Annotated in this window: 201 protein-coding genes and 5 pseudogenes (2 of these 206 only partly in view); 136 read left to right on the forward strand and 70 right to left on the reverse strand. The window is 63.2% G+C overall.

All coding sequences use genetic code 11. The annotated features are described in order from the left end of the window. The 4 genes from EWM63_RS19255 to hemW all read left to right on the forward strand — a co-directional run. Window positions 1-559: the 3' portion of a PP2C family protein-serine/threonine phosphatase gene (locus EWM63_RS19255; RefSeq protein WP_130187981.1), read on the forward strand. 341 nt of this gene lie to the left of the window's left edge; only the last 559 of its 900 coding nucleotides appear in the window; the start codon falls outside the window, past its left edge; it ends in the stop codon at window positions 557-559. Between the two features lie 55 nt (window positions 560-614). Then, on the forward strand, window positions 615-1,349 hold the full coding sequence (rph, locus tag EWM63_RS19260) for a ribonuclease PH (protein ID WP_130187982.1): 735 nt from the start codon (window positions 615-617) through the stop codon (window positions 1,347-1,349). Between the two features lie 87 nt (window positions 1,350-1,436). Next, window positions 1,437-2,021, forward strand: a complete 585-nt coding sequence (gene rdgB, locus EWM63_RS19265) for an RdgB/HAM1 family non-canonical purine NTP pyrophosphatase (protein ID WP_130187983.1) — start codon at window positions 1,437-1,439, stop codon at window positions 2,019-2,021. After that, window positions 2,018-3,271 carry a radical SAM family heme chaperone HemW gene (gene hemW / locus EWM63_RS19270; RefSeq protein ID WP_130187984.1) on the forward strand — a complete coding sequence of 418 codons (1,254 nt, stop codon included), beginning with the start codon at window positions 2,018-2,020 and terminating at the stop codon, window positions 3,269-3,271. Before rdgB ends, hemW begins: the two co-directional genes overlap by 4 nt. A 151-nt stretch (window positions 3,272-3,422) precedes the next feature. Here the strand turns inward: hemW and EWM63_RS19275 are convergent, their stop codons facing one another. From EWM63_RS19275 to tal, 5 genes are all read right to left on the reverse strand, one after another. Then, window positions 3,423-4,508, reverse strand: a complete 1,086-nt coding sequence (locus EWM63_RS19275) for a patatin-like phospholipase family protein (RefSeq protein WP_130187985.1) — start codon at window positions 4,506-4,508, stop codon at window positions 3,423-3,425. A gap of 132 nt (window positions 4,509-4,640) precedes the next feature. Continuing rightward, complete coding sequence (locus tag EWM63_RS19280; RefSeq protein WP_130187986.1) at window positions 4,641-6,080, reverse strand: efflux transporter outer membrane subunit; 1,440 nt, start codon at window positions 6,078-6,080, stop codon at window positions 4,641-4,643. Continuing rightward, a complete protein-coding gene (locus EWM63_RS19285; protein WP_130187987.1) occupies window positions 6,077-9,226 on the reverse strand; it encodes an efflux RND transporter permease subunit in 3,150 nt (1,049 codons plus the stop codon). Before EWM63_RS19285 ends, EWM63_RS19280 begins: the two co-directional genes overlap by 4 nt. Continuing rightward, the gene (locus EWM63_RS19290) at window positions 9,226-10,422 is read right to left on the reverse strand and encodes an efflux RND transporter periplasmic adaptor subunit (RefSeq protein ID WP_130187988.1); all 1,197 of its coding nucleotides are present in this window, start codon (window positions 10,420-10,422) and stop codon (window positions 9,226-9,228) included. Before EWM63_RS19290 ends, EWM63_RS19285 begins: the two co-directional genes overlap by 1 nt. 144 nt (window positions 10,423-10,566) lie before the next feature. Further along, window positions 10,567-11,496 (reverse strand): transaldolase, encoded by a 930-nt coding sequence (tal, locus tag EWM63_RS19295; RefSeq protein WP_130187989.1) that lies wholly within the window; start codon window positions 11,494-11,496, stop codon window positions 10,567-10,569. Window positions 11,497-11,683: 187 nt separating this feature from the next. Between tal and EWM63_RS19300 the strand changes: the two genes are divergently transcribed. Further along, on the forward strand, window positions 11,684-12,976 hold the full coding sequence (locus EWM63_RS19300) for a D-amino acid dehydrogenase (RefSeq protein WP_130187990.1): 1,293 nt from the start codon (window positions 11,684-11,686) through the stop codon (window positions 12,974-12,976). A 58-nt stretch (window positions 12,977-13,034) separates the two neighbouring features. Here EWM63_RS19300 and EWM63_RS19305 read toward each other — a convergent pair whose 3' ends face one another. From EWM63_RS19305 to pgi, 4 genes are all read right to left on the reverse strand, one after another. Then, complete coding sequence (locus EWM63_RS19305; RefSeq protein WP_130187991.1) at window positions 13,035-13,889, reverse strand: SIS domain-containing protein; 855 nt, start codon at window positions 13,887-13,889, stop codon at window positions 13,035-13,037. An 18-nt stretch (window positions 13,890-13,907) separates the two neighbouring features. After that, the gene (gene zwf, locus EWM63_RS19310; RefSeq protein WP_130187992.1) at window positions 13,908-15,380 is read right to left on the reverse strand and encodes a glucose-6-phosphate dehydrogenase; all 1,473 of its coding nucleotides are present in this window, start codon (window positions 15,378-15,380) and stop codon (window positions 13,908-13,910) included. A 137-nt stretch (window positions 15,381-15,517) separates the two neighbouring features. After that, a complete protein-coding gene (locus tag EWM63_RS19315) occupies window positions 15,518-16,432 on the reverse strand; it encodes an SMP-30/gluconolactonase/LRE family protein (RefSeq protein WP_130190481.1) in 915 nt (304 codons plus the stop codon). An 11-nt stretch (window positions 16,433-16,443) separates the two neighbouring features. Continuing rightward, window positions 16,444-18,093 (reverse strand): glucose-6-phosphate isomerase, encoded by a 1,650-nt coding sequence (gene pgi, locus EWM63_RS19320; protein WP_130187993.1) that lies wholly within the window; start codon window positions 18,091-18,093, stop codon window positions 16,444-16,446. Window positions 18,094-18,303: 210 nt separating this feature from the next. Between pgi and edd the strand changes: the two genes are divergently transcribed. From edd to EWM63_RS19390, 14 genes are all read left to right on the forward strand, one after another. Continuing rightward, a complete protein-coding gene (edd, locus tag EWM63_RS19325; protein ID WP_130187994.1) occupies window positions 18,304-20,226 on the forward strand; it encodes a phosphogluconate dehydratase in 1,923 nt (640 codons plus the stop codon). A gap of 3 nt (window positions 20,227-20,229) precedes the next feature. Next, the gene (gene eda / locus EWM63_RS19330; protein ID WP_130187995.1) at window positions 20,230-20,850 is read left to right on the forward strand and encodes a bifunctional 4-hydroxy-2-oxoglutarate aldolase/2-dehydro-3-deoxy-phosphogluconate aldolase; all 621 of its coding nucleotides are present in this window, start codon (window positions 20,230-20,232) and stop codon (window positions 20,848-20,850) included. 122 nt (window positions 20,851-20,972) lie between these two features. Further along, entirely contained in the window at window positions 20,973-21,428 is a 456-nt protein-coding gene (locus EWM63_RS19335) for a hypothetical protein (protein ID WP_130187996.1), read from the forward strand. Window positions 21,429-21,535: 107 nt separating this feature from the next. After that, window positions 21,536-21,778: a hypothetical protein gene (locus tag EWM63_RS19340; protein WP_130187997.1), complete on the forward strand. Its 243-nt coding sequence runs from the start codon at window positions 21,536-21,538 to the stop codon at window positions 21,776-21,778. 244 nt (window positions 21,779-22,022) lie between these two features. Then, the gene (locus EWM63_RS32435; protein WP_130187998.1) at window positions 22,023-23,261 is read left to right on the forward strand and encodes a nidogen-like domain-containing protein; all 1,239 of its coding nucleotides are present in this window, start codon (window positions 22,023-22,025) and stop codon (window positions 23,259-23,261) included. A 368-nt stretch (window positions 23,262-23,629) separates the two neighbouring features. Then, on the forward strand, window positions 23,630-24,751 hold the full coding sequence (locus EWM63_RS19350; RefSeq protein ID WP_165390868.1) for a methyl-accepting chemotaxis protein: 1,122 nt from the start codon (window positions 23,630-23,632) through the stop codon (window positions 24,749-24,751). A 9-nt stretch (window positions 24,752-24,760) separates the two neighbouring features. Beyond that, complete coding sequence (locus EWM63_RS19355) at window positions 24,761-25,129, forward strand: response regulator (RefSeq protein WP_130188000.1); 369 nt, start codon at window positions 24,761-24,763, stop codon at window positions 25,127-25,129. A 58-nt stretch (window positions 25,130-25,187) separates the two neighbouring features. Then, a complete protein-coding gene (locus EWM63_RS19360; RefSeq protein WP_130188001.1) occupies window positions 25,188-25,508 on the forward strand; it encodes an STAS domain-containing protein in 321 nt (106 codons plus the stop codon). Then, a complete protein-coding gene (locus tag EWM63_RS19365) occupies window positions 25,505-27,631 on the forward strand; it encodes a chemotaxis protein CheA (RefSeq protein WP_130188002.1) in 2,127 nt (708 codons plus the stop codon). Before EWM63_RS19360 ends, EWM63_RS19365 begins: the two co-directional genes overlap by 4 nt. A 54-nt stretch (window positions 27,632-27,685) precedes the next feature. After that, complete coding sequence (locus EWM63_RS19370) at window positions 27,686-29,311, forward strand: methyl-accepting chemotaxis protein (RefSeq protein WP_130188003.1); 1,626 nt, start codon at window positions 27,686-27,688, stop codon at window positions 29,309-29,311. Window positions 29,312-29,385: 74 nt separating this feature from the next. Continuing rightward, complete coding sequence (locus EWM63_RS19375) at window positions 29,386-31,302, forward strand: HAMP domain-containing methyl-accepting chemotaxis protein (RefSeq protein WP_130188004.1); 1,917 nt, start codon at window positions 29,386-29,388, stop codon at window positions 31,300-31,302. A gap of 11 nt (window positions 31,303-31,313) precedes the next feature. After that, the gene (locus tag EWM63_RS19380; RefSeq protein WP_130188005.1) at window positions 31,314-31,826 is read left to right on the forward strand and encodes a chemotaxis protein CheW; all 513 of its coding nucleotides are present in this window, start codon (window positions 31,314-31,316) and stop codon (window positions 31,824-31,826) included. Continuing rightward, the gene (locus tag EWM63_RS19385) at window positions 31,823-32,638 is read left to right on the forward strand and encodes a CheR family methyltransferase (protein ID WP_130188006.1); all 816 of its coding nucleotides are present in this window, start codon (window positions 31,823-31,825) and stop codon (window positions 32,636-32,638) included. Before EWM63_RS19380 ends, EWM63_RS19385 begins: the two co-directional genes overlap by 4 nt. Window positions 32,639-32,722: 84 nt before the next feature. Beyond that, complete coding sequence (locus EWM63_RS19390; RefSeq protein WP_130188007.1) at window positions 32,723-33,796, forward strand: protein-glutamate methylesterase/protein-glutamine glutaminase; 1,074 nt, start codon at window positions 32,723-32,725, stop codon at window positions 33,794-33,796. Window positions 33,797-33,883: 87 nt separating this feature from the next. Here the strand turns inward: EWM63_RS19390 and EWM63_RS19395 are convergent, their stop codons facing one another. The 3 genes from EWM63_RS19395 to EWM63_RS19405 are packed head-to-tail and all read right to left on the reverse strand — an operon-like array spanning window position 33,884 to window position 35,875. After that, a complete protein-coding gene (locus EWM63_RS19395) occupies window positions 33,884-34,864 on the reverse strand; it encodes a sensor domain-containing diguanylate cyclase (protein WP_130188008.1) in 981 nt (326 codons plus the stop codon). A 2-nt stretch (window positions 34,865-34,866) separates the two neighbouring features. Beyond that, complete coding sequence (locus tag EWM63_RS19400; RefSeq protein ID WP_130188009.1) at window positions 34,867-35,529, reverse strand: chemotaxis protein CheC; 663 nt, start codon at window positions 35,527-35,529, stop codon at window positions 34,867-34,869. A gap of 1 nt (window position 35,530) precedes the next feature. Beyond that, entirely contained in the window at window positions 35,531-35,875 is a 345-nt protein-coding gene (locus EWM63_RS19405) for a response regulator (RefSeq protein WP_371861249.1), read from the reverse strand. Between the two features lie 182 nt (window positions 35,876-36,057). Here EWM63_RS19405 and rpiA point away from each other — a divergent pair, with 182 nt between their 5' ends. Continuing rightward, entirely contained in the window at window positions 36,058-36,741 is a 684-nt protein-coding gene (gene rpiA, locus EWM63_RS19410; protein ID WP_130188011.1) for a ribose-5-phosphate isomerase RpiA, read from the forward strand. A gap of 213 nt (window positions 36,742-36,954) precedes the next feature. Here rpiA and EWM63_RS19415 read toward each other — a convergent pair whose 3' ends face one another. Then, window positions 36,955-37,227 carry an oxidative damage protection protein gene (locus EWM63_RS19415; RefSeq protein WP_130188012.1) on the reverse strand — a complete coding sequence of 91 codons (273 nt, stop codon included), beginning with the start codon at window positions 37,225-37,227 and terminating at the stop codon, window positions 36,955-36,957. 56 nt (window positions 37,228-37,283) lie between these two features. Then, a complete protein-coding gene (gene argA / locus EWM63_RS19420) occupies window positions 37,284-38,594 on the reverse strand; it encodes an amino-acid N-acetyltransferase (RefSeq protein ID WP_130188013.1) in 1,311 nt (436 codons plus the stop codon). Between the two features lie 65 nt (window positions 38,595-38,659). Here argA and hrpA point away from each other — a divergent pair, with 65 nt between their 5' ends. Beyond that, window positions 38,660-42,802 carry an ATP-dependent RNA helicase HrpA gene (hrpA, locus tag EWM63_RS19425; RefSeq protein WP_130188014.1) on the forward strand — a complete coding sequence of 1,381 codons (4,143 nt, stop codon included), beginning with the start codon at window positions 38,660-38,662 and terminating at the stop codon, window positions 42,800-42,802. Between the two features lie 45 nt (window positions 42,803-42,847). On the opposite strand, the gene EWM63_RS19430 is transcribed toward hrpA, so the two are convergent. Then, the gene (locus EWM63_RS19430; protein WP_130188015.1) at window positions 42,848-43,558 is read right to left on the reverse strand and encodes a PRC-barrel domain-containing protein; all 711 of its coding nucleotides are present in this window, start codon (window positions 43,556-43,558) and stop codon (window positions 42,848-42,850) included. Window positions 43,559-43,726: 168 nt separating this feature from the next. Here EWM63_RS19430 and EWM63_RS19435 point away from each other — a divergent pair, with 168 nt between their 5' ends. From EWM63_RS19435 to EWM63_RS19465, 7 genes and pseudogenes are all read left to right on the forward strand, one after another. Then, the gene (locus tag EWM63_RS19435) at window positions 43,727-44,788 is read left to right on the forward strand and encodes an extracellular catalytic domain type 1 short-chain-length polyhydroxyalkanoate depolymerase (RefSeq protein WP_165390869.1); all 1,062 of its coding nucleotides are present in this window, start codon (window positions 43,727-43,729) and stop codon (window positions 44,786-44,788) included. A gap of 108 nt (window positions 44,789-44,896) precedes the next feature. Next, window positions 44,897-45,067, forward strand: a pseudogene (locus tag EWM63_RS32440) (translesion DNA synthesis-associated protein ImuA); the annotation flags it as partial. Between the two features lie 78 nt (window positions 45,068-45,145). Next, on the forward strand, window positions 45,146-46,609 hold the full coding sequence (locus tag EWM63_RS19445; protein ID WP_130188016.1) for a site-specific integrase: 1,464 nt from the start codon (window positions 45,146-45,148) through the stop codon (window positions 46,607-46,609). Further along, on the forward strand, window positions 46,599-48,524 hold the full coding sequence (locus EWM63_RS19450) for a hypothetical protein (protein WP_130188017.1): 1,926 nt from the start codon (window positions 46,599-46,601) through the stop codon (window positions 48,522-48,524). Before EWM63_RS19445 ends, EWM63_RS19450 begins: the two co-directional genes overlap by 11 nt. Further along, on the forward strand, window positions 48,521-50,557 hold the full coding sequence (locus EWM63_RS19455; protein ID WP_130188018.1) for a hypothetical protein: 2,037 nt from the start codon (window positions 48,521-48,523) through the stop codon (window positions 50,555-50,557). Before EWM63_RS19450 ends, EWM63_RS19455 begins: the two co-directional genes overlap by 4 nt. Continuing rightward, the gene (locus tag EWM63_RS19460; protein ID WP_207221118.1) at window positions 50,547-50,966 is read left to right on the forward strand and encodes a hypothetical protein; all 420 of its coding nucleotides are present in this window, start codon (window positions 50,547-50,549) and stop codon (window positions 50,964-50,966) included. The genes EWM63_RS19455 and EWM63_RS19460 overlap by 11 nt, the downstream gene beginning before the upstream one ends. A gap of 724 nt (window positions 50,967-51,690) precedes the next feature. Then, window positions 51,691-52,602, forward strand: coding sequence for an HNH endonuclease (locus tag EWM63_RS19465; RefSeq protein ID WP_130188019.1), 912 nt, complete (start codon window positions 51,691-51,693; stop codon window positions 52,600-52,602). A 232-nt stretch (window positions 52,603-52,834) separates the two neighbouring features. On the opposite strand, the gene EWM63_RS19470 is transcribed toward EWM63_RS19465, so the two are convergent. The 9 genes from EWM63_RS19470 to EWM63_RS19510 form a co-directional block, all read right to left on the reverse strand. Next, window positions 52,835-53,686: an HNH endonuclease gene (locus tag EWM63_RS19470; RefSeq protein WP_207221119.1), complete on the reverse strand. Its 852-nt coding sequence runs from the start codon at window positions 53,684-53,686 to the stop codon at window positions 52,835-52,837. Between the two features lie 203 nt (window positions 53,687-53,889). Further along, on the reverse strand, window positions 53,890-54,135 hold the full coding sequence (locus EWM63_RS33055) for a GNAT family N-acetyltransferase (protein WP_130188020.1): 246 nt from the start codon (window positions 54,133-54,135) through the stop codon (window positions 53,890-53,892). Then, entirely contained in the window at window positions 54,107-54,472 is a 366-nt protein-coding gene (locus EWM63_RS19480; protein WP_130188021.1) for a hypothetical protein, read from the reverse strand. Before EWM63_RS19480 ends, EWM63_RS33055 begins: the two co-directional genes overlap by 29 nt. After that, the gene (locus EWM63_RS19485) at window positions 54,469-54,828 is read right to left on the reverse strand and encodes a hypothetical protein (RefSeq protein WP_130188022.1); all 360 of its coding nucleotides are present in this window, start codon (window positions 54,826-54,828) and stop codon (window positions 54,469-54,471) included. The genes EWM63_RS19480 and EWM63_RS19485 overlap by 4 nt, the downstream gene beginning before the upstream one ends. 114 nt (window positions 54,829-54,942) lie before the next feature. Further along, window positions 54,943-55,263, reverse strand: coding sequence for a hypothetical protein (locus EWM63_RS19490; RefSeq protein WP_130188023.1), 321 nt, complete (start codon window positions 55,261-55,263; stop codon window positions 54,943-54,945). Window positions 55,264-55,374: 111 nt separating this feature from the next. After that, window positions 55,375-55,707 (reverse strand): DUF6968 family protein, encoded by a 333-nt coding sequence (locus tag EWM63_RS19495; protein WP_130188024.1) that lies wholly within the window; start codon window positions 55,705-55,707, stop codon window positions 55,375-55,377. 154 nt (window positions 55,708-55,861) lie between these two features. Then, window positions 55,862-56,116, reverse strand: coding sequence for a hypothetical protein (locus EWM63_RS19500; protein ID WP_130188025.1), 255 nt, complete (start codon window positions 56,114-56,116; stop codon window positions 55,862-55,864). 199 nt (window positions 56,117-56,315) lie between these two features. Beyond that, a complete protein-coding gene (locus tag EWM63_RS19505; RefSeq protein ID WP_130188026.1) occupies window positions 56,316-56,810 on the reverse strand; it encodes a hypothetical protein in 495 nt (164 codons plus the stop codon). A 688-nt stretch (window positions 56,811-57,498) separates the two neighbouring features. Then, a complete protein-coding gene (locus EWM63_RS19510) occupies window positions 57,499-58,386 on the reverse strand; it encodes a LysR family transcriptional regulator (protein ID WP_130188027.1) in 888 nt (295 codons plus the stop codon). A gap of 102 nt (window positions 58,387-58,488) precedes the next feature. Between EWM63_RS19510 and EWM63_RS19515 the strand changes: the two genes are divergently transcribed. The 7 genes and pseudogenes from EWM63_RS19515 (at window position 58,489) to EWM63_RS19545 (ending at window position 67,938) form a co-directional block, all read left to right on the forward strand. After that, complete coding sequence (locus tag EWM63_RS19515; RefSeq protein WP_130188028.1) at window positions 58,489-59,277, forward strand: SDR family NAD(P)-dependent oxidoreductase; 789 nt, start codon at window positions 58,489-58,491, stop codon at window positions 59,275-59,277. Then, window positions 59,274-59,924: a nitroreductase family protein gene (locus tag EWM63_RS19520; protein WP_371861106.1), complete on the forward strand. Its 651-nt coding sequence runs from the start codon at window positions 59,274-59,276 to the stop codon at window positions 59,922-59,924. The genes EWM63_RS19515 and EWM63_RS19520 overlap by 4 nt, the downstream gene beginning before the upstream one ends. A gap of 393 nt (window positions 59,925-60,317) precedes the next feature. Next, a pseudogene (locus tag EWM63_RS19525) lies at window positions 60,318-61,745 on the forward strand (IS1182 family transposase); the annotation flags it as partial. 305 nt (window positions 61,746-62,050) lie between these two features. Then, a pseudogene (locus EWM63_RS19530) lies at window positions 62,051-62,347 on the forward strand (IS66 family transposase); the annotation flags it as partial. 341 nt (window positions 62,348-62,688) lie between these two features. Further along, entirely contained in the window at window positions 62,689-63,390 is a 702-nt protein-coding gene (gene imuA, locus EWM63_RS19535; protein WP_229487969.1) for a translesion DNA synthesis-associated protein ImuA, read from the forward strand. Further along, entirely contained in the window at window positions 63,323-64,792 is a 1,470-nt protein-coding gene (locus EWM63_RS19540) for a Y-family DNA polymerase (protein ID WP_130188030.1), read from the forward strand. The genes imuA (EWM63_RS19535) and EWM63_RS19540 overlap by 68 nt, the downstream gene beginning before the upstream one ends. Beyond that, window positions 64,789-67,938 carry an error-prone DNA polymerase gene (locus EWM63_RS19545; RefSeq protein ID WP_307720790.1) on the forward strand — a complete coding sequence of 1,050 codons (3,150 nt, stop codon included), beginning with the start codon at window positions 64,789-64,791 and terminating at the stop codon, window positions 67,936-67,938. Before EWM63_RS19540 ends, EWM63_RS19545 begins: the two co-directional genes overlap by 4 nt. A gap of 76 nt (window positions 67,939-68,014) precedes the next feature. Here the strand turns inward: EWM63_RS19545 and EWM63_RS19550 are convergent, their stop codons facing one another. Next, window positions 68,015-72,445 (reverse strand): NACHT domain-containing protein, encoded by a 4,431-nt coding sequence (locus EWM63_RS19550; protein ID WP_130188031.1) that lies wholly within the window; start codon window positions 72,443-72,445, stop codon window positions 68,015-68,017. A 294-nt stretch (window positions 72,446-72,739) separates the two neighbouring features. On the opposite strand from EWM63_RS19550, the gene EWM63_RS19555 reads away from it, so the two are divergent. From EWM63_RS19555 to EWM63_RS19615, 12 genes and pseudogenes are all read left to right on the forward strand, one after another. Continuing rightward, window positions 72,740-78,787 carry an ATP-binding protein gene (locus tag EWM63_RS19555; RefSeq protein WP_130188032.1) on the forward strand — a complete coding sequence of 2,016 codons (6,048 nt, stop codon included), beginning with the start codon at window positions 72,740-72,742 and terminating at the stop codon, window positions 78,785-78,787. A gap of 206 nt (window positions 78,788-78,993) precedes the next feature. Continuing rightward, the gene (locus EWM63_RS19560; RefSeq protein ID WP_130188033.1) at window positions 78,994-80,310 is read left to right on the forward strand and encodes an AAA family ATPase; all 1,317 of its coding nucleotides are present in this window, start codon (window positions 78,994-78,996) and stop codon (window positions 80,308-80,310) included. Window positions 80,311-80,312: 2 nt separating this feature from the next. Continuing rightward, window positions 80,313-81,104: an HNH endonuclease family protein gene (locus EWM63_RS19565; protein WP_130188034.1), complete on the forward strand. Its 792-nt coding sequence runs from the start codon at window positions 80,313-80,315 to the stop codon at window positions 81,102-81,104. Window positions 81,105-81,551: 447 nt separating this feature from the next. After that, window positions 81,552-82,094, forward strand: a pseudogene (imuA, locus tag EWM63_RS19570) (translesion DNA synthesis-associated protein ImuA); the annotation flags it as partial. After that, complete coding sequence (locus EWM63_RS19575) at window positions 82,024-83,493, forward strand: Y-family DNA polymerase (protein WP_130188036.1); 1,470 nt, start codon at window positions 82,024-82,026, stop codon at window positions 83,491-83,493. The pseudogene imuA (EWM63_RS19570) and the gene EWM63_RS19575, both read left to right, overlap by 71 nt. A 214-nt stretch (window positions 83,494-83,707) precedes the next feature. After that, window positions 83,708-84,250 carry a hypothetical protein gene (locus EWM63_RS19580; RefSeq protein ID WP_130188037.1) on the forward strand — a complete coding sequence of 181 codons (543 nt, stop codon included), beginning with the start codon at window positions 83,708-83,710 and terminating at the stop codon, window positions 84,248-84,250. 32 nt (window positions 84,251-84,282) lie between these two features. Further along, complete coding sequence (locus EWM63_RS19585; protein ID WP_207221120.1) at window positions 84,283-84,606, forward strand: immunity protein Imm33 domain-containing protein; 324 nt, start codon at window positions 84,283-84,285, stop codon at window positions 84,604-84,606. A gap of 153 nt (window positions 84,607-84,759) precedes the next feature. After that, complete coding sequence (locus EWM63_RS19590; RefSeq protein WP_130188038.1) at window positions 84,760-84,951, forward strand: hypothetical protein; 192 nt, start codon at window positions 84,760-84,762, stop codon at window positions 84,949-84,951. Between the two features lie 1,242 nt (window positions 84,952-86,193). Further along, entirely contained in the window at window positions 86,194-86,778 is a 585-nt protein-coding gene (locus EWM63_RS19600) for a hypothetical protein (protein WP_130188039.1), read from the forward strand. Window positions 86,779-86,876: 98 nt separating this feature from the next. Further along, on the forward strand, window positions 86,877-87,326 hold the full coding sequence (locus EWM63_RS32090) for a hypothetical protein (RefSeq protein ID WP_207221121.1): 450 nt from the start codon (window positions 86,877-86,879) through the stop codon (window positions 87,324-87,326). Window positions 87,327-87,395: 69 nt separating this feature from the next. After that, entirely contained in the window at window positions 87,396-87,587 is a 192-nt protein-coding gene (locus tag EWM63_RS19610) for a hypothetical protein (RefSeq protein WP_130188040.1), read from the forward strand. Window positions 87,588-88,077: 490 nt separating this feature from the next. Next, on the forward strand, window positions 88,078-88,620 hold the full coding sequence (locus EWM63_RS19615) for a hypothetical protein (RefSeq protein ID WP_130188041.1): 543 nt from the start codon (window positions 88,078-88,080) through the stop codon (window positions 88,618-88,620). Between the two features lie 270 nt (window positions 88,621-88,890). On the opposite strand, the gene EWM63_RS19620 is transcribed toward EWM63_RS19615, so the two are convergent. Together EWM63_RS19620 and EWM63_RS19625 are read right to left on the reverse strand one after the other, a co-directional pair. Next, on the reverse strand, window positions 88,891-89,625 hold the full coding sequence (locus EWM63_RS19620) for a PEP-CTERM sorting domain-containing protein (RefSeq protein WP_130188042.1): 735 nt from the start codon (window positions 89,623-89,625) through the stop codon (window positions 88,891-88,893). 392 nt (window positions 89,626-90,017) lie between these two features. Further along, window positions 90,018-90,521: a hypothetical protein gene (locus EWM63_RS19625; RefSeq protein ID WP_130188043.1), complete on the reverse strand. Its 504-nt coding sequence runs from the start codon at window positions 90,519-90,521 to the stop codon at window positions 90,018-90,020. 443 nt (window positions 90,522-90,964) lie between these two features. Here EWM63_RS19625 and EWM63_RS19630 point away from each other — a divergent pair, with 443 nt between their 5' ends. Further along, window positions 90,965-91,726: an alpha/beta hydrolase family protein gene (locus tag EWM63_RS19630; protein WP_130188044.1), complete on the forward strand. Its 762-nt coding sequence runs from the start codon at window positions 90,965-90,967 to the stop codon at window positions 91,724-91,726. 4 nt (window positions 91,727-91,730) lie between these two features. On the opposite strand, the gene EWM63_RS19635 is transcribed toward EWM63_RS19630, so the two are convergent. Continuing rightward, on the reverse strand, window positions 91,731-92,372 hold the full coding sequence (locus EWM63_RS19635) for a glutathione S-transferase family protein (protein ID WP_130188045.1): 642 nt from the start codon (window positions 92,370-92,372) through the stop codon (window positions 91,731-91,733). Window positions 92,373-92,466: 94 nt separating this feature from the next. Further along, the gene (locus EWM63_RS19640) at window positions 92,467-94,374 is read right to left on the reverse strand and encodes a M61 family metallopeptidase (protein ID WP_130188046.1); all 1,908 of its coding nucleotides are present in this window, start codon (window positions 94,372-94,374) and stop codon (window positions 92,467-92,469) included. 215 nt (window positions 94,375-94,589) lie between these two features. Between EWM63_RS19640 and EWM63_RS19645 the strand changes: the two genes are divergently transcribed. The 6 genes from EWM63_RS19645 (at window position 94,590) to coaD (ending at window position 100,850) form a co-directional block, all read left to right on the forward strand. Then, window positions 94,590-95,045, forward strand: a complete 456-nt coding sequence (locus EWM63_RS19645) for an Hsp20 family protein (protein WP_130188047.1) — start codon at window positions 94,590-94,592, stop codon at window positions 95,043-95,045. Window positions 95,046-95,194: 149 nt separating this feature from the next. Further along, on the forward strand, window positions 95,195-95,647 hold the full coding sequence (locus tag EWM63_RS19650) for an Hsp20 family protein (protein ID WP_130188048.1): 453 nt from the start codon (window positions 95,195-95,197) through the stop codon (window positions 95,645-95,647). Window positions 95,648-96,040: 393 nt separating this feature from the next. Further along, the gene (locus tag EWM63_RS19655) at window positions 96,041-97,528 is read left to right on the forward strand and encodes a Do family serine endopeptidase (protein WP_229487382.1); all 1,488 of its coding nucleotides are present in this window, start codon (window positions 96,041-96,043) and stop codon (window positions 97,526-97,528) included. Window positions 97,529-97,561: 33 nt separating this feature from the next. Then, window positions 97,562-98,221: a response regulator gene (locus EWM63_RS19660; RefSeq protein ID WP_130188050.1), complete on the forward strand. Its 660-nt coding sequence runs from the start codon at window positions 97,562-97,564 to the stop codon at window positions 98,219-98,221. Then, window positions 98,218-99,597, forward strand: coding sequence for an ATP-binding protein (locus tag EWM63_RS19665; protein ID WP_130188051.1), 1,380 nt, complete (start codon window positions 98,218-98,220; stop codon window positions 99,595-99,597). Before EWM63_RS19660 ends, EWM63_RS19665 begins: the two co-directional genes overlap by 4 nt. Window positions 99,598-99,728: 131 nt before the next feature. Beyond that, window positions 99,729-100,850, forward strand: coding sequence for a pantetheine-phosphate adenylyltransferase (gene coaD, locus EWM63_RS19670; protein ID WP_130188052.1), 1,122 nt, complete (start codon window positions 99,729-99,731; stop codon window positions 100,848-100,850). Window positions 100,851-100,892: 42 nt separating this feature from the next. Here the strand turns inward: coaD and EWM63_RS19675 are convergent, their stop codons facing one another. Continuing rightward, the gene (locus EWM63_RS19675) at window positions 100,893-101,741 is read right to left on the reverse strand and encodes a hypothetical protein (RefSeq protein WP_130188053.1); all 849 of its coding nucleotides are present in this window, start codon (window positions 101,739-101,741) and stop codon (window positions 100,893-100,895) included. 243 nt (window positions 101,742-101,984) lie between these two features. Next, window positions 101,985-102,754, reverse strand: a pseudogene (locus EWM63_RS19680) (helix-turn-helix domain-containing protein). Window positions 102,755-102,845: 91 nt separating this feature from the next. Between EWM63_RS19680 and EWM63_RS19685 the strand changes: the two are divergent. Then, on the forward strand, window positions 102,846-103,649 hold the full coding sequence (locus tag EWM63_RS19685) for a class I SAM-dependent methyltransferase (RefSeq protein ID WP_130188054.1): 804 nt from the start codon (window positions 102,846-102,848) through the stop codon (window positions 103,647-103,649). A gap of 317 nt (window positions 103,650-103,966) precedes the next feature. Here the strand turns inward: EWM63_RS19685 and EWM63_RS19690 are convergent, their stop codons facing one another. After that, window positions 103,967-106,360 carry a TonB-dependent receptor plug domain-containing protein gene (locus EWM63_RS19690; RefSeq protein ID WP_259772486.1) on the reverse strand — a complete coding sequence of 798 codons (2,394 nt, stop codon included), beginning with the start codon at window positions 106,358-106,360 and terminating at the stop codon, window positions 103,967-103,969. A gap of 212 nt (window positions 106,361-106,572) precedes the next feature. On the opposite strand from EWM63_RS19690, the gene EWM63_RS19695 reads away from it, so the two are divergent. The 5 genes from EWM63_RS19695 (at window position 106,573) to EWM63_RS19715 (ending at window position 111,665) form a co-directional block, all read left to right on the forward strand. Continuing rightward, a complete protein-coding gene (locus tag EWM63_RS19695) occupies window positions 106,573-109,752 on the forward strand; it encodes an error-prone DNA polymerase (protein WP_130188055.1) in 3,180 nt (1,059 codons plus the stop codon). 55 nt (window positions 109,753-109,807) lie between these two features. Further along, the gene (locus EWM63_RS19700) at window positions 109,808-110,251 is read left to right on the forward strand and encodes a hypothetical protein (protein ID WP_130188056.1); all 444 of its coding nucleotides are present in this window, start codon (window positions 109,808-109,810) and stop codon (window positions 110,249-110,251) included. Window positions 110,252-110,462: 211 nt separating this feature from the next. Beyond that, the gene (locus tag EWM63_RS19705) at window positions 110,463-110,837 is read left to right on the forward strand and encodes a hypothetical protein (protein ID WP_130188057.1); all 375 of its coding nucleotides are present in this window, start codon (window positions 110,463-110,465) and stop codon (window positions 110,835-110,837) included. Further along, window positions 110,837-111,151 carry a hypothetical protein gene (locus tag EWM63_RS19710; RefSeq protein WP_130188058.1) on the forward strand — a complete coding sequence of 105 codons (315 nt, stop codon included), beginning with the start codon at window positions 110,837-110,839 and terminating at the stop codon, window positions 111,149-111,151. Before EWM63_RS19705 ends, EWM63_RS19710 begins: the two co-directional genes overlap by 1 nt. Window positions 111,152-111,194: 43 nt before the next feature. After that, window positions 111,195-111,665 (forward strand): GNAT family N-acetyltransferase, encoded by a 471-nt coding sequence (locus EWM63_RS19715; RefSeq protein WP_130188059.1) that lies wholly within the window; start codon window positions 111,195-111,197, stop codon window positions 111,663-111,665. Between the two features lie 57 nt (window positions 111,666-111,722). Here the strand turns inward: EWM63_RS19715 and EWM63_RS19720 are convergent, their stop codons facing one another. The 4 genes from EWM63_RS19720 to EWM63_RS19735 form a co-directional block, all read right to left on the reverse strand. Beyond that, window positions 111,723-112,382 (reverse strand): PAAR domain-containing protein, encoded by a 660-nt coding sequence (locus tag EWM63_RS19720; protein WP_130188060.1) that lies wholly within the window; start codon window positions 112,380-112,382, stop codon window positions 111,723-111,725. 10 nt (window positions 112,383-112,392) lie between these two features. After that, entirely contained in the window at window positions 112,393-113,052 is a 660-nt protein-coding gene (locus EWM63_RS19725) for a hypothetical protein (RefSeq protein ID WP_130188061.1), read from the reverse strand. Further along, entirely contained in the window at window positions 113,049-113,642 is a 594-nt protein-coding gene (locus EWM63_RS19730; protein WP_165390871.1) for a T6SS effector amidase Tae4 family protein, read from the reverse strand. The genes EWM63_RS19725 and EWM63_RS19730 overlap by 4 nt, the downstream gene beginning before the upstream one ends. Before the next feature lie 381 nt (window positions 113,643-114,023). Next, complete coding sequence (locus EWM63_RS19735) at window positions 114,024-114,479, reverse strand: PRC-barrel domain-containing protein (RefSeq protein WP_130188063.1); 456 nt, start codon at window positions 114,477-114,479, stop codon at window positions 114,024-114,026. 191 nt (window positions 114,480-114,670) lie between these two features. On the opposite strand from EWM63_RS19735, the gene pyrG reads away from it, so the two are divergent. The 7 genes from pyrG to EWM63_RS19770 all read left to right on the forward strand — a co-directional run bounded on the left by pyrG (window position 114,671) and on the right by EWM63_RS19770 (window position 124,350). After that, a complete protein-coding gene (pyrG, locus tag EWM63_RS19740; protein WP_130188064.1) occupies window positions 114,671-116,341 on the forward strand; it encodes a CTP synthase in 1,671 nt (556 codons plus the stop codon). Further along, window positions 116,338-117,192, forward strand: a complete 855-nt coding sequence (gene kdsA, locus EWM63_RS19745; protein WP_130188065.1) for a 3-deoxy-8-phosphooctulonate synthase — start codon at window positions 116,338-116,340, stop codon at window positions 117,190-117,192. The genes pyrG and kdsA overlap by 4 nt, the downstream gene beginning before the upstream one ends. A gap of 263 nt (window positions 117,193-117,455) precedes the next feature. Next, window positions 117,456-118,739 carry a phosphopyruvate hydratase gene (eno, locus tag EWM63_RS19750; RefSeq protein WP_130188066.1) on the forward strand — a complete coding sequence of 428 codons (1,284 nt, stop codon included), beginning with the start codon at window positions 117,456-117,458 and terminating at the stop codon, window positions 118,737-118,739. A gap of 114 nt (window positions 118,740-118,853) precedes the next feature. Then, window positions 118,854-119,195 carry a cell division protein FtsB gene (gene ftsB, locus EWM63_RS19755; protein WP_130188067.1) on the forward strand — a complete coding sequence of 114 codons (342 nt, stop codon included), beginning with the start codon at window positions 118,854-118,856 and terminating at the stop codon, window positions 119,193-119,195. A gap of 297 nt (window positions 119,196-119,492) precedes the next feature. Beyond that, window positions 119,493-120,698 (forward strand): ammonium transporter, encoded by a 1,206-nt coding sequence (locus EWM63_RS19760; protein ID WP_130188068.1) that lies wholly within the window; start codon window positions 119,493-119,495, stop codon window positions 120,696-120,698. A 191-nt stretch (window positions 120,699-120,889) separates the two neighbouring features. Next, a complete protein-coding gene (locus tag EWM63_RS19765; protein WP_130188069.1) occupies window positions 120,890-123,184 on the forward strand; it encodes a TonB-dependent receptor domain-containing protein in 2,295 nt (764 codons plus the stop codon). Window positions 123,185-123,195: 11 nt separating this feature from the next. Next, on the forward strand, window positions 123,196-124,350 hold the full coding sequence (locus tag EWM63_RS19770; RefSeq protein ID WP_130188070.1) for a hemin-degrading factor: 1,155 nt from the start codon (window positions 123,196-123,198) through the stop codon (window positions 124,348-124,350). A gap of 149 nt (window positions 124,351-124,499) precedes the next feature. Here the strand turns inward: EWM63_RS19770 and EWM63_RS19775 are convergent, their stop codons facing one another. The 5 genes from EWM63_RS19775 to EWM63_RS19795 form a co-directional block, all read right to left on the reverse strand. Then, window positions 124,500-125,561, reverse strand: coding sequence for an SDR family oxidoreductase (locus EWM63_RS19775; RefSeq protein WP_130188071.1), 1,062 nt, complete (start codon window positions 125,559-125,561; stop codon window positions 124,500-124,502). Window positions 125,562-125,661: 100 nt separating this feature from the next. Continuing rightward, window positions 125,662-126,804: a glycerophosphodiester phosphodiesterase family protein gene (locus tag EWM63_RS19780; RefSeq protein ID WP_207221122.1), complete on the reverse strand. Its 1,143-nt coding sequence runs from the start codon at window positions 126,802-126,804 to the stop codon at window positions 125,662-125,664. Continuing rightward, entirely contained in the window at window positions 126,801-129,185 is a 2,385-nt protein-coding gene (locus tag EWM63_RS19785) for a TonB-dependent receptor (RefSeq protein WP_130188072.1), read from the reverse strand. Before EWM63_RS19785 ends, EWM63_RS19780 begins: the two co-directional genes overlap by 4 nt. Before the next feature lie 351 nt (window positions 129,186-129,536). Then, the gene (gene hslO, locus EWM63_RS19790) at window positions 129,537-130,478 is read right to left on the reverse strand and encodes an Hsp33 family molecular chaperone HslO (RefSeq protein ID WP_130188073.1); all 942 of its coding nucleotides are present in this window, start codon (window positions 130,476-130,478) and stop codon (window positions 129,537-129,539) included. Window positions 130,479-130,481: 3 nt separating this feature from the next. Then, on the reverse strand, window positions 130,482-131,006 hold the full coding sequence (locus EWM63_RS19795) for a gamma carbonic anhydrase family protein (RefSeq protein ID WP_130188074.1): 525 nt from the start codon (window positions 131,004-131,006) through the stop codon (window positions 130,482-130,484). Window positions 131,007-131,186: 180 nt separating this feature from the next. On the opposite strand from EWM63_RS19795, the gene EWM63_RS19800 reads away from it, so the two are divergent. The 8 genes from EWM63_RS19800 (at window position 131,187) to bamC (ending at window position 138,333) form a co-directional block, all read left to right on the forward strand. Then, window positions 131,187-132,062: an alpha/beta fold hydrolase gene (locus tag EWM63_RS19800; protein WP_130188075.1), complete on the forward strand. Its 876-nt coding sequence runs from the start codon at window positions 131,187-131,189 to the stop codon at window positions 132,060-132,062. A 106-nt stretch (window positions 132,063-132,168) separates the two neighbouring features. Further along, on the forward strand, window positions 132,169-133,002 hold the full coding sequence (locus tag EWM63_RS19805; RefSeq protein WP_130188076.1) for a 3',5'-nucleoside bisphosphate phosphatase: 834 nt from the start codon (window positions 132,169-132,171) through the stop codon (window positions 133,000-133,002). 124 nt (window positions 133,003-133,126) lie between these two features. Beyond that, window positions 133,127-133,996, forward strand: coding sequence for a protease HtpX (htpX, locus tag EWM63_RS19810; protein WP_130188077.1), 870 nt, complete (start codon window positions 133,127-133,129; stop codon window positions 133,994-133,996). 18 nt (window positions 133,997-134,014) lie between these two features. After that, a complete protein-coding gene (locus EWM63_RS19815; protein WP_130188078.1) occupies window positions 134,015-134,638 on the forward strand; it encodes an L-threonylcarbamoyladenylate synthase in 624 nt (207 codons plus the stop codon). 116 nt (window positions 134,639-134,754) lie between these two features. Further along, entirely contained in the window at window positions 134,755-135,429 is a 675-nt protein-coding gene (locus EWM63_RS19820) for a site-2 protease family protein (protein WP_130188079.1), read from the forward strand. Between the two features lie 36 nt (window positions 135,430-135,465). Next, complete coding sequence (locus EWM63_RS19825; RefSeq protein ID WP_130188080.1) at window positions 135,466-136,113, forward strand: class I SAM-dependent methyltransferase; 648 nt, start codon at window positions 135,466-135,468, stop codon at window positions 136,111-136,113. 79 nt (window positions 136,114-136,192) lie between these two features. Further along, window positions 136,193-137,080 (forward strand): 4-hydroxy-tetrahydrodipicolinate synthase, encoded by an 888-nt coding sequence (gene dapA / locus EWM63_RS19830; protein ID WP_130188081.1) that lies wholly within the window; start codon window positions 136,193-136,195, stop codon window positions 137,078-137,080. A 131-nt stretch (window positions 137,081-137,211) separates the two neighbouring features. Next, entirely contained in the window at window positions 137,212-138,333 is a 1,122-nt protein-coding gene (bamC, locus tag EWM63_RS19835) for an NlpB/DapX family lipoprotein (protein WP_130188082.1), read from the forward strand. 176 nt (window positions 138,334-138,509) lie between these two features. Here bamC and EWM63_RS32445 read toward each other — a convergent pair whose 3' ends face one another. The 3 genes from EWM63_RS32445 to EWM63_RS19850 all read right to left on the reverse strand — a co-directional run bounded on the left by EWM63_RS32445 (window position 138,510) and on the right by EWM63_RS19850 (window position 140,811). Next, complete coding sequence (locus EWM63_RS32445; RefSeq protein WP_130188083.1) at window positions 138,510-138,794, reverse strand: hypothetical protein; 285 nt, start codon at window positions 138,792-138,794, stop codon at window positions 138,510-138,512. A gap of 370 nt (window positions 138,795-139,164) precedes the next feature. Beyond that, window positions 139,165-139,635, reverse strand: a complete 471-nt coding sequence (locus EWM63_RS19845; RefSeq protein WP_130188084.1) for a DUF7931 domain-containing protein — start codon at window positions 139,633-139,635, stop codon at window positions 139,165-139,167. Between the two features lie 42 nt (window positions 139,636-139,677). After that, complete coding sequence (locus tag EWM63_RS19850; RefSeq protein WP_130188085.1) at window positions 139,678-140,811, reverse strand: ribosomal protein uL16 3-hydroxylase; 1,134 nt, start codon at window positions 140,809-140,811, stop codon at window positions 139,678-139,680. A 93-nt stretch (window positions 140,812-140,904) separates the two neighbouring features. On the opposite strand from EWM63_RS19850, the gene EWM63_RS19855 reads away from it, so the two are divergent. Beyond that, on the forward strand, window positions 140,905-141,447 hold the full coding sequence (locus EWM63_RS19855) for an FKBP-type peptidyl-prolyl cis-trans isomerase (protein ID WP_130188086.1): 543 nt from the start codon (window positions 140,905-140,907) through the stop codon (window positions 141,445-141,447). Window positions 141,448-141,525: 78 nt separating this feature from the next. Here EWM63_RS19855 and EWM63_RS19860 read toward each other — a convergent pair whose 3' ends face one another. Then, complete coding sequence (locus EWM63_RS19860) at window positions 141,526-142,563, reverse strand: hypothetical protein (protein WP_207221124.1); 1,038 nt, start codon at window positions 142,561-142,563, stop codon at window positions 141,526-141,528. Continuing rightward, the gene (gene mutS / locus EWM63_RS19865; RefSeq protein WP_229487384.1) at window positions 142,560-145,241 is read right to left on the reverse strand and encodes a DNA mismatch repair protein MutS; all 2,682 of its coding nucleotides are present in this window, start codon (window positions 145,239-145,241) and stop codon (window positions 142,560-142,562) included. Before mutS ends, EWM63_RS19860 begins: the two co-directional genes overlap by 4 nt. A gap of 186 nt (window positions 145,242-145,427) precedes the next feature. Here mutS and EWM63_RS19870 point away from each other — a divergent pair, with 186 nt between their 5' ends. Both EWM63_RS19870 and EWM63_RS19875 read left to right on the forward strand, forming a co-directional pair. Continuing rightward, the gene (locus tag EWM63_RS19870; RefSeq protein ID WP_130188087.1) at window positions 145,428-145,718 is read left to right on the forward strand and encodes a putative quinol monooxygenase; all 291 of its coding nucleotides are present in this window, start codon (window positions 145,428-145,430) and stop codon (window positions 145,716-145,718) included. Between the two features lie 75 nt (window positions 145,719-145,793). After that, window positions 145,794-146,630, forward strand: a complete 837-nt coding sequence (locus EWM63_RS19875; protein WP_130188088.1) for an HDOD domain-containing protein — start codon at window positions 145,794-145,796, stop codon at window positions 146,628-146,630. A 25-nt stretch (window positions 146,631-146,655) separates the two neighbouring features. Here EWM63_RS19875 and msrC read toward each other — a convergent pair whose 3' ends face one another. Further along, window positions 146,656-147,162 carry a free L-methionine (R)-S-oxide reductase MsrC gene (msrC, locus tag EWM63_RS19880; protein ID WP_130188089.1) on the reverse strand — a complete coding sequence of 169 codons (507 nt, stop codon included), beginning with the start codon at window positions 147,160-147,162 and terminating at the stop codon, window positions 146,656-146,658. 176 nt (window positions 147,163-147,338) lie between these two features. On the opposite strand from msrC, the gene EWM63_RS19885 reads away from it, so the two are divergent. The 10 genes from EWM63_RS19885 (at window position 147,339) to EWM63_RS19930 (ending at window position 160,953) form a co-directional block, all read left to right on the forward strand. Continuing rightward, window positions 147,339-148,451, forward strand: coding sequence for a hybrid sensor histidine kinase/response regulator (locus tag EWM63_RS19885; protein WP_130188090.1), 1,113 nt, complete (start codon window positions 147,339-147,341; stop codon window positions 148,449-148,451). Beyond that, on the forward strand, window positions 148,448-151,786 hold the full coding sequence (locus EWM63_RS19890; RefSeq protein ID WP_130188091.1) for a hybrid sensor histidine kinase/response regulator: 3,339 nt from the start codon (window positions 148,448-148,450) through the stop codon (window positions 151,784-151,786). Before EWM63_RS19885 ends, EWM63_RS19890 begins: the two co-directional genes overlap by 4 nt. Window positions 151,787-151,833: 47 nt before the next feature. After that, a complete protein-coding gene (locus EWM63_RS19895) occupies window positions 151,834-152,232 on the forward strand; it encodes an MAPEG family protein (RefSeq protein ID WP_130188092.1) in 399 nt (132 codons plus the stop codon). Window positions 152,233-152,358: 126 nt separating this feature from the next. Continuing rightward, window positions 152,359-154,065 carry a RecQ family ATP-dependent DNA helicase gene (locus EWM63_RS19900; protein WP_130188093.1) on the forward strand — a complete coding sequence of 569 codons (1,707 nt, stop codon included), beginning with the start codon at window positions 152,359-152,361 and terminating at the stop codon, window positions 154,063-154,065. Between the two features lie 141 nt (window positions 154,066-154,206). Beyond that, the gene (locus EWM63_RS19905; RefSeq protein ID WP_165390872.1) at window positions 154,207-155,352 is read left to right on the forward strand and encodes a ligase-associated DNA damage response exonuclease; all 1,146 of its coding nucleotides are present in this window, start codon (window positions 154,207-154,209) and stop codon (window positions 155,350-155,352) included. Further along, window positions 155,345-156,991: an ATP-dependent DNA ligase gene (locus EWM63_RS19910; RefSeq protein ID WP_130188094.1), complete on the forward strand. Its 1,647-nt coding sequence runs from the start codon at window positions 155,345-155,347 to the stop codon at window positions 156,989-156,991. The genes EWM63_RS19905 and EWM63_RS19910 overlap by 8 nt, the downstream gene beginning before the upstream one ends. Then, on the forward strand, window positions 156,988-159,447 hold the full coding sequence (locus EWM63_RS19915) for a ligase-associated DNA damage response DEXH box helicase (protein ID WP_130188095.1): 2,460 nt from the start codon (window positions 156,988-156,990) through the stop codon (window positions 159,445-159,447). The genes EWM63_RS19910 and EWM63_RS19915 overlap by 4 nt, the downstream gene beginning before the upstream one ends. Further along, complete coding sequence (gene pdeM, locus EWM63_RS19920) at window positions 159,444-160,142, forward strand: ligase-associated DNA damage response endonuclease PdeM (protein ID WP_130188096.1); 699 nt, start codon at window positions 159,444-159,446, stop codon at window positions 160,140-160,142. The genes EWM63_RS19915 and pdeM overlap by 4 nt, the downstream gene beginning before the upstream one ends. 194 nt (window positions 160,143-160,336) lie before the next feature. Beyond that, the gene (locus EWM63_RS19925; RefSeq protein ID WP_130188097.1) at window positions 160,337-160,654 is read left to right on the forward strand and encodes a KGG domain-containing protein; all 318 of its coding nucleotides are present in this window, start codon (window positions 160,337-160,339) and stop codon (window positions 160,652-160,654) included. A gap of 41 nt (window positions 160,655-160,695) precedes the next feature. Continuing rightward, window positions 160,696-160,953 carry a hypothetical protein gene (locus EWM63_RS19930; RefSeq protein WP_130188098.1) on the forward strand — a complete coding sequence of 86 codons (258 nt, stop codon included), beginning with the start codon at window positions 160,696-160,698 and terminating at the stop codon, window positions 160,951-160,953. Between the two features lie 47 nt (window positions 160,954-161,000). Here the strand turns inward: EWM63_RS19930 and EWM63_RS19935 are convergent, their stop codons facing one another. Beyond that, entirely contained in the window at window positions 161,001-161,498 is a 498-nt protein-coding gene (locus EWM63_RS19935) for a pyridoxamine 5'-phosphate oxidase family protein (RefSeq protein WP_130188099.1), read from the reverse strand. 208 nt (window positions 161,499-161,706) lie between these two features. Here EWM63_RS19935 and EWM63_RS19940 point away from each other — a divergent pair, with 208 nt between their 5' ends. The 5 genes from EWM63_RS19940 to EWM63_RS19960 are packed head-to-tail and all read left to right on the forward strand — an operon-like array spanning window position 161,707 to window position 166,147. Then, a complete protein-coding gene (locus EWM63_RS19940) occupies window positions 161,707-162,375 on the forward strand; it encodes a PepSY-associated TM helix domain-containing protein (protein WP_229487385.1) in 669 nt (222 codons plus the stop codon). A 15-nt stretch (window positions 162,376-162,390) separates the two neighbouring features. Continuing rightward, entirely contained in the window at window positions 162,391-162,906 is a 516-nt protein-coding gene (locus EWM63_RS19945) for a DUF2271 domain-containing protein (protein WP_130188100.1), read from the forward strand. A gap of 10 nt (window positions 162,907-162,916) precedes the next feature. Beyond that, window positions 162,917-163,744, forward strand: coding sequence for a DUF4198 domain-containing protein (locus tag EWM63_RS19950; protein WP_130190493.1), 828 nt, complete (start codon window positions 162,917-162,919; stop codon window positions 163,742-163,744). Next, window positions 163,744-164,781, forward strand: a complete 1,038-nt coding sequence (locus EWM63_RS19955) for an FAD:protein FMN transferase (protein WP_229487386.1) — start codon at window positions 163,744-163,746, stop codon at window positions 164,779-164,781. Before EWM63_RS19950 ends, EWM63_RS19955 begins: the two co-directional genes overlap by 1 nt. A gap of 10 nt (window positions 164,782-164,791) precedes the next feature. Continuing rightward, window positions 164,792-166,147, forward strand: coding sequence for a sulfite reductase subunit alpha (locus EWM63_RS19960; RefSeq protein ID WP_130188101.1), 1,356 nt, complete (start codon window positions 164,792-164,794; stop codon window positions 166,145-166,147). 247 nt (window positions 166,148-166,394) lie between these two features. Here EWM63_RS19960 and EWM63_RS19965 read toward each other — a convergent pair whose 3' ends face one another. From EWM63_RS19965 to EWM63_RS19990, 6 genes are all read right to left on the reverse strand, one after another. Further along, window positions 166,395-167,570 carry a DUF2325 domain-containing protein gene (locus EWM63_RS19965; protein ID WP_130188102.1) on the reverse strand — a complete coding sequence of 392 codons (1,176 nt, stop codon included), beginning with the start codon at window positions 167,568-167,570 and terminating at the stop codon, window positions 166,395-166,397. A 2-nt stretch (window positions 167,571-167,572) separates the two neighbouring features. Beyond that, entirely contained in the window at window positions 167,573-167,899 is a 327-nt protein-coding gene (locus tag EWM63_RS19970) for a hypothetical protein (protein ID WP_130188103.1), read from the reverse strand. Window positions 167,900-167,956: 57 nt separating this feature from the next. Then, a complete protein-coding gene (gene hemP, locus EWM63_RS19975) occupies window positions 167,957-168,139 on the reverse strand; it encodes a hemin uptake protein HemP (protein ID WP_130188104.1) in 183 nt (60 codons plus the stop codon). A 178-nt stretch (window positions 168,140-168,317) separates the two neighbouring features. Beyond that, a complete protein-coding gene (locus tag EWM63_RS19980; RefSeq protein WP_130190495.1) occupies window positions 168,318-169,121 on the reverse strand; it encodes a Crp/Fnr family transcriptional regulator in 804 nt (267 codons plus the stop codon). Window positions 169,122-169,488: 367 nt separating this feature from the next. Then, the gene (locus EWM63_RS19985; RefSeq protein WP_130188105.1) at window positions 169,489-170,133 is read right to left on the reverse strand and encodes a response regulator; all 645 of its coding nucleotides are present in this window, start codon (window positions 170,131-170,133) and stop codon (window positions 169,489-169,491) included. A 133-nt stretch (window positions 170,134-170,266) separates the two neighbouring features. Continuing rightward, entirely contained in the window at window positions 170,267-170,734 is a 468-nt protein-coding gene (locus tag EWM63_RS19990) for a universal stress protein (protein WP_130190496.1), read from the reverse strand. Window positions 170,735-171,074: 340 nt separating this feature from the next. Here EWM63_RS19990 and EWM63_RS19995 point away from each other — a divergent pair, with 340 nt between their 5' ends. The 20 genes from EWM63_RS19995 (at window position 171,075) to EWM63_RS20090 (ending at window position 194,453) form a co-directional block, all read left to right on the forward strand. Continuing rightward, on the forward strand, window positions 171,075-171,917 hold the full coding sequence (locus tag EWM63_RS19995; protein ID WP_130188106.1) for a protein phosphatase CheZ: 843 nt from the start codon (window positions 171,075-171,077) through the stop codon (window positions 171,915-171,917). Then, the gene (locus EWM63_RS20000) at window positions 171,917-173,839 is read left to right on the forward strand and encodes a chemotaxis protein CheA (RefSeq protein ID WP_130188107.1); all 1,923 of its coding nucleotides are present in this window, start codon (window positions 171,917-171,919) and stop codon (window positions 173,837-173,839) included. The genes EWM63_RS19995 and EWM63_RS20000 overlap by 1 nt, the downstream gene beginning before the upstream one ends. Window positions 173,840-174,183: 344 nt before the next feature. Beyond that, the gene (gene leuC / locus EWM63_RS20005) at window positions 174,184-175,587 is read left to right on the forward strand and encodes a 3-isopropylmalate dehydratase large subunit (protein ID WP_130190497.1); all 1,404 of its coding nucleotides are present in this window, start codon (window positions 174,184-174,186) and stop codon (window positions 175,585-175,587) included. Window positions 175,588-175,699: 112 nt separating this feature from the next. After that, window positions 175,700-175,822 (forward strand): entericidin A/B family lipoprotein, encoded by a 123-nt coding sequence (locus EWM63_RS20010; protein WP_130188108.1) that lies wholly within the window; start codon window positions 175,700-175,702, stop codon window positions 175,820-175,822. A 43-nt stretch (window positions 175,823-175,865) separates the two neighbouring features. Further along, the gene (gene leuD, locus EWM63_RS20015) at window positions 175,866-176,513 is read left to right on the forward strand and encodes a 3-isopropylmalate dehydratase small subunit (protein WP_130188109.1); all 648 of its coding nucleotides are present in this window, start codon (window positions 175,866-175,868) and stop codon (window positions 176,511-176,513) included. 16 nt (window positions 176,514-176,529) lie between these two features. Further along, entirely contained in the window at window positions 176,530-177,603 is a 1,074-nt protein-coding gene (leuB, locus tag EWM63_RS20020) for a 3-isopropylmalate dehydrogenase (RefSeq protein ID WP_130188110.1), read from the forward strand. Window positions 177,604-177,670: 67 nt separating this feature from the next. Further along, the gene (gene asd / locus EWM63_RS20025; protein ID WP_130188111.1) at window positions 177,671-178,798 is read left to right on the forward strand and encodes an aspartate-semialdehyde dehydrogenase; all 1,128 of its coding nucleotides are present in this window, start codon (window positions 177,671-177,673) and stop codon (window positions 178,796-178,798) included. Window positions 178,799-178,978: 180 nt separating this feature from the next. Further along, window positions 178,979-179,719, forward strand: coding sequence for a PEP-CTERM sorting domain-containing protein (locus tag EWM63_RS20030; RefSeq protein WP_130188112.1), 741 nt, complete (start codon window positions 178,979-178,981; stop codon window positions 179,717-179,719). A 142-nt stretch (window positions 179,720-179,861) separates the two neighbouring features. Then, window positions 179,862-182,696, forward strand: a complete 2,835-nt coding sequence (locus EWM63_RS20035; RefSeq protein WP_130188113.1) for a motility hub landmark protein FimV — start codon at window positions 179,862-179,864, stop codon at window positions 182,694-182,696. Between the two features lie 103 nt (window positions 182,697-182,799). Next, entirely contained in the window at window positions 182,800-183,624 is an 825-nt protein-coding gene (gene truA, locus EWM63_RS20040; protein ID WP_130188114.1) for a tRNA pseudouridine(38-40) synthase TruA, read from the forward strand. A gap of 14 nt (window positions 183,625-183,638) precedes the next feature. Then, window positions 183,639-184,331: a phosphoribosylanthranilate isomerase gene (locus EWM63_RS20045; RefSeq protein ID WP_259772487.1), complete on the forward strand. Its 693-nt coding sequence runs from the start codon at window positions 183,639-183,641 to the stop codon at window positions 184,329-184,331. Window positions 184,332-184,388: 57 nt separating this feature from the next. Beyond that, window positions 184,389-185,639 (forward strand): tryptophan synthase subunit beta, encoded by a 1,251-nt coding sequence (trpB, locus tag EWM63_RS20050; protein ID WP_130188116.1) that lies wholly within the window; start codon window positions 184,389-184,391, stop codon window positions 185,637-185,639. Between the two features lie 119 nt (window positions 185,640-185,758). Further along, window positions 185,759-186,556: a tryptophan synthase subunit alpha gene (gene trpA, locus EWM63_RS20055; RefSeq protein WP_130188117.1), complete on the forward strand. Its 798-nt coding sequence runs from the start codon at window positions 185,759-185,761 to the stop codon at window positions 186,554-186,556. 244 nt (window positions 186,557-186,800) lie between these two features. Then, window positions 186,801-187,673 (forward strand): acetyl-CoA carboxylase, carboxyltransferase subunit beta, encoded by an 873-nt coding sequence (gene accD / locus EWM63_RS20060; RefSeq protein ID WP_130188118.1) that lies wholly within the window; start codon window positions 186,801-186,803, stop codon window positions 187,671-187,673. Between the two features lie 117 nt (window positions 187,674-187,790). After that, window positions 187,791-189,077: a bifunctional tetrahydrofolate synthase/dihydrofolate synthase gene (folC, locus tag EWM63_RS20065; protein WP_130188119.1), complete on the forward strand. Its 1,287-nt coding sequence runs from the start codon at window positions 187,791-187,793 to the stop codon at window positions 189,075-189,077. A 7-nt stretch (window positions 189,078-189,084) separates the two neighbouring features. Further along, window positions 189,085-190,107: an SPOR domain-containing protein gene (locus EWM63_RS20070; protein WP_130188120.1), complete on the forward strand. Its 1,023-nt coding sequence runs from the start codon at window positions 189,085-189,087 to the stop codon at window positions 190,105-190,107. A 20-nt stretch (window positions 190,108-190,127) separates the two neighbouring features. Next, on the forward strand, window positions 190,128-190,631 hold the full coding sequence (locus tag EWM63_RS20075) for a CvpA family protein (protein WP_229487388.1): 504 nt from the start codon (window positions 190,128-190,130) through the stop codon (window positions 190,629-190,631). Between the two features lie 39 nt (window positions 190,632-190,670). Further along, entirely contained in the window at window positions 190,671-192,191 is a 1,521-nt protein-coding gene (gene purF / locus EWM63_RS20080; protein ID WP_130188121.1) for an amidophosphoribosyltransferase, read from the forward strand. A 140-nt stretch (window positions 192,192-192,331) separates the two neighbouring features. Then, window positions 192,332-193,573, forward strand: coding sequence for a cystathionine gamma-synthase family protein (locus EWM63_RS20085; protein WP_130188122.1), 1,242 nt, complete (start codon window positions 192,332-192,334; stop codon window positions 193,571-193,573). 37 nt (window positions 193,574-193,610) lie between these two features. Next, window positions 193,611-194,453 (forward strand): hypothetical protein, encoded by an 843-nt coding sequence (locus tag EWM63_RS20090; RefSeq protein ID WP_130188123.1) that lies wholly within the window; start codon window positions 193,611-193,613, stop codon window positions 194,451-194,453. A gap of 190 nt (window positions 194,454-194,643) precedes the next feature. Here the strand turns inward: EWM63_RS20090 and lexA are convergent, their stop codons facing one another. After that, window positions 194,644-195,333, reverse strand: coding sequence for a transcriptional repressor LexA (gene lexA, locus EWM63_RS20095; RefSeq protein WP_130188124.1), 690 nt, complete (start codon window positions 195,331-195,333; stop codon window positions 194,644-194,646). 414 nt (window positions 195,334-195,747) lie between these two features. Between lexA and rpsF the strand changes: the two genes are divergently transcribed. The 10 genes from rpsF to EWM63_RS32450 all read left to right on the forward strand — a co-directional run bounded on the left by rpsF (window position 195,748) and on the right by EWM63_RS32450 (window position 203,320). Next, entirely contained in the window at window positions 195,748-196,134 is a 387-nt protein-coding gene (gene rpsF / locus EWM63_RS20100) for a 30S ribosomal protein S6 (RefSeq protein WP_130188125.1), read from the forward strand. 14 nt (window positions 196,135-196,148) lie between these two features. Further along, window positions 196,149-196,439 (forward strand): primosomal replication protein N, encoded by a 291-nt coding sequence (gene priB / locus EWM63_RS20105; protein ID WP_130190499.1) that lies wholly within the window; start codon window positions 196,149-196,151, stop codon window positions 196,437-196,439. 32 nt (window positions 196,440-196,471) lie between these two features. Then, window positions 196,472-196,762 (forward strand): 30S ribosomal protein S18, encoded by a 291-nt coding sequence (gene rpsR, locus EWM63_RS20110; RefSeq protein ID WP_107143310.1) that lies wholly within the window; start codon window positions 196,472-196,474, stop codon window positions 196,760-196,762. A gap of 33 nt (window positions 196,763-196,795) precedes the next feature. Beyond that, on the forward strand, window positions 196,796-197,248 hold the full coding sequence (rplI, locus tag EWM63_RS20115) for a 50S ribosomal protein L9 (RefSeq protein WP_130188126.1): 453 nt from the start codon (window positions 196,796-196,798) through the stop codon (window positions 197,246-197,248). A gap of 298 nt (window positions 197,249-197,546) precedes the next feature. Continuing rightward, window positions 197,547-198,932, forward strand: a complete 1,386-nt coding sequence (locus EWM63_RS20120) for a replicative DNA helicase (RefSeq protein ID WP_130188127.1) — start codon at window positions 197,547-197,549, stop codon at window positions 198,930-198,932. A gap of 75 nt (window positions 198,933-199,007) precedes the next feature. Next, a complete protein-coding gene (locus EWM63_RS20125; RefSeq protein WP_130188128.1) occupies window positions 199,008-199,634 on the forward strand; it encodes a DUF47 domain-containing protein in 627 nt (208 codons plus the stop codon). A gap of 24 nt (window positions 199,635-199,658) precedes the next feature. Further along, window positions 199,659-200,669 carry an inorganic phosphate transporter gene (locus EWM63_RS20130; protein WP_130188129.1) on the forward strand — a complete coding sequence of 337 codons (1,011 nt, stop codon included), beginning with the start codon at window positions 199,659-199,661 and terminating at the stop codon, window positions 200,667-200,669. A gap of 64 nt (window positions 200,670-200,733) precedes the next feature. After that, window positions 200,734-201,735: a bile acid:sodium symporter family protein gene (locus EWM63_RS20135; RefSeq protein ID WP_130188130.1), complete on the forward strand. Its 1,002-nt coding sequence runs from the start codon at window positions 200,734-200,736 to the stop codon at window positions 201,733-201,735. Window positions 201,736-201,779: 44 nt separating this feature from the next. Beyond that, entirely contained in the window at window positions 201,780-202,346 is a 567-nt protein-coding gene (locus EWM63_RS20140; protein WP_130188131.1) for a helix-turn-helix domain-containing protein, read from the forward strand. Continuing rightward, the gene (locus EWM63_RS32450) at window positions 202,343-203,320 is read left to right on the forward strand and encodes a GNAT family N-acetyltransferase (RefSeq protein ID WP_130188132.1); all 978 of its coding nucleotides are present in this window, start codon (window positions 202,343-202,345) and stop codon (window positions 203,318-203,320) included. Before EWM63_RS20140 ends, EWM63_RS32450 begins: the two co-directional genes overlap by 4 nt. A gap of 84 nt (window positions 203,321-203,404) precedes the next feature. On the opposite strand, the gene EWM63_RS20150 is transcribed toward EWM63_RS32450, so the two are convergent. The 4 genes from EWM63_RS20150 to EWM63_RS20165 are packed head-to-tail and all read right to left on the reverse strand — an operon-like array spanning window position 203,405 to window position 207,056. Then, window positions 203,405-203,791: a VOC family protein gene (locus tag EWM63_RS20150; RefSeq protein WP_130188133.1), complete on the reverse strand. Its 387-nt coding sequence runs from the start codon at window positions 203,789-203,791 to the stop codon at window positions 203,405-203,407. Window positions 203,792-203,825: 34 nt separating this feature from the next. Continuing rightward, window positions 203,826-204,251, reverse strand: a complete 426-nt coding sequence (locus EWM63_RS20155; RefSeq protein ID WP_130188134.1) for a hypothetical protein — start codon at window positions 204,249-204,251, stop codon at window positions 203,826-203,828. Between the two features lie 37 nt (window positions 204,252-204,288). Beyond that, window positions 204,289-206,163 carry a GspE/PulE family protein gene (locus EWM63_RS20160; protein ID WP_130188135.1) on the reverse strand — a complete coding sequence of 625 codons (1,875 nt, stop codon included), beginning with the start codon at window positions 206,161-206,163 and terminating at the stop codon, window positions 204,289-204,291. Further along, window positions 206,160-207,056, reverse strand: a complete 897-nt coding sequence (locus EWM63_RS20165; RefSeq protein WP_130188136.1) for an MBL fold metallo-hydrolase — start codon at window positions 207,054-207,056, stop codon at window positions 206,160-206,162. Before EWM63_RS20165 ends, EWM63_RS20160 begins: the two co-directional genes overlap by 4 nt. 230 nt (window positions 207,057-207,286) lie before the next feature. On the opposite strand from EWM63_RS20165, the gene EWM63_RS20170 reads away from it, so the two are divergent. Further along, a complete protein-coding gene (locus EWM63_RS20170) occupies window positions 207,287-209,524 on the forward strand; it encodes a heavy metal translocating P-type ATPase (protein ID WP_229487390.1) in 2,238 nt (745 codons plus the stop codon). Continuing rightward, window positions 209,521-209,913 (forward strand): Cu(I)-responsive transcriptional regulator, encoded by a 393-nt coding sequence (cueR, locus tag EWM63_RS20175; protein ID WP_130188137.1) that lies wholly within the window; start codon window positions 209,521-209,523, stop codon window positions 209,911-209,913. The genes EWM63_RS20170 and cueR overlap by 4 nt, the downstream gene beginning before the upstream one ends. A gap of 10 nt (window positions 209,914-209,923) precedes the next feature. Here the strand turns inward: cueR and EWM63_RS20180 are convergent, their stop codons facing one another. Next, the gene (locus EWM63_RS20180; RefSeq protein ID WP_130188138.1) at window positions 209,924-210,685 is read right to left on the reverse strand and encodes a sulfite exporter TauE/SafE family protein; all 762 of its coding nucleotides are present in this window, start codon (window positions 210,683-210,685) and stop codon (window positions 209,924-209,926) included. A gap of 97 nt (window positions 210,686-210,782) precedes the next feature. On the opposite strand from EWM63_RS20180, the gene EWM63_RS20185 reads away from it, so the two are divergent. After that, window positions 210,783-211,502, forward strand: a complete 720-nt coding sequence (locus tag EWM63_RS20185) for a glutathione S-transferase (RefSeq protein ID WP_130188139.1) — start codon at window positions 210,783-210,785, stop codon at window positions 211,500-211,502. A 3-nt stretch (window positions 211,503-211,505) separates the two neighbouring features. Here EWM63_RS20185 and EWM63_RS20190 read toward each other — a convergent pair whose 3' ends face one another. From EWM63_RS20190 to EWM63_RS20200, 3 genes are all read right to left on the reverse strand, one after another. Next, entirely contained in the window at window positions 211,506-211,706 is a 201-nt protein-coding gene (locus tag EWM63_RS20190) for a heavy-metal-associated domain-containing protein (protein WP_130188140.1), read from the reverse strand. Window positions 211,707-211,820: 114 nt separating this feature from the next. Next, window positions 211,821-212,651 carry a LytR/AlgR family response regulator transcription factor gene (locus EWM63_RS20195; protein ID WP_229487391.1) on the reverse strand — a complete coding sequence of 277 codons (831 nt, stop codon included), beginning with the start codon at window positions 212,649-212,651 and terminating at the stop codon, window positions 211,821-211,823. After that, complete coding sequence (locus tag EWM63_RS20200) at window positions 212,648-213,784, reverse strand: sensor histidine kinase (RefSeq protein WP_229487392.1); 1,137 nt, start codon at window positions 213,782-213,784, stop codon at window positions 212,648-212,650. The genes EWM63_RS20195 and EWM63_RS20200 overlap by 4 nt, the downstream gene beginning before the upstream one ends. Window positions 213,785-213,923: 139 nt before the next feature. On the opposite strand from EWM63_RS20200, the gene EWM63_RS20205 reads away from it, so the two are divergent. Next, window positions 213,924-214,859 (forward strand): alpha/beta hydrolase, encoded by a 936-nt coding sequence (locus tag EWM63_RS20205; RefSeq protein ID WP_130188141.1) that lies wholly within the window; start codon window positions 213,924-213,926, stop codon window positions 214,857-214,859. A gap of 193 nt (window positions 214,860-215,052) precedes the next feature. Here the strand turns inward: EWM63_RS20205 and EWM63_RS20210 are convergent, their stop codons facing one another. From EWM63_RS20210 to EWM63_RS20220, 3 genes are all read right to left on the reverse strand, one after another. After that, window positions 215,053-216,924 carry a PhoH family protein gene (locus EWM63_RS20210; protein WP_130188142.1) on the reverse strand — a complete coding sequence of 624 codons (1,872 nt, stop codon included), beginning with the start codon at window positions 216,922-216,924 and terminating at the stop codon, window positions 215,053-215,055. Between the two features lie 320 nt (window positions 216,925-217,244). Next, window positions 217,245-217,688 carry a peroxiredoxin gene (locus EWM63_RS20215; RefSeq protein ID WP_130190503.1) on the reverse strand — a complete coding sequence of 148 codons (444 nt, stop codon included), beginning with the start codon at window positions 217,686-217,688 and terminating at the stop codon, window positions 217,245-217,247. Between the two features lie 164 nt (window positions 217,689-217,852). After that, the gene (locus EWM63_RS20220; protein ID WP_130188143.1) at window positions 217,853-218,239 is read right to left on the reverse strand and encodes an Mth938-like domain-containing protein; all 387 of its coding nucleotides are present in this window, start codon (window positions 218,237-218,239) and stop codon (window positions 217,853-217,855) included. Window positions 218,240-218,418: 179 nt separating this feature from the next. Here EWM63_RS20220 and EWM63_RS20225 point away from each other — a divergent pair, with 179 nt between their 5' ends. Together EWM63_RS20225 and EWM63_RS20230 are read left to right on the forward strand one after the other, a co-directional pair. Further along, window positions 218,419-219,648, forward strand: a complete 1,230-nt coding sequence (locus tag EWM63_RS20225) for a pyridoxal phosphate-dependent aminotransferase (RefSeq protein WP_130188144.1) — start codon at window positions 218,419-218,421, stop codon at window positions 219,646-219,648. A gap of 67 nt (window positions 219,649-219,715) precedes the next feature. Further along, window positions 219,716-221,038 carry a homoserine dehydrogenase gene (locus EWM63_RS20230; RefSeq protein ID WP_130188145.1) on the forward strand — a complete coding sequence of 441 codons (1,323 nt, stop codon included), beginning with the start codon at window positions 219,716-219,718 and terminating at the stop codon, window positions 221,036-221,038. A gap of 294 nt (window positions 221,039-221,332) precedes the next feature. Here EWM63_RS20230 and EWM63_RS20235 read toward each other — a convergent pair whose 3' ends face one another. From EWM63_RS20235 to EWM63_RS20250, 4 genes are all read right to left on the reverse strand, one after another. Further along, on the reverse strand, window positions 221,333-221,650 hold the full coding sequence (locus tag EWM63_RS20235) for a BON domain-containing protein (RefSeq protein WP_130188146.1): 318 nt from the start codon (window positions 221,648-221,650) through the stop codon (window positions 221,333-221,335). A 223-nt stretch (window positions 221,651-221,873) separates the two neighbouring features. Continuing rightward, window positions 221,874-223,253, reverse strand: coding sequence for a sigma 54-interacting transcriptional regulator (locus EWM63_RS20240; RefSeq protein ID WP_130188147.1), 1,380 nt, complete (start codon window positions 223,251-223,253; stop codon window positions 221,874-221,876). Then, window positions 223,253-223,861 carry a hypothetical protein gene (locus EWM63_RS20245; RefSeq protein ID WP_130188148.1) on the reverse strand — a complete coding sequence of 203 codons (609 nt, stop codon included), beginning with the start codon at window positions 223,859-223,861 and terminating at the stop codon, window positions 223,253-223,255. Before EWM63_RS20245 ends, EWM63_RS20240 begins: the two co-directional genes overlap by 1 nt. Then, window positions 223,851-225,272: a HAMP domain-containing sensor histidine kinase gene (locus EWM63_RS20250; RefSeq protein ID WP_130188149.1), complete on the reverse strand. Its 1,422-nt coding sequence runs from the start codon at window positions 225,270-225,272 to the stop codon at window positions 223,851-223,853. The genes EWM63_RS20245 and EWM63_RS20250 overlap by 11 nt, the downstream gene beginning before the upstream one ends. Before the next feature lie 542 nt (window positions 225,273-225,814). On the opposite strand from EWM63_RS20250, the gene EWM63_RS20255 reads away from it, so the two are divergent. The 7 genes in view from EWM63_RS20255 to EWM63_RS20285 are tightly spaced (at most 9 nt apart) and all read left to right on the forward strand, a layout consistent with a single transcriptional unit that may run on beyond the window. After that, a complete protein-coding gene (locus EWM63_RS20255; RefSeq protein ID WP_229487393.1) occupies window positions 225,815-226,492 on the forward strand; it encodes a beta-ketoacyl synthase chain length factor in 678 nt (225 codons plus the stop codon). Beyond that, window positions 226,485-227,261, forward strand: a complete 777-nt coding sequence (locus EWM63_RS20260; RefSeq protein ID WP_130188151.1) for a lysophospholipid acyltransferase family protein — start codon at window positions 226,485-226,487, stop codon at window positions 227,259-227,261. Before EWM63_RS20255 ends, EWM63_RS20260 begins: the two co-directional genes overlap by 8 nt. Next, entirely contained in the window at window positions 227,254-227,508 is a 255-nt protein-coding gene (locus EWM63_RS20265; RefSeq protein WP_130188152.1) for a phosphopantetheine-binding protein, read from the forward strand. Before EWM63_RS20260 ends, EWM63_RS20265 begins: the two co-directional genes overlap by 8 nt. Before the next feature lie 9 nt (window positions 227,509-227,517). Continuing rightward, window positions 227,518-227,787 carry an acyl carrier protein gene (locus EWM63_RS20270; RefSeq protein ID WP_229487394.1) on the forward strand — a complete coding sequence of 90 codons (270 nt, stop codon included), beginning with the start codon at window positions 227,518-227,520 and terminating at the stop codon, window positions 227,785-227,787. 4 nt (window positions 227,788-227,791) lie between these two features. Next, entirely contained in the window at window positions 227,792-228,337 is a 546-nt protein-coding gene (locus tag EWM63_RS20275) for a COG4648 family protein (protein ID WP_130188153.1), read from the forward strand. Continuing rightward, a complete protein-coding gene (locus EWM63_RS20280; RefSeq protein WP_130188154.1) occupies window positions 228,330-230,123 on the forward strand; it encodes an ApeI family dehydratase in 1,794 nt (597 codons plus the stop codon). Before EWM63_RS20275 ends, EWM63_RS20280 begins: the two co-directional genes overlap by 8 nt. Then, window positions 230,116-230,686, forward strand: partial view of a glycosyltransferase family 2 protein gene (locus tag EWM63_RS20285; RefSeq protein WP_130188155.1) — the 5' portion only. 182 nt of this gene lie beyond the right edge of the window; 571 of the gene's 753 nt are visible here — the first part of the coding sequence; its start codon is at window positions 230,116-230,118; the stop codon falls past the right edge of the window. The genes EWM63_RS20280 and EWM63_RS20285 overlap by 8 nt, the downstream gene beginning before the upstream one ends.

The following is a 230,686-nucleotide window of genomic DNA, read 5'->3' on the forward strand; positions in this document are numbered from 1 at the left end:
GGCGCACTGTGGCGATTCGCGGTTGTACCTGCTGCGCGGCGGGCGCGTCCTGGCGCGCACGCGCGATCATTCGCATATCGAGAAACAGATCGACGCCGGCCGCGTACCCGCGTCGGCGCGTCACACGCATCCGGACCGCAACAAGCTGTACAACTGCCTGGGCGCCGATGCCGCGCCGAAGGTCGAGCTGTCGCGAGGGGCGGCCCTGGAAGCGGGCGACGTGATGCTGTTATGCTCGGATGGCCTGTGGGGCGTGCTGCCGGAAGAGGAGCTCGTGGCCGCCTTGTCCACCGCGGCCGTCGAACGCGCCGTGCCCGACCTGCTGCATAGCGCGCTGCGCGTTGCCGGTGCCGGCAGCGACAACGTCACCGGCCTGGCCATCGCATGGCAAGGAGCTCTCGATACGCCCGCCGCTGCTGGATCGACGATGATCTCCACCGAATCGCACACGGGCGGCACCACGATCGCGCCCGCCGATCCGTTCGACGAAGCCGAGATCGACAAGGCCATTGCCGAGATCCGCAGCGCCATTGAAAAATCCTCGCAACTACTCCGGTAACCATGCCGGCCACTGCGCCGGTAACCCCTTCATAAACCAATCAAAGAAAGTGTCCATGACCATTGACACCCGCCCAAGCGGCCGCACCGTTGACCAGTTGCGCACCGTGCGCCTGACCCGCCAGTACACCAAGCATGCCGAAGGTTCCGTGCTGATCGAATGCGGCGACACCAAGGTAATCTGCACCGCCAGTATCGAGGAAAAGGTGCCGGGCTTCCTGAAGGGCAAAGGGCAGGGCTGGCTGACGGCCGAATACGGCATGCTGCCGCGCTCGACACATTCGCGCATGGACCGCGAAGCCGCCCGTGGCAAGCAAAGCGGCCGCACGCAGGAAATACAGCGGCTGATCGGCCGCTCGCTGCGCGCCGCGTTCGACCTGCAGGCGTTCGGCGAACGCACGCTGCACCTGGACTGCGACGTGATCCAGGCCGACGGCGGCACGCGCACCGCCTCGATCACCGGCGCCATGGTGGCTGCGTACGACGCGTTCATGAAGCTGGTCGACAAGGGCGCGATCCCTGCCGTGCCCGTCAAGCACTTCGTGGCGGCGATCTCCGTGGGCGTGTTCCAGGGCACGCCGGTGCTCGACCTCGACTACGTGGAAGATTCCGGTTGCGACACCGACATGAACGTGATCATGACCGATGCCGGCCACTTCGTCGAAGTGCAGGGCACCGCCGAAGGCGCCGCCTTCGACCGCGGCACGATGAACCGCCTGCTGGACCTGGCCGACGCGGGCATCGCCGACCTGATCCGGCTGCAGAAGCGGGAACTGGGGCTGGCGGAGTAAAATAGCTGCCCCATATCAAAATTGGGGACGTACCCCTGTTTAGAGGAAATTTCCTCTAAACAGGGGTACGTCCCCCGTTTTTCTGCCATGACCCAAAAACTCATCCTTGCCTCGAACAACGCGGGCAAACTCAAGGAATTCAACGCGCTGCTGTCCACCGTCGGCTTCGAGGTGCACGCGCAGGGCGAATTCGGCGTGCCGGAAGCGGACGAGCCGTTCCACACGTTCGTCGAGAACGCGCTGCAGAAGGCGCGTCACGCGGCACGGCTGACCGGGCTGCCGGCGCTGGCGGACGATTCCGGCGTGTGCGTCAATGCGCTCGGCGGCGCGCCGGGCGTCTACTCGGCGCGCTACGCGGGCGAGCCGAAGTCCGATGCCGCCAACAACGCAAAGCTGGTTGCGGACCTGGCGCGGCACGACGACAAATCGGCGTATTACTACTGCGTGCTGGTGTTCGTGCGCCATGCGGACGATCCGCAGCCGGTCATCGCCGACGGCGTCTGGCGCGGCGTGATCCAGGCCGAGGCGCGCGGCGAAGGCGGCTTCGGCTACGATCCGCATTTTTATATCCCCGAACTGGGCAAGACCACCGCGGAGCTGACGCCCGATGAGAAGAACCGCCTGTCGCATCGCGGCCAGGCATTGCGCGCGCTGGTAGAGAAGCTGAAATGATCCCCATCAAACCGGTTGGCACAGGCGCGGGCAAACCCGCCACGCCGGCCCGCACCATCGATGCCGCGGCCGGCGTGGCCGCGCAATACCTGCAGCCGGGCGCGCTGAACCTCACGGCGCTGCCACCGTTGTCGTTGTACATCCACTGGCCGTGGTGCGTGCGCAAGTGTCCGTACTGCGACTTCAATTCGCACGAGGCCAAGGGCGAGGTACCGGAAAAGCAGTACCTGGACGCGCTGCGCCTCGACCTGGAAATGGCGCTGCCGCTGATCTGGGGCCGCAAGATCCATACCGTGTTCATCGGCGGCGGCACGCCGAGCCTGATGTCCGCGGCAGGGCTGGACCGGCTGATGTCCGACCTGCGCACCTTGCTGCCGCTCGATGGGGATGCCGAAATCACGATGGAAGCCAATCCCGGCACCTTCGAGACCGAAAAATTCCGCAGCTACCGCGCCAGCGGCATCAACCGGCTGTCGATCGGCATCCAGAGTTTCAATGCGCGGCATTTGCAGGCGCTGGGCCGCATCCACGACGATGGCGAGGCGCGCCGCGCGGTGGAGATCGCGCTGGCCACCTTCGACAACTTCAACCTCGACCTGATGTACGCGCTGCCCGGGCAGACGCTGGACGAAGCCCGCCAGGATCTGGCCACGGCGTTGTCGTTCAAGCCACCGCACCTGTCGATGTACCACCTGACGATGGAGCCGAACACGGTGTTCGCGAAGTATCCGCCGGAACTGCCGGACGACGACACGAGCGCGGACATGCAGGACCTCGTCGCGGAAATGACCGGCGAAGCGGGCTATGGCCACTACGAGGTGTCGGCCTACGCGCGGCCCGGTCACCGGGCCCGCCACAACCTGAACTACTGGCAGTTCGGCGATTACCTGGGCATCGGCGCCGGCGCCCATACCAAGCTGTCGTTCCCGCACCGCGTGCTGCGGCAGGCGCGCTACAAGCAGCCGAAGTCGTACATGGAGCAGGTGGCGAACGGCACGCCGGTGCAGGAAGAGAACGAGATCGGTCGCGCCGACATGGGCTTCGAATTCATGCTGAATGCGCTCCGGCTGCAGGAAGGCTTCGCGCCCAACCTGTTCAGCGAACGCACGGGGCTGGCGCTGAACACGATCGAGAAGCAGTTGAACGCGGCCGAATCAAAGGGCCTGATCTACCGTGATCACACCGTCATCCGGCCGACCGAACTGGGTCACCGCTTCCTGAACGACCTGCAGCAGATCTTCCTCGGATAAGCGCAGCGCCCCTCACAGTCGAGTCCGTGTCCACCCTGGGGCCAGGCCTGGAATCGGACACGAGCTGGGCCTTAGCAATCGATTGCTACCGTTGTGCTCGTGTCCACTTTCGAGCCTGGCCCCAAGGTGGACAGGAGCTGGGCTGTAGCGGCTAGAAGCTGGATGCCTGCTTGAGGTCCGGCTTCTCCACCCACCTGGCCAGCGCTTCCGCCATCCGCCCGCTTACGCTGATCGCGTGAGTCCAGTCGCGGATGCGGGCGGCGTGGTCCTGTCCGTAATGCTTGAAGTCGTTCCGGTCCGGCAGCTTGCGGTTCGGCAGCCGGGCCACGAACGATGGCGAAGGGCTGACCAGCACGAGATTGTCGAGGGCGAGGTGGCCGGATTGCCCGCGTGCGCGGCGCCATGGCAGCGACTTGTCCAGCCAGCCGGGCACGATGTGGTCGGTGAAGTGCGGGTACAGCACAAGGCCGGCATCGCGCTGGTAGGGCAGGTGCAGCTGGTAATCGATCAACCCGCCGTCCCAGTAGGTGCCGGGCGGGGCGCCGTGGATGTCGCGCACCGCTTCCAGCACGAGCGGGATCGAACCGGAGGCGAGCAGCGCATCGCGCAGGTTGCCCGCTTCCAGGCCCACGAAATGCGAGGCGAACGCATCGAAGCGCTCGCGCAGCCAGCCGCCTTCATCGCGCACGTCGTGAAACAGCACGCGCTCCATCGCGCCCGCCAGCCGGCTGCGCGATACCGCGTTGCCCGCCGCGGCGCGAACGAAACCCGCCATCTCGCGCCAGCGCACGCCGCCCGCATTGGCCAGCGGCCCAATGCCGCGCGCGGTGATTACGTTCAGCCGGTGATGCGGATGCGCGAGCACTTCATCGCCATGCCCGCCGAGTACCTCTTCAAGCAGGCCGCGCACCGTGCGGGTTACGTAGGCTGCGTCGACTTTCGCCGGATAGGTCTGGTGCGTGTAGTGGTAAGCGAGTCGCTTATGGGCGGCCACGGGATCGGCGAATGCCCCCGCGGCCATGCGCCATGCCCCGATCGACGCACCGACCAGCCGCCGTTCCCGCGGCGCCCGCGGCAGCCAGTCGCCGAACAGCCAGGTGTCGATGCCGTTCAGGATGAGGCCTTTCGGCCCACCGGCGGCAGCGGGAATGATGGCGATGTCGGCCGGTTGCAGACCTTCGGCCGCGATGCGCTGGCGCGCGCGTGCGCCAAGGCGAATGGTGATGGGTGAGTCCATAAGAAAAAGAAAAACCGGTGACAGACACCCATTATTCTGGAACATTCCAGGAAAATCGGTGTCTGTCACCGGTTTTCGGGAAATATTTCCAAAAAACCGGTGTCTGTCACCGGTTTTAACACCGGTTTTGGGCTACCGCAGCCCGCCCCCCAGCACCCGATAAAGATCGATCGCACTCGTGGTGCGCAGCAGCCGCGCCTGCACGAGCTCCTGCTCGGCCGCGAACAGTTCGCGCTGGGCGTCGAGCACGTCCAGCGAACTGGCCACGCCGTTCTCGAAGCGCAAGTTGAGCAGGCGCAGCCGTTCGGCCTGGGCATCCTGGATCGCCCGCTGCGCAGCCACCTGGTCGCCCAGGTAGCTGCGCGCGGCCAGCGCGTCAGCCACTTCACGGAACGCCGTCTGGATCGTCTTTTCGTAATCGGTGACGGCGATGTTCTTGCGCACCTGGGCCAGGTCGAGGTTGGCGCTGTTGCGACCGGCGGAAAAGATCGGCAGGGTCAGTTGCGGCACGAACGACCAGGTGTCGTTGCCGCCGTCGAACAGTTGCGAGAACTCGGGGCTGGCGCTGCCGATCGCCGCTGTCAGCGAGATGCGCGGGAAGAACGCGGCGCGGGCGGCGCCGATGTTGGCGTTCGCCGCCAGCAGGCGCTGTTCGGCGGCGCGGATGTCCGGCCGGCGCGCCAGCAGGTCCGACGGCAGCCCGGGGGGGAGGGCGCTCATCGCGTCGATCCGCGCATCGTCGATCAGTGCGCCGGCATCCGCCGTGGCCTGCGCCGAGGGCGCGCCCACCAGCAAGGCCAGCGCATTGGCGGCCTGCGCCCGCTGCCGGGCCAGCGCCAGCGCCGACGCGCGTGCCGTTTCCATCAGCGTTTCGTTCGAGCGCAGGTCGAGCAGCGACGAGGCGCCCGCATCCAGCCGCTGCCGCGTCAATTCATACGTGCGGCGGCGGGCGTCGTACGTGCGCTGCGCCAGCGCCAGCTGCTCGGCAAACGCGCGCTCGGTGAAATAGGCCTTGGCCACTTCCGCCACGATGCTGATCTGCGCCGCCTGGCGCGCCTCGTCGGTGGCAAGGTAGGCCGCCAGTGCCGCCTCGGACAGGCTGCGCACCCGGCCGAAGAAATCCAGCTCGAACGCGGGAATCGACAGGCCGGCATCGAAGCGTTCCGACACCGTTCCCTGTCCGGCCGCCGGGTTCAGGAAGCCCGGCGTGCGTGCGCGTGTGCCGGACAAAGCGGCGTTCAGGTTCGGCAGCCGGTCCGCGCGCGTCACGCGGTACGTGGCGCGCGCTTCCTCGATGCGCAGCGCCGCGGTGCGCAGGTCGCGGTTGTTGTCCAGCGCCGTGGCGATCAGCGCCTGCAGGCGGGCGTCGGGAAAGAATTCGCGCCAGCCCGTATCGACGGCGCTCTTCGCGTCGGCGGGAGGTTGCGGCAGGGCCTTACCGTCCGCGGCCGGCGGGTTGACGGGAAAATCGGCGGCCACCGGCGCGGCCGGGCGCTCGTACTTCGGCGCCAGCGAGCAGGCCGACAGCATGCCGGCTGCCAGCATCATGCCCACCGTGTTCGACAGTTTCATGGTTTCGTCTCCGGAAGGTCCATTTCATGCGCGGCGAGACGGCGTTGCCGCTCGCTGCCCTTGAAGATACGGCGGATCACGACGAAGAATACCGGCACGAGGAACACGGCCAGCACGGTGGCGGTGATCATGCCGCCCATCACGCCGGTGCCGATCGCGCGCTGGCTGGCCGACCCCGCGCCGTTGGCGACCACCAGCGGCAGCACGCCGAGGATGAACGCCAGCGACGTCATGATGATGGGCCGAAAACGCAGGTGCACCGCCTCCAGCGTGGCTTCGATCAGCCCCTTGCCCTGCGCCTGCAGGTCCTTGGCGAATTCGATGATCAGGATCGCGTTCTTCGCCGACAGGCCGATGATGGCGATCAGGCCCACCTTGAAGTACACGTCGTTCGGCAGGTCGCGCAGGTGGGCGCCGAGCAGGGCGCCGAGCACGCCCAGCGGCACCACCAGCAGCACGGCGATCGGAATCGATTCACTTTCATACAGCGCCGCCAGCACGAGGAACGCCGCGAGCAGCGACAGCGCGAACAGCATCGGCGCCTGCGAACCGGAGGTGCGCTCTTCCAGCGATTGCCCCGTCCAGTCGATGCCGAAACCCGGCGGCAGCTGGGCCGCCAGCCGTTCCAGCTCGGCCATCGCCTCACCGGAGCTGTAGCCTGGCGCGGCATTGCCTGTCAGGCGGATCGCCGGATAGCCGTTGTAGCGCACCAGCTGCACCGGGCCATTGATCCAGCGGGTGGTGGCGAAGGCGGAGAACGGCACCATATTGCCGCTGGTTCCGGAACGCACGTTCAGGCGCAGGATATCTTCCGGCTGCATGCGGCGGTTCTGGTCGGCCTGCACGATCACGCGCTGCTGGCGGTTGTCGCTGTTGAAATCGTTCACGTATGACGAACCCAGGCCGGCGGACAGCGTGGTGTTGATGTCGGCGAACGAGAGGCCCAGCGCCTGCGCCTTTTCGCGGTCGATATCGACCTGCAGCTGTGGCGCGTCTTCCAGCCCTTCGGGCCGCACGCCCTGCAGGATCGCGCTCTTGCCGGCCATGCCCAGCAGCTGGTTGCGGGCATCGATGAGCGCCGCGTGGCCCAGCGAACTGCGATCCTGCAGCCGCGCCGTGATACCGGTGGCGTTGCCCAGCTCGCGGATCGGCGGCGGCGACAGGGGGAACACGATGGCGTCCGGAATGCCCGAGAGCGCGCCGAGCGCGCGCCCGGCCAGCGCATCGGCCGACTGGTCCTTGCCCCGTTCGCCCCAGTCCTTCAGCGGCACGAACACGAGGCCCGCGTTCTGGCCGTTGCCGGAGAATGAAAAACCCGCCACGGCGATCGTGCGGGCCACTTCGGGCTGCTGGCGGAAATAGGCATCCACTTTCGCCAGCACCGCGTCCGTGCGCGAGCGCGACGCGCCCGGCGGGAGCTGCACGTTGGTGATGATGTAGCCCTGGTCCTCGTTCGGCAGGAACGACGATGGCAGCCGCACGTAAAGCCATGCCACGAGAGCCAGCAGCACGGCGAACACCAGCATGTAGCGGCCGGTGCTGGCGAGGATCTTCGCCACGGCCCCCTGGTAGCGCGTGGCCGTCTTTGCGAACATGCGGTTGAACCAGCCGAAGAAGCCGCGCTTTTCCACATGGTGGCCTTTTTCGACGGGTTTCAGCATCGTGGCGCACAGCGCCGGCGTCAAGGTCAGCGCCATCAGCGCGGAAAACGCCATCGCCGCCACCATCGACAGCGAAAACTGGCGGTAGATCGCGCCCACAGCGCCGCCAAACGCGGCCATCGGCACGAACACGGCGATCAGCACCAGCGTGATGCCGATGATCGCGCCGGTGATCTGCGTCATCGCCTTGCGGGTGGCGTCGCGCGGCGACAGGCCTTCCTCGCTCATGATGCGCTCGACGTTCTCGACGACGACGATCGCATCGTCGACCAGGATGCCGATCGCCAGCACCATGCCGAACATCGTCAGCACGTTGATCGAGAAGCCGGCCAGCTGCATCACGGCGAAGGTGCCCATCAGCGCCACCGGCACCACGATCGTCGGAATGATCGTGTAGCGGAAGTTCTGCAGGAACACGTACATCACGATGAACACGAGCAGCACTGCTTCGAGCAGCGTCTTGACCACCTCCTCGATGGAGATCTTCACGAACGTCGACGTATCGTAGGGCACCGTGTATTTCAGGCCGGGCGGGAAGAACTTCTGCAGCTCGTCCATCTTGGCTTTCACCAGGTTTGCCGTTGCCAGTGCATTGCCCGTCAGCGACTGCTGCACGGCGATCGCCACGAACGGCTGCCCGTTCAGCCGGGCACTGATGTTGTAGGTGGAGCCGCCCAACTCGAGGCGGGCCACGTCGCCCAGGCGCACGGTGGAGCCATCGGGATTGGCACGCAGCACGATTTTCGAGAATTGCGCGATCGACGTCAGCTGCCCGGTCACCACCACCGGCGCCTGGTAGGTTTGCGTCGTGGGATTCGGCAGGTCACCGATCGTGCCGGACGTGACCTGGGCGTTCTGCGCGCGGATCGCCGCCGTCACGTCGCCCATGTTCAGCTTGAAGCCGGTGAGCTTGTTCGGGTCGACCCATACGCGCAGCGCGCGCTCGGAACCGAACAGCTGCGCCTGGCCCACGCCCGGGATGCGCTTGATCTCGTTGACGACGTTGCGCGCCATGTAGTCGCCGATCGCGGTCGGGTCCATCCGGCCGTCCGTCGAGTACACGCCCACGAACATCAGGATGTTCGAGCGCGACTTGTTGACCTGCACCCCCTGCTGCGTAACGGCCAGCGGCAGGCGCGACTCCACGCGCTTGATGCGGTTCTGCACGTCCACCGCCGCGATGTCCGGGTTGGTGCCCGGCTGGAATGTCACGGTGATCGTCACGCCGCCGGCCGCATTGCTCTCGGACTCCACGTACTGCAGGCCTTCGGCGCCGTTCATCTCCTGCTCGATCACGCTGGTCACGGCATCGTCGAGCACCTGCGCGGTGGCGCCGGGGTAGTTCGCGGTCACCACGATCGATGGCGGTGCGATGGTGGGATACTGGGCCACCGGCAGCACGGTGATCGCCAGCGCGCCGCCCAACAGGATGAACAGCGCGATCACCCATGCGAACACGGGCCGGTCGATGAAGAAGCGTGGCATCAGGCCCCCTTGGCGGCGGGCGCTGCGTTTGAAGTACCGCCGGGCGCACCGGCTGGCGTGGCTTGCGCGGGCTGCCACTGCTGCGGCTTGACGGGCGATCCCGGCTTGGCTTTCTGGAAGCCTTCGACGATGATGCGTTCGCCGCCTTTCAGGCCTTCGCTGACGACCCACCTGTTATTGATCGACGCTTCCGCCTTCACGGGCTGGGCGACCACCTTGTTGTCCGCGCCCACGATCATCACCGAGGCACCTTCGGCACCGCGCACGATGGCCTGTTGCGGGACCGTGATCGCGGCTTCGTTGATGCCTTGCTCAAGCCGCGCCCGCACATACATGCCCGGCAGCAGCGCGCCTTTCGGATTCGGGAACCGGGCGCGCAGCGAGACGGTGCCCGTGCTCTCGTCGACGGACGCATCCGAGAACAGCAGCTTGCCCGCACCCTGGTACTCCTCGCCGGTGTCCAGCAGCAGCGTCACGCGTGCCTCGTCCCTGCCCACGCTCTTCAGCCGGCCGCTGGCCAGCGCCTGGCGCAGTTGCTGGAGCTCGGTGGCCGACTGCGTCACCGTCACATAGATCGGATCGAGCTGCTGCACCAGTGCCATCGGCGTCGCTTCGCCTTGCCCCACCAGTGCGCCCTCGGTCACCAGCGCGCGGCCCACGCGACCGGAGATCGGCGCCGTCACGGTCGCGTAGCCCAGCGTGAGCCCGGCGGTCTGGCGCGCCGCCTTCGCCGTGGCCAGGTCGGCGGCGGCCTGCTTTTGCGCCGTCACCGCATCGTCGTATTCCTGCTGACTGACGGCCTGCGCGGCCAGCAGCGGCTTGTAGCGCTTTTCGCGCAGGTTCGCCTGCGCCAGGTTCGCCTCGGCCTTCTGCACGGCCGCCTGGGCGCTGGCGAAGCCGGCCTGGAATTCGGCCGGATCGATGCGGAAGAGCACCTGGCCCGCTTTCACGTCCGAGCCTTCCTCGAATACCCGCTTCAGCACGATCCCCGGCGTGCGCGCCCGCACCTGCGCCACGCGGAATGCCTCGACGCGGCCCGGCAGCTCATCCGTCACGGGCACGGCGGCGGCCGACACGGTGATGACCGAGACGGTGGGTGGGGGCGGGGCGGGGGGAGCTTCTTCCTTCTTGCCGCACGCGGCCAGCAGGGACAGCGACAGGACGGCGACATGCGTGCTACGTGCGACATGACTCATGGATATGTCTCGCGAAAGGACGGCAGGGCTGCGGAGGAGGTGCGATAGTTATTTTATAACGGTTGAATAACGTTTTCGCACAAGCCGTTCAAAAGAAAAGGGAGCCGAAGCTCCCTTTTCGATAGCGACGGTGCGGCCTGGCGATCAGCGCATGCCGGAAATGATCTGCTTCAGCTTGCCCGAATCGGCGCAGAAGGCACGGATGCCCTCGGCCAGCTTCTCGGTGGCCATCGCATCTTCGTTGAGCATGAAGCGGAAGGTTTTCTCGTCGACGGAAATCTTGGCCATTGCGCCGGCACTGTCGGCGGTGAGCTTGCGCTCGACCGGCTCGTTCGAATCGGCGAGCTTCTGCAGCAGGTCCGGGCTGATGGTCAGCAGGTCGCAGCCGGCCAGTTCCAGGATCTGGCTCGTGTTGCGGAAGCTGGCGCCCATCACTTCGGTCTCGTAGCCGAACTTGCGGAAATAGTTATAGATCTTCTTCACCGACTGCACGCCCGGATCTTCCGCGCCTTCGTACTCGATGCCGGTCTGTTTCTTGTACCAGTCGTAGATGCGACCGACGAACGGCGAGATCAGCTGCACGCCCGCCTCGGCGCAGGCGATGGCCTGCGGCAGCGAGAACAGCAGCGTGAGGTTGGTGTGGATCATTTCCTTTTCCAGGATCTCGGCTGCCTTGATGCCTTCCCAGGTGGACGCGATCTTGATCAGCACGCGCTCGCGGTCAAAGCCGGCGCGCTCGTACAGGTCGATCAGTTCACGGCCCTTGGCCACGTTGGCTTCCACGTCGAACGACAGGCGCGCATCGATCTCGGTGGACACGCGGCCGGAAACGATCTTCAGGATCTCGCCGCCAAAGGCGATCAGCAGCCGGTCGATCACTTCGCCGGTGGAAGCATGCGGATTGTCGCGCACGGCTTTTTCCAGCAGCGGCTTGTACTCATCCTTTTGCACCGCCTTCAGGATCAGCGACGGGTTGGTGGTGGCGTCGCGCGGCGTATAAGCCTTGATCGACTGGAAATCGCCGGTATCGGCAACGACCTTGGTGTACTGCTTGAGCTGTTCGAGTTGATTCATGACTGAGCCAGGCGAATGGGGAAAAAGCGCCATTGTACCGAATAGTCCCCGGCGAATTCGTTTCTCAAAACCGGGGTCAGACCCCGATCTGAGGAAACATTTCCAAAAATCGGGGTCTGACCCCGGTTTTTGGAAATATATAGGCAAGTGGGGTATCCTTGCGCCACCCTGCACATGCCCGTTCAACATGAAACACATCGCAGTCATCGGCGCCGGCGTTACCGGTGTCACCACGGCCTACGCGCTGGCGCGGCGTGGCTTTTCGGTCACAATCGTCGAGCGGCATCGCTATCCGGCGATGGAAACGTCGTATGCCAACGGCGGCCAGTTGTCGGCGTCGCATGCGGAGGTGTGGAATCATCCGTCCACGCTGCGCAAGGGCCTGAAATGGATGACGCAGCCCGATGCGCCGCTGTTGCTGCATCCGGCACCCACGTGGCACAAGGTGTCCTGGCTGGCCAGGTTCGTGGCGGCGATTCCCCGTTACCGCGACAACACGGTGGCGCTGGCGCGCATGGCGGTCGCGGCGCGCGAACACCTGTTCGCGTGGGCGGAGGAAGAGGGCATCGACTTCGACCTGCGCCGTGAAGGCATCCTCCACCTCTACCGCGACAAGGCGGGCTTCGAACACGCGCGGCAGGTGTCGCGCTTGCTGGCCGAAGCGGGGCTGGTCCGCCGGCATGTCACGCCAGCGGAAATGCGCGCCATCGAACCGGCGCTGGGCGGTGATTACTACGGCGGCTGCTACACGGACACGGACAGCAGCGGCGACATCCACCGCTTCACCGCCGGCCTCGCGTCGGCATGCGTGCGCCGCGGCGTGCAATTGCTGTGCGAGCGCGATGTGCTGGCGCTGACGCAGGAAGGACTCGGAGGCGACGGCGGCGTTTCGCTCACGTTGCGACACGGTGGCGAAACGGATGTGCAGCGCTTCGATGCGGTCGTCATCTGCGCCGGCACCGCCAGCCGCGCGCTCGGCAGGATGGCGGGCGACCGGATCGACGTCTATCCCGTCAAGGGCTACTCGATCACCGTGCACCTGGGCGATGCCGCCAGCCGGGCCGCCGCGCCCACCGTCAGCCTCGTCGACGACGCGCCCAAGCTGGTGGCCAGCCGCTTCGGCGCGGACCGTTTCCGCGTGGCCGGCACCGCCGAATTCAGCGGTTTCGACCGCGATATCCGCCACGACCGCATCCGGCCCCTGGTCGACTGGGTACACCGCGAATTCCCCGGCGTGCACACGGCGGACGTGAAGCCGTGGGCCGGCCTGCGCCCGATGATGCCGGACCTGCTGCCGAAAGTGGGAAGAGGGAAGGCGCCGCGCGTGTTCTACAACACGGGACACGGGCACCTGGGCTGGACGCTGGCGGCGGCAACGGCGGAGCAGGTGGCAACCGCGATCGGGCAGTCGGCAGGCGGGCCGGCAAAGCATGTTCTTGACCCGGAGGCGAAGAGCTGGGGTCAGACCCGCCGGGTCTGACCCCGGGTGTTGCCGTTGGGGTTGATGAATGCGCCGGCTTGTGGCTCGTACCGAGCAACTACCCGATAAAGGAATCGAATTGCACTTCGAATTCCTGCAGTGCCTTCTGCGCATTCTGCATCTTGCGCCGGAATTCCGGCCCGCGCTGCAAGGCCAGCCCGACCGCCAGCACGTCGATGACGACGAGGTAGGCAAGGCGCGCCGAGATCGGCGTGTAAGGGTCGGTGTTGAAGATCAGGTCGATCGGGATCAGTACGGTGCCCAGGTCGGCCAGCGGCGTGCCGGACGGCGCCAGCACGATCACGTCGGCGCCGCCGTCGCGCGCCAGTTGCGCCGAGCGCACCAGCGCCGGGCTGTTGCCGCGCTGCGAGATGGCCACCAGCGCGTCGCCCTTGCGCAGCAGGGCGGCGGCGATGTTGTGGATGGCCGGATCGGAATAGGCGACAGTGGGCACGCCCGAGCGGAAGAACTTGTGCTGGGCGTCGGCCGCCACGATGCCGGACGTGCCCTGGCCGTAGAACTCGATCTTGTTGGCCAGCGACAGGATATCCAGCGCGCGCTGCACCGGTTCGTGGTGCAGGTTGTTGCGCAGGTCGAGCAGCGTGTTGATCGACCGGCTGCAGATCTTGTTGATCAGGTCCGCCGCGAGATCGTCCTGCGATGGTGCCTCGTTCAGGCCCGGCAGCGCCACGGCCAGGCCCTGCGCCAGTTTCAGCTTGAACTCGTGCCATCCGTCGTAGCCGAGCGTGCGGCAGAACCGCACCACGGTTGGTTCGGACACCTGGGCGCTTTTCGCCAGCGCCGTGATGTTCGAGCTCACCGTGCGCGACGGATTGTCGAGCACGGCCAGTGCCACCTTGCGCTCGGATTTCGACAGCGAATCGAGCTGGGTGCGGATGGAATCAAGCAGCATGCGTCTTTATCCCTCGCCTCAATCCTCTGGCAGCGCTTCTTCGCGCCACTGCAGCCCATCCCGCCCGATCAGCGCGGACGAGGCGGCCGGCCCCCACGTGCCCGACGAATAGGGCAGCGGTGCCGTATCGTCCTGCTCCCAGTTGTTCAGGATCGGCTCGACCCATTCCCAGGCCGCTTCCAGTTCGTCGCCGCGCATGAACAGCGTGAGCTGGCCGCGCAGCACGTCGAGCAGCAGGCGTTCGTAGGCATCCATGCGCGGCGCCTTGAACGATTCGCGGAAATCGAGTTCCAGCTCGGCCGGCTTCAGGCGCATGCCTTCGCCCGGCGTCTTCGCCATCAGGTTCATGCGCAGGCCCTCGTCGGGCTGCAGGCGGATCACCAGCGAATTGGGCTGGAAGCTCGACGTTGGCTGCTGGAAGATCGAGTGCGGAATCTGCTTGAAGCGCACCACGATCTCGGCCAGGCCATCGGCCATGCGCTTGCCGGTGCGCAGGTAGAAGGGCACGCCGGCCCAGCGCCACGTGTCGATCTCCGCCTTCATCGCCACGAAGGTCTCGGTGCGCGATCCTTGCGGCGCGTCCGGCTCGTCGCGGTAGCTCGGCACCGCCTGGCCGTCCACGTGGCCGGCGCGGTACTGGCCACGCACGATATTCTGCGCCAGGGTGGTGGGCGTGAAACGCTTCAGCGAGCGCAGTACTTGCAGCTTGGCGTCGCGCACGGCGTCCGGCGATGTCGATGCCGGCGGTTCCATCGCCACGATGCACAGCAGTTGCAGCAGGTGGTTCTGCAGCATGTCGCGCAGCGCGCCCGACGTGTCGTAATAGCCGATTCGGTTGCCCACGCCCAGCTTTTCGGCGATGGTGATCTGCACGTCCGAGATCCATTCGCGGCGCCACAGCGGCTCGAACAGGATGTTACCGAAGCGCAGCGCCAGCAGGTTCTGCACGGTTTCCTTGCCCAGGTAGTGGTCGATCCGGTAGATCTGCGATTCCTCGAACACTTCGCCCACTTCGCGGTTGATCTGCTTGGCCGAGGCCAGGTCGCGGCCCAGCGGCTTTTCCAGCACCACGCGCGAATCGGGCGTGACCAGGCCGTTTTCCTTCAGGTTGTCGCAGATCTGCGCGAACAGCGCCGGCGGCGTGGCCAGGTAGTACACGCGGGTCAGGCCCGCATCGGTGCGCAGCGCCTCCGCCAGCCCACCGTAGCTGGACGGGTCGCCCGCGTCCACCGCCACGTACACGATGCGGCGCGTGAATTTTTCCCAGTTCTCGGTGGTGACCTTGGGAGTCTTGATATGCGGACGCGACGTGGTGTTGACCATGTCGATGAATTCTTCCGTGGTGTTCTCGTGCCGGCCCACGCAAACGATACGGGCGGTCGGGGGCAGGTCGCCGCACACGTCGCGCGAGAACATCGCAGGGAGCAGCTTGCGCATCGAAAGGTCGCCGCTGCCGCCGAACAGAACCAGGTCAAAATCGGAAAGTGCCATGATGGATAGTGTCTATTGGTCTTGATGAGGCGGCGAATTGCGCACCGCTGAAAGCTTACTACCGGAATTGCAGGATTTGACGAAAATATACTACAAATTCGTCAACCCTGCAGCTTCACGGCAGGCTCATGGATGGCTTATGGACGATAAGCCGGCTGCTCCAGCCCCGCCACCGGCACGCGCACGGACAGCACGCGGCCCGACAGTGGATGCTGCGCCAGTTCCGCCGCCGGGCGCTTGCCGGCGGTGGTGATGTACAGCGTGCGCAGGTCCGTGCCGCCAAACGCCACCATGGTGGGGCAACGCACCGGCAGCGCGATCGCATCGAGCTCTTCGCCGGAGGGCGACAGTTTCACGATGCGCCCGCCTTCGAACATGGCCACCCAGTAATTGCCTTCGCTGTCGACCGCCGCGCCATCGGGCCGGCCGCCATAGCCGTTATCCTTGTCCATCGAGAACTGGCGCAGTTCGCGCCCGTTCGACACGGTGCCGCCCGCCAGGTCGAAGTCGTAGCGCGTGATGCGATGCGACGTCGTGTCGGCGTGGTACATCGTGCGGTTGTCCGGGCTGAATGCGAGGCCATTCGAGTTCGTCATGCCACCGGACCAGGCCAGGCGGACGTGCCCCTTTTCCAGCACGTACATCTCGGCGGCCGGCTGGTCGCGCGGCTCATAGATCGTGCCGACCCAGAAACGCCCCGCCGCATCGGGCTTGCCGTCGTTGAAGCGGGCTTTGCTGCGATCGAACGGCGAGGGCGCAATGTCGGAGATCGCGCCGGCGCCGTTTCCTGCTCCTGTGTCGAGGTGCACGAAGCCGTTGCGGGTGGCGACGACGAGGCCGCCATCGGCATGGCGCGCCAGCGACGACGGTTCGCTCGTCATGATCCATGACGTGTGCGCGCCGCTGCCGTTGCCGCTATCGATGAGCAGCCGGTGTACGGCAAGGCCATCGATGTCCACCCAGTACAGTGCCTGCTCGCCCGCGTGCCACAACGGGCCTTCGCCAACCTGCATTGCGCCATCGAAGGCAACGGTGACGTTACTGTCGTTCATTCGATCGTCGCTCATTCGATCTTCGCTCCCTTGGCCATCACGATCAGCCCGTTCGTGGAACTGTCGTGCGCGGCCGGGTCCACGTCGCCTTCGAGCTCGGCCTGGATTTTCTTCGCCAGCACCTTGCCCAGTTCCACGCCCCACTGGTCGAAGCTGGCGATATCCCACAGCACGCCCTGCACGAACGTCTTGTGTTCGTAGAGCGCGATCAGCGCGCCGAGCGTGGCCGGCGTCAGGTGTTCCATCAGGATCGTGTTCGACGGACGGTTGCCGGGGAACGTGCGGTGCGGTACCAGTTCGTCGATCTTCGCTTCGGGCAGGCCTTGCGCGGTCAGTTCGGCGCGCACTTCCTCGGCCGTCTTGCCCTTCATGAACGCTTCCGATTGTGCGAAGCAGTTGGCCAGCAGCGCATCGTGGTGGCCCGCCAGGTCATGCGTGGGCAGGAGCGCGGCGATGAAGTCGATCGGCACGATGTCGGTGCCCTGGTGCAGCAGCTGGAAATACGCATGCTGCGCATTCGTGCCGCACTCGCCCCACACCACCGGGCAGGTGGCGGTATCGACGGGCTGCCCGCCCTTGGTCACGCGCTTGCCGTTGCTTTCCATGTCCAGCTGCTGCAGGTAGGCGGGGAAGCGGTTCAGGTCCTGGTGGTACGGTGCGATCGACAGCGACGAGGCGCCGATGAATTCCCGGTTCCAGAAACCGATCAATGCCAGCAGTACCGGCATGTTCTGCTCCAGCGGCGCGGTGCGGAAATGCTCGTCCATCTCGTGCGCACCGGCGAGGAACGTTTCAAAGTAGCCGAAGCCCACGGCCAGCGCCACGGACAGGCCGATCGCCGACCATACCGAGTAGCGGCCGCCCACCCAGTCCCAGAACGGGAACATGTTGTCCGGATCGATGCCGAACTTCGTGACCGCTTCGGTATTGGTGGACACGGCCACGAAATGCCGCGCCAGGTCTTCTTCCTTGCCTTCGCACAGGAACCAGCGGCGCGCGGTCTGCGCGTTGAGCATCGTTTCGGCGGTGGTGAAGGTTTTCGAGGCCACGATGAACAGCGTGGTCTCCTGGTTCAGGTTCGTCAGCACCGCATCCATGTCGTGGCCATCCACGTTCGAGACGAAGTGCATCTTCAGGCGCGGGTGTGCATAGGAACGCAGCGCCAGCACGGCCATCTTCGGCCCCAGGTCGGAGCCGCCGATGCCGATGTTGACGATATCGGTGATCGGCTTGCCGCTGTAGCCCAGCCAGTTGCCGTTACGGACGCGGTCCGTGAATGCCTTGATACGGTCGAGCACCGCGTGCACGTCGCCGTTGATATCCTGGCCATCGACGACAAACTGCTTTCCGCGCGGCATACGCAGGGCCGTATGCAGCACGCTGCGTTGTTCGGTAAGATTGATTTTCTCGCCAGAGAACATGGCGTCGCGCTGGCCTTCCACCCCGCGTTCGCGGGCCAGGTCGGTCAGCAATTCCACGGTGCGCTGTGAAATGCGGTTCTTTGAATAGTCGAGGAACAGGCCGGCGGCATCGACCGTCAGCGTGGGAAAACGCTGCGGTTCGGCGGCGAACAAATCGCGCAGGTGCCAGTCCTTGGCATCGGCAGCATGGGATTGCAGGGCCTGGTAGGCGGCGGTGGTGGTAAGCAGTGGCTGGCGCATGGGACTTCTGTGTCAGTTTTGGATAGATGAACTATACAGGAAATGGCGGTAACTTCACTACTAGATGCACTTAAAACGGTAAAATCCGGGCAATCTTCCCTGGGCACCGATGCCTTGTGTCGGGCCATCACTTCGCTCGTAAACCAGCCAGGCAGCACGCCTCAAGCCTTCTGTAGTAAAATTTCGGGAATTCATCGATAAGGAAGCATAATGGCCTTGCACCCAGTCCTCGAACAAGTCACTGCACGGATCATCAAGCGCAGCCGTCCGTCGCGCGGCGCCTACCTGGCGCATCTCGAAGCCGCCCGCATCAAGGGCCGCCCGCAGCGCAGCACGCTCGCCTGCACCAACCTCGCCCATGGCTTTGCCGCATTCCCGCCCAACGACAAGCTGGTCTTGAAGGAAGTGCAAAAGCCGTCCGTGGCGATCGTCTCGGCGTATAACGACATGCTGTCGGCGCACCAGCCGTTCGAGCACTTCCCGCCCATCATCAAGGATGCGGTGCGCGAAGTGGGCGCGGTGGCGCAGTTCGCCGGTGGCGTGCCTGCCATGTGCGACGGGGTAACGCAGGGCCAGCCCGGCATGGAGCTGTCGCTGTTCTCGCGCGACGCCATTGCCATGAGCACCGCGATCGCCATGTCGCACAATATGTTCGACTCGGCGGTGTACCTGGGCGTGTGCGACAAGATCGTGCCGGGCCTGGTGATCGGCGCGCTGCACTTCGGCCACCTGCCGGCCGTGTTCGTACCGGCCGGCCCGATGACGTCCGGCCTGTCGAACAAGGAAAAAGCGGCGATCCGCCAGCGCTACGCGCAGGGCAAGGCCACCCGCGAGGAACTGCTGGAAGGCGAATCGCAGTCGTATCACGGCCCGGGTACCTGTACCTTCTACGGCACCGCGAACAGCAACCAGATGCTGATGGAGGTGATGGGCCTGCACCTGCCGGGCGCCGCCTTCATCACGCCCTACACGGAACTGCGCAACCAGCTCACCGTCGCGGCGGCGCAGCGCGCGGCGCAGATCACGGAACTGGGCAACGAATACATCCCGATCGGCCACGTGGTCGATGAAAAATCGATCGTCAATGCGATCGTGGCGCTGCTCGCCACCGGCGGTTCCACCAACCACACGCTGCACCTGCCGGCCATCGCCCGCGCTGCCGGCATCCTGATCGACTGGGACGATTTCAACGACCTGTCCGCCGTGGTGCCGCTGCTGGCGCGCATCTACCCGAACGGCGAAGCCGACGTGAACCACTTCCACGCGGCCGGCGGCACCGGCTTCGTCATCCGCGAGCTGCTCGATGCCGGCCTGCTGCACGACGACGTGACCACGATCCTCGGCAAGGGCCTGCGCAACCACTGCAAGGAGCCTTTCCTGGCCGAAGGCGGCAAGGGCGTCGTCTTCAAGGATTCGCCGCTCGTGTCGGGCGACGACAAGGTGGTGCGCACCGCCGCCGAGCCGTTCTCGAAGGATGGCGGCATGGTCAAGGTCGAGGGCAACCTGGGCCGCGCGATCATGAAAGTGTCGGCCGTGAAGCCGGAACACCGCGCGGTCGAAGCGCCGGCCCTGGTGTTCAATTCGCAGGAAGATTTCATGGCCGACTACAAGGCCGGCAAGCTCGATCGCGACTTCGTGGCCGTGCTCCGCTTCCAGGGCCCGCGCGCCAATGGCATGCCGGAACTGCACGCGCTGACGCCGGCGCTGGCCAACCTGCAGGATGCCGGCCGCAAGGTGGCGCTGGTGACCGATGGCCGCATGTCCGGCGCGTCGGGCAAGGTGCCGGCGGCGATCCACGTGTCGCCCGAAGTGCTGGCCGGCGGCCCGCTGGGCCTGGTGCGCGACGGCGACATCATCACCGTCGACGCGGTCACCGGCACGTTCGAAGCCCGGGTCCCGGCGGATGTATGGCACAGCCGCGCGCTGGCGCAGGCCGACCTCACGCCGAGCCACATCGGCATGGGCCGCGAACTGTTCTCCATGTTCCGCAACAGCGTGTCGGCAGCGGAAGCGGGGGCGGCCACGTTCCCGCTGCCGTCGCCGATCGATACCACCGTCGAGCTGCATGGCGGTGACGACGTGGGCAATACCGTGCCCGGTTCCGATGAAGATTTCCTTGCCAAGAAAGCGTAAAACATGAACCTGCTCGACATTATGCGTACCTCGGCCGTGATCCCCGTGATCGCGATCGACGATCCCGACCACGCCGTGCCCCTCGCGAAAGCGCTGGTCGCGGGCGGTATCCGCGTGCTGGAAGTCACGCTGCGCACGCAGCATGGCCTGGCCGCCATCCGCGCCATGAGCGAAGTGGAAGGCGCGATCGTCGGCGTGGGCACGCTGACGCAGCCGGAGGAATTCGCCGCGGCGCGCGATGCGGGCGCCGTGTTCGGCGTGTCGCCAGGCTTGACCGATGCGCTGATCGGCGCGGCCAAGTCGTCCGGCCTGCCGCTGCTGCCGGGCGTGATGACGCCGTCCGAAGTGATGAAGGCGCGTGAACAGGGCTTCAAGCAGTTGAAGCTGTTCCCGGCCGTGCCGGCGGGCGGCGTGGGCATGCTGAACGGTATCGGCGGGCCGCTGCCGGATATCACGTTCTGCCCCACGGGCGGCATTTCGCAGGAAAACGCGCCGGCCTTCCTGGCGCTGAAGAACGTGGCCTGCGTGGGCGGTTCGTGGCTCACGCCGAAGGATGCGATGAAGGCGGGCGACTGGGCACACATCACGGCGCTGGCCAAGGCGGCGAGCGCGCTGCGCGGCTGATGTCGTTGTAGTCATGCGAACGAGACGGCGCCCATGGGCGCCGTCCGCATTTCTGCCTGACCGATTGCACAGGCTTGCGAGCGGGGGCTAGAATCAACGCATGCCACTCACACGGAGCGCCGATGACCGATCACCGCGACCTGCCCAACCCCGCCTTCACGCCCGGCGGTATTCCCACTCCCGGCTGGCGCTCCGGTACCGCCTTGCTCGTGGCTGCCATCGCCGCCGCGGCGCTGGTGGTGCTGGCGCTGTTCTTCTGGCGACAGCAATCCGACCCGGCCTTCGCGCCCGGCCCGCTGGGCGTGCGCTACGGCGTGCAGTTGCAGAACGGTCAGATGTTCTACGGCGTATTGCGCGAAGTCGGCCCGCGCCATTTGCAACTTGAAGACGTCTACTACGTGCAGGCATTCACCGCGCCCGATGGCCGGCAGGGCAACCGCGTCGTCAGCCGCCAGAAAAACGACTGGCACGGGCCCCAAACGATGACGATCCCGCTCGACAAGGTGGTCACGATCGAGCAGGTCAGTGGCGCATCGCAACTGGCAAAGCTGATCGAGCAAGATAAAAAAGCGCCCTGAGCAACAATCCGGCGCGTATTCCTTGCGCCAGATCAGGGCACGTTCTCCTTTCGGTTCCTACACTCGGGAATTCAAAAATTTCTCTAGAGCACCCCGAAAGGATTTCCATGTCTTCCACGTTCCGCATCCCATTGCATTCCCTGCGGCTGGCGCTGCCCATTCTCGCGCTCGCGATTGCTGTTGCCTGCGGCGGCCTTGCCTGGCTGCTCACCGTACCGGCCATGTTCCTGCTGGGCCGCTGGTATGGCGATTCACATGGCCGCCGGCCCGAGCCGCATGACAGCACCGGCAATGCCGAGTATGGCATTGGCGCTGCCCTGACCGGCTTTACGCCGGATGGCCGCAAATAAGCGCAAATGTCACACGAATCTCACGCCAATCTCGCGCGAATCCATCCGATCCGCGCGAATCTCACGCAAATGTCACGCATATAAGCCGATAAATAAACGTCACGACAATGAGTGTCGCTATCTGATTACATTTTTGCCATAATTTATTGATAATAATTTCCTGTTGACGGTATGATAATGCGCCGCCGAAGGCTGGCCAGCCGCGCGGCGGCCCGGCGTTTTCAAAACCATCTCAGGGAATACAATGAAAAAATCTCTTATCGCAATGGCGGTGTTCGCGGCCTGCGCATCGGGTACGGCTGCTGCCGATACGCTGCTGTCCGGCCTGGGCGGCGACCGCGGTTTCGGCACTCGCATCATGGAACCGAACGACGACGAATCTTCCGAGCGCCTGGCACTGCCGTTCCAGATCAATTTCTTCGGCAACGCCTACAACAATTACTGGGTCAATAACAACGGCAATATCTCGTTCTCCGGCCCGCTGGAAGATTTCACGCCGGCGCTGTTCCCGATTTCCCAGGCCGCGATGATCGCTCCGTACTGGGCCGACGTGGACACCCGCAACCAGGTGGACAACCTGCCCAATCCGTTCATGAACAACGTCTACCTGGCCAACCCGGACAGCAAGACGGTCGTCGTGACCTGGGATACGGTCGGTTACTACAACCAGCATAACGACAAGCAGAACACTTTCCAGCTCGTGCTGCGTGACCAGTCGGCCACCAGTGGTCGCGCCGGCGATTTCGACATGGAGTTCCGTTATGGCCAGCTGCAGTGGACGACGGGCGATGCGAGCGATGGCAGCAACGGCGTGGGCGGCCAGCCGGCGGTGGCCGGCTGGAATGCCGGCGCTGTCACCAATTCCTACTCGCTGATCGGTTCGGGCACCCAGAACGTGGTGGGCCTGGTCAACGACAGCAATGTGGGCACCGACGGCGTGTGGCGTTTCCAGGTGCGCTCCGAGGAGCTGCCGGGCAGCGCGCCCTATAACCCCATCCTGCCAGGCAATATCGACGACGGTACCGCCGGCTGGGTCTTCGAGAATATCCCGGTCGGTACAGGCACCCCCGTATGGATCGATCCGATCGTTGCCACTGGCTACGACTATGCGATCAGCAACGGTCCGCTCGTCAACGGCGTGACGCTGCTGCCGGGCGTGGGCGATGGCCGTTATGACATCTGGCTGTGGCAAGGCGGCGAATGGCAGCTGTTCGCAGGCGACGTCGCGGGCGGCGAGCACATCGAGTTTGGCCAGTCGGTCGACAAGTTCCGCGTGACGGGCATCGAAACGTCCGCCGAAGTGAACCCGCTCAGCCCGGTCGCCTTCTCCACCGGCCTGTGGTTCGACAGCATCGGCAACGCCACCGTCACGCAGACGGCACTGACGGTGGAAGTTTCCCCGGTACCGGAGCCCGCCACCTATGGCATGCTGGGCGCCGGCCTGGCAGTGCTGGCCATGGCACGCCGCCGTCGCCGCGGCTGATCTTCGCAACATCCTTCAAAAGCCGGCATATTGCCGGCTTTTTAATTTTTCATCGCTTGCATGCCTTTCATGCATTGTGGCGGCCGATATTATTTGACTTAATATCCAGACAGCCCAAAAAAACTCCCTGACGCTTCGTCAATTTCTTAAAAACTTCAATCAAGACAACACGTTAGTACTCATTCAAGCGGTGTCGGATTTATGCGACCGCTTGCAACGAAATATCATGTGTTGTCTTGCGCCGCGGCAATTACCTTGCAATCATATGTTCCGTGCGGTGGTAATCGCATACATGGCGGGATTATCCCGAGCGGGTAATCGCCAAGAATCCTCTTCCACTTTTTGCCGATGAAACGGAGCGACGCGTGATGCGCCAACGCCCCCTGCATTCCTGTTTTCCCCTGATGCTGGCCGGTGCCGCCGCATGTGCCATCGTACCGCTGGCCGACTGGCAGTGGCATGGCTTCGCCATCGCCGCCGCGCTGCTGGCCGCCGGTGGCCTGGCGTTCTTCCACCACCCGGGCGCCGCGCCACAGGCCGACGCCAAGGGCGACGACTACCTGGCGAGCCGCGAGTTCGCCGGGCAGGTGTCCGGCGTGTGGACCTCGCACATTGACGCGTCGCGCACGCAGATGGAAACGGCAGTCGTGTCCCTGGTCGAACGGTTTTCCGGGATCGTGTACCGGCTTGAGCAGGCGCTGGCCGCATCGGGCGCGGCGCGCAACCACGAAGGCGGCAGCATCGTCGAGGTATTCGCCGCCAGCGAAAAGGAATTGCGCTCGCTGCTGGACATGCTGGCCGGCGCGGCCGCCAGCAAGCAGCAGATGCTGCAGAAGATCGAAGGGCTGCAGCAGATCACGACCCAGTTGCAGACGATGGCGGCCGACGTGGCCAGCATCGCAATGCAAACGAACCTGCTGGCACTGAACGCGGCCATCGAGGCGGCGCGCGCCGGCGAGGCGGGGCGCGGCTTCGCCGTCGTCGCCAACGAAGTGCGCATGCTGTCGAACCGTTCGGCGGACGCCGGCAAGCACATCGCGCAGCAGGTCGGCCAGATCAGCGCGGCGATCGGCGCCACCTGCCAGGCGGCGAGCGAGTCGATGCGCGCCGAAGGCCATGCCGTGCAGGCTTCCGAACAGATGATCGGCAGCGTGCTGTCGTCGTTCCGCGGCGTGACCGATGCGCTGGTGCAGTCGTCCGACCTGCTGCAAAAGGAAAGCGCCGGCATCCAGGGCGAGGTGGCCGAGGCGCTTGTGCAACTGCAGTTCCAGGACCGCGTCAGCCAGATCCTGTCGCACGTGCAGCAGAACATCGCGCGCCTGCCGTTCTATCTCGATGAGCAGGAAGCCGCGGGCACGGCACGCCAACTCGACGCGCGCCCGTTGCTGGCCGAGCTGGAAAGCACGTACGCGATGGCCGAAGAACACACGCTTCACCTGGGCGGCGCCAAGCCGGCGCCGCAACAGGAAGACGAAATCACCTTTTTCTAGGAGCTTCACATGGCAAAAACCATCATGGTGGTGGACGATTCGGCATCGATCCGGCAGGTCGTCGGCATCGCACTGCGCCAGGCCGGCTACGACGTGATCGAGGGCTGCGACGGCGCCGATGCACTGGCCAAGCTGACCGGCCAGAAGGTCAACCTGATCATCAGCGACGTCAACATGCCGAACATGGACGGCATCACCTTCGTGCGCGAGCTGAAGACGCGGCCCGCCTACAAATTCACGCCGGTGATGATGCTCACCACCGAGTCGCAGCAGGAAAAGAAGGCGCAGGGCCAGGCGGCCGGCGCGCGTGCCTGGATGGTCAAGCCGTTCAAGCCGGAAGCGCTGCTGGCGGCGGTCCAGAAGCTGGTCATGCCTTAACGCGGCATCGTATCGCTCTCCCGTCGTCCGGCGGGAGAACCAATCCACGGAGAACCACATGAGTATTGGCGTGAGCCAAGGGCCTGTTGCCGCCCTCGCGGTCGAAGGCGAGCTGACGATCTATCGCGCGGCGGAGTTGAAGGACGTGCTGCTGGACGCCGTGCGCGAGCATGCCGCGCCGGTATTCGACCTGTCCGCCGTCACCGAGTTCGACAGCGCAGGCCTGCAGTTGCTGCTGGTGGCGCGGCAGGAAGCCGCGCGCCTGGGCAAGACGCTGCGCGTGCAGGGCGGGAGCGCTGCCGTGCGCGACGTCTTCGCGCTGCTCGGTGTGCCGTTCGCCGGCATCGGGGAAACGACCGTGGAAGGAGCCGTGGCATGAACATGGACCAGGTAATGCAGACCTTCATCGCCGAGAGCCGCGAGCTGCTCGAGCAGATGGAAAACGCGCTGCTGGTGGTGGCGCACGATGGCCCGGATGCCGTCAACGCGATCTTCCGCGCGGCGCACACGATCAAGGGTTCGGCCGGCATGTTCGGCCTCGATGCGGTGGTGGACTTCACGCACGTGGCCGAGAGCGTGCTGGACAAGGTACGCGATGGCGCCGTGGCGGTCGACGACGCCCTGGTGGCGCTGCTGCTGGGCTGCTGCGACCATATCGGCCACCTTGTCGATGCGGTCGAGGCCGGCACGCTGGACGGCGATGAAACGCTGGCCGTGGCAGGTGCGCCCCTCGTGGCCGCGCTGCAGTGTTATCTCGACGGTGAGGCCGCTCCGGCCCGTGCCGCGCCCACCGCCATGACGGTAGCGGACGTGGGCAGCGCCGGGCAGTGGCACATCTCGCTGCGCTTCGGCAGCGACGTGCTGCGCAATGGCATGGACCCGCTGTCGTTTATCCGCTACCTGGGCCAGATGGGCACGATCACGGGCATCGCCACGCTGGCCGATGCGCTGCCGGCGGCGGACGAATTCGATCCGGAATCGTGCTACCTCGGCTTCGAGATCGGTTTCCAGAGCAGCGTGGACAAGGCCGCCATCGACGGCGTGTTCGACTTCGTGCGCGACGATTGCCAGATCCGCATCCTGCCGCCGGAAAACCGCATCACCGAATACCTCGCCTGGCTGGACGAAGTACCCGACGAGCGCGAGCGCCTGGGCGAAATGCTGGTGCGCTGCGGCAGCGTCACGGCGCACGAACTGGAACAGGCGCTGGCCGTGCAGGCCGCCGGCGGCGCCGCCGGCGTACCGCTCGGCGAGATCCTCGTGGGCCAGGGTGCCGTGCTGCCGACCGTCGTCGAAGCCGCGCTGGCAAAACAGCGCCAGGCACCGGAACCGAAGGCCGCGCCGGCGGAAAACCGCTCGATTCGCGTTGACGCGGACAAGCTGGACCGCCTGATCAACCTGGTGGGTGAGCTGATCATCGCTGGCGCCGGCGCCAACCTGATCGCCCGCCGCACCCAGATTCCCGAGCTGCTCGAATGCACGTCCACGCTATCCGGCCTTGTGGAAGAAGTGCGCGACAGCGCGCTGCAACTGCGCATGGTGAAGATCGGCGCCACGTTCAACCGTTTCCAGCGCGTGGTGCACGACGTGTCGCGCGAGATCGGCAAGGATATCCGCCTGCAGGTCTCCGGCGAGGACGCGGAGCTGGACAAGACGGTGGTCGAGAAGATCGGCGACCCGCTGACGCACCTGGTGCGCAACGCGATGGATCATGGCATCGAACCGGCCGACGTGCGCCTGGCGCGCGGCAAGCCGGCCCAGGGCACGGTGGCGCTGAACGCCTACCACGACTCGGGCAGCATCGTCATCGAAGTGTCCGACGACGGCGGCGGCCTGAAACGGGAGCGCATCCTGGCCAAGGCCATCGAACGGGGCCTGGTGGAACCGGGCCGCGTGCTGTCGGACAAGGAAATCTTCGGCCTGATCTTCGAGCCGGGCTTCTCGACGGCGGAACAGGTGACGAACCTGTCCGGCCGCGGCGTGGGCATGGATGTCGTCAAGCGCAACATCGTCGCGCTGCGTGGCAGCGTTGAAATCGCCAGCACGGAAGGGCAGGGCACCACGGTGACCGTGCGCCTGCCGCTGACGCTGGCGATCATCAACGGTTTCCAGGTCGGCGTGGGCAAATCCGTGTTCGTGATCCCGATGGACATGGTCGAGGAATGCGTGGAATTCCGCGACGACCAGGAACGCGATTTCATCGACTTGCGCGGACAGCCGCTGCCGTTCGTGCGGCTGCGCGAACGCTTCGAACTGTCGGGCGCGCCGGTGCGGCGCCAGAGCATCGTCGTCGTGCGCCATGGCAGCCGCAAGGCCGGCCTTGTCGTCGATTCGCTGCTGGGCGAGTTCCAGACCGTGATCAAGCCGCTCGGCAAGGTGTTTGCCGGTGCGCGCTTCCTGTCCGGTTCGTCGATCCTCGGCAACGGCGACGTGGCGCTGATCCTCGACATGGCGGCGCTGCTGACCGGCGTCGAGAGCGAGAGCCACGCAGCGGCAGCATGAATCATCAACCTTTTTTTTCTCAACGCGTTTTAGCAATTGATCTGGAGAGCCATCGTGCTTAAGAATCTGAAAATCGGCATCAGGATGGGACTTGGCTTCGGCCTCGTGCTGCTGCTGCTGTTGGGCGTCGCGATGCTGGCCATCACGCGCATGGCGGATATGGACAATGTGACCGACGAGATCACCAGCGAAGCCTATCCGAAGGTGATCGTCGCGCAGGAAATGGTGCGCGACGCGATCGATGCCGGGCGCCATATGCGCGGCATGCTGCTGACGAAGAGCGAATCCGAAGTCGAGCGCCACCGCAAGGCCATCGAGGGCATGCGCGCCGATACGATCCGCCGCATCGCCGACATGGAAAAAGTGGTGACCTCCGAACGCGGCAAGGAACTGCTGCGCGCTGTGTCCGAGAAGCGCGTGGCGCTCGACGCCAAGTACGACAGGTTCTATGCGCTCATGCGCACAGACCAGCAACAGGCCGCCGATTTCGTCAGCGCCGAGTATGCGTCGACCAATCGTGAACTGATCGCCGCATTGGATGCGCTCATCAAGCACCAGAGCAAGCTGATGCAGGATCTCACGGAGCAGGCAAAGCATACGTATGAAGACACCCGGACCACGGTGATGATGATGGCCGGTGGCGCGCTGCTGCTGGCCGTCCTGATCGGTGCATCGATCACCCTGTCCGTCACCCGCGCGCTGCGTCAGGCCGTCAATGCAGCGAACAGCCTTGCCGAAGGCGACCTGACCGTGCGCATCGACAGCAATTCGCGTGACGAGACTGGCCAGCTGCTGCAGGCGATGAACCAGATGATCGTGAAGCTGACGCAGGTGGTCACCGACGTCAATGCCGGCGCACAATCGCTGGCCTCCGCCTCCGAGGAAGTCTCCGCCACGGCGCAGTCGCTGTCGCAGGCCGCTTCCGAGCAGGCTGCCAGCGTCGAGGAAACGTCGGCATCGCTGGAACAGATGACGGCATCGATCTCGCAGAACACCGAGAACGCCCGCGTCACGGACGGCATGGCCACCCAGGCGGCGCGCGAAGCGGCCGAAGGCGGCGAAGCCGTCAAGGCCACCGTGACGGCAATGAAGCAGATCGCCAAGCAGATCGGCATCATCGACGATATCGCTTACCAGACCAACCTGCTGGCGCTGAACGCGGCCATCGAGGCGGCCCGTGCCGGCGAACATGGCAAGGGCTTTGCCGTGGTGGCGGCCGAAGTGCGCAAGCTGGCCGAGCGTAGCCAGGTGGCGGCACAGGAAATCGGCGAAGTGGCCACGTCCAGCGTGGAACTGGCCGAACGGGCCGGCAACCTGCTGGACCAGATGGTGCCGAACATCCGCAAGACGTCCGACCTGGTGCAGGAAATCACGGCCGCTTCCGAAGAGCAGTCGGCCGGCGTCGGCCAGATCAATGCCGCTGTCGGCCAGATGAGCCAGGGCACGCAGCAGAACGCTTCCAGTTCCGAGGAACTGGCCGCCACGGCCGAGGAAATGAGCGGCCAGGCCGAGCAGCTGCAGGCCGCGATGGGCTTCTTCAAACTCGAGAGCGGTGTCGCGGCGCGCAAGCCGGCCGGCCGCATGCCGCGCGCGGCCGCGGTGCCGAAGCGCCAGAGCATCGCCCTGCAACCAGCCTTTGCCGACGCAGGACTGGAAGAAACCAGCTTTACCCGGTTCTGAACGCCGTTTCACGACGCTTCGATCCGTTCTTAACCCGCTAACAACCCGCGGCCGGTGGCCGCAAGGAGACAATCTTGTTCCGTAATTTAAAAGTAAGTGCCCGCCTGGCCCTGGGCTTCGGCGTCGTCGGCTTCCTGCTCGCTGCCAGCATCCTGCTGGGTATCCGCAGCCTGGCTGGCGTCAGCGACAACGTCAACGAACTGGTCACCGACAAGTACCCGAAGGTCACGATGGCTCACGACTTGATCGGCAACATCACCACGATCGCGATCGCGATGCGCAATGTCGTGATCTTCGACGATGCGGCGGTGGCACGGCGCGAAATGGCAACGATCGAGGCCGAACGCGCCAAGCTGCGCGAGACGCTCGAGAAGCTGAAGAAGGTTGTGGCTTCGCCGGAAGGCAAGGAAGTATTGCAGGCGGTCGTGGAAACGCGCGAGCAATACCGCGTGATCCAGGAAGAGTGGCTTCGCATGGTGGCCGCAGGCCAGCGCGCCGAGGCGCGTGACCTGCTGGTCAACAAGCTCGAAGGCGTCCAGACGACCTATATCGCGACGATTCGCAAGCTGATCGCGCACCAGGATGCATCGATGGCGAAATCCGGCGAGGAAGCCACCGAGGCGTATGTCAGCGCCCGCAACCAGCTGGTGATGCTGGGTGTGCTGGCCGTGCTGATGGGCATTAGCATGGCGTTCTGGATCACGCTCAGCCTGACGCGCACGCTGGGTGGCGAGCCGGCCTATGCGGCCGAACTGCTCAAGCGCATCGCCGACGGCGACCTGTCCGGCGAAGTGGCGACCCGCAAGGGCGATACCGGCAGCATGCTGCACGCCGTGGCACTGATGGTGGTCAAGCTGCGCCAGGTCATTGCCGGCCAGCGCGCCGTGATCGAAGCGGCCAACCGCGGCAACTTCGGGACCCGTGTCGACACGACAGGCATGCAGGGCTTCCAGAAAGAGATGGGCGATGGCCTGAACCAGCTGATGACGACCACCGGCGCCGGCATCGACGACGTGGTGCGCGTGATGTCGGCCCTGGCCGAAGGCGACCTGACCACCCGCATCGACAAGGAATACGAAGGCGCATTCGGCAAGCTGAAGGAGTACTCGAACGGCACGATGGACAAGCTGGCACAGGTTGTCGGCGACGTGAACGCCAGCGCGCAGTCGCTGGCATCGGCCTCCGAAGAGGTGTCCGCCACGGCGCAGTCGCTGTCGCAGGCCGCTTCCGAGCAGGCCGCCAGCGTCGAGGAAACGTCGGCATCGCTGGAACAGATGACGGCATCGATCTCGCAGAATACCGAGAACGCCCGCGTCACCGACGGCATGGCCACCCAGGCGTCGCGTGAAGCGGCCGAGGGCGGCGAAGCGGTCAAGGCCACCGTGACGGCGATGAAGCAGATCGCCAAGCAGATCGGCATCATCGACGATATCGCCTACCAGACCAACCTGCTGGCGCTGAACGCGGCCATCGAGGCGGCCCGTGCCGGCGAACATGGCAAGGGCTTTGCCGTGGTGGCGGCCGAAGTGCGCAAGCTGGCCGAGCGCAGCCAGGTGGCGGCGCAGGAAATCGGCGAAGTGGCCACGTCCAGCGTGGAACTGGCCGAACGGGCCGGCAACCTGCTGGACCAGATGGTGCCGAACATCCGCAAGACGTCCGACCTGGTGCAGGAAATCACAGCCGCTTCCGAAGAGCAGTCGGCCGGCGTCGGCCAGATCAACTCGGCCGTGGGCCAGATGAGCCAGGGCACGCAGCAGAACGCCTCCAGTTCCGAGGAACTGGCCGCCACGGCCGAGGAAATGAGCGGTCAGGCCGAGCAGTTGCAGCAGGCCATGAGCTTCTTCCACCTGGCCAATAATGACGGCGCACGGGTGCTGGCCAAGGTGCGCAGCGGCGGTACCCGCCCGGCACGCCGCGGCAACGGCCTGCGCGCGGCGGACAGCTTCGCCATGCAGGGCGAGCTGGACGAAAAGAACTTCACCAATTTCTGATGGAGCGATCCATGAAGCACACCAAGCAAGACAGCACCGCGGCGGGAAGCGAATCCGCCCAATACCTGACCTTCATGCTGGGCGGCGAATCGTTCGGTATCGGCATCATGGCCGTGAAGGAAATCATCGAGTTCTCCGGCATCACCGAAGTGCCGATGATGCCCGAGTCGATCCGCGGCGTGATCAACCTGCGCGGCGCCGTGGTGCCCGTGATGGACCTGGCGGCCCGTTTCGGCCGGCCGCTGGCGGTGCCGGGCAAGCGCACCTGTATCGTCATCGTCGAACTGGAAGCGGACGGCGAGCGGCAGGTGACGGGCGTGGTGGTCGACGCCGTCAGCGCCGTGCTGGACATCGCGCTGGCCGAGATCGAGCCGGCGCCGTCGTTCGGTACCCGCATCCGCGGCGATTTCATCGGCGGCATGGCCAAGGTGAACGGCAAGTTCGTGATCCTGCTGAACGTGGCGCAGGTGCTGGCACTGGACGGACTGGCCATGCTGGCCGATACCGAAGCACAGGCGGCATGAGCGCCATCGCCATCAACGAGCGCGAGTTCGCGCGCTTCCAGCACTTCATCCACGACATCGCGGGCATCACGATGTCGGACGCGAAGAAGGCGCTGGTCAGCGGGCGGCTCGCCAAGCGGCTGCACCACTTCGGGCTGGACAGCTACGATGCGTATTTCGAAGTGCTGGCGGGCGGGCAGCATCCGGAGGAGACCCAGGTCGCCGTGGACCTGCTGACCACCAACGAAACCTACTTCTTCCGCGAGTCGCGCCACTTCGAGCTGCTGCGCGAAGCCGCCAGCGCGCACGGAACGAGCGGCAACACGCCATTTCGCGTATGGAGCGCTGCCTGTTCCTCCGGCGAGGAGCCGTACAGCATCGCGATGGTGCTGGCGGACGTGCTGGGCAACGCGCCGTGGGAAGTGATGGCGTCGGACATCAGCACGCGCGTGCTGCAGCGTGCCCGCGTCGGGCATTATCCGATGGAGCGCGCCGCGCACGTGCCTGCCGACTACCTGAAGCGCTTCTGCCTGAAAGGCATCCGCGAACAGACCGGTACGCTGCTGGTGGACCGGGCGCTGCGCCAGCGCGTGCAGTTCCGGCAGGTGAACCTGAATACGCAGTTGCCGAACGAACTGGGCATGTTCGACGTGATCTTCCTGCGCAATGTGATGATCTACTTTAATGCCGATACCAAGCGGCAGGTGGTGGCGCGCGTAACGTCGCGCCTGAAGCCGGGCGGCCAGTTCTTCATCGGCCATTCCGAAAGCCTGCACGACATCACCAATGCGGTGCAGCCGGTGGTGCCGTCGGTGTACCGGAAGGCAGCGTAACAAACAGCGCCGCATGGCCCGCATGGGCTAAGCTTATGTTGTAACGGCTCGTGTTTGCGGGCTTTCCTGCGTTCCTGGAAACCTATGAATCCTATCAATGTGATGGTCGTCGACGATTCGGCCGTGGTGCGCAAGATCGTTGGCGAGATGCTGGCGGCGGCACCGGGAATCCGGCTGCTGCACGCCGTGTCCGATCCGCTGCTGGCGATCGAGCGGATGAAGCAGCAGTGGCCGGACGTGATCGTGCTGGACGTGGAAATGCCGCGCATGGATGGCATCACGTTCCTGAAGAAGATCATGGCCGAGCGCCCGACGCCGGTGATCATCTGCTCGACGCTGACCGACAAGGGCGCCCAGACCACGATGGCGGCAATGGCGGCCGGCGCGGTGAACGTGATCGCCAAGCCGAAGCTGGGCCTGAAGGATTTCCTGAACGAGAGCGCCGCCGAACTGGTGGGCGCGATCCGCGCCGCCGCCCACGTCAACGTGCGCCGGCTATCCCAGCGCGCCGCCACCCCGGCGCAGGCGCCGGCCAAGCTCACGGCGGACGCGATCCTGCCACCGGCGTCCGATGTCCGCACGCCGCTGCAGACCACCGAGCGGGTCGTGGCGATCGGCACCTCCACCGGTGGGACCCAGGCGCTCGAGGAAGTGCTGACGGTGCTGCCGCGCGTTACACCCGGCATCGTGATCGTGCAGCACATGCCGGAAAAATTCACGGCGGCGTTCGCCGACCGGCTCAACAAGCTGTGCCAGATCGAAGTGCGCGAAGCGCAGCACGGCGACCGCGTGCTGCCGGGCCGCGCGCTGATCGCGCCGGGCGGCCGGCACATGCTGCTGCGGCGCGACGGCGCCCGCTACTACGTCGACGTGATCGACGGCCCGCTGGTGAACCGCCACCGGCCATCGGTCGATGTGCTGTTCCGCTCCGTGGCGAAACATGCCGGCGCCAACGCGCTGGGCATCATCATGACGGGCATGGGCGACGATGGCGCCGCCGGCCTGCTGGAGATGCGCAAGGCCGGCGCCCGCACCGCGGCGCAGGACGAGGAAAGCTGCGTGGTCTATGGCATGCCGAAGGAAGCCGTCAAGCGCGGCGGCGTGGAGAAGACCGTGCCGTTGAAGTCGATCGACCGCGAGATCCTGCAGCAGCGCTGAGCAGGGGCGGTATCCCGCTGTCATGCAGGGCTGTCGTGCGGGGCTCCGATGGCCGGCCGCGGCGACGGCGATTCCGCCGGGTTGCCGTCAGGCGGCGGTGTCTTCCTGCCGGGCGGCGACGATCCGGTTGCGGCCCTGGCGCTTGGCCGCGTACAGGGCACCGTCGGCGGCGCGGATCAGCGCGGCCGGCGTGGCCGGCTGGCCCGGCAGCAGCGTCGCCACGCCGACGCTGACGGTGACCTGCTTTTCCGGCCCGGCCGCGTGCTCGTGCGGGATCGCCAGCTTCAGCACGCGCTCGTGCAGCGTGGCGGCCATCTGCAGCGCCTGGCCCGGATCGTTGTCCGGCAGGATCGCCGCGAATTCCTCGCCACCGTAGCGCGCCAGCATGTCCACCGAGCGTTGCAGCAGCGCCTGCAGCGCGCCCGAGACCGCGATCAGGCACTGGTCGCCCTGCTGGTGGCCGTAATGGTCGTTGTAGGCCTTGAAATGGTCGATATCGATCATCAGCAGCGATACCATGCCGCCATTGCGCTTGGCGCGGCGCAGTTCGCGGTCGAGCGCCGCGTCGAACGCGCGGCGGTTGGCCACGCCGGTCAGGCCATCGGAGAAAGTCTGCATGCGCAGCAGCTCGGTCTGTTCGCGCAGCAGCTTTTCACGGGCAGCGGCCATGCTGACGTCGTTCAGCTGGATCAGGCAATGGGGTTCGGACTGGCCGGCGGGGAAGGCCAGCGGCGTGACGGCGATGCCTTGCTGCATCCGCTCGCCGCGGGCGATCGCGGCCGGATTCGAATACAGCGGGAAGGGGGCGCGGTTCAGCGTGGGCGACAGCAGCGACGAGAAATTGTTGGCCAGCGCCTGCGTGACGGCTGCCTCGACACGGCCGCCGCGCAGTTCGGGCATCAGCGCGAACAGGTCCATGCCGAGCGCCTTGTGCGCGGCACAGCCGGAATGGCGGCTCATCCATTTATTCCACAGCACGATGCGGCGTGCCGCGTCCACGACGATGACGCCGGCGTTGACGGCTTCCAGCACGCTTTCCAGCAATGGCAGGCGGGACGGCTGCTGCATCCTTATTGCGATCCCATCGGCAGCCCCATCGCGCGGTGCAGGTACTGGTCGATCTGGTCCTTCAGGTCGGTGAGGGCGGTGACGTCGAGGATGAAGGCCACGTAGCCGTGGATCTGGTGCTTCTCGAGGATGAAGTCGATGTGCAGCATCATCACCACGGTATCGGCGCGGGTGCCGGTGGCATCGAGGATCTCGTCGCTGGAGCCCACATGGTAGACCGGCAGCGAGCCATGCAGCTCGTGCTCGAAAATATTGGCCAGCGTGCCGACGCAGGCATTGAGGATGATGTTGCCGATCTCGCTCATCGCCTCCTGCTCCATGCCGGACAGCTCGGCCAGCGGTATCGCTTCGCCCACCATCAGGCGCACGATTTCCAGGCTTTTATCCTCAGGGAACATCAGCAGCGCCTCGGTCGAGAACGCGCCTTCGTAATGCTGGCTGACGCCGCAGATGCGTTCGCCGCTGGTGCTGGCGGTGCCGGCGTTGTGCCGGTGCGCATCCTCGATCAGCTGGGCCGCCTCGCTGCGGCTGAGAAAGCTGATCGACGGTACCGACATGGTGACTTCCTCGCCGACGATGCCGCTCATCGCGGCGGCGGCCTGGCCCACGCCGATGTTGAAGATCTCGACCAGCGCGTCGTGTTCCAGTTCGGTCAGCGGAATCATGTCAGCGCACCAGCGCGGTCAGGCGGGCGATGCGCTCGGGCGTGATCGGCTTTTCCATGAAGGCGACGCCGATTTCGCTGGCGCGGTTGCGGGTGGCATCCTGCACATTGGCCGTGAGCAGGGATATGTGCGCATCGGGCAGCAACTTGCGCAGTTGCTCGGCGCAGGCCAGTCCACCCATGCCGGGCATGTTCACGTCCATCAGCACCAGCTGGGGTTGCACTTCCGGCGCCTTGGCCAGCGCTTCCTCGCCGGTACCGGCTTCCACCACGGTCCAGTCGGGATGCAGCGTCACGATGTATTGCCGCGCCACGAGCCGGGAAACCCGGCTGTCGTCGACGATCAGGACAGTGCGGGGGCCGGTTGGCGTTGCCGGTTCGGCGGGAGACCCGGAGGATGAGTCGGTCGGGGTGGTCGTCATGTTCTGTTGGGCTGACTTATGGAGATTGGCTATTTTCCCACAAAGGCCGCCCGGTGCGCTGTTAAAATGGCGCCCTTCGAATCCGTAATTCCCCTACCTTCATCATCATGACTCAAGACGAACTGAAACAGGCCGTGGCGCGCGCCGCCATCGGCTACGTGGTCGACGGCGAAATCATCGGCGTCGGCACCGGCTCGACCGCGAACTTCTTCATCGACGAACTGGCCACCATCAAGGACCGCATCAAGGGCACCGTGGCCTCGTCGGAAGCCACGGCCGCGCGCCTGAAGGGCCATGGCATTCCCGTGTTCGACCTGAACGACGTGGAATCGATCGCCGTCTATATCGATGGCGCCGACGAGATCGACGCTTCCGGCGCGATGATCAAGGGTGGCGGCGCGGCGCTGACGCGCGAAAAGATCGTGGCCTCCGTGTCGAAATCGTTCGTCTGCATCGCCGATGGTTCCAAGCTCGTTGAAACGCTGGGCAAGTTCGCCCTGCCGGTCGAGGTGATCCCGATGGCGCGCAATGCCGTGTTCCGCCAGCTGGCGGCCCTGGGCGGCCAGCCGAAAGTGCGTGTCAAGCCGGGGTCGGATGAGCCGTTCGTCACCGACAACGGCGGCCACCTGATCGACGTAGCCGGCCTGTCGATCACCGACCCGGTCGCGCTGGAAAACACCATCAACGGCATGGTCGGCGTGATCGCCGTGGGCCTGTTCGCCGCCCGTGGGGCCAATGTGTGCCTGCTGGGTACGGCAGAGGGCGTCAAGTCGTTGCGCTGGCAAGGCTAAGTCCATGAAAACCGGTGACGGGCTCCGATAGGAGTCTGTCCCCGGTAAGTGACGGCTTCAGCGCTTGCTGTTGACGTGATGAGGGGACTGACCCCGGTTTTTTGGCAGCGTAGCGATACGCCAGAAAAAACCGGGGTCAGTCCCCTCGTTCAATGCCAGCGACCAGGCTCCAAGCCGACGACTGGCGGGGACAGACCCCTTGAAACCCTGGGCTTAAGCCGGTGGCGGCACGTAACCCTGCGCTTCATCGGCGCCTTCGCCGAAGAAGTGTTTTTCCATCTGCGCGGCCAGGTACTTGCGGGCGCGCACGTCGGCCAGGTTCAGGCGGTTTTCGTTGACCAGCATGGTCTGGTGCTTCAGCCAGGCCGCCCAGGCCTCTTTCGACACGGATTCATAGATTTTCTTGCCCAGTTCGCCGGGATACGGCGGGAAGTCGAGGCCTTCGGCTTCCTTGTTCAGTTTGATGCATTGGACGGTACGGGCCATCGCGGGTGCTCCTCAGTGTTCGGAAACGTGCATTGTAAATTATCCGGCGAAAACGCTTACAGTGTCTTCACCAGCACCTGCGACTTGCGCTGGTAGTTGTACATGCGCTGGCGGTCTTTCGGCAGCGCGTCCACGGTGGCGGGCACGAAGCCGCGCTTGATGAACCAGTGCGCCGTGCGCGTGGTCAGCACGAACAGTTTCGTGACGCCGGACGCGCGCGCGCGGTTTTCCATGTGTTTCAGGATACGTTCGCCGTCGCCCTGCGCCTGCACTTCGGGGTTGACGGTCAGGCATGCCATTTCGGCCATTTTCTCTTCGGGGAACGGATACAGCGCGGCGCAGCCGAAGATCACGCCATCGTGTTCGATGACGGAAAAATAATTGATTTCCCGTTCGATCAGCTCGCGGCCGCGCTTGACGAGCGTGCCATCCGCTTCCAGTGGTTCGATGAGCTTGATAATCCCGCCAACGTCCTCAATTGTGGCGGGTCGCAGGCTTTCCAGGTTTTCGTGGCTGATCATCGTGCCCACGCCATCGTGCGTGAACAGTTCGAGCATGGCCGAACCGTCCATCGCGAACGGCACGATGTGCGAGCGCTCGACGCCGCTGTTGCAGGCCTTGACGCAGTGGCGCAGGTAGAACGCGCTTTCCGGCGACAGGAAATTCGCCTGCAACACGGCTTCGGCCATGTGCGACGACAGTTCACGGATTTCGGTGCCGGCCAGGTCGCGCAGCATCTCGGTCTCGGTGATGAAGATCAGCTTGTCGGCATGCAGCGCCACCGCGGCGGACACGGCCACGTCTTCCATCGTCAGGTTGAAGGCTTCGCCGGTGGGCGAGAAACCCAGCGGCGACAGCAGGATCACGCCGCCGGCGGCGAGGATCGAGTGGATCGTCTCGGCATCGACCTTGCGGGTCACGCCGGTCAGTTCCAGGTCGACGCCGTCGATGACGCCCAGCGGGCGTGCCGTGACGAAGTTGCCGGAAATGACACGGATCGCCGCGTTCGACATCGGCGTGTTCGGCAAGCCCTGGCTGAACGCTGCCTCGATGTCGAGGCGCAGTTCGCCGGCGGCTTCCTTCGCGCATTCCATCGCGGCGGTATCGGTGACGCGGATACCGTTGTGGAAGCGGCCTTCGACGTTACGCAGCGCCAGCTGTTCGGCGACCTGCGGGCGCGAGCCGTACACGACGACGACCTTGATGCCGAGGGCGTGCAGCAGCGACAGGTCGTGCGCCAGGACCGGCAGGGCGCCGGCGGCCACCAGTTCACCGGGGAAGGCCACCACGAAAGTCTTGCCGCGGAAGGCGTGGATATAAGGCGCGACGGAACGCAGCCACTGGACGAATTCGACGGGGTTTTCCATGCGCCGCATTATAATTCGCTGCGCGGCATTCGTCGTAAAACTCGCAGCAAAACCTTGTAAAAACAATGTCTGAAGCCATCAAGCAGTCCCCTTCCTCTTCTTCCCCGCAACCGAACGAAGCGCGCGCCCCGCGCCGCGATGACGGCCGCCGTGGCGGTGCGCCACGGGAAAAAGCAACGCCGGAGCAGGGTGCCGCGAACGAAAAGCGCGCGCCGAGGCAGGGGGGCGCGCGCGAAAAACCCACGCCCGAGCAGGTCGCTGCGCGCGAGGCCGAGCGCCTGTTCCGCAATCCGCTCCCGCCGATCACGTTTCCGGAAGACCTGCCGGTCTCGGGCCGGCGGCGCGAGATCGCCGAGGCGCTGTCGAAGCACCAGGTCGTCATCGTGTCGGGCGAAACCGGTTCCGGCAAGACCACGCAGCTGCCGAAGATCTGCCTGGAACTGGGCCGCGGGCAGAAGGGGCTGATCGGCCACACGCAGCCGCGGCGGATCGCCGCCTCGTCGACGGCCAAGCGCATCGCCCAGGAACTGGGCACGCCGCTGGGCGAGCACGTGGGCTACAAGGTGCGCTTCAACGACACGCTGCACAAGGGCGCCTCCGTGAAGCTGATGACGGACGGTATCCTGCTGGCCGAAACGCAGACCGACCCGCTGCTCAAGGGCTACGACACGATCATCATCGACGAGGCCCACGAACGCAGCCTGAACATCGACTTCCTGCTCGGTTACCTGAAGCAGCTGCTGCCGCGCCGGCCGGACCTGAAAGTGATCATCACGTCCGCGACGATCGATGCGGAACGCTTCGCCCGGCACTTCAGCCAGGAGGGCAAGCCGCGCGTGCCGGTGATCGAGGTATCGGGGCGACTGTATGCGGTGGAAGTGCGCTACCGTCCCGTGGAGCGCGATCCGGTCACGCTGCCGGAAGGGGTGAACGCCGCGAAGCCGCAACTGCGCACGGCGGCCGCCGCCCGCGACAAGCGCGACCTGATGGATGCCATCGTCGACGGTGTCGATGAAGTGTGCCGCATCGGCCCGGGCGACGTGCTCGTGTTCCTGCCGGGCGAACGCGAAATCCGCGACGCCGCCGAGGCGCTGCGCAAGCACCACCCGCCGCACGTGGAAATCCTGCCGCTGTTCGCCCGCCTGTCGGTGGAAGAGCAGGACCGCGTGTTCCGCACCACGAACCAGCGGCGCATCGTCCTCGCCACCAACGTGGCGGAAACGTCGCTGACGGTGCCGGGCATCCGTTACGTGGTCGATGCGGGCACGGCGCGCGTAAAGCGCTACAGCTACCGCAACAAGGTCGAGCAGCTGCAGGTCGAGCCGGTGGCGCAGTCGGCGGCGAACCAGCGCGCTGGCCGTTGCGGCCGCGTGGCCGACGGCGTGTGCATCCGCCTGTACGAGGAAGAGGATTTCAACAAGCGGCCGAAATTCACCGATCCGGAAATCCTGCGCTCGTCGCTCGCTTCCGTCATCCTGCGCATGAAGTCGCTGCACCTGACGGATGTGGAGACGTTCCCGTTCATCGAGCCGCCGCTGGCGCGCGCGATCGCCGACGGCTACCAGCTGCTGCAGGAGCTGGGCGCCGTCGACGACGACAACAAGCTGACGAACCTGGGCCGCAAGCTGGCCAAGCTGCCGCTCGACCCGCGCGTGGGCCGCATGATCCTGGCCGCGCAGGAGTTCACGTGCCTGACCGAGGTGCTGATCGTGGCCGCCGCGCTGTCGGTGCAGGACCCGCGCGACCGCCCCATCGAGCACCAGCAGGCGGCCGACCAGGCGCACCAGAAGTTCGCCGATGAAAAGTCCGAATTCCTCTCGTACGTCAAGATCTGGCGCTGGTTCGAGGATGCCATCGAGCACAAGAAGACCAACCGGCAATTGCAGGACAACTGCCGCGCCAACTTCCTGTCGCAGGTGCGCCTGCGCGAGTGGCGCGACGTGCATTCGCAACTGCTCACGCTCGTGAAGGAGCAGGGCTGGCGCATGAATGAATCGCCGGCCACGTACGAGCAGCTGCACATGGCACTGCTCACTGGCCTCTTGGGCAACGTGGGCTTCAAGATGGAAGACGACCCCGGCTACCTGGGCGCGCGCGGCATCAAGTTCAACATCTGGCCCGGCTCGTCGCTGGGCAAGAAGGCGGGCAAGTGGGTGATGGCGGCCGAACTGGTGGAGACCACGCGGCTGTATGCGCGCACGATCGCGAAGATCGAGCCGGAATGGGTGGAAAAGATCGGCGCCCACCTGCTGAGGAAATCGTGGGGCGAGCCGCGCTGGGAAAAGCGCCCGGCGCAGGTGACGGCGGCCGAGAAGGCCACGCTGTACGGCCTGACGATCTACAGCCAGCGCCGCATCAACTACGCGTTGTACAACCCGGCCGAGGCACGCGAGATCTTCATCCGCGATGCGCTGGTGGCCGGCGACTACGATACGCGCGCGCCGTTCTTCGCGCACAACCACCGCCTGGTGAAGGAGATCGAAAACCTCGAACACAAGTCGCGCCGGCAGGACGTGCTGGTGGACGAACAACTGATCGAAGCGTTCTACGACAAGCTGATCCCGCACGACGTGGTCAATGGCGCCGGCTTCGAGACCTGGTACAAGAAGGCCGCGCAGGCGGAGCCGAAGATCCTGTACCTCGTCAAGGAAGACCTGATGCGCCATGAGGCGGCGGGCGTGACGACGGAGCTGTTCCCGAAGAAGTTGCTGGCCGCCGGCGTGGAAATGGCACTCACGTACCACTTCGAGCCGGGCACGGTGCGCGATGGCGTCACGCTGCACGTGCCGCTGTATGCGCTGAACCAGCTCTCGCGCGAGCGCTGCGAGTGGCTGGTGCCGGGCATGCTGAAGGAGAAGGTGCACCTGCTGCTGAAATCGCTGCCGCAAAAGCTGCGGCGGCACATGGTGCCGCTGCCCGAGTACGCGCAAAAGTTCTGCGAGCGCGTGGCCGACAAGTTCGGCCGCGGCGACCTGATTGACGCGATCATCGCCGACATCCGCGAGCAGATCACGATCACGGTGCTGACCGGCGACTTCAAGCCGGAACAACTGCCGGCGCACCACTTCATGAACTTCAAGGTGATCGACGAGCATGGCCGCCAGCTGGACATGGGCCGCAACCTCGCCACCTTGCAGGCGGAGTATGGCGCGCAGGCGCGGCAGAGCTTCCAGAAGATGGCGGAGAATGCGCCGCCCGCATCGGCCGCTTCGCTGGCGCAGCTGGGCGGCGCCAGGCCTGACAAAGGCGCGGACCGGGGCGCAAAGCACGGTGGTATCGCTGGGGAAGTCAAGGCGGGTGGCATGCCGGGGGCGGCCCTGCCGGCGCCTGCGGCTGCTGCGCCGGCACCGGCCGGAGCGCACACGAACATCACGTCATGGTCGTTCGGCGAACTGCCGGAGCTGCTGGAGATCGTGCAGGGCAAGCTGACCCTGATCGGCTTCCCGGCGCTGGTGGACAAGGGCGCGCACTGCGACCTGGAAGTGTTCGACGATCCGAACGTGGCGGCGCGCACGCACCGCATCGGCCTGCGCCGGCTGTTCGCGCTGCAGATGAAGGACCAGATCAAGTTCGTGGAGAAAAGCATCCCGAACCTGCAGCAGATGGGCATGCAGTTCATGAGCATGGGCACGCAGGAGGAACTGCGCGACCAGATCATTGCCAAGGCGATCGACATCGCCTGCCTGCAGGATCCGCTGCCGACGGATGCGGCCACGTTCAACAAGCGCAAGGACGAAGGCAAGTCGCGCCTGGTGTTGCTGGTGAACGAGATCGCGCGGCTGGTCTCGCAGGTGCTGACGGAATTCCACGGCTTGCCGAAGCGGCTGCAGGGCATCAACCAGCAGGCCGCCGCCGACATGCAGGAGCAGTTGAAAGGGCTGGTGCACAAGCGCTTCCTGCTCGATACCGAGTTCACCCAGCTGGCGCATTTCCCCCGCTACCTGAAGGCGATGAACGTGCGGCTGGAAAAGCTGCGCGCCGATCCCGCGCGCGACGCCAAGGCGATGGCCGACTGGCACCAGGCCGCGCAGCCTTACCTGCGCGTGGTGCGCGACAAGTCGGCCGGCAAGAATACCGATCCGAAGCTGGTGGAGTATCGCTGGCTGCTGGAGGAATTGCGGGTGTCGCTGTTCGCGCAGGAGCTGCGCACGCCGGCGCCGGTGTCGGTCAAGCGGCTCTTCAAGGTATGGGAGTCCATGCAGAGGTAAAAGAAAAAAGCCCCGCGAAGCGGGGCTTTTTTTACGCCAGGACGATCAGAACTTCTTGTTTGGATCGTAGCTGGTGTTCTGGTTCGACAGGCCGCCGGCCTGGTTGACGTTCTTGTCCGTCAGGTCGGCATCGCCGCGCCCCAGGTCCAGGCTGCTGCTGCCCAGGCCGGTGCTGCTGCCCAGGCTGCCGCTCTGGCTCGACAGGCCGCTGCCGCTGCCCATGCTGTTGCCCATGCTGCTGCCCGAGCTGCCGGACAGGTTGCCCGACTGGCTCTGGCCAAAGCTGGAGCCGCTCTGCATGGTGCTGCTGCCGCTGCCCATCACGCTGCCGGTGGAGGTCATCTGGCCCGGCATCGCCTGTGCGGCACCGCCCCAGAAACTGCTGATCTGGCTGCCGAATTCGGCGCTGGCCATGTCGGGCCAGCGGTCCTTGTCGAAGCCGGGCGCGTTTTCCAGGCGCTCTTTCGCCACGTCGAGAATGAAACGCTTGTTCACGGTATCGAGTTGCAGGGCTTGCCACGGCACGGCGAACAGCTTGTCGCCCATGCCCAGGATGCCGCCGAACGACAGCACGGCATAGGCGATCTTGCCGGACTGCATGTCGATCATGATTTCTTTAATGTCGCCCAGGTCTTCTTCCTGGCGGTTGTAGACGTCTTCGCCCATCAGCGTGTCGGCACCCATCAGGTGCGGGCCTGGGCCGTCATTGTCGCGGTCACGGTAAATGCCAAACGGGTCTCGGTCGAGATAGCTCATGTTGGTCTCCTGTGATGCATTGGGTAATGCGGTCGTGGAAAGTCCACCGCGCGATCGCACGGCGGTCTGCATGCCAGAATAGCGCAAGCGGCTTTTTTGCGCCCTTACCGGAGTTCAACAGTGTGGCCCGGTTCCGTTGGATGCGGGCACGACGAAAGCGGAGGAAGCATGGCGAAACGGAATGCCGGCGCGCGCCTGGTGCGCAGCCTGATGAAGGCGGGTACCGCGCATCAGAAGGCGGCAGCGAAGATGGTCGGCACGATGCTGACGTTGCCGAAAAGTAGTGTCCGCAAGCGGCCGGCGAAGAAGGCGGCCACCGCCGCGCCGCGCGTGCGCACGCCGCCGGCCACGCCCGTGGCACCGGGGCGCTGGCTGGTCGGGCATCACGCGGCGGGCGCCCAGCAGATGCAGTACTGGCTGTACCTGCCGCAGGGCGAGGTGCCGGCGAAAGGCATGCCCCTGGTGCTGATGCTGCATGGCTGCCAGCAGACGGCGACCCAGTTCGCGCAAGGCACGCGCATGAACACGGTGGCGGAAAAGAAGGGGTACGCGGTGCTGTATGTGCAGCAACCGGTCACCGTGCACGCGCAGCGGTGCTGGCGCTGGTTCGACCGCGCCACGCAGGCCGGCGGCGGCGACGTGCAACCGGTGGCGGCGATCCTCGCGAAGGTATTGACCCAGTATCCGATCGACCGGCGCCGCGTGTATGCATGCGGCATCTCGGCCGGCGCCGGCCTGGCCAATATCATGGCGCTGAACTTCCCGGACGTTTTTGCGGCGGTGGGCCTGCACTCCGGGCCCGTGTTCGGCGTTGGCCACGGCACCGTCGGCGCGCTGGGCGTGATGCGCCACGGCGGCGGGATACACACCGAGCCTGCCATCCGCGAAGTGCTGGCGCGGCGCGCCAATTTTCCAATGATGCCGGCGATCCTGATCCAGGGCGATGCCGACACGGTGGTGCATGCCGTGAACCAGCAGCAGCTCGTGCGCCAAAGCCTGCTGTTGAACGGCGTGCCGGCCGATGCACCGGTCAAAGTGACGCGACGGGGTACCCGCAGCGGGCATGAAATCCGCGACTACCACGTGGGCAGCAAGGTGGTGCTGCGCGTGGTGCGGGTCGATACGCTGGACCATGCATGGAGCGGTGGCGATCCGCAGTTTGCCTTCCATGCGAAAGGGCCGGATGCGAGCCGGATGATGCTGGAGTTTTTCGGCAAGCACCGCCGGTAGGACGGCTGCCCGGCCGAGCTGGCGCCACACGATTGCCAGAATGTCATTGTCAAAACGTCCCATCGGTAGTACTGTATAGGCATACAGTATTTCTTGGCATCATCACTTATGGCTCAGCCCGCTCCCATGCTGGCGCCGGAAGCCTTGCATCCGTCACTCTGGCTTGCATCGCAACTGGCCCAATCGCACGACCGCTGCGTCGACACCGGCCATCCGGTCCTGTCGGCCCAGTTGCCGGGAAACGGGTGGCCAACGGGAACGCTGGTGGAATTGCTGCTTACATCCAAGTTTCCAACGAATAGACCCCCCTAACAAGTTATGGTAAAACGGACAGCTTAGTTGATACGAGGAGCTGGCTTGGGAAAGCTGCGTCGAAAAATTGTAGTGCCTTCTTTTTGCTTAACCGAGGTATGCGTCGCAAATGACCCTCGCGCCGTTAAGCGATCGCTTGGACCTCGAGGTGATGAGCAGTTCGTTTATCACCTGCGTCCTGTTCTAGATTCTGTAGGAGGGGAGGCCGCACAGTTTAACCTGATGCCGATCATTCTAGACAGCCGCTCGGCCCCGTGGGATTTGGGCATGCAATTCCTGTTTGGGCGCCTGGAGGCCGAGACCAATCCGAACATGCTCACCATTCGATCTTTGGCGGATGACTTAAGTGCGTTCAGGTTCTGGATAGATGGACATGATGATCCGAATAGCCTTGTCATCTGTTTCCCCAAGATGAAGCTGCGACGGGTGACATACCGCTACCGTGGCGCGTTAAAGCAGTTGATCGAGGCGGGCGATATTGCCCCTTCCACCGCCAAACGGCGAATGGGCACTGTGGTTCAATTCTATCGATGGACGATAGAGGAAAACGTGTTCGCTCCTGAGAATGATCCTTGGGAAGAACGAACGTACAGCTTGTCCTTTAAGGGAAGCTTTGGAGCACAGTTCACGAAAAAGGTCCTAAGTACAGATCTCGCATTGCCGGCTTTGGCAAATATCGATCCGTTCGACGGGACGATTTACGATGAAGGCAAGTTGCGTCCGTTGTCCTTGGATGAGCAGAAATGGATTCTTCAAGCATCCAGTAGTTTAGGGAACCCCGAGATGTCGCTGTTGCTACTGGTGATGCTCCTCACCGGCGCAAGAATTCAGACGGCTTCAACGCTGCGCATCGGGCATTTTTCAAAGTATCCGGTTGCGTTGTCACAAGGTGTCAATGGGAACGGCTTGGTCTACAAGTTGAATGCAGGACCTGGAACAGGGATCGACACGAAGGGTGGAAAGCGCGGTGTCTTGCATTTCCCTGCGCCGCTTTATGAAGCGCTGCATATCTACAGTTCCTCCATCAGATCGCAGCGCCGACGCGCGCGATCTCCCGGCGGCGACCATGAGGGACAGTACCTCTTCTTAACCCAACAGGGTACCCCGTACTATGCGGCGAGGCGCGAATCGTACACCTTCGATCCAGATCTCAAGCGCAGATACCATCGAAACGGTGGAACAGTTCGTCAATTTTTGAAGGATCATCTGATCCCGTTTGTAAGAGCGAATTTCAAGCAAGATTTTTATTTCAAGCCGCACGACTTGCGTGCGTCTTTCGGCATGAACCAAACTGACATGCAGATGTCGCTTGTTCGTGACGGTCTTATCACCCTCAGCAAGGCACGCACAAATGTGATGGCACTGATGTGGCATTCTTCAACCGAAGTGACGGATAAGTATCTAAATTACCGGGAGCACATTGCAATGATCTATGCTGCCGTTAATGGCTATGGTGATCTTGTTCACGAATGGGTTGAGCAAGCCATGAAAGGGGTTCATGTCCCCTAGCGCCGCGACAGAACGTTTTACAAATCGTTCCTATTTTGTCCTTTCCCTACCGCTATTGGCTGCGGTTGAGGTGCTGCGAGTCGAGCAGGTCGTAATCGTTATCGATCGATTCCACATTGATTTCGGCGCCTTTTGTTTCACAAAAAGATCTGGTGAGCCGCGAAGACCTGGCCGGCCACGCGGCGTCGTCCTCGGCTCCTTGATCGCTGACCGCCGACCTCAGATTCAAACTGCAATCGAACTGCTGTCTTCGATGATGAGTGACGGCGCGATGCGTCCACGGACGGTCGAGGAACGCGCCAAGTTTTTCAAGGCTTTCATGGACTGGGCCGATCTGAACAATCATCACGCTTGCCTAAGTGGCGGCGACGCCACCCTTGCCGCTTTTCGGGGCTGGGCGCACCATGTTCACGAACGGCTTCGCCGTTTCGAAATTTCTCCCCGTACAGCGCGTTTGCTACAGCAACTGGTTTGCCAATTCTTAGAACTGATTACTGGTGTTGCGGGTCTCCATCGCGGGGTGCGTCTCGTCAGTGGAGTAGGGCAATCGTTCGGTACCGAGCCAGCACCGGAATACGAGTTCGGTAAGGTTGTCGCGTTGAGCCAAGCATTGTTCGATGGTCTTTCAGAGCTCGTCTTGGCGAATAAGCCGTTTCCGTTCAGGTTGGTGTTGCCCAGTTCGCTGGGATGGGAGGAGAACCATCTATGGTGTTTCCCCGCCAACCAATGGTGCCTTGCCCCCCAGTTGCAATCCGATCCTGCGGATCGGCGCCCGTCGAGGTATTTCGGCGCTTACAACTACCAACAGGGCCGCGTGTCGACTGTGTCCGAGATCGTGACACGATACCGCCGTGCCATTCCCTCCTCGGCCGAGCGTGGGTTACGCCAGGGCCAGGCGGTGCTAGATGCTGCAAATTCTAACTCTCGCCACAAAATCAGGTTGCAGCTGGCCGTCCTGGCGCAAGCTGCGTTTTTCTTTCTCTTTTTGGCAAACACCGGCTGCAATCTCGCTGTCTCTCGCGAGATCGAGACAGACGGCCTAGTCTCCCCGTCTGTTGAAAAGCAAAGCTACCGTAGCATTAAGTTCCGGGCAGGCGGCAAGGAAATTACTGTGGTGATCCCGATCGCTTTTCTTCCGTCGTTGCGCCGGTTTATGGAACTTCGAAAATTTCTACTTCAGGACACGCCTTATCCATTCCTGTTTTTTTCGGTGGGTAATTCCCGTCAGCGCGTTCCGTCCGGCCGGATCAATGAGGCAGTGTTGGTGAAATACTTCTCGGAGCTGCGAAGAATTTCCCCTACCATTCCTGTCATCATGTCCAGGGAAATACGCGCTACGGTTGAGGATTACTACCGGCGCAGGCACGATGGTTTTGTGAGCTCAAGCATCCTCGGGCGTTCTGAAGCATCGACAGATCGGAGCTATTTAGCTGGGTCACCTTTACATCATCATTCGGAGGTCTCGGATTTTTTGGTTGCTGTCTCTCAGCGGGCTCGCGAACAAAAAATAGTGAAGACGTCTGCTCAGCTCGCAGACGCCAACAGGCTTGAGGAGGGAGGGCGATGTTCGCTGCCAGACAACCCGATACCGCTCGCCGGGGGACCCGCGATGGCGGACTGTCGAAGCGGCTGCATTTTTTGTGCTAACCGGATCCTGGTAGCTAACGAAGAGGATACCCGCAAAATCGCAAGTGCAGCTTTCGTGATGGAACAGTTGATCGCTGGCCCACAATCAGAGGCGCAGTTTCGCCCTCAAATCCAGAAATGCGACGAAGATCTGGAAAGGATTTCTTCGTTCGATGGATGCGCCCCAATGGTGAAACGCGTTCGCCTTGACGTGTTTGAAAACGGAAACCTCACACCGTATTTCGCGGACAAATATTTGATGTTTCTAGAACTCGGTGTCTTGCAGTGAACTCACTAAATTCCCACCTAAGTCTCCCGCTTGAAGCGGTTGGGCCGGATCCTTGGCCCTTTGATCGCAACAATCAATTTCGCCTGGATCACGTGATTAGCCGAGGTAAAGATGGCATTCCGGTATCAACTGTCGGCGATTTCATCTGGGACTGGACTGCTTATGAGCCTCGCGGCCGGTCGGCAAAAATCTATTTTTTTTACTGGACGTCCGGGCACGCAAAGGTCGACCTGGGAGAGGTGTCTATAGCTCGCATCAAGCGTATGCGGGAACTACAGCAGCTTTTGCTTGTCCTGATCTATCGGCAGGATGAAGGCCGTTCGCTGGGGCCAGCAACGATCAAGACGTGGCTGCGAGGTTTAAAACACTTGGCTAGATTTGCAGAAGCACGAGAACTTGAGATCAAGGAGGTATTTTCGCAACGGGATGAACTCGATTCGTTCATTGCGACTGTTCCGGATTCGACGGCATCCACCATCGTCGCGTGGCTTAGCTTTTTGCATGAAAAGGTGTCCTATGAAGTGCTTGGGTTTCGACCAGCCATACCCCAGCGCTTGAAGGAGCTTAAAAGACGGTCACAGTCCGTCAGGGATTCGCTCAAGCAAACTCCACCTTTGCCATCGCGAGTTTATGCCTCAGTAATTGTTGCGCTCGCCGAGGAGATCGAATCCATAGAGCTTCACATGGAGCAGTTAATCAGTTTGTTGCGTGCCTCTATCAGGGAATACGGACGCTCGCGTAAAGAGGCCGATGGGTTCCTCGGCCCAGTGCTGATCTCTAGGTATGGACTGGAAGACTACTTTTCCCGTCGCGATATTCGGCAGAGTTTGTATGGAATCAGTTCGATTGTCGGTGAGGTTTTTCGAATTTGCAAGCTGCAAATACATGCTTTTAGTGGGATGAGGGACGCCGAGGCGCAATATCTGCCCTTTCACTGCATGACCAATGTTCCACAGCGCCATGGCAGAGCCCATTCACTCATTGAAGGTCTCACGACCAAGCTGGAGGGCGGTCGGCGGCGCCGAGCCAGATGGGTGACGACCGAAGAAGAAGGTTTTCGAGCCATTCGTATTGCACAGAAATTTGCTTCGGTTCTGTATGGATGCGTTGGAATCTCCCCCCGCTACGATGAAAGCGCTCGTGATGACCATCCACTGTTCATTTCTCCAGGCTATTTGCCATGGGCTCCTGGCGTGGTACTTCCAGCCGATGGTCGTGTTCACACGTGCAACTTAAACTTGGGACGTTTTACGGTACTCCGTGATCGAATTTGTCCGGTAATTGTCGAGCAAGATATTGCGGAGTTAGAGGAAATTGATCCTTTTCGCGCTTGGCGCGAAGGGAGTACTTATGCAATTGGAACTGTATGGCCGCTGAGGCCACATCAATTGCGTAGGTCCTTGGCCTTGTACGCGAATGCGTCAGGCCTCGTTCGTTTGTCGTCGCTCCGTCGACAGCTTCAGCATATAACCCGCGAGATGTCCCTGTACTATGCGCGCGGTAGTGCTTTCTCCATTAATTTTATCCAAGAGGATCCGCGTGGTTTCAGGCAGCACGTTGCCTTTGACTGGCAGAATGCGGCATCGGAGTCCCAGTATCTGGCTTTCGTTGTCGATGTAATGAATAGTACTGAGCCGCTGCATGGCCCCGCAGGAAAATTTTACGAAATGAAAAAAGGACGGGATGAAGTGATCACCCAACAAGTATTTTCTAGGGGCGTCAAATTAGGGAGGCTTTCCTACCGTTCAAGTCCCTTAGGCGGTTGTACCAATCCAGCTGTCTGCGAGACTTCGAAGGGGCTTCGGTTGGTTGATACAACGTGCGTGACAAATGCGTGCAAATACCTGGTGGGTAAACATTCCAAAATTGTAGAGGTCATTCGGCTGCAACGTGCTGCGTTGGGTCGCATGGATGTCACCTCCCTAACTTATCAATTTGAATTAGAAGATTTGCATGCGCTGGTTGCGGCAGAGGTAGCTTGGCAACCACCCGTTCTTAGCACCGAAGCATATAAGGAGTCGGATGATGTCTGAAATTCTTGCGGAATATTTTTCCGCTTTGGCTCGGCTTAAAGCTGGTTTTCCGGAACGAGTTGAGAAATCAGTACAGATCTCGAAAGATGCCGTGTCGTTAGAAGCGGGGCGGAAAAAAGGGACTATAAAAAAATCTCGCCCCATTTTCCGGGATCTCATAGTTGCGATTGATGCCGCAGCTGCCGAACAGTCGTATCATCAAAGGCACACAGACCAGCGACCGTTATTGAGGGAAGAGGTCGCTAAGTATCGGGAGCTGTGGGAGGAAGCCTTGAGCCGCGAGATCTCTTTGGTCAATCAACTTTGGCGTGAACGCCGTGAGTGGGCGCTTGAAAAACAAGCCTTGACGGGTAAGAAGATGTCTGTAATCCATTCTTTCCAGCGTCAAGACAGCGATGTACCTGAATAAATCTGTCTCTTTGTTGGCCGCAGCCTAACGGATTGCTTTCTTGTGTCGTCGAATACGATCGGCTGCGGTCGGCCGAAAGCAGCCGGTCGCAATTGCTCAGTGTACGAGCTTTGATGCTGCCTAGCCAAGCCTAGTGGGGCTTTCAGCTCGAACGCCGCCTTGTGGCAGACTTTATTAGTCTGTGTCTAACTTTATTGTTTTATGGCGGACTTTATTGTTCGTCCACACCAACTACCGGCCGGGTTCGGGGCGCCGATGGGCACCAGGTTGTTTTCCTAGACCCCTGTGGTGGTGGCACCAGTGCTCACGGATTTCGCGTGTACTTCTTCAACAGGCGCGTGTGACGGCATGCTAGGTACTTCTGACATCCGTAAATTCCTGGGCGGCGCGCTGCCCGCGTTTCACAGTCCGCAGTACCAGCTCTCCACTGCATTCCGGGCACGTAGTCGTGCTGCTATGGCGCAATTCCAGCGAGGCTAAGTGCTCGCGCTTGGTCTCGCGCGTCGACAGCCCAAAGAAGTTCTTTGGACGCATACCGGTCCGGATGACCTCAATGACTTCGTTCACCCACCAATAAAATTTGCAATTTGGCATCTTTTTGGTCTAATATTGACATGCTCGAGCTCTGTAGATGTGTGTGCATTCACCGAACAGACTTAATAAGGCTTTAATGTCAAGCTTGCATTGCGTTGATTAAACAAATCATATAGTCAAGGGGGGCTAAGTGGTTGAGGTATTTCTTGGTGTTTTATCGGTACTTATAGGTTACCAGATTTACGTTTCTTTCTACTTTGGCGGGAAGAAATTTTTAGATGTGAAAAATAGTGTTGCCATTTATACGAAAAACTGCAATGACCTTAATGAACATATCGAAGAGTTGAAATCGACTTATTCATATGTTCGGTCTATCAACTATGGCGATAGTCACTTACAAGATGATAGTCGATATAACATGAAAAGGCGAAAATGGAGTGAAAATAAGAACAGCACATGGGTGCATAACTGTTCATCTTCGGTTGTGAAGAATGCGAATAACCAGCCTTTCAAATATCTTTGTAAATATTTCGATATCAAGTCCGACGAAGAGCAGGTCTCCAAACTGGAGGAGGTATTGAATAATTTTTCCGCCGCGGAGCAAGGTAAGGTTCTGCTAAGTAACGAGCGAGATAGAATTGTTTCTGATATTAATAGTGAAATACCAACTCTTGTATCTATATTTAGTGGAAAGCGGCTAATTAAAGAATTGGGCTTTAGGGACATTGATTTAAGCGACTTGTATTTCCCGGTTTATACTTTTCAGTATGTATCCCCGGGCGGTAATAGCTCATCCAAATGTGTTATAAAGTTGGATTTGAGGAATCTGGAGGCGCTTTTATCATATCTTGGCGCGTTGGTAAAATTCAGAAAAAGTATTGCGGGGCAACGAGCTTTAATGACAGTGGCTCTGCGCGAAAGAATAAAAGCTAGAGATAACTTCACTTGCAAGTTATGCTCATTGTCATCTTCGACAGAAAGAAATCTCTTGCTCGAAATTGATCATATCATTCCTCTATCAAAGGGCGGGGTTACTTCGGAGGAAAATTTACAGACTTTGTGCTGGAAGTGTAATCGCACAAAGGGGGCGAAGATTCTGTAGGGCTCTTTTCTAGTATTGATCGGAGTCACGCTACCGTTTCCTTGATCAGCGAGATTCGTAGCACCAGATGCCCCGGTTTTGGCCGAAAGCCGCCGGTCGCGTTAGGATAGCAGGTTGCTTAGCGGGAGGAGGCACTCCAGTTGTCCCGTAGCACCTGTTCTCAATACTCAACAGTCTATTGGCCGGAAGTGTAAGCCATCTCCGAGTGTTCAGACATTACATCTTGGGCTCGTCACTCGGTCTCATCACGTCTTGCAATCGCCCATTGAGCACGTAACGCCTCAATAGATGGACAAAGATGAGCGGAGGGAGGCATGTGAAGTGATTCACCGTCCAATTGGCGATAAGTAGGATCTGTGATCGTAAGGCTAACCCAAACAGTAAGTTTTTCTGGGTTTATTGCGATCAAACCCAGATCCCATAAAGTGTGTATGTCGGCCCGCAAAAGCAACCCATTACTAACATCGTTAGTCGCGGGGCCGAGGTAAGGGGTGATATGCGCGGCTTCAAGAATCGGTAGCACCTCACAGCCAGTAATGGCACATCTCCCATGAAATGATTGGATCAGCTTCTTTCTGAATTTCGACTGGCCCCGTCGCTCCACCACGGAACGTAGCGATCGCTCCCGCGCGTCCTCTTGTCCTGATGGGTCAAATACGTTCGACCCTTCAGATTCGATGTCATTGATCTGCTCAACGTGCGGGCCATCTCCTCCAGTGTCGTTTTTTCCTTTCTGCCGAAGCTGAATTACTTTAAAGCCGCGTGCCCGCAGGTACGAATTGGCGGGCTCTCCACCATAAAAGGTATTTGTTGGCATGCCAGTTGCAAGCGAAATTATCATTTTGGGAGGATAAAGCCGACCATTGACTATGATTGCATGCAAATAATTTCGGTTCTGCTCCCAGCCAGAATATTCTGTTGAATCTCGCCAGACAGTATCGAATTCGTTGATTGCTTCTAAAACAGCGTCGGCACCAACGTCTATGATTTTCATCATTTTCCCGATCTTATAAATTTCAGTGACACCAGGAGTGACCCAAGCAGCACCGATGAGCGTAAAGGCTTGCTGAATACTAGATGTCAAGATACCACGGTAGCCCGTTGATCAGTTAAGGCTTAGCATAATGAGTCGAAGGGCCACTGTTGGCCGAACTCCGCCGTTCGCCGCGGCATGGTAGGTCGTCGAACCGGAAAAGTCACAGGCAGTCACGACACGCAGCTCCCGCCCCATTGCAGACGTTGACGGTGGACCTCTGGAAAACCGCTAGAAATCGATTTCTCTGCGAGTTACTGCAGCAGTATCTCCGCTACCATTTCTCCAAGCTCATCGATATCAGTTTCAACGAAGCCCAGCAAAGCGTAGAACCTGCGTGCGGTAGCATTATCAGGTTTGTAGCAAATAGTTATCCGGCGTGCATCTGCGAAATCTCGGATCTCCGCCAATAGCAACTCCATTGCACGGCGGCCTATCCCTTGGTTTTGACTAGGATAGTCCACCATAAGCCTATATTGCGTAGTGTCCCTGCTCGTCATTGCCAGTCACGTCGTACAAATCGAAGCCTGCTGGGCTGCCATCGCAGTAAATCGCGCGCGGCCGCCAGTCGGCGTAATAGTGCGCTTGTGCGATTGAAGAAGCATTACTGGCAAGGAACCGCGCCTGCTCTGGCGGCAGTTCCATGTCCATTAGGACTTCGAAATTATCGATAGTTACTGATTCCAACGTGACGTTCATGTACTTCCTCTTATTGTCATCAATCGTCGGATCGCCCAAAACTTTAGCCGATTCAAAATTGTGGCATGTCCGGTTCTGGCCGATCTCGGCCGTTCGGCTCTTCGGAGCGACCACCTTCTTATTAGTCGTCATGTTCATGCCTTGTCGTCTCTGGGCCATTCGACAATAACGGGCTGCTCTTTGTCTGTTGGCAGCTCCGTGCACAGGAGCTCGTCATCCGGCATTACCAAATACATGCCGCTTTCATCGGCCGGCCGAGGCCGCATGTTGGGTGGGCGCTGCTCTATCGAGGCCAACCAAATCGTGGCGCGGTCCAACGCGTCATCATAAGCAGCAGCGGCCGCTAGCTGCTTATCCTTGATGCTGGAGACAGGCGGGAACACCCGCCGCCCCAGCTCCTGACCATCCGCTAGTAGACGCAGCAGCCACCCGCTGCCTAGCGCGCTCGACTGCGGAGTGAGTTCGTAGTCATAATTTTCGATGCGTGTGCCCATGCCTTCTTCCTTTGTTAAGAGCGAGAGACCGTCACGAAAGGCAGGAATCGCCCCATAGCGGACATTCATGCTTCAGTGATCTGTGTGTGTCGCACAACTAGTTGTATCTGCAAATTACTGAGAAAAGAAGAAGATGATCGGAATGATTAGTAAACAAATTGAATATCCGATGGTTAGCCATTGCCATCGCTTAGGCGATTCCTTTTTCCTAAGCGCAGCATAGGTAAAGTAGATAACCCCTGAAACAAAACTTACAAGTGCTATCCCATATGCCGAAATTGACATGATCATTAATCCGAGCGCATTACCACCGGACGACTTTGCCTCGCTGTGGGCTATCATGATCTGGACGAATGTTGCAATGGCAAGTATCCACGGTACACTGCCGATGAGCATAAAAATTCCGAAACCATTCGCTACGCGGTTGCTTTGCATCTTTCAGTCCTAAAAAAAATTTCTCATTGTTCAGTATAAATTTTCTATGGACTGAATCGACAGTAATAACCAACTATTTTAGACTGCTTCCGCCCCATTGCGGATATGCTCCTATTCAAAACCCGAAGGCAAGCATTGCCCCCATTGCGGCAGGAGTTCATCGACATCGTCACTCTGACCATCCCAGAATTCAAAGTGCCAGCCGACCGATTTTCTGAATGCGAGTTCGAGCCAGACCATTTGCATGCCCGCTTGCAGAGCGCTCCATTCGTCTACACCCAAACCGCAGCGCTCATCCTTGAGAATATCGCCGAGGTAGAGGTCACAACGCCAGCTATGGTCCGCCTGTGGAACAGGCTGGTAGATACCTACTTTGACTTCAAACGGCTCCCGTCCCGGAGGGTAAGCTTTACAATCACGACCTATAAATAACTGAGACACCATATACCTCACTTAATTATCACTGGCTCGACGCCTTCTGGCCCGAAAACGGCCTTTGCAGCAGGATTGCAGGTTGCTAACACGAAAAATTCACAAACTGTCACAACCGGCAGCTTCCGCCCCATAGCGGACGCTCAAACTCGTAGAAGACTTATTCCTACAAGCGTGGCGGTGCGAGGTGCACTGTCTTGGACGTCACCACAACCTCGCCATCTAATACTAACTCTTCAATTCGCCGGCTTACTGTCGCGACATCGTTCTCAGTAGCACCGCCCTCGAATTGGATTTCAATGTTGACATAACCGTGACTTGTTGTGGAGTTAATTTCAGTTACGCCCGGAAGTTCGATTAGCGTGCGTTGCAACGGAGCAGCCACCTTTTGCATGACACGTTCCGACAATTGTTCACTCACGACGTATCGAACTGCTACAACTGCAAGCCCTGGCGGGTCCGCGTACGCGCTTGCGCCTCTCGCAAGCAGTGCCGTCGCCAATGTGAAGATCACACTTAATTGCATTGAATATCGCCTTTGATGATTGAAGGGACCTCCTTAAACGATTGTCCTAGGCAGCGCATGGCGGCTTGCGCCTCTGAGCGGACGTTATCAGTACTCACTCTACCTCTCCGAATACCAAATAAATATTTTCTTTAAGTTTAACTTTTGTAATTGTCGCTTTACGAGCAACTGCGCATTTTTTCGGGGTAAAGCCTTGTGGGAACATTAGTTTCTCACCTACCCCGCGGTCAATTTCGAATTGAGTCAAAAGAAATCTTTTTCGAGCTATTGAGAAATCGACTTTTTTAATGGCTGCTTCTGAAGCAATCATTAACGACCAATAGTTTTCCTTTGGCACATGCGCGATACTAGTGAGATATTTGTTAAAACGTTCGCTTTCGAGATCAACCTTCGAAAACTCCGATTGATATGGGTCAAGTACACATACTACTTCAGCTTCCGCATCAATGAAGTCATGGAGTGGAAAAATGGTATTTCTGAGTGAATCATCTTCGATAAAACCATATATCCCTTCCTCTTTTTTGGAGCTGCAGGCGGAGCTAAGCAATATCAATGCTACAAAAATGAAATAAAAATTAATATTGATCATTATAAGCCTCCAGATCGATGAATATTTATGGTAGATACGAAAGGCAACTTACGCTCCAAACCGGTCGTTCGTCTACGTTTCGTGCATTGAAGCACTTGGAGCAAAGGATAAATTTAATTTTATCGTCTCCATTGCCCAGGAATCTTCTTATCGGGCCAATGTGTTTCCACCATTTCCTTATTAACGCAAAATTCAGGATCAACAAAGCGACCAGATTGCAGCCCCCGACAGTCCCAAATCAATCTACCTCTGTGCGCAAATTGGTCCCAGGCGTAGTCATAGTCGACAAGCTCCTCTACTATAGGTACTTTTTTAGCGGCAGGATCTTCGCGGGACGCGACGGGTTTTGCTATGTCTTGACAGAATCCAACAGACGAGGACAGTGTTGAAAGAAGTAATATAAGAGAAGAAATTTTCATTTTTGTACTTGACCAGTTTGTAAAACTATAACCGTCAATGAACTTACTCAAGGTCCGCTTGTGGCCGATTCCAGCCGGTCGAGCTAGCATACCATGTTGCCAAGCTGAAAACTTTGGAACTGCCACGACAGGCGGCTCTCGCCTCAAAGCAGACATCGACACATTTCGGCCAATCTAAGGCAACTAGTCATCGATGCCTGGCGATGAAGTATCTATGCGATCCATCAATGCCAGGACGTGATATTTATCAGAAAACAATAATAGCAAGGTCATTCGGGCCTGTTCAGCGCCTCAGCCAGGAAGTCCACCAGTGCCGCCACGCGCCGGTGCGGCAGGCCGCCGGGTTGCACGGCATACAGGTCGATCCCGTCCACCCTAAATTCGTCCAGCGCCGTTTCCAGCCTGCCCGCAGCGATGTCATTGTGCACGTCCCACGCGTTCTTGAACGTGATGCCCAGCCCCGCCAGGGCCCATTCCCGGACTACGTCCCCATCACTGGCCTGCCGGTCGCCGGAGACCTTAACGGTGAATCGCCGCGTGCCTTCCTGGAACGACCAGGCCGCAATCGGTGCGCCGGGCCGGGCCAGCACGAGGCAATTGTGCCCGGCCAGCTCGTCCGGATGGGCAGGCTTGCCCGCCCTGGCCCAATAGGCGGGCGACGCGCAGGCCAGCCGCCCGCCGCGCAATAGCAGGCGCGCGCGCAGCCCCGAATCCGGCAAGGGCCCGGACCGCAGGGCGAGATCGATCCGCTCGTCGACCAGGTCGACCGCGATGTCGCTCAGCAGCAGCGTCATGTGGATACCGGGATGGCGCTCCTGGAAAGCATCCAGCAACGGGCGCAACCGGATGCGGCCGAAATCGTTCGTCGCCGACACGCGGATCGGTCCCGCCAACGGCCCGTCCTGCCGCAGGCTGCCCAGCGCCGCATCCCACTCGGCCACGATGCGGCGCGCATCGGCCAGCAGCGTTTCTCCTTCGAAGGTGAGTACCAGGCGCCGCGTCGAACGGACCATCAGCCGGGCACCGGTCTCCTGTTCGAGCTGGCCGACCGCCAGCGTCACGGTGGACGTGGCAATCGTGCGTTGCCGTGCCACGGCGGAAAAACTGCCGGCTTCCGCGACATCGACAAAGAGGCGCAACGCATCGATACGGTCCATCTTTCGATTTCCTCGAAAAGCGATTTGTAAACAGCCCCGATTATCGCGCTGGCAGTCCGTAAATATACTCGTGACAGTTCATTCACTTCAGGAGGATTTCCCATGCAGATCAATTTCGCAGGGCGCACCGTGCTGGTCACCGGTTCCACCGCGGGCATCGGCTTCGCCACCGCCCGCGCCTTTCTCGCGGCGGGAGCGCGCGTGATCGTCAACGGGCGCAGCCAGCAAGGTGTCGATGACGCGGTCGCGCGGCTGGGCGGGCCGCAGGCATCCGTGTCCGGCTTTGCCGGCGACCTCGCCACGGCATCCGGCTGCGCGCAACTGACGGCCGCTTATCCGGACGTCGACATCCTCGTCAACAACCTGGGGATCTTCGGCCCGCAGGATTTCTTCGACACGCCCGACAGCGAATGGGACCGCTTCTTCCAGACGAACGTGATGTCCGGCGTGCGCCTGGCGAAGGCCTACGCGCAAGGGATGGTTGCCCGCGGCTGGGGGCGCATCGTGTTCATTTCGTCAGAATCGGCGCTGAACATCCCGGCCGACATGATCCATTACGGCTTTACCAAGACGGCGCAGCTGGCCGTATCGCGGGGTCTGGCCAAGCGGCTGGCCGGCACGGGCGTGACCGTCAACGCCGTGCTGCCCGGCCCCACGCTGTCGGACGGCGTGGCGGGCATGCTGCAGGCCGACGTGCAGCGCACCGGCGACAGTCTCGAGAAAGTCGCGGCGGACTTCGTGGCGCAGCACCGCGGTTCGTCGATCCTGCGCCGTGCCGCCACGGTCGATGAAGTGGCCAGCATGGTGCTGTATGCCAGCTCCGCGCAGGCATCGGCCACCACGGGCGCCGCGCTGCGGGTCGACGGTGGCGTCGTCGATTATCTCGTTTGAATACCTCCAACACTTTCGGAAAGCGCACCATGACCCACCCAGTACTCCAGGCGATCACCGAGCGCCGCACAACGAACCTGTTCGATCCTGCGCGCGATATCGCCGTGACGCAGATCGGCGAACTGGTGCACCTTGCCACCAGGGCGCCCACTTCCTTCAACCTGCAGAACTGGCGCTTCATTGCCGTTCATGAACGCGCCTCCAAGGTGCGGCTGCGCAAGCTGGCATGGGACCAGGCCAAGGTCGTCGACGCAGCCGTGACATTCATCGTTTGCGGCCAACTGGCCGACGAACGTACGCTGCCGCTACGCCTGCAGCCGGTGGTCGATGCCGGTATCATGCCTGCCGAGATGGTGCCCGGCTGGGAAGGTGCCGCCCGGAGCCTCTACAACGGCCAACCCCAGCGTCAGCGCGACGAGGCGATCCGCTCGGCGACGCTGGGCGCCGCCACATTGATGCACGCGGCCCAAGCGATGGGCCTCGGTTCCGCGCCGATGATCGGCTTCGACGCGGGTGCTGTTGCCAGCGAATTCAATCTTGCGGTTTACGAGATCCCAGTAATGCTGGTCGCTGTCGGTTACGCGTTGCCGGAAAACTGGCCGCAGAAGCCACGTCGGCCGCTGGACGAGGTGCTTGAACTGGCTTGAGATGCGGTAATGCCCTGGAACGCCTACTTTGCTTTCGGCTTCGTATAGGTCTTCCAGCTATCGAGCACCGGCAACGCCCTTCGAAATCGAACAGCGTTGCATTCGACACCACGTTGGCGCCGGACGTACCGTTCTCCTACACGGCCCAGCCGACGCCCGGCGTTTCGATCATCAGCGGAGCACAGCACGCCGATCACGTGCGGGGCGCCGTTATTTCCGCTAGCAGCTCGTCCATAGGCTAAAGTTTTGCAGCTTCGCGCATGGTGAAATTTTGGTAGGTGCTAACGAATTTTGTGTGTCCGCTTCTGGCCCAGGCTGTGTAAAAACGCCGGACGTGTAAACGAAACCAGTTCGGTAAACGTTGGGTGAGTATCTCATCAACCGGGGTGCAAGATGAAGCGCTTCATCGAAGGCGAAGACCGAGGACAGGGGACATTGCTGCCTGAGCTACTGGACGACTACGTGGCCGAGAACAATCCGGTTCGCGTGGTCGATGTATTTGTAGAAGAACTCGACTTGGGAAAACTCGGCTTCGGGCGTGTGCAGCCGGCCAGGACGGGACGGCCGTCTTACCATCCAGCAGTACTGCTCAAGCTCTACATCTACGACTACCTCAACCGCATTCAGTCGAGCCGGCGGCTTGAGCGTGAAGCGCAGCGTAATGTGGAACTAATGTGGCTGACGGGGCGGCTGACGCCGGACTTCAAAACGATTGCCAACTTCCGAAAGGACAACGGCAAGGCGATTCGCAATGTCTGCCGGCAGTTCATCGTACTGTGCCAACAACTGGACCTGTTCGCCGATGCAATGGTCGCAATTGACGGCAGCAAGTTCAAGGCAGTCAACAGCAGTGATCGCAATTTCACGCAGGCCAAGCTCAAGCGCAGGATGGAAGAGATCGAGGCCAACATCGGTCGCTACCTGGCAGACCTGGACACGGCTGACAGGCAGGAACCGGCGACGAAACAAGCGCGCAGCACCCGGCTGAACGACAAGATTGCGGCGATGAAGTCGCAGATGGCTGTCCTCAAGGAAATCGAAGCGAAGCTGGAAGCGACTGGCGAAACGCAGATCTCGCTGACCGATCCGGATGCCCGTTCAATGATGACGCGAGGCTCGGGCATCGTCGGGTACAACGTCCAGACCGCGGTCGACGCCAAGCACCACCTGATCGTCGAGCACGAGGTAACCAATATCGGCAGCGACCGCGATCAACTGTCAGGGATGGCCAAGAAGGCCCGCACTGCAATCGGGACCACCACGCTAACTGCGATCGCTGATCGCGGCTACTTCAAAGGCGAGGAAGTCCTGGCATGCAGCCAAGCCGGCATCACTGCAGTAGTGCCAGCGACAAAGACGTCCAATGCCAAGGCCGACGGGCGATTCGACAAAGCCGATTTCGTCTACGATCGGGAAATGAACGAGTACCGCTGCCCGGCTGGTCAATCCCTGATCTGGCGATTTTCCGGCGTTGAAAAGGGCATGACGCTTCATCGCTACTGGAGCTCGAACTGTAAGGGTTGCCCGCTCAAGGATAAGTGCACGCCGAGCCAGGAGCGCCGGGTGACGCGCTGGGAACACCAGGACGTGCTTGACGACATGCAGGAGCGTCTTGAACAAAATCCGGACGCCATGCGAATCCGGCGTTGCTCGGTCGAGCATCCCTTCGGGACGATCAAGTCCTGGATGGGCGCCACGCATTTCCTGACAAAAGGCCTCGAGCGTGTGAAGGCCGAGATGAGCCTGCACGTGCTCGCCTATAACCTGAAGCGCTTGATGACGTTACTTGGTGTCGATGGCATGATCGAAGCAGTCAGGGCATATGCCCTTTTACGGGCATTACAACGTGCGTTTGCAGCGGTTACCCTACTGGTCCAGTCGCCGAACTCGAAAGATGCGAACAGCGCACGTAGCGCCCCTTCAAACCGCAGAAATGCAGCGGCCGGATGCAGACTGATCACATCTATCCATTTCTGAGTTTTTACACAGCCTGGGCCGAAAGCGGCCAGTCGCAGGCTCACTGTACATGAGCCTGCCTGCTGCCGCTACCATGAAGATGGCGGCAGGCAGGGGCCGCTCCGACCAACTTCATTCGCGCTAGTCAACCGTGCCGCACGTAAGCAGCAAGCGAACCCATGTTAGACGACCTAGAGCGCTGGCTGCATGCCACGCTCGCCAGGCTGTCGCGTAAATCCGATACGGCAACGGCAATCCTGTACGCCGTCGAGCTGTGGCCAGCCCTGACTCGCTATGCCGACGATGGCCGCATTGAGATCGACAACTCGGCCGCCGAACGGGCGCTGCGCGGCATCGCCCTAGGCCGACAAAACTACCTGTTTGCCGGTGCTGACAGCGGTGGCGAACGCGCTGCCGCCATGTATGGGCTGATCGGAATGGCCAAGCTGAACGGCATCGACCCCGAAAACTGCCTGACATGAGGCTGGTCTATGTTGCCGACCGTGAGGTCGACATGCTCTCGCTTACCCAGTTCTCACATCTATTGCGTAAAAAGCGTGAGCACTTTAGCAAGTCCTAGGAGACCTATAGAGCCTTTTAGTAGAGTGCCGGATGTTACCAAAGAGCAGAAGCGAAAACAGGAACGCATCGTGCTAGAAGGTAAACACAATAAATCTAACCGCACGGAAACATGTTCTTCTTGGGTTTGTAGCGCTAATCGCATATACTGTATAAAAACACAGTATATTTTGATAACACTATGTGCGCGGCTTCCGTTCCCTCTCTTCAGCCTTTTCAAGCCTCTGGTATTGCTCCTGCAGCACTACCGAATGTCTGGCGTGCTAGCGAATTAGCAAGGTCACGCCTGCCTAGCATAGCAACGGGACATACAGACCTCGATCGGGAATTACCTGATAGTGGCTGGCCACGCTCGGTATTGACAGAGCTCCTGCTGCTCCAACATGGTATCGGCGAGCTCCAACTGTTGAAGTCCGCACTTGCCTCTCTTTCTCGCCATCAGCGCATCGCCTTAGTTCAGCCGCCTTACATCCCACATGCGATGGCGGCGATAGCTTGGGGGCTGGACCCGTCGCGCCTAATTTGGATTCAGCCAGAAAATACTGCTGACGCGTTATGGTGTACTGAGCAACTGTTAAAAAGTAATGGCTGCGGTGCCGTGCTGCTGTGGCAGCGCGACGTCCGTAATGAACATCTGCGCCGGCTGCACTTGGCCGCGCAGTGCAGCGAGACATGGTTCTGGCTGCTGCGGCCACTGGCCAGCGCGATGGAACCTTCCCCGGCACCACTACGCCTCGCGCTGCGTCCGGCACAGGGGGGGACGTTGATTGAAATCGTAAAACGCCGTGGGCCTGCAGCCGACGATCAAATTTTTATCCCGCTGCCTGACATGCCGAGCCGCCGCTACTCTGTCGAGACCGATCATGCACTTATTATTCAGCCTGCACCTACCGCAGTTGCCCTTACAAGCGCTGCGCCCGTCCTGGTCTGAGCCAGGATTGCACGTGGTGCTTGATCGCGAGTGTGTGCTGGTCGCAGCACCAAATGCTATTGCGCAGGGTGTCCAACCTGGCATGCGAAGCGGCGGTGTGACTGCCGTCGTGCCGGATGCCATCCTGCTTGATCGCAACGAGCAGCGTGAACGTGAAGTCCTCGACGCCGCAGTGTTAGCCTTATATCGCTTCACGCCGGACATCTCATTAGAACCCGATTTTGGCTTGCTGCTCGACGTCGGCCCGAGCCTGAAACTGTTCAACGGTGTGCGGTCACTGTCGCGTCACGTGGTCCAGGCGCTCGCACGGCTGGGCCTAACCGTGCAACTTGGCGTTGCACCCACGGCTACAGGCGCTTGGCTGCTGGCCCGCCGCAGCCGCAGCAAACACTGCATTCATCGCACGCGATTGCTCCAGCACCGCTCGCTGGCACATGAGTTGGATCGCTTGTCATGCGCACTGCTGCCAGCGGCGCAGCCGCATGTGGAATGGCTGTCGGGAGTTGGCGCGCGGGATCTGGGGGCACTGCGACGCCTACCGCGCGCGGGCCTGATCCGCCGCACCAGCACGCAGCTCGCCAATGCATTGGATCGGGCATACGGCGACGTGCCGGAAATGCATCGCTGGCTTAATGTGCCGGATACGTTTAGTGCGACGATAGAGACGTTCGAACGGATAGAACATGCGGAAGCACTGCTGGACGGCGCGTCGCGCCTTCTGCTGCAATTGACTGGCTGGCTGACAGTCCGACAGTTGGCTGTCTCCACGTTCACATTGCAGATGCTGCACGAACGCGGTCGCTCCGCGATACTCCCGACCCCACTCGCAATCGCCCTGGCCGAACCAGCTTGGGAGGAGGGGCATTTGTTGCGTCTGTTGAAGGAACGCCTGGCCAAGATCGAGTTGACGGCACCAGTCATTGGCCTGAGATTGGAAGCAACCCAGTTACAGCCTATGGTATCGGCAAACCTGTCCTTGTTTCCCGAGCCGGGCGGTAGTCAAGCCGACATGCTGCAGTTGATGGAGTTGCTGACAGCCCGCTTGGGTCCTGAGCGGGTTCTGGCACCGACCCCCAAGGCTGATTATCGCCCGGAGGTATGCAACCGCTGGACGCCAGCTACGTTGAAACCACCAGCATTACTTGCGACTGACGATCCGCCAGCGCGTCCGTTCTGGTTATTCAAGCAGCCGATCAAGCTGTTGATGCGCAATGAACGGCCTTTTTATGGCAGCCCGCTAACATTGATCCGTGGTCCAGAACGCATCGAGGGTGGCTGGTGGGACGACGGTACCGCTGCCCGTGATTATTATGTTGCGCAAGGTAGCGACGCTGCCTGTTTCTGGATCTACCAAGAGCGTACTGGCGACATGCAGTGGTACCTGCAAGGTCTGTTCGCTTGAACGGCAACACACGCCCTCTGCTGCCCGACTACGCGGAGCTGCAATGCTTGTCCCACTACACTTTCCTGCGTGGAGCTTCCGCGCCGGAAGAACTGGTGGAGCGAGCCGCCACGCTCGGCTATCGCGCACTGGCAATCACGGACGAATGCACGCTTGCTGGAGTCGTGAAGGCGCATATCGCGGCCAAGGAACATGGTATGCGGCTGTTGATTGGCAGCCAAATGATAGTGACGCCGGAAGATGGTAGCGCGCCGTTCGAGCTGCTCGTACTGGCAATGAACCGAAACGGCTATGGCAATCTCAGCGAGCTGATTACAGTCGCGCGGCGTCGCGCCGAAAAAGGGCAATACCTAGTGCGGCCACGTGACATAGCAGCGCCGCCGGCGGATCTTGTCGAATTGCGCGGCCTGCCCGATTGCCAGCTGATCCTGCTACCGAGATACGGCGCACCCGTCGAGGAATTGGCCAAGCCTGCAGCCTGGTTGCTACAGCAGGCGCCCGGCCGTGCGCGCATAGCACTGACACTGCATTTTCGGACGAAGGATGATACTCACAAGGCAAACGTCTATGCGGTGGCCGAGCAATATGGCTTGCCGGTAGTTGCCACAGGTGACGTCGTGATGCACGTACGATCCTGCAAACCTCTGCAGGACACAATGACAGCAATTCGCCACGGCATTCCCGTCGCAAAGTGTGGCTGGAAGCTTGCGCCCAACGCGGAACAGCATCTGCGATCACGCGTCCGCCTAGGCAATCTATATTCGCGTGCCGCGCTCGATGAAACTCTGCGCGTGGTAAGGCAATGCACGTTCTCGCTCGATGATCTGCGTTACGAATACCCACACGAGCTGGTACCCGAGGGGGAAACGGCAACCAGTTACCTGCGGCGCGAGGCATATCTTGGCGCTTACTGGCGATACCCCCAAGGCGTGCCGGCCAACGTACAGGACCTGCTCGAACGCGAGCTGGCTCTGATCGCGGAAATGCAGTATGAGAGTTATTTTCTCACGGTGTACGACATCGTGCGGTTTGCCCGGGCCAACAAGATCCTGTGCCAAGGCCGGGGCTCGGCCGCCAACAGCGCCGTGTGTTTCTGCCTCGGGGTCACGGAAGTCGATCCTGCCCGCGGCACGCTGCTCTTCGAACGTTTCATCTCGAAGGAACGTAACGAGCCGCCGGACATCGACATCGACTTCGAACACCAGCGCCGTGAGGAAGTGATCCAATACATCTACCGCAAATACGGGCGTGAGCGGGCGGCACTGACGGCTGTAGTGATCAGCTATCTGGCGAAGAGCGTGCTGCGTGATGTCGGTACCGCCCTTGGTGTCGACCTGTCGATCGTCGATGCGGTGGCCAAGGCGGGAAGCAGCTGGGCGCCGCGCGCCGAACTGCGTGCGCGCATGGTCAGCTGCGGCTTGGCACCGGATTCTCCGATCGCCGACAATTGGGCAAGCCTGGCAGAACGGATGATGCGCTTCCCACGCCACATGAGCCAGCACCCAGGCGGATTCGTGATCTCGCATAGCAAAATCTCGCGCATGGTCCCTGTGGAAAACGCATCGATGGCAGATCGCACCATTGTCCAATGGGACAAGGACGATTTGGATGCCGTAGGCCTGCTGAAAATCGACATCCTGGCACTTGGCATGCTGTCGGCGATTCGTCGCACGCTGGCCTTGGTCAGCGAGCGTCGCGGCCGGCCGTTCGAGCTCTCGGATGTACCGCACGAAGATTCCGCCACCTACGAGATGATTTGTGAAGCCGATACCGTCGGCGTGTTCCAGATCGAGAGCAGAGCACAGATGTCGATGCTGCCACGATTACGACCGCGCACGTTTTATGACCTGGTCATTGAGGTGGCCATCATCCGGCCAGGCCCGATCCAGGGTGGCATGATCCATCCGTATCTGCGTCGACGCGAAGGCACTGACCCGATAATTTATCCGAGTGAAGAAATGGAGAGTGTACTGTCGCGCACCCTCGGTATTCCTATTTTTCAGGAACAGGTGATGCAGATTGCGATGATGGCAGCAGGCTTTACAGCTGGCCAAGCCGACGCTCTGCGCCGCGCGATGGCTGCCTGGAAGAAGCGGGGTGGATTGGAGCAATTCGAAGAAAAACTTATGTCCGGTATGGCCAACCGCGGCTACGATGAGGAATTCGCCATGTCGATCATCGGTCAGATCAGAGGATTCGCGGAATATGGCTTCCCGGAATCGCATGCGGCGAGTTTCGCGTTGCTGGCATACGCATCAAGCTGGCTGAAGTGTCACGAGCCGTCCGCATTCCTCGCAGCCCTGTTGAATAGCCAGCCTATGGGTTTCTACAGCGCCTCGCAACTAGTACAGGATGCGTGCCGCCACGGGGTACGGGTCCTGCCGGTAGATGTTGTCGTCAGCAGCTGGGAAGCGAGTCTGGAGCCGCCGCAGGACGAAAATCCCGCCGTGCGGTTGGGCCTGAACCAAATACGCGGTCTGGAGCGTGATGCGGCGTGGCGCATTGAGGAGGCGCGCTTGGTGCTGCCGTTCAACGACGTGCAAGACCTGGCCCTGCGCGCGAGCCTCACGCAGCGAGATCTCACGCTGCTGGCCAGCGCCGATGCGTTAGCAACACTGACAGGAAACCGCCGCGAAGCCATGTGGATCGCCGCCGGTAGCGCTCCGGGTAAAGGTATCTTGCGCGCTGCAGCGATCGAGGAGCAGCACCTACAGCTTCCAGCACCTAGCCAAGCCGAAAACGTCCTCGCAGATTACCGCCATGTTGGTCTCACCTTGGGTGCGCATCCGCTGACTTTTCTGCGCGAACGCCTGCACCGTCAACGGTTCATCACTGCCGAAAATTTGCAGCACTTCCAGAATGGGCAGTTGGCTCGCGGTTGCGGCATTGTGACAGTAAGACAGCGGCCAGGGACAGCCAAAGGTGTTGTGTTCCTCACGCTGGAAGACGAGACCGGAAACATCAACGTGATCGTTTGGGCCAGTCTCGTGGAACAGCAGCGTCGAGAAGTGATGAGCGCCGCTTTGCTGGGTGTGTACGGGCAATGGCAGTGTCAGAACAATGTTCGCCATCTGGTAGCCAAGCGGTTAGTCGACCTGTCGCATTTACTAGGAGAGCTAGAAACGAAGAGCCGAGATTTTCACTAATCGCATGCACAATCATTTAGGTCTAGATCTTGCTGCATTGGCTATCTCATTTGGGCCTAGCCATAACCGCCATACCTTATCTGTTCTCCCGGAGTGCTTCCAACTGTTCCTTTCTGGGCCGGAGCAGATCAGTCTTCTGACCGAATGGCTTTAAGCTTCCGCCATCAATGGTGAACACAGTAGTGTGATGGAGGCGGCCACCAAACCCATCGCCGCCCCCCAGGCCCTGACCCGCATATACGTTCTTCTCCCCGGCGAGAATCCACACCGGTTCGAGCCCGGCTCGGGCGAGGCGTTCCAAAAAGTAGTCGCGCGAGACCACGCCTGCTCCGGCACCACGCGTGTGCAGGGAGGGATCTTGCCACCTAAGAACTCCTGCAGCGTCAACGTACTCCGGCCTTTTTCCGCTACGGAGCCGCAGGTCAAGAAGCTTCATGGCGGCTGCAGACGGAAGGTGGAGCGTGAACGACTCCTCGAGAGAATTGTCCTCGGTATTGCCTTCGGCGCTAAGATATTCGACTATGCCTGCATAGGGAGTGGCAATCCCGATGGAGGTGTTCTTCGAGAGACGAATTTCCTTCCCATCGCGCCAGCCGTGCTCGCCCAAGAAGGTTTCCAGTTGCCCTTCGCCAGACAGTCTTGACGCGTCCGTACGCTGCTCGCTTAGCAGGTCCGTGGCCAATGCGGTGCCGGCACCCAGGCGAGTGACCAAGCACGTGATGCGGGACCAAGCCTCTGCGTGGTTGCGCCGCCTCTGGCCCGGTACTTCCCAATGGCGAGAGCTGTGTACGACAAACCACTGATGACTGTCGGAGCTAGCTACTTCAATCTCTTCGGGACCGTTGCACAGGTCACTCTCCACCTCAACCCAGGAACGGAGCAGCTCCGTGTCACCGAACGGCAGTCGCGGGGAGGAGGGCGTCCACCAAGTAACGGGAGTCGAGGCCCAATTTGACTCTTGCGTGCTGCGTATAAGCAGCGACGGATCAATATCCTTTTTCATGTCCCGGCCGCTGGGGCCGTACTCGAAGCCCCGCAGTTTGCCATCGTTTTCGTAGGAGGATATAGCGAGATTGTCGGTTAATCGGGCCGTAGCCTCCGCAAGTGCGATGTGCTGGTATTTCTTCCCTATTCTCTCCACTCGGTGCTTGCCCATGCGCTCGCGATCGATGTGGGGGCCTTTATCGAACCTCTCGAAGAGCTCCTCGGTCCACCCCATCGTATGTGCACGAGCACATATCCAGCGTCTGATGGGTGCGTGGTCGAACTCGGGCGGACGCCTGTCATCGTCGTCCATCCGGGTTGCCTCGAGCAAGTGATCCTCGGCGAAACCGCAATACTCAGCAAGCATCTCAGGGGCGAGTTGGTCCTTGAACACTATGTTCGCTTGCGCCAGCTCTTTCCATAGCCGCGGCGACTGGTCTTTCTCCTTTTCGATGAACCAACCTCGTCCAGGTCGTTGGCGGTAGTTCAAGCTCGCGCGAAGCAGGGCCGAGTAAGCGTGAAGTTGCGCTGCCGTCGCCTTTACCTTGAAGTCGGTTTCCCAGCGCTCATAAAGCTGCCGAGCGGTCTGCCCGGCGAGCGACCGCGGCAGTCTCATAATGTCATGCAACCATGCGCGTAAGGTGTAGTTACCAAAGTCCCCGTGTTCTTCGGTCGACGAGAAAATGGAATCACCGTAGCCCCTCTTGCGGTATGCCTCGAGGTCTTCATCGGTCACTGGCTCCAAAGGCCAAGGCGAAGTGAACTTGGCTTTGGCGACTTCAATGTCGGCATCCGGAGGCAATTGACCAGCAGTTCGGGCGTACAGCAGCGCACCCAGCGCATAGTCGCGTGCTAGCAGATGAAGAGGCGGTGTGCGCTCCCCGGCGAAGTAATTTCTCCAAACTGCTGACGCAACGGCTGTGCATCCGGCGCGGTCTATCCCCTGCATTACGGCCCCGTAACATGCGGCCAGCAAGCGCTCAGAGATGTATGGATCGTCGACTAGGCTAAACTTGTCGAGCAGGGCGGCGGCAACTTTGAGGTTGGCGGACAGCAGATTTACCAGGGCTTTCGTAGCACGATCCCGCACGGCGCGGTTGCTGGTGGACAGAAACCATGTCAGCGTGACGGCAGCCAGCCATAGGCGTTGCTCGTCCACTTCACCAGCGTCCACCTCCCATGCCCACTCAATGAGAGATTCAACCGCACCTCCCTCACTCAAGTTGTCTTCCGCGAGGAAGACCGACCAGACAGCGTCCCGTTGGGGCATAGGACGCTGCCAGAGACCATGGTGCAGCCATTCGGCATTGAATTGATTCTCCAGCTCGGTACAAACTAGCAGCAGCAGACCATAAGGAGATTGGTCGGTGAGCTTGCAAAGCGTGAACACCCAATCGACCGTCCGCTGCGTGAACGCTTTGGGAGCCCGCCAAGCCAGGGAGTTTACAAACGCGTCGGCAAGCGACGGGTCGTCAATTGCATCCTTGGGCAGCACATCGAACAGTTCGTACCCGAACTGCTCGGGGAACTGGACCGCAAGCGCCTCGATGACTCCGGCATAGCGCCAAGATGCATTGGGGCAAAAGTAGGCCGCTAGAGGCTTCTGTCGGATTGAGCCCTGCAGGTCGGCGGGTTCAATTTGCGCGATGATGCGCTCGGCACGCAGATGGTCCGACAGCCGCTCGAACGTGAACCTAATGGTTTCGACAATCCCGTCCTCGTGGCGCTCGGCTTCCTGCGTAAGCACGCCTTCTGAAAGGAACGCCGACAGAAGGCTCCTGTCCACTCTGCCTCCTGAATTGTAGAAGCGCTCGAACAGTTCATTCGCCGCATCGAGTGTCAGACTGCCAAAGTCGCCGTACTTAGCACAAGCATCAAGGAAGCCGTCGAGCGCCTTGCGTGCAATCTTCTGCTGGGGAATAAGCCGCAGCCCGTTTTCCACCTTATTGGCAACCGCCGACAGGTAGAAGTTGAAAATAGCAGTAATTCCTTCCAGGCCTTTCGGAAGTTGCTTGAGGTTTTCCGCGTCGAGATATACGCAGCACGTTCGAAGGAAAAGTGGATTTTCAAACTCATGAGCCAGATTTGGCGAGCTGGGCCGTGCGATGCCACGCCGGTCGAGGTATGCCTTGGCAGCAGCACCGGCACGACCCGCGAAGCCGTGGTGAACCAGATGCTCGAGGCCTTTTAACGGAAGGTATTGTAGGTACGTGTCGCGCACGGTTAATACCAGGACCAAGCGTGGGAAGCGCTGTATTTGTGCAATGAACCCTTGCAGGCGTGTCTCCCACAGGTCAACCCCGTGCCTTTCGTTCAGGGCGTCAATTGCAAGCACCGCCCGGCAGCCTGCGGCCTCTGCCGCAGCGTCTAGAGCTCCCAAGAACTCGTTAGTGCTAATCTGGGCCAGGTCCAGTTGCCCGCGAATCTGTTCCCAAGGGTCGGCCTCGGTCAGGGTTCCGGTTAGCACTAAGACGAAGGGGCGTGCCAACTCAAGCTGCTTTGCTCCGAAGTCGGCCACCAGATGCGACTTGCCGATGCCGGCTTGTCCAGAGATGACTAGCTCCCGCTTATTCGCCAGCCGCCAATGCATGTTTGCGAGCTCGCGGCGGATGTGGTCTACCGAGGAATACAGATCGAACAGGTCTCTGCGAGCACTGGCACCGTCCTTCTCGGCGACTTTGTCTTGAAGCTCGGTCAGCGCACTCCAGATGCTCTGAATGACAGCTGCCGACAGTGTGGCCCAAGCGTCCAAAGGAAGATCGACATCCAACGTAGCAGGTGAACCCGTCAGGGTATCGAGCAGCAGTTCGCAGGCGTGCTTTATCCGGTCAACAGCGAACGTCAAGCCATGCGGCGCCAAAGTGCGCGCTGCTCCGTCTAGGCGGTACGTGACTTCTGCGGCCCAGGCGGCCGGCTCTATCAGCAGTTCCGGAGCACGCGAAAGCGCTTGCAAGGCTTGTTGGATAGGTAAGTCCACATGGCTTTCAGGGCTGTAGCGTTCGCCGAGATTGCGGCGCGGAACCTCGAATTTTTCGCAGAACCAAGCCGAGCTGAAGCGGACGGTATCAAACCAGTAGCGGGCTCGTCCTGAATAGGCCGGGGTGTCGCGCCCGAGCCGCTCCGTGATACTTGACGCACTCCAGAGCTCGATTTCCAAGATGCGGCCCTGCGTGGCAGCAGTCTTGATGCTCTCATCGCGCCATTTCTCGTACCGCTGCACCTGACTAAGCTTCCTGCCCGAGCGGTTGTCTTGGAGGTCAATAGGCAGGCAGACAATGAACCTCTTCAGTTGCGGATGGGCGGCCATCGCGCGTTGCAAGGAGTCGGCAAGATCTCTGATCTGGTCCGAGTCGAACCCGTTCATGAAGTACTTGGCTTGCCAACCAACTTCGCGCCCGTCCGCGTACGTACGGTAGCACTCCAGTCCCTGATCTGCCCCCGGGCCTTTCCGAATAAACCGTGAACCCTCTGCAAGGGCCTCCAAGGCAGCCAACTGGCAGCAGAGCTCTTCGAAGCCGCCCATCTGGGTACTCCGGTGCTCTCGAATGTTATTGAAATCTATGCGCAACGACAACTTAACCTCTGATGTGTGACATCTGCTCCGACCAAGGCTGGGAGCGGCGATAGCTGGATACTTTAGCAGATGTGATGCACATCGGCACAATGGCTTGTCGAACAGGAAAAAACGCGCCAGCGAATGCAAGGAATTGTGCGCTTGGCGTGCCAGACGCCTACTCTTAAAAATGGCCTCTGCACGGCCCACTTCAGTAGGCATTTCTGTCCTATGATTAGACCTCCCAAACTCAAGTGCCAAGGTATGACTTCAAGCAAAAAGTCAAATACACTGATTGATGTCGCAAATGCTCAACAGCTACTGCCGGCAGAAGGCGAGCGTCGGGCGATGCGCGGCTATATGGGACAGTATGAAAGGGCCGGCGCAGCCATTTACGCCGAGTTGGAGCGTGGTCAGCTTTTGTGGATTGGCATCGCCGATCGCAGTGCCGGTATCGTTGACGATCTTGTGCTCGGATTCGACGGGCTAGTAGTAGGTCACCAATTCAAGACGGCCAAGTTTCCTGGTACGTTTACCGTAGGTACACTCTTTACCGGATCCGATGGTTTGCTACAGCCGCTCGTTAACGCCTGGAAGTGTTTACGAGAAGCTGCGCAAGGCTCTCGCGTGGAGATTCGCTTAATTGTGAATGACTATCCGTCAACTAATGACAAGCCCGGTGATGCCACTCCCGCACATAGCGCCGCCTTTTTGGATGAATTTGAGCGATTCAATAAGCGCTCCCTACACGAATGGCGGACCTCCAGTTGGAGTCGTCTAATTGAATTGCTATATAAAGCCTCAGGTTTAAATAACGATGACTTTGAGCAATTCTTGCACGCCTTACGCGTAATACATGGTGCAGCGGCAGACTTTGTGCACTTTCACAAACTCAGCACTGAACAGGCGCGACTAGCAGCAGAGATCGCAAATGCGCTGCCCAGGCTGGTAGCTGATCCGCGGGATAAGGATAGGTGGTCTCGAGAGGAACTCCTGCGAGAACTTGGTTGGACAGATCCAGCCAAGACTCGTTATCTTCATCGATTCCCCGTCGGAATTTACGTACAGCGCAATCGAGAAACAGAGCTCTCTCTGCTTCAAGCACTACGTGCCGTGGACCAAGGCTATGTTGCACTTGTTGGGCCACCGGGCTCTGGCAAATCCACATTGCTGGAAATGGCATTAGCTACCGAGCCTAACGTCCGGATTGTACGCTATCTAGCATTTATGCCAGGTTCCGCGCAAGGCATTGGTCGCGGGGAGGCGGATGGTTTCCTAGAAGACGTCGGCGCGCAAATGCGCAATAGCGGCTTGTTTGGTCTGCGTCTTCGAGACAACTCCCAACATGAAAGACGCGAACAGTTCGGTGCGCTGTTGAGACAAGCCGGTGAACGCTATGAGCGCGATGGGATCCGCACGATAATCGTAGTCGATGGACTCGATCATGTGCCGCGGGAGGAGCGGCCGACGCATTCGCTGCTGGCCGAACTGCCACTTCCTCCTGCTATCCCTGTAGGTGTAGTGTTCGTGCTTGGTACTCAACGCTTAGATCTTGCTCACTTGAAGCCAGCAGTACAGGATCAGGCGGCAAAAGGCAACCGGCTTGTGGAGATGCGACCACTGGGACGTGATGCTGTGATGAGAATGGCAAATGCGCTCGGCCTTGATCCTGCTGTATCACGCCAGCGCTTGAATGAGCTCAGCCATGGGCATCCTCTGGCGACACGGTATCTGATCCAGGCGTTGTTACGCGCTGACGAACCCACTCGCGCAAATTTGCTTGCCGGCGGCTTGGCATTCGACGGGGACATCGAATCGGTATATGCGTCGGCTTGGCGAGAGATTGCAAACGACCCTGATGCCATGCACGTGCTAGGGTTCATTGCTCGGGCTGAGGCACCCATGCCTTTGACACTGCTCGCTACGATCGTAGATGAACAAGCGATCGAACGCGCACTATCGACGGCGCACCATCTGCTACGGGGAATGCCTAAGGGTTGGAGCGTTTTCCACAACAGCTTCCGTTTATTCATACTCTCCAAGCCACGTATGCGTCTCGGAGCCGTTGATCTCACTTACCCCCAGCGCGTATACCGCGAGCTTGCTCAATTGGCGCGCGATGTTCCAGTGGACTCACCGCAGTGCTGGCTGGAGTTACGATACCGCGCGCGTGCGGACGACAAAGAAGAAGTACTAACGCTGGCTACTCCTGAGCGCTTTCGTCTTCAACTGGCCCAAGGACGTGGTGTGTCCGAGATCGAGTCAGACATACGTCTAGCTCTACTTGCGGTCCGCGCTACTCACGATACTACTATTCTCACACGGCTACTTTTGTGCCGAGACGAGGTAGCCCGGCGAACGATCGCACTGGACAACGCAGACAAATTGCCGGTTGCTATGTTAGCAATAGGAGATGTGGATGCTGCCTATGCATTCACCAAAGAATTTCCCACCATGGGTTATGAAGTGGTGGACGCGCTCTTGCAGCAAGGTGAGCCAGACCGCGCGAAGGAATTGTTCGAACACCTCGAACCGCTAGCGCAGCTTCAGGCGCCCTGGTTCCAGCATCACGGCCAAGAACACAACGTCCGGGAATTCGAGAGATGGGCAGGAAGAGTTTTTCACTTTCGTGACTTTGAGCAGATCCGACAGGCAATCGATTACCTTGCCGTCGAAGGAATGCCGAACATCCACAACGGCAAGGCTGAAGAAACAGCCGCCTTCGTGCGTCATAGGCTTCGACTTGGGGTTGCCAAAGCAATCTTCAGGCAGCAGGACAGCATTGACCTTCATGAAATCTGCGATCAGCTTAATCTTGGAAAAGTAGAGCTCCCCGACCTGCTCGTGCAGGCCGGGTTCGCGGCCCGTGACCGTGGCGATGACACACAAGCACACACACTATTCTCTGCCGCCGCTGAGATGCCTGGCTTTGACGATGTTCCGAATGGATGGCGTCGATCCATCGCCCTATTCGCAGCGAACTCCGGACGCCAGGACGTCGCTATGGCCTTATTCGACAAACTCGTCGCTCCAGCGATTGCAATGGTGGATAACGACATACATGTCCGTCTTGGCGATCTCACATGTGCTGTCCTGGAGCATACCCAGCTTTGCATAATGCTCGGCAAGCCACTTGCAACGACTACGCCCTCCAAGCACGTGATGTTGCGGCCTCTGCAAACTTATGCAAATCAGATCGGAGCTTTATTAGGCCGAGCGGTAGCGGATAGCCACTCGATTTCCGCTGGCACTGTCCAGATGGTCAGCCGATCGGCGATGGGGTATCTGCTTCGACTCGAGCCAAGGGACGGTAGCGATTTTTATTTGACGGAACAGGCAATGACAGCAGCTCCGATACTTGCGCGATCCCTACTTCACATTGGGAGCCTATGCGGTGAAGCCGAGTATTGTGCTGTGCTGCACGAGATCAATGAAGCGATCTCAATGTCTACGCTCAAAAGTGCCATGTTGTTACGGCGTGAGCTTGCAATTGCCGCTTATCAAATTGACGGCGACCGCATGAGTGCATCTGCGAACCTAGAGTCTTTGGTAGGCGAACTTGTTGAAGATACGCCAAGTGAGCAACTTGACGGCTTGGCAGACTTAGCAATTGCTTTCGCTACGATTGGAGATTTCGAACGAGCACGTCGTCTGCTGGCTACTGTGCCCGATCATTGTCTTGGCTACGCCCTAGCCGCGCGCAAGGACCCTCAGTACGCTATGTGGCGCGACGTTCTAGCTTTAGCAAACGCGGTAGACCCTGAACAACGACCTCAGCGAATCGCGCATCTGATGCGGCAGGTTGATGGCTTGAGGGAGACTGAAGGCGTAAACGCGGCACATCGGTTGACCATGGTGCTCATAGATGAGGCGATGCAGATCAACGCGCGTAGCGGTTTTGATGTCGCCCAGACCCTAGCAGCTTGGGATTTAGTTTCGTGGCCGAGCCAGGTCGATCTGCTTCTGACAGGGGCATTACGTCGCTGTCCTGATCTGCTATTAGCATGCGTTATAACGTGGCAGGGGTTATGCCTCCCATTCTATATCGAGCCATACTACCGCGACCCCACGCATGTCGGCGATTTTATTGACGTCGCCGCTAACGCTGCCGGACAAGACCTAATCGCCAAACTCGTTTCGATGTTGCTAAGTACGATCGAGAGAGACAGCCGCGCGCACGAACGACTAACGCTGCTCATGCGGTTACGGGTTGCAGCAGGAAGGCACGGGTACACCGATGGCCATTTAGAAAGCGCCATCAATCGTTGGTCGAGAGAGGCACCGCCGCCTCGGCACTCTTACACAGCTAGTAAGTATGACGACGCGGCAAGCCTCGAAGAGCTGCAGCTTGCTTTCGAAACGGAAAGCGCGAAGCTTGATCACAACGCACCATACCGCTTTGTCGAACTGTCTAACTCAGCTCCTTTGGAGCAGGTACGGCAGATGTATGAGCAGTGGGAGGACCTAAGGTCTGACACCCACTGCCGCTTTATGATGGTCGAACGGCTTGTGCAGGCGGGGGATACGGCCTACGCTAGGAAACTGATTCATGAGTATGAGATCCGTAGTGACCAATCGGGTTCTTGGAGCTCATGGATGGGAGGCGATAAGTTCCGCTATTTCCGTGCACGAAAACTACTCGACGGCGCGGCAATGCACAGCATCGCTTATGAGAGCCTCGTAGATTCTGTGGTCGGTGGAGAAGAGAAAACACAAACCGTACTTGCAGAGATCGATTCGATTTTGCCGGTAATTTGCTCTGCTCCAGACTGGCCAGCGATCTGGTCGCTGCTGGCTGAACAGATGGCGTCAACGCGTGAGCATCAAATCGGCACACCGTTTGAGGTGAGCCAAGAGCCAATGAGCGATGAAGGCATGCTCGCAGAGTTGCTCCACTTTACATTGTGCTTGCCGATCGCCACAGTTCGACAACACGCTCAACATTGCGCGCTGCAACTCGCGCATTTAACTCGATACGGCGAGTTAGTGTTCGAGCTTACGATGCGCCGGCTCCTTGCCGGCGCCTCTGACGAACCCTTACAGGCGCTTTTGACGCTCCTTTTACTAGACCATAATTGTCTCGCCCCTACTTTGGGCCGCGCGGTGGCTAACCTTGTCAATCATAGGGATCTGGGCGTGGCGGAAGCCGCAGAACTTCTGGCGGGACGTTGGGCCATTCAAGTCTCGAAGAATAAACAGACCTTGCCGCTGTTCTATCAAATAGAATTAGTCGGCTCAGCGGATGAGAGCAGAACGTTGCTGGACAATGCCACTGGCGCAATCCGCCTAGAGGACGCGATGGGCTGGACACAAATGTACCGGCCAGTCGCACAAGCGCTTGCCAAAGCAGCTGGCAGCGACGAGTTGCACATTCGACAGCGTGCTGCAATGTTTATTCAAGAGTGGGGAGGAATAGAGGAGTTTGGACAGAATGCACTGAAGCGTCTAGAACGCAAGCTATATACCCTATCAATGAAGATGACATACTACAAACCCCACGCATGGGTCGGTGTGCTGGCACTTCGTAATGTTGCTGGCGAGCTGCGCCAGGCCGGCCTGCTCTCCCGAAGGGAAATTCCAACTCTTCTAGAGAGGCTGAATGTACCACTACCGCCCCGACCGCCCATGCCCGCTCTTGTCCGTCCTCTTGGCATTCGGCGGCCGCTCTTAATAAAAGACGCTCCATGGCAAGAGGCCGAAAAGCTTTGGGCCGAGCGAGTCCACGATAATATTGTGCAATGGTCGGATTGCGGCGATGACTACGTTGTGGCGGAGATCTCGAAATTCAAGATTAGTCAAGTTAGACGTGCGGAGTATCACCTTCACTGTATTAGAGCGCCAGGGCTTGAGGCCGGAGGCAAGAACTTTTGGGATTGGTATCGGCAGTTGCCAACCGCAGTGTGGCTTGGGCAGATAGTACCGTTAGATGGCGAATTGGCCCCAACACTCGTTAGACGATTTGTCAGTACGTTCGGGATGGACATGCCAGAGTATCCAATTACCCTCTGCCCAAACTGGCTACAACAGCTTGGTTGGAAAGCACAGAACAACGAGTTATCGATTTATGTGGACACTACGTCAGTTGTCGTCGCGAAGTTAGGTGTATGGCGGGATGCGGGGCCTGCGGATATCGAGAACGATTTGATTTGGGGGGAGGGATCGTACGTGACCTTAACTGAAGCTGGACTGCAGCAGTTCAAGGCCAGGCGGAAAGAAATAATCATCCGTGCGTTCTCCATAAGAGAAGTGCAAATGCTGCAGAAAGACGGTGAGAATGTGGTTAAGATGGCCCAGCGCGACGATTCTCTATAAGCATTTAAAAATATCTTTGCATGTGGATGTGTATACGAAGAATAGCTATTCTCTAAATTACCACGCGGCTCAGCTAAGGTATTATCTTGAAAATGCTTCAGTCGCTTGTGGTAAGGGTCTTTCCTAAAAATCACCGATGAACTCAGGGTATAACTGACACTTCAAAGATCGCCAGTGCGATTATCATTTATTCAGTAAGGTAAATCATGTATTTGCGTCGATTAGCTGTCGAGAACATTCGCTCTATATCTAAGTTATCTTTAGAATTCGAAAAAGGAGCTGAGGCAGGTTGGCACGTTATTCTTGGCCTAAATGGCTCTGGTAAATCTTCACTTGTGCGGGCATTTGCATTGCTCATGATGGGCGAAAAGGAGGTCTACGCCACTCGTCAGGAATTTAGAGCATGGATTAGCGAAAAGAAGAACAAAGCGACCATTGATGGATCTATTTCAATGGATGGGATTTTTGACGATCTCACTGGTAGCGGCCCGCCACCAAAGAAAACGATTACACTCCAGGTTGCAATGGAGAGAGAGAATCTATCTAACCCTGTAGAGCTAAAATTCTCGGGTCAAGGATTTCAAAGAACAATTTGGGGAAATGGAGCAGGCTGGTTTTCTGCCTCATTTGGTCCATATCGCCGATTTTCCGGTGGAGATAATAAATATGACAGGCTATTTGTGACGAATAAGCGGTTAGCTCCTCATCTAACAGCCTTGGGTGAAGATGTTGCGTTAACGGATGCTATGACATGGCTTAGTAACTTATTCACAAAAGCGCTTATTGAAGAAAAACGGTCCGCTAACTCGGGAGCCGATGAGCTATACAATCTGATTTTGGCCTTTCTGAATAGTACTGGATTCTTACCTCATAAATCTAAAATCCATATGGTCCATTCGGAAGCGGTCTTGGTTCAAGATGGAAATGGAAATTCTGTGCCTCTTGATCAGTTGAGTGATGGATATCGTTCCGCACTAAGTCTGGTGATCGAGCTAATAAGGCAAATGTATGAAATTTATGGTCACGAAAAGTTTTTGAGTGCGTTGAAAGGTGACCCGGGAATAATAAAAGTACCTGGGGTTGTGATGATTGATGAAATAGACGTTCATTTGCATCCAACGTGGCAAAAAGAAATTGGTCATTGGCTAACTCGCTGTTTCCCCAATATTCAATTTATTGTAACCACACATTCTCCAATTATTTGTAGAGCTGTTGCATCAGAGAACGGTGAATTTCGCGGTAGTATTTGGAAGCTACCTACGCAAGGTACAGATGAGGAATTCAAGAGGGTTGATGATCTCGAGATGAGCCAGCTGATCTATGGAAACCTTCTCGATGCCTATTCGACCGAATTGTTTGGAAAACACGTTATTCGCTCGAACATGGGTGAGAAAAAATTGGAACGTCTTGCTGAACTCAATATGAAAGCCCTGGAGGATGATCTTTCGCTAGCCGAAGAGGAAGAACGCCAACTATTGCGTGCAACTTTCCCTGCAAAGGCAGGTTTTTTTAAGAAAACTTGATTATGCTGAAGTACACTTTGCCGGCGTTGTCAGCTAACGCCAATCTTAAATTAAATACACTTCAAGCGAAGGTTAATACTTTTACCACTCGAAAAGAGCAATATGATGAAGCAAAAAAATTATTCGCGAATAAAACTAATGCTACATGGGTCGAGATAAAAAAAGTGTTGGCGGACTTCGCGCCGAAAGGAAAAGCTTGTTATTACTGCGAGCGCGACCGTCACAGAGATGTCGAACATATAAGTCCTAAACTTCATTATCCAGAAAGGTGTTTTGATTGGGAGAATTATATATACGCTTGTACTATATGTAACCAAGATATGAAGAATGACACATTCGCTGTTTTTGATGCAGGCGGTAATGTTGTTGAATTCAACCGCACATACGATATTGCGTTACCGCTACCCATTGGACCTGCTGTTTTGATTGACATACGGCATGAGGATCCCCTGAATTTTTTAATATTGAATCTTGAAACCGGGCGTTTCGCAGCTAGGGGAAACGCGATTTCAAAAAAACGAGGAGAGTTTACGAGGGGATTATTTGATCTTAACGAATCTTCGCTTGCCGATATCCGAATTGCAGCCTTTGAGATGTACTGTATGTACTTGAAAAAATTCAAAAGTGCAATTGATGAGGGGGATGCAGTTAAGGCGAATAGAGCTTTCGATGAGATCATGAAGCTCAATCACCCTACTGTTTTGGTTGAGATGCGTAGACAATCGGGCCTTATTCCAGAATTGATGGATCTTTTTGATGGAGTGCCGGAAAAAATAGGGAAACGACCAATTTAGTTTTATACTTCTAGAAATAGATTCAATAAATATCTTGATGCGGTTAATAATTTTTACCAACAGGCATTGCAAAATTTAATAAAAGTGGAACGTAGAGATTTAAAATTTAAGAGATTGAGCTGCGATTTAATCAGCTCGTCTACTGTAGAGGTGTCGATAAGCGCCAGTGAAGCTAAAAAACGCGCGAAATGGCACTGTCCTGATACAAGGAATTGCATTTATGTAATCTAAATTTATTGAGAGAAACATGAGTTAGCATATTTTGCTAAAGAAGGCTTATCTTCTATTTGATTGGCTTACTGGGTGCATAGACTCTTCTTAGCTCGCAGATGAGGAAAGCTATTTGCTTTTGTCCATCTTCGGCCACATAGATGGACTAACGAAAAAGTTCGTAACCGTTTAAATTCAATAACTTACGGCGTCCATTTGTAAAATAATTGGAAGTAGCTGCTGCAGCAGCCGGGCATCGGCGAGATGCGCCTGCTGCAGCCGGCGCTGGCCGCATTGAAGCGGCCCATCGTGCTGGTGCAGCCACCGTATGCGCCACAGGCGCTGGCGCTCGATGCGCTGGGCATTCCGCCCACGCAGCTGATCTGGATTCGCAACACGGGCAAAAGCGCCGATGCGCTGTGGGCCGCCGAGCAGATCCTGCGCAGCGGCTGCTGCGGCGCCTTGCTGCTGTGGCAGCAGCACGTGCGCAGCGAGGCGTTGCGCCGGCTCCACCTGGCGGCGCAAAGCGGCGAAACGCTGTTCTGCCTGATGCGGCCGCTGGCGGCGGCCCAGGATGCGTCGCCGGCACCGCTGCGGCTGGCGCTGCGGCCAGCCGCCGGCGGGCTGGAGATCGATTTCGTCAAACGCCGGGGGCCGCAGCGCGATGCGCCGCTGTTCCTGCCTCTCACTCCTTCTTTGCTGCAACGACATGCGCCTCTGGATCGGCCTGCACCTGCCCCGGCTCCCGCTCGAAGTGTTCTGCCCGAGCTGGTCGGCTGACATCTGCAGCGCGGTACTGGACCATGAAGCGGTGCTGGCCGTCTCGGATGACGCGCGCCGCGCCGGCATCCTGCCGGGCATGCGCCGCGGCGGTGCGCTGATGATGGCGCCGGAAGCGCAGTTGCACGACCGCGCGCCCGGGCGCGAAGCGGAAGCGCTGCATGCGGTGGCGATGGCGCTGCTGCAATTCACGCCGCAAGTGGCCGAGGGCGAGGAAGCCACGCTGCTGATGGACGTGGGCGCCAGCCTGCGCCTGTTCGGCGGCATCCGCCGCCTGTGCGCGCTGGTGCGGGCAAGCCTGCGCACGCTGGGCTTCACGGCGGTGCTGGGCGTGGCGCCCACGGCGCGCGGCGCCTGGCTGCTGGCACGCGGCGGGGGCGGGCGAGCCGTCAAGCTCGACAAGATGGCGGTGCGGCTGCACCGCCTGCCGGCCAGCCTGCTGCCGCCGGCGCGGCCCTACCTGACCTGGCTGGAAGGCATTGGCTGCCTGTCGGTGGGCGACGTGGCGCGCCTGCCGCGCCCGGGCCTGCAGCGGCGCTGCGGCCGTGCGCTGCTGGACGTGCTCGATGCGGCCCTGGGCCACACGGCGGAAATGTTCCACTGGATCGAGGCGCCAACCACCTTCCAGGCAAAGCTGGAACTGTTCGGCCGTATCGAGAACACGGATCTGCTGCTGGCCGGCGCCTGCCGCCTGCTGCAGCAGATGACGGGCTGGCTGAGCGCCCGCCAGCTCGCCGTCGAGCGCATCGTGCTGATGCTGGAGCACGAACGGGGCAGGGTGGCGCGGCCGCCCACCCCGGTCGAGGTCATGCTGGCCGAGGCGGTCTGGCGCGACGATCACCTGGTGCGCCTGCTGAAGGAGCGGCTCGCCAAGCTTACGCTGGAAGCGCCCGTGATCGGCCTCGTGCTGGAAGCCCCCCATGTCAAACCGATGGCGCCGTTATCGGATTGCCTGTTCCCCGAACCGGGCGGCAGCAGCGAGGACCGCCAGCGCCTGTTCGAACTGCTCGTGGCGCGGCTGGGGGAGGACAACGTGCTGCAGGCGGCACCGAAAGCCGATTACCGGCCCGAACATGCAAATGCGTGGGTGCCCGTGCAGCAGAAACTGCGCGCCGCCGATATCGCCGCCTGCCTGCCGCCCGGCGGCTTGCCGCGACCGGCGTGGCTGCTGCCGAAACCGATCGCGCTGCTGGTGCGCGATCATCGGCCTTTTTATTGTTCGCCTTTACGCATGGTGTCGGCTGCCGAACGTATCGAGGCGGGGTGGTGGAGCGATGTGCAGACGCGCGATTATTTCATTGCGCAGGGCGAGGACAACACGCATTACTGGGTGTATCGGGAGCGGCTGCCGGAGGAGGATGCGGAGCCGCGGTGGTATCTGCATGGGTTGTTCGGGTGAATGCGGACTTTTCTGAGGAACGCGCTTGCTGTATTGTTATCGAGAACGTTTCCGGGTAACGGCGTCATTCAGTTCGCTTCAGCATTCCAGGGCCACTGCGTTTTGATGACCGCCGCTTAATGGATGTTTTGTACGCAGTTCCTCTTGTGGGTTGGAGTATCGAATACGACGCTGGTCCAAAGGGATAAACGCCAGTGCTGTGGCCAAGGAAAATATGATGAAAAAGAAAATAACGTGCAAGACTGAAGCAATTCTAATAAACAGAGTACGCTGGACGGTGAGTCGAATCGCTATGCTGTCGGTGGCATGCGGCATGACGTTGCCTTTAGCTGCTACGGCACAGAAAGCACCCGCTGCTTCGATCACCGAAGCACAAGCTGCGCGTATCGACAATGCACTGCTACTGCAAGGGCCGGAAACGCCGCTGACTAAAGCGGTGGCAGAAGCAAGAAGTACGATTGCGGCGTTTCTCAGGGTCCACTCATGCATTACGTATGATGCCGGCGGCCTGAATATCTTCGCCGCCCCTGGGAAGACTTACCCCAACAATAACTACGCGCAGAGTCCAAAACCCCAGATGCGCCGACATGACAAGAGCGCGTGCGTTACCGTGTTGCGGGTGCACGGATGGACAATGCCTTCACCGAACACGCTCCGGTTCGAAGTCGTCTATACGTCAGATAACAGCGGAGAGAGCGGCAAAAGCACACATGAGGTACAAAAGCAGGCTAACGGTGAATGGCTGTTCTCGCGCTAACGATACGAGGACGTTGTAGCGAGGAAAAGAGCATGCCTGAGAAAATCCAACTGAGCCCTGCGAAAGCCAAATGCCTACCCAGATCAGACCAATTGGTAGTGATTTCGGACGGGGTCTACGAGGGCGATGCCGTCGAGGGCGTGCGGTATCCATCTCCTGAGCACATGTCGGGATGGTGGCTGACGACTGACCGATATGACGGCGACATCAAGTCATTGAAAACCGTCCATTTTTACCATATTGCTCAGTTTCGACCAGACCTGAATGACTTCCTCGGTCTGGCATTCGGCTACCGGTTTTTTTCCGGCGACGGCCGAACCTGGTTTGATCAGAAAGTAGCGGACTCCGAACCGTGAAACAGAAAATCTTGGCACCGCCTGGTGCCCCAACGGCGGCAGATGCCAGTAAGGAAAATCGCGCCCTAGACGGTGCCCACTACCTGGTCGGCCGCCAGCAGAGGAAAGCGCCGGTGACGGCTAAACGGTATAAACGATTTATAGGAGCAGGGCATGCTGCTGGATTACTTGAAGGCCGATATCGCCGAGATGATCGAACTATCGCAGAAGATCGAAAACTACGATGCGACACTGGCTGCATCGCACTCCATGGGTAGCCCAATCACGCCCGCTGACGCTGCGCACGCGGAGCGTAGCCAGCGGGGCCGGCGGCTTGCTGAACTGCGGGATAAATGGGGCGTGTGAGCCCAAGGAAAAGACTATGAAGATCGACCAAAATAGCCGGCAGAATGCAAAGAGTGCGGCAGCTCGCAACTGACCTGGCAAAGCTCCATCGTCAACCGTTCCGGTGTCCAGCAAGGACGCCTGAACACCTGTGATGTGGAGTGCTTGTTCTTCCTGGGTTGCGATGAATGCTCCGAAACCTTGATGACAATCGGTGCGGACAAAGTGGCTGATCTGATGAATGCCAACTTGGCGATCACCGCTTAACTGGATCGGAAAAGATGCGCTTCGGCGCCCGTACCTGGCCGGCTGCCAGCCTAGGGAAATCGATGACAGGACATCTCCGCAGGATCACATGGAGCCGCACAGGACTAACTTTGGTGGCCATCTACGGTTTCCTGACGATAGCCGCAGTCGTTACTGCCCTATGGTCGTCAGCGTCTGGCGATCCGAAGGGCCGTTTCGTTCTATTACAGCTACCGATAGCGCTCCAACTATCTGTGGTACCGGAAAGCCTACTGCGGCAGTTAACCGAAATCTCTTGGGGTATGGCCTATCTAATGGTTTGGCCTGCGACAGCCCTGATACTGTATATGCTTGGGCACTTTGTAGGGGCTGTCCTAAAGCCTGGCTCGCCCTGACTCGAAAAATGCGGCACCACCTGGTCCCACGATCCGGCCGGCGCCGGTAAGGAAAACCGCGCCCTGGTGGCGCCCGCACTTGGCCGGCAGCCAGCAAGAAAAATAGGAGAACGTATGTTTTCGAAGTTTTTGAACTGGTGCGACGCTTCGACTCTCTCATCGTGTGGCATTCAGCGCCGGAAGAAAAGGGATACGGCATGAGTCAGGGCATGCAGAAACGGATGCGTGAGCCGGCCGTTAACGTTGATGGCACGCCGATGGTGGGCCAGACCGATATCAGTGGACGATCGTACGGATCAGATGGTGGATATGACTCTTCAAATTACTAGCTCCTAGCAAGCAGCATCGCTCAGGCGGGAGAACCCGAACTTTCGCGCGCGAAAGTCATCAAGGAAAACGCCATGGCGTGACCGAATTCACTGACTGGCAGAATCAATGAAGTGCCTCGCAGCGGGTTTATGATTCGCTCGCAGTCGTGAAACCGGGCACCGGGCCAAGGTCAAAGGCGAAGACAACTATAACAACCTAACGATCATCGTCGCACGCTGAAACGATAGCATTCTGTATGCCATCGTCTCGCCTGAGTATATAAAACATTCACCTGATCTAAGGAGATGAAGCTATGACCGACAAATACTACCAGCAGGGCCGCCGAAATGGCGTTATCCCCTACGGCTTAGAGCATGGGAGCGACGCCTACACATCTGCATTTCGGGGAGTGCAGGATCATAATGATGAAATGCAAGAGAAGCAGGCCGAGGCTTACAGGAAGGGTATATCGGAACCCCAAACACATGCGTTTCATGTCCCCAGCTCTCTCGATAACAACCAAGCTGTCCAAGTGCTCGGGCTATTAGCCGTTATTGCTATAGGTTTTGCATTTAGTACCCTGTTCTCGGTAACTGAACGCTGGAATGAGTACCAATACCCCTATAAGATCGTGGCGCTGTTCTACTATGTGCTACTTACGCTGCCCATTACTGGCTTCGCTTCGATTTGGACGGCGATCATCCACAAGTTGTTTGATGGTTACTCGCTATGGAGCGTACCCATCGCGGTAGCAGCTGAATTTGTATATTTCTTTCTGCTCATCACTGTAGCAATGTTATTGTATCAATTGATCAAAAAGCTACGCGTCCGCCTCTCAATGCTACTAGCCCCTGCGGTGTTCGCATTATTATGGTATTTAGGTGACCAATTTTTATGAGCTTGCAGCAGCCAATATCGCATTAGTAATCCTGGGAACTTCATAGCTTAGTAAGCTGTTCAAAGGAAAAGACGCCATGCGACACGCTCGACCAAGCCATGCTGATCTACCAGCGCGCGATTGACAAGACGGTCGGTGCCGGCGAAGGCGCGGCTTGGTGGACCGAAGTGCAGGCTGAACTGGAAGCCGTGATTGCGGCGCCGACGACGTCGGCAGCAGCCGACATCATCGCCTCTGGCATCAGGTCTGGAAAGACGTCGGAGACACGCCAGCGCGGGCTGCTGGGCGCATTCGCCAGCACGCTGCAAGCGTGCTCGGCAAGTAGAAGGAAAACCCGAATGGCCACTTATGAGCAAATTAGGTCGGACGTGCAGGCGAAGCACGGCGTGTACGTGCAGAACTGCTGGATCGCCCATGTAAAAGAGCTGAATGGGCTAACCCCCAGACCGGCGACGAACAGGCGCTCGTTGGATGCCCGCGTTAAATCGTGTCCTGCCGAAGTACGGCCGATCATCGAAGCTTCGATGCGGCGCTTCGACATGATCTGAACGAACGGAAAACAGGCGCCCAGTGCGTCCCGCGCCGGCCGGTCGCCGGTATGTAGATGTGGGAACTATATGCCTCAGTACGATGAAGATGACGATAGCGAAATCTCCGATTATCAGCGCAAACTGAACACGCAAATCCAAGAAGAATTAGATAAGCGTGGAGCGAGTGGCGTGCCTTTGGACGAAGTATCGGACGACTTGTTCGATGAAGCCGAGAAGGCGGCTAAGAAGATTGTCGGGGAAGACCCCGACGGGAACTAACTGCGCTGACCTAGCAGTGCCCGTTGCCCGCTACAAGCGGGCAACGGCATTGAGAGGGTTGGGCACGGTGTCTGGCCAGCGGGGAAAAGAGACGCGCATGGCTGAGCCCTTGTGGCTCGGGATTGAGTGCTAATCAGATCGAGTTTGCGGGCGCGAAACCCCCAAACAACAAACATTATCAACATACATGTTTTAGTTGCTGCTCACACCAAAACATCTCCTATAAGAAATAAAGTTAGTTACCGCTACGCCAACTGAGACCTTCCATTTCGAGCGCGCATTCGTATCTACTCGCACTAGCCCAACATGTAATTTGTTGTAAGCATCAAACATTATTGCATAAAGCTGAAAAAGTCACATTACTGATTATTGACCCGGCCCGTCAACCGGCGCAAGCTAAAGTATGACATCCGATCAGGCTCTCCATACTGTGGACAATAGGCAAGTCTGCGTAAAAGCACGTTCACTCCCATTCTGAAGGAGCACCGAAATGCCAAAATACGAAAAAGCGACGCACGAAAATTTATTCAATATAGGGTTGCAATGGAAGGACAATATGTGTCGTGAAGGTAACCGTTTGTTTCTCACCGACGAAAAGAAAAAGGAAATCGACAAAGCGCTGATGGAAATATGTGGATATACTGTTTATACAGTTTTTCATAAGAACGACCCTTTTGTTAAGGTGCATGGAGGGAAAGGTGTTCCGTATACCACCATTATGGCGACCGCTGGGGCGAAAACTGACAAGGGCGCGTCTGAAGCAAATGACTACTTATTGTGGATCACTAATCAAAAAAAATTTGTAGACCTTTCTCTCAACATGCAAAACTTGGCTGTTATCACGCACGTTGCAGAAGTGGGTCGCGGCTATACTATAGACGCACTAAAAAATCTCGTCTATTTTTTAAATAAAGTTGGTCAAGGCAAGGATAAATGGAGTAATTTAAAGAATACCTATCACGCCGCACTTACATACAAAGAAGACCAGGCCGACTACGTTCCTAGTAGTGACGATGACACTGACATGGACTGAGGCCGGGCGACCTGGCTGGAAGGACGAGCTACGTGATCCGCAGAATTGGAAGCCGGGCATCGGTATGGACGAAGCCGGCAACACGTGGACGGCGACTGATCGAAAACTGGATCAACGCCTGAGTCCAAGGAAAACAACGCGCCCCCAAGGACGGATACAAATCGACCGATTAGAGTGTTTTGTATCTGCTCTCTTGCAAAATGGCGCCCATCTCAACGGGCGCCATTGTCGTTGACTGTCGAACCTATCGCTGGTTCGCAACCGCTGCCGTCAACGGCGCCGGCGGCGGGCGAGGGCGGCGATGCCGGCCAGCCCGGTCAGCAGCATCACGCCCTGTTCCGGTTCCGGTACCGCGCTGATCGAGATATTGTCGACGGCAACGTCGAAATAGGTATAGCCGAACACCATGCCCGGCACATAGGTGGTGAACGCCACTTCGTCGACACCGGCCAGCACGCTGGCGAAGGTGCGGTCCGATGGCAGGTAGGGCATGCCGGTGCTGTCTTCCGCGCCATAGCCGCCCCAGCCGGCCGGCAGCGTCGTGGCCGACGTGTCATCGATGGTGACCGACAGTTGCTGCCAGCCGGGCTTGCTGGCATCGAGCGTGCCGACCTTGACCCAGACGCTCGTGTAGGGCAGGCCGTTGGTCATGTTGTCGTAGTCGCGCAGTTCCAGCACCAGGTCGCGCGTGACTTCGCGGTTGAAGAAGTAGACGCTCTGTGCCGAGACGTCGATGCCGAAGGTCACGCTGCCCATCTGCGTATAGTCGCGCACGAAGTCCGTGTTGCTGCGGGTGGACCAGGCCACGCCGAAATTCTCCATCTGGGTGCGCAGTGCCGGTGCGCCATTGCCGAGCGACGGATCGATGGCGGAACCGCCATTGCCGTCCATCGGTTGCAGGCCGTACCAGCCTTCCTCGCCGTTCGAGAAAGTCACTGTGCTGCCGGCGGCAGTGGCGGTGGCCTGGAGCGTGGCCAGCAACAATATCGTCAAAGTCTTCTTCATAGTCGTCCTTGTGCGTTGAATGGACCGCGTATCGCTGTGCCGGCGCAGGGTAAGCGCGGCCAGCCGGCGCTTGGGCGAGGCGCCGACACTTAATTTTTACTTAAGGGATACGCTGGCCATTCTCGACGGCGAAATACCGCCTGTCAAAGACGATCGATGACTGTTTTGTAACAAAGTGCTGTGTGGAATTTGAGCATTCCGAAGCAATAACACCCGTGTCACGGCGTGCCTGATGCCACCACTAGCAATCACCTGACCCTCTCTCTCTCTCCAGCTACATATTTTATATTGATGATAACTTGTCGTTAGTATAGTCTGCTGTAGGTAGGGCTTCCCTCTAGGCACGTCGCGATTCGCTGCAGGCAGCAGTCAATTTATCGCTATCCGCCATTCTATTTCCTGTCAGCCAGTATTTGTTTTCCGCGTGCGCTTCTCTCCGGGATGAATTCCGAGAATGTAATCTCGGCGGTATCATCCGGATAAAGATGCAATCCTGCGTACTGAGTTCCTGCTGGGACATTTTCGGGCGCAACTAATAAAATATTCTTTATCATCATAGGTTCTCCATTTCGCGGAGTTCCTTTCGGACCGCCCAAGGTCCAGGTCAAAGTCTGGGCCCCATACGGAATTCTCACGCCGGTAATTGTCCCGGTGCCGCCAAATCTATTCATGACGCCCAAGTCGGTGCCATTGAAGATAATGTCGGTGATGACTCGGTCAACATACGAGAACATCTCCACATCCAATACGATATCGTTATCCATTTTTCTTCCTCCTTGCCCACATGCAGTCAGGGGCATGAATGCTATTATGCTGAATAGCTTGAGAGCGCTTCTTCTATCCGGTGCTGCCGATCCTGTCAAGGTAGCCGGTGCCTTTTTATTCTGTTTATTCATAAATGCGCCTATATGCTTTCTGATCAGTGCACAATTCTAATTTTACAGATAGATAACCTGTCGACGGGCGCCGGTTCGATATATCCGTACCAGCCTTCGCTCTCCGTCAATCGCGTGATCAAGCCCAAGTCTTTTCAAATATGCATCTGCCTGCCTGAACGGCCAACAAGGATACCCGATCGTCCACTAACGTCGGGAAACACTTCTTGAAATGATTCTTGACGTATGGACCGTATGAAATGGTGCGCAAGGAAATTCAAAGCCTGAGTTGATGGACCGCCGGTGGGTTGATAACGTCAGCATTTCCGGAAACCAGACGCAGGATTGGTGTGTTGAACGCGACAGGACGAGCAGGCGGATGACCGGGCGGTCTATCAAAAGAGATAGATAGCTTGCAGGGGCTCTTCCCCCGGTGCACAGTAGCGCTTTCACAAGGAGACCTCATGCGGGCACAACGACTCGACTTCCCGGGCGCCAACGGCAATAACCTGGCCGCGCGCCTCGACGCGCCGGACGGCCCGGCCCGTGCCTATGCGCTGTTCGCCCACTGCTTCACGTGCGGCAAGGATGTGTTCGCAGCGAGCCGCATTGCCCAGGCACTGACCGAGCACGGCATCGCCGTGCTGCGCTTCGACTTCACGGGACTGGGCGCCAGCGAGGGGGAATTCGCCAACACCAATTTTTCGTCGAACGTGGAAGACCTGCTGGCCGCCGCCGGTTACCTGCGCACGCAGTTCGCGGCGCCGCGGCTGCTGATCGGCCACAGCCTGGGGGGCGCGGCCACGCTGGCCGTGGCCGGCATGGTGCCGGAAGCGCAAGCCGTGGTGACGATCGCCGCGCCCAGCGACCCGTCGCACGTGACGCACCTGTTCCGCGACCACATCGACACGATCACCGCGGAAGGCGAGGCCGAGGTGCAACTGGCCGGGCGGCCGTTCCGCATCCGCAAGCAGTTCCTCGACGACGTGGCCGAGCACAGGCTGAAGGAAAAGATCGGCGCGCTGAGGAAGGCGCTGCTGGTGATGCATGCGCCCGGCGACACGACTGTCGGCATCGAGAACGCGATGAACATCTTCGTCGCGGCGAAGCATCCGAAAAGCTATATTTCGCTCGACACGGCCGACCACCTGCTCACAAAACGTGACGATGCGGTCTACGTGGCCAACCTGATCGCCGCGTGGAGCGAACGCTATCTGAGGGATTGAGGCTTCAGGCGCCGCGCGGCTTCCACTTCATGCCCGCCTGCACGGCCGGCCGCGCACCGACCAGCCCGAGCCAGCGCTGCAGGTTCGGCTTGCCCAGCGCGCCGGCCAGCGGTTCCTGCAGCCGTTCGCTGGCCGCCATGATCCACGGGTAGCAGGCGATGTCGGCGATCGTGTACTCGTCGCCGGCGACATACTGCGATGCAGCCAGTTGCGTGTCGAGCACGGCCAGCAGCCGATCCGCCTCCTTGATGAAGCGCTCCAGTGCGAACGCGTCGTCCTGCTTCGAAAAGAAACCCAGCTGGCCCAGCATCGGGCCCAGGCCGCCGATCTGCCAGTGCAGCCACTGCGTCGCCTGCCAGCGCGCCGCGCCGGACGGGGCCAGGAACTTGCCGTGCCTGTCCGCCAGGTACGTGAGGATCGCGCCGCTTTCGAACAGCGACAGCGGGCCGCCATCGGCTTCATCGTCCGCATTGTCGTCAACCATCGCGGGAATCTTGTTGTTCGGCGCGATCTTCAGGAACTCGGGCTCGAACTGCTTGCCATTGCCGATATCGACAGGCACGGTTTCATAGGGCACGCCCAGTTCTTCCAGCAGGATGAGGGGCTTGCGGCCATTCGGGGTAGTCCAGGTATGCAGTGTGATCATCGGCGTCTCCAGTAGAAAAACACTGTAGCGTGACCGAAAGAAAACGGGCGCACATCCCGCGAAGGAGGTGCGCCCGCCCGTGGCATGGCCCGGCTTATTTGCGAGGCTGCAGGATCGCTTGCAGGCGGTCCGGCGTGCCCTCGATGCGCTCGAGGCGCGGGTACTTCAGGCCACCGTGGTAATCGAGCGATACGGTGCGGTAATCGTTGCCGCGCTTGACCAGCAGGTCGATCGGCTTGCTGTCCTTCGTGGCCGCCGTGACGGCCGCGCGCAGCAGTTCCGGCTTGTAGGCGCGGCCGTTGACAGCCACCAGCGTGGTGTTGCCGGACAGGCCCGCCTTGAAGCCGGGACCATCCCACACGATCGCGACGATCTTGCCGTCGCTGCCCACCGAGAAGCCCAGCGAGTACTGGAAGTTCGCCGTCTTGCTCACGTCCTCGACGCCCTTCAGGAAGTCGGTCGGCTTGTCGGCGTAGACGAGCTTCCAGCCGGCGCGGGCCAGGCCGTCCAATGGGGCCGGGCCAGTTTCCTCGACGCGTTTTTTCAGGAACGGCGCCCAGTCGAATGCCTGCACGCCGTTCAGGGCTTTAACCACGTCGTCGAACGTGTAGTGCTTTGCCTGGATCACGCCGTTGTCGACGCCGAAGAACACGCGGGCAAAGTCATCCAGTGAGCGTTTATCGCCCGAGAGTTCACGGATCTTCGTGTCGACGTCCAGCCAGATCAGCGCGCCTTCCGAGTAGTAGTCTTCGCTGCGCTGCCAGTTCGGCCATACCTGCGGGCGGCGCTGGCTGATGATCGGGTCGTTCGTCGTGTCCACCACCGGGCGCCAGCTGCGGCCCTGCACGTTCGAATACGTGGCCGCCATGTTGGCGATCATGTCGCGCACGCTGGCCTGCTGCGCCAGGCCGGAACGGGCGGTCAGCACCTGGCCCCAGTATTGCGTCTGGCCTTCGTAGACCCACAGCAGGTTGTTGTCCAGCGGCGTGTTGAAGTTCGGTACGTCCTGGCCTTTCGGGCGGCGGAACTTGCCGTTCCACGAGTGCGTGAATTCATGCGGCAGCAGCGTGCGCACGGCTTCCGTCTTGTTCCACTCGGTGAAGTAGTTGGCCTTCACGCCGTTCTCGCTGGACTGGTGGTGCTCGCGCCCCACGCCGCCGAATTCGTCCGACAACGCGAACAGGAAATCGTAGTGCGCGTAGTGCTGCGAATCGAACAGCTTATAGGCCTGCTTGACCATCTCGCGGTGCGGGGCGATCTGCTCGGGCTTTGCTTCCAGCGCTTCCGGCGTGTCGGCCACGATGTTCAGGCGCACCGGCAGCTTCGCGCCCGGGTCCAGGTCGATCTGCTTGTAGTAGCGCCCGGCGAACAGCGGCGAATCGATGAAGGTTTCCAGGTCCGTGGCCTTGAACTTCACCTCGTCGCCCTGGCGCGATGCCGTTTCCAGCGCCGTGCCGTATTGCCAGCCGGCCGGCAGGGTCAGCGTGGCCTGGATCGGGATGCGGCGCACGTGATAGCCGGCCGGATACATCGTCATCGATTGCCACTGGATGCCGAGGATATCCGGCGTCATCGCGATGCGGCCCTGGCCGGTTTCATTCGGCGACAGGTGCTGGTATTCCACATCGAGCGTCTTCGCACCCTGCGGCACGTCCACCTGGAATGCGAACACGTTCAGCGGATCGCGTTTCCACGCCACCGGCTTGCCGTTTGCCGATACCTTCAGGCCGGCGAGCTGGTGCAGCGCGCCCGTGGGGCCGTGCTGTGCCGTGACCCATTGCGGATACAGCAAGGTCAGCTTGCCCGGTTTCACGGGGATCGACTGCTGGATGCGGAAGATATTGCGGGCGGTATCGGAGGCATCGATCTTCATCTGGATCGTGCCCGGGTAGGGCTGGTCCACCGAGGGTGGCAGCGGGGTAGCGCTGGCGGAATTTGCAAAGACGGCGAAAGCGAAAAGCGCTGGCAGGATCGCTGCGCGCAGGGGCAATGGCAGGGTCATCGGCTCATGGTCAGGGGTTGGTCCAAGCGGGCGAGTGTAGCACGTGGGAAATTTGAATTGTTTCAAAATGTAAAACCAAAAATTTTCAAAAAAGCCCCCTTGAAACCTTTGTGGCCCGCCGTATATTGGGTACATCGGTTGCCCAGCAGGGGGCCGACGGAGAGCTGACCACGAATGGCAGCTCGATATCGCTTAACTTTGAAAGGATATCCATCATGCGTACTTTTGACCTGACTCCGCTGTACCGTACCGCCATCGGCTTCGACCGCCTGGCCCAGATGCTGAACAGCGCTGAATCCCAGCCCAGCTATCCCCCGTATAACATCGAACTCGTGTCCGAGGACCAGTACCGCATCGTGATGGCGCTGGCCGGTTTCGACCGTTCGGAAATCGACATCACCAGCGAGCGCGATACGCTGCACATCACTGGCCGCAAGCAGAAAGATACGGTGGAACGCACGTTCCTGCACCGTGGCATTGCCGCCCGCGACTTCGAGCAGCGCTTCCAGCTGGCCAACCATGTGAAGGTCACCGGCGCGTCGTTCCAGAACGGCATGCTGACGATCGACCTGGTGCGTGAAGTGCCCGAGGCGCTGAAGCCCCGCAAGATCGAGATCGGCGGCAGCACCGAGAGTGCGCCCGCGATCGAGCAATCGCGCGCCGCGGCTTAAGCACCCGGCTCGGGCCCGCCACCCGGTGGGCCCTGGCGGGCAGCATGCCCGCCCACATAAGCAATTGTTGAACTGAATCATTCAATCATGTACCCGCGGTTGCCCGCTTGGGGACCGCCCCTGTTATCGCTTATTGAAAGGATACGATCATGCGTACTTTTGACCTGACCCCCCTGTACCGTACCGCCATCGGCATCGACCGCCTGGCCAACCAGCTGAACGCCGCCGAGGCTCCCACCTATCCGCCGTATAACGTGGAACTGGTGGCCGAAGACAAATACCGCATCGTGATGGCGCTGGCCGGCTTCGACCGCTCCGAGCTGGACATCAATACCGAGCGCGATTCGCTGGTGATCACCGGCCGCAAGCAGAAGGACGCCGTGGAGCGCACCTTCCTGCACCGCGGTATCGCGGCCCGCGACTTCGAGCAGCGTTTCCAGCTGGCCGACCACGTGAAGGTCACCGGCGCCGGGTTCGACAACGGCATGCTGACGATCGACCTGGTGCGCGAAGTGCCGGAAGCCTACCGGCCGCGTAAGATCGCGATCGACGGCGTGACCAATAACGTCACCGCGCTGGAACAGAAGCGCGACGCCGCGTAAGGCATTGGCGTAGCATGCGCGGGCCCCGGCCCGCTTCCGAGGTGGTGCAAAGGCCGGGGCAACCCGGCCTTTTTGCGTGTGCGCGCCGCAGACAGATGAGGTTGCAAATGGCGGCAGCGTCGCAGGGGTCTGTCCCCGGTAAGTGTTGGCGCGACGCTCTGTTGTGATCGTATCGAGGGGACTGACCCCGGTTTTCGCTGGCGCAGTCGACATGCCCACAAAACCGGGGTCAGTCCCCTGACAGCGCAAGCTGCAAGCACGGAAGCTGACACTTACCGGGGACAGACCCCTGCACCGCCGGTTAAGGAGCGTATAAGCTGATGACCTCATATTGCTACCATCGAGATTGATCCAATGGGGAGTACAGACATGAGCAAGGACAAGGTTCTGAACATGAAACGCCTGGTCCTGGCCCTGTGCGCGGTAGGCGTACTGGGCGCAGGCGCGGCAATCGCAGTGCAGGGTAGCCATGATGCGCCGGCCGTCGGCGCGCAGGTCGGCACCACGCCGGCACCCGCCGTGCCGGCCAATGCCGCCGCGGGCGCCCCGGCGCCGACGCCGGCGCCAATGATCGCGCTGCCCGATTTTTCCGTGATCGCGTCGCGCAATGGCCCGGCCGTCGTCAACATCAGCACGACCGGCAGCGTGAAGGCGGCCTATGACAATCGCGGCGAACCGTTCGCCGACGATCCGTTCTTTGAATTCTTCCGCCGCTTCCAGGGCCCGCAAGGCCCGCAGCGGGGCGGGCGCGAGGCGCCGAGCCATGGCGTGGGCTCCGGCTTCATCGTCAGCAGCGATGGCCTGATCCTCACCAACGCCCACGTGGTGCGCGATGCCAGCGAGGTGACCGTGAAGCTGACGGACCGCCGCGAGTTCCGCGCCAAGGTGCTCGGCTCCGACCCGAAAACCGACGTGGCCGTGCTGAAGATCGACGCCAGGAACCTGCCCGTGGTGCCGCTGGGCCGGTCGATGGACACGAAGGTGGGCGAATGGGTGCTGGCGATCGGCTCGCCGTTCGGCCTGGAAAACACCGTGACGGCCGGCGTGGTCAGCGCCAAGGGTCGCGCACTGGACGATGGCAGTGTGCCGTTCATCCAGACCGACGTGGCGGTCAACCCCGGCAACTCGGGCGGCCCGCTGTTCAACACGAAGGGCGAAGTGGTCGGCATCAATTCGCAGATCTACAGCCAGACCGGCGGTTACCAGGGCCTGTCGTTCGCAATCCCGATCGACGTGGCGCAGCGCATCCAGGAGCAGATCGTCACCACCGGCAAGGTCGTGCACGCGAAGCTGGGCGTGGTGGCGCAGGAAGTGGACCAGAGCTTTGCCGATTCGTTCAACCTGCCGTCGCCGGAAGGCGCGCTGATCGTCAACGTGGAAAAGGGCAGCGCCGCCGAGCAGGCGGGCCTGAAGCCAGGCGACGTGGTGCGTTCCATCAACGGCCAGAAGATCGTCGGCTCCGGCGAACTGTCGGCCTACGTGGCGCTGGCCAAGCCGGGCGACAAGGTGGCGCTCGATGTCTGGCGCGAGGGTAAGGCCGTTGCGCTGGCGGGCAAGCTGGGCAATGCCACCGAGCGTTCGCTGGCGAGCGTGGACAGCGATGAGCCTGCGGCGAAATCGCGCCTGGGCCTGGCCCTGCGCCCGCTCGACCCGCTGGAAAAGCAGGCGGTCGGGCTGGGCGCCGGCCTCGTCATCGAACGGGCTGGCGGCGCGGCCGCCAGCGCCGGCCTGCAGCCGGGCGACGTGCTGCTGTCCGTGAATGGCCGGCCCGTCAACTCGGTCGAGCAGGTGCGCGACGTGGTGGCGAAATCGTCGAAGTCCGTGGCGCTGCTGATCCAGCGCGGCGAGGAACGCATTTTTATTCCCGTGCGATTGGGATAAACTGCGCCGCTTGAATGAATAAAGGATAACGACATGCGACTGCTGCTCGTGGAAGATGATGTGATGATCGGCGAGGTGGTGCTGGACCTGCTGCGCGCCGAACACTATGCGGTCGACTGGGTGAAGGACGGCGACATGGCCGACACCGCGCTACAGACCCAGACCTACGACCTGGTGCTGCTGGACCTGGGCCTGCCGCGCAAGGACGGGCTCGAGGTGCTGCGCTCGATGCGCCTGCGCAAGGAGCTCACACCGGTGCTGGTGGCCACGGCGCGCGACGCCGTCGAGCAGCGCATCGCCGGCCTCGATGCGGGGGCCGACGACTACGTGCTCAAGCCCTACGATCTCGACGAGCTGCTGGCCCGCATCCGCGCGCTGCTGCGCCGCTCGGCCGGCCGCGCCGAACCCGTGTTCGAGCACAAGGGCGTGTCGATCAATCCGCAGACGCGCGAAGTGATCGCCAATGGCGTGCAGGTCAACCTGTCCGCCCGCGAATGGGCCGTGCTGGAGGCGCTGATCGCGCGGCCCGGCATCGTGCTGTCGCGCGCCCAGCTCGAGGAAAAGCTGTACAGCTGGAAAGATGAAGTCAACAGCAATGCCGTCGAGGTCTATATCCATGGCCTGCGCAAGAAGCTGGGCGCGGAACTGATCCAGAACGTGCGCGGCCTCGGCTACATGGTGCCGAAAGCATGAAGGTGCCGAAGGTCTATCGCGTCAAGGTGAACACGCACTCGCTGCGTGGCCGCCTGCTGTGGTTCCTGCTGGCGGCGATCACCATGGCTGCGCTGGCGCAGGCCATGATCGCCTACCGCAGCGCGCTGCACGACGCGGACCAGATCTTCGACTACCACATGCAGCAGATGGCGCTGGCGCTGCGCTCCGGCGCGCCGCTGGCCAATTCGCACAGCGGCCCCAGCGCCGATCCCGGCAACGACGACATGGTGGTGCAGGTATGGACGCCGGACGGCATCCAGGTGTTCCGCTCGATTTCCCGCGCCGAGCTGCCGCAGCGCGCCGTGCTGGGCTTTTCCAACGTGAAGGCGAAGGGCACCACGTACCGCGTGTTCTCGGTGCAGACCAGTAACCAGACCGTGCAGATCGCGCAGGACATGTCGGTCAGGAAGCGCATGGCCGGCGCACTGGCGCTGCGCACCGTCGGCCCGATCGCGCTGATGGCGCCGATGCTGATGCTCGTGGTGTGGTGGGTGGTCAGCGGCTCGCTGGCGCCCGTGGCGCGTGTGCGGCGCCAGGTGGCGTCGCGCCAGGCGGACGACCTGTCGCCCGTTTCCGAGGCCGACCTGCCCGACGAAGTCAAACCGCTCGTGCACGAGCTGAACCTGCTGTTCGGCCGCGTGCGCACGGCGTTCGACGCCCAGCAGCATTTCGTGGCCGATGCCGCGCACGAGCTGCGCTCGCCGCTGGCCGCGCTGAAGCTGCAGGTGCTCAGCCTGGACCGCGCCGAGGATGCGGAGGCGCGCAAGGTGGCGGTCGGGCGCCTCACGGCCGGCATCGAGCGCGCCACGCGCCTTGTGGAACAGTTGCTGGTGCTGGCGCGGCAGGAAGCGGCCGAACCGAAGCTGGACCCGGTGGACCTGGCCGAACTGTCCCGGCGCACGCTGGGCGACATGGTGGGCGCCGCCCAGGCCCGCCAGATCGACCTGGGCATGCATGAGGTGGCCGGCGAAACCATCCAGGGCCAGGCCGACGCCTTGCGCGTGCTGCTGCGTAACCTGGTCGACAACGCCATCAAGTACACCCCCGCCGGCGGCACCGTCGATGTCTCGGTGCGGCATACCGACAAGGGCGCCGAACTGGTCGTCGAGGACAGCGGTCCCGGCATCTCGCCGGAAGAACGCGAGCGCGTGTTCAGCCGCTTCTACCGCGTGCCCGGCAGCACCGCCACGGGCAGCGGCCTGGGCCTGGCCATCATCAAGGCCATCGCCGAGCGGCACGGCGCCACGCTGGCGCTCGATGCTTCCGAGCGGCTGGGGGGCCTGCTGGTGCGCATCACATTCCCCGCCATGAAAGCCACGACCGTGAAAGCGCCGCTGGCCAAGAGTGCCGCCTGAGCCGGCGGTGGCAGGCGGCGGTTTTCCGCTACATGTCACCAGGACGGTGACCGGCACCGGGGCCCTTGGACTTTCGTTCCCGCCACCGCTGCTAGAATGGCCGTCATGACAGACAGCCAACAGGGCAGGGCATGAAAAGAATCGGTTTCTCGGGCACGCTGGACCCGATCACCAACGGCCACATGTGGGTGATCGGCGAAGCTCGCTCGATCGCGGACGAGGTGATCGTCTTCCTGTCGGAGAACTCCACCAAGCAGCCCCGCTTCTCGGCCGAGGAACGGCGCGCCATCGTGCTGGAGAGCTGCGCCGAACGGCAGTGGGACAATGTGCAGGTGCTCGTCGTGAAAAGCGACTACACGGCGCGCGTGGCGCGCAAGCACGGCGTGGACTACCTGATCCGCGGCATCCGCACCACCGCCGATTTCGATTACGAAAACCTGATCCAGCAAACCAACGTGGAAGTGATCGGCGGTGCCAAGACGCTGTTCGTGATGCCGCCGCGCGACCTGGGGTCCGTGAGCTCGAGCTTCGTGAAGGCGCTCGAAGGCCCGGTGGGCTGGAACTGGACGACAAAGAAATTCGTGCCCGCGCCGGCTTACCGCGCATGGATCACGAGCTGGCTGCACAAGGAATGGCAGGCCTCGTTCCCCGGTGCCCCAGCCGAGGCGTGGTTCGCCCGGCTGACGGGGGCCGATGGCTACGGCGGCGCCACGCGCCACTACCACAACCTCGATCACCTGGTGCACGGCCTGGCGGAGATCCGCGCCTGGGCCGCCAACACGGGCGCCACGGCGCAAGATGCCGACCTGGTACGTGCCGCGTTCTGGTTCCATGACGCGTACTACGGCCACGAGCCATCGTCTGTCTCGAACGAGGAAGCAAGCGCGCGGCTGTGGCTCGGCAGCGGCCTGGAACCGGACGCTGGCCGCGCCGACGAAGTGGCCACGCTGATCCGCGCCACCGACCATTTGCAGGGCGGTCACATGGCCCATCCGCTCAAGGACATCCTGCTGGGCGTGGACCTGGCGATCCTGGGGCAGGACGAGGAAGTGTACAGCCATTACGCGCGCGGCATTCGCGCCGAATACGGCCACGTGCCCGACGACCGCTATGGCGAGCAGCGCACCCGCGTGCTCGAACACCTGCGCGGCAAGGCTTACGCCGGCACGCTGTTCGCCGACCCGTGGTTCGCCGAGCAGTACAACGAGCCGGCGATCGTCAACATGACGCGGGAGCTGGCGGCGCTGGCTTGACGCGGGTATCGGCGGGAACGTGTGCCGACGCGCCAGGGCGCCTCACCCCTGCGGCGCGGCCGGTACCGCCTCCACCCATTTCTCGGGCGTGCAGCTCGACCACGTCGTGTTCGGCGCATAGAACAGCGCCGGCTTGGCGCGCGCGATCTGCAGGAACGACGGCTGCTGCAGCGCCTGGATCTTGTTGTCGCTGACGAGGAACTCCACCGAATACTTCGGGTAGGCCATGACGATGCCGTGTTCCAGGAACGTCAGGTCCTGCGGCCGCAGCACATCGGCCAGGCGCTGTTCGGAATCGCCGGGCACCAGATCACCGAGCTCTTCGAGCATGTCTTCGTCGAATTCGCGCTGCCGGTGATCGCTGCGCACCTTGGACAGCACCTTCACGACCTTGAACGGGTTCGTGCCCATTTCAACGAGCGCCTTGACCTGGTTGATGGCCGGGTTTTCCAGCACGGCCTTGATGCTTTTCAGGGTGGACTTGCCACTGAACTGCAGTTCGACGTCCGGCGCGGGCTGTGCGGCCTTCACGAGCGAATCGGCCCATCGGCCCGCTTCCTGCGCCCAGTAATGATGGCGCGCCGTGGCATAACCGCGGCAGGAATAAAAGGTTTCCGCCTGCGGCCGCGTCAGTGTGCCGTGCAGCTTGCCGGCCATGAACACCACGCCGCCGATCGGCCCATCCGCCAGGCCCACGTAGCTGACCGTCCCGCCGCCCAGGGCCAGCACTTCGAAACGCTCGGTGGCCGCTTCTTCCGGAATACTGCGGATCACCGTGCGGGCGTCGCTTTGGGCGGTGATGCGCAGCGAATCCGATCGGCTATCCGGCGCATCGGCCCGGGCTGCAGTGCTCGCAAGCAGGAAAAGTGTGACGGCGGTGAACGTGCGCATGGGAGCTTTTTTCAAAAAAGTGATGATTGTATAACTCTTCCTTTTGGAAGAGGCCGGCGGCGCAGTATTGGCGGTCCGGCCGCAGGGTTTCAGGTCCGCTGAAACGTTGCGCTACGTTACATTGCTTGGAGGAAAATACTTTGACGATGGTCAGAAGAGAGGAATGGACGGCAATGTGACGGCGCCGCCTGCCTGAACCGCAAGCTGCACGATCACTGCTTCAGGGAGCGGACGTCTGGCCTCTCAGGCGGGCGCCAGGCAGACCAGCTTGCACTCCGGCTGCGCGGCGACCAGCAGCGTCGTCTGCACGAAGCGCAGCATGCCATCCGACGGGTGATCGAACACGCGTTCGCCACCCTCGCGATGCAATACCGCCTGCTCCCCCAGCAAGCCGAAAAGACCTCGCTTCCTTCCGACAGTTCATCGAGCAATGCCAGCAACGCCGCATCGTGCGGGCAGCGGCTGTAATCGGCCCGGAATTCGGCCACCAGGCGCCGCGCGCGTTCCGGCCAGTGGGCGATCAACGTGCGGGCATGCGGCGAGAGAAAGACAAACCGCATCAGATTGCGGTCCCCCGTATCGTCATCGAGCCAGCCGTTGAACAGCCGCGCGGCAAGCCGGTTCCATGCCCTGGCCGTCCATGTCCGATCGAGCAGATAGGCCGGAACAGTAAGCAGCGAGGGCAGGGCGAGCAGGTCGGCGGGCAGGTCGGCATGGGGCCGTGCAGGCGCCGGATCGCGTTTCTCCGCCAGGTCGAACATCGATGCCCGCTCGGCCGATGTCAGCCGCAATGCGTCCGCGAGGCGGGCGAGCGCGGCGACCGATGCCGCCACATCGCGGCCCTGTTCCAGCCACGTGATCCAGGTGACGCTGACGCCGGCAGCTTCAGCCAGTTCTTCGCGACGCAGGCCTGGCGTGCGCCGGCGGCCAAATGCCCTGGCCGGCGGCGGCAGGCGTTCGCGGTGGGCGCGAATGAAGGCGCCAAGGAGATGGCGGGGATCCGGCTGGTGCATGGAACAATTTATACCAGGATAAATTGCCATCTTGTACCAGTTTAATCGCGTGCACACAATGGCTTTCCCCATTTGAACCAGGAGCCCATTCATGCGCGCAGACAGCCGGAGCACCCACAACCACCACAGCAGCCACAGCAGCCACAACGATATCGTGGACAGCCAGTTCAGCCCCCAGGCACACGCCTATCTCACCAGCGCTGTCCATGCCAGCGGGGAAGACCTGGCGCGGATGGCCAGCCTGGCAGGCGGGCGTCCGGACGCTGTCGCGCTGGACATGGGGTGTGGCGGCGGCCACGTCACGTTCCACCTCGCCCCGCTGGTGGGCAAGGTGGTGGCCTGCGATATTTCCGAACCGATGCTGCGCGTGGTGGCCGGGGAAGCGGACCGCCGCGGGTTCGGCAATGTGGTCACGAAGTGCAGCGCGGCGGAGGCGCTGCCCTGTCCCGATGGCGCCTTCGACGTGGCCGCGACCCGGTACAGCGCGCATCACTGGCGCGACGTTCCCGCCGGTCTCGCGCAGATGCACCGGGTACTGAAGCCGGGCGGCATGGCCGTCTTCATGGATGTGATCTCGCCCGGCGTGCCACTGCTCGATACATGGCTGCAAAGCCTCGAATTGCTGCGCGACCCGTCGCATGTGCGCAATGCCTCGCTGGACGAATGGCGTGCCGCGTTGACCACCGCCGGATTCGTGGTGGGCGAGGTGACGCAATATCGCCTGCGGCTGGAATTCGCGTCGTGGATCGAACGGATGAAGACGCCAGAGGCGCATGTGGCGGCCATCCGCTCGCTGCAGCGGCGCGCCGGGCCCGAGGTGACGGACTACTTCGCCATCGAGGAGGATGGCAGCTTCACGGTCGATACGATGCTGATCGCCTGCGAACGCCCGTAAAAGAAAACGCCCCGCACTGGGCGGGGCAGGAAGTTTCTCAAAACGGGGTTAGACCCTAATGCAGTTCAGTTAACGGAATTCGATGCAGTCCGCGACGCTAGCGTACTAGTGTCGGACACCGGCTTCTTGGTGTCGGACACTGGTTTTCGCATGATCTTGCCAATTTGATGAGCGGAAAACCAGTGTCCGACACATTTTCCGGATGAAGCGCCCGGAAAAAATGTCCGACACCAGGCACGCAAGCGCCACCTCGAATGGCCACGTCGCCTTAACTGAATGGCATTAGGGTCAGACCCCGGTTTCAGGCAACTCTTGCGTCAGAACTTCACGTGCAGTCGCGCGAAGTAGGACGTGCCGTTCAGGCCGAACTGCACGCTGTCGTACTTGAAGCCGTTGTCGGTCTCGTCGGCGTTCTGCGCGGTCGGCTTGGCGCCGAAGATGTTGTTGGCGCCGGCCGAGAACTTGATGTTCGGCGTCACGCTGTACGAGAACGACAGGTCGGCGGACGTTTTCGCTTCGTAGTACAGGTTCGGAACGCCGGCGGCGGTGCCGCTGAACGTGCCCAGCGTCTGCGGGCCGAAGTGGATGATCTTGAAGTCCGTGTCCAGCGGGCCGGTCGCGTAGCTGAAGCCCAGCGTGGCCTTGCGGCGCGGGCCGCCCTGCTCGATGAACAGGCGCTCGCGTTCGGACAGCAGCACGTCTTCATAGCCGGTCAGCGAGCTTGGGGCGTGGATGTCTTCCACCGTCGTCTTCGAGAAGTTGGCGGCCAGGAAGGTGGTCAGGCGGTTGCCGAACAGCGTGCCGCGGTGCGATGCGGTCAGGTCCAGGCCCTGCGTCTTCGTGTCCACGGAGTTGACGAAGAACTGCGCCTGGCCCACGCCCAGCGTGGACAGCCGCGCCGCCAGTTCCGGATAGTTGTCGGCGTCGAAGCGGCCGGACAGCACGATGCGGTCCTTGATCCTGATCTGGTACAGGTCGGCCGTGACGGAGATGCTCGGCGTCGGCGTCCACGTGGTGCCCAGCGTGAAGCTGGTCGATTTTTCTTCCTTCAGTTTCGGGATGCCGGCCAGCGTGGCAACGGCGCCGCCGTTCGGCGCCAGCACCACGTCGGTGGGCACGCCGCCGATGAAGTCGGTGAACGTCGACGAGAAATAGGCCTGCTGCAGCGACGGCGCGCGGAAGCCCGTGCTGGCCGAGGCGCGCAGCAGGGCGGTCGGCGCCACGCGGTAGCTGCCGGCCAGCTTGCCGGTCACGGTGGAGCCGAAGTCGCTGTATTTTTCCCAGCGCACGGCACCCTGCACCTTGGCCGCGTCGGTGAGGTCCGCTTCCATGTCGAGGTACAGCGCGGTGCTGTGGCGGCGCGCATTCGTCACGTCGCCGGGCTGGAAGCCGGGGAAGCCCTGGCTGCCGGCGTTGCCGCCGTTGCCCACGCCGTCGGCGTCCACGTAGGAACCCTGTTCGCCGGCAAAGATCTTGTATTTCTCGACGCGGTACTCGCCGCCGAACGCCACGTTCAGGCCCTTGCCCAGCACGCCGTCGTAGTAGCGGGAAAAGTCGGCGTTCGTTGTCCACTGTTCGAACGAGAAGCCGCCGGCATCGAAATGATCGGGGCTGATGCCCTGGCCGCCACCGAGCAGGTCGGCATTGGCGATCGACGCGTTCAGCGTGTTGCTGATGTCGTACATCAGGCGGCTGTAGCCGTAGGTCTGCGACAGGTCCGCAGTCCATTCGCCCAGCTGGGCGCGGTGGCCGACGATTGCGTAGCGGTCGTCCATGTCGCCATTGATGAACGGAACAAAGCCTTCCGGGTACATCGCGGCCGAGTTGCGGCTCGGGATGTCGTCGGAGCCGATGCCGCCGCGGCCGAAGGCGGCGGACGACGCGTCGCGCTTCTGCAGGCCGCCGGTGAAGTAGAACTTGCCAGGGCCGGTCGGGATCTCGCCATTCACGTACAGCGTCTGGTTCTCGGTCTTCGAGTCGCCGATGATGCGCGGGTTGTCCGGCTCGGAGCGGTCGGAGCGGCCGCGGTCCAGGTATTCGGCGGTGATGCCGACCACGCCGCCGCCCACCGCGATGCCGCAGTAGGCCGACGCGAGCCAGTTCTCGCCGTCGCCGGCCGAGTACTGGCCATAGCCCGTGACCGCTTCGCAGCCGAGGCTTTTCTTCAGGCCGATGTCCATCACGCCGGCGATCGCATCGGAGCCGTACTGGGCGGCGGCGCCGTCGCGCAGCACCTGCACGTCGCGGATCGCCAGCATCGGGATCGCGTTCAGGTCGGTGCCCGTGTTGCCGCGGTTGCGCGCGCCGAACAGGTTCACCAGCGACGACGTGTGGCGGCGCTTGCCGTTTACCAGCACCAGCGTCTGGTCCGAGCCCAGGCCGCGCAGCGCGGCGGAATCGACCAGGTCGGCACCATCGGCGCCCGACTGGCGGGTGGAGTTGAACGAAGGCGAGATATTGGTCAGCGTTTGCGACAGGTCGAACTGGCCGCCTTTCTCGGCGGCGGCCGTCATCGGGATCACGTCGATCGGCACCACGGTGTCGGTGGCCGAGCTGGTGGCGCGACGCGAACCGACCACGCTTACGGTCTGCATCGGCTGCTGGGGGGCCGCCATTTGCCCCTGTGTGTCCTGCGCCAGCGCGGTGTGGGAGAAGACAAGGGCGGAAGATCCGTACAGGGCGGACAGAACGGCAAGGCGTAGCGTGGACAAGGGCTTCTCCGAAACAGGTAAAGGGGCGATTCTATCGGCCTGTCGGCAAATCAACTATGAACACTTTCCCAAGTGTGACTATTTTGCAAATGGCATGTGGTTTAGTGTCGCGCTTCCGCCAATTTCTGGTATGGCGCACGGCTGTGCAAAGCGCCGGGCCAGGCGGGCCGGAGGGTTATAATACTGTATGTTTGTACAGTATCAACATCTCCATGCCATCCGCCACGCCACCGTTTCGCCTGCCGCCCTATGCGGAACTGTTCTGCATGACGAATTTCTCGTTCCTGCAGGGCGCCTCGCATGCCGAGGAACTGGTGGCCCGCGCCATCGCGCTCGACTACACGGCGCTGGCGATCACGGACGAGTGCTCGCTGGCTGGCGTGGTACGCGCCCATGGAGAAGCCAAGGCGGCCGGGTGGCATGACAGGCTGCGGATCGGCAGCTGGTTCCGCCTGTCGGACAAGGCGGGCAAGGAGGGGGCCGGAGCCCTGTCGCTGCTGGCCATCGCGCAAAACCGCAATGGCTACGGCAACCTGTCGGAAATGATCACGCTGGGCCGCACCCGCGCAGCCAAGGGCGAATACCTGCTGCATCCGGAAGATTTCGCGGCGCCACCACCCGAGCGCGCGCACCTGCGCGGCCTGCCCGATTGCCTGCTGGTGCTGCTGCCGTCGTATCCCGTGTGGGAGCCGGCGGACGTGGACCGGCTGCATGCGCAGGCGGCATGGATGGCGGCCACGTTCGGTGCGCGCGCCTGGCTCGGCCTCACGCTGCTGCAGCGCGCGTTCGACGAAGGCCACCGCCAGAGCATCGAGGAAGTGGCGACGCAGCACCGGCTGCCGGTCGTGGCAGCCGGGCAGGTGTGCATGCACGTGCGCTCGCGCAAGCCACTGCACGACACGCTGTCCGCGATCCGCCTGGGCAAGCCGGTGGCCGACTGCGGCTACGCGCTGGCGCAGAACGCCGAGCAGCATTTGCGCTCGCGCCTGCGGCTGGCCAATGTCTACCCGCCCGAAGCGCTGCAGGAAACGGTGCGCATCGCGAAGATGTGCAATTTCGCGCTGGACGAACTGCGCTATGAATACCCGAGCGAGCTGATACCGCAAGGGCATACCCCCTCGTCCTACCTGCGCCAGGAAACCTACGTGAGCGCGCACGGGCGCTACCCCGGCGGCATCCCGGCGAAGGTGCAGCAGCAGGTGGAAGAGGAGCTTGCGCTGATCGCCGAACTGAAATACGAGTATTTTTTCCTCACCGTGTACGACATCGTGCGCTTCGCCCGTTCGCAGGACATCCTGTGCCAGGGGCGCGGCTCGGCGGCGAACAGCGCCGTGTGCTACTGCCTGGGCATCACCGAAGTCAATCCGGCCGAGAGCACGCTGCTGATGGGGCGCTTCATCTCGCGCGAGCGCGACGAGCCACCGGACATCGACGTCGACTTCGAGCACCAGCGCCGCGAGGAGGTGATCCAGTACATCTACACGAAGTATGGGCGGCATCGCGCCGCGCTGGCCGCCACCGTGATCTGCTACCGGCCCAAGAGCGCGCTGCGCGACGCGGGCAAGGCGCTTGGCGTCGATCTCGCCATCGTGGAAAAGGTGGCCAAGTCGCACCACTGGTTCGACAGCAAGCATGAACTGCTCAACCGCTTCGCCGAGTGCGGCCTCGATCCCGGCACGCCGCTGGCCAACCAGTGGGCCAGCCTGGCGCAGAAGATGCTGGGCTTTCCGCGCCACCTGTCGCAGCACGTGGGCGGTTTCGTCATCGCCCAGGACAAGCTCTCGCGCCTGGTGCCGATCGAGAATGCCACGATGAAGGACCGCAGCGTGATCCAGTGGGACAAGGACGACCTGGAAGAACTGGGCCTGCTGAAGGTGGACGTGCTGGCGCTGGGCATGCTGTCGGCGCTGCGGCGCGCGCTGGACCTGATCGGGCAGCGCCGCGGCGAGCAGTTCCGCATGCAGGACGTGCCGCGCGACGACGCCGCCACCTACGACATGATGTGCGAGGCCGACACGGTGGGCGTGTTCCAGATCGAGTCGCGCGCGCAGATGACGATGCTGCCGCGGCTGCGCCCGCGCCGCTTCTATGACCTGGTGATCGAGGTGGCGCTGGTGCGCCCCGGCCCGATCCAGGGCGGCATGGTGCACCCCTACCTGCAGCGCCGCCTTGACCCCTCGCTGATCGATTACCCGGAGGGCTTGCACGCAGCGCTGGAGCGCACGCTGGGCGTGCCGATCTTCCAGGAACAGGTGATGCAGGTGGCCATGATCGCGGCCGGCTTCACGGCGGGCGAGGCGGACCAGCTGCGCCGCGCCATGGCGGCGTGGAAGCGCAAGGGCGGCATGGACAAGTACCGCGGCCGCATCATCCAGGGCATGACCGACCGGGGTTACGACGTGGAATTCGCCGAACGCATCTGCGAGCAGATCCAGGGCTTCGGCGAATACGGTTTCCCGGAATCGCACGCGGCCAGCTTCGCGCTGCTGACCTATGTGAGTTCATGGATCAAGTGCCATGAGCCGGCCGCGTTCCTGTGTGCGCTGCTGAACAGCCAGCCGATGGGGTTCTACGGGCCCTCGCAGCTCGTGCAGGATGCGCGGCGCCACGGCGTGGAAGTGCGGCCCGTCGACATCACCGTCAGCGGCTGGGATTCCACGCTCGAAGAGAAGGAGGAGGGCGGCCAGCCCGCTGTCAGGTTAGGCCTCTCCCTGCTGCGCGGCATGCGCGCCGAGGCGGCGGAACGCATCGAGCAGGCGCGCGCGTTGCGGCCGTTCGCCGACGTGGCGGACCTGGCGCGCCGTGCCCAGCTGGACCGCCACGACCTGCAGGTGCTGGCCGGCGCCAACGCCTTGCGCAGCCTGGCGGGCAACCGCCGGCAGGCGCTGTGGGAAGCCGTGGGCGCGGTGCCGGACCGCGACCTGCTGCGGCCCACCCAGCCCATCGAGGAAACGCCGGCACTGCGCGCGCCCAGCGAAGGCGACGACATCATCGGCGACTACCGCTCGCATGGCCTGACGCTGGGCCGGCACCCGCTGGCGCTGTTGCGCCCGCAGTTGCTGGAAAAGCGCTTCCTGCCGGCGGACGTGCTGAACACGTTCGCCGATGGCCAGCTGGCGCGCGGCGCCGGCATCGTCACCGTGCGGCAGCGCCCCGGCACGGCAAAGGGCGTGCTGTTCATTACGATCGAGGATGAAACGGGCAACGTCAACGTGATCGTCTGGCCCGATCTGGTGGACCGCTTCCGGCGCGAGGTGCTGGGCGCTTCGCTGCTCGGCGTGTATGGCGTGTGGCAGCAGGAGGGCATCGTGCGGCACCTGGTCGCCAAGCGGCTGGTCGACCTGTCGCCCATGCTGGGCCGCTTGCCGACAACGAGCCGTGACTTCTGTTGAGCGCATGTTGGGGTAGCATGACGGCACATCGCAACCACCCTCAAGGAGCAAAGCCATGAACCAGCCACTGCCGGACGAGCGCATTCTCACTGCGCTGCGCATCGAAGTCGACCCAATCCCGGAAGACGCCCGCGGCACGCGGTTTACGATGGTGGACGAAAACGGCGAATCGCTGACCGCACCGGTCTCCCTGCGCGCGGGCGAACTGGAGAACCTGCACGACGTGCTGGGCAAGATCGCCACGCATGCCTCACCCGCCGCCGGTGCCCTGCCGTTCGGCATGCCGGACGAGCCCCGGGTCATCCTGGGATTCGACGACTATGTCAGCCCGAATTTCCTCCTCTACTGCACCTTCGCGCTTCCCTCCGGCGATGGCGGCTACCTGCCGGTGACCGCGCGCGCGCTCGTGCCCGATGCCGCGCTGGCACGGCTCGTCGAAGCGCTGGGCCAGGTCAGGGACGCCGGGCAGGGCATGGCCGACTGGACAGTGGCCGGCTGAGCATTCCGACGCCGAACTCTAATCTTGCACATGACTTCACAAGGGCTCTCTCGCTACACTCCGCACACTTCAATGTCACGGAGAGCCCCATGCGCAAGACGTTGCTTGCCTTACTGCTGTCATCGATGCTTCCCGGCGGCCAGGCCCTGGCCGCGCAACCCGACCTGACCAATCGATCCCGGCCCGCAAGGACGGCAGCCTGGCGTTCCGGATGCCTTCCGAGGACGAGGATTACTATGCCCGCGAGTACAACCTCGATGCCACGGTCCGTATCGACCAGACCGATATCCTGTGGGGACTCAGCTACCACTACTACGTGGAAGCGCTCGTCGAAGTGCTGCTGTCGTACCAGTACCAGCGCGATGCCGGCACGCGTTCGGACCAGGTGATCCGGCTGGCCCATCCCGAGAACATGCGCCGGGCGCGCGATCTGATCGTTACCGGCTTGAAGACGTCGGAAAAAATGCGCCTGTCGGCCATGGCCGAAACCGACGACGACATGGAATGGCTGGGCAATCCCCGCCAGGCCGGCAGCGCTTTCCCCGTACCGCTTGACGACGCCGATTTCGCATTTGGGGAGAACTGATGGGCCACCTGCTGCCGCTGTTCCAGGGCAAGACCTTGCTCACGCCGGCCGCCGGGCAGGGCGGCATGCTCGGTTCGCTGGGCAGCCTGTGCCCGGCCGGCAAGGGTATCAGCCTGCAGGCGTTCTTCCAGCATCCACCGCAGTATCCGCTGGAATTCTTCAACCGCCCCGATCCGCAGCGCTACTGCCGCACGATCGACGCGGCGCATCCGGCATCGGGCCTGTTTGCGTTCATCACGAAGTATGCGCAAGCCGCCGAGAACAATGGCGGGGCAGGCATGCGCTTCCTGCGCCGCCTGCTGTGGGTGAACTGAGCGGGGCATTTTCGCCATCGGACTTTGCTGGCACAATAGGCTGATGGACAATCTGACAATACGACCCGCCACCGTTGCCGATGCGCCCGCGATCGGCTCCCTTGTCATGGACCTGCTGCCTTACCTGACCGTGCATCCGCAGGGGCTCGGCGCGGAGAAATTCATCGCCAACGTGGGCATCGACGCCCAGCGGCGCTATCTCGGGCAGGACAGCTTCCGCTACCACGTCGCGCTGCGGGGCGACGAATTGCTGGGTGTCGTCGCGGTGCGCGACAACACGCACCTGTTTCACCTGTTCATCAAGGAAGCGGTGCACGGCAAGGGCCTTGGCCGGCGCCTGTGGGAGCTGGCCCGCGACGACGCCATGGCCAGGGGCAACCCGGGCAGCTTCACGGTCAACTCGGCGGGGCGCGCCACGGGCCTGTACCTGCGCCTCGGCTTCGTGCCGGCGGGCGAGCCGATCGAGCACGATGGCATCGTCGACGTGCCGATGCGGTGGATGCAGCCGAAATGAAAAGAGGTGTACAGAATCGATAAAGCAGGCTGCACGACTAGCCGGGAATGATTCTTTTCAGGAGATCAATCCGATCTCGATGGTCTTGCCTTTAAAGACGTTGTGGATGCAGGCAGTATTGTCACCACCGACCTTTGCCTGAAGTCGCAACGCCTTCAATCCCGTCATCAATTCGGAGCCATCGTCGTTTGCCAACACGATGTCGACGTGCTCGCCAGCCTGGTAATTTTCCGTCTCGATGTGCAGGTTCAGATCGACATAATGCCTTGACACTGAGTCGATTGGCGTTTCATTCTGGCCATAGCTCCAGTACAACCGCTTGATGGACTTTTCCCTGCTTTCTTTGATTTCAGAAGCACTCGGGCTCAGCGCGGCAGTCATATGCCCCGCGGCTGTTTCGGAAACCGATCTGCCTGGATCAGCCGCTGTCCTCCCGGCTGCGGAGCCTGCTGCCCATTCAACTATGTCAGTAAATTGCGAAGGAATCAGGGAGGCACCGCATGCGGTCTTCATTCCCGCGACAGCAACGCCCTTGCCAAAAATCGTAGTCGTCATGACACCTTCGACAATCGGAAACGTCCCTTTGCACTTGGGGCATTGCACTTTGTGGCCGATAAATGCCATTGGCTTTCCATGACAGATATCCGTCAGTGAGCCTTCCAATACCGTGCCGCCATGGTCGGTCTTGTCGCCCTTACGAATGATTTCTCCAGCCAAAGTGTTTTCCTTAAAACTTGAATGGCGAATCGGCAGCAGGAGTACACTGCAGCACCGTTATCGAACCGAGTGAATACAGACTTGCCTTGCCCATGGCGCAGGCTTGGTCCAGGGTCGGTAAATCAAACCGACGCTTGATATTTCCTGCCAATCCAAGCACGATGCCTTGGCCGCCAATCAGCATGCTGTCATGGCAATCCTGATCAGTGCAATACCGAATACAACCCTTGCAAGCGAGCGCTTCGTCATTGCGATATCCTTGGCAATGGTCGTACTCAGGTCGCGCAATCACATCAAAGCGTTCTGCAACAAAATACCCGCATTTCATCGCCCCCGTGCCATCGTCGATTTCAAAACGACCGCGATCATTATTCCCGTTTGGAAAGTCAAAGTCGCCGCTATGCCGGATATTGGGCACGACCACTTGTCCCTGCCGATTGACGGCAAGCAGCTCGCGCGGCGTTTCCACGAGAATGGTTGCCATGCCGTGGCGGTTCCAGGTGACGCGATCAAGGTATTCCGGCTTGATCCTGCGATCCTTTCCTTCTCCTTCAAAACACCGGGCCGACCATTCGGAATCGTGTCCCGCACGAGGGCATTGGTCGAATGCATGCGCAACCGTTGCCAGTTGAAGCAATAAAAATAATACGGTTAGTACGGCGCCCTTCATTTCAATTCCCAGAATCTCACTTTAGTTGTCTGAATGACTTTGCCGCCATCGGTCATCATGGTGAGCCAGAAATAATAGCTGTTGGCCGTTGAGTCGTCGTGGTCAGTTGCATAGGCGAGTTTTTCCGATACACCATCCCACAACGTAAAGTGGCCTGACGCGTCACCCCAACCGGAAACATCGAAGACGATGATCCCGCTGCGCCTTGCGAGCTTGTTCTTGATGAATTCCTTGGCAATCGCGACGCGCTCCTTGAACAACTTGCTCATAGCGGCATTATCGTCCAACATCGATGCCGGAATCTGCGGAAGGTTCAGTTCTTCATCGGCACCTTTGAATCTGTTCGCCAGCTCTACCTTGAGATCAGTGACTCGGATCCAGTAAAGAAAACCGTCGCCGCCCTGCACGCTCCCGCCTGCGCTTGGCGACTTTCCAAGCTTCAAACCGCTGCGGTTCAAGGCAAAAGACATCCTGACCGCACATGTGTTCAGGTAAGCAGGATGCTCATACAGCTTGACGAACTTGCCGCAGATTTTGCTGTCGTAAAGTAATGGCGTGGGAATGCTGCTGTCGGGGTAATGCTTCTTCATATCGGCCCATGCAGGTCTTCTCGCACTGACAGTTGCAGAAACTGTGCCTGATGTTGCGGTAATCGCCAATTCGTACCTCGCATGTAAGTGATGCGAGATTATATCCATGGGATGCCACATCGTCTGGCCGGGCTGGATGGCACGGCCACTCGCAAACCACCAGCCAATGGAGATAACGGGTCTTCGCAACAAGCTCCTGATACCTACTGTAAACGATGTCAGAGAATCAGGACTGGAGACCCGGGCATTCGACCCGCACAAAAAGACGCGTGCTCCCGAAGGAGCACGCGTTGCGGCCGGGTTATGGCCGAAGCCGGCGGCCCGCGCAGGACGCAACCGGCAAGGGAGATGACGGGTCAGAGCGGCCGACCCGTCATGCCATCACAGCACGCGGCCCGAATCATGCCCGAGCGGCGAGCTGCTGGTGGAGCGGCTAGCGCTGGTGGCGCTGGTACCGTAATAACCGTGGATTTCCGATTGCCAGGCCGAGTTGGCCATGTCCGGCCAGTGATCCTTGTCGAAGCCGGGCGCGTTTTCGATGCGATCCTTGTCGATGTTCAGGCGCAGCTGGTGATTGGCCGTGTCCAGCGCCAGCGCTTCCCACGGAATCGCAAACAGCTTTTCGCCGATCGTCAGCACGCCGCCGGAAGCCATCACCACATAGGCCACCTGGCCGCTCTGCATGTCGAGCATGATTTCCTTCACGGTGCCCAGGTGCTCGTCCTGCATGTTGTGCACGTGGTCGCCGATCAGCGTATCGGCGCCCATCAGGCGCGGCCCCGGACCCTGGTGCCCCTGGTCGACATAGTTGCCGTATCCATCGCGTTCGTAACTCATGGTCGCCTCCTGTTGAAATAAAGATATTTTCCTCCCGGGCAGGTCCTCGGTCTGTTCGTTCGCGCACAATTGAGCGGTCTCGACAAGGGCGGGCGAAGGTGGTGGACAGGGTGGCTGCGGATGATGAAGCCGCCGAATTAGGCTATAATTTCAATTTCCCGCATCGCGCCTTTCCGGCGCCCGATCTCGCAATGACCAAATTTGTCTTCGTCACTGGTGGCGTTGTGTCGTCCCTTGGTAAGGGGATTGCCGCCGCCTCCCTCGCCGCGATTCTCGAATCGCGCGGCCTCAAAGTCACCATGCTCAAGCTGGACCCGTACATCAACGTGGACCCGGGCACGATGAGCCCCATGCAGCACGGTGAAGTCTTCGTTACCGATGACGGCGCCGAAACCGACCTGGACCTCGGCCACTACGAGCGCTTCATCAGCACCCGCATGCGCAAGGTGAACAACTTCACCACGGGCCAGATCTACGAATCCGTGATCCGCAAGGAACGCCGCGGCGAATACCTGGGCAAGACTGTCCAGGTGATCCCGCACATCACGAATGAAATCCAGGACTACATCCGCCGTGGCGCGGAAGGCTACGACGTGGCGCTGTGCGAGATCGGCGGCACCGTGGGCGATATCGAATCGCTGCCGTTCCTGGAAGCGGCTCGCCAGCTGAGCCTGCGCGCCGGGCGCAAGAATTCCGCCTTCGTGCACCTCACCCTGGTGCCGTACATCGCATCGGCGGGCGAACTGAAGACCAAGCCCACCCAGCACTCGGTGCAGAAGCTGCGCGAGATCGGCATCTTCCCGAACGCGCTGCTGTGCCGCGCGGACCGCAAGATCCCCGACGATGAACGCGCCAAGATTTCGCTGTTCTCGAACATCGAGGAAAGCGGCGTGATCTCGGTGTGGGACGTCGACACCATCTACAAGGTGCCGCAGATGCTGCACGACCAGGGCCTGGACGCGATCATCTGCGAAGCCCTGGACATCGAGGCGGCACCGGCCGACCTGTCGGTGTGGTCGAAGCTGATCTACACGCTCGAACACCCGAAGGCGGAAGTGTCGATCGGCATGGTCGGCAAGTACGTGGAACTGACCGAGTCGTACAAGTCGCTGACGGAGGCGCTGCGCCACGCCGGCATCCACACGGAGAGCCGCGTCAACATCGAATACATCGATTCGGAAGAGATCGAGGCGAAGGGCACCGAAGCACTGGCGAAATACGATGCGATCCTCGTGCCGGGCGGCTTCGGCAAGCGCGGCGTGGAAGGCAAGATCCGCGCGGCGCAGTATGCCCGCGAGAACGGCATTCCTTACCTGGGCATCTGCCTGGGCATGCAGGTGGCGCTGATCGAATACGCGCGCCACAAGGCGGGCCTGGCGAACGCCAACTCGACCGAGTTCGAACCGCAGACCGACCAGCCGGTGGTGGCGCTGATCGACGAGTGGCAGAACCAGGACGGCAAGGTGGAAAAGCGCGACATGAATTCCGACCTGGGCGGCACGATGCGCCTGGGCGCGCAAGCCTGCGCCGTGAAGCCGGGCACGCTGGCGCACGACATCTACGGCGGCGTGGTCACCGAGCGCCACCGCCATCGCTACGAAGCGAACAACCATTACCTGTCCCGCGTCGAAGAAGCGGGCCTGGTGGTGGCGGCGCGCACGCCGACCGAAGACCTGTGCGAGATCATGGAACTGCCGCGCGACGTGCACCCGTGGTACATGGGCGTTCAGTACCACCCGGAGTTCAAGTCCACGCCGCGCGACGGCCACCCGCTGTTCACGTCGTACATCCGCGCCGCGCTGGAGCACAAGGCCGCCGGCAGTGCCGACAAGGCGACTGAACCGAAAGAGGGGGCAGCATGAAACTCTGTAACTTCGACATCGGCCTCGACAAGCCGTTCTTCCTGATCGCCGGCACCTGCGTGATCGAATCGCGCCAGATGGCGTTCGACGTTGCCGGTGCGATGAAGGAAATGACGGCCGAACTGGGCATCCCTTACATCTACAAATCGTCGTTCGACAAGGCGAACCGTTCCTCGGGCACGTCGTACCGCGGCCCCGGCATGGAAAAGGGCCTGGAAATCCTGGGCGACGTGAAGCGCGAGCTGGGCGTGCCGGTGCTGACGGACGTGCACTCGATCGAGGAAATCGAGATCGTGTCGTCCGTGGTGGACGTGCTGCAGACGCCAGCCTTCCTGTGCCGCCAGACCGATTTCATCAACGCCTGTGCGCAGTCCGGGCTGCCGGTGAACATCAAGAAGGGCCAGTTCCTGGCGCCGCACGACATGAAGAACGTCATCGACAAGGCACGTGCCGCCGCCAGGGCAAAGGGCCTGAACGAAGACAACTTCATGGCCTGCGAACGGGGTGCCTCGTTCGGCTACAACAACCTGGTATCGGACATGCGCTCGCTGGCGATCATGCGCGAAACCGGCGCGCCGGTGGTGTTCGACGCCACGCACTCGGTGCAGCTGCCGGGTGGGAACGGCACGTCGTCGGGCGGCATGCGCGACATGGTGCCGGTGCTGTCGCGCGCGGCCGTGGCCGTGGGCGTGGCCGGGCTGTTCATGGAAACGCACCCCACGCCGGCCACCGCGCTGTCGGACGGTCCGAACGCCGTGCCGCTGGGCCGCATGAAGGAATTGCTGTCCACGCTGATCGAACTCGATCGCATCACCAAGAAGTCGGGCTTCCTCGAGAACAGCTTCGAATAGAAAGCCTGCGAGCCCCAGGCTCCAATGGACCCAACGGCGTGAAGCCGGGGTCGGACCCGACGGGTCTGACCCCAGTATCCGCCGTTGGGTTTTTGCGTTTACTTCGGGACGCAAACGCATTGTGTAGTAAGCCGCCGCGCTTCCCTACAAGGCCATCCTCTGTTACGCTTGCTGCAATTTTTGCGCGCGGATAATGTTAAAGAAGATTTACGCAACAAGTCCGCGTTGCTGCCACCTGCTTTCCACCACCTTGGAGACTACACATGAGTGCAATCGTAGATATCATCGGCCGCGAGATTCTTGACTCGCGCGGCAACCCGACCGTCGAATGTGACGTGTTGCTGGAGTCGGGCGTGATGGGCCGTGCGGCCGTGCCTTCGGGCGCGTCGACCGGTTCGCGCGAAGCGATCGAGCTGCGTGACGGCGATCCGAAGCGTTACTTCGGCAAGGGCGTGCTGCAGGCATGCGAGAACATCAACACCGAGATCTCCGAAGCGATCATGGGCCTGGACGCGAACGAACAGGCTTTCCTGGACCGCACGCTGATCGACCTGGACGGCACCGAGAACAAGTCGCGCCTGGGCGCCAACGCGATGCTGGCCGTGTCGATGGCTGTCGCCAAGGCCGCCGCCGAAGAAGCCGGTTTGCCGCTGTACCGCTATTTCGGCGGTTCGGGCTCGATGCAGATGCCGGTGCCGATGATGAACGTGATCAACGGCGGCGCCCACGCCGACAACAACCTGGACATCCAGGAATTCATGATCATCCCGGTCGGCGCACCGACCTTCAAGGAAGCGATCCGCTACGGCGCCGAAGTGTTCCACACGCTGAAGAAGATTCTGCACAAGAAGGGCCTGAACACGGCCGTCGGCGACGAAGGCGGCTTTGCACCTTCCCTGGCCAACCATGAAGAAGCCATCAAGCTGATCATCCAGGCCATCGAGGAAGCCGGCTACGAGCCGGGCACGCAGATCGCGCTGGGCCTGGACTGCGCCGCTTCCGAGTTCTACAAGGACGGCAAGTACCAGCTGGAAGGCGAAGGCATGTCGCTGACGGCCACCGAGTTCACCAACCTGCTGTCGACGTGGTGCGACAAGTACCCGATCGTCTCGATCGAGGACGCGATGCACGAAGGCGACTGGGAAGGCTGGGGCATCCTGACCGCGGCGCTGGGCAAGAAGGTGCAGCTGGTGGGCGACGACCTGTTCGTCACCAACACCAAGATCCTGAAGGAAGGCATCCAGAAGGGCATCGCCAACTCGATCCTCATCAAGATCAACCAGATCGGCACGCTGACCGAAACGTTCGCCGCCATCGAAATGGCCAAGCGCGCCGGCTACACCGCCGTGATCTCGCACCGCTCGGGCGAAACGGAAGATTCGACGATCGCCGACATCGCCGTGGGCCTGAACGCGCTGCAGATCAAGACCGGTTCCATGTCCCGCTCGGATCGCATGGCCAAGTACAACCAGCTGCTGCGCATCGAGGAAGACCTGGGCGACATCGCTTCCTACCCGGGCCGCGACGCGTTTTACAATTTGAAGTAATGCGTTTGAAGTGATGCGTTTGAAGTACTGTTACTCAGGTAGAATGCGCCTGAAGTAACACAGCACTTTCACCACTCTGACACCGGCCGGGCTCTCCGGCCGGTTCTTATTTTTATGCGTCTGATTACCCTTGCCCTGGCAGCGCTGCTGCTGCTGATTCAATATCCGTTGTGGCTGGGGAAAGGCGGTTGGCTCAAGGTGCAGGACCTCGAACAGCAGGTCGACAAGGCCCACGCGAAAAACGAGGAACTGCGACGCCGCAACGCCAAGCTCGATTCCGAAGTGCGCGACCTGAAGGATGGCACCGGCGCCGTCGAGGAACGCGCGCGCTACGAGCTGTCGATGATCAAGCAGAACGAAATCTACGTGCAGATCCTGCGCAAAGGCCAGATCCCCGGCGATGGCGCCACGCCAGCCCCGCCACCTCCCGACGAGCCTGCCAAACCAGTGCGCTAGTTGCCCAGAAACAGGGGACGGACCCCTGTTTTGAGGAAACATCGGCAACGTTCCGTGCGATTGGACGGCCTTATAGCGGGTATCCCAAGAATCATTTCCTGGAAACAGGGGTACGTCCCCAGTTTTGCCAAGTACCAATTTGGCGCAGGTTGCACCAATGCGGTGCTGTCGAGCTATCGAAACCGGTGCGAAATATCTTTGTTTGATATTCCGCACCAGTCACGCGCAACTATTTCCTGAACGGCACGGTTCTTGCATTCCCTGCGTGCTTTTGCACTTACCGGGGAGTAGTGGTCAATGGAGTCGTTCAAGAGCGGTGCCGATGCCTTGTTTGTCCTGTTGGGCGGCATCATGGTGCTGGCGATGCATGCCGGATTCGCGTTCCTCGAGCTGGGCACGGTGCGCAAGAAGAGCCAGGTCAATGCGCTGGTCAAGATCCTTGTCGATTTCTGCGTGTCGGCGATCGTGTATTTCACGGTGGGCTACGGCATCGCCTATGGCGTGCATTTCTTCGGGCCGACCGATACGCTGGTGGCGAACAATGGCTACGCCCTCGTGAAGTTCTTCTTCCTGCTGACGTTTGCCGCGGCCATTCCTGCGATCATTTCCGGCGGCATCGCCGAGCGGGCCAGGTTCTACCCGCAGATGATCGCCACGGCGCTGCTCGTCGGCTTCGTCTATCCCTTCTTCGAAGGCATCGCCTGGAACGGCAACTTCGGACTCCAGGCGGCGCTGGAATCGGCGTTCGGCGCGCCGTTCCATGACTTTGCCGGCTCGATCGTCGTGCATGCGGTCGGCGGCTGGGCCGCGCTGCCGGCCGTGCTGCTGCTGGGCGCGCGCCGCGGGCGCTATGGCAGGGATGGCCGCATCGCGGCGCACCCGCCATCGAACATTCCGTTCCTCGCGCTGGGGGCGTGGATCCTCGCGGTGGGCTGGTTCGGCTTCAATGTGATGAGCGCGCAAACGCTCGACAAGATCAACGGCCTCGTTGCCGTCAATTCGCTGATGGCGCTCGTGGGTGGCACGCTGGCCGCGCTGGTGCTGGGAAAGAACGACCCCGGCTTTGTCCACAACGGCCCGCTGGCAGGGCTGGTGGCCGTCTGCGCCGGCTCCGACCTGATGCACCCGCTTGGCGCACTGGCGACCGGCGCCGTGGCGGGCGCGATCTTTGTGGTCATGTTCACGCTGGCGCAAAACCGCTGGAAGATCGACGACGTGCTGGGCGTGTGGCCCCTGCACGGCCTGTGCGGCGCCTGGGGCGGCATTGCCGCCGGCATCTTCGGCAGCCGGGCGCTGGGCGGGCTGGGAGGCGTGTCCCTGCCATCGCAGATCGCGGGCACCGTGCTGGGCATCGTCATCGCCAGCGCCGGCGGCGCACTCGTGTACGGCGTGCTGAAACTGACCATCGGCTTGCGGCTCGACCCCGAGCAGGAATTCGATGGCGCCGACCTGTCGATCCACAAGATCAGCGCCACGCCGGAGCGCGAAACCATCGCCGGTTGACGCCGCGGCGTCGCACATCGGCCACACCCTCGCGGTATGTTCTGAACGTACCGCGGAGGAAGTGACTGATAAGATTCCGCAACATTTCCGTCCTTGCAAATAAGAATCATTCGCATTAATATGGTGGTCTTTGCCAGCCACCTGTTCCACGCCAGGAGCCAGCTTCCAACTGACTCCCACACTGGAACACCATGGATGCACTTACCGCGCGCCGGCGCCTGCTGCCGGCGTTGTTGATGTCCGCGCTGGCGCCGCTGGCCCACGCCCAAACCACCGCCTCCGCCACCGCCTCGTCCACTTCGGCTCTCGGCGAGATCACCGTGACCGCCGAGCGCGACGCGCAGGCAAGCAAGGCCGGCACCACGACGAAGGTCACGGCCGACGACCTGACGCGCCAGGCGGCGCAGAACATGCAGAACATCGCCCGCTACGCGCCGCTGGTCAGCGTGCCGAATGCGGCGAGCGGTTCGGGCAGTGTGTGGGACAGCAGCGGCAACACGGGCTTCAATATCCGCGGCATCGACGGCAACCGCGTGAGCATGGATCTGGACGGCATCGCGCTGCCCGACGCGGCGCCGAAGCCCGACGGCTCCACGCTGAACAGCTTCGGCATTGGCCGCGACTACTTCGATCCGGAGACGTTCCGCGCGGTGAGCATCGTGTCCGGCACCACCAGCAACACCGGCAACAGCGGCAACAGCGGCACCGGCACGCCGGGCCTGGGCGGTTCCGTGCAGTTCACCACGAAAGCGCCCGAGGATTACCTGAGCGCCGACCGTCCCCTCCACGCCGACTACAAGTTCGGCTACGACGGGTCGAACAATATGCGCATGCATGCGATCACGGGCGCCGCGCAGGCCGGCGACCTGCAGGTTCTCGCGCTGCTCGTGCACCGTGAAGGGATAGAGTACGAATCCGAAGGCAGTGCGGTAACGAACCCGGACGACTGGACTTCCGATGCACTGCTGGCCAAGCTGGCATGGTCGCCCTTCGCCGGCCACAAGCTTACCGCCACCATGGATGCCTACCAGGCCAGCCACACGCGCGCCTACATCAACAAGACCAGCGCACTGTATCCGGCCGGCGTGGCCCAGGATTCCAGTACGCGGCGCAACCGCTTCTCGCTCGACCATGAATTCACCGGCAAGACAGCGCTGTTCGACAGGCTGTCTTCACGCATCTATGCGCAGAACGCCGAGGTCGACGACCACACGATCGGTCCCTATGTCTCCCAGGGCCAGCGCTACGACCGCTCGATCGAGACGGGCTATTTCAACAAGAGCCGCGGCCTGGCCAGCCACGCCGTAAAAACGCTCGGGGCGCACGAACTGTCGTATGGCATCAGCGCGGAAACCGTCGACACACGCCGGCCATGGCGTGAAGACCGCACGGTGCTGGCCACCGGCGCACACCAGATCACCAGCAAAAACCGCATGGTCGATACGGACACGACGAAGCTGGCGGCCTTCGCCAACGCCGATATCGTGCTGGCCGAAGGCCTGACCTTGGCGCCAGGCCTGCGCTATGACTGGCGCGAACTGAAGCCGAAGAATATCCAGGACTACGTGGTGGCGGTGCCCGCCGCGCGGGAAGAACTGCGCGAGCGCAAGGACGACTACTTCACGCCGAGCCTGAAGCTGAGCTGGAAGTTCCTCCCCGAGCTGATGGCCTACGCGACCTGGACGCGCGGCACGCGCCTGCCCACGGCGGCGGAACTGACCGGCACCTACGACTCATTCAGCTATACGGGGACCGGCAATGGCTACGCAGTGCTCGGCAACGCGGACCTGAAGAAGGAAACGAGCAACGCGTTCGAACTGGGCCTCTCCGGCCACCCGGCGCGCGGCGTGACATTCGATGCCTCGGTCTTCCACACGAAGTACGAGAACTTCATCGAGTACGCCACGCAGCCGGCCGATCCGGTCAACTTCCCGACCATCACGCAGGGCCTGTTCCGGCCCGAGAACGTGGGTGAGGCGAAGACATGGGGCGCCGAGATTTCCACCAGCTTCGCGCTGGGCGAATGGAACACCGCACTGGATGGCGCCAGCGTGAACGTGGGCGCCGGCGTCCAGCACAGCAAGGCGCGCAACACGATCACGGGCGCCGAGGGCGAGCTGGCCTCCACCTTGCCGCGCAAGGTCAGCGCCACGTTCGCCTGGGACGATCCGGGCAAGCGGGGCGGGGCGGCGCTGTCGATCTTCAACGTGCGCGGCAAGCAGGCTGGCGCCGACGTGATCTCGAATGTCACCGGCGCGCGCTTCGACGTGCCCGGCGCCACGGTCGCAGACCTGACCGCCTACTGGAACATCGGCAAGCATGCCACCGTCATGGCCGGCATCTACAACCTGACCGACAAAAAATACTGGGACTACGCATCGTCGCGCAGCCTGGCCGCCGGCACCACGGCCGCCACGCTGGCCGACATCGAACGCCAGGCGCGCCCCGGCCGCTACGGCGCCGTCACGCTCAAAGTGATTTACTGAGGAGAAAAAGCATGAAAACCCATCGTCGTTATACCGGCCTGCTGGCCCTGTCCGGCGCCCTTGTCTTCGGCATGGCCGCGAGCCACGCCAGCGCCGCCACGCTGGCCGAACGCTGGAACACGCTGCGCACCGAGCAGCCGAAACTGGGCATCCGCGATGCCGCGAAACAGTTGAACGTTTCCGAGGCCGAGCTGCTCGCGACCGGCATCGGCAAGACCGTCACGCGCCTGGCCGAGACCGATCATGCGCCACGCGAAATCATGCGCCGCGCGCTGGACCTGGGCAAGGTGATGGCGCTCACGCGCAACGAGAACGCCGTCATCGAAGTCACGGGCGAGGCCACGCGCATCGCCAAGCAGGGTGACGAAGGTGCGAAGGATGCGGAACGCGAGGCGCGCGAACTGAACATCGCCGGCGGCTACCTGGGCGGCCCGATCGACCTGCGCTTCCACTTCACGAAATGGAAGCATGCGTTCGCCGTCGTCCAGCCGGGCAAGGATGGCAACGTGTCGCGCAGCCTGCAGTTCTTCGACGAAAATGGCACTGCCGTCCACAAGGTGTACCTGAAGGATGACAGCAAGGTCGCCGTGTTCGACAAGCTGGTGGCCGACTTTCGCCACCCGCAGCAGGACGGCAAGCTGGCCATCGTGGCCGCCGCGCCGAAGGCGGCCGAGAAGCCGGATACCGCTGTCGACGTCAAGGAATTCCAGCAGGCCTGGAAGGACATGTCGGACGTGCACCAGTTCAACCGCATCGTCTCGGAATTCAAGCTGTCGCGCGAACAGGCGCTGCGCCTGGCGCCCGCCGGCGTGGCCACGAAGGTGGCGCCGCAGGCCGTGCGGCAACTGCTGGAGCAGGCGGCGGCGAAAGGGGTGCCGATCATGGCGTTCGTCGGCAATGGCGCCGTCACGCAGATCTACAGCGGCAAGGTGAACAAGGTGCAGGAGGCGGGCGGCTACTTCAACGTGCTGGACCCGGACTTCAACCTGCACCTGCGCGACAAGGCGCTCAAGGCCGGCTATGTGCTGCAGCGCGCCGGTGTGACGTCCGTGGAGTTCTACGACGACAAGGGCGAACTCGTGGTCACGTTCTTCGGCGTGCGCGAGCGGGGCAAGCCGCAGCCGCAGCCATGGCTGGACCTGGCCGCGGGGCTGCCGAAGGCATAAGCCGGGCAAGTGTCACCCGGGGCAACACCTGGGGTCAGACCCGCGTTCACCGTCGGCAGCAAGCACCAGTGTTGGCGGCATTGCGGGTCTGACCCCGGCTTTCATCGGTGCCGGGCTTGGAGCACGGTACGCCTGGCGGCTTCCCGGCATCAGGGAATCAGCTTCTCCCGCTTCAGCCGCTCGAACAGATAGAAGAACGCCTCCGGCGTGCCCTGGTAATCCAGGAAGCCGGCCTTGCGGCTCTTGGTCATGTCGGTGATGACTTCCATCGGACGGCCCAGGTCGGCGTCCGTGTGCCACCACGAAGCCAGGCGCGTGACGTCGGGTTCAGCGAGCCCGTGGCGCGTGGCGATCTCGCGCCACAGCGCGGGCGCATCGTTCATCCGCGATTCGAGCGGGCTGGTTTCAGACGGCAGCGGCGCCGCCTCCACGCCGAAGTAGTCGGCCAGCCGCGGCCACAGCCACTGCCAGCGGAACACGTCGCCGTTGACCACGTTGAAATCCTCGTTCGCCCCGGCCTCGCTGGTCGAAGCCCATTGCAGGTGCCGCGCCAGCAGACGCGCATCGGTCATGTCCACCAGGCCTTCCCATTGCTGGCGGCTGCCGGGGAACACGAATGGCTGGCCCGTGTGCTTGCACAGCGCGGCGTAGACCGCCAGGGTCTGGCCCATGTTCATCGCGTTGCCCACGGCGAAACCGATGATCGTGTGCGGCCGGTGCACGCTCCAGGTGAAACCGTACTGTCGCGCCGCATCGAACAGGCGGTCTTCCTGTTCGTAATAAAAATTCGGCACGTCCTGCCGACCCTGCTCTTCGCGGAAGGGCGTGATCGGTACGGCACCCTTGCCATAGGCGTCGAACGGGCCGAGGTAGTGCTTCAGGCCCGTCACCAGCGCTACGTGGCGCACGCTGCCGGCGGGGCCGACCGCGTCGAGCACGTTCTTCACCATGGCGCCATTGACGCGGATGTTTTCCTCTTCGTTCGCCTGCCGTGACCATGCCGCGATGAAGACATGGCTGGGATCGACGCCGGCCAGTGCCTGCGCCACGTCGGGCGATGTCAGGTCGGCGCTGATCTGGCGCACGCCCGGTACGCCGGGCGTGCGGCCGCGCGAAACGCCATGCACCTGCCAGCCTTCGGCCAGCAGCTGCTCGGCCAGCGCGCTGCCGACGACGCCGCTGCTGCCGATGATGAGTGCCTTGTTGGTCATGCTTGCTCCTTGTTCCTGCGTGTTGGACAAGGCAGGACTGTAAACAAAAACGGCGGCGCCTGCAGGAGCGGTGCGCCGCCAGGATGAGCAATCGGCCGTGTCAGCCGGCGAGCGCTTTGACGCCCAGGGCCGGGTCGTCCGTGAAGAAGCCGTCCAGGCCCAGCGCCAGGTAGCGCCGCATCTCGGCAATGGAACCCGCCTCGTTGCGCGCATCGTCGCCGGCGCCATCGCGGAAGTCGGCGGCGAGGAAGCGGTTCTCGGGGCGGAACGTCCACGTGACCAGCCGGAGCCCGGCGGCACGGGCATCGGCCGCCAGCGCCGTGGGCGTATCGAGCCGGCCATCCTTCTTCAAAGGAATCAGCGCGCGGGTCGGCGGTGCGAAGACGTCGGCATACTCGGCGATGGCGCGCAGGCCCGCCGGCGTCGCCATGTCCGCGTAGGTAAGCGACCCGCCCGTTGCCGCCACGTCGCTCGGCTTCACCGGGCCCACGCCGACCAGCTGCACCAGCCGCAGGTTCGCGCGCTTGCCCAGCTTTTCGCGCAGCATGCGCAGGTTGGCTACTTCGAACGACTGGATCTCGACCGGCGCACGGCGCGTGTACTCATGCGCGGCCAGCGTGGCGATGACACGCTCTTCCAGCGGCAGGCCGAGACGGGCGAAGTACGTGGAATGCTTCAGTTCCGGTATCAGGCCGATCGTGCGGCCGACGGTGGCCGACTGCGCGGCCAGGAAGTCGATGACTTCCTCGAGCGTCGGCACCTGGAACATGCCGTCGTACCTGGCGCTGCCGGGGCGCGATTGCGGAATGCGTTCGATGGTACGCAGCGTTTTCAGCTCGGCCAGCGTGAAGTCCTCGACGAACCAGCCGTCGTGGGTGACGCCGTCGATCGTCTTGCGGACGTGGCGGCTGGCGAACTCGGGGCGTTTTGCCACGTCGGTGGTCTCGGACAGGAATGCCTCGTGGCGCGCGACCGGCACGCCATCCTTCGTCGACACAAGGTCCGGCTCGATGAAGTCGGCGCCGTCGGCGATCGCCTTGGCATAGGCGGCCAGCGTGTGCTCGGGCCGCAAGGCCGAGGCACCGCGGTGCGCAATGACCAGCGGCCGTGCCGGCTTGGCGGCTTGCGCGGCCGGCAGCAGCAGGGAACCGGTCAAACCCGCCGCCGTAGCCGCCATGGTTTTGGCGCCCACCGCGATAAAGCCGCGGCGCGACAGGTAACGCTTGCTGGGCCAGTTCGTCATTTGAAGTCCGCCATTACCGTGAGGAAGCCCTGCCGCGGGGCGATCGGGAAGGTATTGTACGTCCTGTCGGCCGCGCCGACGACCACATTCAGGTCGCCCCGGCGGTCGGCCAGGTTCGTCACGTTGACGCGGTAGCGCGCATTCTTCACCCAGGTGCCGTCCAGGAAGGGCAGCCTGCCCGTCACGCCGAGGCCCAGCAGGAAGTAGCTGCTGACCGACAGGTCGTTGGTATACGTGGCGTAGCGCTTGCCGACGTAGTCGCCGCTCAGCTGGAACTCCGTGCCGCCCAGGTTCAGCGAGGCGACGAACTTGTTCATCCATTCCGGGCTGCCCGGAATCTTCTTGCCGGCCGTGGGCACGGTGTTCGCGCCGTTCAGGTAGTTGTCCTTGTACTCCGAGCGGTTGTACGAAATCGCATCGTAGAACGAGAACGCGCGGCCGAAGTGGAACGTGCCGGACATGTCGATGCCGTCGATCTTCACGTTGCCCACGTTGGCGAGCACCGGGTTGCCGCCGATGATCGCCGAGATCACGGGTGTGGGGCTGATCGTCAGCAGGCGGTCCTTGAAGTTCACATGGTAGACGTTGACCTGGCCATCGAAGCCCGTCAGCGGGCCGGCACTGAACGAGCGGCTGGTGCGCAGGCCGGCTTCGAACGTGACCGACGTTTCCGGTTTCGCGCTGGCCTTGAACAGGTCGAACGCGGACTGGCTGGCCAGGCTCCAGGGCGATGCGCCACCGCCGCCATAGGTGACGAACTGGCGCATGTTCTTTTGCACGTTGACGAAGGCCTGCTCGGTGCCGGTGACATCCCAGCGCGCGCCCAGTTGCGGCAGGAACCATTTCTTCGTGTCGATATCGCCTTCGGGCAGCGCCGTGGAGCCGCCGGCGATCGCGCCCGCTTTCGGCTGCACCGGCATCATGCCGCGCGCGAACTGCAGGCTGGACTTGAAGCCGCCCTGCAGCACGAGGTCGGGGCGCACGCGCCATTCGTCCTGCAGGTGCAGCTGCACGACCTTGTTGTCGATCTCGCTGCCGTACTGCGTGATCAGCGGATTTTCCGGGCGGTCGTAGGGTGAACTGGGGTTGTTCACGTCCAGCGCATACCAGCGGCGGTAGGCTTGCGATTCATTCTTCTCGAACCACAGGCCACCCTGGATCGTGTGCGCGCCGATCTCGGTGCGCAAGGTCGACAGCCAGCCGGTCCGGTTGATCCGGTACTCGGTGGTGCGGGTGGCATAGCCGGAGTTGCCGAACACCTGCTTGAGGTTCTGGTTCGGGTAATAGACGGCGAACAGCGCGGGCAGGCCGGCCACGCCGATCGGGCCGGCGACGACGCCCACGCCGTCGTCGTAGTGGTAATAGACCTGGTTCGACCAGGTGGTGGTGTCGTTCAGGTTCCAGTCGTACTTCACATAACCGAGGTAATCCTCGCGCTGCGCATCGCTGTAGTAGTTGCGGTAGTTGTTGCCTTCGGCCGCCGGCGTGGCGCCCGTCGGCGACAGGTAATTCAACGCGGTCTGGAAGTCGGGGTACAGGAAGGGGCGGGTATACGGCTGGTATTTCTCGGTGGCCGAGTGGACCGTGCTGTCTTCGTTCGGCTCGATCTTGTCGCTGTAGTTGAAGAAGACGGTGAGGCGGCCGGCGGCGTTGTCGTTGACGAACTTGGCGTTGACCTGGTCGCCGCCCTGGCGGCCGTGGAAGTCCCAGGCGCGGGCTTCGTGGTGCATGGCGGAGACGTAGACGCTGGCGTCGCCCATCTTCCCGGAGTCATAACGCAGGAAGGTGCGCGACGTGTCGTGGCTGCCCAGGGTTTGCTGCACGGCGAAGTTGCGCCCGGCCAGCGGGTCCGACGAGAACGTCTCGATGGTGCCACCGAGGTTGCTGGTGGACGCGGTGGCCAGGTCGCCGGCGCCGGAGGACAGTACGACGCCGCGCACGTTTTCCGAGATCACCGCGCGCTGCGGCGACAGGCCGTTGTAGTTGCCGTATTGCTGGTCGCCGAGCGGCACGCCATCCATCGTGTAGCCCAGCTGCTGGCCCGAGAAGCCGTGCACGAACAACGACAGGTTCTGCTCGTTGTTGCCCCACGGGTCGGCCGTCTGGAAGCTGACACCGGGCAGCGTCTGCAAGGCCTTCAGCGGATTGGTGCCGGGGAGGATCTTCTGGATGTCGTCGCCCTTCATCGCCACCGACGAACGGGTGCGGCGCGTGGCCACTTCCACCGTCGCGATCGGGCCGGCCGCCGCTGCTGCCGCCTCGCTGTTGGCATCCACGGCAGCGCTTTCCATCGCCGCCACCGCCGTCGCCACCTGCTGTGCCATCGCCAGCGGCGCCAGCGCCAGGCTCGCCAGCATGGCGGCCTTGATCTGTTTCTTCATCGTTCGCTCGTCGTTAAGTTGGTTGAAAATGCAACGACGCGGAGCGTAGCGAGACGATGTGACGGCGTGATGACTACCGCGCAACAATGTTTCCAAAATTCGGGGACTGTCCCCGTTTTTTAGCAACTTTTCCGTGAAAATAAGTGCTATCGAGGTATCCGCGAATGCTGAGTAGTCAATTAAAAGGAATATTTCCAAAAAATGGGGACTGTCCCTGGTGTTGTATTGCGACCAGCTCAGCCGTTGGGCAATACGATGTCGAGAAATGTTTCTAGAAATTGGGGTCTGACCCCGGTTTTTGGCAATAAAAAACCCGCCCGGGAGGGCGGGCTTTGGGGGAGGGCGGGGTGCTTAGTGCTTCGCTTCGGTCGGGTGGATCAGCGCTTCGGCGGGGGCGTCGCTGGCAAAGAGCTGGGCGCAGTCGACGGCGTCGTACTCGTAGTGCTTGCCGCAGAAATCGCAGTTGATGCCCAGCTTGCCCTGTTCGGCCAGCGCGTCTTCCACTTCGACCTGGCCCAGCATCTTGAGCATGTTGCCGACCTTGTCGCGCGTGCAGCTGCAGTGGAACGACGGGTGCACGGGGTCGAATACGCGGATCGTTTCTTCCCAGAACAGGCGTTTTTGCAGCACGTCGATTTCGGTGGACAGCAGTTCTTCTTCCTTCAGCGTGCGGCCCAGCATCACGGCGCGGTTCCACGTTTCCAGCGCTTCTTCCGGCGAGACGGGATTCGCCTCGGCCTTGCCGCCATGCAGCGGCAGCTTTTGCAGCAGCAGGCCGCGCGCCACGTTGTCGTCGGCGGCCAGCCACAGTTGCGTGTCCAGTTGCTCGGAGCGCAGCATGTAATGTTCGATGACGGTCGCCACGTCGTCGCCGTCCAGCGGCACGACGCCCTGGTACGGCTGCTGGCCCGGCACCTTCTCCGCCGGGTCGAGCGTGATCACGAAGCGGCCCCGGCCGGTCTGGTTCAGCAGTGCCGTCAGGTTGGCGTCGTCGGTGATCGTCGCGTCTTCGTTCAGCTTCGCGGTGGCGCGCATGCGCAGTTGCGAATCGCACTCGACGACCAGCAGGCGTACCGGGCCGTCGCCGTGGATCTGCATCACGATCGAGCCGTTGAATTTCAGGTTGGCCGACAGCAGTGCGGCCGCCGAGACCATCTGTCCCAGCAGCCGCTTGACGGCCACCGGGTACTGGTGGCGGGCCTGGATCTCGCGCCACGTGGAGGAGATGTCGACCAGCTCACCGCGCACGGCGGCGTTCTCGAAAATGAATTTTTGCAGCGTATCCTGGGTCATGCGTTATCCAATCTTTTTCAAATTTGTCTTGAACAGCTGCGCGCGCTGCACATAGCTGTCGGCGCTGCCTTTCAGCCGCGCCACGTCGTCCGCCGTCAGTTCGCGCACGGCCTTGGCCGGGGAGCCGATGATCAGCACGTTATCGGGAAATTCCTTGCCTTCGGTGACGAGCGCCCCGGCGCCCACGAGGCAACCCTTGCCGATCTTCGCGCCATTCAGGATCACGGCCTGGATGCCGACCAGCGCACCGTCGCCGATCGTGCAGCCATGCAGCATGACCTGGTGGCCGATCGTCACGTCGCGTCCGATCGTCAGCGGGTAGCCCATGTCGGTATGCATCACCGTGCCTTCCTGCACATTGCTGTTTTCGCCGATCGTGATCCGCTCGTTGTCGCCGCGCAGCGAGGCGCCGTACCACACGGAGCTGTTCGCTTGCAGCGTCACCTTGCCGATCAGCGTGGCACTGTCGGCCACGAAGGCGGAGGCGTCGATCTCGGGCGCATCATCGCCCAGCTGGTAAATCGTCATCGGTTGGCCTTATCCGGGGGAAAATATTGGCCACATTTTACGCCCTTGCGCCCCGGCATTCGTCTCATGCATGCTTTGCGGGCTTAATAAGAACGATCGTGCTAAAGTATGAGGCTGATGGTCTTTCCTGAGCGAAAGGCCGCATATTGCGACGACTCCGACCAATTCAAGACCCGACCGATGACACCTTCCCGTTCCGATTTCCTCGCCGTGCGCGGCCTGCGCACCCACGTTCGCCACTGGGGTCGTGAAGGCGCCCCCAAGATCTTCATGCTGCATGGCTGGATGGACGTGGGTGCCTCGTTCCAGTTCGTCGTCGACCACCTGGGCGGCGACTGGCACGTGATCGCGCCTGACTGGCGCGGCTTCGGCCTGACGGAGCGCGCGGGCACCGATACCTACTGGTTCCCTGACTACCTCGCCGACCTGGAGGCGATCCTGCGTCACTACCAGCCGGAAGGGCAGGTGAACCTGGTGGGCCACAGCATGGGCGGCAATATCGCCGGCATCTATGCGGGCGTGCGGCCGGAACGGATCCGCCGCTTTGTCAACCTGGAAGGGTTCGGCCTCACGGGCGCGAAGCCGGAAGATGCCCCGAAACGCTACGCGAAATGGCTGGACGAGCTGCTCGACCCGCCAACGATGAAGGGCTACCCCACGCAGGCGGCGGTGGCGGCGCGCCTGCAAAAAACCAATCCGCGCCTGACGGACGAGCGGGCGGCCTTCCTGGCGCAGCACTGGTCCGCGCAAAATGCCGCCGGCGAGTGGGAAATCCTCGGCGACCCGGTGCACAAGCAGGCCAGCCCGCTGCCTTACCACGCCGAGGACATCATGGCGTGCTGGCGCCGCATCACGGCGCCGGTGCTGTGGGTGGAAGCGGCCGACACCAATATGTGGCTGTGGATGGGCGGTCCGGAAGAGGGGCGCCGCGAGGTCGACCGGCGCATGGCCCACATCGCCGACGTTACGCCGCAGATGGTGCCGGACGCCGGCCACATGTTGCACCATGACCAGCCGGCGCTGCTGGCGGAAATGATCGCGCGCTTTCTCGGCTGATCCGCTGCGTGATTCTTCGCATAAATGAAGCGCCGGCACGCCGCGCGGCAGGCAGCGGTACAATGCGCCTCATTGAAGTCCATTCATTACCGAACCGAATCGCTCCATGCTGAAAGTCGACCTGCACTGCCATTCCAACGTTTCCGACGGTGTCCTGCCGCCGGCCGCCGTGGCGAAGTACGCGCGCCAGTCCGGCGTGGACGCGTGGGCGCTGACCGACCACGATGAAGTGGGCGGCATTGCCGCGGCGCGCGTGGCCGCGGCCGAACTGGGCATGCGCTTCGTGGCGGGCGTGGAAATCTCGATCACGTGGAGCGGTGAAACGGTGCACATCGTGGGGCTGAATATCGACGAGAACGACCCTGCGCTCGTGCGCGGCCTCGCCGCCACGCGCGAGGGCCGCGATGCGCGCGGTCGCGAGATCGGCGAACAACTGGCCAAGGCCGGCATTCCGGGTGCCTATGAAGGCGCGCTGGAATTCGTCGACAACCCGGCGCTCATGTCGCGCACCCACTTTGCCCGCTTCCTCGTGCAGCAGGGCTACTGCGCCAACACGCCGGAAGTGTTTCGCAAATACCTTTCCGAAGGCAAGCCCGGCTACGTGCCGCATCGCTGGGCCAGCCTGGAAGATGCCGTCGGCTGGATCCTCGGCGCGGGCGGCACGGCCGTCATCGCCCACCCGGGCCGCTACCGCTTCAACCAGTTGCAGCAGGGCGTGCTGTTCGACCAGTTCAAGGAGCTGGGCGGCACCGCAATCGAGGTGGTGACCGGCAGCCACACGCCCGACCAGTACCCGCAGTATGCCCAGCTGGCGAACGCCTATGGCTTCCTGGCGTCGCGCGGCACCGATTTCCACGCGCCGGGCGAGGCAAGGGTGGATTTCGCCGCGCTGCCGCCGCTGCCGGCCAGCGTCACCCCGGTCTGGCACGACTGGTTCTGACACCGGCGCGGCTCTCCCGCCGCCGGTGCCGCGGCGTGCCTGCACGCATGGCTTAATCGCCTTGTAATTTTATGGTTATAGCCTTATATGACCCCACGGATCATATCCAGAGAACCTATACATCATGAAACGCATCGTCCTGTTTATCGCCACCAACCTCGCCGTGATGTTGGTGCTGTCCATCGTGCTCTCGCTGCTCGGCATCGGCCGTCCCGGAGCGGGCGGCCAGCTGGAAATGGGCGGACTGCTGGCGTTTTCGCTGGTGGTCGGTTTCACCGGCTCGATCATTTCGCTGCTCATCTCCAAGCCCATGGCGAAATGGACGACCGGCGCGCGCGTGATCGACGCGCCGCAGAATTCCACCGAACAGTGGCTGCTGTCGACCGTGCAGCGCCTGGCGCAGCGCGCCGGCATCGGCATGCCCGAAGTGGCCGTGTATGACGGCGAGCCGAACGCGTTCGCCACGGGCGCCTTCAAGAATTCGGCGCTGGTCGCCGTTTCCACGGGCCTGCTGCAATCGATGAACCGCGAGGAAGTGGAAGCGGTGCTGGGCCACGAGGTGGCGCACATCGCCAATGGCGACATGGTGACGCTGACGCTGATCCAGGGCGTCGTCAACACCTTTGTCGTGTTCTTCGCCCGCATCGTCGGCTTCTTCGTCGACAAGGTCCTGTTGCGCAACGAAGGGGGGCGCGGCCCCGGCTACATGATCACCGTGTTCATCTGCGAGATCGTGTTCGGCCTGCTGGCGTCGATCATCGTGGCCTGGTTCTCGCGCAAGCGCGAATTCCGCGCCGACGCCGGCTCGGCGCGCCTGCTGGGCAGCACCGCGCCGATGCAGAATGCGCTGGCCCGCCTGGGCGGCATGGAGCCGGGCGGCCTGCCGCAGAACATGGCCGCTTCCGGCATTTCGGGCGGTGGCGGCTGGTCGGCGCTGTTTTCCACCCACCCGCCATTCGAGGAACGCATCGCGGCCTTGCAGGCGCTCCGATAAACTTGCCAACACAACAGCATGAGCCAATTCTTCGACATCCACCCCGTCAACCCGCAGGGCCGCCTCATCAAGCAGGCTGCCCAGATCATCCACGGTGGCGGCGTGGTGGCCGTGCCCACCGACTCATGCTATGCGCTGGTCTGCCACCTGGACGACAAGGCGGCCGTCGAGCGCCTGCGCCGCATCCGCGGCATCGATGAAAAGCATCACCTGGCGCTGCTGTGCCGCGACCTGTCCGAGATCGGCGTCTATGCACGCGTGGACAACAAGCAGTTCCGGCTGCTGAAGGCGGCCACGCCGGGGCCGTTCACGTTCATTCTCGAAGCCACGCGCGAGGTGCCGCGCCGGCTGTCGCATCCGTCGCGCAAGACCATCGGCCTGCGCGTGCCGGAAACCCCGATCGTCGAAGCGCTGATGGCCGAACTGGGCCAGCCGCTGATCTCCTCGACATTGATCCTGCCGGAAGAAACCGAACCGCTCAACGATCCCGAGGAAATCAATGCCCGCATCGGCAAGCAGCTCGACCTGGTCATCGATGGCGGCGCGTGCAGCATGGAAATGACCACCGTGATCGACCTGACGGGCTCCGAGCCCGAGCTGGTGCGCCTGGGGCGCGGCGACCCGGCCATCGTCGGCCTGTAAGAACCGAGCCGTGAAGCGCGCCGGCCATTCCCCAGCCGGCATCTTTGCCTTTCTTTACTTCCCATCCCTCTTTCGACCCGTCAGGCCCTTGATTGCGGTCTGGTAAAATTTTGCCCATGAGTGAATTCAGTCAAGCCATCCAGACCGTTGCGGTGTACGCGATTCCCATCCTGTTCGCGATTTCGTTGCACGAGGCAGCGCATGGCTACGTGGCGCGGTATTTCGGCGACCCGACCGCTGCCCAGCTGGGCCGGCTGTCGATGAATCCCACCCGCCACATCGACCCCTTCGGTACCATCCTCCTGCCGCTGATCCTGTACCTGACGATCCACATGCCGTTCGGCTACGCCAAGCCCGTGCCGGTCGACTACAGCCGGCTGCGCAATCCAAAGAAGCAGATGGGCTTCGTGGCCGCGGCCGGACCCATGGCGAACTTCGCCATGGGCCTTGGCTGGATGGTGTGGCTGGTGATCATGCGCGGCATGGATGTTTCCGAGCCGTTCCTGATCAAGATGGCGATCGCCGGCATCAATGTGAACGCGATCATGTGCGTGTTCAACCTGCTGCCCGTGCCGCCGCTCGATGGCGGGCGCATCCTGACGGCGCTGCTGCCGAACGAACTGGCGCGGCGCTATGCGGGCATCGAGCGGTATACGTTGTGGATCTTCATCGGCCTGATGGTGCTGATGTATTTCAATGTGCTGACGCCACTGCTGGGCGGCATGGTCGGCGTGTTCATAGAACTGTTGGCGCTGCTGGTACTTCCCTTGCAATTGCTGATGAATATATGATGCCGGCTGGGCCATGCAAGCCATGCACGGCCGTCAATGAACCGGCTGGCGGGCGCAGGGCGCCCGGCAGCCCCGTTTGAGTACTACCAGAAGGATCAGATGAGCGACGTGGTTTCTCCCTGGGTGCAACGCTTTGCACCATTGATTCCCGGCGGCGAGGTGCTGGACCTCGCGTGCGGCAACGGCCGCCATTCCCGCCACCTTGTCACGCTGGGCCATGCGGTGATCGCCGTCGACCGGCGCCCGGATGCGCTGGCAGCCACCGCCGGGCCCGGCATCGTGACCAGCGACATCGACCTTGAAGCGGGCGATACACCCTGGCCGTTCGGGCCGAACCGGTTCGCCGGCATCGTCGTCACGAATTACCTGCACCGTCCGCTGCTGGCCGACATGGTGGGCAGCCTGGCGCCAAACGGCGTGCTGGTCTATGAAACGTTCGCGGACGGCAATGCCGCATTCGGCAAGCCGAGCAACCCCGATTTCCTGCTGAAACCGGGCGAATTGCTGGAGCTGGCACGGCAGCAGGGCTTGCGTGTCATCGCGTTCGAGGATGGCATCGTTAACCATGTCGGCAACCCGGCGGGCGGCCAGGCAGGCAAGCCGGCGGCCGTGGTACAGCGCATCTGCGCCGTGAAAGCCGAGTTCCCGCGCGAAGCGGCACTGCTCGGCTGTATCGAAAGCTGATACCGCCGCGAAATACCCCACGCGCGCAAGCGATCGTCTACAATCGACGTTTTCAATCTATTTGCAATTGGTTCAATATATGATTAAGGGCAGCATTGTTGCAATCGTGACTCCGATGCATGCGGATGGCAGTCTGGACTACGACAGCCTGGACCGCCTGATTGACTGGCATATTGCCGAGGGCACGGATGGTATCGTGATCGTCGGTACGACGGGTGAATCGGCTACCGTGACGGTGGCCGAGCACTGCGCGCTGATCAAGGCGTGCGTGGACCGCGTGGCCGGTCGCATTCCCGTGATCGCGGGCAGCGGCGGCAACTCGACCGCCGAGGCAATCGTGCTGACCCGTTATGCCAAGGAAGCCGGCGCCGATGCGACGCTGCAAGTGGTGCCCTACTACAACCGCCCCACGCAGGAAGGCATGTACCAGCACTTCAAGGCGATCGCCGAAGCGGTGGACCTGCCCGTCATCCTGTACAACGTGCCCGGCCGCACGGTGGCGGACCTGGCCAACGACACGGTGCTGCGCCTGGCCGCGGTCGAGAACATCATCGGCATCAAGGATGCCACCGGCAACATCGGCCGTGGCCTTGATCTGCTGCGTTCGCTGCGCTCGGTACCGAAGGACTTCGCCGTCTTTTCCGGTGACGACCCCACGGCCATGGCACTGATGCTGGCGGGCGGCAAGGGCAATATCTCCGTGACCGCCAACGTGGCGCCGCGTGCGATGGCCGAGATGTGCGCGGCCGCGATGGCTGGCGACATTGCCCGGGCCATCGAGATCAACAACAAGGTCTTCCCCCTGCACCAGAAATTGTTCGTCGAACCGAACCCGGTCCCCGCCAAGTGGGCACTGGCCGAAATGGGCCTCATGCCGGCCGGTATCCGCCTCCCGCTGGTGCCGCTCGCTGCCGAGTTCCACCAGACGGTACGTGCCGCCCTGGTGGAAGCCGGCGTGCTGGCGTAAGTCCGGAGCGTGGCGGCCTGCGCGCCGCCGCGACGATCACCCAGCTGGTTTCTTCAGCGTTTATCCCCTGTCTCCCCATGATCAAGAAAGCTTCCCTTACTCCGCAAAGCGGCCTTGCGCTCGGCGTCCTGATGCTCAGCCTGACCGGCTGCGGCATGGTTGAATCCGTGGTCGGCAAGACCACGGTGGACTACAAATCGGCCAAGAAAGCCAGCACGCTGGACGTGCCGCCGGACCTGACCCAGTTGCAGAAGGATAACCGCTACGCGCTGCCGGACAGTGGCAGCGGCGTGGCCACCGCATCCGGTTACGCGGCGCAGCGCGCCAGCATGTCCGGCGCGGGCTCGCTCGCGAGTGCCGCACCGGCGGCTGCCGGCGCCAACGAAGTGGCCGTCACCGGCAACGACAAGGTGCGCGTGGAGCGTGCCGGCAACCAGCGCTGGCTGGTCGCCAAGGCTTCGCCGGATGTGCTGTGGCCGCAATTGAAGTCGTTCTGGGAAGAGGCCGGCTTTACGCTGGTGCTCGACAACGCGACCGCGGGCGTGATGGAAACCGAGTGGAATGAAAACCGCGCCAGGATCCCGCAGGACATCATCCGTCGCACCATCGGCAAGGTGTTCGATTCGGCTTACTCGACCGGCGAGCGCGACAAGTACCGCACGCGCGTCGAGCGCAATGCCGACGGCACCACGGAAATCTATATCAGCCACCGTGGCGCGGAAGAGATCGCGCAGGGGCCTGAAAAGGAAATCGTGACGTGGACGCCACGGCCGTCCGACCCGAACCTGGAAGCCGTATTCCTGGCGCGGCTGTTGACCAAGCTGGGTGGCACCGAGGAAACGGCAGCCCGCACCGCCGTGGATAACGCTATCGTGCGGCCGCTGCATGCGTTCCTGAAGGGCGAGGGCGCCAGCCGCTACGTGGAAACGGACGAAGGCTTCGACCGCTCGTGGCGCCGTGTGGGCCTGGCGCTGGACCGTGCCGGCTTCACCGTCGAGGATCGCGACCGTGTGCAGGGCATCTACTACGTGCGCTACGTGGCCGACCAGGTCGAGAAGAAAGGCTTCTTCGGCCGCCTGTTCAGCTGGGGCTCGTCGGAAGCCGACAAGGAAGCGCAGCGCTACCGCATCGTCGTCAAGGCTGCCGAGGCCGGCAATACGAGCCAGGTCACCGTGCAGAACAACAAGGGCGAGGTGGATGCGACGCCGACGGCCGAGAAGATTCTCACGCTGCTGCAGGAAGAGTTGAAGTAATCACCGCACGCAAGGAAAACCGGCCGGCAGGCCGGTTTTTTTTTGCCGCTGTCGTCCGCGATATGGATAGCGAAAAAACGCCTGGCGGGCGACTGCAAAAATCATCGCTCAAAAAACAAAACCGCCCATTGGGCGGTTGAGCAGGATGCCGTCCGGAGACGGCGGTCCAAGGCTGATTACTTGGCAGCAGCAGCAGCGGAAGCGGCTTCCGAAGCAGCGGATGCAGCAGCCGAAGCGGCAGCAGCAGCGTCCGAAGCGGCAGCAGCAGCGTCAGCAGCCGGAGCAGCAGCAGCGTCAGCAGCCGGTGCGGTTGCGTCAGCGGCAGGAGCGGCAGCAGGAGCGGTTGCGTCAGCAGCTGGTGCGGTGACTTCAGCGGCCGGAGCAGCAGGAGCTTCTTCTTTCTTGGAGCAAGCAGCCAGGGCAACAGCCAGCAGGGAGGCGATCAGCAGGGATTTTTTCATTTGTTTTCCTTAATTAATTCACTAATTGATGACAGTGTTGCGATGAATAATTACCGGTAATTATCGCTCACTAGGGCGTTTCGTGGTCGTTCGGACCATATGGTGCCCCAGACAACGGAAACTTCCTAACAGAATATTATAGCGAATTTAAATGAGTCGCAATAGCAACACAGGCCACTTTCGCAACTTTTTCATCCATACAATATTGCTACCAGGTCTAGTGTTTGAAACCCGACCTGGATTTACCGTTGCAACGACCAGAACGCCCGCACCCATGCGCAGTCATTTGCATGGAAAACGGCCCGGAAACCGACCGCAACTGTGCCTGAAACGCGCATCAGCGCTTGACTGCATGCGCATCGACCCAGGATTACAAACCTGTCACTCCGGCTTGCAACCCGGGCCTCGTTTCAGCCCAGATGGATTGATAACGTTCGAGATGCGAAGTGGTTGACGAAGGAGACAGAAAAATTGCTTCGCCACGAAAATGATCGCTGTGGAAACGACGTACGACGTGGTGGGCATCGCCGATACAGAACGAATCCGTCAGATGCCCGATCGACCGGTTGGTGAGCCGGCATTCGATCAGGTGGCCGTAATCGTGGAGGAGGCGCAAGAACCGCGGCGCATCCCGTTCCAGCCGCGCATTGCTGTGGGCAACGAGTTGCAGGCGCCCGCCATGGCGCAGGAAGGCGCGCAGCAACGCATCGTTGCCAGCGCTGCCGAGTTCCCACCAGCCAAAGTCGGGATCGAACATCGCCAGGGTGATACGGGACTGCGACAGGCAGGCCTCCAGCTGGGCCTGGAACCCGGCACGGCTGTCGAATGTCTGCCTGTCCATGATCGCTCGATTGTCCAGTTAATGGTTCAGTTAGTGGTTCGGTTAATTGTCCAGCTCGAGCCAGCCGTCCGCGTACCACGCGAACAGCGCCTCCATCACGTCTTCGGAGGCGGCGGCTACCCCGGCACCGTCCAGCACGCGGTTATTGGCCAGCGCCTCGAGCGCGGCCTTGTCCGCACGGCCGATCGCGAACGATTCCCCGTTGATGAACACGTGCTTGCCGCGATACAGCATCTGCGTCTTGCGCGACAGCTTTACCCCGCGTTTCGCCGCCGTTTGCGCGAACCGGCCGGCCGGCAACGGCTTTTCCGGGCCCGTGAAGAACACGTTGTGCTTGGGTTCGGACAGGTATTCGCCGAGGAAGATGGTGAAATCGTCCTCGGTGAACTGCATCTTGTTGAGCTCGTCCGCAAGCTGGCCCAGCATGTTTTTCGGGATCTCGGCCGGCTTGGCCGACGGTTCCAGGTCCGGGTCGGCGTAGCGGCCCGGCAGGTCGATGGAGTCGGCCATGAACTGCAGGAAGGCTTCGCCCAGTTCCTGGTAGGACGGCGAGCGGAAGCCGATCGAATAGGTCTGGCAATCGCCGATCGCCACGCCGTCATGCGCGTAGTGGGGCGGCAGGTACAGCATGTCGCCCGGTTCCAGCACGAACTCCTCGGTGGGCTTGAACTTGCTGAGGATCTTCAGCGGCAGGCCTTCGACCAGCGACAGGTCCTTCTGCGGGCCGATCTTCCAGCGCCGCTGGCCTTCGGCCTGCAACAGGAATACGTCATAGGAATCGAAGTGCGGGCCGACACCGCCGCCATCGGTGGCAAAGCTCACCATCAGGTCGTCCAGCCGGGCGTCGGGCACGAAGCGGAACTGGCGCAGCAGTTCATCGGCCGCATCGCTCTGCAGGTTCACGCCCTGTACCAGCATCGTCCATTCGCGCTGCGTGCGCGGTGGCAGGTCGTGCAGCGGACCATGGCGCATGTCCCATTCGCCGTCGGCCAGCGTGACGAGGCGCGCTTCGACATAATCCTTCGTCGCCAGTTCGGCCAGCTCGTCGAACGGCAGCAGCGGCTTGAAGCCGGGAATGGCCTGGCGGATCAGCAGGGGTTTCTTGTGCCAGTAGTCGCGCATGAATTGCGCAGGCGTGATGTCGCCGAGGAGGCGGAGCGGTGCAGGTTTTTTCATGCCCCATTATAGCAACCGGTACAGCGGCAGGGCAGCGCGGGACTTGCCGGGCAGGGAGTATAATCGGCGCCATCTGACCAGAAAGGAAGTCACATGAAGATCGCCAAGAACACCGTCGTTACCGTGCAATACAAATTGTCCGACGCCCAGAACAACCTGATCGAGGACGGCCGCCAGCCGATGGTGTACCTGCACGGCGGGTATGAAAACACCCTGCCGAAGATCGAGGAAGAGCTGGACGGCAAGGAAGTCGGTTACGCCAACACCATCCAGATCGAACCCGATGATGCGTTCGGCGACTACGACCCGAACCTGGTGAAGGTGGAGCCGCGTTCGCGCCTGCCGGAGCCGCTCGAAGTGGGCATGCAGTTCGAAGGCATGCCCGATGGCGAGAGCGACGATGAAGCGATGATCTTCACCGTGACCGATATCGCCGAAGACAAGGTTGTGCTGGATGGTAACCACCCGCTGGCGGGCATGGCGCTGCGCTTCGAACTGAAAGTGCTGGAAGTGCGCGAGGCCACCGACGAAGAGATCGCGCACGAGCACGTGCACGGTGCCCACGGCCACCACCACGGTGACGAGGACGACGAAGGCGAGGCGGGCGACCACTTCCGCACCCAGCCGATCCACTGAGTAGCGGACTGACTGCGCGGCTGGAGCAAACGGTTGCGCGGCCGGGCGTGCGCGCCCGCCGCGTTCAGCGTTCAACGTTCAACGTTCAGATCGCGCAGGCCGCTTCGGCGCGCCACCCTCCACGGGCAGCTTCGGCTGCCCGTTTGCTTTGTCGGCCTCGGCAGGGTGCAGCGTGAACAGGGGTTCCGCGCCGGGCGCCACGCGCAGCACGTTCCACTCGCCGCGCAATGTCACGTGGCCCAGGTTGCCGCGCCACGTGATCGTACCCGGCGCCGGATCGCCCTTGACCGGCGGCTCGCGGTTCGCATCCACCAGCAGCACCTTTCCCGGGTAGTTTTCCGCCAGCACGCGTGTCAGCCGCCGCGTTTCGGCAAAGCCGTCATGTTTGGTGGAAAACCCGGCCAGCAGCGAAAAGCCGGGCTCGGCGTGGATGCGCACGTCGCCGTCCGAGAACAGCACGAGGCCATCGAGCTGGCGCCGCTTGGCCATGCCGAACAGCCGTTGCAGCCAGGCCCGGTTGGCCACCAGCCGGTCTTCGTATTCGCTGTTGCGGCCCGCCTCGATCAGGTAATGGTTGTTGCGGGCCGGCACGTTGATCGTGGCAAACAGCACGCCGTGCATTTCCCAGTACGCGTTCTCGGCGTAGCTGCGGAATTTCGTGATCGTCGACTGGCGATTCACGTCCAGCGGGCGGCGGCCCAGGGCTTCCTGTCCGTCGTAATAGATCTCGCGGATGCGGTTCAGCCGTTCGATCGCGTTGGAGCGGCCTGCCGAGTTGCGGCAGCCGGTCCAGTCCGCGCCGGTGAGCACCAGGACCAGGGGCTGGGTGGACTTGTTGAGCAGCGCCTTGCGTTGCAGGTACAGCTTGTCGCTGCACGGTTCGTCCTCCGACTTGATGCCGGTGGCGATGACGAAGGCCGGCTTTTCATGGTCGGCGCGGGCGATCGTGCGTTTCAGGTCGGCGTCGCCCAGCTCGTCGGGGAAGGTGTGGCCGATGACGGCGATGTCGAACGGCGCTTCGCCCGCCGCCCTCGTCCTCCCATCCGCCCGCACCGCCGCCGCCGCCAGCAAGGCGGCGCCCAGCAGCAGGAGGGCGGGGCCGGCGCGCCGTGTCATGCCGGCACGAGGCGCTTCAACTGGTACAGCCGGTCCAGCGCTTCGCGTGGCGACAGCGCATCCGGGTCCAGGTCGTCCAGCGCCGCCAGCAGTGGCGCCAATTGCGGATCCTCGGCCGGTGCCACGGCCGCCGTCCTGTCGTCCGGCTCATCATCCGCATCGACGCGCGGCGCGGCGAACAGGTCCAGCTGCGGCGTGGCGTCGAGCGCCTGCGCTTCCAGGCGGGCCAGATGCTTGCGGGCCGCCTTGATCACCCCTTGCGGCACACCGGCCAGCTGGGCCACCTGCAGGCCATAGCTCTGCGATGCCGGGCCGTCCTGCACCGCGTGCAGGAACACGATACTGTCCTTGTGCTCGACGGCCGACAGGTGCACGTTGGCCGCCGTGGGATGGCTTTCCGGCAGCTGCGTGAGCTCGAAATAGTGGGTGGCGAACAGCGTGAAGCTGCGGCTCGTGTCGATCAGGTGGCGCGCGATGGCCCAGGCCAGCGCCAGGCCATCGAACGTGGACGTGCCGCGGCCGATCTCGTCCATCAGCACCAGCGAATGTTCGCTGGCGCCGTTGAGGATCGTCGCCGCTTCGGTCATCTCCACCATGAACGTGGAGCGCCCGCCGGCCAGGTCGTCGGTGGCGCCGATGCGGGTGAAGATGCGGTCGATGGGGCCGATCGTGGCGCTGGCGGCCGGCACGTAGCTGCCCACATAGGCCAGCAGCGTGATCAGCGCGACCTGGCGCATGAACGTGGATTTACCGCCCATGTTCGGGCCGGTGATGAGCAGCAGCCGCCGTTCCGCCAGCAGGCGGCAATCGTTGGCGATGAAGCGCTCGATCTGGTTTTCCACGACCGGGTGGCGGCCTTCACGGATATCGATGCACGATTCGGCCACCAGTTGCGGCGCGCACCAGTTGTTGCGCAGCGCATGTTCGGTCAGCGCCGTCAGCGTGTCCAGCTGGGCGATGCCGCCGGCAATCTTCTGCAGGCAGCCGATGTGCGGCGCCAGGTCGGCCAGCAGCTGGTCGTACAGCACTTTTTCACGGGCCAGCGCCCGGTCCTGCGCGGACAATGCCTTGTCCTCGAACGCCTTCAGTTCCGGCGTGATGTAGCGCTCGCAGTTCTTCAGCGTCTGGCGGCGGCGGTAATCCTCGGGCACCTTGTCCGCCTGGCCGTTCGTCACTTCGATGTAGAAGCCGTGCACCCGGTTGTATTCGACGCGCAGGTTGGCGATGCCGGTGCGCTCGCGCTCGCGCGTTTCCAGGTCGACCAGGAACTGGCCCGCGTTCTCGGACAGGCCGCGCAGTTCATCGAGTTCCGCGTCGTAGCCGCGCGCGATCACGCCGCCGTCGCGCACCATCGTCGCCGGTTCCGGCATCACGGCCCGCACCAGCAGGTCGACGCACTCGCCGGGCATGGCCAGCTGTTCGTGGATACGGCGCAGCAGGCTGTCGGCGCCATCGAGGCCCAGCACGCGCTCCACCGATTTCTGCAGCTTCGGCAATTGCTGCAAGCCATCGCGCAGCGCCGCCAGGTCGCGCGGGCGCGCCGTCAGCAGCGCCACCCGCGTGGTGATGCGCTCGATGTCCGGCACGTGCTGCAGGTGGAAGCCCAGCGAGCCGGTGGCGTCGTCCTGCATCAGCGCGGCGATCGCATCGTGGCGGCCGCGCGCCACGGCCTGGTCGCGCCGCGGGTGGTGCAGCCAGTGGCGCAGCAGGCGCGACCCCATCGCGGTGCGGCAGCCGTCCAGCAGCGAAAACAGCGTGGGCGACTCCTGGCCGCGGATCGTTTCCGTCAGCTCCAGGTTGCGCCGCGTGGCGGCATCGAGCCCGATGAATTCGGATTCGGTCTCGCATGCCAGGTTCTTCACGTGCTGCAGGCCGCGGCCCTGCGTCGATTGCGCATAACGCAGCAGCGCGCCGGCGGCGCCGAACGCCGGGCCCATGCCATCGGCGCCGAAGCCGGTCAGCGTGGCCACGCCCAGCTGCTCCAGCAGCGCCTTGTGGCCATGCACCACGTCGAAGTGCCACTCGGGCACCCCATTGACATGGCACATCGTGATTTCCTCGAACAGGTCGCCGCCGTCGGCGCGCAGGATCTCGGCCGGCACGATGCGCTCCAGCTCCTGCAGCAGGCGCGCGTTGATGGCGCGCGCATCGCCGGAGAATTCCATCAGTTTTAGGTTGCCGGAGGCGAGCGACAGCCACGCCAGGCCGCAGGTGACGCCCTTGCGCTGGGTGAGCATCGACAGGGCCAGCAGCGGACGGTCGGATTTCTCGGGCAGCAGGTCGGAGTCGGTCAGCGTGCCGGGCGTGACGATGCGCACCACCTTGCGCTCGACGGGCCCCTTGCTGGTGGCCGGATCGCCGATCTGCTCGCAGATCGCGCACGACTCGCCCAGCTTCACCAGCTTGGCCAGGTAGCCATCGAGCGAGTGGAACGGCACCCCGGCCATCTTGATCGGCACGCCGTTGGCATGGCCGCGCGCCGTCAGCGTGATGCCGAGGATGCGCGATGCCTTCTCGGCGTCGTCGTAGAACAGTTCATAGAAGTCGCCCATGCGGTAGAAGACCAGCATCGTCGGGTGTTCGCCCTTGATGCGCAGATACTGCTGCATCATCGGCGTGACTTTTTCGGCGGGCCCGTTCTTGACGGCGGCGGCGTTGATTTCTGCTGGGACGTTCATGGATTCTACGGCTGAGGAATGGTGCGGTTGGGCGTGCATTTTAACCGGTTTGTGCGGCGCCGCATCGCTGAGATTGAGCGCTGCACGTGAAGACGCTGTTCACGCGCCGCCCCGCGACGAGCGCCTCCGGCACGATCGCCCGATCCCCCTTACACTACGCATTTTCATCGAGCCGAAGGATAGACCGTGACCCAGCCCCTGATCGTCGTCGCCACCATCATTGCCCATCCGGGCCACGAAGCCGCCGTGCGCAGCGCCCTCGAACAGGTCGTGCCGCCCAGCCGCGCGGAAGCGGGCTGTCACCGCTACGAGCTGCACGTCGACAACAGCGCGCCCGCCAGATTCGTGATGCTGGAAGAATGGACCGGCGCGGCGGCACTCCAGGAACACGAAGCGACCCCGCATTTCCTGGCGCTGGCGGCGGCGGTCGGGGGCGTGGCCGACATCACCGTCGAGAAGCTGACCAGGCTGGCATGATCCGCACAGCACTAAATCTTGCCGCCCGTCCTGGACGACACACCAGGCCGGCGGCGGAACAGGTATAGTTCAGCCATGGAAAAGCTCAAAGACTTCGCGCAAATTGTTTCCGAGGCCCAGCGTGGCGAACTGGTCTTCCCCACCAGCGTCAACGCGGCCCTGTCGCTGCAGATGACGCTGGCCGATCCGGACTGCCACGACGAGAACGTGATCCGCAAGCTGCTGGCCGAGCCGATCCTCGCGGCGCGCGCGGTGGCGCTCGCCAACTCGGCCGTGTTCCGGTCGAACGGGGCGGCGCTGGCCACCGGTGTGCGCACCGCCGTGATGCGGCTGGGCTACCGCAACCTGTATTCGCTGACGGCGGCCATGGTGGTGCGCCAGTTCGGCGCCCGCATCCGCGATCCGCAACTGCGCATCCGCGCCGAGCAATTATGGAAGTACACAGCCCACGTGGCGGCACTGGCCTATGTGATCGCCGGCCGCATCACGCGCGTCGAGCCGGATACCGCGCTGTTCGCGGGCATCATGCACGAGGTGGGTGGTTTCTACCTGCTGGGGCGTGCCGATGCGATTCCCGGCCTGCTCGACGATCCGGAAGACTGGATGGGCGCCGCGCAGGAAATCATCGCGCGCGAAATCATGAAGAAGCTGCAGGTGCCGGAGCCGGTGGCGCTGGCAATCGTGTCGCTGCGCGGCGGCGCCGTGGGCATTCCGCCGGAAGGCCTGCGCGATACGCTGCTGGTGGCGCGTTACCTGTGCCCCGTGCCGTCGCCCTTGCCGCAGCCACAGGATCACGTGCTGGCGCGCACCGCCGCACTGGCCAGTTATATCGAAGAGCATCCGCAGGTTGCCGCGCTGCTGGACGAAGCGGCCGGGCAGGCCAAGTCGATGAGCGCGGCGCTGCTGGTGTAACGGAGGCGGTCCGGGGCCGCGTCGTTCAGGCGCGCGTCTGTTCCAGGATTTTTACCAGCGACTCGATGCCGCGCGCATCGACGTCGTCGAAGCGGTTCGGCAGCGGGCTGTCCAGATCGAACACGCCGGCCACCTGGCCGCCCACGAAGACCGGCACCACCAGTTCCGAACGGGACGCCGCATCGCAGGCGATATGGCCGGGGAATGCGTGCACGTCGGCCACCACCACCGATTCACCCTTCTCGACGGTCGTGCCGCACACGCCGCGGCCGCGCTTGATGCGGATGCAGGCCGGCTTGCCCTGGAACGGGCCCAGCACCAGCTCGTCCGGCGTCGGCAGGAAATAGAAGCCGGCCCAGTTCAGGTCCGGCATCGTATTGAAGACGAGCGAGCTGAAATTGGCCGTGTTGGCGATCCAGTCCGTTTCACCGTGCAGCAGGCCCGTCAGCTGCGAACGCAGGTCGGCATACATCGTTTCCTTGGCTTCGCGGCTGTCGGTGCGGTAGGCGGTATCGGAAAGGGAGAAAGTCATCGTGCAATCCTGTCTGGCAAAGAGCGCATTCTACCTGTTCGCGGCACGCGACGCGGCGCCGCGCCATGGCCGCCCGGCCAGTGTTGTCGTTCCAACCATGCGCTGTCATTTTGGCAAAAGTTGTAGCATCATGGCTAACGAAACACCGCACGCCTTCGCCTGAAAGCCCTGAAACAGTGACCGCACCGATCAACATCCTCGTCGTCGACGACATTCCGCAAAACCTGATTGCCATCGAAGCGCTGCTCGCGCGGCCGGGCCTCGCGCTGTTGAAGGCCGCATCCGGCGCGGAGGCGCTGGAGCTGTTGCTGGTGCACGAAGTGGCGCTGGCGCTGGTCGACGTTCAGATGCCGGACATGGATGGCTTCGAGCTGGCCGAGCTGATGCGCGGCAGCGAGCGCACCCGCGGCATTCCCCTGATCTTTCTCACCGCCGCGTCGCGCGAGACCAACTATCGGTTCCGCGGCTATGAAGCGGGCGCGGTCGATTTCATGTTCAAGCCGATCGACGCCCAGGCACTCATCAGCAAGGTCAATGTCTTCGTCGAGCTCTACCTGCAGCGCAAGCAGTTGTCGCAGCAGCTCGAGGAATTGCAGCGCGCGCTGCACATGAACGAGATGTTCATGGCGGTGCTGGGTCATGACCTGCGCACGCCGCTGTCGGTGGTCATGAATGGCGCCATGCTGCTGCCGATGATGACCGACCATCCGAAGGTAGCGGTAACGGCGCAGCGCATCGGCGGCAGTGCGAAGCGGATGGCGCAGATGGTCGACCAGCTGCTCGACCTGGCGCGCATCCGCTCCGGCGACATGCAGGTGAAAAAGGCACCGCGCGACGTGGCCGAGCTGTGCCGCGCCATTGCCGACGAGTTCGCCCCGCCGGACAAGCCGTCGCGCGTGGCGGTCGAAGCGCACGGCGACCCGGCCGCGCCGGTCGATGCCGGCATCGTCGCCCAGGTGATCTCGAACCTGGTCGGCAACGCGCTGCAGCATGGCGAGCCCGATCATGCGGTACTCGTCAACGTGGACGGCACCGCGCCGGAGCGCCTGCACGTCACGATCAGCAACCGCGGCGTGATCCCGGCCGCGCGGCTGGCCGGCATCTTCGAGCCCTACCAGCACCGGGATGGCGCGCGCAAGGCCGGCCAGGGCCTCGGCCTCGGCCTGTACACCGCCAGCACCTTCGTGCACGCGCACGGCGGCGACATCGATATCGCGTCCGATGCGGCGCTGGGCACCACGGTGGTCACGGTCACGCTGCCGCGGGCCGCCGCGCGCGCCGCCGCATGAGCAGCGCCAGCGTGGCAAGTGCGCCGGCGGACGGTTACCTGCCGCGTGGCGGCGGCGCCATGGGCGACCTGGTGCGCGCCTTCGACTGGGCCGCCACGGCGCTCGGCGCGCCGGCGGGCTGGACGCCGGCCCTGCGCACCACCGTCGACATCGTGCTCAATTCGCCGATCGCCATGGTGCTGATGTGGGGCCCGCGACACGTGATGATCTACAACGCGGGCTATGTGGAAATCGCCGGCGCGCGGCACCCGGCGGCGCTGGGCGGCACGGTGCCCGACACGTGGCCCGAGATCTGGGACTGGAACCGGCCGATCCTCGAAGCGGGCCTGCGTGGGGAGACCCAGGAGCATGTCGCCAAGCGGCTGACGCTGATGCGCAACGGCGTGCCCGAAGACGTGTGGTTCGACCTGTTCTACACCCCGGTGCATGACACCGGTGGCACGGTGGGCGGGGTACTGTGCACCGTGGTGGACGTGACCCAGCGGGTGCGGATGGAACAATGGCGCGAGCAGGACCGTGCACGCCTGGACCAGCAGAACCGCCGCCTGCGCGAGGAAACCGGCCTGCTGCGCGAACTGTTCGAGCAGGCGCCCAGTTTCATGGCCGTACTGCGCGGGCCGGAGCACGTGTTCGAGCTTGTGAACCGGCCCTACCAGCGGCTGGTGGCCGGGCGCGACGTGGTGGGCAAGACGGTGGACGCAGCGCTGCCGGAAGTGCGTGGCCAGGGGTTCGTCGACCTGCTCGACCGCGTGTATGCCAGCGGCGAGCCCTATGTGGGGCGGCAGATCAAGGTCGACCTGCTGGGGGACGACGGCCTGCTGGAACCGCGCTACCTCGATTTCGTCTTCCAGCCACTGCGCGCCGCGGAGGGCGGCGTGACCGGCGTGTTCGTCGAAGGGGTCGACGTTACCGAACACATCCTTACCGAGGAGCGGCTGCGCATGGCGCAGCAGGCTGGCGGCATCGGCAGCTTCGAGTGGTTCCCGGCCAGCGGCAAGCTCGCGGTGTCGCCCGAATACCGGCGCGTCTGGGGCCTGGGGCCGGATGTGGAGGTGACCGAAGCGCTGCTGGTCTCGCTGGTCGACCCGCGCGATCGTTGCCGCGTGGGGCCGGAGCGGCTGGCCGTCGATTCGAACCCGCTGGCCTACACCGAGTACCGCATCCGCCGACCCGATACCGGTGAAGTGCGCTGGCTGGCGCGGCAGGGCGAAGCCATCGAGGGCGCCACGCCGGCGCAGCGCCGCTACGTGGGCGTGGCCTTCGACATCACCGGGCGCAAGCGGATCGAGCAGCAACTGCGCACGAGCCAGGACCGGCTGGCCGCGATCTTTGGCCAGGCGTCCGTGGGGCTGTCCGAACTGTCGCTCGAAGGGCGCTTCACGCGTGTCAACGGTGCGCTGTGCCAGATGCTGGGCCGCCCGGAAGAGGCGCTGCTGGGCCTGCACATGGAAGACCTGATCCACCCTGACGACCTGGCGGAAAACCGTGCCCAGGTGGCCCGGCTGCAGCAGACGGGAACGCCCTTTACGCTGGAGAAGCGCTACCGGCGGCCGGACGGCGAGTGGGTGTGGATCGCCAGCAGCATGAGCCGGCTGGATGACGAGGCCGGCCAGCCAGTGGCGCTGATCGCCGTGAAGACCGACATCACGGAGCGCCGCCGCATCGAAGTGGCGCTGCGCGACCTGAACGATACGCTGGAACAGCGCGTGAGCCGCGAAGTGGCCGAGCGCGACAAGGCCGAGGAAGCGCTGCGCCAGGCGCAGAAAATGGAAGCGGTGGGCCAGCTCACGGGCGGCGTGGCGCACGACTTCAACAACGTGCTGCAAATCATCTCCGGCAACCTGCACCTGCTGGCACAGCACCTGGCCGGCGACGACGCGGCGCGCCGGCGCCTGGACATGGCGATCGCCGCCGTCGACCGCGGCGCCAAGCTGTCGTCGCAACTGCTGGCGTTCGCGCGCCGGCAGCCGCTGCAGCCGGTTGTTACCGATCTGGGCCGCCTCGTGGCGAACATGGACGAGTTGCTGCGCCGCGCGCTGGGCGAAGCGGTCGACCTGGTGACCGTCATCGGCAGCGGGCTGTGGAATACGCTCGTCGATCCGGGCCAGATCGAGAACGTGATCCTGAACCTGGCGATCAATGCGCGCGACGCGATGCAGGGCGCGGGCCGCCTGACGGTCGAGCTGGGCAACGCGGTGCTGGACGAGCATTATGTGAGCAAGCTGGTGGACGTGCCGGCCGGGCAATACGTGATGCTCTCCGTGACCGATACCGGCTGCGGCATGACGCCGGAAGTGATGCAACGCGCGTTCGAACCGTTTTTCACGACCAAGCCCGAGGGCGAAGGCACGGGCCTGGGCCTGTCGATGGCCTATGGCTTCGTCAAGCAGAGCCGCGGCCATATCCGCATCTACAGCGAGCCGGGGCAGGGCACCAGCATCAAGATCTACCTGCCGCGCACGATGCTGGCCGAGAGTACCGATCCGCTGCTGCAGGCCGGCCTGCACACGGGCCCGGTGAGCGGCGGCACCGAAACCATCCTGGCGGTCGAGGACGATGAAGGCGTGCGCGCCGTGGTGCTCGACATGCTGGGCGCGCTCGGCTACCGCGTGCTGGCGGCCGAGAATGGCGAACAGGCGCTGCGCATCATCGAATCCGGCGAGCCCGTGGACCTGCTGTTTACGGACGTGGTGATGCCCGGCCCGCTGCGCAGCCCGGAACTGGCGCGCATTGCCCAGCAGGTGCAGCCGAACATGGCGGTGCTGTTCACGTCCGGCTATCCGCAGGATGCCATCGTGCACGGCGGCCGGCTCGACGCGGGCCTGGAACTGCTCAGCAAGCCCTACCGCCGCGAAGACCTGGCGCGCAAGCTGCGGCACGTGCTGAACAACCGCCGCCAGCAGATGATGGCGCGCGGGCGCCAGCATCAGCAAGAGGGACAGCCCCGCTTCCTCGATTCCCAGGCGCACATGGCCGACGACCGGTCGCTGCGCGTGCTGGTGGTGGAAGACAACCAGGATTCGCTGCAGATGGTTTGCGAGCTGGTGGGCATGCTGGGGCATACGGTGTCCGGCGTCGGCGATGGCGAATCGGCCTGGGAGCTGATGGAAAGCCAGGAATTCGACGTGCTGTTCACCGACGTCAGCCTGCCCGGCATGTCCGGCATCGACCTGGCGCGCCGGGTGGCAAAGGAAAAACCGGTGCGCATCATCTTTTCCACCGGCTATGGCAAGGAAGCGCTGGATCACCTGGAGTTCGACGCGGCGTGCCTGCGCAAGCCCTATGACCTGATGGACCTGCAGGCGGCACTGGACAAGGTCGACCGGCCCGCCTGACCTGCCATGCCGGTCGCCCGACGTTTTCACCCATTGAAAGGAACGACATGAGCACCGAACTGGCATTGCTGGGCTGGACCCTCGTACTGGCGATCGTGCAGATCCTGCTGCACTCGACGATGCGCACGCAGGAAACGGGCGCCGCGTACAACGCGAGTGCGCGCGACGGCGAAGCGCCGCCGCCGGGCAAGATCACGGCACGGCTGGAGCGCGCCAAGCTGAACCTGTTTGAAACGCTGCCGCTGTTCATCGGTGCCGTGCTGGCCGCGCACGTGGCGGGGGCGGAAGGCACGCTCACCTGGTGGGGCTGCTGGCTGTACTTTGCCGCCCGGGTCGTCTACGTTCCACTCTACGCCGCCGGCGTTCCCATGGTGCGTTCGCTCGTGTGGCTGGTGTCGATGGCGGGGCTGTTCATGGTGCTGTACGCGCTGCTCAGCAATTCCTGAAGTGCCCTGCATTTTTTCAGGTTAGCACTCCTACATGCAGAGTAGGTTGTGTCCTATGGCGGCTGGTCAGTAAGCGAACTATCGTACTTATACGATAGTCCACGGGCGCCTTGGCGCACATCTTACATGGTCACCAGAAACCTCAGCGCCAGCGAACAGCGTGGCGCGCAACGGGCAGGCGCGGCGCTGACAAAGCGCATCGGCAAGCTGCTGCACAACGTCTTCGGCGTCGATTCCCTGCGCGCCGGCCAGCAAAGCGTCATCGACAGCGTGCTGGAAGGGCGCGATACGCTGGCCATCATGCCCACCGGCGGCGGCAAGTCGCTGTGCTACCAGATTCCCGCCTCGATCTTCAAGGGCGCCACGGTCGTGGTCTCGCCACTGATCTCGCTGATGAAGGACCAGCTGGAAAAGCTCGAGGAGATCGGCATCGGCGCCGCCCAGCTGAACAGCAGCCTGTCGCGCCAGGAAGAACTGGACGCGCTGGACAGCATTCGCAGCCACCACAGTCGCATCATCTTCTGCACGCCGGAGCGGCTGGTCACACCGGAATTCCTCGAAGTGCTGCAGGAAACGCACATCTCCCTGCTGGTGGTCGATGAAGCCCACTGCATCTCGCAATGGGGCCACGATTTCCGCCCCGCCTACCTGGAAATCGGCGCCGCGCTGCGCGCGCTGGGCCAGCCGCCCGTGCTGGCGCTGACGGCCACCGCGACCGAGGACGTCGTCAAGGATATCTCCCAGCAACTGGGCGCGCGCCGCATGAACGTGATCAATACCGGCGTGTATCGGCCCAACCTGCATTACCGCGTCATCCAGGTCACCAATCCCGCCGAGAAAACGGCGCAGGCACTGCGGCTCGTGCGCGAAACGGCCGGCGTGGGCATCGTCTATGCGGCCACGGTGAAGGCGGCCGAGGAACTGCACGCCGCGCTGGAGGAAGCGGGCGAAAGCGTGGCGCTGTACCACGGCCGCCTGCCGGCCAGGGAGCGCAAGGAAAACCAGGATCTGTTCATGGCCGGCGAGCGCCGCGTGATGGTCGCCACGAACGCGTTCGGCATGGGCATCGACAAGAGCGACACGCGCTTCGTGATCCACCTGCAGGTACCGGCCAACCTGGAAGCGTATTACCAGGAATCGGGCCGCGCCGGCCGCGATGGCGAAGAGGCCGACTGCACGCTGCTGTACTTCCAGGACGACAAGCGCCTGCAGCAGTTCTTTCTCGTCAAGCACTATCCCACCGCGCAGGAATTGCGCGACGTGTACGAAGCCGCCGTGGCGCGGGTGCCATGCCAGGGTGCCGTCCTCTGCGAGGCCGTCGCGCACATTCCCGACAGCCAGCTGAAGGTCTGCCTGAAGCTGCTGAAGGATGGCAAGCTGCTGCGGCAGAACCGCAAGCTCGACTGGCAGCTGACGAACCGCGACGCGAAAGCCGCCGATTTCGAACGACTGGCCGCGATCTACGAGGAAAAGCAGGAGCGCGATCACCAGGCGCTCGAGCAGATGGTCGCCTATGCGCAGAGCGGCTATTGCCGCTGGAAGCTGCTGCTCGATTACTTCGGCGACGATTCGGCTGGCGTCAAGGCTTGCGGCTGCTGCGACAACTGCTTGTCGCCGCCCGCCGTGCAGCCGATCGAGGACGAGGAACCGCTGTTCGAGGAACCGCCCGAGCCGATGGCGCCGCAGCTTCCCGCCTTCGTCGTCGGCAGCCAGGTCAAGGTGCCGAAGTTCGATATCGGCACCGTGCTGTCGGTGGCGGGCGACCAGATCACCATCGAGTTCCCGGAAAACACGACGAAAACCTTCATGGCGGAGTTCGTGCAGCCGGTCTGAACCGCTACCGACTCACTAATCCACTTCGCTAACCCACTCCACTAATCCGTTCCACCGGTTCACTCATCCGCCGGGCATTGTGCGCTGGCGGACAGAGTGCCGCACTCCCGCTGGCTAGAATGGCCACAAGGAGGAGCGCTTATGGCCGGGGACATGGTCGTGGTGCGCAGGGAAGGCTTGTACTGCGTGCCGGGAGATTTCTATATCGATCCGTGGCGGCCCGTCGACCGCGCGGTCATCACGCATGGTCATGGCGACCATGCGCGTGTGGGGCATGGCCACTACCTGGCGGCGGCCCCCGGTGTCGGCATCCTCAGGTCGCGCCTGGGCGATATCACCGTGCAGGGCCTCGCCTACGGTGAAACCGTCGAGCACAATGGCGTGCGCATTTCGCTGCACCCGGCCGGCCACGTGCTGGGCTCCGCGCAGGTGCGCATGGAATGCGGCGGCGAAGTATGGGTCGCTTCCGGCGACTACAAGGTGGAAGCCGATGCCACGTGCGCCCCGTTCGAACCCTTGCGCTGCCATACCTTCATCACCGAATCCACGTTCGGCCTGCCGATCTACCGCTGGGAACCGCAACAGCAAACCTTCGACGACATGAATGCCTGGTGGCGCCGCAACGCGGAGCAGGGCCGCGCCAGCCTGATGCTGAGCTATGCGTTCGGCAAGGCGCAGCGCATCCTGTCCGGTCTCGATCCCACGATCGGTCCGATCGTCTGCCACGGCGCCGTCGAACCGCTGAACCGCGTGTACCGCGAAGCAGGGGTAGCGTTGCCGCCCACGCGGATGGTGAGCGAGGTGGACAAGGCCGACCTGAAGAGCGCGATCATCATCGCGCCACCCTCGGCGGGCGGCTCGCCATGGGTGCGCCGTTTCGGCGATTTCTCCGATGCGTTCGCCAGCGGCTGGATGCTGCTGCGTGGCGCGCGGCGGCGGCGTGGCGTCGACCGCGGCTTCGTGCTGTCCGACCATGCCGACTGGCCGGGACTGATGGCGGCGATCAAGGGCACCGGCGCGGAACGCGTCGTGGTCACGCACGGTTCGATTCCCATCATGGTGCGCTGGCTGTGCCAGAACGGCTACGACGCCAAGGGCTTCGACACGGAGTATGGGGACGACGAAGCCGAAGAGGCGGCGGCGGGCGAGGAAGGCGCGGCACCGGCGGCGGCACCGGAACCCCATCCGGATGCGAAACGCTGGGTCGTGCCGGAAAAGGCCGATGCCGCCCGGGCCGCGGGCACCGGCGACCGGCCGGCAGGCATGGAGGAGGATGGCGATGCGTGAATTCGCGCGCCTGTACGCGGAGCTGGACGAGACCACCGCCACCAACCGCAAGCTCGAAGCATTGAAAGCCTATTTCAGCAGCGCGGCACCGGAAAACGCCGCGTGGGCCGTGTATTTCCTGGCCGGCGGCAAGCCGCGCCAGGCGATTCCCGTGAAACTGCTGCGGCAGTACGCCACCGAATACGCAATGCTTGACGAATGGCTGTTCGACGAGAGCTACCACGCCGTGGGCGACCTGGCCGAAACGATCGCCCACATCCTGCCGGAACCGAAGCACCGCAGCGACGTGGGCCTGGCCGAATGGATCGAGCAGCGCATTGCCCCCTTGCGCGGCGCGGCACCGGAAACCATCCGCGCGGCGCTGTTCCAGTACTGGGACGAACTGGAAACGAGCGAGCGCTTCCTGCTCGTCAAGCTGATCGGCGGTGGTTTCCGGGTCGGGGTATCGAAACTGCTGGTGACGCGGGCCTTGTCCGGCATCGCGGCGGTGGACGCCAAGCTGATCGCGCAGCGGCTGATGGGCTGGACGGACGGCAGCGTGCGCCCCACGGCGAAAGGTTTCCTGCAACTGATCGCACAGGAATCGCCGGACGAGCATGCGCAGCGTGGCGGCCAGCCTTATCCGTTCTTCCTGGCGCACCAGCTCAATGCCGACCCGGCCACGCTGGGTGACCTGGAAGACTGGCAGGTGGAATGGAAGTACGACGGCATGCGAGCGCAGGTCGTGCGCCGGGACGGCAGCTGGGTATGGTCGCGCGGCGAAGACCTGATCACCGAGCGCTTTCCGGAGCTGGCGGCACTGCCGCTGCCGGACGGCACGGTGGTCGATGGCGAAATCCTCGTCTGGCGGAACGGGGAAGGGGTGGCCGATGCGCCGGCGCCGTTCGCCGACCTGCAAAAGCGCATCGGCCGCAAGGCGCTGTCGCCGAAGTTCCTGACCGAATACCCGGCCGTGCTGGTGGCCTACGACCTGCTGGAGCGCGATGGCGTCGACCTGCGCAAGCTGCCGCAGTGCGAGCGCCGCACGCTGCTCGAACAACTGGTGGCGCAGATGGATTGCCCGCAACTGCGTATCTCGCCGCTCGTGAAGGCGGACAGCTGGGAAGCGCTGGCGACGATCCGCGAAGAGACCCGCCTGCGCGGCGTGGAAGGCATGATGCTCAAGGCAAAGGATGCGCAGTATGGCGTGGGCCGCACGAAGGACGTGGGCACGTGGTGGAAATGGAAGATCGACCCCTACAGCGTGGACGCGGTGCTGATCTACGCGCAGGCCGGCCACGGGCGCCGCGCCTCGCTGTACACGGATTACACGTTCGCCGTGTGGGACAGCGACGGCAACGGCGGCCGCCAGCTCGTGCCGTTCGCCAAGGCTTATTCGGGCCTGACCGATGCCGAGATCACGCAGGTGGACAACGCCGTGCGCAAGACCACGATCGAGCGCTTCGGGCCCGTGCGCAGCGTGCGGCCGACGATGGTGTTCGAGATCGGCTTCGAAGGCATCCAGGCATCGCCCCGGCACAAGTCCGGCATCGCGGTGCGCTTTCCCCGCATCCTGCGGCGGCGCGACGACAAGGCCGTCGAGGAAGCCGATACCCTGGACATGCTGAAAGGCTTGCTGGCGGGAGCTTCCCGCGCATGACCGCGGTCGACGACTGGTTCGCTGCCCGCGGCTGGACGGTCTTCCCGTTCCAGCGCGACGTGTGGCATGCCGCCCTGGCCGGCGAGTCGGGCATGCTGCATGCCACCACGGGGTCCGGCAAGACGTATGCCGTGTGGTTTGCCGCGCTGCTGCGGGCCGTGGCGGCGCCGCCACGGCGCAAGGCCGGGCTGCGTGTGCTCTGGCTGACGCCGATGCGGGCGCTCGCCGCCGATACGCTGCGCGCCCTGTCCGACTCGGCGGCGGATCTGATGCCGGGCTGGACCATCGATGCCCGCACGGGCGACACTTCTTCGGCCGCGCGTGCAAGGCAGGCGAAGCGCTTGCCCGAAGCCCTGGTGACGACGCCGGAAAGCCTGTCGCTGATGCTGTCGAAGGCCGATGCGCAGGAGCAGTTCTCGCTGCTCGACATGGTGATCGTCGACGAATGGCACGAACTGATGGGCAACAAGCGGGGCGTGCAGGCGCAGCTGGCGCTGGCGCGGCTGCGCAACTGGAACCCGGGCCTCGTGGTGTGGGGCCTGTCCGCCACGCTGGGCAACCTGCAGCGGGCACAGGAAGTGCTGCTGGGGCCGGACCGCAGTGGCGTCCCCCCTGGTACGGTCGTCGAAGGCGACCTGCGCAAGGAGATCGTCGTCGACACGCTGATCCCGGCCAACCCGTCGCGCTTTCCGTGGGCGGGCCACCTGGGGATCCAGATGCTGAAGCCGGTCATCGCCGAGATCGAGCGGCATGCGACCACGCTGGTGTTCTGCAATACCCGTTCGCAGGCCGAGCTGTGGTACCAGAACATGCTGGAGGAGCGGCCGGACTGGGCCGGGCTGATCGCGCTGCACCACGGCTCGCTGGACAGGGAAGTGCGCGACTGGGTCGAGCTGGGGCTCAAGAAGGGGCAGCTGAAGGCGGTGGTGTGCACGTCCAGCCTGGATCTGGGCGTCGACTTCCTGCCGGTCGAGCGGGTGCTGCAGATCGGCAGCGCGAAAGGCGTCGCCCGGTTGCTGCAGCGGGCCGGGCGCTCCGGCCACGCGCCGGGCCGCGTGTCGCGGGTGACGCTGGTGCCCACGCAAAGCCTGGAGCTGCTGGAAGCGGCGGCCGCGATCCAGGCCGTGAAGGACCGCGACATCGAATCGCGCCAGGTGCCCGACAAGCCGCTCGACGTGCTCGTGCAGCACCTGGTCACGGTGGCGCTGGGCGGCGGTTTCACGTCCGCGGCGCTGTATGACGAGGTGCGCACGGCGTGGTCCTACCGCGAGCTGACGCCGGAAGAGTGGCAGTGGGCGCTCGATTTCGTCGCGCGCGGCGGCCAGAGCCTGACCGTGTACCCGGAATACCGGCGCGTGCTGCCGGACGAGGCGGGCGTCTACCGCGTGCCGGACGCGGCGATCGGGCGGCGCCACCGCATGGGCATTGGCACCATCGTGTCCGAGGCGATGATCCAGGTGAAGTTCCAGAGCGGCGGGCGGATCGGCACGGTGGAAGAAGGCTTCATCGCGCGGCTGAACAAGGGCGACCATTTCCTGTTCGGCGGGCGCATCCTGGAATTCATGCGCGTGCACGAAATGACGGCCTACGTGAAGCGCGCCACCGGCGCCAAGGGCGCCGTGCCCCGCTGGCAGGGCGGCAAGATGCCGATGTCGTCCGAGCTGGCGCACGCGGCGCTGGAACAGATGCGGCTGGCCACCGAGGGCATCTTCCGTGGCCCGGAAATGGAAGCCGTGCGCCCGCTGCTCGAGATCCAGGCGCGCTGGTCGGCGTTGCCGACGCCGCAGCGCACCGTCATCGAAAGCGTGCACAGCCGCGAGGGGCACCACCTGTTCATGTACCCGTTCGCAGGGCGCTCGGTCCATATCGGGCTCGCGTCGCTGCTGTCGTGGCGCATGGGGCGGATGCGGCCCGCCACGTTCTCGATTGCCGTCAACGATTACGGCTTTGAATTGCTGGCGCCGGAAGACGTGCCGTGGGCGGACGTGTTTGCCGCTGACGCAGGGCGCGACGTGGGACTGTTTGCGACGGACGGGTTGCTGGAAGACGTGATCGCCAGCCTGAACGCCACGGAACTGTCGCAGCGGCGCTTTCGCGAAATCGCCCGCATCGCCGGGCTGATCTTCCAGGGCTACCCGGGTCAGCCGAAAAGCAACCGGCAGCTGCAGGCATCGTCGTCGCTGTTCTTCGAGGTATTCCGCAAGCATGACGCCGGCAACCTGCTGCTGACGCAGGCACAGCGTGAAGTGCTGGAACAGGAACTGGAACTGAAGCGGCTGCGCGCCACGCTGGAAGAACTGCAGGCCCGCGCCGTCAGCTTCCACGAAACAAAGCGGGCCACGCCATTCGGCTTTGCCCTGATGGTGGAGCGGTTCCGCGAAAAACTCAGTACGGAAAAGCTCTCCGACCGCGTGGCGCGCGTCCTGCGCGAGCTGGAGAAGGCGGCGGGGCCATGAGCGCCACGCCGGGCAATGGCGGCGGGGCGGGGGGCGGCATGGCCATCGAACTGGCCGGCGAAACCGTGCTGCTGCTGCCGGAAAAGGCGCTGATCTGGCCGCGGGCGCGGATGCTGGTGGTGGCCGACATCCATTTCGGCAAGGCGGCCTCGTTCCGCGCGCTGGGCGTGCCGGTGCCGCGCGGGACGACCAGCGAGAACCTGGCGGGCCTGGATGCGCTGCTGGCGGCGCACGATATCGGCCACATCCTGTTCCTGGGCGATTTTCTGCATGCGAAGGCCGCCCACGCCAGCGCCACGCTGCAGGCGATGCTGGCCTGGCGCGCGCGCCATCCGGCACTCGCGCTGACGCTGGTGCGCGGCAACCACGATCGGCATGCCGGCGATCCGTCGCGCCTGCTGCGCATCGACCTGGTCGACGAACCGCACCGGATCGGGCCGTTCGCGTTCTGCCACCACCCCGACTTGCCGGCGGAGCAGGTGGGCGATGGCTATGTGCTGGCCGGTCACGTGCATCCGGTCTACCGGCTGGCGGGGCGGCGCGATGCGTTGCGCCTGCCCTGTTTCGTCGTGGGCCGGCAGGGCGCGATGCTGCCTTCGTTCGGCGCCTTCACCGGCGGGCATGCCGTGGAACCGGGGCCGGGCGACCGGTTTTACCTGGTGGCGGATGATCAAATCTTCCCGATAAGTCCTTAGTAGGCGTTGTCCTACATCCAGACATGTAGCCGTCCTATATTTGCTGTTCAGTGCTTCCACTACCATGAAGTCTCCTGTTGCCCGAACGTTATTACAAAGATCGTCGCTGGTCGGTATCCCGCTCGGGCACCGGGATCCCTCCTCACTGCACCCACGTCACCGTTCCCCAATGCGTCACTTCAGGAGAGACCACCATGGCTTCAAATCAGGGTAACAATCGAGGCACTCGACAAGGCGAAGGACAAGGAAACAAGCAGAGCACCACCCGCAACCGCGGCTTCGCATCGATGGACCCGCAGCGGCAGCGTGAAATCGCTTCCGAAGGTGGTCGCGCAGCGCATGCCAAGGGCACAGCACACGAGTTCACCTCGGAAGAAGCGCGCCGCGCCGGCGCCATGAGCCATAAGAACGGCAACCGCCAGAGCGCCTCGCGCGCCAATGCCACCAGCGACAGCGACCAGGGCAACCAGGTCGGCCAGTCCGACAGCCGCGGCGAAAACCGCCAGGGCTGATAACGCAACAGCAGGGTACTTACAGGCACGGGAGAAATTGCATGACTCCACCTGACAATTCCCGCAAAAACAACAATAGTGAAGATACGTTCGTTCTGGTAGATACCGAACATCCGGGCATCGGCAATGTCGACGTGCCCGAGACGGAAGTACGCCGCCTGGACAAGCCTATCCCCGGCAACCGCCAAGGAGCGGATCCGGGTTCACGCCAAAGCGGCGACCATTCGTCCCGACAGGGCGGTGAACCCCCGGGCACCGAAGGCGGTGCCCCTGGGCCGGAAGCCAGTTCCGGTGTATGACGACACCCCGGCCACGAGCCGGGGTTTTTGTTGGCTGAGCAAATGCCTCAATGGCCCAGTTCGCGGTGCTCCCCCACGTTCTTGGGCGGCTTGCCGGTAATGGCGGCCTTGGCCATGGCAAACAGCGTGACCATCTTGCTGTTGGCGGTATCCCAGTATTCGGCAGCCTGCACGCTGACGCGCAGCAGGGCCAGGTGCGGATCATCGAGGCCTTGGGGGAACCAGGCCTTGACCATCGGGTTCCACAGTTCTTCGGCCTTTGCGCGATCGCGCAGCAACTCGGCACGGCCCGAGACCGACACATACAGGTGATCGTCGACGTCAGCGAACGACACATTGACCGACGGGTTGTCCAGCAGTTCATGCGTGAACGCTTCCTGGTCCGATACAAAGAACCACACGTTGCCAGCGTCGTCGAGCTGCTGCACCGTCATTGGGCGGCTTGTCAGCACGCCGCTCGCATCCTGCGTGGTAAACATGCCGAACTTTACATCCTTGATACGGTCGCGCAAATCGTGCAGTTCTTCGGTGGTGAACGTGGTCATGATGCTCCTTTCAAGTTTGTCCTGTACAAGGAACCAGCATAAGCCCGTATGACCGAGGCATCTGTACGCTGCCGTACATGACAGTTTGATCGGAGATTTGTTTCGTTTGTAACAGCTGAGTCGCTACACATTGACGCTTCAAATGATAATCATTATCATCTACTGATTACTACAAGAACATACATACTAAAAACGTCGGCGGGGAAAAGTGAGCAACACGAAAGAAGCGCAGGCCGATGCATTGCAGGCCACGGCGAAAAACGCCAGCCGGGCTGTCTGGCTGAAGCAGCTGCACCAGTGGCACTGGATTTCTTCCGCACTGTGCCTGCTGGGCATGTTCCTCTTCAGCATTACCGGCATCACGCTGAACCACGCTGCGCAGATCGAGGCAAAGCCCACGGTCGTGCGCAAGCAGGCCGAGGCGCCCGCCGCGCTGGTTGCGCAATTGAAGGCCCTCGGTGAAGAACGCGACGGCGAGAAGGCGCCGCTGCCGGACGCCGCCGAACGGTGGCTGCTCGATACATGGTCGGTGAAGGCCGGGGGACGCGAGGCCGAGTGGTCGGTCGACGAAGTGTACCTGCCCATGCCGAAGGCCGGCGGCGATGCGTGGGTGCGCATCGGTTTCGAGGATGGCGCGGCCGAGTTTGAAAATACCGACCGTGGCTGGATTTCCTGGCTGAACGATGTCCACAAGGGTCGCAACACGGGCACGGCGTGGAACTGGTTCATCGATATCTTTGCCGTCGTGTGCCTGGTGTTCTGCATTACCGGATTCCTGATCCTGAAATTCCACGCGGCCAACCGGCCCTCCACCTGGCCAGTCATCGGGCTGGGGATGCTGATTCCGATCGTGATTGCTCTGTTGTTCATCCATTAATAAAAAAGGCATACCATGAAATTACGCTACTCCATCGCGCTCGGCATTCCGCTGGTCAGTGCGCAGGCGATGGCGGCCGACCTGGCCCTGAAACTCGATATCCCGCAACTGAACGTGGCCGAGTACCACAAACCGTACATTGCCGCGTGGCTGGAAAACGCGGACCAGAAGGTGGTGACGAACCTGGCGGTGCTGTATGACGTGAAGAAAAAGGACAAGGCCGGCGAGAAGTGGCTGAAGGACATGCGCCAGTGGTGGCGCAAGACCGGCCGCGACCTGGCCATGCCGGTCGACGGCGTGTCCGGCGCGACCCGCGCACCGGGCGAGCACACGCTGACGTTCCCTGGCGCCAAGGATGCGCTGGCCAAGCTGCCGGCCGGCGAGTACACGGTGGTCGTCGAAGCTTCCCGCGAAGCGGGCGGCCGCGAACTGGTGAAGGTGCCGGTGGCATGGCCGCCGAAGGGTGCCAAGGAGTTCGCCGCGAAAGGCAAGGAAGAACTCGGTAATGTCGTCGTCCAGCTCAAGCCATAAGGAAAACATGATGCGTATTCAAAAAACCGTGATCGCGCTGGCACTGGCCGGCGCCGCGTTTGGCGCCCAGGCGCACAAGCCATGGGTGCTGCCGTCGTCGACGTTCGTCGAGAACGACCGGGAAGCGTGGGTCACCGTCGATGCCGCCATCTCGGAAGGCCTGTTCGACATCGACCACGTGCCCCTGAAGCTCGACGGCCTGACGATCATCGGCCCAGACGGCGCCACGCTGGAGCCGCAGAACGTGGCCAACGGCAAGCTGCGCAATTCGTTCGACGTGAAGATGGCGAAGAACGGCACCTACAAGATCGCCCTGGTGAACCAGAACGTGTTCGCCAGCTACAAGGTCAACGGCGAGATGAAGCGCTGGCGCGGCCTGGAAGCGAACATGGCGAAGGAAGTGCCGGCCGATGCCCAGGAACTGAAAGTGACGCGCACCAGCAGCCGCATCGAAACGTTCGTTACGGCCAACGAGCCGAGCGACGGCGTGCTGAAACCGACCGGCAGCGGCCTGGAACTGGTGCCGGTGACGAACCCGACCGAGCTGCGCGCCGGCGAGAAAGCCACGTGGCGCTTCCTGCTGGACGGCAAGCCCGCAGCGAACCTGCCCTTCAGCCTGATCCCGGGTGGCGTACGCTATCGCGGCACGCTGAACGAAGTGCGCTTCAATACCGATGCCAAGGGCGAGATCACCTTCAAGATTCCGGCCGCCGGCATGTACGTGGCGACGGCCAGCTGGCCGGCACCGCAGGCGCAGGGTAGCCAGGGCGGGCAACAGCAACAGCCGCCGGCGCGTCGCGTGACGTATTCGGGCACGGTGGAAGTGCTGCCCGAGTAATGGGCCAGGGGTTGCGCCGCACATTGCTGCCCCACGCGATCTCGCCCGAGCCGCCGCCCGCCGGCGCGCGGGTGCGGGCGTATCGCGGCCTCAGCATGGGCACGACCTGGTCGGCGCGGGTGGCCCAGCCGGACGCCGCATCGCATGTGTCTCCCCGTTTGTCCAGCGACCTGCAGGATGGCCTGCAGGCGCAGCTGGACGAGGTGGTGGCGCAGATGAGCCACTGGGACCCGGATTCAAGCCTGGGCCGCTTCAACCGCGCGCCGGCCGGCACCTGGCAGGTGCTGCCGCCCGCGTTCTTCCATGTGCTGGCCTATGCGCTGGACGTGTGCCGGGATTCCGGCGGCGCCTGCGATCCCTGTGCCGGCGCGCTGGTCAACCTGTGGGGCTTCGGTCCCGTGAACCGCTATGACGAGCCCGGCTTCGTGGCGCCGACGCCAGAACAGGCGCGGGCCGCGCTGCCGGCCGCACGCGTGCTGCTCGATCCCGTCAGCCGCAGCGCGCTGCAGCCGGGCGGCGTGCAGCTGGACCTCTCTGCCATCGCCAAGGGGTATGGCGTCGATTGCCTGGCGCGGTGGCTGGAAGAGCAGGGCATCCGCGACTACCTGGTGGAAGTGGGCGGCGAACTGCGCGGTGCCGGCGTGAAGCCCGATGGCCAGCCCTGGTGGGTGGCCCTGGAAGGCGTGGATGGCGCCCCCGACGGGGAGGAAGGCATCGTCGCGGCATTGCACGGACTGGCGGTGGCCACGTCCGGCGACTACCGGCGCTATTTTTTGCATGACGGCCGGCGCCATGCGCACACGATCGATCCGCGCACCGGTGCGCCGGTCGACCATGGCACGGCTTCCGTGACCGTGGTGGCCGCCAGTTGCATGGCCTGCGATGCCTGGTCCACCGCGCTGACCGTGCTGGGGCCAGTCGATGGCCTGGCATTGGCAGAACGGCGCGGCATCGCCGCCCGCTTCGTCGTGCGCATAGCCGATGGTTTCGTTGAACACCTGAGCTCGCACATGCGGACGATGCTCGATCTTGCATGAACGCTCCAGCATGATCCTCACGAACGATATGACCCGGCTGGCGCTGACCGCCGCCTGCTTCGCCGCGTATGGCGTGACCTGTTATTTGCCGTGGCTGCGCATGCGCCGCAAGCGCGCCGCCGCCGGTGCGGCCGCCGGGGATGCTTCCAGCTGGATCGTTGCCTACGCGAGCCAGACGGGTAACGGCGAGGAACTCGCGCAACAGACGGCGGCCACGCTGCGCCTCGCCGGCATTGGCGTGCGCGTGATGGAACTGGGCGACGTGACCGCCGCGACATTGCAGGGCGCCGGGCGGGTGCTGTTCATCGCCAGCACTTATGGCGAAGGCGATGCGCCCGACGGTGGCGCGGCGTTCGCCGGCAAGCTGATGACGCGCGCGCTGCCGCTGGAACGCCTGCACTACGGCGTGCTGGCGCTGGGCGACAGCAGCTACGCGCATTTCTGCGGCTTCGGCCGCGCGCTCGACGGCTGGCTGGCCGCGCAGGGCGCGCAGCCGCTGTTCCCGCGCGTGGAAGTGGACCGGGGCGCGTCGGCCGACCTGGCGCCATGGCGCCAGCACCTGTCGCACCTGGCGGGTACCAGCGACGCGCCGGACTGGGATGCGCCGGCCTTCGCACCGTGGCGGCTGGCCGCACGCCGGCTGATGAATCCGGGCAGCACGGGCGCCCCTGTCCACCACATCGAGCTGGAACCGGCCGCGGGTGCGCTGCCGGACTGGCAGTCGGGCGACCTGGTGCAGGTGGCGCCGCCGGCGCAGCCGGACCGGCCGCGCGAGTATTCGATCGCGTCGGTGCCGGGCGACGGCCGCGTCCACCTGCTGGTGCGGCTGCACCGGCACGACGACGGCAGTTCCGGCATCGCATCGGGCTGGCTGTGCGAAAGTGCCCCGGTGGGCGCGCTGGTGCCACTGCGGCTGCGGCAGCACCGGCGCTTCCGCCTGGAAGACAATGCCGCGCGGCCGCTGATCCTGGTCGGCAACGGCAGCGGCATGGCCGGCCTGCGCGGCCACCTGCGCGCCCGCGTGGCGGCCGGGCAGGGTCGCAACTGGCTGCTGTTCGGCGAGCGCCAGCGCGCGCATGACCTGCATTATGGCGACGAACTGGCTGGCTGGCAGGAGCAGGGCCTGCTCGCGCGGCTCGACCTCGCTTTCTCGCGCGACGGCACGTCCCGCACCTATGTGCAAGACCTGCTGCCACCCGCCGCCGACACGCTGCGCGCGTGGCTCGCCGACGGCGCCGCCATTTACGTCTGCGGCAGCCTGGAAGGCATGGCGGGCGGCGTCGACCGCGTGTTGCGCGACATCCTGGGCGCCAGCGCCGTCGATGCGCTGGCGGCCGAGGGCCGGTACCGGCGCGACGTCTACTGACCGGCAATCTTTCCCAAAACCGGGGTCAGACCCCAATCCGTGGCAATCTTTCCAAAAAACGGGATCAGGGGGAATACTGCCTTGCAGGGCAGTACCGCTACGCCGGCAAGGAGCGATGCTCCTTGAAACCCCGGCTGCGCCCCCGGTTCCAGACAATCTTTGCCGGGCGATATAGTGCGGGTGAAAAAAAGCCCCGCGCGAGCGGGGCTGGGGAAGTTCCGCACGGGGAAGTGCGGATGAGAGGTACTCAGGGAGCCAGTTCCTCGAGCCCGCGCTGCAGGCTGGAGATGCTGGGATTGTCGATGAACACGCAGCGCTTGCCGGTGCGCTTGCAAAAATCCTTCACGCGCCAGTAGGCACTGTGGCTGATGCAGCCGGTCTGGCAGATCACGAGATCGGCCGCGGCGAGACTTGCCTCGAGCTTGCCGGCGTTGTCTTCCAGCCCGCCATCGTGGTGGGCGAACTGGGCGCCGGCCCGCTCGATCAGCGTGCGGTACGACGCCACGTTGCCACTGCGCCCGCCCACGCACAGGATGCTGCGCTCCGTCAGGCGGATCGGCATGCGGATCACGTGTTCGATGGGCGCCGGCGGCGCGGGCTCCTCGTCGCGCGCCGGTGCCTGGGCCTGCGTCTGGGCTTGCGCCAGTTCGCGGCGCAGTTCGGCCACCTGTTCGCGCAGTTGCCGTTCGCGCTCGTCGCTCTGTTCGAGCCGCTGTACCAGGCGCTCGCGCGACGCCAAGTCGGGAATGGTGCCGCGCAAGCCTTCGAGTTCGTGCCGGAGTGCGTCGATGGTGCTGTCGCGGCTCACCAGCTGGGCGCGCAGTTGCATCAACGCCAGCGCATCGCGCTCCTGCTCGGCATTGCGTTCGAGCTGCATGGCGGCACTACGCTGCTGCATCTTCGCCAGCTCGCGCGTCAGCTGTCCGTTTTCCTCGACGACCGCGTTGAAGCGATTGATGTCCGCCCGGGCACAGGCGCCAGCCTGGTGCTGGATCATGTGCAGGTCGCGGCACATGCGTTCTTCCAGCTCGGGGGCGCAGCGGGGATGCGTCAGGCCGGCCCAGAACGCGCCGGCCACGTCGCCACCCGCCACGGCCGCTTGCCACAGTTCGCCTACCGCTTCGGTGGTGCGCGCGGCGCGGAAGCGCCCGATGACCTGGGCGTAGCGCCGCTCCAGTTCCTTCTGCAGCAGTTCGGACAGGCGGTTGCGCGTGCCGCACTCGCTGACGGCGCCGACGTGGATCTCGTAATCGTCGGCCAGGACCTGGCCGCCGGTGACCTTGCCGACCAGCTTGCGCAATGTGCCGATCGGCATCGATACGCCGACCAGCGGGCAGTGGCAGGTGTGGCCCAGTTCCCAGATGCGGCGCCGGCGCGACGTTTGCGCCTCCTGGGACGGCGTGGTTGCATGCTTGTCGCACATGGTCAGGCCACCTGCGGCGCGCGGCCCCGTGTCATCAGCCGCGCGAGGAAACCATCATCCTTTTTTTGCGGCGGCGGCAGCGAGCGCTCCACGACAGCGGCCCATTGTTCGGATAACTGCTGGCACGTGGCGGCCAGCACGGGCGACAGGCCCGGCAAGCCGGCCAGCGCCTTCAGGTGCCGCTCGATGACGGAAGCGAGTTTCACGCACCCCTTGCCGTCAGCCGTGTAATGCGACATCAGGTGCAGCACGGCGGACAGCATCAGTTCCGGCTGCTGCGCGCCGGTGGCGGGTGCCAGGTAGATCGGATCGGTATGGTCGATAGCCATCGTACTCTCCTCTAGAACTATCAGCTGGCGACGGCTCGCTGGAATGACTTGCCCGATTCAGGCGGTGAGAATGAGCTTGTTCAGCTGCGTGATGCGCAGGCGGTAGATGCGGCCCGCATGCTCGATTTCGACTTCGCGCTGGTCTTCCATCAGGCCGGCGGTGGTCAGGCGGCGCACAGGAACGGGTTGCCGGGCAGCAGGCACCGGCTTCGGTTGGTTGGCTTGGGTCTGCATGGTCATTTTCGCCTTAAATAAGAATGATTCGCATTTGCATTATTGGGCACCCCTGTCGGAAATGCAAGCGTTTTTTGGCGGGCACGTGGGGGAAAATCCCAGGCGCGCGCGCCGGTGTTGCCGACGCAAAAAAAAGGCCCGCCGAAGCGGGCCCAAGCTGGGTGAGGTAAACGTTAATGTGCTGTCAGACAGCGGCAGCCAGTTGTACCGGCGGCGTGGATGCCGCATCGGCGGCGGCCTTGGCTCGGCTGGCGGCGGACTTGCTGCGGGAACGGGAAGGCGGCAGGCGGCGCAGTGTCTTCAGCGCCTCCGGGTCCTTGATGCCGATCGTGCGCTGGTCGACCGTGATCAGGCCGATTTCATTGAAGGCCGACAAAGTGCGGCTCACTGTTTCCAGTGTCAGGCCCAGGTAGCTGCCGATTTCATGACGGGTCATGCGCAGGTTGAACAGTTTGCTCGAATAACCCATCTGGGCGAAGCGGTCGGCCAGCGACACGAGGAAGCGGGCCACGCGGGCTTCGGCGCTCAGCGCGCCCAGCATGCCGATCATGGCCTGCTCGCGCACCAGTTCGCGGCTCATCACGCCATACATCATGTGTTCGAGTTCCACGTGGACACGGCCCAGCGCGGTCAGCTTCTTGAACGGCAGCAGGATCAGGTCGCAGTCGGACAGGGCGACCGCCTCGGACGAGTAATGGCGGCTGTGGATGCCATCGACGCCCAGCATGTCGCCTTTCATCGGGAAGCTCAGCACCTGCTCGTTGCCGAATTCGTCGATCAGGACGGTTTTCAGGAAGCCGGAGTTGACGATATACAGCGTGTCGAACGGCTGGCCGATCGTATGGATGCGCTGGCCGGTCTTGAACTGTACGTGCTGGAACAGTAATTCCTCGGCGTTGACGGAGCAGGCCGCGGGAATATGCAGGAGGTCGCAGACTTCCTTCAGGTTCGACCAGAGACGGCCCTGGCGCTGGCGGCCCGCTTCCATGGCGGGGGATTGGGCAGCCGGGGAGGCGACTCGGGTTTCGGACATTTGCGTGGGGAGCATGCTTATCTCCTGATTTCAGGTCATGTATGTTCGGATTTAAAAGCGAATGTTTGAAGCTAAAACTGAAACAATTCCTGGTTTTGAACCCGGTTTTGAACTACCGGTATTTTTTTGCTGTTGCGGTCAATCCAAGTGGATTTGCGGCAACTCGCTTTGGAATGGTTTCAGTATGCCAACGGGGGGAGGGATGGATATCGGCAAGCGCTGAATGTGCTCGTAGGAGCCAGCGCCAAACTGTAGGAATACTCCTACTGGCCGAGACGGTGCTTCATAGAGAGGGGGAGGGCCCGCAGGCAGGCGCGGCGGGTCAGGATTTGAACGGCGACAGTAGTTTATGCGCCACTGCGTATTGAACCATTTCCGACAGTGAGCTCATTCCCATTTTTTGCATGATGCGCGTTTTATGGGTACTGACGGTTTTTACCGAGAGGTGCAGGCTATTGGCGATTTCAGTAATCGACTTGCCGGAAACGAGTAAGGAGAATACCTCGAATTCGCGGTCCGACAGTTGTTTGTGCAGCAGGCTTTCATTCGGCATCATGATATTGAGTGCCAGCTGCTCGGCGACTTCGGTGCTGATATATGGCCGGCCCGAGGCCACCTTGTGGATGGCGCCGACCAGCTGCGTGCCGGCACTCTCCTTGGTCAGGTAGCCCTGGGCGCCGGCGCGGATGGCGCGCACGGCGTATTGTTCCTCTTCGTGCATGGTGAGGATCAGCACGTTCAGCTTCGGGGCTTCGCTGCGGATCTGGCGGATCAGGTCGACGCCACTGCGCCCCGGCATCGACAAGTCGAGCAGCAGCAGGTCGAAGCCGCCCTGACGCACATGGCGCAATACCTCGAAGCCGTCGACGGCTTCGCCGACGATGTCGATATCGGGGGCACCGTCGAGGATGCGCTTGAGTCCTTCGCGCATGATGGTGTGGTCGTCTGCGATGACTATTCTGATCATGGGTGGTTTGGTGACACTCCGGTGTTGCCTGTCATCCCGGTGGCGCGGTCTGGAACCATGCGGGAGCAGAATGTGCGATATCGAGCAAAGGTTCGATGCGGCGACGGCGATTGTTGCGAGACTTGTGCAAGACCTATTCGGGCAGGGGTTCTTGCAGCAGCCGGTGCACGAGCACCGGGATCTTTGAATGCGACAAGACCTTGTTGGTGACACTCCCCAGCAACAGCTGGCCCCAGCCGCTACGGCCGTGGGAGCCGATGAAGATCAGGTCGCAGCCTTTTTGCGCGGCGATTTCGACGATTTTCAGGGCCGCGCTTTCGGCAAAGGCTGTCATGCTTTCGCACCGCACGCCTTTCTTGTCGCACGATGCGACGATCGATTGCACGTGGTCGCGGCCAGCGCGCGCCATGGCGGCGCGGTATTCTTCTTCGCTGGGGTAGCTTGGCGGAATGATCTCGACATAAATCGGGTACTGGTATTCGGGTGCAACAAACAGGGCGAGGACCTCGGCACCGAGTTGCTGGGCAAACGACACGCCGGCGCAGGCGGTCATACGGGAGACCGCGGAACCATCGGTAGTGATCAGAATTTTCCGGTACATGTCAGCTCCTCGAATACATGCGCGCCCCCATTGTAGTCGCGAATCGCGCTCTTGTCTGGATGTAAAGACTTGATCTTTCTCAATAGTGAGATGAAATTGGCACGAACTTGGCCCGAATGCCATGTTTGTACTTGATAAACATCAAAGCGAGCCGGCGACCCAAATACAACAGAAAAGCCGCCTTTTGCTGTTGCCGCGCGGGATTGACCGGACCGGGATTGAACAAGCGGACGACCCCCTGCTACACTCGCGGAAGTGCGTGAATATTGCCGAGCGTCATCACTCAAGACCCTTAGGCAGTTGATACGAAAGCATTTTTTGATTATGGAGAAGCAGGGATATGACCGACGCCGCTGATGATTTCGACGCATTATTCGAGGAAGTGTCCGCGCAGCGTGCCACCGCCTCCCCGGCGCCGGCGCCCGCACCCGCGCCGGCCGCTGCTGCCGGTGACGACCTGGAAAGCCTGTTCGACGAGATCGCCTCGACCCGTACCGCTCCCGCGCCTGCGCCATCGGCTCCAGCTGCCGCTGCCGTGCAGGCAGCCGACGCGCCGGCCGGCGAGGAAGGCCAGCAGGATGGCACCATGTTCGAACGCCTGGGCGGCATCGTTCGCCTGTTGCACGACTCGCTGCGCGAACTTGGCTACGACAAGGCGCTGACGGAGGCCTCGAGCCAGATCGTGGACGCACAGGACCGCCTGGAATACGTGGCCTCGCTGACCGAACAGGCTGCCAACAAGGTGTTGAACACGCTCGACGATGGCATGCCCGCACAGGACGTGCTGTCGAAGAAGTCCAAGGAAATGGAAGACCGCTGGGCCGCGCTGTTCGACGGCAAGCTCAGCATTGAAGAATTCAAGACGCTGGCCGGCGACTCGCGCGCATTTGCGCAAGCCGTGTCCGAAGCCACCGAAGCCGAGAAGGCGCGCCTGCTTGAAATCATGATGGCGCAGGATTTCCAGGATATCACCGGCCAGTTGATCAAGAAGGTGGTGATCATCACCAAGACGGTCGAGTCGGAACTGGCCCAGCTGCTGAAGGACAATGCGCCGCCTGACAAGCGCGAGCTCATTGCGCAGAAAGAGGCCCTGGAAGTGTCGCTGATGAGTGGGCCGTCGGCCCCGTCCGTGGCGCTGAACCAGGACAATGTGGACGACCTGCTTGCCGACCTGGGGTTCTGATGGACGATATGCTCAAGGAGTTCGTCGTCGAGGCGATGGACCTGGCGGTCAATGTCGAGGAGCACCTGCTGCATCTCGAACGCGATCCGCAGAACAAGGAAACGCTGAACGCCGTGTTCCGTTCGTTCCACACCATCAAGGGTGGGGCGGGCTTCATGAATCTCGGTGCGCTCGTGTCGGCCTGTCACCTGACGGAAAACCTGTTCGATGCGCTGCGCACCGGTGTCGCGCCCGTCACGCCGCTGTCGATCGAGGCGGCGCTCCAGGCGTCCGGCTTCGTGGCCGACCAGCTGGCGGAACTGAACAACGGCGCCGCGCCGGATAGCCTCGGGCCGATGCCGGCCGACCTGGAAGCGATCCTGACGGACGCCATCAATGGCAAGGAAAGCTCGGCCAAGCCGGCGGCGAAGGCCGCGCCGGCACCGGCCCCCGTGGCGCCGCCGGCACCCGCCGCGCCAGCCGCGACGGCACCGCGTGCGCCGTCGGCCGATGGCCTGGACTGGGAATCGATGTACGAGGCGGTCGTGCCGCCGGGAACGTATGCGCGGCCCGCCGGGGCACCTGCCGCCGCACCGGTTGCTCCTCCCGCCAGCGCTGCCGTCAGCGCTCCCGTGGCGCCTGCCGCCGAAGCGCCGGCCGCCCCGGCGCCCGTTGCCGCACCGTCCGTCGATGCGTCCGGGAAGAAATGGGATGGTGTCGAGCGCCGCGACGAAGCCAAGGCTGCCCATGCCGCGCCCGCGAAAGAGGAAAGCATCCGTATCGACGCGGTCAAGCTCGACGCGCTGCTGGAAGTGGCCGGCGAATCCGTGCAGGCCGCCAACCAGGCCGCCGTGCTGCTGGAGCGCCTGCAGCAGTTCAAGTTCGAAGGCCAGGCCGCCACGCTGATGTCGGCCCTGACCGAAACGCTGGAACGGGCGTCGCGCTATTCGACGGAACTGCAGCGCGCCACGCTGGCAACCCGCATGCAACCGGTCGGCAGGCTGTTCCAGAAATTCCCGCGCCTGGTGCGCGAACTGGCGAAAGACCTGGGCAAGGAAGTCGAACTGGTCATCGAAGGCGCGGAAACGGAAGTGGACCGCGTCGTCGTCGACAGCCTGTACGATCCGCTCGTGCACATGCTGCGCAACGCGCTCGACCACGGCGTGGAAGGCCCGGACGCCCGTATTGCCGCCGGCAAGAACCCGAAGGCAACGATCCTGCTGAAAGCGTGGCAGGAAGCCAACAGTGTGATGATCGTGCTGCAGGACGACGGCAAGGGCATGGACCCGGCAGCGCTGCGCCGCAAGGCCGGCGAGAAGGGGCTGATCTCGCCGACCGCGAACATGACGGACGACGAGTCGTACCAGCTGGTATTCCTGCCGGGCTTCTCGACGAAGGAAGTGGCATCGTCCGTTTCCGGCCGCGGCGTGGGCATGGACGTGGTGAAGACCGCCGTCGAGAAGAACCGTGGCGCGATCCACATCGAATCGGCGCTGGGCAAGGGCACCAAGTTCGCGATCCGCCTGCCGATCGAGCTGTCGATCGTGCCGACGATGCTGGTATCGACCTCCGGCGCGCTGCTGGCGCTGCCGATGGCCGTCGTCGAGCGCGTGGTGGAACTGCCGGAAACGTTCAACGAAGTGGGCGGTGCGCCGGTGATGAAGGACCAGGGGCGGCCGCTGCCGGTGCGTTCGCTGGCCAATGCGCTGGGCTATGAACTGTCCACCGAACGCGTGGGCATCGTCATCAATGCGCCGCAGCCGTACATCCTGGCCGTGGGTGCCGTCGACGGCACCGCCGACCTGGTGATCAAGCCGATGACGGCGCTGACCGTCGAAGGCGTGACCGGTACCGCACGCTCGGCCGAAGGCGAACTGGTGCTTGTCGTGGGCCTATCGTTCCTGATGGATGGTTGCAGGAGCAGCGTGCGCATGGCAGCATAAAGAGTTCGCCAAGCAAGTCACCCGAAAAAGCCTGCGACCGCAATCGCAGGCTTTTTTGCTTTCTAAACTAAAATATTGCTTAGAACCGGGGTCAGACCCCACTTTTGCGAAACATTTCCTGGATCCGGGGTCAGACCCCGGTGATGAGAAATGTTTCCTCGAAAATAGGGTCCGTCCCCATTTTCGCCATTTTCGGAGCAACAATTCGCAACACCGGCGCCCTAGGCGCGCAGCAGGGAAATGCAAGGGACCGCGGCCCACGAGGCGGAAAGTCGGCTTGTTTTGCAGCGCACAAACTGTGGCATAATCAAAACGGAACTTTCTACACACAGGCAGCAAGCAGCATTATGAAGACGCTTTACGACAAACTCTGGGAATCGCATGTGGTGCGCACGGAGGACGACGGCACCGCCATCCTGTACATCGATCGCCACCTCGTGCATGAAGTCACCAGCCCGCAAGCCTTCGACGGCCTGCGCGCGGCCAACCGCTCTCTGTGGCGCCTGTCCGCCAACCTGGCGGTGGCAGACCACAACGTGCCCACCACCGACCGCTCGCACGGTATCGAGGATCCTGTTTCCCGCCTGCAGGTGGAAACGCTGGACAACAATACCAAGGAGTACGGCGTCACGTACTTCAACATGAACGACAAGCGCCAGGGCATCGTCCACGTGATCGGCCCGGAGCAGGGTGCCACGCTGCCCGGCATGACCGTCGTTTGCGGCGATTCGCACACGTCCACGCACGGCGCCTTCGGCGCGCTGGCGCACGGCATCGGCACTTCCGAAGTCGAGCACGTGCTGGCCACGCAGACGCTGCTGGCGAAGAAATCGAAATCGATGCTGGTGCAGGTCGACGGCGAACTGCTGCCCGGCGTGACCGCCAAGGATATCGTGCTGGCCATCATCGGCAAGATCGGTACCGCAGGCGGCACCGGCTACGCGATCGAGTTCGGCGGCTCCGCGATCCGTGCGCTGTCGATGGAAGGCCGCATGACGGTCTGCAACATGGCGATCGAAGCGGGTGCGCGCGCCGGCATGATCGGCGTCGACGACACCACGATCAATTACGTGAAGGGCCGCCCGTTCGCGCCCGTGGGCCCGCACTGGGAACGCGCCGTCGAATACTGGCGCACGCTGCACACCGAGCCGGGTGCGAAGTTCGACTTCGTCGTCACCCTCGATGCGGCCGAGATCAAGCCGCAGGTGACCTGGGGCACGTCGCCCGAGATGGTTGTGCCGGTCGATGGCCGCGTGCCCGATCCCGACCACGAAAAGGACACGGTCAAGCGCGAGGCGATGGAAAAGGCACTGGTCTACATGGACCTGAAGCCGAACACGGCGATCGAGGATATCCGCATCGACAAGGTGTTCATCGGTTCCTGCACCAACTCGCGTATCGAAGACCTGCGCGCCGCCGCCGCCGTCGTGCGCGGCAAGCAGCGCGCCTCGAACGTGAAGCTGGCGATGGTGGTGCCGGGTTCCGGGCTGGTCAAGGAACAGGCCGAGCGCGAAGGGCTGGACACGATCTTCAAGGCCGCCGGCTTCGAATGGCGTGAGCCGGGCTGCTCGATGTGCCTGGCAATGAATGCCGACCGCCTCGATCCGGGCGAGCGCTGCGCGTCCACCTCGAACCGCAATTTCGAGGGCCGGCAAGGCCAGGGCGGGCGCACCCACCTGGTGTCGCCGGCCATGGCCGCCGCCGCCGGTATCGCCGGCCACTTCGTCGACATCCGCGCGATCCGCTGACCTGATCGACCCCAACGGCAGAGTCCGGGGTCAGACCCGCCGGGTCTGACCCCAGTATTTGCGGTTGGGGTGAAAGCAAGCGCTACCCAAACTTTCACAAGAAGTCAGAACCATGAAAACCCTGTTCGCCATCGCCCTCGCCACCATCGTCCTTGCCGGTTGCAACACCGTTGCCGGTTTCGGCAAGGACGTACAGAAGGTTGGCCAGGCCGTCGAACGCGGCGGCAAAAAATAACACCGCGGCGCGGCCTGGTGCCGCGCTCCACCAAGAGAGCAGCATGGACAAATTTACGATCTACGAGGGCCTTGTCGCCCCGCTCGACCGCTCGAACGTCGATACCGACGCCATCATCCCGAAACAGTTCCTGAAATCGATCCGCCGCACGGGCTTCGGCCCCAACCTGTTCGACGAGTGGCGCTACCTGGATCACGGCGAGCCCGGCATGGATAATTCCAATCGCCCGCTGAATCCGGACTTCGTGCTGAACCAGCCCCGCTACCAGGGCGCGTCGATCCTCCTCACGCGCAAGAACTTCGGCTGCGGCTCCTCGCGCGAACATGCGCCGTGGGCGCTGGAGCAATACGGCTTCCGTGCCATCCTGGCGCCCAGCTTTGCCGACATCTTCTTTAACAATTGCTTCAAGAACGGCGTGCTGCCGGTCGTCTTAACCGAAGCGCAGATCGATCATCTGTTCGACGAAGTCAAGGCCTTCCCCGGCTACCGCCTGGTGGTGGACCTTGAGCAGCAAGTCATCCGCTCCCAGGACGGCAAGATCTCCTACCCCTTCGAGGTCGACGCCTTCCGCAAATATTGCCTGATGAACGGCCTCGACGATATTGGCCTCACGCTGCGCCACGCGGACACCATCCGTGCGTTCGAGGAGCGGCATCTGGCAAGCCAGCCCTGGCTGGCCAACTCGATCTGAAAACGGGTATACAACAATGAAAATCGCAATCCTGCCGGGCGACGGCATCGGCCCGGAGATCGTCGCCCAGGCTGTCAAGGTGCTGAACGCGCTCGACGAGAAATTCGAACTGGAAACCGCGCCGGTCGGCGGTGCCGGCTATGAAGCGGCCGGCCATCCGCTGCCGGACGCCACGCTGGCGCTGGCCAAGGCGGCCGATGCCGTGCTGTTCGGCGCCGTCGGCGACTGGAAGTACGACACGCTGGACCGTCCGCTGCGCCCCGAACAGGCCATCCTCGGCCTGCGCAAGAACCTGGGCCTGTTCGCCAACCTGCGCCCGGCGATCCTGTACCCGGAACTGGCCGGTGCTTCCACGCTGAAGCCCGAGGTGGTATCGGGCCTGGACATCCTGATCATCCGCGAACTGACCGGCGACATTTATTTCGGCCAGCCGCGCGGCGTGCGCGAATGCCCGGACGGCCCGTTCAAGGGCCAGCGCGAAGGTTTCGACACGATGCGCTATGCCGAGGGTGAAATTCGCCGCATTGCCCACGTGGCGTTCCAGGCCGCGCAAAAGCGCGACAAGCGCCTGACCAGCGTCGACAAGGCCAACGTGCTGGAAACGTTCCAGTTCTGGAAAGACATCGTCACCGACGTGCACAAGGAATACCCGGACGTGGCGCTGGACCACATGTATGTCGACAACGCCGCGATGCAGCTGGTGCGCGCGCCGAAGAAGTTCGACGTGATCGTCACCGGCAACATGTTCGGCGATATCCTGTCCGATGCCGCAGCGATGCTGACCGGCTCGATCGGCATGCTGCCTTCGGCCTCGCTGGATGCGAACAACAAGGGCCTGTACGAACCGTCGCACGGCTCCGCGCCGGACATCGCCGGCAAGGGCATTGCCAATCCGCTGGCCACGATCCTGTCGGCGACGATGATGCTGCGCTTCTCGCTGGGCAAGGCCGAACAGGCCGACCGCATCGACAGCGCCGTGAAGGCCGTGCTGGCGCAGGGCCTGCGCACGGCCGACATCTACGAGGAAGGCACCACGAAAGTGGGCACCGAGCAGATGGGCGACGCCGTCGTCAAGGCGCTGGCGAAGTAAATACATGTACACGGAACGCGCCGCTGGTGCGTTCCAGTAGAACATCCAAAACTCCGAGGGTAATAAAATGAAATTAGTAGGTCTGGTAGGCTGGCGTGGCATGGTGGGCTCGGTCCTGATGCAGCGCATGCAGGAAGAGGGCGATTTCGACCACATCGAACCGGTCTTCTTCTCCACGTCGAACACGGGCGGCAAGGCCCCGGCAATGGCGAAGAACGAAACCACGCTGAAGGACGCCACCGATATCGACGAACTGAAGCGCTGCGAGATCATCATCTCCTGCCAGGGCGGCGACTACACGAGCGAAGTGTTCCCGAAACTGCGCGCGGCGGGCTGGAACGGTTACTGGATCGACGCGGCGTCCACGCTGCGCATGGACAAGGATTCGGTCATCGTGCTGGATCCGGTCAACCTGGACGTCATCAAGGATGCGATGACGAAGGGCGTGAAGAACTTCATCGGCGGTAACTGCACCGTGTCGTGCATGCTGATGGGCCTGGGCGGCCTGTTCAAGGCCAACCTGGTGGACTGGATGACGTCGATGACGTACCAGGCCGCATCGGGCGGCGGCGCGCAGCACATGCGCGAGCTGCTGACCCAGTTCGGCACCATCAACGCTGCCGTGAAACCGCTGCTGGACAACCCGGCTTCCGCGATCCTGGAAATCGATCGCCAGGTGCTGGCGACCCAGCATGGCCTGTCGGCTGAAGAAACGAAACAGTTCGGCGTGCCGCTGGCCGGCAACCTGATCCCGTGGATCGACAAGGACCTGAACAACGGCCAGTCGAAGGAAGAGTGGAAGGGCGGCGCCGAGACCAACAAGATCCTCGGCCGCGGCGAAGGCTTCGGCTCCAAGGCGATTCCGGTGGACGGCCTGTGCGTGCGCATCGGCGCGATGCGCTGCCACTCGCAAGCGCTGACTATCAAGCTGAACAAGGATGTGCCGCTGGACGAGATCAACGACATCATCGCCAACGACAACCAGTGGGTGAAGTTCGTGCCGAACACGCGCGAAGCTTCCGTGCGCGACCTGACCCCGGCCGCCGTGACGGGCAGCCTGACGATCCCGGTCGGCCGCGTGCGCAAGCTGTCGATGGGTCCGGAATACATTTCCGCGTTCACCGTCGGCGACCAGCTGCTGTGGGGCGCGGCCGAGCCACTGCGCCGCATGTTGCGCATCGTGCTGGACAAGTAATCCGCCGCTTGGCATGCCAGGAAAACCGGGCCGCGAGCCCGGTTTTTTTACGTCGACAATTCAGCTCGGCCATGTAATGCGTTGCGTTACACATACAGGTCGGATGCAAGCGTATCCGACCTCGCCATGCGATCGAAAGCCTGCTAGGCTGAATGATCACAATGACAAGCGAGGCCTGACATGACACGCACGCTCGTTGCCGGGTCCGTCCTGGCGGTATTGTTCGGCAACGCGCTCGCGCAAGACTCGACCGCGCAGGCTTCGCTGTCGGATTACAGTTACCAGCTGATCGATCTGGACCCAGCCGATGGCATTGCGCCATCCATCGCATTCCCCATCAACAGGCGGGTTGCCGCGACCAGCGTCGCCGCGCGCTATGGCGACGAACAAAGCAATGACGAACAGCCCAGCACCGCAGGCGAACTGGTGTCGTCATCACAGGTCGCCGGCAGCGCCCAGGCGATGGCCTGGTTCAGTGGCGACACGATGGGGGCTTCCGGCAGTATCGGCGAGGCCGGCATCTACCAGGCGGTGGGTCTCTGGGAGGCGTTCTACATACTGAGTCCCCGCACCAAGTTGATCTTCACCGGTCACGCCACCGGGTCGCTTGGTATCGGCGCCCCGGTGCCGGGGCAGAACAGCGCGGCGGTCGTAACGGTACGCTTCACGCCTTCCGACGATGGCACGCCAAGTCTCTATTCCCGGATCCTGTCGACGTACAACCCCGGCAGCGGCACGGCATTCGATGACTGGATCCAGGTCGAGTTCGTAAACGACTCGAGTCTCGACCTGATTTCCGAATTGCAGATATCGGCCAGCGCATTTGCCGTCGTCAGCGTGGTTCCTGAACCGTCGAGCTATCTGATGCTGGGTACCGGCCTCGTCCTTGCCGGAGGCATGCTGCGGCGCCGCCGCGCTTGAGAAACGAATTGAGAAACGAACCGAGCCTTTCATAGGGGGCGCGCGCTCCGGGAGCGGCGCTTGCATGCTCACGGGCATGATGTTATGTTGGGACGTCCGGCCAAGCCCCGGCCGCCCGTTGCCAACTTAACACCATAAGAATATGCCCGTATATAAACGCTCCAGGGTTGCTTCGTTTGCGTTGTCCGCACTGGCCAGCGCCGTCATCGGCACAGCCATCCTCCCACCGGTGCATGCCGCCGGCCTCGGCAAGCTTACTGTGCTGTCCGCCCTGGGGCAGCCGCTGCGCGCCGAAATCGAGCTGACGGCCGTCACGCCGGCAGAGGCGACCGACCTGGCCGTGAAACTGGCGCCACTGGAAGCTTTCAAGGCGGCGAACGTCGAATTCAACCCGGCATTGCTGAACCTGCGCTTCGATATCGAGCAGCGCGATGGCCGGCGCTTCATCCGCGTGACATCGGCGCAGCCGGTCAACGAGCCGTTCGTCGACATGCTGCTCGAGCTTTCCTGGGCCAATGGGCGCCTGGTGCGCGAATACACGTTCCTGCTGGATCCGCCGGAGATGCGCAACCCGCAATCGCCGCAGGTGGCGGCACCGGTCGATGTCAACCGCGCCGCCGCGCAGGCCGGGGCGCCTGCCACGCCATCCGCGCCGGCCCCGGCCCCGGCGCCCGCCCAGCCGGCGCGTGCACCAGCGCCGGCCCGGGAAGCTGCCAACGATATCCGCGTCAAGCGGGGCGACACGCTGTCCGGCATCGCCAGCGGTATCAAGCCGGCCGACGTGTCGCTGGACATGATGCTGGTGGCCCTGTATCGGGCCAACCCCGAGGCGTTCAGCGGCCGCAACATGAATCGCCTGAAGTCGGGCAGGATCCTGTCGGTGCCGGATGCGGAGGCGGTGCGCGGCACCGACCGTTCCGAGGCGCGCCGCGTCGTCATCGCGCATGCCGCCGACTTCAATGCCTACCGCAACCGCCTGGCCAGCCAGGTCGAGGCGGCCACGCCGGCCCAGGCCCAGGCGCCGCAGCAAAGCGCCGACGGCAAGATCACGGCCAAGGTCGAGGAACGGCCGAACGCCGTCAACGAAGCGCAGGACCAGCTGAAGCTGTCGAAGGCGGGCGAAGCAGCGGGCAAGGCCGGTACCGAGGACAAGATCGCGAAGGAGCAGCAGGTGGCCGATGCCGCCGCGCGCGTCAAGGAACTGGAAAAGAACGTCAGCGATCTCGAGAACCTGATGGCGGTGAAGAGCCAGACCGGCGCGGCGGCGCAGGAAGGCGCCGTGCCGGAAATGGACAACCGCGGTACGCCGGTCGCGGCCGCGCCGCAGCCGGTCGCGCCCGCTGCCACGCCGGCAGCGGCGCCAGCCAGGCCGGCCGCCCCGCCGCCCACGGTCGTGCCACCGGCGCGCATGGAGCCGGGCATCATGGATGCGGTCAAGGACAACATCGCCGCGCTCGGCATCGCGCTGGCGGCGATCCTCGGCGGCACGGCGCTCATCCTGGCGCGCCGCCGCAAGGCCGCCCTCGCCCCCGTGGTGCAGAAAGTGCCCGTGGCCGTGCCGCCGGCCGATACGGCCGGCCAGTCGCTGTTCGCCGAACCGGGCGGGCAGAGCGTGGACACGAGCAACAGTGTGTTCAATTCGAACTTCGCGCCCTCCGCCAGCCAGCTCGACATGAACGAAGTCGACCCGGTGGCCGAAGCCGACGTCTACATCGCCTATGGCCGCGATGCGCAGGCCGAGGAAATCCTCAAGGAAGCACTGCGCACGCACCCGGAACGGCATGCGGCGCGGTTGAAACTGCTGGAGATCTACGCAAACCGCAACGACCTGCGGGCGTTCGAGGTGCAGGCCAACGAACTGTATGCGCTGACCAGGGGGCAGGGCGACGAGTGGGCACAGGCCGCGGCGCTGGGCCGTTCGGTCGACCCGGACAATGCGCTGTACGGCGCGCAGGGTGGCGCCGGTCCGCTGGCGGCGACCGTGGCCGCGGCGGGTGCCGCGGCGCTTGCCACCGATGCGGCCCGTTCCGTCCCGCCTGGCGGCGATTTCGCCACCGCGCTGGACGACGCGGCGCGCGCCCGTGCCGCCGAACAGGCACCGCACGAAGGGCTCGACCTCGACCTGAGCAAGGAGCCGGCCCCCGAGACCGCCGTCAGCGCGCTCGACTTTGATTTTGCCGAGCCACCCCCGCCGGCCGCGGACGATCGCCTGGCGGACTTCGATTTCAGCGACGCCACCGCGCAACCGGACGCGCCGGCCGCCGGGCAGGAAGGCGCCCCGGCGCAGCCGAAGGTGAGCGAGACCAACGACGCAGACCATTACCTGGACTTCGACCTGGGCGGCCTGGATCTCGAAGAATCGCCGCAACAGGCTGGCAAGGGGGAGAGCCAGACAACCGGCAAGGCGGCCGACGATCCCGCGCCCGCCACGGCCGATCCGCTCGACCTGGCCTTCGACCTGCCGCCCGAGCCGGCGCGGCCGGCCGCGGCACCGTCACCGGATTTCGACTTCGACCTGCCCGAAGACAAGGCTGCCCAACCGGCACCCGCCGCCGCGGCGCCGGGCGCCGACCCGCTGGCCGAGCTCGACCTGATGGACTTCGACGTGCCGCCACCGGCGCCCGCCACGCCGGGCACTGCCCAGCCGGCCGATCCGGCACCGTCGCTGAACGCGCTGGATCATGGATTGCCCGACCTGCCGCCGGCACCGGCCACGGCGCCGCCGCCGCCGGAATTCGACCTGTCCGGCATCGACCTGGACCTGGATGAAACGGCCACGCCGCAAGCCGAGCCCGTTTCCACGCCCGCTGCGCTGACACCGCAGCAAATGGAAATGGATACCAAGCTCGACCTTGCTGTCGCCTATCAGGAAATCGGCGACAAGGAAGGCGCCCGCGAACTGCTCGACGAAGTGCTGCGTGGCGGCAGCAGCGAGCAGGTGGCGCGCGCCAACCAGATGCTCGCGCAACTGGGATGACGGACAACGGCCCCGGCTTGCAGCCCGGGGCCGGCCAGGTGCGGATTGCCGCACGTGCTCATGCGCGTATAATTCCTGCTCTTTCACCGAGGCAGGGCAGGCATTGAAACGCATCGCATTGGGCGTCCAGTACAACGGCGCCGACTGGCAGGGCTACCAGGTCCAGCCGCATGGCCAGACCGTGCAGGACAAGCTGGAGCAGGCAATCGAACGCTTCGCCTGCGTTCGCATCGGCACCACCTGCGCCGGCCGCACCGATGCCGGCGTGCATGCGCTGGGCCAGGTCGTTCACTTCGATACCGACCTGCAGCGCGAACCGCACGCCTGGGTGCGCGGCATCAATGCCTTCCTGCCCGATTCCGTCGGCGTGCGCTGGGCGAAGACATTGCATGAGGTGGTGCCGTTCGGTGACGCCGAATTCCAGCCCGGGCAAGACTTCCACGCGCGCTTTTCTGCGCGCTCGCGCACGTATCACTACCTGCTGTACAACAACGCCGTGCGCGCGCCGCTGCTGTCCGGCCGTGCCGGCTTCTGCCATCGCCCGCTGGATGTCGAGCGCATGCGCGCCGCCGTCCCCCCGCTGCTGGGCCGGCACGACTTTTCCGCCTTCCGCGCCGCCGGCTGCCAGGCGAAAACGCCGGTCAAGGACATGTACGAGATCGGCATCGAGCGGCATGACGACATGATCCTGTTCACGTTGCGGGCCAGTGCCTTCCTGCATCACATGGTGCGCAACCTGGTCGGTTCGCTCGTCTACATCGGCCAGGGCCGCGAAGGCACGGGCTGGCTGGGCGAACTGCTGGAAGGGCGCAACCGCACGCTCGCCGCGCCCACCTTCATGCCGGACGGCCTGTACCTGGCCCAGATCGAATACGACGGCAAATGGGGCTTGCCGCAGGAATCCCCGCGCATCCTTCCAGCCTTTTGAGGAATCGTCTCACCATGAGCATGCACCGCACCCGCATCAAGATCTGCGGCCTGACCCGCGAGGAAGACGTGGCCGCCGCCGTGGCCGCCGGGGCCGATGCGATCGGCTTCGTGTTCTACCCGAAGAGCCCGCGCTACGTGACGCCGCAGCGCGCGGCCGAGCTGATCGCGACCCTGCCGCCGTTCGTCACCGCTGTCGGGCTGTTCGTCAACGTGCCGGCGGAAGAAGTGGCGGCCATCGTGCGCGTGGCACCCGTGGCGCTGTTGCAGTTCCACGGCGATGAAACGGCCGAGCAGTGTGCCGCAGCCGCGGCGGCCGCGAACCGGCCATTCCTGCGCGTGTTCCGGGTAAAACCGACCACGACCGGCACCGAGCTGCTAGAATACGAGGCACAAAGCCGCGCCTCTTCGCGGCCGCATGCCGCCCAGTTTGCCGGGCTTCTCTTCGACACGTATGTCGATGCCTATGGCGGCGCAGGAAAGGTTTTCGATTGGTCTCTCATTCCAGAAGAACTCGCGCATCGGGCCGTTTTGAGTGGTGGCTTGAGCGTGCAAAATGCGACTGGCGCGGTGGCGCAGGTTCGCCCTTGGGCGGTTGACGTCAGTTCCGGCGTCGAAGCCGCGAAGGGCATCAAGGATGCCGGGCTGATCGCGCAATTCATTGCCGCGGTCAGGGCCGGCGATGCCACCCCCGGGAACGGCGCATGAGCGTGTACATCTGATCTGTATGCCATCGGCGTTCCCAGTATTCCAGAGAACGCCATCATGACTTCCGCATTTTCCGCACCATCCCTCGCCACACCGCTGTTCCACGCCACCGATTACCAGCTGCCCGACGCTACCGGCCATTTCGGCCCGTATGGCGGCTCGTTCGTCGCCGAAACGCTGACCTATGCGCTGGCCGAGCTGAATGAAGCCTACGCCCGCTACAGCCAGGACCCCGAATTCCTCGAGGAATTCCGTTACGAGCTGAAGCACTTCGTGGGCCGCCCGTCGCCGATCTACCATGCGAAACGCTGGTCCGAGATCGCCGGCGGCGCGCAGATCTATTTCAAGCGCGAAGACTTGAACCACACCGGCGCGCACAAGATCAACAACGTGATCGGCCAGGCGCTGCTGGCCAAGCGCATGGGCAAGCCGCGCATCATCGCCGAAACGGGCGCCGGCCAGCACGGCGTGGCCACCGCCACGATCTGCGCCCGCTTCGGCCTCGAATGCGTTGTCTACATGGGCTCTGAGGACGTCAAGCGCCAGGCGCAGAACGTCTACCGCATGAAGCTGCTGGGCGCCACCGTCGTGCCCGTCGAATCCGGTTCGAAAACGCTCAAGGATGCGCTGAACGAAGCCATGCGCGACTGGGTCACGAACATTGAAAACACGTTCTACATCATCGGCACGGTAGCCGGCCCGCACCCGTACCCGATGCTCGTGCGCGACTTCCAGTCCGTGATCGGCGAGGAATGCCTCGTGCAGATGCCGGAAATGACCGGCCGCCAGCCCGACTACGTGCTTGCCTGCATCGGCGGCGGGTCGAATGCGATGGGTATTTTCTATCCATACATCGACCAGAAGGACACGCAGCTGATCGGCGTGGAAGCGGCTGGCGAAGGCCTCGACACGGACAAGCACGCCGCCTCGCTGACGAAGGGCTACCCGGGCGTCCTGCACGGCAACCGCACCTACCTGCTGCAGAGCGACGATGGCCAGATCATCGAAACCCACTCCGTCTCCGCCGGCCTCGACTATCCGGGCGTGGGCCCGGAACACGCCTGGCTGAAGGATTCCGGCCGCGCCCAATACGTGTCGATCACCGACGAGGAGGCGTTGAGCGCGTTCCACGACTGCTGCCACATCGAAGGCATCATTCCCGCACTGGAATCGTCGCACGCGCTGGCCTACGCCGCCAAGCTGGCGGCCACGCTGCCGAAGGACAAGATCGTGCTGGCCAACCTGTCCGGCCGCGGCGACAAGGACATGCACACCGTGGCCGAGCGCATGGGGCTCAAGTTCGGCTGATCGCCGCATCTTTTTCCAAGCGTCGCTATCGTCAATTCCAACCCCACGGCAGGCCGGGGTCAGACCCGCCGGGTCTGACCCAAGCGTCTGCCGTCGGGGTCTTCAAGCAGAGAACAAACATGTCCCGTATCGCCCAGACTTTCGCCGCGCTGAAGGCGCACAACAAGACCGGTCTCGTGACCTTCATTACCGCCGGCGACCCGGCGCCCGCATCGACGGTGCCGCTGCTGCATGCCCTCGTGGCGGGCGGCGCCGACGTGCTGGAACTCGGCGTGCCGTTTTCCGACCCGATGGCCGAAGGCCCCGTCATCCAGCGCGCCTGCGAACGCGCGCTGGTACACGGCGTGGGTATCCGCCACGTGTTCGATTACGTGCGCGAATTCCGCAAGACCAACCAGCACACGCCCGTGGTGCTGATGGGCTACGCCAACCCGATCGAGCGTATCGGCGTGGATGAATTCGTCGAGCAATCCCGGGCGGTGGGGGCGGATGGTGCCATCGTCGTCGATTACCCGCCCGAGGAATGCGAGGCGTTCGCGGCAAAGATGCGCGCGGCCGGCCTCGACCTGATCTTCCTGCTGGCGCCAACCTCGACCGAGGCGCGCGTGGCCCAGGTCGCCAAGGTGGGCAGCGGTTTCTCGTACTACGTGTCGCTGAAGGGCGTGACCGGTGCGGGCAACATCGATACCGCCCAGGTGGCCGAGCGCATCGCCGCGATCCGCCGGCACGTCAGCCTGCCGATCGGCGTGGGCTTCGGCATCCGCGATGCCGCCACGGCGAAAGCGCTGGCCGGCGTGGCCGATGCCGTCGTCATCGGCAGCCGGATCATCCAGGAAATCGAAGCTTCCGAACCGGAGCAGGCCCCGGCCGCCGTGCAGGCGTTCGTCGCCGGCATCCGCAATGCGCTGGACGAATAAGCCACTAAAGTCCAGCCCGTGTCCACCTTGGGGTCAACCCCAAAATCGGACACGAGCTCGACCATACTAAGGCAGAGCTCGTGTCCGAAAACGGGGTTGACCCCATGGTGGACACGGACTCGGCCAAGGATGCTTGGGGCGGAAAAATCAGACGTGCGTGCGGAAAATTGCCAAAGTTGAATGTTCGACACGACAGGCATAAACGGCTACACTTCGCCCCTAAGTTAGAGCAACAGGAGAAAATATGAGCTGGTTGGAAAAACTGCTTCCTCCGCGCATCCAGCGCTCGGAGGCTGCCGCTCGCAAGACGATGCCCGAGGGCCTGTGGGTGAAGTGCCCCTCCTGCGAGGCCGTCCTGTACCGTACGGACCTCGAGTCGAACCTGCATGTCTGCCCGAAATGCGATCACCACATGCGCATCCGCGCCCGCGAGCGCCTCGATGCGCTGCTCGACGCCGGCGGCCGCTATGAAATCGGCCAGGAAACGCTGCCCGTCGATACGCTGAAGTTCAAGGACAGCAAGAAATACCCGGACCGCCTGAAGCAGGCCCTGGAAGCGACCGGCGAGACCGATGCGATGGTGTGCATGGGCGGTTCGATCATGAGCTTGCCGGTCGTGGTGGCGTGCTTCGAATTCGAATTCATGGGCGGCTCGATGGGTTCCGTCGTCGGCGAACGCTTCGCCCGTGCGGCCCAGGTGGCGCTCGAACAGAAAGTGCCGTTCATCTGCATCACCGCCACCGGTGGCGCGCGCATGCAGGAAGGCTTGCTGTCGCTGATGCAGATGGCCAAGACCACGTCGATGCTGACCAAGCTGTCCGAGAAGAAGCTGCCGTTCATCAGCGTGCTGACCGATCCCACGATGGGTGGCGTGTCCGCTTCGTTCGCCTTCATGGGCGACGTGGTGATGGCCGAGCCGAAGGCGCTGATCGGCTTTGCCGGCCCGCGCGTGATCGAGAACACGGTACGCGAAAAACTGCCGGAAGGCTTCCAGCGCAGCGAATTCCTGCTGACCAAGGGCGCGATCGACATGATCGTCGACCGGCGCAAGATGCGCGAGGAAATCGCGCGCCTGCTGGCGCTGCTGCAGAATCAGGCCGCCGAAGTCCTGGCTTGATCGTGCCCGACTGAGGCCACCGCGCCGCCGCACGCCGGGGCCGGGTCCGCAAGGACCCGGCCCCGTTTCATGTCGTGCGCTAGAATCACGTCTTTGCGCTTTACATTCCCGATGCACATGTCCACCCCGACCACCCTGCCAGAATGGCTCGCGCTGCTTGAATCGCGCCATGCCGAAACCGTCATCAACATGGGCCTCGATCGCGTGCGCGCCGTCAAGGAACGCCTGCAACTGCAGTTCACCTGCCCGGTGATCATGGTGGCCGGCACCAATGGCAAGGGGTCCACCTGCGCGATGCTCGAATCGATCCTGCTGCGTGCCGGCTACCGCGTGGGCCTGTACATCAAGCCGCACTTCCTCGACTTTAACGAACGCGCCCGCGTGAATGGCGACCTTGCTTCCGACGCGATGCTGGTCGAGGCGTTCGACGCCGTCGAGGCCGTGCGGGGGGACACGCCGCTGACGTATTTCGAATTCACCACGCTGGCCATCCTGCACCTGATGAGCAAGTCGCCGCTGGACGTGGCCATCCTCGAAGTGGGCCTGGGCGGGCGGCTCGATGCCGTCAACGTCATCGACGCCGATGTCAGCATCGTCACGTCGGTGGACATCGACCACGTCGATTACCTGGGCGGCACGCGCGAGCAGATCGGTTTCGAGAAGGCCGGCATCTTCCGGCCGGGCAAGGCGGCGATCTGCAGCGACCCGGTGCCGCCGCAGGCGCTGATCGACCACGCGAACGCGATCGGTGCGGACCTGTGGCTGATGGGCCGCGACTTCAACTATTCCGGCGACAAGCAGCAATGGAATTACGGTGGCCGTGGCCAGCGCCGCAACGCGCTGGCTTATCCGAGCCTGCGCGGCGCCAACCAGCTGCTGAACGCATCGGCCGCGCTGGCCGCGCTGGAAGTGCTCAGGAACGAGCTGCCGGTCGGCGCGCAGGAAGTGCGGCACGGCCTCGTTACCGTCGAGCTGCCGGGTCGCTTCCAGGTGTTGCCGGGCCGCCCCACCGTGATCCTCGACGTGGCGCACAACCCGCACGCGGCGTCGGCATTGAACCAGAACCTGGGCAACATGGGCTACCATCCGTACACGTTCGCCGTGTTCGGCTCCATGCACGACAAGGATATCGACGGCGTCATCAAGGCCATCGGCGGGTCGATCGACCACTGGTGCCTGGCCACGCTGCCGTCGCCCCGTGCGGCGTCCGCGTCCGAACTGGCCGCGAAAGTACAGGCTACCGTGCCCGATCCGCATGAAAAGACCGTCAATGTCTTCGATACCCCGGCACAAGCTTTTGCAAATGCAATGAGCCGGGCGGGCGAGAATGATAGAATTGTGGTCTTTGGCTCGTTCCTGACGGTGGCTGGTGTCATGGCCGCCCGCAAATCCTCCCTCCACTGATTGATACATGGGCTTGTTCTCGAAATTCGGCAAAAACAAGCAGCAGTCCCCAGAAGACAGCGGCTACTACCGGGCCGCGGATGACCGCGCAATCACCGAGCGTGCCCGCTCCAAGCGCGCCTCGTCCGCCGACGCCGGCGCCGGGGCGCCCCGCACCCGTGTGCGCAAGGAAGCGGCAGACCCCGTGCTGCCCGAAAAGAAGCGCGCGCGGCGCCGCCTGGTCGGTGCCATCGCACTGGCGCTGGCTGTCGCGATCGGCTTGCCGATGGTGCTCGATTCCGAACCGAAGCCGCTGGCGAACGACATCGCGATCCAGATCCCGCCGAAGGACAAGCCGGACGGCGTGAAGGCCGATGCCGACTCCGCCGCAGAGTCGGTCACCGATGCTGCCGCCGATGCCGCCGCCGATGCCGCCATCCACAGCAAGACAGCCCAGGCCGAAGCGCTCGACCAGAGCGAGGAGATCGTCGAGCCGGAAGACAACACGCCGGTGACCTCGCCGCCGCCGCGCCCGTTGCCGAGGCTCGAGCCCGAGGCCGAAGTGCCGAAGCTGGCCGAGCACAAGCCCGAACCGAAGCACGAACCCAAAGCGGACACCCGGCACGAGCCGAAGGTGGAGAGCTGGCACGAACCGAAGCCGGAGCCGAAGAAAGTGGCCGAAGCGAAGCCGGAGCCGAAGAAGCCCGAGCCGAAGCCCGAGTCGAAGCCCGAGTCGAAGCCCGAGTCGAAGCCGGTACCGAAAACGGATGATGCCGCGCGCGCGCTGGCCCTGCTGGAAGGGAAGGCCACGCCGGCCCCGGTCGATTCGGGGCGTTACGTGATCCAGGTTGCCGCGCTGGCCGCGAAGGACAAGGTCGAGGAATTGCAGGGCAGGCTGCGCGATGCGGGCATCAAGTCTTTCACGCAGAAATCGCCGTCGGGCGAATTGACCCGCGTGAAGGTGGGCCCGTTCGGCAGCCGCGAGGAAGCAGAGAAAGCCAAGGCCAGGCTGCAGAAGATCGGCCTGTCGGGCAGCCTGAGCCCGGCCTGACGTAACGCTGTGGCGCTGCCGTGACGATTCCCGCTGTAACGATCTTTGACTACGTGGTGCTGTTCGTGCTGGGCACTTCCACCATCGTCAGCCTGCTGCGCGGCCTGGTGAAGGAAATGCTGTCGCTGCTGGGCTGGGTCGTGGCCTTTGTGCTTGCCAACGCCTACGCCGGCGAACTGGCCGCCATGCTGCCGCCGGCGATCCCCGGCGAGGTGGTGCGGCTGATCGTCGCGTTCCTGGCACTCTTCATCGGCGTGCGCATTCTGATGGGTTTGCTGTCGATGGCCGTGTCGGCCCTCGTCGAGGCCGGCGGCATGTCGCTGGCCGACCGTGGCCTCGGCGGGCTGTTCGGCCTGGGGCGCGGCCTTGTAATCGTGCTGGCGGGCGTCATATTGTGCGGCATGACGTCGATCCCGCAGCAGGACTTCTGGCGGGAAGCATTGTTTTCCCCCTATGCGGAAACGGGCGTGCGCACCGTGAAACCGTTCCTTCCCGCTGCCGTGGCGCAGCATGTGCAATTTTAGAATTTCTTACTCAAGCAGCACCCTGTTCAGGAGCACAATATGTGTGGCATTGTCGGCGTCGTTTCCCATCAACCTGTCAACCAGCTGCTGTATGACGCGCTGCTGCTGTTGCAGCATCGCGGCCAGGATGCGGCCGGTATCGCAACGAATCACAGCAGCATGTTCTCGATGCACAAGGCCAACGGCCTCGTGCGTGACGTGTTCCGCACCCGGAACATGCGTTCGCTGATGGGCAATTCGGGCATCGGCCACTGCCGCTACCCCACGGCCGGCTCGTCGTCGGAAGAGGAAGCGCAACCGTTCTACGTCAACGCGCCGTTCGGCATCACGCTGGCGCACAACGGCAACCTGACGAACTGGGAACAGCTCAAGACGGAGATGTTCAAGAACGATCGCCGCCACATCAACACGGACTCCGATTCGGAAGTGCTGCTGAACGTGCTGGCGCACGAGATCATGCGCGCCACGACCGGGTATTCGCTGGATGCGGGCACGCTGTTCGAGGCCGTCACGGTACTGAACCGCCGCGTGCAGGGTGGCTATGCGGCCGTGGCGCAGATCGCCGATGTCGGCCTGCTGGGCTTCCGCGATCCGCACGGCATCCGTCCGCTGTGCCTGGGCATCAACGAGACCGAGAACGGCACCGAATACATGCTGGCGTCGGAATCCGTGGCGCTCGAAGGCGCCGGCTTCCGCTTCGTGCGTGACGTGGAGCCGGGCGAAGCCGTGTTCGTCGACGCCGACAACAAGCTGCATGCCCGCATCTGCGCCGACAATCCGTCGCTGAACCCGTGCGTGTTCGAATACGTGTACCTGGCGCGGCCCGATTCCGTGATCGACGGCGCCTCCGTCTACAGCACCCGCCTGAAGATGGGCGAATACCTGGCCGACAAGATCAAGCGCGAAGGCCTGGCCGACGACATCGACGTCGTCATGCCGATCCCCGACTCGTCGCGCCCGGCCGCGATCCAGCTGGCGCTGCGCCTCGGCAAGGAATACCGCGAGGGCTTCATCAAGAACCGCTACATCGGCCGCACCTTCATCATGCCGGGCCAGGCGCTGCGCAAGAAATCGGTGCGCCAGAAGCTGAACGCGATCGGCGACGAATTCAAGGGCAAGAACGTGCTGCTGGTCGATGACTCGATCGTGCGCGGCACCACCAGCCGCGAGATCGTGCAGATGGCCCGCGACTCCGGCGCGAAGAAGGTGATCTTCGCCTCGGCAGCGCCGCCGGTGCTGTACCCGAACGTGTACGGCATCGACATGCCGACCCGCGACGAGCTGATCGCCCATGGCCGCACCGTTGACGAAGTGTGCAAGGAAATCACGGCGGACGCGCTGGTCTACCAGGACCTGGAAGACCTGAAGAAGGCGATCTCGGACGTCAATCCCGCACTGACGAGTTTTGAAGCGTCGTGCTTCGACGGCAAGTACATCACGGGCGACATCTCGGCCGATTATCTGGACCGCATCGAGCAAGCGCGCCACAATCCGAAAGAAAAAGTCGAGGACGCCGCGCGCAACCACCTGAACCTGAATGCGGCCACGACCGAAGCGTAAATAACGGGCTCCTCGCGGAGCCCTTTTTATTGCTTGAAATCCTGGAACATTTCCCAAAACCGGGGTCAGACCCCGAATTTGGGAAACATTTCCTGAAATCGGGGTCTGACCCCGTTTCTCGGCAACTATTCCGATAAGACATGAACGACAAGAAAAACTACGGTTTCACCACCACGATCCTGCACGGCGACCGCCAGAAGAGCATCGAGCAAGGGTCGCTGCACAAGCCTGTCCACACGTCCGTCGCGTTCGGTTACACCGATGCGCGCCAGCTGGCCTCCGTATTCCAGGGCCGCGAGCCGGGCTTCCGCTATGGCCGCCAGGGGAACCCGACCGTGTCGGCGCTGGAAGAAAAAGTCACCAAGATGGAAGACGGCGTCGCCACGCTGTGCTTCGCCACCGGCATGGGGGCCATTGGCGCCGTGTTCCAGGCGCTGCTGCGTGCCGGCGATCACGTGGTCTCGTCGTCCTTCCTGTTCGGCAATACCAACTCGCTGTGGCAGACGGTCGCCGGGCAGGGCGTCGCCGTCGATTTCGTCGATGCGACCGATGTCGCCAACGTCGAAGCCGCGCTGAAGGACACCACGCGCATCGTGTTCGTGGAAACGATCGCCAATCCGCGCACCCAGATCGCGGACCTGGAACGCATCGGCGCGCTGTGCGCGGCAAAGGGCATCCTGTACATCGTCGACAACACGATGACCACGCCTTACCTGTTCCGTCCGAAAGCGGTTGGCGCCGGCCTCGTCATCAATTCGCTGACGAAATCGATCGCCGGCCATGGCAACGCGCTGGGCGGCAGCCTGACCGATACCGGCGCCTACGACTGGAGCCGCTACCCGAACATCTTCGAGAACTACAAGAAAGCCGCGCCGGCGATGTGGGGCATCACGCAGGTTCGCGCCAAGGGCCTGCGCGACTTCGGTGCCTCGCTGGGGCCGGAAGCGGCGCACCACATCGCCGTCGGTGCCGAAACGCTGGCGCTGCGCATGGAGCGCACCTGCGCCAACGCCAGGGCGCTGGCCGAGATGCTGGAAGCCGATCCGCGCGTGGCCGCCGTGCACTATCCCGGCTTGCCCTCGCACCCGCAGCATGGCATCGCGACCGACCTGTTCAAGGCCTATGGTTCGCTGTTCAGTTTTGAACTGCGGGACGGCATCGACTGCTTCGACTACCTGAACCGGCTGAAGATCGCCGTGCCCGCCTCGAACCTGGGTGACACCCGCACGCTGGTGATCCCGGTTGCGCACACGATCTTCTACGAGATGGGGGCCGAGCGCCGCGCCTCGATGGGGATCGCCGAATCGCTGATCCGCGTTTCCGTGGGCATCGAGGAGACCGACGACCTGGTGGACGATTTCCGCAAGGCGCTGGATGCATGATGGCGAGGCATGAAGGTTGATGCATGAGGGTTGAAGCATGATCCAGCGCTGGATCGGTGCCGCCGCCGCACTGGCCACGGTATTTGCCGCAGCGGCCGCGCGGGCTGAAGTCTCGGTGCCGCTGGCGCTGGAGCGGGGCATCCCCGTGGCCCAGCTGACCATCGCCGGTCATGTCTTCCCGTTCACGTTCGATATCGGTTCGTCGCGCACGCTGCACCTGACGCGCGAGGTGATGGCCAGGATTCCCGGCCTGAAACTGACGGGCCGCAAGATGCGAAGCGCCGACCTGACCGGCAAGGTGCGCGAAGAAGAGGAATTCGTCATCCCTGACCTCGTCGTCAACGGCGTGTCGTTCGGCGAGGTGAAGGGCGTGTCGTATGAGGCGTGGGGCCTGGGTATCGGCAAGGGGGCCGGCCTGCCGCCGCACTCCGTCGTCGGCCTCGGCCTTTTCGCCAGGCAGCCTTTCGTGTATGACCAGTCCGGCCGCACCTTGCGCTTCGGCGCGCCGCTCGAGCCGGGCTCCGGCTGGCAGCCGCTGGCCCATGAGCGGGTGCACGAAGGCATCGTCGCCAGCTTGTCGAACGAGCGTGCCCGCTACCGTCTGGTGCTGGATTCCGCCGCCAACATCTCGATCGTCAAGCCGCAATCGGTCGAGAAGCAGGGAGACCGGCCGACCCGCTGCGATGTGTTCGGGCCGGACAAGCCATGCAGCTTCGTGTCCGTCTCGTTGCCGGGCGGGGCGGCGATCACGCCCTACCTGATGCCCTTGCCAGGGTTCTTCCAGCCCGACGGCATCCTCGGCGCCGACTTCTTCGGCAGGTATGCCGTGTATGTGGACCAGGCCCAGGGGAAGGTGGCAGTGCGGCCGCCGTCGAGGTAGGGCGCTGAGGTAGCATCTGAAGTAGCTGTGGAGACAGCCGTAGAGACAGCCAATAAGGCAGGCCCGCGAAGCAGGGCGCCGTGACGGAAGTCGCTGGCGAACAGGTGTCGTGCCGGCCATTGCGAGCCGGCATGACGCATGCCGTACCGGCTGGTGCAAGCCGGCACGACAGGAGAGCAAACGTGAAGCGTCAGTGCCAGGCGCGCAGCAAGCCGACCGCGAGGCCTTCCAGCGCGAATTCATCTTCGGGCTTCACGGTGATGATCTTGAAGTCCGGATTCTCCGGCAGCAGCTCGATCGTGGCGCCGGTGCGGCGGTAGCGCTTCACGGTGACTTCGCTGCCGATGCGGGCCACGACGATCTGGCCATTCTTGGCGCTATCGACCTTCTTGACCGCCAGCAGGTCGCCATCCATGATGCCCACGTCGCGCATCGATTCGCCACGCACCTTCAGCAGGAAATCGGGTTTCGCGGAGAACAGGGCCGGGTCGACGCTGTAGGTTTTTTCCAGGTTTTCCTGCGCCAGGATCGGCGAACCGGCAGCCACGCGGCCAATCAGCGGCAGTTGCATCAGCAGCGCCGCGGGCACCTGCGGCATGTAATCGGTTGCATGCGCACTGCCCGGCGTGCCCGCGGGCGCAGAAGGCCCCGCCGCCCGCACGCCACGGTCGCCCAGCAGGCGAATGCCGCGCGACGTGCCAGCCGTGATTTCGATCGCACCTTTGCGCGCGAGCGCCTTCAGGTGCTCTTCGGCCGCATTGGCCGACTTGAATCCCAACTCGGCGGCGATCTCGGCGCGGGTTGGCGGGAAGCCGGTGGTATCGATGGCATCCCTGATCAGGTTGAGAATTTGTTCCTGCCTTGCGGTGAGCTTGATCATGATGCGAGTAGCCGTAAAAATAGCTGTGGATATAGACAGTCTGTATTTTTGTACAGTGCCTGCGCGATTGCAAGAGAAAACACGATTCAGGCGCAGAAATATTTCATGAAAACCGGTGACAGGCACCAATTTGCGGGAAATGTTGCAGAAAACCCATGCCAGGAAGGTGTGGGCGGGGGCAGGCAATCTCCGTTACGCGGGCGTGGACCATGCTCCACGACATCCCCGCTTCGCCAGCGGTTTCGCAGCGGACGTGCAACGGCGGAATGGCTTGCCGACAGCCTGGCGGCGGCGGTGGCGGACCGCCGGGCGGCTAGCCATTGGTGAAAATATCTGCTATTCTAGCGGGCTTACCTCTTCCCACACCTGTCTTGACGCCAGGGTGGGCTATCAACAGTCCTTAAGGGAGTTTGCATGCGTCACTACGAAATCGTATTTATCGTCCATCCGGACCAGAGCGAGCAAGTGCCCGCGATGATCGAACGTTACAAGGCCAGCGTCACGTCGCGCGGCGGTAACGTCCACCGCGTGGAAGACTGGGGCCGCCGTCAAATGGCGTACTCGATCCAGAAACTGGCCAAGGCACACTACATCTGCCTGAACATCGAGTGCGACAACGACACGCTGGTCGAACTGGAAACCGCGTTCAAATTCAATGATGCCGTGCTGCGTCACCTGACCGTCAAGATGAAGAAAGCGGAAACCGCTCCTTCGCCGATGATGAAGTCGGTCCAGCGTGAAGACGCCGCCAAGAGCCACCGCGCTGAAGCCGCGGCCGCTCCGGCAGCTGCTGCAGCCTAAATCCGGGAGTCTTGCTGAACGAGCTGAAGTTCACTGGCCTGATCACCGAGCGGGAAGTCATACGTTTCACCCCCGCCGGGCTGCCGATCGTGAATGCAGTATTGCAGCACAGTTCGCAGCAGATCGAGGCAGGCATCGCCCGCCTGACGGAATTTGAAATCGCCGCGGTTGCCGCGGGGGAGATTTCAGGCCGTTTCAGCAGCGCGCCGCTGGGAGGGGCCTACGAATTCTCGGGGTTTCTCGCCAGGAAAAGCCGCAACAGCAAGAGCCTGGTTTTTCACATCATTGATTTTCGTGCCGCCTGAAGCGACACAATATTTAAATACAGGAGCCTAAAATGGCATTCGGTAAAAAGTTCGACAAAAACAAAGCCAAGCTGAAAGAAAAGCGCAAACAGCAGAACCCGCTGTTCAAGCGTAAGAAGTTCTGCCGCTTCACCGCCGCTGGCGTTGAGCAAGTCGATTACAAAGACGTCGACACGCTGAAAGATTTCATCCAGGAAAACGGCAAGATCATGCCGGCACGCCTGACCGGCACGAAGGCGCACTACCAGCGTCAAGTGGATACCGCGATCAAGCGCGCGCGCTACCTGGCCCTGCTGCCGTACACCGATCTGCACCACGCCTAATCGGCAGCAGTACAGATAGAACTGGAGAACATTATGCAAATCATTCTGCTGGAAAAAGTTATCAACGTCGGCAACCTGGGCGACGTGGTGAAGGTCAAGGACGGCTACGCACGTAACTTCCTGATCCCGCAAAAGCTGGCACGCCGCGCTACCACGGCTGCCGTGGCCGAGTTCGAAGCCAAGCGCGCCGACCTGGAAAAAGCCGCCGCTGAAAAGCTGGCAGCCGCACAAGGCCAGGGCGAAAAGCTGAACGGCATGACCGTGACCGTGTCGCAAAAAGCCGGTGTCGATGGCCGCCTGTTCGGCTCCGTCACCAACTTCGACATCGCTGAAGCGCTGACCAAAGCCGGCTTCGCCGTGGAAAAAGCTGCCGTGCGCCTGCCGAACGGTCCGCTGAAGACCACCGGCGAGCACCCGGTGGCAGTTTCCCTGCACACGGACGTGGTGGTCGACGTGACCGTCGCCGTCGTGGGCGAAGCTGCTTAATTACCGGGATTTTTTCTTCGGTAAGACTGTCGTAGATTTAAAAAGCCGGGTTCGCCCGGCTTTTTTATTGCCGGCGCCGGGCATGGTTTGCAACACCGTCGCGACGGTTGCGACAGGCTCGCGCTTTGGCTGCTATAACAGACGGATGCCGACCTGCTGCGAGTAACCGGCATGCGCTGGCAGGAACATAATATGCTGTCGCCAGGATAGTGATCTTGCCACAAAGGACGTTCCTCTTGCCGCCAGACTTGCCAACCATTATGAACTTTGGCCTGCTTATGCAGGTATAATGCGCGCCATGAATGCCCCATCCGACCCGCAAGTCGATTCCCTCCGTATCCCGCCCCATTCCATCGAAGCCGAGCAATCGGTCATCGGTGGTTTGTTGCGCGACAACGCCGCATGGGACCGCATCGCCGACTTCATGCACGCGGAGGATTTCTATCGCTACGACCACCGCATCATCTTCGAGCAGATGATCCGCCTGATCAATGGCGGCAAGCCGGCCGACGTGATCACCGTGTTCGAAGCGCTGACGATGCTGGGCAAGGCCGACGAGGTGGGCGGCCTGCAATACCTGAACGCAATGGCGCAGAACACGCCATCGGCGGCGAACATCCGCCGCTATGCCGAGATCGTGCGCGACCGCGGCGTGCTCCGCAAGCTGATCACCGTGGCCGACGAAATCTCCGGCAACGCGTTCAGCCCGCAGGGCAAGGAAGTCAAGCAGATGCTCGACGAAGCGGAATCGAAGATCTTTGCGATCGCCGAGCAGGGTTCCAGGGGCTCGCAGGGCTGGACCGCCGTGCAGCCGCTGCTCACGCAGGTGGTCGAGCGCATCGATGAACTGTACAGCCGCGACAGCGGCAGCGAGATCACGGGCGTGCCCACCGGCTTTGCCGACCTGGACAAGATGACCTCCGGCCTGCAGCCGGGCGACCTGGTCATCGTGGCCGGCCGCCCGTCGATGGGCAAGACAGCGTTTTCCGTCAACATCGGTGAAAACGTCGCGATCGAAGCGGGCCTGCCCGTTGCCGTATTCTCGATGGAGATGGGCGGCGCGCAGCTGGCGATGCGTATGCTGGGCTCCGTTGGCCAGCTCGACCAGCATCGCCTGCGAACCGGCAAGCTGAACGACGAAGACTGGCCGCGCCTCACGCACGCGATCCAGAAAATGAACGAAGCGCAGCTGTACATCGACGAGACGCCGGCGCTGAACCCGATCGAGATGCGCGCGCGCGCGCGCCGCCTGGCGCGCCAGTGTGGCAAGCTTGGCCTGATCATCGTCGACTACCTGCAGCTGATGACGGGCTCGCAGGCCGGCGACAACCGCGCCGCCGAGATTTCCGAGATCTCGCGTTCGCTGAAAGGCCTGGCAAAGGAACTGCATTGCCCCGTGATCGCACTGTCGCAGCTGAACCGTTCGCTGGAACAGCGGCCCAACAAGCGCCCCGTCATGTCCGACCTGCGCGAATCCGGCGCTATCGAACAGGATGCGGACGTGATCATCTTCCTGTACCGCGACGAGGTCTACAACCCCGATTCGCCCGACAAGGGCACCGCCGAAATCATCATCGGCAAGCAGCGTAACGGCCCGATCGGCGCGATCCGCCTCACATGGATGGGCATGTATACCAAGTTCGGCAACTACACCGGTAACCTGTCGATCTACCAGGGTGACTGAACCCGCCAGTACCAAGAGGGGCCGCTTAGAGCGGCGGCCCTGGCAGCACCCCCGAATCAACCAACGGAGAATAAAATGTTTGGACGCCTGATGCCCACCGAGGGCAAATTCTTTGACCTGTTCAACCAGCATGCTGAACTGTGCGTCAAGGGCGCGAAAGAAATGCTGGGCCTGATGACCAATTTCGATGACCTGGAAAACCGCGTGCATGCGATCGAGAGCATCGAGAAACAGGCCGACAAGATCACCTACACCACGGTGGACCTGCTGCACAAGACGTTCATCACGCCGATCGACCGCGATGACATCCACAAGCTGATCACCAAGATGGACGACATCCTGGACATGATGGAAGACGCCGCGCAGACCGTGTCGCTGTACGACCTGCACGCCGTCACGCCGGAAGCCAAGCGCCTGGCCGAACTGGTGCTGGCATGCTGCGAGAAGGTCAAGGAAGCGGTGGCGCTGCTGTCGAACATGGACAATGCCCGCGACATCGTCGGCATCTGCGAAGAGATCGACCGCCTGGAGTCCGACGCCGACCACGTGATGCGCGCTGCCATGTCCAAGCTGTTCCGCGACGAGCCGGACGTGCGCAACCTGATCAAGATGAAGGCCATCTACGAGATCCTGGAAACCGTCACCGACCGCTGCGAAGACGTGGCCAACATCATCGAAGGCATCATCGTCGAGAACGCGTAAGCGTCGCACGGTCAGAACAACAACATGCAGACTCTAGAAATCAGCATCTACGCGCTGGGGCTCCTCATTGCCCTCGCGCTGATCTTCGACTTCATGAATGGCTTCCACGACGCGGCGAATGCGATCGCCACGGTCGTGTCGACCGGCGTCCTGAAACCGCAGACCGCGGTGGCCATGGCGGCGTTCTTCAACTTCATCGCGATCTTCGTCGTGGGCCTGCACGTGGCAACGACGATCGGCAAGGGCACGATCGACCCGCAGGTGGTGGATCACCATGTGATTTTCGGGGCGCTCGTGGGCGCCATCGTGTGGAACGTGATCACCTGGTATTACGGCATCCCGTCGTCGTCGTCGCACGCACTGATCGGTGGCCTGGTGGGCGCGGCCGTCGCCAAGGCCGGTACCGGCGCACTGATCGCCAGCGGCCTGATCAAGACCGTTGTGTTCATCGTCGTCGCGCCGCTGCTGGGCTTTTTCCTCGGCACGCTGATCATGCTGATCGTGTCGTGGGTGTTCGTGAAGTCGACGCCGCGCCGCATCGACACGTGGTTCCGCCGCCTGCAGCTCGCTTCCGCCGCCGCCTACAGCCTGGGCCACGGCGGCAATGACGCCCAGAAAACCATGGGCATCATCTGGATGCTGCTGATCGCCTCCGGCCACGTGGCTGCCGATGCGGCAGCGCCGCCCACCTGGGTCATCGTTGCCTGCTACGGCATGATCTCGTTCGGCACGCTGTTCGGTGGCTGGCGCATCGTCAAGACGATGGGCCAGAAGATCACCAAGCTCAAACCGGTCGGCGGCTTCTGCGCCGAAACGGGCGGCGCGATCACCCTGCTGATGGCATCGTTCTGGGGCGTGCCCGTCTCGACCACGCACACGATCACCGGCGCCATCGTCGGTGTCGGTTCCGCGCAGCGCCTGTCGGCCGTGCGCTGGGGCGTGGCCGGCAACATCGTGTGGGCATGGGTCTTCACGATCCCGGCGTCGGCCTTCGTGGCCGCCATCGGCTGGTGGATCGGCACGCAGATCATGTAAGCACGGTGCATGTAAAACGAAAGGGAGCCACGGCTCCCTTTTTTTTATTCGGCTAGAATATCGGATGCCTTCCGTTCTCGCTTCCCTTTCCCGCCTTGCTTTCCTCTCCCGCTTCAAGCCTGACAATTTCACGCTGGTCCTGCTGGCAACCGTCGGCGTTGCCACCCTGCTGCCATGCACCGGCCAGGTGGCCGTGGTGCTCGGCGACTTCACCACGTTCATCATCGGCCTGCTGTTCTTCCTGCATGGCGCCAAGCTGTCGCGGCAGGCGGTCATCGCCGGTATCACGCACTGGCGCCTGCACCTGCTGGTGCTGTGCTCGACCTTCGTGCTGTTCCCCATCCTCGGCCTGGCGTTCAAGCCGTTGGCCCTGCAGCTGCTGACGCCGGACCTGTACGTGGGCCTGCTCTTCCTGTGCATGCTGCCATCGACCGTGCAGTCGTCGATCGCGCTGACCGCGATGGGGCGGGGCAATGTGCCCGCCGCCGTCTGCAGCGCCTCGGCGTCGAACTTCCTCGGCATCTTCATCACGCCGCTGCTGGTGTCCGCCTTCGTCGTGCAGGGGCATGTGGAACGCTCGACGGGCGACGCGGTGCTGGCCATCGTGCTCCAGCTGCTGGTGCCCTTCCTGGCCGGCCAGCTGCTGCGCCCGGTGATCGGCACGTGGATCGACCGCCACAAGCCCGCGCTGAAGTACGTCGACCAGGGGTCGATCCTGCTGGTGATCTACACGGCGTTCTCGGCGGCCGTCGTCGAAGGGTTGTGGCACAAGCTGTCGCCTACCGTGCTCGTCACGCTGGGCGTCATCTGCTGCGTGCTGCTGGCGGTCGTGCTGGCCGTGACGATGTACGCCAGCCGCAAGCTGGGTTTTTCTCGCGAAGATGAAGTGACCATCGTGTTCTGCGGTTCGAAGAAAAGCCTCGCCTCCGGCGTGCCCATGGCAAAGGTTCTGTTCGCCACGTCGTCGCTGGGCATGGTCATCCTGCCGATCATGCTGTTCCACCAGATCCAGCTGATGGTCTGTTCCGTCATGGCGCAGCGCTTTGCACAGCGCCGACCGGACTGACGGAGATCTTCCCTGAATCTCATATCTGGGATATATTTCCAGATATGGGAAATCACGAGCAATTCGAATCGAAGCTGGTCGCCCGGCTGGCCGGCCTGCGCGAAGTGCGCGGCTGGTCGCTGGAGGAACTGGCACGGCGCACCGGCATCAGTCGCGCCACGCTGTCGCGCATCGAGCGCGGCGAAAGCAGCCCGACCGCCTCGCTGCTGGGCAAGCTATGCGCGGCCTACGGCCTGCCGATGTCGCGCCTGGTCGCCGCGGTCGAGGAGCAGGGGGCGCAACTGGTCAGGCACGCCGACCAGGCCGTCTGGAGCGACCCGGGCAGCGGCTTTACCCGGCGCATGGTGTCGCCGCCGACGCATGGCCTGCGCGGCGAGCTGATCGAAGGCCGGCTGCCGGCCGGCGCGCTGATCGACTATGAACGGCCACCCCAGCCGGGCCTGGAGCAGCACCTCTGGATGCTGAACGGCCTGCTCGACTACACGCTCGATGGCGTCACGTACCGCTTGTATCCGGGCGACTGCCTGCGCTTCCGGCTGTACGGCGCCACACGCTTTTCCTGCCCCGGCACCACGGGGGCCCACTACCTCATCGCCATCTGCGAACCATGATCACGATCGACGAACTGACGGGCAACGGCGTGCGCGCCGTTGCCGGTGAACTGGCCGAAGTGCTGCACGCCTGCGTGGGGAACGGTGCCAGCGTCGGCTTCCTGCCACCGTTCACACAGGCCGATGCGCGCCGCTTCTGGCAGGACGTGGCCGCGCAGGTCGATGCCGGCGCGCGCACGCTGTTCGTGGCCCGCAACGAGGAAGGCATTGTTCGCGGCACGGTGCAGCTGGCGCTGGCCACGCCCGCGAACGGCGCCCACCGCGCGGAGGTGAACAAGATGCTGGTACACCCGGGCTGCCGGCGGCTGGGCATCGGCCGCATGCTGCTGCAAGCCGCCGAGGCGCGCGCCCGGGCGCTGGGCCGCACGCTGCTCGTGCTCGACACGTGGGTGGGCAGTGGCGCGCAGCACCTGTACGCCGGCCTCGGTTACCGCACCGCCGGCGACATTGCGCATTACGCGATCCTGGAAGGCAGCACCCTCGGCGCCACCCGCGTCATGTACAAGGTCCTCGTGCCCCCGATCGACGTGGCCATCGCCGATCCCGCATCGGGCGATGCCGTGGCGCTGATGGAAGAGCTGTCCGGTGTCCTGCGCACGATTACGGGCGATGACGGCAACACCTCGTTCGATCCCGCCACCTGCACGCTGTTCGCGATTGCCCGCGATGCCGAAGGCGCGGCGGTCGGTTGCGGCGCGCTGCGCCCGCTCCATGGCGGCGCTGAGAGCGGGTTCGGCGACATCGCCGAAATCAAGCGGATGTACGCGCGGCCCGGCAGCGGCGCCGGCGCCGCCGTGCTGGCCTTCCTGGAAGCGCAGGCCGGCGCGCGCGGCTACCACGGCCTGTGGCTGGAAACGCGCAAGGTCAACGCGCGTGCGGTGCGCTTCTACGATGCCCAGGGTTACCTGCGCATTCCCAATTTCGGCAAGTATGCCGGCAACGACGCGGCGGTGTGCTTCGGCAAGCGCCTGTAGCTACCATCATTCGGTACCATCATTCGGTACCATCATTCTGCGCCACCATTCGGCGCCATCATTGTGCGTCACCATGCGGCGCGCTCAGTCATGGCAGGCCACGCACAGCTTGTTGCCGTCCGGGTCGCGGAAGTAGGCGCCATAGTAGTTCGCGTGGTATTCGGGCCGCAAGGCCGGCCGTCCCTCGCAGGTGCCGCCACCGGCCAGCGCGGCGGCATGGGCACGGTCGACCGTGGCGCGGTCCGGCGCCAGCAGTGCCGTCATCGCGCCGTTGCCCACGGTGGCCGGCATGCCGTCGAACGGCGCGCCAACCAGCAGGAGCGGGCGGGGGGCGTCGCGCGGCATCCAGCCCGCCCACGGGCGGGCGTCGTCGCGAAAGCGCAGCGGCTGGCCGAGCGCTTCCATCACGCCTGAGTAAAACGCGAAGGCACGGCCAAAGTCGGTCACGCCGATGAATATGTGGGACAGCATCGATCTCTCCTTGGCACCGGCCGCCGGCCGGCAATCAGCGGCGCAGCATCACCAGTGCCTGCACCACTTCCAGCGAACGCCACGCCATCGCGACGCCGAGCGCCAGGAACACGATGCCGAACACCACGCCGTAATCGCCGCCCATCATTCCGCCCAGCCACAACGCGCCCGTAACGACGAGAATGGTCACCAGCAGGCGCGTGGCCCAGCCTTCGTGGCCTTCCTGCCCGGTGGTGAGGTTGCGGTGCGCATATGCCGTAAACAGCTTGGCGCGGCGTTTCCCGACCACCAGCAATTCCTGCCCCTCGGCGATCACCAGCGGGGCGGCCGAAACGATCTTCACCAACTGGCCGTCCAGCCGGAACACGGCCGCGTGGATCACGCTGGTGCCGGTCTTTGGATTATGCGACACCGTCTTGCCGCGCCGTAGTTCGGTGACGGTACCCCTCAGTTTCTCCATGTGATCCTTTTTCTTGTGTAACCCTGTCTCGCCTGAACTATCGCGCGCAAGCGGCGCGCACCATCCGGATGTCGGTCATGCCCGCCAGTACCTTGTCGATGCCATCCATCTTCAGCGTGCGCATGCCTTCATCGATCGCCGCGCCGGCCAGGCGCGCCGCGGCGGGGCGCTGTGCCAGCAAGCGGGCGGTGCGCTCGCCCACGACCATCAGTTCGAACAGGCCAACGCGACCCCGGTAGCCACCCTGGCACGCGGCGCAGCCAACGGCCCGGTACAGCGTGAAGCGGCCGGCGGCGTCGGCATGGCGTCCGCGCCACGCCGACAGCACACCCGCCCTGGCGGTATCGGCCACCGCGTCGGCCACCGCATCGGCACCGGCGGGCTGCAATTCTTCGCAATATTCGGTCAGCAGCAGGTCCAGCTCCGCCATGCCGGGATGGTACGGCAGGCGGCACGCGGTACACAGCCGCCTGGCCAGCCGCTGCGCCAGCACGCCGGCCAGTGCGGCGGCGGCACCGAACGGATCGGCGCACAGGTCGAGCAGCCGCATCGCCCCCTCGGCCGCGCCGCGAGCGGGCAGGGCGGCCAGCACCAGCCGCCCCGTCAGTGCCGCCTCGACCGCCAGGCCGGCCGCGGCGGGGCCACCCGGCGCATCGGCAACGATCACGTCCGCGTCGGCGTGCCGGAACGCTTCCAGCGCGCCCGCAAGGTCGAGCGGCGAACCGTCGACGCGAACCTGGCGGACCCCCGGCTGCACCGGCGCCGGCGACGCCTCGGCGGTACAGATCTTGCGCCCGACACCGTCCAGGCAGCCCAGCAGCGCGTGCAACGTCGTGCTCTTGCCCGTTTCGCGCGGACCGCACACGAGCAGCAGCCCATGCTCGCCATCGAGCATGCGGCGCAGGCTGGCCAGGTGGTCCGGCGCCAGGCCCAGCTGCGCCAGCGGCAGCGGCGCGTTCTCCGCCGCCACGCGCAATACCCAGTCTGTGCCGGCCACCGACGCTATCGCGATCACGTGCAGCTGCACATCCGGCAAGCCCTGCGCGCGACCGTCGATCGTGCCTTGCCATGGCTTCCCCGGCTCCGCGTCGGCCAGGTTGGCGATGGTTGCGATATGGCTGGCCAGTGCCGCCGCGTGCGGGGCCGGCAGGCCGGCATACCGGGCCAGCGCGCCATCCCGGCGCAGGCGGATCGCGCTTGCCGCGCTGGGCGCGGCTTCGATGTGGATCGCCGATGCGCCCAACCGGCAGGCATCGGCCACGATCCGCGCCAGCAGCCGTGCCGGCTCGTCGGGGGCGGGCACGGCCACCAGGGCGCGCGTGGCGGACGGTTCCCGGACGGCCGCCGGGACTTGCAGGGTTTGCCGGCGGTCCGGGGGCGCGGCCAGCAATCCGGCCAGCGACTCGCCCAGCAGGACGGCGCCTTCCACGGCCTGCGCGCCGAACGGTTCGCCATCGCGGGTGTTGACGAGCTGGATCACGCCCAGCAAGGCCTGCGATCCCGGTGCCAGCACGGGCACGGCCAGTACCTGCTTCGTGCGGTAGCCGGTGCGCTCGTCCACGCCGCGCGGGAAGCGCAGGCCGGGCGCCACGCGCGCCAGTTCGGCATCGTCGTAAGCGTCGGCAATGTTGACCGCCCGCCGCGCCAGCGCCGCATGGCCGGCGATCGCATGGGATGCGATCGCCACCTTCACGTCACGCGATCCGTGCGGCAGTGCCTTCACCTTCGAGACCAGGTAATCGCCCTCGGCATCGACGGCATACAGCGTGAAGCGGTCGCAGGAGAACAGGCCGGCCACGGCGCCGCCGGCATCGAGCATGATGGCATCCAGGTTGCCCGCCGCCCGCAGCTGGTCCGCCAGCGCCGCCAGCGCCTGCCGGAACGGAATGCGCGTGTCGGCGACCGTGTTCATCCCAGCTCGACTTCCAGGCCTTCCCAGGCAAGCACTACCCGCAGCCCGCCGGGCAGCGGCGCGTGGCGCGCCATCACGTCGGCGAACACGGCTTCCAGTTCGTCGTCGCTGCGGGTCGGTTCATGGTGCGTGCAGTACAGCGCCTTCGCGCCGGTGCGCACCGCCAGCGCCAGCGCGCTGTCGAACGTGCCGTGCCCCCAGCCGATCTTTGCGGGATATTCCTCGCGCGTGTACGAGCAATCGGCGATCAGCGCATCCACGCCATGCGCCAGCGCGTCGATCGCGGCGTTGCGCTGCGCCATCTGGTGCGCGAACGCCGCGTGCTCGGGCTGCCCTTCGTCATGGGGATTGAACAGCGGCTCGTGGTCGCCGGTAAAGAAGATCGACCGGCCGTTGCAATCGATGCGGTAGCCCAGGTCGGTGACCGGATGGCCCATCACCACGTTGCGCACCACGGCATCTCCGACCGGCACGGCCTCGCCGATCGCCAGCGTGCGGTACTCGATCGTCGCCGCCATCTGCGCCTCGCCCACGGGGAAATAGCTGTTCTGGAACTGCACGCCCATCACGTGCCCGATGCCGTTGCCGGTATCGGGATCGGTCACGCCATGCAGGCGCACCCGGCTGCCCGCGATGAACAGGGGCGTGAAGAACGGCAGGCCGTGGATATGATCCCAGTGGCTGTGCGTGATGAAGATATTGGCCTCGATCGGGCGCTGCGGGGCGGCCACCAGCGCCTGGGCCAGACAGAACAGGCCGGTACCGCCGTCGAGCACGATCAGTGTGCCGTCGTCGCTGCGCACCTCGATGCACGTGGTATTGCCGCCATAGCGCACCGTGCGTGGTCCCGGCGAGGGTATCGAGCCGCGCACCCCCCAGAATTTGAATTTCATCCGAATGTCACCCGTGTCCGTTCTGTATCGTTCCGGCCCGGCTGTGCCGGCAAATCCCCACGGATGATAGCGTTTTTTTTACCCTGTCTGGCGGCTTTCGCCGGTACCGCCGGATTTCCCGTTGGCACAATCGGACGGCGGCCACGTTCCGCCGTCCATGCCGAAATCCCTTGACCTTCCCATCATGGGATACTTGATGATGGCAGCATCATGGCAGCAGGAGTATCCCGATGAGCAATGAACTTTCCCACGATGTCCGCATTGGCGGCATGAGTTGCGCGGCCTGCGTGGGCCGCGTCGAAAAGGCGCTGGCCGCCGTTCCGGGCGTGCGCAGCGCCAGCGTGAACCTGGCCACCGAAACGGCACGCGTGGAAACGGCGGTGCCGCTGCCGTTCGACACGCTGCGCGCCGCCGTCGAGAATGCCGGTTACGAAGCGGGGCCCGCCGTCGATCCGGCCGCCCCGGCCGTGCCGGTATCGGAACCGCCGGCAACGGCCGGCGGCATGCTGCGGGGCTGGCTGCGCGGCGCCAACGAAGGCTTGCCGGTCTTGCTGGCGGCGCTGCTGTCGGTACCGCTGGCCGCGCCAATGCTGCTGGCGCCGCTCGGCATCGGCTGGATGGCCGCGCCCTGGCTGCAGTGGCTGCTGGCGACGCCCGTGCAATTCCTGCTCGGCGCGCGCTTCTACCGCGCCGGCTGGAAAGCGGCACGGGCCGGGGCCGGCAACATGGACCTGCTGGTGGCGCTGGGCACGAGCGCCGCTTACGGCCTGTCGGTGTACCTGCTGCTGTCCGGCCACGGCACGCACCTGTATTTCGAGGCCTCGTCGGTCGTCATCACGCTGGTCCTGCTGGGCAAGTGGCTGGAAGCGCGCGCCAAGCGCCAGACCACCTCGGCGATCCGCGCCTTGCGCACCCTGCGGCCCGATACGGCACGCGTGCGGCGCGGCGGGCACGATGCCGACGTGCCGATCGCCACGGTCCGCACCGGCGACATGGTGGTGGTGCGGCCCGGTGAACGGATCGCCGTCGATGGTGACGTGGTGGAAGGCATGAGCGATGTCGACGAAGCGCTGATCACCGGCGAAAGCCTGCCGGTGGCGCGCCGGCCGGGCGACCGCGTGACGGGCGGGGCAATCAACGGCGCCGGCCTGCTGCTGGTACGCACCACGGCCACCGGCGCGGAAACCACGCTGGAACGCATCATTCGCCTGGTCGAGGATGCCCAGGCCGCTAAGGCGCCCGTGCAGCACCTGGTGGACCGGGTCAGCGCCGTGTTCGTGCCGGTCGTGCTGGCGATCGCCGCGCTGACCCTTGCCGGCTGGTGGTTTGCCACGGGCAACCTGGAAACGGCCACGATCAATGCCGTGACGGTGCTCGTCATCGCCTGCCCGTGCGCACTGGGCCTGGCCACGCCGGCCGCCATCATGGCCGGCACCGGCGTGGCGGCCCGCCACGGCATCCTGATCAAGGATGCGGCGGCGCTGGAAACCGCCCACGGCGTCACGGCCGTGGTCTTCGACAAGACCGGCACGCTGACGCAGGGCCGGCCCGTGCTGGCGGCGTTGCGCGCGCACGGCATCGCCGAGGCGGAACTGCTGGCGCTGGCGGCCGCCGTGCAGCGCGGCAGCGAGCATTCGCTGGCCCGCGCCGTGCTCGAGGCGGCAAACGAACGCGCGCTGGACGTGCCCGCGGCACAGGCCGTGACGGCACTGCCGGGCAGGGGACTTGCCGCCACGGTGGCCGGCCGCGACCTCGTGCTGGGCAGTACCCGGCTGATGGCGGAGCGCCACGTCGACCTGGCGCCGCTGCAGGCCGAGGCGCTGGCACTCGAGCAGTCCGGCCACACGGTGTCGTGGCTGGCCGATGCCGGTGCGCGCCGCTTGCTGGGTCTCGTCGCGTTTGCCGACCCGCCGAAACCCACGGCGCGGGCCGCCGTGGCGCGGCTGCATGCGCAGGGGATCGCCACCACGATGCTGACCGGCGATAACGCCGGCAGCGCGCAGGCCGTGGCCGCCGCGGTGGGTGTCGGCGACGTATCGGCCAACCTTCTCCCGGCCGACAAGACGGCGCACATCGCCGCGCTGAAGGCGGGCGGGGCGCGGGTGGCGATGGTGGGCGACGGCATCAACGACGCGCCGGCGCTGGCGGCGGCGGACGTGGGCATCGCCATGGCGACCGGCACCGACGTGGCCATGCACGCGGCCGGCATCACGCTGATGCGGGGCGACCCGGCACTGGTGGCCGATGCGCTCGACATCTCACGCCGCACGTTCGCCAAGATCCGGCAAAACCTGTTCTGGGCGTTCGTCTACAACCTGGCCGGCATTCCGCTGGCGGCACTGGGCATGCTGAGCCCGGTCATGGCGGGGGCCGCGATGGCGCTGTCGTCGGTCAGCGTGATCACGAATGCGCTGCTTCTGAATGGCTGGAAACCGGGGCGCCGGCAGCCGAACGAGGAGGAAGCATGAACATCGGCCAGGCCGCCGCCGCATCGGGCGTGACGGCGAAAATGATCCGTTACTACGAAAGCATCGGCCTCGTGCCGGCGGCGCTGCGCACCGACAGCGGTTACCGGGTCTACGGCGACAGGGAAGTGCACACGCTGCGTTTCATCCGGCGCGCCCGCAAGCTGGGTTTTTCGCTGGAGCGCATCGCCGGCCTGCTGTCGCTGTGGCAGGACGGCGGGCGTGCCAGCGCCGATGTAAAACGCATCGCGCTGGACCATGTGGCCGAACTGGACGAGCGCATCCGCGAACTGACGGAAATGCGCGACACGATCGCCACGCTGGCCGCGTGCTGCCACGGCGACGACCGGCCGGACTGCCCGATCCTGCAAGGTATCGCCAGCACTGGCTGATCCGGCACGTTCAGCGCAGGAACATCCACACGGTCAGCGCCGCGCCCACGGCCACGACGTAGTAGCGCATGACCCGTTGCGGCAGCCGGTGGATCAGCCACGCGCCCAGCAGCCCGCCGCCAATGCCGCCGGCGCACAGCGCGAACGCGGCCGGCCAGCTGACCAGGTCCGAGAACGCGAAGATCAGCGTGGCCGCGGCATTCATCGCCATCGCCAGCATGTTCTTGGTGGCCGTGGCGGCACGGATCTGCTGCCCGGCGAACGTCAGCGCGGCCAGCATCAGGAAGCCGATGCCGCCGCCGAAATAGCCGCCATAGACGGAAATCACCATCTGGACCAGTGCCAGCGCCCATGCCGGCATGCCGCTGGCCGTGTGTGGCGGCTGCTTGCGGAACGCGCCCCACGCGAACATCGACGTGGCGAACAGCACGAGCCATGGCACCAGCCGGGCAAAGAACGTGGGTGGCGTGATGCGCAGCAGCAGCGCGCCGGCGATCCCGCCGATCACGCTGATCGCGAACATCTGCCGGAAAGTGAGCGGGCCCACGTCATCGGCGAGCCTGCGCCCGGCGATGGCCGACGTGGCCTGGCTGGGAAACAGCGCGATCGTCGACGTCATGTTGGCGGCGAGCGGGTTCAGGCCGGCCAGCAGGAGCGCGGGAAACGTGATGAACGACCCGCCGCCGGCAAGCGCGTTCTGCGTGCCGGCCAGCAGGCCGGCGCCGGCCAGCATCAGTACGTGGTACAGCTCGAGCGGAGGAACGGCGGCCATGGGCGGGGAAGGGCGGGAGCGGGTGGAGCAGGCGATTATAGCGCCGCCCCGCGCGCGGTCGGGCTAGAATGGCCGCGCCCCTAACTGTGGAGTCTTCATGGAACCCTATACCCTGTACTACTGGCCCACGATCCAGGGCCGCGGCGAATTCGTGCGGCTGGCGCTGGAAGAGGCCGGCGTGCCCTATCGTGACGTGGCGCGCGGCGCGAAGGGCATGCCGCAAGTGGAAGCGTCGCTCGACTTCCGCTGCGAACCGCTGCCCGCGTTCGCGCCGCCCGTGCTGCGTGCCGGCGAACTGCTGATCGGGCAGACGACGAACATTTTGCTGTTCCTCGGTGCCCGCCACGGCCTGGCGCCGCGCAGCGAAAAGGGCCGGCTGTGGTGCAACCAGCTGCAGCTGACGATCGCCGATATCGTGGCGGAGGCGCACGACTCGCACCACCCGATCTCGGTAAACAGTTATTACGAGGACCAGAAAAAGGAAGCGCGGGCGCGCTCGAAGGATTTTCGCGCGGCCCGGATCCCGAAATTCCTGGCTTACTTCGAGAATGTGCTGGCGGCCAATCCGGCGCGGGGCAGTTTCGCCGTCGGCGCGCGGCTGACTTACGTGGACCTGTCGCTGTTCCAGCTCGTCGAGGGCCTGCGTTATGCGTTTCCCAAAACGATGGCCCAGCTGGAACCGCAGTGGCCGCGGCTCGTGGCACTGTGCGAAGCCGTGCGGCAGCGGCCGAACATCGCGGCCTACCTGGCGTCGAAGCGGCGGATCGCCTTCAATGAAGACGGGATCTTCCGCCGCTATCCGGAGCTGGACAGGTAGGTCTCAGCGCGTACCCGTGACCGGGTAGCCGGCGTCGACGATCGCCGCCTTTACCGCATCGAGTGCGGCGCCGGACTGCACCTTCACGGCCTTGCCCGCCAGGTCGACATCGACCTGGGCATTGGCGTCGATGGCCTTGACTGCTTTCGTGACGGCCGCGACACAGTGGCCGCAGCTCATGTTTTCAACCTGCAGTTCGTACATGGGGTCCTCCTCGATTGGCAATGCGCGTACTGTAACCCTTCCCACGGGGGAAGGTCAAGCGTGCCGCTGGCAGCACGCCGTGGCACAGCACATCGTGGCGCAGACGTGGTGAATTCAGGCCTGCAGCGCCGCCTTCAGCGCGGCCAGGTAGCTGCCGCTGACGGACACCACGGCGCCGCAGCGCAGCGCCAGCCGGTGGCTGCCTTCACCACCGGTGGACAGGCTGGCGATCTGGTCGCGTCGCACGATGGCGCCGCGGTGCACGCGCAGGAAGCGCGCCGGGTCGAGCAGCGCTTCGAGGCGGTTCAGCGTAATACGGTGCAGTACCGTGCGCCCGGGCAGGTGCAGCTCGACGTAATTGCCGGCTGCTTCCATCCACAGGATCTCATCGACGATCACCTGCTCGATGCGGCCCACCGAGCGCACGCCGATCCGTTTCAGGTACGCCGCGGCATTGCCACCGGCATTCTTGGTGACTGCGGTACCGGCTTCGGCTTCGGCTCCGGCTTCGGCTTCGGCATAGTCGCGCAGCGCCGCGCCATAGGCTTCGCGCTGGCGCTGGCGTAGCATCGTCGCGGCGCGCTCGACGGCCTGTGCCAGCCGCGCATCGTCCAGCGGTTTCAGCAGGTAGTCCAGCGCGTGGACTTCGAACGCGTCCACGGCGTGCGCGCTGTAAGCCGTCACGAAGATGATCAAGGGCGGTTCGCGCAACCGGGACAGCTCGCGCGCCAGCACGAGGCCCGTTTCGCCCGGCATCTGCACGTCGAGGAAAAGAACGTCCACATCGTGCCGCGCCATGCTGGCGCGGGCCGCCGCTGTGCCGTCGCATTCGCCCACGGATTGCCAGCCCGCGTAGTCGGCCAGCGCGAGGCGCAGGTTGATCCTGCCCGGTTCCTCGTCGTCCACGATGAGGTAGCGGACCGGCGTCGTCACGGGCGCGGTCACGCCTGCGCTCCCAGCGGCAGGCGCACTTCGGCCACGAAGCGCCCGTCCCGCGCGCCGGTGCGCAGCGAGGCGCCGGGCGTCTGGCGCTGCAGGCGGTCGCGCGTGTTGGCCAGCCCGAGCCCGGCGCCCGGATTGGGCGACACCGCCGCGCTGACCGGATTGGTGACGGTGACGACCATCTCGTTGCCATCGCGCCGGAACGACAGCGTGATGTCGCCGGGGCCATCGTGGCAATCGAGGTCGTGGCGCAGCGCGTTCTCGATCAGCGGCTGCAGCGACAGGGGCGGGCAGTCGACGTCATGCAGCAGCGCGTCGTCGGCGCCATCGATCGCAATGCGCAGCCGGGCGCCGTAGCGCAGCCGCTGCAGGTCGAGGTAGTCGCGCACGAACTGCAGTTCCGCCGCCAGCGTTGCCGTCTGGTCCGTGCTGGCGGCCAGCGCATAGCGCAGCAGCGTGCTGAGGCGGCCAATGCCGGCCAGTGCCACCGGCTTGTCGCCGGCGCGCACGAGGGCGCTGATCGCGTTCAGCGCATTGAACAGGAAATGCGGTTCGAGCTGGGCACGCAGCGCCAGCATGCGCTGTTCCTCCAGCTGCAGGCGCAGGTTCAGCATGTCGTTCTGGGCGCGCTGCCAGGCCAGTTCGCGCTCCTTGGCCTGCCGCCAGTAGTGGATCGCCAGGATGGCGGCAAACGTGGCGGTGGTCGTGAACCAGCCGACGAGCAGCATCTTCATCAGCAGGCGGCGCGCATCGTCGACGCTGGCGATGTCGAGGTAGTCGCGCAGCCAGGCGATGTACAGCCATTGCGCTGGCTGGAACAGCAGCACGAGGCCGATGAACAGCAGCACAACGCTGCGCGGCCGCGCCACCAGCACGGGCCAGCGGCCCAGCACCGTCACCAGCACGGCGGACAGCACCATCAGCGGGACCGCGTATTCGATGAACCACGTGGCCAGCAGCACCGGATAGCGGCTGGCCACGCCGGTGCGCAGGTTGTCGCTGTAGGTTTGCAGCGCGCCCAGCGCGCTGATCGCCGTCCACACCAGTGCGCTGAGGATCACGGTCCTGGCGGCGGGTTTCGGCATGCTGGAAGGGCGCGGAAGGGCGGGCATGTGGGCGGGCGGGTGGACGGGCATGTTCATCGGCGAAAAGTATACCAGCCGCTTTCCGGGCTCCCCGGCCCGGCTGTCCCGTGGAAGCGGCAATCCATCCCAGCCGGGGTGGCACTGGCGCCGGCGCGCGGCACAATCGGCTCCCCGATCATGGAGAACCACATTGAAATCGTTGATACCCCTGCTTGCCTTGTGCTGCTGCACGGCCGCTGCCGCTGCCGCTACTGTTGCTCCCGCTGCTGCCGCGGGTTCTGCCGCGAATCCGGCAACGGCGCCTGCTTATGTACTCGATAACACCGAAGTGCGCGACGTGCGCGCCACCGCGATCAAGCGCGACTACCAGGTGTACGTGGCGCTGCCCGACTCGTACCGCACGTCGACCAGGCGCTACCCGGTGATCTTTGTCGTCGACGCCGGCTACGCGTTCCCGGTCGCGCGTGGCATCGCTTCGCGTCTGCACCGGCATGCGGGCATGGAAGAAGCGATCGTCGTCGGCTTGTCTTATGCGAAGGGCGATTCCGCCGTCTACAGCCGCACCCGCGACTACACGCCGAGCGTGTCGCGCAAGGGCCGCCGCCAGTCCGACATGCCGGGCCGCCCGATGGCCTCCGGCGAGGCCGATGGCTATGGGCGCTTCATCGCCGCCGATGTGTTCCCGCTGATCGCTGCACACTACCGTGCCGACATGCGGCGCAAGATCTTCGTCGGCCATTCCTATGGCGGCCTGCTCGGCTTGCAGATGCTGTTCACGCAGCCACGCACATTCGAGCACTACATCCTCGGCAGCCCCTCGCTGTGGTTCGACCAGGGCGTGATGTTCGACCGCGAAAAAGCCTACGCCGCGGCGCACCGCGACCTGCCGGCGTCCGTCTTCTTCGGCATCGGCGCCCGTGAAATACTGGCGCCCGGCAAACAGCGTTCGCGCGCCGAGGAAGACGCCGACATGGTCGCCGATCTGCGCGAATTCCACGACGCCCTCGCCACGCATCGCTACCCCGGCCTTGCCACCACGCTCAAGGTGTTCGCCGACGAAGACCACGCCAGCGTCTTCCCCCTCGTCCTCACCCACGGCCTGCGGGCTTACCTGAAGCGGCAGTAACCGCGGCAGCCAAGGCGTCCCCATCGGTTGTAAAACAACACCGGGGGCGTAGCCGGGGTTTCGAGGAGCACCGCTCCTTGCCGGCGTAGCGGTACTGCCCTGCAAGGCAGTACTCCTTCCAGTCCCCCAAACATTACGGCCAGAAAAAAGCCCCGCCGGCTTGCGCGGGCGGGGCTTTGCGGAGCGGGTGCGCTTACAGCACGTCGCTCGCGTGGTCAGCCAGGCGCGAACGCTCGCCGCGGGCCAACGTGACGTGGCCGCTGTGGGCCCAGCCCTTGAAGCGGTCGACGACGTAGGTCAGGCCGCTCGAGCCTTCGGTCAGGTATGGCGTGTCGATCTGGGCGATGTTGCCGAGGCAGAGGATCTTCGTGCCCGGGCCGGCGCGCGTCACCAGCGTCTTGACCTGCTTCGGCGTCAGGTTCTGCGCCTCGTCGATGATCAGGAACTTGTTGACGAACGTGCGGCCGCGCATGAAGTTCAGCGACTTGATCTTGATGCGCGAACGGATCAGGTCCTGCGTGGCCGCGCGGCCCCATTCGCCGGCGTCGTTGTCGGACTTGTTCAGCACCTCGAGGTTGTCGTCGAACGCGCCCATCCACGGGCTCATCTTCTCTTCCTCGGTACCCGGCAGGAAGCCGATGTCCTCGCCGACCGGCACCGTCACGCGGGTGACGATGATCTCGTTGTACAGCTTCGTCTCCAGCACCTGGGCGAGGCCGGAAGCCAGCGCCAGCAGCGTTTTACCGGTGCCGGCCTGGCCCAGCAGCGTGACGAAGTCGCATTCCGGATCCATCAGCAGGTTCAGCGCGAAGTTCTGCTCGCGATTGCGCGCGGTGACGCCCCACACATTGTTCTTGTTGTGCGAGTAGTCGCGCAGCACGCGGATCACGGCCGTCTTGCCATTGAGCTGCTTGACCTGGCCATAGAACGATGCTTCGCCATTGTTCGGTTCCAGATACACGAACTGGTTCACGAGCAGCGACGGTACGAACGGCCCCGTCACGCGGTAGTACGTGGTGCTGTAGCCGTTCTTGTTTTCCTGCCACGACTCCATGTCCTTGCCGTGCTTGTTCCAGAAGTCGTCCGGCAGCTGGACGATGCCCGAGTACAGCAGGTCGGTATCTTCCAGCACGTGGTCGTTGAAGTAATCCTCGGCCGGCAGGCCCAGGGCGCGCGCCTTGATGCGCATGTTGATGTCCTTCGACACCAGCACCACGGCGCGGCCTTCCTGGTCGGCTTCCAGCGAACGCACGACGGCCAGGATCTGGTTGTCCGCCTTCCCTTGCGGCAGGCCTTCCGGCAGGTCGGCGATCTGCAGCTTGGTCTGGAAGAACAGCCGGCCCTTGGCATCCTTGTTGCCCAGCTTGGACAGCAGGATGCCCTGTTCGATCGCGTCGTCGTCCGTGTTGGCGACGAGCGCATCGAGCGTGCGCGACACCTGGCGCGCATTGCGCGCGACTTCGGACATGCCCTTCTTGTGGTTGTCCAGTTCTTCCAGCGTCATCATCGGCAGGTACACATCGTGTTCCTCGAAACGGAACAGCGATGTCGGATCGTGCATCAGCACGTTCGTGTCCAGCACGAACAGCTTCGTGCCGCCAATCTGGTCGGCATGGCGGCTGGTCGACGACTTGATCGTGACCTCGACCGGCTTGTGCTTGGCCGGATGGGGCACCTCGGCCTTGATCGGCGTGACTTTCGCGCGCGGCGCTTTCGCGGTCGGCGCTTCCGCACTGGCAGGGGCGGCGGTGGCCGTGGCAGGGTAGGCCACTTTTGCCGGTGGCGCCGATACCGGCGCGACATCGGCCACGGCAGGCGCTTCGGCCGCGGTCTTCGCGGCGCCCTTGCGCGTGGTCTTCTTCGCTGGCGGCACCGGTGGCAGCGCGTCGGCCAGCATCGTCGGCGTCACGGTATCCAGTACCTCGGCGGTCTTGCCGCGCGTGGATTTCTTGGTCGGTGGCGTATCGTGTTCAGGGAACGGCACCGGATTGGCGCCGCTCGCCTTCGGGTAATCTTTTGCCAGCAGCAGGGTGGCCGGCTTGGTGGGCAGTTTTGGCAGTGGCATCAGGATCTCGTCTTAAAAAAGTACGCCGTGGCCGGCATGGGCCACGGTGACAGGTCGATGGGGAATACAGGGGATGCCAAGAGGGCAGCAGGGTGCCCGGGTAGCGGAACTACGGAAGTAATGACAGAGAGGAGAGGAGAACGCTGTTGACTCAAAATCTGGCTGTACGAACATGTGCACGAACGGGTGCACAAAACGCCGTACTAACGCTGTACTTGAAACAGTACCTGAAACAGTACTTGGAGCAGTACATAACGTCGCACGAACATCGGTTAAGGATAACCGGAACAGTGGCGGCGGGCTCGGTCGCAATCTTGATATCAGCCCCGGCGCGCTACAAATTCCAGCACTTCATCGACGTGACCGGGAACCTTCACGCCACGCCATTCTTTCACCAACCGGCCTTGGGCGTCAATGACAAACGTACTGCGCTCGACCCCTCGCACTTCCTTGCCATACATCTTCTTCTGCTTCATCACGCCGAATGCCTGGCATACCGCCTCGTCGGGGTCGGAAATCAGTTCGAACGGCAGTCCGAGCTTGGCCTTGAAGCTTTCATGGGAACGCAGCGAATCGCGGCTGATGCCATAGATCTCCACCCCGGCGGCCTTGAACTGCTCGTGCAGGTCGCGGAACGCCATGTTTTCCGTCGTGCAGCCGGGCGTATTGTCCTTCGGGTAGAAGAACAGCACGGTGGCCGTTGCCGGACGGCCGGCCAGCGTGAACGTCTGGCCGCTCGTCATCGCGGCGGAAAAGTCGGGCAGTGAGGCATCCGGCGTTGAAGCGGCGGGCAGGGGGGCATCGAGTTGGTCGGGGCTATCGGCCACGCTGTTTCTCCTGGAGGGAAGTGGTGCGCATCGCCTGTAAAAATGGAGCGATGCGGTTTTGATATGGCGGCGCTGCGCGGTAAATCAAGGGCGCCATGGCCTTACGCGGCGCCGTCCTTTTCAATGATCAGGGCAAGCAGCGCCTTGCGGCCTTCACCCATCAGGATGTTATAGGTACGGCAGGCCGCATTGGTGTCCATGCACTCGACGCCGATCTGTTTCGACGTAAGCGGCGCCGACAGGCGCGGATGCACGAAGCGCTGGCGCTCGCCGGTACCGAGGATCACCACGTCCGGACCCTCGGCCAGCAATTGCTCGAAATGCGCGACGGTCAGGTCGGCGAAGCGGGCCACGGGCCATGGCTGGGGCGCTTTTTCGGGCAGCACGAGCAGGCTGTGGTCGAAAGGCTGGGCGTTGATTTCCACGCCACCGGGAAAATAACCGGTCACGGTCTGGTATTGCTGGGTATTACTGGAATGAAGCTTCATGATATTTACGGCCCATTGGCCGGAATGTCGGTCGCGAAGGAGGCTCTATTGTAACGTTTTGCCATCGGAACGGCCCCGGCGCGGTTGCCTAATCGAACTTTATTCGGCAGAATGGGTCATTTTCGCAATGCAGCATAGGTGTGCGCAGCGTGCCGCACCAGTATTACCGGGGATAGATTTTGCGACCGATTCAGAAATCGAACAAGCTGGCAGAAGTCTGTTATGAAATCCGTGGTCCGGTGCCTGAAAAGGCCCGGCAAATGGAGGAGGAGGGCCACAAGATCACCAAGCTCAACATCGGCAATCTCGCCGTGTTCGGCTTCGATCCGCCCGACGAGATCGTACAGGACATGAAAATCCAGCTGCCCAACGCGGCTGGCTACACGGATTCGAAAGGCATGTTCGCACCGCGCAAGGCGGTGGTGCACTACACACAGGGCAAGAACATTGCCGGGGTGACGATCGACGACGTCTACCTGGGCAACGGCGCCTCCGAGCTGATCGTGATGTCGATGAACGCGTTGCTCAACAATGGCGACGAGGTGCTCGTGCCGGCGCCGGATTACCCGCTGTGGACGGCCGCGGTCAGCCTGTCGGGCGGGCGCCCCGTGCACTACATCTGCGACGAGCAGCAGGACTGGTACCCGGATATCGACGACATTCGCAAGAAGATCACGCCGAACACGCGCGCGATCGTCGTCATCAACCCGAACAATCCCACCGGTGCGCTGTACCCGGATGAGGTGCTGCTGCAGATCATCGAGCTGGCGCGCCAGCACCAGCTGATCATCTATGCCGATGAAATCTACGACAAAGTGCTGTACGACGGCGCGCAGCACACGTCGATCGCCTCGCTGTGCGAGGACGTGCTGTGCGTGACCTTCAACGGCCTGTCGAAGAACTACCGCGCCTGCGGCTACCGGGCCGGCTGGATGGTCGTCTCGGGCGAGAAGAGACACGCGAAGGACTACATCGAGGGCCTGAACATGCTGGCCTCGATGCGCCTGTGCGCGAATGCACCGGGCCAGTTTGCGATCCAGACTGCGCTCGGCGGCTACCAGAGCATCCAGGACCTGGTCGGCCCCGGCGGGCGCCTGCTCAAGCAGCGCGACCTCGCCTACCAGCTGCTCACCGATATCCCCGGCGTCAGCGTGGTGAAACCGAAGGCGGCGCTGTACATGTTCCCCCGCCTCGATCCGAAGATCTATCCGATCGCGGATGACCAGCAGTTCGCCTACGACCTGCTGGCCGAGACCAAGGTGCTGATCGTCCAGGGCACGGGCTTCAACTGGATCGCGCCGGATCATTTCCGCGTCGTGTTCCTGCCCAATACGGACGACATGACGGAAGCGTTCGGCCGCATCGGCCGCTTCCTCGAGGGCTACCGCCGCAAGCACGGGCATGGTTGACAAAAACCAGGGCTGACCGATCAATCCGGCGCGCGGCCAGCCGCGCGCCAGCAAAGAAATGTAGAACATGAAATCGATCAAAGTAGGTTTGCTGGGCGTGGGCAATGTCGGAGGCGGTACCTTCGACGTCCTGAAACGCAACCAGGAAGAGATCCGCCGCCGCGCCGGTCGCGGCATCGAAGTGGTGGCCGTTTCGGCCCGTAACCTGGAGCGCGCGAAGCAGCGCACCAATGGCGAAGTCACGGTGGTGGCCGATCCGTTCGCGATCGTCGACGATCCATCGATCGACATCGTGGTCGAACTGATCGGCGGCTACGATACCGCCCGCGAACTCGTCATGCGCGCGATCGCCAACGGCAAGCACGTCGTCACCGCCAACAAGGCGCTGCTGGCCGTGCACGGCAACGAGATCTTCAAGGCCGCCCAGGAAAAGGGTGTGATGGTGGCGTTCGAGGCGGCCGTCGCCGGCGGCATCCCCATCATCAAGGCGCTGCGCGAAGGCCTGACGGCCAACCGCGTGCAGTGGCTGGCCGGCATCATCAACGGCACCACGAACTTCATCCTGTCCGAGATGCGCGACAAGGGCCTGGACTTCGACACGGTGCTGAAGCAAGCGCAGGCGCTGGGCTACGCCGAAGCGGACCCCACGTTCGACATCGAAGGCGTGGACGCGGCGCACAAGGCCACGATCCTGTCGGCGATCGCGTTCGGCATCCCCGTGCAGTTCGCGAAAGCGCACGTGGAAGGCATCACGAAACTGGAAGCGGTGGACATCAAGTACGCCGAGCAGCTGGGCTACCGCATCAAGCTGCTGGGCATCGCCAAGCGCGCCCGCGTCGATGGCGCGGAAGGCATCGAGCTGCGGGTGCACCCCACGCTGATCCCGGCCAAGCGCCTGATCGCCAACGTGGAAGGCGCGATGAATGCCGTGCTGGTGCATGGCGACGCCGTCGGCGCCACGCTGTACTACGGCAAGGGCGCGGGCGCCGAGCCGACCGCGTCGGCCGTGATCGCCGACCTGGTCGACATCACCCGCCTGGCCACCGCCGACCCGGAACACCGCGTGCCGCACCTGGCGTTCCAGCCGGACGAACTGGCCGATATCGCCATCCTGCCGATGGCCGAGATCACCACCAGCTATTACCTGCGCATGCGCGTGGCCGACCAGCCGGGCGTGCTGGCCGACCTGACGCGCATCCTGGCCGACAGCGGCATCTCGATCGACGCGATGATGCAGAAAGAGCCGGGCGAAGGCGAGATCCAGGCCGACATCATCATGCTGACGCATCAGACGCAGGAAAAGAAAGTCCTCGCGGCGATCGCCCGCATGGAAGGCCTGCCGACCGTGCTGGGCAACGTGACGAAGATCCGGCTCGAAAACCTGTCCTGATCCGCTTCACCAGTGGCACCACGAAACGGCCTGCGGGCCGTTTTTTTACGCCCGAAACATTTCTTAAAACCGGGGTCAGACCCCGATTTCAGGCAATATTTCCAATATTCGGGGTCTGACCCCGGTTTCAGGTAACGTTTTCTGAAGGCAAAAAAAAGCGGGCAACACTTGCGTGCGCCCGCTGGAAGGGGAGGTACTTCTGCTACTCTCAGATGCTACTTACTGCCGGTACTACTACTTCAATACGGCCCCTGCTCCGGGGCCGGAATTCGTGTGATGCGCTCCTGGTCGGAATTACTTGGATGCAACGGTCAATTCGCTCTTCACTTCCTTCACGCCTTCGACAGCGGAAGCGGCCTGGATGGCCTTGGTGCCTTCATCGGTGCTCGGTACGGATCCGGACAGCGTCACTACGCCCTGGGTGGCGGAAACACCGATCTGTTTCTGGTCAGCCAGCGCAGCCTTGACCTTCGAGGTCAGCGCGGTGTCGCCAGCAGCGGCGGCAGCACCTGCCATGGCGGCATCCTGTTGCGGCTCGGCGGCGAAAGCGGCGGAACCGAAGGACAGGGAAGCAGCAGCCAGCAGGGAGGCGATCAGTTTGGTGTTCGTCATGGTATGAATCTCCATCGTAGTTTAGAAAACGCCGTGTGACGTTGTCCTCCTACTTGCAAGCGCCGTGCCAGCTCTGAAAAGTCGAGCTAAATCAACAGCTTGGAGTTTCCGGCAAGATTAAATTGCTGACAAGGAACGGAATGCGCGGAGTTTTGGGCCGGTTTTGTCGTGGTATGGCGACAGTTCCCGGCCCGGATGAGCCAACTAATTGATAAATAACAAGTTATTCCTGTCGCTCTTCAGCGACAGTGCCGCCTTCGCGGAATTGAGAAGCATTCAGGTCATACTTCGATAAAAGCCGGTAGAACTCGGTCCGGTTGCGTTCAGCCAGCCGCGCGGCATCGGAGACATTGCCATCGGTGAGCTTGAGCAACTGCACGAGATAGTTGCGTTCGAAGCGCTGCTTGGCTTCCGTATAGCTGAGCACCTCCAGCGTCGGCACGCGCAGCGCGCGCTGCACCAGCGACAAGGGCACCAGGGGCGCCGTCGCGAGCGCGCACACGTGTTCGACCACGTTGTACAGCTGGCGCACGTTGCCGGGCCAGGCGGACCGTGTCAGCGCTTCCAGTGCGTCCGGCGCGAAGCCGTTGACGGTCTTGCCGTATTTCGATGCCAGCATCTGCAGGAAGCGCGTGGCCAGCAAGCCGATGTCCTCGCGCCGCTGTGCCAGCGCCGGCAAGGTCAGCGTGATCACGTTCAGCCGGTAATACAGGTCTTCGCGGAACTGCCCCTCGAGCATCGCCGCATCCAGGTCGCGGTGCGTGGCGGACAGCACGCGCACGTCAACGGGCCGGCCCACGTCCGAGCCCAGCTGGCGCACCACGCGCTCCTGCAGCACGCGCAGCAGCTTTACCTGCAGCAGCAGCGGCATGTCGCCGATCTCGTCGAGAAACAGCGTGCCGCCGTCGGCCGCCTGGACCAGGCCTTCGCGGCTCGATACCGCGCCGGTATAGGCACCCTTCACGTGGCCGAACAGTTCCGACTCCAGCAACTGCTCGGGAATCGCGCCGCAGTTGACGGCGATGAATGGGGCGTTCGCGCGGCGGCTGGCACGGTGGATCGCCCGCGCCAGCAATTCCTTGCCGGTGCCGCTTTCACCGCGAATCAGCACGCTGGCATCGGAGGCGGCCACGAGGCGCGCCTCGGCCAGCAGCTCGGCCATCGCCTGACTGCGGCTGATGATCTCGGCGCGCCAGTCGTCGTCGCCTTCGGGGCCGGCGGAGGCTGGCGCCGTCAGCGCGAGCGCCTGGCTGATGCGGTCCAGCAGGATCTTCGCGTCGAACGGCTTCGTCAGGTAGGCATAGGCGCCCAGCGTGGTGGCTTCGACCGCGTCGGGAATGGTGCCGTGGGCCGTCAACAGGATCACGGGCAGCGCCGGGTACTGGCTGCGGATTTCCTGGAACAGCGCCATGCCGTCGCGTTCCGGCAACTGGATATCGCTGATCACGAGGGACGGCAGTTCGATCGATAGCCGGGCCAGCGCCGCTTCGGCGCTGCCGACAGTCGTCACGCGGTAGCCATTCGCCGTCAGGCGCATCGACAGCAGGCGCAGCAGGTCGGCATCGTCGTCGACCAGCAACAGGTGGGCTTTCAACGCGGCCATCAGCGCGCTCCCGGCGTCGAGGCGCCGTTCGCGCCATTGGCGGGCCGCACCGGCAAGCCCCGCTCGATCGCCTTCAGCGCCTCGACCGTGTCGCTCAGCTGTTCCGTCCTGCGCGACGTGTCCTTCAATTGCATGGACAACCGGTCGGCCTGATCATACAGGCGCCGTGCTTCGGCGCAATGGCTCGACAGCAGCTGGGCGAAGGCCCGCAACCCCTGCGTGCCCGGTTCATGCGAGCCGGCCACGCCATCGAATAGCCCCTGCGCACGCGCCAGGTCGCCACCGCCGCGCGTGAGCATCAGGATCATGCCGGTCTGCAGCGTCACCTTCGGCGTGCGCTGCTGCTGCAGCAGGCCGGACAGTTCCTTGAGCAGTTCGCCCTGCGTCATCTTGCGCAGCGACTGGTGGTAGACGAGCAGTGGCATCACTTCGTCCGGCAGCGCCACCGGTTCCACCCGGATCGGCAGCGGCTTCAAGGGCGGCGGCGCGCCATAGTGCGCCAGCACGCTGGGCTGTGACCCGCAGGCGGACAACAGCAGCAGTGTTGCGAGCAGCAGTGGCACCGCGCCATACAGCGTGGGACGGGACAAACCTGGATCAGTTTTCATAAGGCAGTTCGAGACGGAAGTGGGCCCCCGGCGACGAGGGCAACAATTGCAGCGTGCCGCCGTGGGCGGTCACGTATTCACGCACGATCGACAGGCCGATGCCGTTGCCGCGTCGTGCGCCGGGCGGCTGGCGCTCGCCCTGGTAAAACGGTTCGAACACGCGTTGCGCGTCGGCGGGGGCCACGCCGGGGCCCTGGTCGATGCAATCGACGCGCAGCATGCCGTTCCCCGCGGCGACGATGAATCGCACCGTGCCGCCCTCGGGCGAAAACCGCACGGCATTCGACAGCAGGTTGCTGGCCACGATGGCGAGCTTGGCGGAATCGGCGGCAATCACCGGCGCGCCGCCTTCGACCATGATGACGAGGCTGCGCGCTTCGTACTGCAGGCGCTGGCTGTCGACGACCCGGCGCAGCAGCGCCGCCATGTCGACTGGCTCGCGCAGCAGGTGCTGCGCATCGAAACTGGCGGCATTGTAACGCAGCAGATCTTCGATCTGGTTTTGCAGCGACGCTGTGTTCTGCCGCAGGATACCGGTGATTTCATGCTGCTTCGGCGCCAGCGGGCCCACCACTTCGTCCTCCAGCAAGGCCACGCCTTCGACCAGCGCGGCCAGCGGCGTCTTGAGCTCGTGGGAGATATGGCGCAGGAAGCGCGCCTTGTCCGCCTCCAGGTCGGCCAGGCGCTGGCGCAGCCAGTCCAGGTGGCGGCCCATGCGGCGCAGGTCGTCCGGCCCCGTGATGTCGATCGGCACGTCGTAGCGGTTGCCGCCCAACTGGCCGATCGCGCTTTCGATCTGCCGCAGCGGCCGCGCCAGCCACACGCCGAACGCGATCGACAGCACGGCGGCCAGTGCAATCGACAGCGCCAGCTGGCCGCGCAGCACATTGCGGCGCGTTTCAAGCTCCTCGGTGATGGCGGCGTTGCGGCGGTCCACTTCGGCCTGCACGTGGTGGGTCAGCTCGCTGTTGATGGCCGGCAGCTGGGCCAGCGCGGCATCGAGGCGCAATTGCGCCGCGCCGCGGTGGGAGGCCGGCATGTCGAGCGCCTCACGGGCGGCCTGGCCGTTGCGGCGCCAGTCGGCGAATGCCGGTGGTTCGCCGCCCGGCAGCTCGGCGGCCATCGCATCGAGCGCCGTCAGCGCATCGCGCCAGGCCTCGCCGAACCGTTCCAGGAACGCCGGATCGTCCAGCACGAGGAACTGGCGCGCGCTGCGTTCCATCGCCACGCTGCGCTCGGCCACGCGCTGCGCATTGGCGGTCAACGCGATCGCATCGTTGCCCGTTTCCCGGCTGTGTTCGGCAAGCCTGTTCAGAGTCAGCAGCGCCAGCACCGACGCGGCGCTCAGCAGCGCGGCAATCAGCAGGAAGGCGATCAGCGACAGCACGCGGAAGGAAAGCTTGATGGGCATGAGGCGAGAGGCGTAACTCGAAATTAATGTTGACTAAGGGATAATAATTGAATTTACTGCCGCGTTGTTGCTTAGTTGTGCTTTATCGATCAGTCAGGCGGCACGTATTAACTCCATTGCGCATTCGTGAATTTTTCAGGAGTTAATAAGCAAAGGACAATATTGCACACGGCTGAATCGGGGCGGGTCGAATAATAACGTGACAATTGGAGAGAATTAAGCCCGTGGGTGCCGGTTGTTACAAAAAAAGCGAAGGTTGGTGACAATTCGCTGACTTTTGGCCGACTTTGCATTGCTACACTGCGCTGCTTCACGGTCGTGCCGACGCCAGGCTTGAGCGCCTACCATGATCCAAACGCAACGCCCGGCGGCCGATAGTTTTGTGATTTGCGGCACAGCTCGCTTATAATTTCCGCTTAATGCCTGCCACAGAATCATTCGCAGTGGCGCACGCAAGAGTTTCACCACCGCGACGGGGATCGTTAATGTACAGGGCAGGCGTCAGTTTTTCCATTCTCGGGCATGCCGCCTGGGCGCCCGGCATGGCAACAGGGGAAGAGTGGGCGGCCTGGGCCGCGGCACCGGCACCGATTGCCCATGAAGGCGAGCCCGGCGTGCGGGCCATGCCGCCCATGCTGCGCCGGCGCCTCGGCCAGCTCGGCAAGATGGCGCTCGACGTGGCCTACACGGCGCTTGGCGGGCGCACCGGTGTTCCCACCGTGTTCTGTTCGCGCCATGGCGAAACGGCGCGCGCCATCGCCTTGCTGGACGACCTGGCGGGGGGCGTGCCCCTGTCGCCGACCGCATTCGGCATGTCCGTGCATAACGCGAACGCCGGCCTGTTTTCCATCGCGCGCGGCGACCGGGCCAACCACATCGCGCTCGCGGCCGGCAGCGGCACGCTCGAGCATGCGGTGATCGAGGCTTGCGGCTTGCTGGCCGATGGCGAACCGGCCGTGCTGCTCGTGGCCGCCGATTGTCCGCTGCCGTGCGTGTTCGCGCCGTTCGCCGACCGTGCCGAGCAGCCGCACGCCTTCGCGTGGCTGATCGCGGCGGAAGGCGGCGAACGGCTGTCGCTGCACTGGGCCGCCGCCGAGGCGGACGAGGAGCACGGCGGCCTGCCCGGCACGCTCGACGTGCTGCGTTTCCATGCCGGTGGCGCGGCGCAGCTGGAACGCACCGCTGGCCGGCAGCGCTGGCGCTGGCGCCGCGATGGTTGAAAGACTGGGGCGGTACTGGCGCGTGGGCGCCACCGGCCTGTCTTTCGCATTGTTCGGAGTGGGCGGCCTGCTGATGCGGCTGGCCGTGTTCCCGCTGCTCTACCTGCTGGTATGGCGGCGTGAACGGCGCGTGGCGGCGGCCCGCACGATCATCCGCATGGCGTTTCGCGCCTATGTCGACGTGATGCGCGCGCTCGGCGTGCTGCGCTACGAAGTGCGCGGGCTGGAAAAGCTGGAGCGGCGCGGTCTGCTGATCCTGGCGAACCATCCCACGCTGATCGATACGGTGTTCCTGATGGCGTTCGTGCGCAATGCGGACTGCATCGTCAAGGGCGCACTGTGGAACAACCCGTTTACGCGGGGGCCGGTGCGGGCGGCGGGCTACATCAGCAACAGCGGTGGAGAGGGCGATGGCCTGGTGAAGGATTGCATCGCCTCGCTGGAGCGCGGCAACAACCTGATCGTGTTCCCGGAAGGGACGCGCACCCCCGCCAGCGGCGCCATCAGCATGAAGCGCGGTGCCGCGAATGTCGCGGTGCGCGGCGCGCGCGCGATCACGCCGGTCGTGATCCGCTGCGATCCGCCCACGCTGGGCAAGGGAGAGAAATGGTGGCGGGTGCCGCCACGCCGGGTGCTCTTCTCGCTCGAAGTGCAGGATGACCTGGCGGTGGAACCATTCATCCACGGCAGCAGCGACGTGATGGCGGCGCGCCGGCTGACCGAATTTTTACAGAACTATTTTACGGGGAAGTACCAAGGCCATGCTTGAACAAGAAGTGAAGGAACTGATCATCGACGTGCTCCAGCTGGAGGACATCAGCCCGAAGGACATCGATACGGATGCGCCGCTGTTCGTCGACGGACTGGGGCTCGATTCGATCGATGCGCTCGAACTGGGCGTGGCCCTGCAGAAGAAGTACGGCATTTCGCTCTCGGCAGACTCGGAAGACACGCGCCGCCATTTCGCCTCCGTGCGGGCGCTGGCGGCGATGATCGAAACCAATCGCAAGCAATGAGGAGTGCACATGATTGACCTGACCACCATGAGCGGCGACGAGCTGCAGACCTGGGTCATCGACCTGCTGGCCGATATGTTCGAACTGGACAAGGCATCGCTGACGGCCGAATCGAACCTGTACGACGACCTGGACATCGACAGCATCGACGCTGTCGACCTGGCCGTGAAACTCAAGCAGCTGACCGGCAAGCGCCTGCAGCCGGAAGTCTTCAAGACGATCCGCACGATCGGCGACGTCGTCGACGCGCTGGCCGGCATGGCGGAGCCGGTGGCCTGACCGGATGCTGAGCAATGTCGTGGCCGTGGCCGTTACGGTGCTGTACCCGCTTGCCATCTGGCTGGGCCATGGCCGCTTCGAGCCGCGCTGGCTTGCGCTGTTGCTGCTGGTGGCCGCCGCGGCGCGACTGCCGGCGCTGAAGATCTCGGCGGCCGCGCGCTGGTCTGTGGCCGGCGCGCTGGTGCTGGTCGGCTGCGCCGTGTGGAGCAATGTGCTGCTGCCGCTGAAACTGTATCCGGTGCTCGTCAACGTGGCGCTGCTGGTCGCATTCAGCGCCAGCCTGGCCACGCCCGTTTCCGCGATCGAGCGCATGGCGCGGCTGTCCGGCGAGCAGTTCGCGCCGATCGCCAGTGCCTACATGCGTACCGTCACGAAGGTGTGGTGCGGCTTCTTCGTTTTCAATGGCGCCGTGGCGCTGGGTACGGCGCTGTGGGCCAGCGACGCCGTGTGGTCGCTCTACACGGGCTTGGTTTCCTACATCCTGATGGGAATACTGTTCGGCGGGGAATTCCTCGTGCGGATACGCTTCAAGCGACTGCATCATGTATGAATATCTTGGTAACCTCGTGACCACGCTGGCCGTGCGGCTCGCCGCGCGGCCGCCTTCCATTCCCGTCGGCGTGCGCGCCGGCGTTGCCATCGATACGGCCGCCTTCCTCGCGCGCCTCGATGCATGGCGCGCGCTGCTGCAGGATCGCGACGGCGGCCATTTCGCGCTGTACCTGGAAGACAGCATCGAATTCGCCGCGGCGCTGCTGGGCGCCTGGCAGGCCGGCAAGACGGTCTGGCTGGCGGCCGACACGCTGGACGCCACCTGCGCGAACCTGCGTGGCCACGTGCAGGGATTCCTCGGCGAATTCCCCGCGGCGTGCGAACCGATGGTGCCCGGCGACGCGGTCGGCGGCACGCCTGCCCCGGCTGTTCTTTCACCCTTGCGCGAACTCGACCCGGAGGCCGATGCGCTGGTGGTCTTCACCTCCGGCAGCACCGGCACCGCGCAAGCCATTCCCAAGAAGCTGCGGCAGATGGCCAGCGAAGTGGCCACGCTCGAAGCGCTGTTCGGCGCACGTGCCGGCGACGCCGCGGTGATCGCCACCGTCTCGCACCAGCACATCTATGGCCTGCTGTTCAAGGTGCTCTGGCCATTGAACACGGGCCGCGCCATCCATGCGGCCAGCATCGCCTTCCCCGAGGCGCTGGCGCCGGCGCTGGCGGCGCAGCGCTGCGTGCTCGTTGCCAGCCCGGCGCACCTGAAGCGCCTGCCGGCGCACCTGGACTGGCAGGGCGCGCGCGACAACGTGGCCCTGGTGCTTTCGTCCGGCGGCCCGCTGCCGGGCGATACCGCGCAGGCCTGCGGCAAGCTGCTGGGCAGCATTCCCGTCGAAGTGTTCGGCAGTTCGGAAACGGGCGGCATCGCCTGGCGCCAGCGGGCGCCGCTGCCGACCGTCGTCGACGAGGCGTGGACGCCATTTCCCACCGTCGGCTGGCGCCTGGCCGAGGGCTTCCTCGAAGTGCGCTCGCCGCACCTGCCGGACGACGGCTGGCTGCCGCTGGCCGACCGCGCCCGCGAGGTCGCAGGCGGCCGGTTCCAGTTGCTGGGCCGGGGAGACCGCATCGCCAAGATCGAGGAAAAGCGCATTTCGCTCGACGCCATCGAAGCCGCGCTGCTGGGCTCAGGCCTCGCGGCCGAAGCACGCGTGGCGCTGTGCGAGCCGGATGCGGGCCCGCGCCAGGTGCTGGCCGCCTTCGTGGTGCCCACCGCCGCTGGCCGCGCCGTGCTTGATGGCGAAGGCAAGCTGGCGCTGAATGCCCGCCTGCGCACCGTGCTGGCCGGCGTGGTGGATGCCGTGGCCTTGCCGCGCCGCTGGCGCTACCTCGACGCATTGCCCGTCAATGCGCAGGGCAAGACGACCGTGGCGGCATTGCTGGCATTGCTGATGCCGGCGCCGCGGCTGCCGCACGTGCGCGAACTGGAACGCCAGGTGGAGGACAAAACGGAGCAGGGCACCGCCGCGTTGCGCCGCGTGCTGCTGGAGATCGTCGCCCCGTCCAACCTCGTGTACTTCGACGGCCACTTCACGGAAGCGCCGATCCTGCCGGGCGTGGCCCAGGTGGAATGGGCGATCCGCTACGGCCGCGATTACTTTGCACTGCCGCCGGCCTTCCGCGCGATGCACGCGCTGAAGTTCCAGCACGTGATCCAGCCCGGCATGCCGGTGCAGCTGGAATTGCTGCACGATCCGGCGAAGGGCCAGCTGACGTTCGCCTTCCGTTCGCCCTCAGGCCAGCATGCCAGCGGCCGTATCCTGTTCCACGCGGAGCCGGGGCATGGCTGACCTGTTCACCGCCTGCGCTGTCGTCCCCGTCTACAACCATGAGGGCGCGATCGGCGCCGTCACCGGCCGGCTGCTGGCGCATGGCCTGCATTGCGTGCTCGTCGACGACGGCAGCACGGCCGCCTGCGCCCGCGTGCTGGACGACATCGCCGCCGCCGAACCGCGCCGCGTCACGCTGGTGCGCCTGGCGGTCAACGGCGGCAAGGGCGCCGCCGTGCTGGCGGGCATCGCCCGCGCCACGGCGCTCGGCTACACCCATGTCCTGCAGATCGATGCCGACGGCCAGCACGATACGGCCGACGTGCCCCGTTTCCTGGAACAGGGCAGGGCGCGGCCCGAAGCGGTGATCTGCGGCTGCCCGATCTATGACGAATCGGTGCCGAAGGCGCGCCTGTACGGCCGCTACGCCACGCACATCTGGGTGTGGATCAACACGCTGTCGTTCGACATCCGGGATTCGATGTGCGGCTTCCGGGTCTACCCGGTGGCGGCCATCAATGCGCTGGCGGCCAGCAGGCGGCTGGGCCGGCGCATGAATTTCGATACCGACGTGCTGGTGCGGC

This window comes from Pseudoduganella lutea, assembly GCF_004209755.1.
Lineage (GTDB): Bacteria > Pseudomonadota > Gammaproteobacteria > Burkholderiales > Burkholderiaceae_D > Rugamonas > Rugamonas lutea.

Bases quoted from the DNA above. Each gene is read 5' to 3' on its own strand.
- EWM63_RS19435 (WP_165390869.1), top strand. From the start codon at position 43,727: ATGGCGAAACGGAATGCCGGCGCGCGCCTGGTGCGCAGCCTGATGAAG.
- EWM63_RS19770 (WP_130188070.1), top strand. From the start codon at position 123,196: ATGAAAACCCATCGTCGTTATACCGGCCTGCTGGCCCTGTCCGGCGCC.
- EWM63_RS19825 (WP_130188080.1), top strand. From the start codon at position 135,466: ATGAACCGGCTGGCGGGCGCAGGGCGCCCGGCAGCCCCGTTTGAGTAC.
- EWM63_RS19560 (WP_130188033.1), top strand. From the start codon at position 78,994: ATGTATTTGCGTCGATTAGCTGTCGAGAACATTCGCTCTATATCTAAG.
- rplI (WP_130188126.1), top strand. From the start codon at position 196,796: ATGCAAATCATTCTGCTGGAAAAAGTTATCAACGTCGGCAACCTGGGC.
- EWM63_RS19960 (WP_130188101.1), top strand. From the start codon at position 164,792: ATGATCCTCACGAACGATATGACCCGGCTGGCGCTGACCGCCGCCTGC.
- EWM63_RS19640 (WP_130188046.1), bottom strand. From the start codon at position 94,374: ATGACCCTGCCATTGCCCCTGCGCGCAGCGATCCTGCCAGCGCTTTTC.
- EWM63_RS20085 (WP_130188122.1), top strand. From the start codon at position 192,332: ATGAACGACAAGAAAAACTACGGTTTCACCACCACGATCCTGCACGGC.
- EWM63_RS20130 (WP_130188129.1), top strand. From the start codon at position 199,659: ATGCAGACTCTAGAAATCAGCATCTACGCGCTGGGGCTCCTCATTGCC.
- EWM63_RS20210 (WP_130188142.1), bottom strand. From the start codon at position 216,924: ATGCCACTGCCAAAACTGCCCACCAAGCCGGCCACCCTGCTGCTGGCA.
- EWM63_RS19905 (WP_165390872.1), top strand. From the start codon at position 154,207: ATGGCCGGGGACATGGTCGTGGTGCGCAGGGAAGGCTTGTACTGCGTG.
- pyrG (WP_130188064.1), top strand. From the start codon at position 114,671: ATGACCAAATTTGTCTTCGTCACTGGTGGCGTTGTGTCGTCCCTTGGT.
- EWM63_RS19280 (WP_130187986.1), bottom strand. From the start codon at position 6,080: ATGAAACTGTCGAACACGGTGGGCATGATGCTGGCAGCCGGCATGCTG.
- EWM63_RS20090 (WP_130188123.1), top strand. From the start codon at position 193,611: ATGATCCAGCGCTGGATCGGTGCCGCCGCCGCACTGGCCACGGTATTT.
- rpiA (WP_130188011.1), top strand. From the start codon at position 36,058: ATGACTCAAGACGAACTGAAACAGGCCGTGGCGCGCGCCGCCATCGGC.
- EWM63_RS20245 (WP_130188148.1), bottom strand. From the start codon at position 223,861: ATGAAAACTGATCCAGGTTTGTCCCGTCCCACGCTGTATGGCGCGGTG.
- lexA (WP_130188124.1), bottom strand. From the start codon at position 195,333: ATGATCAAGCTCACCGCAAGGCAGGAACAAATTCTCAACCTGATCAGG.
- pgi (WP_130187993.1), bottom strand. From the start codon at position 18,093: ATGCGCCAGCCACTGCTTACCACCACCGCCGCCTACCAGGCCCTGCAA.
- EWM63_RS19645 (WP_130188047.1), top strand. From the start codon at position 94,590: ATGCGTACTTTTGACCTGACTCCGCTGTACCGTACCGCCATCGGCTTC.
- EWM63_RS20120 (WP_130188127.1), top strand. From the start codon at position 197,547: ATGAATGCCCCATCCGACCCGCAAGTCGATTCCCTCCGTATCCCGCCC.
- EWM63_RS20155 (WP_130188134.1), bottom strand. From the start codon at position 204,251: ATGGAGAAACTGAGGGGTACCGTCACCGAACTACGGCGCGGCAAGACG.
- EWM63_RS19315 (WP_130190481.1), bottom strand. From the start codon at position 16,432: ATGAACGACAGTAACGTCACCGTTGCCTTCGATGGCGCAATGCAGGTT.
- EWM63_RS20180 (WP_130188138.1), bottom strand. From the start codon at position 210,685: ATGGCCGCCGTTCCTCCGCTCGAGCTGTACCACGTACTGATGCTGGCC.
- EWM63_RS19845 (WP_130188084.1), bottom strand. From the start codon at position 139,635: ATGGACAGGCAGACATTCGACAGCCGTGCCGGGTTCCAGGCCCAGCTG.
- EWM63_RS20220 (WP_130188143.1), bottom strand. From the start codon at position 218,239: ATGAAGCTTCATTCCAGTAATACCCAGCAATACCAGACCGTGACCGGT.
- rpsR (WP_107143310.1), top strand. From the start codon at position 196,472: ATGGCATTCGGTAAAAAGTTCGACAAAAACAAAGCCAAGCTGAAAGAA.
- EWM63_RS19495 (WP_130188024.1), bottom strand. From the start codon at position 55,707: ATGGTGTCTCAGTTATTTATAGGTCGTGATTGTAAAGCTTACCCTCCG.
- pdeM (WP_130188096.1), top strand. From the start codon at position 159,444: ATGAGCGCCACGCCGGGCAATGGCGGCGGGGCGGGGGGCGGCATGGCC.
- EWM63_RS20235 (WP_130188146.1), bottom strand. From the start codon at position 221,650: ATGACGAACACCAAACTGATCGCCTCCCTGCTGGCTGCTGCTTCCCTG.
- EWM63_RS19575 (WP_130188036.1), top strand. From the start codon at position 82,024: ATGCGCCTCTGGATCGGCCTGCACCTGCCCCGGCTCCCGCTCGAAGTG.
- EWM63_RS19460 (WP_207221118.1), top strand. From the start codon at position 50,547: ATGATGTCTGAAATTCTTGCGGAATATTTTTCCGCTTTGGCTCGGCTT.
- EWM63_RS19875 (WP_130188088.1), top strand. From the start codon at position 145,794: ATGGAAAAGCTCAAAGACTTCGCGCAAATTGTTTCCGAGGCCCAGCGT.
- EWM63_RS19620 (WP_130188042.1), bottom strand. From the start codon at position 89,625: ATGAAGAAGACTTTGACGATATTGTTGCTGGCCACGCTCCAGGCCACC.
- EWM63_RS19730 (WP_165390871.1), bottom strand. From the start codon at position 113,642: ATGAAGAAGCATTACCCCGACAGCAGCATTCCCACGCCATTACTTTAC.
- EWM63_RS20070 (WP_130188120.1), top strand. From the start codon at position 189,085: ATGGGCTTGTTCTCGAAATTCGGCAAAAACAAGCAGCAGTCCCCAGAA.
- EWM63_RS19555 (WP_130188032.1), top strand. From the start codon at position 72,740: ATGACTTCAAGCAAAAAGTCAAATACACTGATTGATGTCGCAAATGCT.
- EWM63_RS19660 (WP_130188050.1), top strand. From the start codon at position 97,562: ATGCGACTGCTGCTCGTGGAAGATGATGTGATGATCGGCGAGGTGGTG.
- EWM63_RS19930 (WP_130188098.1), top strand. From the start codon at position 160,696: ATGACTCCACCTGACAATTCCCGCAAAAACAACAATAGTGAAGATACG.
- EWM63_RS20250 (WP_130188149.1), bottom strand. From the start codon at position 225,272: ATGCCCATCAAGCTTTCCTTCCGCGTGCTGTCGCTGATCGCCTTCCTG.
- purF (WP_130188121.1), top strand. From the start codon at position 190,671: ATGTGTGGCATTGTCGGCGTCGTTTCCCATCAACCTGTCAACCAGCTG.
- EWM63_RS20170 (WP_229487390.1), top strand. From the start codon at position 207,287: ATGAGCAATGAACTTTCCCACGATGTCCGCATTGGCGGCATGAGTTGC.
- zwf (WP_130187992.1), bottom strand. From the start codon at position 15,380: ATGGCACTTTCCGATTTTGACCTGGTTCTGTTCGGCGGCAGCGGCGAC.
- EWM63_RS19990 (WP_130190496.1), bottom strand. From the start codon at position 170,734: ATGTACCGGAAAATTCTGATCACTACCGATGGTTCCGCGGTCTCCCGT.
- rpsF (WP_130188125.1), top strand. From the start codon at position 195,748: ATGCGTCACTACGAAATCGTATTTATCGTCCATCCGGACCAGAGCGAG.
- EWM63_RS32450 (WP_130188132.1), top strand. From the start codon at position 202,343: ATGATCACGATCGACGAACTGACGGGCAACGGCGTGCGCGCCGTTGCC.
- htpX (WP_130188077.1), top strand. From the start codon at position 133,127: ATGAAACGCATCGTCCTGTTTATCGCCACCAACCTCGCCGTGATGTTG.
- EWM63_RS19910 (WP_130188094.1), top strand. From the start codon at position 155,345: ATGCGTGAATTCGCGCGCCTGTACGCGGAGCTGGACGAGACCACCGCC.
- EWM63_RS19915 (WP_130188095.1), top strand. From the start codon at position 156,988: ATGACCGCGGTCGACGACTGGTTCGCTGCCCGCGGCTGGACGGTCTTC.
- eno (WP_130188066.1), top strand. From the start codon at position 117,456: ATGAGTGCAATCGTAGATATCATCGGCCGCGAGATTCTTGACTCGCGC.
- EWM63_RS19485 (WP_130188022.1), bottom strand. From the start codon at position 54,828: ATGGGCACACGCATCGAAAATTATGACTACGAACTCACTCCGCAGTCG.
- rph (WP_130187982.1), top strand. From the start codon at position 615: ATGACCATTGACACCCGCCCAAGCGGCCGCACCGTTGACCAGTTGCGC.
- EWM63_RS19890 (WP_130188091.1), top strand. From the start codon at position 148,448: ATGAGCAGCGCCAGCGTGGCAAGTGCGCCGGCGGACGGTTACCTGCCG.
- EWM63_RS20010 (WP_130188108.1), top strand. From the start codon at position 175,700: ATGAAAACCCTGTTCGCCATCGCCCTCGCCACCATCGTCCTTGCCGGT.
- EWM63_RS20160 (WP_130188135.1), bottom strand. From the start codon at position 206,163: ATGAACACGGTCGCCGACACGCGCATTCCGTTCCGGCAGGCGCTGGCG.
- folC (WP_130188119.1), top strand. From the start codon at position 187,791: ATGTCCACCCCGACCACCCTGCCAGAATGGCTCGCGCTGCTTGAATCG.
- EWM63_RS20200 (WP_229487392.1), bottom strand. From the start codon at position 213,784: ATGCCCGTCCACCCGCCCGCCCACATGCCCGCCCTTCCGCGCCCTTCC.
- EWM63_RS19860 (WP_207221124.1), bottom strand. From the start codon at position 142,563: ATGACACGGCGCGCCGGCCCCGCCCTCCTGCTGCTGGGCGCCGCCTTG.
- EWM63_RS19300 (WP_130187990.1), top strand. From the start codon at position 11,684: ATGAAACACATCGCAGTCATCGGCGCCGGCGTTACCGGTGTCACCACG.
- EWM63_RS19685 (WP_130188054.1), top strand. From the start codon at position 102,846: ATGCGCGCAGACAGCCGGAGCACCCACAACCACCACAGCAGCCACAGC.
- EWM63_RS19820 (WP_130188079.1), top strand. From the start codon at position 134,755: ATGAGTGAATTCAGTCAAGCCATCCAGACCGTTGCGGTGTACGCGATT.
- EWM63_RS19785 (WP_130188072.1), bottom strand. From the start codon at position 129,185: ATGAAGAAACAGATCAAGGCCGCCATGCTGGCGAGCCTGGCGCTGGCG.
- EWM63_RS19625 (WP_130188043.1), bottom strand. From the start codon at position 90,521: ATGAATAAACAGAATAAAAAGGCACCGGCTACCTTGACAGGATCGGCA.
- EWM63_RS19665 (WP_130188051.1), top strand. From the start codon at position 98,218: ATGAAGGTGCCGAAGGTCTATCGCGTCAAGGTGAACACGCACTCGCTG.
- EWM63_RS19945 (WP_130188100.1), top strand. From the start codon at position 162,391: ATGAAATTACGCTACTCCATCGCGCTCGGCATTCCGCTGGTCAGTGCG.
- EWM63_RS19650 (WP_130188048.1), top strand. From the start codon at position 95,195: ATGCGTACTTTTGACCTGACCCCCCTGTACCGTACCGCCATCGGCATC.
- EWM63_RS19710 (WP_130188058.1), top strand. From the start codon at position 110,837: ATGGGCCACCTGCTGCCGCTGTTCCAGGGCAAGACCTTGCTCACGCCG.
- kdsA (WP_130188065.1), top strand. From the start codon at position 116,338: ATGAAACTCTGTAACTTCGACATCGGCCTCGACAAGCCGTTCTTCCTG.
- dapA (WP_130188081.1), top strand. From the start codon at position 136,193: ATGATTAAGGGCAGCATTGTTGCAATCGTGACTCCGATGCATGCGGAT.
- EWM63_RS19855 (WP_130188086.1), top strand. From the start codon at position 140,905: ATGAAGATCGCCAAGAACACCGTCGTTACCGTGCAATACAAATTGTCC.
- EWM63_RS19290 (WP_130187988.1), bottom strand. From the start codon at position 10,422: ATGAGTCATGTCGCACGTAGCACGCATGTCGCCGTCCTGTCGCTGTCC.
- EWM63_RS20275 (WP_130188153.1), top strand. From the start codon at position 227,792: ATGCTGAGCAATGTCGTGGCCGTGGCCGTTACGGTGCTGTACCCGCTT.
- accD (WP_130188118.1), top strand. From the start codon at position 186,801: ATGAGCTGGTTGGAAAAACTGCTTCCTCCGCGCATCCAGCGCTCGGAG.
- EWM63_RS19430 (WP_130188015.1), bottom strand. From the start codon at position 43,558: ATGAGCTATCTCGACCGAGACCCGTTTGGCATTTACCGTGACCGCGAC.
- EWM63_RS19735 (WP_130188063.1), bottom strand. From the start codon at position 114,479: ATGAGTTACGAACGCGATGGATACGGCAACTATGTCGACCAGGGGCAC.
- EWM63_RS19385 (WP_130188006.1), top strand. From the start codon at position 31,823: ATGAGCGCCATCGCCATCAACGAGCGCGAGTTCGCGCGCTTCCAGCAC.
- EWM63_RS19775 (WP_130188071.1), bottom strand. From the start codon at position 125,561: ATGACCAACAAGGCACTCATCATCGGCAGCAGCGGCGTCGTCGGCAGC.
- EWM63_RS33055 (WP_130188020.1), bottom strand. From the start codon at position 54,135: ATGACGAGCAGGGACACTACGCAATATAGGCTTATGGTGGACTATCCT.
- edd (WP_130187994.1), top strand. From the start codon at position 18,304: ATGGCCTTGCACCCAGTCCTCGAACAAGTCACTGCACGGATCATCAAG.
- EWM63_RS20240 (WP_130188147.1), bottom strand. From the start codon at position 223,253: ATGGCCGCGTTGAAAGCCCACCTGTTGCTGGTCGACGACGATGCCGAC.
- EWM63_RS19970 (WP_130188103.1), bottom strand. From the start codon at position 167,899: ATGGCTATCGACCATACCGATCCGATCTACCTGGCACCCGCCACCGGC.
- EWM63_RS19540 (WP_130188030.1), top strand. From the start codon at position 63,323: ATGCACTTATTATTCAGCCTGCACCTACCGCAGTTGCCCTTACAAGCG.
- EWM63_RS19955 (WP_229487386.1), top strand. From the start codon at position 163,744: ATGGGCCAGGGGTTGCGCCGCACATTGCTGCCCCACGCGATCTCGCCC.
- EWM63_RS19705 (WP_130188057.1), top strand. From the start codon at position 110,463: ATGCCTTCCGAGGACGAGGATTACTATGCCCGCGAGTACAACCTCGAT.
- EWM63_RS19580 (WP_130188037.1), top strand. From the start codon at position 83,708: ATGATGAAAAAGAAAATAACGTGCAAGACTGAAGCAATTCTAATAAAC.
- msrC (WP_130188089.1), bottom strand. From the start codon at position 147,162: ATGACTTTCTCCCTTTCCGATACCGCCTACCGCACCGACAGCCGCGAA.
- EWM63_RS19895 (WP_130188092.1), top strand. From the start codon at position 151,834: ATGAGCACCGAACTGGCATTGCTGGGCTGGACCCTCGTACTGGCGATC.
- EWM63_RS19340 (WP_130187997.1), top strand. From the start codon at position 21,536: ATGTCTTCCACGTTCCGCATCCCATTGCATTCCCTGCGGCTGGCGCTG.
- EWM63_RS32445 (WP_130188083.1), bottom strand. From the start codon at position 138,794: ATGAAAAAATCCCTGCTGATCGCCTCCCTGCTGGCTGTTGCCCTGGCT.
- EWM63_RS19480 (WP_130188021.1), bottom strand. From the start codon at position 54,472: ATGAACATGACGACTAATAAGAAGGTGGTCGCTCCGAAGAGCCGAACG.
- EWM63_RS19900 (WP_130188093.1), top strand. From the start codon at position 152,359: ATGGTCACCAGAAACCTCAGCGCCAGCGAACAGCGTGGCGCGCAACGG.
- EWM63_RS20230 (WP_130188145.1), top strand. From the start codon at position 219,716: ATGAAATCGATCAAAGTAGGTTTGCTGGGCGTGGGCAATGTCGGAGGC.
- EWM63_RS20165 (WP_130188136.1), bottom strand. From the start codon at position 207,056: ATGAAATTCAAATTCTGGGGGGTGCGCGGCTCGATACCCTCGCCGGGA.
- EWM63_RS19585 (WP_207221120.1), top strand. From the start codon at position 84,283: ATGCCTGAGAAAATCCAACTGAGCCCTGCGAAAGCCAAATGCCTACCC.
- EWM63_RS19305 (WP_130187991.1), bottom strand. From the start codon at position 13,889: ATGCTGCTTGATTCCATCCGCACCCAGCTCGATTCGCTGTCGAAATCC.
- EWM63_RS19275 (WP_130187985.1), bottom strand. From the start codon at position 4,508: ATGGACTCACCCATCACCATTCGCCTTGGCGCACGCGCGCGCCAGCGC.
- eda (WP_130187995.1), top strand. From the start codon at position 20,230: ATGAACCTGCTCGACATTATGCGTACCTCGGCCGTGATCCCCGTGATC.
- EWM63_RS19805 (WP_130188076.1), top strand. From the start codon at position 132,169: ATGCTGAAAGTCGACCTGCACTGCCATTCCAACGTTTCCGACGGTGTC.
- tal (WP_130187989.1), bottom strand. From the start codon at position 11,496: ATGAATCAACTCGAACAGCTCAAGCAGTACACCAAGGTCGTTGCCGAT.
- EWM63_RS20030 (WP_130188112.1), top strand. From the start codon at position 178,979: ATGACACGCACGCTCGTTGCCGGGTCCGTCCTGGCGGTATTGTTCGGC.
- hemW (WP_130187984.1), top strand. From the start codon at position 2,018: ATGATCCCCATCAAACCGGTTGGCACAGGCGCGGGCAAACCCGCCACG.
- EWM63_RS19630 (WP_130188044.1), top strand. From the start codon at position 90,965: ATGCGGGCACAACGACTCGACTTCCCGGGCGCCAACGGCAATAACCTG.
- EWM63_RS19800 (WP_130188075.1), top strand. From the start codon at position 131,187: ATGACACCTTCCCGTTCCGATTTCCTCGCCGTGCGCGGCCTGCGCACC.
- trpB (WP_130188116.1), top strand. From the start codon at position 184,389: ATGACTTCCGCATTTTCCGCACCATCCCTCGCCACACCGCTGTTCCAC.
- EWM63_RS19695 (WP_130188055.1), top strand. From the start codon at position 106,573: ATGCCATCCGCCACGCCACCGTTTCGCCTGCCGCCCTATGCGGAACTG.
- EWM63_RS19655 (WP_229487382.1), top strand. From the start codon at position 96,041: ATGAAACGCCTGGTCCTGGCCCTGTGCGCGGTAGGCGTACTGGGCGCA.
- ftsB (WP_130188067.1), top strand. From the start codon at position 118,854: ATGCGTCTGATTACCCTTGCCCTGGCAGCGCTGCTGCTGCTGATTCAA.
- EWM63_RS19450 (WP_130188017.1), top strand. From the start codon at position 46,599: ATGTCCCCTAGCGCCGCGACAGAACGTTTTACAAATCGTTCCTATTTT.
- EWM63_RS20260 (WP_130188151.1), top strand. From the start codon at position 226,485: ATGGTTGAAAGACTGGGGCGGTACTGGCGCGTGGGCGCCACCGGCCTG.
- EWM63_RS19510 (WP_130188027.1), bottom strand. From the start codon at position 58,386: ATGGACCGTATCGATGCGTTGCGCCTCTTTGTCGATGTCGCGGAAGCC.
- EWM63_RS20150 (WP_130188133.1), bottom strand. From the start codon at position 203,791: ATGCTGTCCCACATATTCATCGGCGTGACCGACTTTGGCCGTGCCTTC.
- EWM63_RS19675 (WP_130188053.1), bottom strand. From the start codon at position 101,741: ATGCGCACGTTCACCGCCGTCACACTTTTCCTGCTTGCGAGCACTGCA.
- EWM63_RS20140 (WP_130188131.1), top strand. From the start codon at position 201,780: ATGGGAAATCACGAGCAATTCGAATCGAAGCTGGTCGCCCGGCTGGCC.
- leuD (WP_130188109.1), top strand. From the start codon at position 175,866: ATGGACAAATTTACGATCTACGAGGGCCTTGTCGCCCCGCTCGACCGC.
- EWM63_RS19335 (WP_130187996.1), top strand. From the start codon at position 20,973: ATGACCGATCACCGCGACCTGCCCAACCCCGCCTTCACGCCCGGCGGT.
- EWM63_RS19715 (WP_130188059.1), top strand. From the start codon at position 111,195: ATGGACAATCTGACAATACGACCCGCCACCGTTGCCGATGCGCCCGCG.
- hemP (WP_130188104.1), bottom strand. From the start codon at position 168,139: ATGACCATGCAGACCCAAGCCAACCAACCGAAGCCGGTGCCTGCTGCC.
- EWM63_RS19390 (WP_130188007.1), top strand. From the start codon at position 32,723: ATGAATCCTATCAATGTGATGGTCGTCGACGATTCGGCCGTGGTGCGC.
- EWM63_RS19610 (WP_130188040.1), top strand. From the start codon at position 87,396: ATGCCTCAGTACGATGAAGATGACGATAGCGAAATCTCCGATTATCAG.
- EWM63_RS19550 (WP_130188031.1), bottom strand. From the start codon at position 72,445: ATGGGCGGCTTCGAAGAGCTCTGCTGCCAGTTGGCTGCCTTGGAGGCC.
- hslO (WP_130188073.1), bottom strand. From the start codon at position 130,478: ATGACCCAGGATACGCTGCAAAAATTCATTTTCGAGAACGCCGCCGTG.
- EWM63_RS19615 (WP_130188041.1), top strand. From the start codon at position 88,078: ATGCCAAAATACGAAAAAGCGACGCACGAAAATTTATTCAATATAGGG.
- EWM63_RS19780 (WP_207221122.1), bottom strand. From the start codon at position 126,804: ATGACGAACTGGCCCAGCAAGCGTTACCTGTCGCGCCGCGGCTTTATC.
- rdgB (WP_130187983.1), top strand. From the start codon at position 1,437: ATGACCCAAAAACTCATCCTTGCCTCGAACAACGCGGGCAAACTCAAG.
- EWM63_RS20035 (WP_130188113.1), top strand. From the start codon at position 179,862: ATGCCCGTATATAAACGCTCCAGGGTTGCTTCGTTTGCGTTGTCCGCA.
- EWM63_RS19400 (WP_130188009.1), bottom strand. From the start codon at position 35,529: ATGATTCCGCTGACCGAACTGGAACACGACGCGCTGGTCGAGATCTTC.
- EWM63_RS19980 (WP_130190495.1), bottom strand. From the start codon at position 169,121: ATGGAAGCGGGCCGCCAGCGCCAGGGCCGTCTCTGGTCGAACCTGAAG.
- EWM63_RS19700 (WP_130188056.1), top strand. From the start codon at position 109,808: ATGAACCAGCCACTGCCGGACGAGCGCATTCTCACTGCGCTGCGCATC.
- EWM63_RS19850 (WP_130188085.1), bottom strand. From the start codon at position 140,811: ATGAAAAAACCTGCACCGCTCCGCCTCCTCGGCGACATCACGCCTGCG.
- EWM63_RS19995 (WP_130188106.1), top strand. From the start codon at position 171,075: ATGACCGACGCCGCTGATGATTTCGACGCATTATTCGAGGAAGTGTCC.
- leuB (WP_130188110.1), top strand. From the start codon at position 176,530: ATGAAAATCGCAATCCTGCCGGGCGACGGCATCGGCCCGGAGATCGTC.
- bamC (WP_130188082.1), top strand. From the start codon at position 137,212: ATGCTCAGCCTGACCGGCTGCGGCATGGTTGAATCCGTGGTCGGCAAG.
- EWM63_RS20045 (WP_259772487.1), top strand. From the start codon at position 183,639: ATGAGCATGCACCGCACCCGCATCAAGATCTGCGGCCTGACCCGCGAG.
- EWM63_RS19365 (WP_130188002.1), top strand. From the start codon at position 25,505: ATGAACATGGACCAGGTAATGCAGACCTTCATCGCCGAGAGCCGCGAG.
- EWM63_RS19600 (WP_130188039.1), top strand. From the start codon at position 86,194: ATGACCGACAAATACTACCAGCAGGGCCGCCGAAATGGCGTTATCCCC.
- EWM63_RS19490 (WP_130188023.1), bottom strand. From the start codon at position 55,263: ATGCAAAGCAACCGCGTAGCGAATGGTTTCGGAATTTTTATGCTCATC.
- argA (WP_130188013.1), bottom strand. From the start codon at position 38,594: ATGGAAAACCCCGTCGAATTCGTCCAGTGGCTGCGTTCCGTCGCGCCT.
- EWM63_RS19565 (WP_130188034.1), top strand. From the start codon at position 80,313: ATGCTGAAGTACACTTTGCCGGCGTTGTCAGCTAACGCCAATCTTAAA.
- EWM63_RS19985 (WP_130188105.1), bottom strand. From the start codon at position 170,133: ATGATCAGAATAGTCATCGCAGACGACCACACCATCATGCGCGAAGGA.
- EWM63_RS19355 (WP_130188000.1), top strand. From the start codon at position 24,761: ATGGCAAAAACCATCATGGTGGTGGACGATTCGGCATCGATCCGGCAG.
- cueR (WP_130188137.1), top strand. From the start codon at position 209,521: ATGAACATCGGCCAGGCCGCCGCCGCATCGGGCGTGACGGCGAAAATG.
- EWM63_RS19965 (WP_130188102.1), bottom strand. From the start codon at position 167,570: ATGTGCGACAAGCATGCAACCACGCCGTCCCAGGAGGCGCAAACGTCG.
- EWM63_RS19360 (WP_130188001.1), top strand. From the start codon at position 25,188: ATGAGTATTGGCGTGAGCCAAGGGCCTGTTGCCGCCCTCGCGGTCGAA.
- EWM63_RS19795 (WP_130188074.1), bottom strand. From the start codon at position 131,006: ATGACGATTTACCAGCTGGGCGATGATGCGCCCGAGATCGACGCCTCC.
- trpA (WP_130188117.1), top strand. From the start codon at position 185,759: ATGTCCCGTATCGCCCAGACTTTCGCCGCGCTGAAGGCGCACAACAAG.
- EWM63_RS20125 (WP_130188128.1), top strand. From the start codon at position 199,008: ATGTTTGGACGCCTGATGCCCACCGAGGGCAAATTCTTTGACCTGTTC.
- EWM63_RS19350 (WP_165390868.1), top strand. From the start codon at position 23,630: ATGCGCCAACGCCCCCTGCATTCCTGTTTTCCCCTGATGCTGGCCGGT.
- mutS (WP_229487384.1), bottom strand. From the start codon at position 145,241: ATGAACGTCCCAGCAGAAATCAACGCCGCCGCCGTCAAGAACGGGCCC.
- EWM63_RS32090 (WP_207221121.1), top strand. From the start codon at position 86,877: ATGCTGATCTACCAGCGCGCGATTGACAAGACGGTCGGTGCCGGCGAA.
- EWM63_RS19935 (WP_130188099.1), bottom strand. From the start codon at position 161,498: ATGACCACGTTCACCACCGAAGAACTGCACGATTTGCGCGACCGTATC.
- EWM63_RS20135 (WP_130188130.1), top strand. From the start codon at position 200,734: ATGCCTTCCGTTCTCGCTTCCCTTTCCCGCCTTGCTTTCCTCTCCCGC.
- EWM63_RS19925 (WP_130188097.1), top strand. From the start codon at position 160,337: ATGGCTTCAAATCAGGGTAACAATCGAGGCACTCGACAAGGCGAAGGA.
- EWM63_RS32435 (WP_130187998.1), top strand. From the start codon at position 22,023: ATGAAAAAATCTCTTATCGCAATGGCGGTGTTCGCGGCCTGCGCATCG.
- EWM63_RS19815 (WP_130188078.1), top strand. From the start codon at position 134,015: ATGAGCCAATTCTTCGACATCCACCCCGTCAACCCGCAGGGCCGCCTC.
- EWM63_RS19950 (WP_130190493.1), top strand. From the start codon at position 162,917: ATGCGTATTCAAAAAACCGTGATCGCGCTGGCACTGGCCGGCGCCGCG.
- EWM63_RS19395 (WP_130188008.1), bottom strand. From the start codon at position 34,864: ATGCAGCAGCCGTCCCGCCTGCCATTGCTGGAAAGCGTGCTGGAAGCC.
- hrpA (WP_130188014.1), top strand. From the start codon at position 38,660: ATGTCTGAAGCCATCAAGCAGTCCCCTTCCTCTTCTTCCCCGCAACCG.
- EWM63_RS20190 (WP_130188140.1), bottom strand. From the start codon at position 211,706: ATGTACGAACTGCAGGTTGAAAACATGAGCTGCGGCCACTGTGTCGCG.
- EWM63_RS19635 (WP_130188045.1), bottom strand. From the start codon at position 92,372: ATGATCACACTGCATACCTGGACTACCCCGAATGGCCGCAAGCCCCTC.
- EWM63_RS19725 (WP_130188061.1), bottom strand. From the start codon at position 113,052: ATGAAGGGCGCCGTACTAACCGTATTATTTTTATTGCTTCAACTGGCA.
- EWM63_RS20000 (WP_130188107.1), top strand. From the start codon at position 171,917: ATGGACGATATGCTCAAGGAGTTCGTCGTCGAGGCGATGGACCTGGCG.
- EWM63_RS20280 (WP_130188154.1), top strand. From the start codon at position 228,330: ATGTATGAATATCTTGGTAACCTCGTGACCACGCTGGCCGTGCGGCTC.
- EWM63_RS19415 (WP_130188012.1), bottom strand. From the start codon at position 37,227: ATGGCCCGTACCGTCCAATGCATCAAACTGAACAAGGAAGCCGAAGGC.
- EWM63_RS20270 (WP_229487394.1), top strand. From the start codon at position 227,518: ATGATTGACCTGACCACCATGAGCGGCGACGAGCTGCAGACCTGGGTC.
- coaD (WP_130188052.1), top strand. From the start codon at position 99,729: ATGAAAAGAATCGGTTTCTCGGGCACGCTGGACCCGATCACCAACGGC.
- EWM63_RS19505 (WP_130188026.1), bottom strand. From the start codon at position 56,810: ATGATCAATATTAATTTTTATTTCATTTTTGTAGCATTGATATTGCTT.
- EWM63_RS19765 (WP_130188069.1), top strand. From the start codon at position 120,890: ATGGATGCACTTACCGCGCGCCGGCGCCTGCTGCCGGCGTTGTTGATG.
- EWM63_RS19515 (WP_130188028.1), top strand. From the start codon at position 58,489: ATGCAGATCAATTTCGCAGGGCGCACCGTGCTGGTCACCGGTTCCACC.
- EWM63_RS20255 (WP_229487393.1), top strand. From the start codon at position 225,815: ATGGCAACAGGGGAAGAGTGGGCGGCCTGGGCCGCGGCACCGGCACCG.
- EWM63_RS20185 (WP_130188139.1), top strand. From the start codon at position 210,783: ATGGAACCCTATACCCTGTACTACTGGCCCACGATCCAGGGCCGCGGC.
- EWM63_RS19760 (WP_130188068.1), top strand. From the start codon at position 119,493: ATGGAGTCGTTCAAGAGCGGTGCCGATGCCTTGTTTGTCCTGTTGGGC.
- EWM63_RS20265 (WP_130188152.1), top strand. From the start codon at position 227,254: ATGCTTGAACAAGAAGTGAAGGAACTGATCATCGACGTGCTCCAGCTG.
- EWM63_RS19285 (WP_130187987.1), bottom strand. From the start codon at position 9,226: ATGCCACGCTTCTTCATCGACCGGCCCGTGTTCGCATGGGTGATCGCG.
- EWM63_RS19380 (WP_130188005.1), top strand. From the start codon at position 31,314: ATGAAGCACACCAAGCAAGACAGCACCGCGGCGGGAAGCGAATCCGCC.
- asd (WP_130188111.1), top strand. From the start codon at position 177,671: ATGAAATTAGTAGGTCTGGTAGGCTGGCGTGGCATGGTGGGCTCGGTC.
- EWM63_RS19590 (WP_130188038.1), top strand. From the start codon at position 84,760: ATGCTGCTGGATTACTTGAAGGCCGATATCGCCGAGATGATCGAACTA.